Origin of the sequence: Pseudomonas sp. WC2 (assembly GCF_050586545.1) — a bacterium.
Lineage (GTDB): Bacteria > Pseudomonadota > Gammaproteobacteria > Pseudomonadales > Pseudomonadaceae > Aquipseudomonas.
The window spans coordinates 56,840-222,325 of the sequence record NZ_JBOBDR010000011.1; the positions used below are offsets into that span (position 1 = coordinate 56,840).

Annotated in this window: 159 protein-coding genes, 4 tRNA genes, 1 pseudogene and 1 riboswitch (1 of these 165 running past the window's edge); of the genes and pseudogenes, 125 read left to right on the forward strand and 39 right to left on the reverse strand. The window is 59.5% G+C overall.

Annotated features, from left to right (window positions below; genetic code table 11):
• The 39 genes from ACQ4OE_RS15090 to ACQ4OE_RS15280 form a co-directional block, all read left to right on the forward strand.
• A protein-coding gene (locus ACQ4OE_RS15090) for a methyltransferase domain-containing protein (protein ID WP_430947093.1) crosses the window boundary here: on the forward strand, nucleotides 1-418 show its final stretch. 809 nt of this gene lie to the left of the window's left edge; 418 of the gene's 1,227 nt are visible here — the last part of the coding sequence; its start codon lies off the left edge, out of view; it ends in the stop codon at nucleotides 416-418.
• Nucleotides 415-1,272: an NAD-dependent epimerase/dehydratase family protein gene (locus ACQ4OE_RS15095; RefSeq protein ID WP_430947094.1), complete on the forward strand. Its 858-nt coding sequence runs from the start codon at nucleotides 415-417 to the stop codon at nucleotides 1,270-1,272. The genes ACQ4OE_RS15090 and ACQ4OE_RS15095 overlap by 4 nt, the downstream gene beginning before the upstream one ends.
• Nucleotides 1,273-1,320: 48 nt before the next feature.
• The gene (locus ACQ4OE_RS15100; RefSeq protein WP_430947095.1) at nucleotides 1,321-2,055 is read left to right on the forward strand and encodes a cephalosporin hydroxylase family protein; all 735 of its coding nucleotides are present in this window, start codon (nucleotides 1,321-1,323) and stop codon (nucleotides 2,053-2,055) included.
• A 55-nt stretch (nucleotides 2,056-2,110) separates the two neighbouring features.
• Nucleotides 2,111-5,026: a glycosyltransferase family 2 protein gene (locus ACQ4OE_RS15105; protein ID WP_430947096.1), complete on the forward strand. Its 2,916-nt coding sequence runs from the start codon at nucleotides 2,111-2,113 to the stop codon at nucleotides 5,024-5,026.
• Between the two features lie 22 nt (nucleotides 5,027-5,048).
• Complete coding sequence (gene pseB / locus ACQ4OE_RS15110; protein WP_430947097.1) at nucleotides 5,049-6,050, forward strand: UDP-N-acetylglucosamine 4,6-dehydratase (inverting); 1,002 nt, start codon at nucleotides 5,049-5,051, stop codon at nucleotides 6,048-6,050.
• Complete coding sequence (gene pseC / locus ACQ4OE_RS15115) at nucleotides 6,047-7,210, forward strand: UDP-4-amino-4,6-dideoxy-N-acetyl-beta-L-altrosamine transaminase (protein ID WP_430947098.1); 1,164 nt, start codon at nucleotides 6,047-6,049, stop codon at nucleotides 7,208-7,210. Before pseB ends, pseC begins: the two co-directional genes overlap by 4 nt.
• 6 nt (nucleotides 7,211-7,216) lie before the next feature.
• A complete protein-coding gene (gene pseF / locus ACQ4OE_RS15120) occupies nucleotides 7,217-7,912 on the forward strand; it encodes a pseudaminic acid cytidylyltransferase (protein WP_430947099.1) in 696 nt (231 codons plus the stop codon).
• A complete protein-coding gene (gene pseG, locus ACQ4OE_RS15125; protein WP_430947100.1) occupies nucleotides 7,909-9,414 on the forward strand; it encodes a UDP-2,4-diacetamido-2,4,6-trideoxy-beta-L-altropyranose hydrolase in 1,506 nt (501 codons plus the stop codon). The genes pseF and pseG overlap by 4 nt, the downstream gene beginning before the upstream one ends.
• Nucleotides 9,407-10,459 carry a pseudaminic acid synthase gene (gene pseI, locus ACQ4OE_RS15130; protein ID WP_430947101.1) on the forward strand — a complete coding sequence of 351 codons (1,053 nt, stop codon included), beginning with the start codon at nucleotides 9,407-9,409 and terminating at the stop codon, nucleotides 10,457-10,459. The genes pseG and pseI overlap by 8 nt, the downstream gene beginning before the upstream one ends.
• Nucleotides 10,460-10,685: 226 nt before the next feature.
• Nucleotides 10,686-11,612 (forward strand): ketoacyl-ACP synthase III, encoded by a 927-nt coding sequence (locus tag ACQ4OE_RS15135; protein WP_064119546.1) that lies wholly within the window; start codon nucleotides 10,686-10,688, stop codon nucleotides 11,610-11,612.
• 87 nt (nucleotides 11,613-11,699) lie between these two features.
• Nucleotides 11,700-12,989, forward strand: coding sequence for a motility associated factor glycosyltransferase family protein (locus ACQ4OE_RS15140; protein WP_430947102.1), 1,290 nt, complete (start codon nucleotides 11,700-11,702; stop codon nucleotides 12,987-12,989).
• Nucleotides 12,986-13,252, forward strand: a complete 267-nt coding sequence (locus ACQ4OE_RS15145; protein WP_430947103.1) for a hypothetical protein — start codon at nucleotides 12,986-12,988, stop codon at nucleotides 13,250-13,252. The genes ACQ4OE_RS15140 and ACQ4OE_RS15145 overlap by 4 nt, the downstream gene beginning before the upstream one ends.
• A 243-nt stretch (nucleotides 13,253-13,495) precedes the next feature.
• On the forward strand, nucleotides 13,496-14,347 hold the full coding sequence (locus tag ACQ4OE_RS15150; protein ID WP_122593378.1) for a flagellin domain-containing protein: 852 nt from the start codon (nucleotides 13,496-13,498) through the stop codon (nucleotides 14,345-14,347).
• 73 nt (nucleotides 14,348-14,420) lie between these two features.
• Nucleotides 14,421-14,777, forward strand: a complete 357-nt coding sequence (locus tag ACQ4OE_RS15155; protein ID WP_122593380.1) for a flagellar protein FlaG — start codon at nucleotides 14,421-14,423, stop codon at nucleotides 14,775-14,777.
• Between the two features lie 82 nt (nucleotides 14,778-14,859).
• Nucleotides 14,860-16,320 (forward strand): flagellar filament capping protein FliD, encoded by a 1,461-nt coding sequence (fliD, locus tag ACQ4OE_RS15160; protein ID WP_430947104.1) that lies wholly within the window; start codon nucleotides 14,860-14,862, stop codon nucleotides 16,318-16,320.
• 129 nt (nucleotides 16,321-16,449) lie between these two features.
• Nucleotides 16,450-16,845, forward strand: a complete 396-nt coding sequence (gene fliS, locus ACQ4OE_RS15165) for a flagellar export chaperone FliS (protein WP_430947105.1) — start codon at nucleotides 16,450-16,452, stop codon at nucleotides 16,843-16,845.
• A gap of 11 nt (nucleotides 16,846-16,856) precedes the next feature.
• Nucleotides 16,857-17,153, forward strand: coding sequence for a flagellar protein FliT (gene fliT / locus ACQ4OE_RS15170; protein WP_122593386.1), 297 nt, complete (start codon nucleotides 16,857-16,859; stop codon nucleotides 17,151-17,153).
• 172 nt (nucleotides 17,154-17,325) lie between these two features.
• On the forward strand, nucleotides 17,326-18,801 hold the full coding sequence (locus ACQ4OE_RS15175; protein WP_064119539.1) for a sigma-54 dependent transcriptional regulator: 1,476 nt from the start codon (nucleotides 17,326-17,328) through the stop codon (nucleotides 18,799-18,801).
• Between the two features lie 110 nt (nucleotides 18,802-18,911).
• Nucleotides 18,912-20,120, forward strand: coding sequence for a sensor histidine kinase (locus ACQ4OE_RS15180; RefSeq protein ID WP_430947106.1), 1,209 nt, complete (start codon nucleotides 18,912-18,914; stop codon nucleotides 20,118-20,120).
• Nucleotides 20,121-20,125: 5 nt separating this feature from the next.
• The gene (locus ACQ4OE_RS15185; RefSeq protein WP_122593390.1) at nucleotides 20,126-21,517 is read left to right on the forward strand and encodes a sigma-54-dependent transcriptional regulator; all 1,392 of its coding nucleotides are present in this window, start codon (nucleotides 20,126-20,128) and stop codon (nucleotides 21,515-21,517) included.
• A gap of 127 nt (nucleotides 21,518-21,644) precedes the next feature.
• On the forward strand, nucleotides 21,645-21,974 hold the full coding sequence (gene fliE, locus ACQ4OE_RS15190) for a flagellar hook-basal body complex protein FliE (RefSeq protein ID WP_007920044.1): 330 nt from the start codon (nucleotides 21,645-21,647) through the stop codon (nucleotides 21,972-21,974).
• 15 nt (nucleotides 21,975-21,989) lie between these two features.
• A complete protein-coding gene (gene fliF / locus ACQ4OE_RS15195) occupies nucleotides 21,990-23,777 on the forward strand; it encodes a flagellar basal-body MS-ring/collar protein FliF (protein ID WP_122593392.1) in 1,788 nt (595 codons plus the stop codon).
• The gene (fliG, locus tag ACQ4OE_RS15200) at nucleotides 23,770-24,789 is read left to right on the forward strand and encodes a flagellar motor switch protein FliG (protein WP_039761172.1); all 1,020 of its coding nucleotides are present in this window, start codon (nucleotides 23,770-23,772) and stop codon (nucleotides 24,787-24,789) included. The genes fliF and fliG overlap by 8 nt, the downstream gene beginning before the upstream one ends.
• Nucleotides 24,790-24,793: 4 nt before the next feature.
• A complete protein-coding gene (gene fliH / locus ACQ4OE_RS15205) occupies nucleotides 24,794-25,600 on the forward strand; it encodes a flagellar assembly protein FliH (RefSeq protein ID WP_122593394.1) in 807 nt (268 codons plus the stop codon).
• Nucleotides 25,590-26,948 carry a flagellar protein export ATPase FliI gene (fliI, locus tag ACQ4OE_RS15210; RefSeq protein WP_122593396.1) on the forward strand — a complete coding sequence of 453 codons (1,359 nt, stop codon included), beginning with the start codon at nucleotides 25,590-25,592 and terminating at the stop codon, nucleotides 26,946-26,948. The genes fliH and fliI overlap by 11 nt, the downstream gene beginning before the upstream one ends.
• A gap of 6 nt (nucleotides 26,949-26,954) precedes the next feature.
• Nucleotides 26,955-27,407: a flagellar export protein FliJ gene (gene fliJ, locus ACQ4OE_RS15215; RefSeq protein ID WP_122593398.1), complete on the forward strand. Its 453-nt coding sequence runs from the start codon at nucleotides 26,955-26,957 to the stop codon at nucleotides 27,405-27,407.
• Nucleotides 27,408-27,508: 101 nt separating this feature from the next.
• Complete coding sequence (locus ACQ4OE_RS15220; RefSeq protein WP_430947107.1) at nucleotides 27,509-27,814, forward strand: STAS domain-containing protein; 306 nt, start codon at nucleotides 27,509-27,511, stop codon at nucleotides 27,812-27,814.
• A 5-nt stretch (nucleotides 27,815-27,819) separates the two neighbouring features.
• Nucleotides 27,820-29,523 (forward strand): ATP-binding SpoIIE family protein phosphatase, encoded by a 1,704-nt coding sequence (locus tag ACQ4OE_RS15225; protein ID WP_430947108.1) that lies wholly within the window; start codon nucleotides 27,820-27,822, stop codon nucleotides 29,521-29,523.
• Nucleotides 29,524-29,554: 31 nt separating this feature from the next.
• The gene (locus ACQ4OE_RS15230) at nucleotides 29,555-29,902 is read left to right on the forward strand and encodes an Hpt domain-containing protein (protein ID WP_430947109.1); all 348 of its coding nucleotides are present in this window, start codon (nucleotides 29,555-29,557) and stop codon (nucleotides 29,900-29,902) included.
• A gap of 104 nt (nucleotides 29,903-30,006) precedes the next feature.
• Nucleotides 30,007-31,371 carry a flagellar hook-length control protein FliK gene (locus tag ACQ4OE_RS15235; RefSeq protein WP_430947110.1) on the forward strand — a complete coding sequence of 455 codons (1,365 nt, stop codon included), beginning with the start codon at nucleotides 30,007-30,009 and terminating at the stop codon, nucleotides 31,369-31,371.
• 215 nt (nucleotides 31,372-31,586) lie between these two features.
• Nucleotides 31,587-32,090 carry a flagellar basal body-associated protein FliL gene (gene fliL, locus ACQ4OE_RS15240; protein ID WP_430947111.1) on the forward strand — a complete coding sequence of 168 codons (504 nt, stop codon included), beginning with the start codon at nucleotides 31,587-31,589 and terminating at the stop codon, nucleotides 32,088-32,090.
• Between the two features lie 9 nt (nucleotides 32,091-32,099).
• Nucleotides 32,100-33,068 (forward strand): flagellar motor switch protein FliM, encoded by a 969-nt coding sequence (gene fliM / locus ACQ4OE_RS15245; protein ID WP_007920032.1) that lies wholly within the window; start codon nucleotides 32,100-32,102, stop codon nucleotides 33,066-33,068.
• 56 nt (nucleotides 33,069-33,124) lie between these two features.
• Entirely contained in the window at nucleotides 33,125-33,574 is a 450-nt protein-coding gene (gene fliN, locus ACQ4OE_RS15250) for a flagellar motor switch protein FliN (protein ID WP_007920031.1), read from the forward strand.
• On the forward strand, nucleotides 33,575-34,027 hold the full coding sequence (gene fliO / locus ACQ4OE_RS15255; protein ID WP_122593408.1) for a flagellar biosynthetic protein FliO: 453 nt from the start codon (nucleotides 33,575-33,577) through the stop codon (nucleotides 34,025-34,027).
• Complete coding sequence (gene fliP, locus ACQ4OE_RS15260) at nucleotides 34,027-34,785, forward strand: flagellar type III secretion system pore protein FliP (RefSeq protein WP_007920027.1); 759 nt, start codon at nucleotides 34,027-34,029, stop codon at nucleotides 34,783-34,785. The genes fliO and fliP overlap by 1 nt, the downstream gene beginning before the upstream one ends.
• A complete protein-coding gene (gene fliQ, locus ACQ4OE_RS15265; RefSeq protein ID WP_430947112.1) occupies nucleotides 34,782-35,051 on the forward strand; it encodes a flagellar biosynthesis protein FliQ in 270 nt (89 codons plus the stop codon). The genes fliP and fliQ overlap by 4 nt, the downstream gene beginning before the upstream one ends.
• 3 nt (nucleotides 35,052-35,054) lie before the next feature.
• Entirely contained in the window at nucleotides 35,055-35,840 is a 786-nt protein-coding gene (fliR, locus tag ACQ4OE_RS15270; protein ID WP_122593412.1) for a flagellar biosynthetic protein FliR, read from the forward strand.
• Nucleotides 35,841-35,843: 3 nt separating this feature from the next.
• A complete protein-coding gene (flhB, locus tag ACQ4OE_RS15275) occupies nucleotides 35,844-36,983 on the forward strand; it encodes a flagellar biosynthesis protein FlhB (RefSeq protein WP_430947113.1) in 1,140 nt (379 codons plus the stop codon).
• A gap of 141 nt (nucleotides 36,984-37,124) precedes the next feature.
• Nucleotides 37,125-37,832, forward strand: a complete 708-nt coding sequence (locus ACQ4OE_RS15280; RefSeq protein WP_430947114.1) for a hypothetical protein — start codon at nucleotides 37,125-37,127, stop codon at nucleotides 37,830-37,832.
• Between the two features lie 59 nt (nucleotides 37,833-37,891).
• On the opposite strand, the gene ACQ4OE_RS15285 is transcribed toward ACQ4OE_RS15280, so the two are convergent.
• Complete coding sequence (locus ACQ4OE_RS15285) at nucleotides 37,892-38,248, reverse strand: DUF6124 family protein (protein ID WP_430947115.1); 357 nt, start codon at nucleotides 38,246-38,248, stop codon at nucleotides 37,892-37,894.
• Nucleotides 38,249-38,835: 587 nt separating this feature from the next.
• Between ACQ4OE_RS15285 and flhA the strand changes: the two genes are divergently transcribed.
• The 15 genes from flhA to ACQ4OE_RS15360 all read left to right on the forward strand — a co-directional run bounded on the left by flhA (nucleotide 38,836) and on the right by ACQ4OE_RS15360 (nucleotide 55,052).
• Complete coding sequence (flhA, locus tag ACQ4OE_RS15290; RefSeq protein ID WP_122593420.1) at nucleotides 38,836-40,965, forward strand: flagellar biosynthesis protein FlhA; 2,130 nt, start codon at nucleotides 38,836-38,838, stop codon at nucleotides 40,963-40,965.
• 11 nt (nucleotides 40,966-40,976) lie between these two features.
• On the forward strand, nucleotides 40,977-42,317 hold the full coding sequence (flhF, locus tag ACQ4OE_RS15295) for a flagellar biosynthesis protein FlhF (RefSeq protein WP_053118396.1): 1,341 nt from the start codon (nucleotides 40,977-40,979) through the stop codon (nucleotides 42,315-42,317).
• A 116-nt stretch (nucleotides 42,318-42,433) separates the two neighbouring features.
• A complete protein-coding gene (gene fleN, locus ACQ4OE_RS15300; RefSeq protein ID WP_003222917.1) occupies nucleotides 42,434-43,264 on the forward strand; it encodes a flagellar synthesis regulator FleN in 831 nt (276 codons plus the stop codon).
• A complete protein-coding gene (fliA, locus tag ACQ4OE_RS15305) occupies nucleotides 43,261-44,001 on the forward strand; it encodes an RNA polymerase sigma factor FliA (protein ID WP_007920004.1) in 741 nt (246 codons plus the stop codon). Before fleN ends, fliA begins: the two co-directional genes overlap by 4 nt.
• Before the next feature lie 166 nt (nucleotides 44,002-44,167).
• Nucleotides 44,168-44,539 (forward strand): chemotaxis response regulator CheY, encoded by a 372-nt coding sequence (locus tag ACQ4OE_RS15310; protein ID WP_024012118.1) that lies wholly within the window; start codon nucleotides 44,168-44,170, stop codon nucleotides 44,537-44,539.
• Between the two features lie 18 nt (nucleotides 44,540-44,557).
• Nucleotides 44,558-45,346 (forward strand): protein phosphatase CheZ, encoded by a 789-nt coding sequence (locus ACQ4OE_RS15315; RefSeq protein ID WP_122593422.1) that lies wholly within the window; start codon nucleotides 44,558-44,560, stop codon nucleotides 45,344-45,346.
• A 54-nt stretch (nucleotides 45,347-45,400) separates the two neighbouring features.
• On the forward strand, nucleotides 45,401-47,671 hold the full coding sequence (locus ACQ4OE_RS15320; protein ID WP_430947116.1) for a chemotaxis protein CheA: 2,271 nt from the start codon (nucleotides 45,401-45,403) through the stop codon (nucleotides 47,669-47,671).
• Between the two features lie 49 nt (nucleotides 47,672-47,720).
• Nucleotides 47,721-48,869 carry a protein-glutamate methylesterase/protein-glutamine glutaminase gene (locus ACQ4OE_RS15325; protein ID WP_430947117.1) on the forward strand — a complete coding sequence of 383 codons (1,149 nt, stop codon included), beginning with the start codon at nucleotides 47,721-47,723 and terminating at the stop codon, nucleotides 48,867-48,869.
• Nucleotides 48,869-49,609: a flagellar motor protein gene (locus ACQ4OE_RS15330; RefSeq protein ID WP_008077689.1), complete on the forward strand. Its 741-nt coding sequence runs from the start codon at nucleotides 48,869-48,871 to the stop codon at nucleotides 49,607-49,609. Before ACQ4OE_RS15325 ends, ACQ4OE_RS15330 begins: the two co-directional genes overlap by 1 nt.
• Before the next feature lie 12 nt (nucleotides 49,610-49,621).
• A complete protein-coding gene (gene motD, locus ACQ4OE_RS15335; protein ID WP_008077690.1) occupies nucleotides 49,622-50,512 on the forward strand; it encodes a flagellar motor protein MotD in 891 nt (296 codons plus the stop codon).
• A gap of 43 nt (nucleotides 50,513-50,555) precedes the next feature.
• A complete protein-coding gene (locus ACQ4OE_RS15340; protein ID WP_008077691.1) occupies nucleotides 50,556-51,344 on the forward strand; it encodes a ParA family protein in 789 nt (262 codons plus the stop codon).
• Nucleotides 51,345-51,346: 2 nt separating this feature from the next.
• Nucleotides 51,347-52,294 carry a CheW domain-containing protein gene (locus ACQ4OE_RS15345; RefSeq protein ID WP_430947118.1) on the forward strand — a complete coding sequence of 316 codons (948 nt, stop codon included), beginning with the start codon at nucleotides 51,347-51,349 and terminating at the stop codon, nucleotides 52,292-52,294.
• A 75-nt stretch (nucleotides 52,295-52,369) separates the two neighbouring features.
• The gene (locus ACQ4OE_RS15350; protein WP_042558251.1) at nucleotides 52,370-52,855 is read left to right on the forward strand and encodes a chemotaxis protein CheW; all 486 of its coding nucleotides are present in this window, start codon (nucleotides 52,370-52,372) and stop codon (nucleotides 52,853-52,855) included.
• Nucleotides 52,856-53,248 (forward strand): DUF2802 domain-containing protein, encoded by a 393-nt coding sequence (locus tag ACQ4OE_RS15355; RefSeq protein WP_430947119.1) that lies wholly within the window; start codon nucleotides 52,856-52,858, stop codon nucleotides 53,246-53,248.
• Between the two features lie 196 nt (nucleotides 53,249-53,444).
• Nucleotides 53,445-55,052: a hypothetical protein gene (locus tag ACQ4OE_RS15360; protein WP_430947120.1), complete on the forward strand. Its 1,608-nt coding sequence runs from the start codon at nucleotides 53,445-53,447 to the stop codon at nucleotides 55,050-55,052.
• 226 nt (nucleotides 55,053-55,278) lie between these two features.
• Here ACQ4OE_RS15360 and ACQ4OE_RS15365 read toward each other — a convergent pair whose 3' ends face one another.
• The 3 genes from ACQ4OE_RS15365 to ACQ4OE_RS15375 form a co-directional block, all read right to left on the reverse strand.
• Nucleotides 55,279-56,985, reverse strand: a complete 1,707-nt coding sequence (locus tag ACQ4OE_RS15365; protein WP_430947121.1) for a hypothetical protein — start codon at nucleotides 56,983-56,985, stop codon at nucleotides 55,279-55,281.
• Between the two features lie 108 nt (nucleotides 56,986-57,093).
• Nucleotides 57,094-57,423: an EscU/YscU/HrcU family type III secretion system export apparatus switch protein gene (locus tag ACQ4OE_RS15370; RefSeq protein WP_430947122.1), complete on the reverse strand. Its 330-nt coding sequence runs from the start codon at nucleotides 57,421-57,423 to the stop codon at nucleotides 57,094-57,096.
• Nucleotides 57,420-58,994: a flagellar hook-length control protein FliK gene (locus tag ACQ4OE_RS15375; protein WP_430947123.1), complete on the reverse strand. Its 1,575-nt coding sequence runs from the start codon at nucleotides 58,992-58,994 to the stop codon at nucleotides 57,420-57,422. The genes ACQ4OE_RS15370 and ACQ4OE_RS15375 overlap by 4 nt, the downstream gene beginning before the upstream one ends.
• A gap of 197 nt (nucleotides 58,995-59,191) precedes the next feature.
• On the opposite strand from ACQ4OE_RS15375, the gene ccmA reads away from it, so the two are divergent.
• From ccmA to ACQ4OE_RS15425, 10 genes are all read left to right on the forward strand, one after another.
• Complete coding sequence (gene ccmA, locus ACQ4OE_RS15380; RefSeq protein ID WP_122593434.1) at nucleotides 59,192-59,827, forward strand: cytochrome c biogenesis heme-transporting ATPase CcmA; 636 nt, start codon at nucleotides 59,192-59,194, stop codon at nucleotides 59,825-59,827.
• On the forward strand, nucleotides 59,824-60,492 hold the full coding sequence (gene ccmB, locus ACQ4OE_RS15385; protein ID WP_430947124.1) for a heme exporter protein CcmB: 669 nt from the start codon (nucleotides 59,824-59,826) through the stop codon (nucleotides 60,490-60,492). Before ccmA ends, ccmB begins: the two co-directional genes overlap by 4 nt.
• 93 nt (nucleotides 60,493-60,585) lie before the next feature.
• Nucleotides 60,586-61,341 carry a heme ABC transporter permease gene (locus ACQ4OE_RS15390; RefSeq protein ID WP_430947125.1) on the forward strand — a complete coding sequence of 252 codons (756 nt, stop codon included), beginning with the start codon at nucleotides 60,586-60,588 and terminating at the stop codon, nucleotides 61,339-61,341.
• Nucleotides 61,338-61,514 (forward strand): heme exporter protein CcmD, encoded by a 177-nt coding sequence (gene ccmD, locus ACQ4OE_RS15395; protein WP_008055370.1) that lies wholly within the window; start codon nucleotides 61,338-61,340, stop codon nucleotides 61,512-61,514. Before ACQ4OE_RS15390 ends, ccmD begins: the two co-directional genes overlap by 4 nt.
• Nucleotides 61,511-61,966, forward strand: a complete 456-nt coding sequence (gene ccmE / locus ACQ4OE_RS15400; protein ID WP_430947126.1) for a cytochrome c maturation protein CcmE — start codon at nucleotides 61,511-61,513, stop codon at nucleotides 61,964-61,966. The genes ccmD and ccmE overlap by 4 nt, the downstream gene beginning before the upstream one ends.
• Before the next feature lie 3 nt (nucleotides 61,967-61,969).
• Nucleotides 61,970-63,958: a heme lyase CcmF/NrfE family subunit gene (locus tag ACQ4OE_RS15405; protein WP_430947127.1), complete on the forward strand. Its 1,989-nt coding sequence runs from the start codon at nucleotides 61,970-61,972 to the stop codon at nucleotides 63,956-63,958.
• Nucleotides 63,955-64,491: a DsbE family thiol:disulfide interchange protein gene (locus tag ACQ4OE_RS15410; protein WP_016987490.1), complete on the forward strand. Its 537-nt coding sequence runs from the start codon at nucleotides 63,955-63,957 to the stop codon at nucleotides 64,489-64,491. The genes ACQ4OE_RS15405 and ACQ4OE_RS15410 overlap by 4 nt, the downstream gene beginning before the upstream one ends.
• Nucleotides 64,488-64,958 (forward strand): cytochrome c-type biogenesis protein, encoded by a 471-nt coding sequence (locus tag ACQ4OE_RS15415; RefSeq protein ID WP_122593442.1) that lies wholly within the window; start codon nucleotides 64,488-64,490, stop codon nucleotides 64,956-64,958. Before ACQ4OE_RS15410 ends, ACQ4OE_RS15415 begins: the two co-directional genes overlap by 4 nt.
• The gene (ccmI, locus tag ACQ4OE_RS15420) at nucleotides 64,955-66,154 is read left to right on the forward strand and encodes a c-type cytochrome biogenesis protein CcmI (protein WP_430947128.1); all 1,200 of its coding nucleotides are present in this window, start codon (nucleotides 64,955-64,957) and stop codon (nucleotides 66,152-66,154) included. Before ACQ4OE_RS15415 ends, ccmI begins: the two co-directional genes overlap by 4 nt.
• A gap of 25 nt (nucleotides 66,155-66,179) precedes the next feature.
• Nucleotides 66,180-66,584: a hypothetical protein gene (locus ACQ4OE_RS15425; RefSeq protein WP_430947129.1), complete on the forward strand. Its 405-nt coding sequence runs from the start codon at nucleotides 66,180-66,182 to the stop codon at nucleotides 66,582-66,584.
• A gap of 66 nt (nucleotides 66,585-66,650) precedes the next feature.
• Here the strand turns inward: ACQ4OE_RS15425 and ACQ4OE_RS15430 are convergent, their stop codons facing one another.
• From ACQ4OE_RS15430 to ACQ4OE_RS15445, 4 genes and pseudogenes are all read right to left on the reverse strand, one after another.
• Complete coding sequence (locus ACQ4OE_RS15430; protein WP_430947130.1) at nucleotides 66,651-67,529, reverse strand: LysR family transcriptional regulator; 879 nt, start codon at nucleotides 67,527-67,529, stop codon at nucleotides 66,651-66,653.
• Between the two features lie 145 nt (nucleotides 67,530-67,674).
• Nucleotides 67,675-67,848 (reverse strand): annotated as a pseudogene (locus ACQ4OE_RS15435) (SDR family oxidoreductase); the annotation flags it as partial.
• 101 nt (nucleotides 67,849-67,949) lie between these two features.
• Complete coding sequence (locus tag ACQ4OE_RS15440; RefSeq protein ID WP_430947131.1) at nucleotides 67,950-68,606, reverse strand: peroxiredoxin-like family protein; 657 nt, start codon at nucleotides 68,604-68,606, stop codon at nucleotides 67,950-67,952.
• A gap of 322 nt (nucleotides 68,607-68,928) precedes the next feature.
• Nucleotides 68,929-70,116, reverse strand: coding sequence for an MFS transporter (locus ACQ4OE_RS15445; protein WP_122593452.1), 1,188 nt, complete (start codon nucleotides 70,114-70,116; stop codon nucleotides 68,929-68,931).
• A gap of 243 nt (nucleotides 70,117-70,359) precedes the next feature.
• Here ACQ4OE_RS15445 and ACQ4OE_RS15450 point away from each other — a divergent pair, with 243 nt between their 5' ends.
• Entirely contained in the window at nucleotides 70,360-70,980 is a 621-nt protein-coding gene (locus ACQ4OE_RS15450) for a hypothetical protein (RefSeq protein WP_430947132.1), read from the forward strand.
• Nucleotides 70,981-71,164: 184 nt separating this feature from the next.
• Here the strand turns inward: ACQ4OE_RS15450 and ACQ4OE_RS15455 are convergent, their stop codons facing one another.
• The 8 genes from ACQ4OE_RS15455 to gcl all read right to left on the reverse strand — a co-directional run bounded on the left by ACQ4OE_RS15455 (nucleotide 71,165) and on the right by gcl (nucleotide 80,783).
• A complete protein-coding gene (locus tag ACQ4OE_RS15455) occupies nucleotides 71,165-72,163 on the reverse strand; it encodes a sulfate ABC transporter substrate-binding protein (RefSeq protein WP_430947133.1) in 999 nt (332 codons plus the stop codon).
• A 104-nt stretch (nucleotides 72,164-72,267) separates the two neighbouring features.
• Complete coding sequence (locus ACQ4OE_RS15460; protein ID WP_122593456.1) at nucleotides 72,268-73,092, reverse strand: ion transporter; 825 nt, start codon at nucleotides 73,090-73,092, stop codon at nucleotides 72,268-72,270.
• 21 nt (nucleotides 73,093-73,113) lie between these two features.
• A complete protein-coding gene (locus tag ACQ4OE_RS15465) occupies nucleotides 73,114-74,028 on the reverse strand; it encodes an urea transporter (RefSeq protein ID WP_122593457.1) in 915 nt (304 codons plus the stop codon).
• Between the two features lie 152 nt (nucleotides 74,029-74,180).
• Nucleotides 74,181-75,596, reverse strand: a complete 1,416-nt coding sequence (pyk, locus tag ACQ4OE_RS15470; RefSeq protein WP_430947134.1) for a pyruvate kinase — start codon at nucleotides 75,594-75,596, stop codon at nucleotides 74,181-74,183.
• Nucleotides 75,593-76,867 carry a glycerate kinase type-2 family protein gene (locus ACQ4OE_RS15475; protein WP_430947135.1) on the reverse strand — a complete coding sequence of 425 codons (1,275 nt, stop codon included), beginning with the start codon at nucleotides 76,865-76,867 and terminating at the stop codon, nucleotides 75,593-75,595. The genes pyk and ACQ4OE_RS15475 overlap by 4 nt, the downstream gene beginning before the upstream one ends.
• Before the next feature lie 163 nt (nucleotides 76,868-77,030).
• Nucleotides 77,031-77,924, reverse strand: a complete 894-nt coding sequence (locus tag ACQ4OE_RS15480; protein WP_007919937.1) for a 2-hydroxy-3-oxopropionate reductase — start codon at nucleotides 77,922-77,924, stop codon at nucleotides 77,031-77,033.
• A 160-nt stretch (nucleotides 77,925-78,084) separates the two neighbouring features.
• Nucleotides 78,085-78,867 (reverse strand): hydroxypyruvate isomerase, encoded by a 783-nt coding sequence (hyi, locus tag ACQ4OE_RS15485; RefSeq protein ID WP_430947136.1) that lies wholly within the window; start codon nucleotides 78,865-78,867, stop codon nucleotides 78,085-78,087.
• 140 nt (nucleotides 78,868-79,007) lie between these two features.
• Nucleotides 79,008-80,783, reverse strand: a complete 1,776-nt coding sequence (gene gcl / locus ACQ4OE_RS15490) for a glyoxylate carboligase (protein WP_008083509.1) — start codon at nucleotides 80,781-80,783, stop codon at nucleotides 79,008-79,010.
• A gap of 268 nt (nucleotides 80,784-81,051) precedes the next feature.
• On the opposite strand from gcl, the gene ACQ4OE_RS15495 reads away from it, so the two are divergent.
• Entirely contained in the window at nucleotides 81,052-81,492 is a 441-nt protein-coding gene (locus ACQ4OE_RS15495) for a GlcG/HbpS family heme-binding protein (RefSeq protein WP_122593465.1), read from the forward strand.
• A gap of 213 nt (nucleotides 81,493-81,705) precedes the next feature.
• Complete coding sequence (locus ACQ4OE_RS15500) at nucleotides 81,706-82,164, forward strand: REP-associated tyrosine transposase (protein WP_430947137.1); 459 nt, start codon at nucleotides 81,706-81,708, stop codon at nucleotides 82,162-82,164.
• A 113-nt stretch (nucleotides 82,165-82,277) separates the two neighbouring features.
• On the opposite strand, the gene ACQ4OE_RS15505 is transcribed toward ACQ4OE_RS15500, so the two are convergent.
• Entirely contained in the window at nucleotides 82,278-82,883 is a 606-nt protein-coding gene (locus ACQ4OE_RS15505) for a TetR/AcrR family transcriptional regulator (RefSeq protein ID WP_122593469.1), read from the reverse strand.
• A gap of 135 nt (nucleotides 82,884-83,018) precedes the next feature.
• Between ACQ4OE_RS15505 and ACQ4OE_RS15510 the strand changes: the two genes are divergently transcribed.
• Nucleotides 83,019-83,933: a DUF808 domain-containing protein gene (locus tag ACQ4OE_RS15510; RefSeq protein ID WP_430947138.1), complete on the forward strand. Its 915-nt coding sequence runs from the start codon at nucleotides 83,019-83,021 to the stop codon at nucleotides 83,931-83,933.
• Between the two features lie 174 nt (nucleotides 83,934-84,107).
• Here the strand turns inward: ACQ4OE_RS15510 and ACQ4OE_RS15515 are convergent, their stop codons facing one another.
• Together ACQ4OE_RS15515 and ACQ4OE_RS15520 are read right to left on the reverse strand one after the other, a co-directional pair.
• Nucleotides 84,108-84,896, reverse strand: coding sequence for an MlaA family lipoprotein (locus ACQ4OE_RS15515; RefSeq protein ID WP_008087290.1), 789 nt, complete (start codon nucleotides 84,894-84,896; stop codon nucleotides 84,108-84,110).
• Nucleotides 84,889-86,187 (reverse strand): serine/threonine protein kinase, encoded by a 1,299-nt coding sequence (locus ACQ4OE_RS15520; protein WP_122593473.1) that lies wholly within the window; start codon nucleotides 86,185-86,187, stop codon nucleotides 84,889-84,891. Before ACQ4OE_RS15520 ends, ACQ4OE_RS15515 begins: the two co-directional genes overlap by 8 nt.
• Before the next feature lie 224 nt (nucleotides 86,188-86,411).
• Between ACQ4OE_RS15520 and ACQ4OE_RS15525 the strand changes: the two genes are divergently transcribed.
• Nucleotides 86,412-86,780, forward strand: a complete 369-nt coding sequence (locus ACQ4OE_RS15525; RefSeq protein ID WP_430947139.1) for a hypothetical protein — start codon at nucleotides 86,412-86,414, stop codon at nucleotides 86,778-86,780.
• A gap of 107 nt (nucleotides 86,781-86,887) precedes the next feature.
• Here the strand turns inward: ACQ4OE_RS15525 and ACQ4OE_RS15530 are convergent, their stop codons facing one another.
• The gene (locus tag ACQ4OE_RS15530) at nucleotides 86,888-88,483 is read right to left on the reverse strand and encodes a beta (1-6) glucans synthase (protein WP_430947140.1); all 1,596 of its coding nucleotides are present in this window, start codon (nucleotides 88,481-88,483) and stop codon (nucleotides 86,888-86,890) included.
• Nucleotides 88,484-88,769: 286 nt separating this feature from the next.
• On the opposite strand from ACQ4OE_RS15530, the gene ACQ4OE_RS15535 reads away from it, so the two are divergent.
• The 3 genes from ACQ4OE_RS15535 (at nucleotide 88,770) to ACQ4OE_RS15545 (ending at nucleotide 91,829) form a co-directional block, all read left to right on the forward strand.
• Complete coding sequence (locus tag ACQ4OE_RS15535) at nucleotides 88,770-89,621, forward strand: glycine betaine ABC transporter substrate-binding protein (protein ID WP_122593478.1); 852 nt, start codon at nucleotides 88,770-88,772, stop codon at nucleotides 89,619-89,621.
• A 241-nt stretch (nucleotides 89,622-89,862) separates the two neighbouring features.
• Nucleotides 89,863-90,174 carry a DUF485 domain-containing protein gene (locus ACQ4OE_RS15540; protein WP_122593480.1) on the forward strand — a complete coding sequence of 104 codons (312 nt, stop codon included), beginning with the start codon at nucleotides 89,863-89,865 and terminating at the stop codon, nucleotides 90,172-90,174.
• Entirely contained in the window at nucleotides 90,171-91,829 is a 1,659-nt protein-coding gene (locus ACQ4OE_RS15545) for a cation acetate symporter (protein ID WP_038363942.1), read from the forward strand. The genes ACQ4OE_RS15540 and ACQ4OE_RS15545 overlap by 4 nt, the downstream gene beginning before the upstream one ends.
• Before the next feature lie 1,032 nt (nucleotides 91,830-92,861).
• On the opposite strand, the gene gltA is transcribed toward ACQ4OE_RS15545, so the two are convergent.
• Nucleotides 92,862-94,151, reverse strand: a complete 1,290-nt coding sequence (gene gltA / locus ACQ4OE_RS15550) for a citrate synthase (RefSeq protein ID WP_007919904.1) — start codon at nucleotides 94,149-94,151, stop codon at nucleotides 92,862-92,864.
• 363 nt (nucleotides 94,152-94,514) lie between these two features.
• Between gltA and sdhC the strand changes: the two genes are divergently transcribed.
• From sdhC to ACQ4OE_RS15610, 12 genes are all read left to right on the forward strand, one after another.
• Nucleotides 94,515-94,889: a succinate dehydrogenase, cytochrome b556 subunit gene (gene sdhC, locus ACQ4OE_RS15555; RefSeq protein ID WP_016773673.1), complete on the forward strand. Its 375-nt coding sequence runs from the start codon at nucleotides 94,515-94,517 to the stop codon at nucleotides 94,887-94,889.
• Nucleotides 94,883-95,251, forward strand: coding sequence for a succinate dehydrogenase, hydrophobic membrane anchor protein (gene sdhD, locus ACQ4OE_RS15560; RefSeq protein ID WP_003222999.1), 369 nt, complete (start codon nucleotides 94,883-94,885; stop codon nucleotides 95,249-95,251). The genes sdhC and sdhD overlap by 7 nt, the downstream gene beginning before the upstream one ends.
• Nucleotides 95,252-95,254: 3 nt before the next feature.
• The gene (gene sdhA / locus ACQ4OE_RS15565; RefSeq protein ID WP_122593482.1) at nucleotides 95,255-97,027 is read left to right on the forward strand and encodes a succinate dehydrogenase flavoprotein subunit; all 1,773 of its coding nucleotides are present in this window, start codon (nucleotides 95,255-95,257) and stop codon (nucleotides 97,025-97,027) included.
• A gap of 11 nt (nucleotides 97,028-97,038) precedes the next feature.
• Nucleotides 97,039-97,743 (forward strand): succinate dehydrogenase iron-sulfur subunit, encoded by a 705-nt coding sequence (locus ACQ4OE_RS15570; protein WP_003223007.1) that lies wholly within the window; start codon nucleotides 97,039-97,041, stop codon nucleotides 97,741-97,743.
• A gap of 251 nt (nucleotides 97,744-97,994) precedes the next feature.
• The gene (locus ACQ4OE_RS15575) at nucleotides 97,995-100,826 is read left to right on the forward strand and encodes a 2-oxoglutarate dehydrogenase E1 component (protein WP_122593484.1); all 2,832 of its coding nucleotides are present in this window, start codon (nucleotides 97,995-97,997) and stop codon (nucleotides 100,824-100,826) included.
• A gap of 42 nt (nucleotides 100,827-100,868) precedes the next feature.
• Nucleotides 100,869-102,092, forward strand: a complete 1,224-nt coding sequence (gene odhB / locus ACQ4OE_RS15580; protein ID WP_077571706.1) for a 2-oxoglutarate dehydrogenase complex dihydrolipoyllysine-residue succinyltransferase — start codon at nucleotides 100,869-100,871, stop codon at nucleotides 102,090-102,092.
• Between the two features lie 97 nt (nucleotides 102,093-102,189).
• A complete protein-coding gene (gene lpdA / locus ACQ4OE_RS15585) occupies nucleotides 102,190-103,626 on the forward strand; it encodes a dihydrolipoyl dehydrogenase (protein WP_034156249.1) in 1,437 nt (478 codons plus the stop codon).
• A 182-nt stretch (nucleotides 103,627-103,808) separates the two neighbouring features.
• Nucleotides 103,809-104,975: an ADP-forming succinate--CoA ligase subunit beta gene (gene sucC, locus ACQ4OE_RS15590; RefSeq protein ID WP_007919879.1), complete on the forward strand. Its 1,167-nt coding sequence runs from the start codon at nucleotides 103,809-103,811 to the stop codon at nucleotides 104,973-104,975.
• Nucleotides 104,975-105,856, forward strand: a complete 882-nt coding sequence (gene sucD, locus ACQ4OE_RS15595; protein ID WP_008082972.1) for a succinate--CoA ligase subunit alpha — start codon at nucleotides 104,975-104,977, stop codon at nucleotides 105,854-105,856. Before sucC ends, sucD begins: the two co-directional genes overlap by 1 nt.
• Nucleotides 105,857-106,164: 308 nt before the next feature.
• Nucleotides 106,165-107,478, forward strand: coding sequence for a branched-chain amino acid transport system II carrier protein (gene brnQ, locus ACQ4OE_RS15600; protein WP_122593485.1), 1,314 nt, complete (start codon nucleotides 106,165-106,167; stop codon nucleotides 107,476-107,478).
• Nucleotides 107,479-107,674: 196 nt separating this feature from the next.
• Nucleotides 107,675-108,412, forward strand: a complete 738-nt coding sequence (locus tag ACQ4OE_RS15605; RefSeq protein ID WP_430947141.1) for a DUF599 domain-containing protein — start codon at nucleotides 107,675-107,677, stop codon at nucleotides 108,410-108,412.
• Nucleotides 108,412-108,813 carry an MAPEG family protein gene (locus tag ACQ4OE_RS15610; RefSeq protein WP_158958531.1) on the forward strand — a complete coding sequence of 134 codons (402 nt, stop codon included), beginning with the start codon at nucleotides 108,412-108,414 and terminating at the stop codon, nucleotides 108,811-108,813. The genes ACQ4OE_RS15605 and ACQ4OE_RS15610 overlap by 1 nt, the downstream gene beginning before the upstream one ends.
• Before the next feature lie 77 nt (nucleotides 108,814-108,890).
• Here ACQ4OE_RS15610 and ACQ4OE_RS15615 read toward each other — a convergent pair whose 3' ends face one another.
• A complete protein-coding gene (locus ACQ4OE_RS15615) occupies nucleotides 108,891-109,127 on the reverse strand; it encodes a hypothetical protein (RefSeq protein WP_122593495.1) in 237 nt (78 codons plus the stop codon).
• A 158-nt stretch (nucleotides 109,128-109,285) separates the two neighbouring features.
• On the opposite strand from ACQ4OE_RS15615, the gene ACQ4OE_RS15620 reads away from it, so the two are divergent.
• The 4 genes from ACQ4OE_RS15620 to ACQ4OE_RS15635 all read left to right on the forward strand — a co-directional run bounded on the left by ACQ4OE_RS15620 (nucleotide 109,286) and on the right by ACQ4OE_RS15635 (nucleotide 112,995).
• On the forward strand, nucleotides 109,286-109,762 hold the full coding sequence (locus ACQ4OE_RS15620) for a PaaI family thioesterase (protein WP_430947142.1): 477 nt from the start codon (nucleotides 109,286-109,288) through the stop codon (nucleotides 109,760-109,762).
• The gene (locus ACQ4OE_RS15625) at nucleotides 109,759-110,211 is read left to right on the forward strand and encodes a PaaI family thioesterase (RefSeq protein ID WP_430947143.1); all 453 of its coding nucleotides are present in this window, start codon (nucleotides 109,759-109,761) and stop codon (nucleotides 110,209-110,211) included. Before ACQ4OE_RS15620 ends, ACQ4OE_RS15625 begins: the two co-directional genes overlap by 4 nt.
• A gap of 82 nt (nucleotides 110,212-110,293) precedes the next feature.
• Nucleotides 110,294-112,198 carry a molecular chaperone HtpG gene (gene htpG, locus ACQ4OE_RS15630; protein ID WP_034156253.1) on the forward strand — a complete coding sequence of 635 codons (1,905 nt, stop codon included), beginning with the start codon at nucleotides 110,294-110,296 and terminating at the stop codon, nucleotides 112,196-112,198.
• Nucleotides 112,199-112,266: 68 nt separating this feature from the next.
• Complete coding sequence (locus ACQ4OE_RS15635; protein WP_430947144.1) at nucleotides 112,267-112,995, forward strand: dienelactone hydrolase family protein; 729 nt, start codon at nucleotides 112,267-112,269, stop codon at nucleotides 112,993-112,995.
• 132 nt (nucleotides 112,996-113,127) lie between these two features.
• Here the strand turns inward: ACQ4OE_RS15635 and ACQ4OE_RS15640 are convergent, their stop codons facing one another.
• Together ACQ4OE_RS15640 and ACQ4OE_RS15645 are read right to left on the reverse strand one after the other, a co-directional pair.
• Nucleotides 113,128-113,991: a pirin family protein gene (locus ACQ4OE_RS15640; protein ID WP_430947145.1), complete on the reverse strand. Its 864-nt coding sequence runs from the start codon at nucleotides 113,989-113,991 to the stop codon at nucleotides 113,128-113,130.
• A gap of 61 nt (nucleotides 113,992-114,052) precedes the next feature.
• Nucleotides 114,053-114,469 (reverse strand): OsmC family protein, encoded by a 417-nt coding sequence (locus tag ACQ4OE_RS15645; protein ID WP_430947146.1) that lies wholly within the window; start codon nucleotides 114,467-114,469, stop codon nucleotides 114,053-114,055.
• A gap of 129 nt (nucleotides 114,470-114,598) precedes the next feature.
• Here ACQ4OE_RS15645 and ACQ4OE_RS15650 point away from each other — a divergent pair, with 129 nt between their 5' ends.
• Nucleotides 114,599-115,654: an amidohydrolase family protein gene (locus ACQ4OE_RS15650; RefSeq protein WP_430947147.1), complete on the forward strand. Its 1,056-nt coding sequence runs from the start codon at nucleotides 114,599-114,601 to the stop codon at nucleotides 115,652-115,654.
• A gap of 130 nt (nucleotides 115,655-115,784) precedes the next feature.
• Nucleotides 115,785-117,410: a methyl-accepting chemotaxis protein gene (locus ACQ4OE_RS15655; protein ID WP_430947148.1), complete on the forward strand. Its 1,626-nt coding sequence runs from the start codon at nucleotides 115,785-115,787 to the stop codon at nucleotides 117,408-117,410.
• 150 nt (nucleotides 117,411-117,560) lie between these two features.
• Here ACQ4OE_RS15655 and ACQ4OE_RS15660 read toward each other — a convergent pair whose 3' ends face one another.
• Genes ACQ4OE_RS15660 through purM form a run of 3 tightly spaced genes read right to left on the reverse strand, consistent with a single transcriptional unit; the run spans nucleotide 117,561 to nucleotide 119,991 of the window.
• A complete protein-coding gene (locus ACQ4OE_RS15660) occupies nucleotides 117,561-118,274 on the reverse strand; it encodes a DUF3108 domain-containing protein (protein WP_122593510.1) in 714 nt (237 codons plus the stop codon).
• A gap of 8 nt (nucleotides 118,275-118,282) precedes the next feature.
• Nucleotides 118,283-118,933 (reverse strand): phosphoribosylglycinamide formyltransferase, encoded by a 651-nt coding sequence (purN, locus tag ACQ4OE_RS15665; RefSeq protein ID WP_430947149.1) that lies wholly within the window; start codon nucleotides 118,931-118,933, stop codon nucleotides 118,283-118,285.
• A complete protein-coding gene (gene purM, locus ACQ4OE_RS15670) occupies nucleotides 118,933-119,991 on the reverse strand; it encodes a phosphoribosylformylglycinamidine cyclo-ligase (protein ID WP_201227377.1) in 1,059 nt (352 codons plus the stop codon). The genes purN and purM overlap by 1 nt, the downstream gene beginning before the upstream one ends.
• A gap of 373 nt (nucleotides 119,992-120,364) precedes the next feature.
• Here purM and ACQ4OE_RS15675 point away from each other — a divergent pair, with 373 nt between their 5' ends.
• The 5 genes from ACQ4OE_RS15675 to ACQ4OE_RS15695 all read left to right on the forward strand — a co-directional run bounded on the left by ACQ4OE_RS15675 (nucleotide 120,365) and on the right by ACQ4OE_RS15695 (nucleotide 125,028).
• Nucleotides 120,365-121,423, forward strand: coding sequence for a DUF2066 domain-containing protein (locus ACQ4OE_RS15675; protein ID WP_430947150.1), 1,059 nt, complete (start codon nucleotides 120,365-120,367; stop codon nucleotides 121,421-121,423).
• Between the two features lie 34 nt (nucleotides 121,424-121,457).
• Complete coding sequence (locus ACQ4OE_RS15680) at nucleotides 121,458-122,531, forward strand: AI-2E family transporter (protein ID WP_122593517.1); 1,074 nt, start codon at nucleotides 121,458-121,460, stop codon at nucleotides 122,529-122,531.
• Nucleotides 122,532-122,735: 204 nt separating this feature from the next.
• The gene (hda, locus tag ACQ4OE_RS15685) at nucleotides 122,736-123,440 is read left to right on the forward strand and encodes a DnaA regulatory inactivator Hda (RefSeq protein ID WP_008082931.1); all 705 of its coding nucleotides are present in this window, start codon (nucleotides 122,736-122,738) and stop codon (nucleotides 123,438-123,440) included.
• 214 nt (nucleotides 123,441-123,654) lie between these two features.
• Nucleotides 123,655-124,272 carry a C40 family peptidase gene (locus ACQ4OE_RS15690; protein WP_122593519.1) on the forward strand — a complete coding sequence of 206 codons (618 nt, stop codon included), beginning with the start codon at nucleotides 123,655-123,657 and terminating at the stop codon, nucleotides 124,270-124,272.
• 219 nt (nucleotides 124,273-124,491) lie between these two features.
• Nucleotides 124,492-125,028: a C40 family peptidase gene (locus ACQ4OE_RS15695; protein ID WP_122593521.1), complete on the forward strand. Its 537-nt coding sequence runs from the start codon at nucleotides 124,492-124,494 to the stop codon at nucleotides 125,026-125,028.
• Between the two features lie 73 nt (nucleotides 125,029-125,101).
• Here ACQ4OE_RS15695 and ACQ4OE_RS15700 read toward each other — a convergent pair whose 3' ends face one another.
• Both ACQ4OE_RS15700 and ACQ4OE_RS15705 read right to left on the reverse strand, forming a co-directional pair.
• A complete protein-coding gene (locus tag ACQ4OE_RS15700; protein WP_122593523.1) occupies nucleotides 125,102-126,415 on the reverse strand; it encodes a PQQ-dependent sugar dehydrogenase in 1,314 nt (437 codons plus the stop codon).
• Between the two features lie 66 nt (nucleotides 126,416-126,481).
• Nucleotides 126,482-127,066, reverse strand: coding sequence for a hypothetical protein (locus ACQ4OE_RS15705; protein WP_430947151.1), 585 nt, complete (start codon nucleotides 127,064-127,066; stop codon nucleotides 126,482-126,484).
• A gap of 161 nt (nucleotides 127,067-127,227) precedes the next feature.
• A riboswitch (cobalamin riboswitch) is annotated at nucleotides 127,228-127,452 on the forward strand.
• Nucleotides 127,453-127,533: 81 nt separating this feature from the next.
• Here ACQ4OE_RS15705 and cobO point away from each other — a divergent pair.
• The 14 genes from cobO to ACQ4OE_RS15775 all read left to right on the forward strand — a co-directional run bounded on the left by cobO (nucleotide 127,534) and on the right by ACQ4OE_RS15775 (nucleotide 139,117).
• A complete protein-coding gene (gene cobO / locus ACQ4OE_RS15710) occupies nucleotides 127,534-128,145 on the forward strand; it encodes a cob(I)yrinic acid a,c-diamide adenosyltransferase (protein WP_003223053.1) in 612 nt (203 codons plus the stop codon).
• Entirely contained in the window at nucleotides 128,142-129,524 is a 1,383-nt protein-coding gene (locus tag ACQ4OE_RS15715) for a cobyrinate a,c-diamide synthase (protein WP_430947152.1), read from the forward strand. Before cobO ends, ACQ4OE_RS15715 begins: the two co-directional genes overlap by 4 nt.
• Nucleotides 129,521-130,171: a 5,6-dimethylbenzimidazole synthase gene (gene bluB, locus ACQ4OE_RS15720; RefSeq protein ID WP_430947153.1), complete on the forward strand. Its 651-nt coding sequence runs from the start codon at nucleotides 129,521-129,523 to the stop codon at nucleotides 130,169-130,171. The genes ACQ4OE_RS15715 and bluB overlap by 4 nt, the downstream gene beginning before the upstream one ends.
• Nucleotides 130,168-131,076, forward strand: a complete 909-nt coding sequence (cbiB, locus tag ACQ4OE_RS15725) for an adenosylcobinamide-phosphate synthase CbiB (RefSeq protein WP_430947154.1) — start codon at nucleotides 130,168-130,170, stop codon at nucleotides 131,074-131,076. Before bluB ends, cbiB begins: the two co-directional genes overlap by 4 nt.
• Nucleotides 131,069-132,064, forward strand: a complete 996-nt coding sequence (gene cobD / locus ACQ4OE_RS15730; protein WP_430947155.1) for a threonine-phosphate decarboxylase CobD — start codon at nucleotides 131,069-131,071, stop codon at nucleotides 132,062-132,064. The genes cbiB and cobD overlap by 8 nt, the downstream gene beginning before the upstream one ends.
• A complete protein-coding gene (locus tag ACQ4OE_RS15735) occupies nucleotides 132,061-133,512 on the forward strand; it encodes a cobyric acid synthase (RefSeq protein WP_430947156.1) in 1,452 nt (483 codons plus the stop codon). The genes cobD and ACQ4OE_RS15735 overlap by 4 nt, the downstream gene beginning before the upstream one ends.
• 149 nt (nucleotides 133,513-133,661) lie before the next feature.
• A complete protein-coding gene (gene cobU / locus ACQ4OE_RS15740; RefSeq protein ID WP_430947157.1) occupies nucleotides 133,662-134,183 on the forward strand; it encodes a bifunctional adenosylcobinamide kinase/adenosylcobinamide-phosphate guanylyltransferase in 522 nt (173 codons plus the stop codon).
• Nucleotides 134,180-135,235 carry a nicotinate-nucleotide--dimethylbenzimidazole phosphoribosyltransferase gene (gene cobT / locus ACQ4OE_RS15745; RefSeq protein ID WP_430947158.1) on the forward strand — a complete coding sequence of 352 codons (1,056 nt, stop codon included), beginning with the start codon at nucleotides 134,180-134,182 and terminating at the stop codon, nucleotides 135,233-135,235. Before cobU ends, cobT begins: the two co-directional genes overlap by 4 nt.
• Complete coding sequence (cobC, locus tag ACQ4OE_RS15750) at nucleotides 135,232-135,807, forward strand: alpha-ribazole phosphatase family protein (protein ID WP_430947159.1); 576 nt, start codon at nucleotides 135,232-135,234, stop codon at nucleotides 135,805-135,807. The genes cobT and cobC overlap by 4 nt, the downstream gene beginning before the upstream one ends.
• 1 nt (nucleotide 135,808) lies before the next feature.
• Nucleotides 135,809-136,540 (forward strand): adenosylcobinamide-GDP ribazoletransferase, encoded by a 732-nt coding sequence (locus ACQ4OE_RS15755; RefSeq protein ID WP_430947160.1) that lies wholly within the window; start codon nucleotides 135,809-135,811, stop codon nucleotides 136,538-136,540.
• A gap of 176 nt (nucleotides 136,541-136,716) precedes the next feature.
• Complete coding sequence (locus ACQ4OE_RS15760) at nucleotides 136,717-137,121, forward strand: MarR family transcriptional regulator (protein WP_122593545.1); 405 nt, start codon at nucleotides 136,717-136,719, stop codon at nucleotides 137,119-137,121.
• 53 nt (nucleotides 137,122-137,174) lie between these two features.
• On the forward strand, nucleotides 137,175-138,383 hold the full coding sequence (locus ACQ4OE_RS15765; protein WP_430947161.1) for an MFS transporter: 1,209 nt from the start codon (nucleotides 137,175-137,177) through the stop codon (nucleotides 138,381-138,383).
• The gene (locus tag ACQ4OE_RS15770) at nucleotides 138,380-138,502 is read left to right on the forward strand and encodes a hypothetical protein (protein WP_277343514.1); all 123 of its coding nucleotides are present in this window, start codon (nucleotides 138,380-138,382) and stop codon (nucleotides 138,500-138,502) included. The genes ACQ4OE_RS15765 and ACQ4OE_RS15770 overlap by 4 nt, the downstream gene beginning before the upstream one ends.
• 54 nt (nucleotides 138,503-138,556) lie before the next feature.
• Nucleotides 138,557-139,117 (forward strand): glutathione peroxidase, encoded by a 561-nt coding sequence (locus ACQ4OE_RS15775; protein WP_122593549.1) that lies wholly within the window; start codon nucleotides 138,557-138,559, stop codon nucleotides 139,115-139,117.
• Nucleotides 139,118-139,217: 100 nt separating this feature from the next.
• Here ACQ4OE_RS15775 and ACQ4OE_RS15780 read toward each other — a convergent pair whose 3' ends face one another.
• The 3 genes from ACQ4OE_RS15780 to ACQ4OE_RS15790 form a co-directional block, all read right to left on the reverse strand.
• Complete coding sequence (locus ACQ4OE_RS15780; RefSeq protein ID WP_122593551.1) at nucleotides 139,218-140,489, reverse strand: outer membrane protein transport protein; 1,272 nt, start codon at nucleotides 140,487-140,489, stop codon at nucleotides 139,218-139,220.
• Nucleotides 140,490-140,635: 146 nt separating this feature from the next.
• Entirely contained in the window at nucleotides 140,636-141,118 is a 483-nt protein-coding gene (locus tag ACQ4OE_RS15785) for a hypothetical protein (protein WP_122593553.1), read from the reverse strand.
• Nucleotides 141,119-141,392: 274 nt separating this feature from the next.
• The gene (locus ACQ4OE_RS15790) at nucleotides 141,393-141,617 is read right to left on the reverse strand and encodes a hypothetical protein (protein WP_003214941.1); all 225 of its coding nucleotides are present in this window, start codon (nucleotides 141,615-141,617) and stop codon (nucleotides 141,393-141,395) included.
• A 963-nt stretch (nucleotides 141,618-142,580) separates the two neighbouring features.
• Between ACQ4OE_RS15790 and ACQ4OE_RS15795 the strand changes: the two genes are divergently transcribed.
• Both ACQ4OE_RS15795 and rmuC read left to right on the forward strand, forming a co-directional pair.
• Entirely contained in the window at nucleotides 142,581-142,904 is a 324-nt protein-coding gene (locus tag ACQ4OE_RS15795) for a sel1 repeat family protein (RefSeq protein WP_430947162.1), read from the forward strand.
• Nucleotides 142,905-143,079: 175 nt separating this feature from the next.
• Complete coding sequence (gene rmuC, locus ACQ4OE_RS15800) at nucleotides 143,080-144,444, forward strand: DNA recombination protein RmuC (protein ID WP_178113670.1); 1,365 nt, start codon at nucleotides 143,080-143,082, stop codon at nucleotides 144,442-144,444.
• A gap of 109 nt (nucleotides 144,445-144,553) precedes the next feature.
• On the opposite strand, the gene ACQ4OE_RS15805 is transcribed toward rmuC, so the two are convergent.
• Nucleotides 144,554-148,024: a hybrid sensor histidine kinase/response regulator gene (locus tag ACQ4OE_RS15805; RefSeq protein WP_430947163.1), complete on the reverse strand. Its 3,471-nt coding sequence runs from the start codon at nucleotides 148,022-148,024 to the stop codon at nucleotides 144,554-144,556.
• 222 nt (nucleotides 148,025-148,246) lie between these two features.
• Nucleotides 148,247-148,789 (reverse strand): TetR/AcrR family transcriptional regulator, encoded by a 543-nt coding sequence (locus ACQ4OE_RS15810; RefSeq protein WP_430947164.1) that lies wholly within the window; start codon nucleotides 148,787-148,789, stop codon nucleotides 148,247-148,249.
• A gap of 91 nt (nucleotides 148,790-148,880) precedes the next feature.
• Between ACQ4OE_RS15810 and ACQ4OE_RS15815 the strand changes: the two genes are divergently transcribed.
• From ACQ4OE_RS15815 to ACQ4OE_RS15830, 4 genes are all read left to right on the forward strand, one after another.
• On the forward strand, nucleotides 148,881-150,080 hold the full coding sequence (locus tag ACQ4OE_RS15815; protein WP_430947165.1) for an MFS transporter: 1,200 nt from the start codon (nucleotides 148,881-148,883) through the stop codon (nucleotides 150,078-150,080).
• Between the two features lie 51 nt (nucleotides 150,081-150,131).
• Nucleotides 150,132-150,443: a cupin domain-containing protein gene (locus ACQ4OE_RS15820; protein WP_430947166.1), complete on the forward strand. Its 312-nt coding sequence runs from the start codon at nucleotides 150,132-150,134 to the stop codon at nucleotides 150,441-150,443.
• A 112-nt stretch (nucleotides 150,444-150,555) separates the two neighbouring features.
• Nucleotides 150,556-151,707: a TDT family transporter gene (locus ACQ4OE_RS15825; protein WP_430947167.1), complete on the forward strand. Its 1,152-nt coding sequence runs from the start codon at nucleotides 150,556-150,558 to the stop codon at nucleotides 151,705-151,707.
• Between the two features lie 104 nt (nucleotides 151,708-151,811).
• On the forward strand, nucleotides 151,812-153,686 hold the full coding sequence (locus ACQ4OE_RS15830; protein WP_430947168.1) for an MFS transporter: 1,875 nt from the start codon (nucleotides 151,812-151,814) through the stop codon (nucleotides 153,684-153,686).
• 114 nt (nucleotides 153,687-153,800) lie between these two features.
• Here ACQ4OE_RS15830 and sugE read toward each other — a convergent pair whose 3' ends face one another.
• From sugE to rdgC, 3 genes are all read right to left on the reverse strand, one after another.
• Nucleotides 153,801-154,115 (reverse strand): quaternary ammonium compound efflux SMR transporter SugE, encoded by a 315-nt coding sequence (gene sugE / locus ACQ4OE_RS15835; protein WP_122593569.1) that lies wholly within the window; start codon nucleotides 154,113-154,115, stop codon nucleotides 153,801-153,803.
• 118 nt (nucleotides 154,116-154,233) lie between these two features.
• Complete coding sequence (locus tag ACQ4OE_RS15840) at nucleotides 154,234-155,199, reverse strand: bile acid:sodium symporter family protein (protein WP_122593571.1); 966 nt, start codon at nucleotides 155,197-155,199, stop codon at nucleotides 154,234-154,236.
• Nucleotides 155,200-155,347: 148 nt separating this feature from the next.
• The gene (rdgC, locus tag ACQ4OE_RS15845; RefSeq protein WP_122593573.1) at nucleotides 155,348-156,268 is read right to left on the reverse strand and encodes a recombination-associated protein RdgC; all 921 of its coding nucleotides are present in this window, start codon (nucleotides 156,266-156,268) and stop codon (nucleotides 155,348-155,350) included.
• A 159-nt stretch (nucleotides 156,269-156,427) separates the two neighbouring features.
• On the opposite strand from rdgC, the gene ACQ4OE_RS15850 reads away from it, so the two are divergent.
• The 4 genes from ACQ4OE_RS15850 (at nucleotide 156,428) to ACQ4OE_RS15865 (ending at nucleotide 156,971) form a co-directional block, all read left to right on the forward strand.
• Nucleotides 156,428-156,503, forward strand: a tRNA-Val gene (locus tag ACQ4OE_RS15850).
• Nucleotides 156,504-156,522: 19 nt separating this feature from the next.
• Nucleotides 156,523-156,599 (forward strand) — tRNA-Asp (locus ACQ4OE_RS15855).
• 200 nt (nucleotides 156,600-156,799) lie between these two features.
• Nucleotides 156,800-156,875: transfer RNA gene (locus tag ACQ4OE_RS15860), tRNA-Val, on the forward strand.
• A 19-nt stretch (nucleotides 156,876-156,894) separates the two neighbouring features.
• Nucleotides 156,895-156,971 (forward strand) — tRNA-Asp (locus ACQ4OE_RS15865).
• 141 nt (nucleotides 156,972-157,112) lie between these two features.
• Here the strand turns inward: ACQ4OE_RS15865 and ACQ4OE_RS15870 are convergent.
• Both ACQ4OE_RS15870 and ACQ4OE_RS15875 read right to left on the reverse strand, forming a co-directional pair.
• Nucleotides 157,113-158,282, reverse strand: coding sequence for a catalase family protein (locus ACQ4OE_RS15870; RefSeq protein ID WP_430947169.1), 1,170 nt, complete (start codon nucleotides 158,280-158,282; stop codon nucleotides 157,113-157,115).
• Nucleotides 158,279-160,087, reverse strand: coding sequence for a di-heme-cytochrome C peroxidase (locus ACQ4OE_RS15875; RefSeq protein WP_430947170.1), 1,809 nt, complete (start codon nucleotides 160,085-160,087; stop codon nucleotides 158,279-158,281). The genes ACQ4OE_RS15870 and ACQ4OE_RS15875 overlap by 4 nt, the downstream gene beginning before the upstream one ends.
• A gap of 270 nt (nucleotides 160,088-160,357) precedes the next feature.
• Between ACQ4OE_RS15875 and ACQ4OE_RS15880 the strand changes: the two genes are divergently transcribed.
• The 6 genes from ACQ4OE_RS15880 to ACQ4OE_RS15905 form a co-directional block, all read left to right on the forward strand.
• The gene (locus ACQ4OE_RS15880; protein ID WP_103306955.1) at nucleotides 160,358-161,077 is read left to right on the forward strand and encodes an FKBP-type peptidyl-prolyl cis-trans isomerase; all 720 of its coding nucleotides are present in this window, start codon (nucleotides 160,358-160,360) and stop codon (nucleotides 161,075-161,077) included.
• Between the two features lie 293 nt (nucleotides 161,078-161,370).
• Nucleotides 161,371-161,826 (forward strand): YkvA family protein, encoded by a 456-nt coding sequence (locus tag ACQ4OE_RS15885; RefSeq protein WP_122593579.1) that lies wholly within the window; start codon nucleotides 161,371-161,373, stop codon nucleotides 161,824-161,826.
• Nucleotides 161,827-161,939: 113 nt separating this feature from the next.
• Complete coding sequence (locus ACQ4OE_RS15890; RefSeq protein ID WP_430947171.1) at nucleotides 161,940-162,281, forward strand: helix-turn-helix domain-containing protein; 342 nt, start codon at nucleotides 161,940-161,942, stop codon at nucleotides 162,279-162,281.
• The gene (locus tag ACQ4OE_RS15895; RefSeq protein WP_003223109.1) at nucleotides 162,278-162,649 is read left to right on the forward strand and encodes a hypothetical protein; all 372 of its coding nucleotides are present in this window, start codon (nucleotides 162,278-162,280) and stop codon (nucleotides 162,647-162,649) included. Before ACQ4OE_RS15890 ends, ACQ4OE_RS15895 begins: the two co-directional genes overlap by 4 nt.
• The gene (locus tag ACQ4OE_RS15900; RefSeq protein ID WP_430947172.1) at nucleotides 162,650-163,057 is read left to right on the forward strand and encodes a sel1 repeat family protein; all 408 of its coding nucleotides are present in this window, start codon (nucleotides 162,650-162,652) and stop codon (nucleotides 163,055-163,057) included. It begins immediately after the preceding gene.
• 253 nt (nucleotides 163,058-163,310) lie between these two features.
• Nucleotides 163,311-165,486 (forward strand): DUF6531 domain-containing protein (locus tag ACQ4OE_RS15905; protein WP_430947173.1); only part of this gene is annotated, 2,176 nt, incomplete at its 3' end.

Below are 165,486 nucleotides of genomic sequence, written 5' to 3' on the forward strand. Positions count from 1 at the left end.
GCAGTTGCAGGCCGAACTCGATGCCGGGGTGAAAACCGCCGAGTACTACGCGACCCTCGCGCCCGCCGCTGAACGCATCAAGCATGAACTGCTGCGCTTCTTGTTGCAGGCCAAAGCCGATGGCAAGCGTGTTGTCGGTTATGGCGCGGCGGCGAAGGGCAACACCTTGCTCAACTACGCCGGGGTCAAACCCGACCTGTTGGCCTGGGTGGCCGATGCCAACCCGCACAAGCAGGGCAAGTTTTTGCCGGGCAGTCGGATTCCAATCGTTGCGCCCGCGCAAATCGACATCGAGAAACCGGATTACGTGCTGGTGCTGCCATGGAACCTGCTGCACGAAGTCAGTCAGCAACTGGCGCAAGTGCGTCAGTGGGACGGCCGCTTCGTGATCGCCGTACCTGAGTTGAAAGTGCTGTGAAGGTTCTGGTCACTGGCGCTACCGGTTTTGTCGGCCGGCATCTGGTTGCGGCATTGCTGGCCCGCGGCTGCGAAATCCGCGCGGTGGCGCGCAATGCGCAAACCGCGCAAGGCATGCCGTGGATCAACGACGTCGACTTCGTCAGCGCGGATATCCACGCGCCCGATCTGGATGTCGCCGCGCTGACCGCTGGCATCGATGCGCTAGCGCATCTGGCCTGGCCGGGCTTGCCGAACTATCGCGCGCTGTTCCATTTCGAGCACAACCTGATGGCCGATTACCGCTTTATCAAAAGCGCGGTCGAGGCGGGCGTGCAGCAGGTGCTGGTCACCGGCACCTGTTTCGAATACGGCATGCAAAGCGGCCCGCTCAGCGAAAGCACCGAGCCACAGCCGTGCAATCCTTACGGCTTGGCCAAGCACACCTTGCACCTGTTTTTGCAAAACCTGCAGCAGCAACAACCGTTCACCTTGCAGTGGGCGCGCCTGTTTTATCTGCATGGCGAAGGGCAGAACCCCAACAGTCTGTTGGCGGCACTGCACCGCGCAATCGATAACGGTGAGCCCACCTTCAACATGTCGGCCGGCGAGCAGTTGCGTGATTTTCTGGCCATCGAAACGGCTGCCGAGAACCTCGCCGCGATCGTGCACAAACGCGACTTCAACGGCGTGATCAATTGCGCCAGCGGCCAACCGGTTTCGGTCAGGGCACTGGTGGAAAAACGCCTGCGCGAGCGGGGCGCTTCGATGGATTTGAATCTGGGGCATTACCCTTACCCGACACACGAACCCTTGGCGTTCTGGGCGGTGGTCGACCGATTACAACAGTTACTCGAGGCGCAGCGCACCGACTGATGCAGCTCCAGGCGTGACTATCAAATGACTTTTCAGTGAGACCGGACAATGAGCGATAACGTAATCAAAGCCTTCGAGGCGGAGTGCCAGGCCGAAGTGACTGCCCAAGGCCAGGACAAGGACTTGAAGGCGCTGGCCCAAGAGTTTTACAACCAGTCGGCCAAGCATAAATACACCTACCACTTCTCGTGGATGGGCCGTCCGATCATTCAGTTGCCGCAAGACATGATGGCGATGCAGGAACTGATCTGGCGGATCAAACCGGATCTGGTGATCGAGTGCGGTATCGCCCACGGCGGTTCGATCATTTACTACGCCTCGCTGCTGGAACTGCAGGGTCACGGTGAAGTGCTGGGCATCGATCGCGATATTCGTGCGCACAACCGCGAGGCCATCGAAAGCCATCCGATGATCAAACGCATCAGCATGATCGAAGGCTCGAGCCTCGATCCGGCGGTGGTCGAGCAGGTGCGTCAGGCGGCGGCCGGCAAGAAAGTCATCGTCGTACTCGACTCCAACCACACCCACGAGCACGTACTCGAAGAGCTGCGTCTCTACGCACCGCTGGTTTCCCAAGACAGCTACTGCGTGGTCATGGACACCGTGGTTGAAGACATGCCCGCCGATGCGTTCCCGGATCGTCCATGGGGGCCGGGTGACAACCCGAAAACCGCAGTCTGGGCCTACCTCAAAGAGAACCGTGATTTCGAGATCGATCAAGCGATGCAAGACAAGCTGCTGATCACCGTCGCGTCGGATGGTTATCTGCGTCGGGTTCGTTAATCAGTTCCATCATCAAAGCGTTTTTCAGGCGGTGTCGCCGGTCGTGGGAGAAGTTATGCAAGGCAAGTCTGTTTCTGAACAAAAGCTGCCATTGAGCGAGTTGCTGACGGTGGTGCTGATCACCCACAACCGCCCGGCCTTTCTGCGTCGTGCGCTGCAGTATTACAGCAGTCTGCCTTGCAAGGTTCTGGTGCTGGACTCTTCTCCCGAGCGGCCGGAAGGTGATTTTTCGGCCGTCGACTATCAGCATCTGCCGCAATTCGCCTACTGGGGCATGCAGGCCAAGCTGACCTACGGGGTTGCGCAACTGACCACGCCCTACATGGTGTTCGCTGCCGACGACGACTTTATCCTGCACGAGTCGCTGGCCGAATCGGTGAACTTCCTGGAGGCGAACCGCGACTACGGTTTGTGCCATGGCTATTGCCTGATGTACCTGGCACTGGCCGGCAGCGTCAGTTACTACCGCCGCGACAAAAAAATCTGCGAAGACTATGCATCGGAGCGCGCCCAGGATCGGGTCCTCGACTTCATGCATCAGTACGTGCCGCCGTTCTATGGTGTATGCCGTACCTCGATCATTCAGGACTGGTACGCGGCATTGCCGGCGGGCACCAGTTTCGAATGGCAGGAAATCGGCCATACCTATTATCTGCTGGCAAACTCCAAGGCGCGCATCCTGCCGATCCCTTATGTCGTGCGCGAGATCAATGTTGGTTTCTCCGACCACAACACCGAGGTGTATCACGCCCTGTCCTATGTCGATGCCAAATCGGTAGCGGAGCGTGAAGCCTTCGCCGAATTCCTCGCCTCGCTGCCGACCGGTATCAACGATCTCGATCAGGTGCAGCGCAAGGCGTTTGCCCTGGAAAGCTTCGCAGCCATGACCGACAGCCTGGTTACCGGGCGGGCATTGACGGCCGAGCTGATTTTCGAATCGCACTGGAACCACCTGACCAAGGCGCCGGAGCGCAAATTCGGGCCACGGCAATATGTCGAAATGCCGTTCTACAACCAGCGCTTTTTTGATTTGTTGACCCAGTTTGAATTTCTCCTGCATGCGATGCCGGCGGGTCGTATTCAACTGGAGAAACTTGAGGGCATATGGACCCAGCAGGAGTACCTGTTGCAGTCGCGCAATAACGATACGGCGGAAAGCGTCGTCGACCGTTTGTGGCAGGCCCATGACAGCAACGTGTTCAACCGTCGTGTGGTCAAGCGTCTGGCTGAGCAACTTCGAGTGCTCGACGAGGAGGATCAGGCGCAAGAAATGGCTGAGTGGGCGATGCGTCTTGAGGCCGTTTCAAACGCCGATCACTATCCGGTCTTCAACAAGATGCGCTCAGGTCGCTTGCTTGACTGGATGGCAGCCCGCAAGCCGGACGCTGAACAGGCTGCAGCGATTGCCGCGCACCTGGCGGCGAACGATGGCGGGCCAAAATTCGGTATTTTCCTGCTGGATCTGGACGACAACGTCGAGAAGCTGCAAGTGACTCTCGACAGCCTCGTCGAAGGGTTCAGCAAGGCCTTCAAAATCGTGGTCTTCACCACGGGTGAACCACAGACGGCGACCACTGCGCAGAACACCTTGCACTTCGTCCGGGTCACACCGGGCAATCTGGTCGACAAACTCAACCAGAGTGCCGCGCAATCTTCATGCGACTGGTTGCTGCTGGCCAACGCGGGCGATGAATTCACTGCCGGTGGACTGTTGCGCGCCGGCCTTGAGTTGATGTCGGCCACGGGGCTTCGCGCGGTGGCTACCGATGAAATCCAGCGTACTGAAGACGGCGCGCTGGTGGATGTGTTCCGCCCCGGCTTCAACCTTGATTTGCTGCAAAGCGCTCCAGCACTGATGGCGCGCCACTGGCTGATTCGACGCGACGTGTTCCTCGAGGCGGGCGGTTATCAGGCCGATTTCAGCAAGGCGCTGGAATTTGACCTGTTGCTGCGCCTGATTGAGCAGGGTGGTCTCGACGGCTTGGCACATCTCGACGAGCCGCTGCTGATCACCCAGGCCGCTGAGCTGCAAGAGAATGCTCATGAGCGCCTGGCGTTGCTGCGTCATTTGGGTAATCGCGGCTACAAGGCCAAGGTCACTTCGTCGCTGCCAGGCACCTGGCAGGTCGATTATCGTCATACCGAACTCCCAATGGTGTCGATCATTGTGCCGGCCAGTGATGATTTGTCGGCGTTGCGCCGCTGCATTGAGGGTGTGCTGCTCAGAACCCGCTACAGCCGCTATGAAGTGTTGGTCGCAGCCAACCCGAATCAGTCGGCGGCGGTCAACGACTGGCTAGGCCAGTTGCGCAATCCCCGCGTCAATATCTTGCGTGCCGATCAAATGCTCGGTGAAGTGGCGTTGTATAACGCCGCCAGCGAGCAGGCGCGAGGTGAGTATCTGGTGTTGCTGGCCGCTGATAGCGAAGTCGTCAACCCGAACTGGATCGACTCGTTGCTCAACCAGGCCCAGCGTCCGGAAGTGGGCATCGTCGGCGCCAAACTGGTCGACCGCGATGGCAAGATTTCCCAGGCGGGGTTGATCCTCGGCTTGAACGGCGGCGTCGGTTCACCCTTCATTGGCGAGAAACACAATGCCGAGGGCTACATGCAGCGTTTGGCCGTCGAGCAGAATTACTCGGCTGTGTCGAAGGTCTGCCTGATGGTGCGCAAAGAGCTGTTCAACGCTCTCGGCGGCCTGGATGAAGTGACGTTCGCTGATGGTTTCAGCGATGTCGATCTATGCCTCAAGGCTGGTCAGAACGGTTTCCTCACTGTGTGGACTCCGTCGGTGCAGGTGCTGCACACCGGCGAACTGCCGCAGGCGCCGGAAGCACTGGCGGCACTGCGTGAGAAATGGGTTGATGCGTTCGCGCAGGATCCAGCTTACAACGCCAACCTGGCCCTGACCGGCAAAGGGTTTACCTTGGGCGAAAACAGCTCGATCAATTGGGCACAGTTGCTCGCCTAAGCGCGCAGGACAGGAATCAACCATGTTCAACGGTAAATCGATTTTCATCTCCGGCGGCACCGGTTCGTTCGGGCGTAAATTCATCGCCCGTCTGCTTGAGCAATACCAGCCCAAGCGCGTGGTGGTGTTCTCCCGCGATGAACTCAAGCAGTACGAAATGCAGCAGACGTTCAACGCGCCGTGCATGCGCTACTTCATCGGTGATGTGCGCGATGCCGATCGCCTGCGTCAGGCCATGCGCGGCATCGACTACGTCGTGCATGCCGCCGCGCTGAAGCAAGTGCCGGCGGCGGAATACAACCCGACCGAATGCATTCGCACCAACGTCAATGGCGCGGAGAACATCATCGCCGCCGCCATCGACAATGGCGTGAAAAAGGTCGTGGCGCTGTCCACCGACAAAGCCGCCAGCCCGATCAATCTGTACGGCGCGACCAAGTTGCTTTCGGACAAGTTGTTCGTCGCCGCCAACAACATTGCCGGCGAGCAGGAAACCCGATTTGCCGTGGTGCGCTACGGCAACGTCGCCGGCTCGCGCGGTTCCGTGGTGCCGTTTTTCAGCAAGCTGATCGCCGACGGTGCTACGGAGCTGCCGATCACCGACGAGCGCATGACGCGGTTCTGGATCACCCTCGATCACGGCGTGCAGTTCGTGCTCGACAGCTTCGCGCGCATGCATGGTGGTGAAGTGTTCGTGCCGAAGATTCCGTCGATCCGCATCGTCGATCTGGCGCGCGGCATGGCCGAACAGCTGCCGCACAAGAACGTCGGCATTCGTCCGGGCGAGAAGCTGCATGAGTTGATGGTGCCGCTGGACGATGCGCGGATGACCCTCGAGTTCGAAGATCACTACACCATCCAGCCGTCGATCCGCTTTACCAGCGTCGATGTCGATTTTGCCGTCGACAAAGTCGGTGAGCGGGGGCGTGCGGTCGGCGAAGATTTCGAATATCGCTCCGACACCAATCCGCATTTCCTCTCGGTCGGGCAGATCGCCGACCTGCACGCGAAGCTCTCGGTATGATTCCGTACGGTCGGCAAAGCCTCGATCAGGCAGACATCGATGCGGTCGTCGAAGTCCTCCAGTCGGACTGGCTGACCCAAGGTCCAAGCATCGAGCGCTTCGAGCAGGCGATGGCCGAGCGTTGCCAGGCCGATTTCGCCGTGGCGGTGAGCAACGCCACGGCGGCGCTGCACATTGCCTGTCTGGCGGCGGGGCTCGGGCCGGGTGATCGTTTGTGGACGACGCCCAATACCTTTCTCGCCTCGGCCAACTGTGGACGGTATTGCGGCGCTGAGGTCGATTTCGTCGACATCGATCCGCTGACCTGGAACCTCGATGCGTTCGCCCTCGAAGCCAAGCTTGACCAAGCCGAGCAGGACGGCACCTTGCCGAAAGTGCTGGTGGCGGTGGCGTTCTCTGGGCAGAGCTGCGATATGCGCAAGATTGCCGAACTGGCCGAGCGCTACAACTTCACGGTGATCGAAGATGCCTCTCATGCGGTCGGTGCGTCCTATGCGGGACGCCCGGTCGGTTGCGGTGAATTCGCGGCAATGACGGTGTTCAGTTTCCACCCGGTGAAGATCATCACCAGCGCTGAAGGCGGCATGGTGCTGACCAATCGCCCGCAACTGGCCGAGCGCCTGCAACGCCTGCGCAGCCACGGCATGACCCGCGATCCGCAGCAGATGACCGAGCCCAGCCACGGCCCGTGGTACTACCAGCAGATCGAGCTGGGTTTCAATTACCGCATCACCGATCTGCAAGCCGCGTTGGGCTTGTCGCAACTACGCAAACTCGATGACTTCATCGCTCGGCGCCGCGAATTGGCCGCGCGTTACGATCGCCTGCTGACTTACTTGCCGGTGACGTTACCCAGCCCTCAACCCGAGGCGGAGTCGGCATGGCATCTTTATGTCATTCGCTTGCAGCCTGAGCGCATCCGCCTCAGTCACCGTCAGGTGTTCGAAGGCTTGCGCGCGGCCGGTGTCGGGGTGAACCTGCACTATATTCCCGTGCATTTGCAGCCGTATTATCGCGACCTGGGTTTTGCCGAGGGCGATTTCCCTGAAGCCGAGCGTTATTACACCGAGGCGATCAGCCTGCCGCTGTTTCCACTGCTGAGCGATGAGCAGCAGGATTACGTGGTCGAGCAATTGCGTCGGCTGGTTCTTGAGGAGTAATGAAGTGTGAGCTGTGTGGCAATCATCCCCGCCCGTGGCGGCAGCAAACGCATCCCGCGCAAGAACCTTGCGCCATTTGACGGCGTGCCGATGATTGTTCGTTCGATCTGCACGGTGCTGGATTCAGGCTTGTTCGATCAGGTCGTGGTCAGCACCGATGACGCCGAAATTGCTGAAGTCGCACTGGCGCACGGCGCACAGGTGCCGTTCATGCGTCCGGCGGCGCTGGCCGATGATTTCACCGGCACCGCAGCGGTGATTGTGCATGCCTTGCAGCAACTGCCAGCCTTCGATTTCGCCTGCTGCGTGTACGCCACGGCGCCGCTGCTGCAGGTGCGCTATCTGCGCGAAGGCTTCGAGTTACTGGAGCGGCATTCGGACAAGTCGTTCGCGTTCTCAGTCTGTGATTTCGGCTTTCCGGTGCAGCGGGCGCTGACGCTGGACGGGCAAGGTGCCTTGACCGCGTTGTATCCGGAATTTCGCAACACCCGTTCCCAGGATTTGCCCGAAGCGTTTCAGGACGCCGGCCAGTTCTACTGGGGGCGCAGCGAGGCGTGGTTGCGTGGAGAGGTGCTCTATTCGCCAGCCAGTCTGCCGGTGATCCTGCCCCGGCATCTGGTTCAGGACATCGACACGCCGCAAGACTGGAAGCGCGCCGAATACCTGTACGCCGCGCTCAAGGCTGGCGGAGAACTGCAATGAGAGTGCTGATTCGCGCCGACGCCTCGCCGACCATCGGCAGCGGCCACATTGCCCGCTGCCTGACACTGGCGCGGGTGCTGCGCGCGCAGGGCAGTCATGTCGCGTTCGCTTGCCGGCGGTTGCCGGGGCATCGTCTGGAGGCATTGAGCGCCGAGGGTTTTGCAACGTTCGCGTTGCCTGAGCGCTACGCCCATGAAGACCCGCTGCAAGCCATCGAATCAATGCTGCCGTGGCAGGCCGACATCGACGCGCTGGGCGCGCAGCTTGAAGGTCAGGCCGAGTTTGACTGGATCATCGTCGATCACTACGGCCTCGATCATCACTGGCAAACCGCCGCCCGGCGCTGGGCTCATCGAATCGCGGCGGTGGATGATCTGGCCACCCGGCGTTACAGCGTCGATCTGCTGCTCAATCAGAATTTGTCCGGTCTCAGCGAGAACTATGCGCCGTTGCTGCCCGAGGGCTGCCGCACGTTGCTCGGCCCGCGCTTTGCCATGCTGCGCGAAGAATTCAATTGCCCGCCGATCGAGATCAAAGCCAAAGCGCGACGCGTCCTGGTGAATTTCGGCGGCTTCGATGCGGCGATGCAAACCTTTCACGCAATGCGCGCCCTGGCGGATTTCACCGAGCTACAAGTGGACTTCGTCGCCGGCGCCGACAACCCGGCGTGGGCGCAGATGCAGACGCTGGCCGAGACGCGGCCGAACTGGCGTCTGCACAGTTTTGTCAGCGATTTCCATCAGCGCATGACTGAAGCCGATCTGTTTATCGGCGCCGGCGGCGGGACCAGTTGGGAGCGCGCGGCGCTGGGCTTGCCGACGATCTGCATTGCGGTGTCGAACAACCAACAGAACAACGGTGAAGTGATGGCAGCGGCGGGGGCCCATGTGTTCATGGGCGCCCGCGAGCAGGTCAGTGTCGAGCAGTTGCGCGACGCCATCGGCTTTGTCACCGACAATTATTACCTGCGCCAGAGCCTGGCCGAGCGCTCGCGACAACTGGTCGATGGGCGCGGCGCTTTGCGCGTGGCCGCCGCGTTATCCGGGGCGGTGCTGACCATTCGGCCGGCCACGCAAGATGACGCGCAGTTGTTGTTCGATGGCCGCAACGCCGAGGCGGTGCGACGTTGGTCGCCGGCCAATGCTGAAATTGACTCGCCGCAGCACCTCAACTGGCTGAGCGCCAGTCTGCGCAACCCGCAGCGCTTGCTGCTGATTGCCGAGGCCGACGACGGCCCGGTCGGTGTTCTGCGTTACGACCTGCGTGGCTTCGACGCCGAAGTGTCGATCTACCTGCTTGAGGGCCGTTTCGGCTTGGGTTGGGGCAAATCGCTGCTGGTGCGCGGCGAAGCGTTCGTCACCCGCCACTGGCCGCAACTGACGGCGATTACCGCGCAGGTGTTGCCGGCCAATCGCGCCTCGTTGAATGTGTTTCGTGACGCCGGGTTCACTCAGAGTGCCTGCGCGTTCATCCGTGTTTTGAAGGATCACTCCCATGACTAGTTTCAAGATCGGCGACCGCTTGATCGGTGCCGATGCGCCGCCCTTTATCATCGCCGAGATGAGCGGCAACCATAACCAGTCTTTGGACGTTGCCCTGCAAATCGTCGAAGCGGCGGCCAAGGCCGGGGCGCATGCCTTGAAACTGCAAACCTACACCGCCGAAACCATGACCCTGGACCTGGCTGAAGGCGAATTCTTCATCAGGGATCCGGGCAGTCTGTGGGCCGGTAGTTCACTTTATGAACTGTACGAAAAGGCCCATACGCCGTGGGAATGGCACGCGCCGATTTTCGCCCGGGCGAAAGAATTGGGCATGCTCGCGTTCTCCACGCCGTTCGATGACAGCGCCGTGGACTTTCTCGAAAGCCTCAATGTGCCGGCCTACAAGATCGCCAGTTTCGAGAACACCGATCTGCCATTGATTCGTCGTGTGGCTGCCACCGGCAAGCCGCTGATTATCTCCACCGGCATGGCCAGCATCGCCGAGCTGGATGAAACCGTGCGCGCTGCACGTGAGGCGGGGTGCAAGGATCTGGTGCTGCTCAAATGCACCAGCACGTATCCGGCGACGCCACTCAACAGCAATGTGCGCACGATCCCTCATTTGCGTGAATTGTTCGGTTGCGAAGTGGGACTGTCGGATCACTCGATGGGCGTTGGTGTGTCGGTAGCGGCTGTGGCACTCGGTGCGACGGTGGTGGAAAAACACTTCACCCTCGACCGTTCAGCGGGTGGCGTCGATGCCAGTTTCTCGCTGGAGCCGGCGGAGATGGCCAGTCTGGTGGTGGAAACCGAGCGCGCCTGGCAAGCCCTCGGTCAGGTGCATTACGGTGCAACCGAAGCCGAACTCAAATCGGTGGTGTATCGCCGCTCGCTGTACGTGACCGCCGACATGGCCGCCGGTGAGGCCTTTTCCCGGGACAATCTGCGCGCCATTCGTCCAGGCCTCGGTCTGCCGCCCAAGCACACCGACGCTGTTCTCGGCCGCCGCGCCCGCACGCCAATCAAGCGCGGCACGCCGCTGGACTGGTCGTTGGTCGAATAAGCCGATCTGCACCGTTTCGGCAAAATAGCGTGACCTGCGAGTCATAACGCGCATCTTCACTGTATTGTATTGATCGGGGAGATGGCGCCTGGCTCGTTTTCGATTCCAGTGATAGCCCTTTGCGCTCCCCGTGGCTGCCCGTTGTGGCGGCCGTTTTCTGTTTGTCGGCGCCCCTCGAAATCCTTGCGAGCGGTGGTCTTGGGCTGTTTTTTATTGGGAAGCCGTAATGATTGGCATAAAAAGCATTGCGAGCTACGTTCCTGTAGCCGGCGTGGACAATTACGCACAAGGTGCAAAATTCGAGAAGGATGAAGAATTCATCCTTGGCAAGATTGGCTCGGCATTCCTGCCGCGCAAAGACGCTGAGCAAGAAACCTCCGATCTGTGCGTGGAAGCGGCCAATGCGCTGTTTGCCAGCAATCCGGATCTGAAGCGTGAATCGATTGACGCGCTGATCGTCGTCACCCAGAACGGTGACGAAGAGGGCCTGCCACATACCGCCGCGATCGTGCAGGACAAACTCGGCCTGCCGACCAACGTCGCCGCGTTCGATATTTCCCTGGGCTGCTCCGGTTACGTTTACGGCATCTACGCGATCAAGGGTTTCATGGAAGCCGCCGGCCTGAAGAACGGCCTGCTGATCACCGCTGACCCGTATTCGAAAATCGTTGATCCGGAAGATCGCAACACCACCATGCTGTTCGGCGATGCCGCCACGGCCACCTGGATGGGCGAAGATCCGAGCTGGGCGTTGGGCAAGGCCAAGTTCGGCACTGACGGCTCCGGTGCACCGCATTTGAAAGTCACCGATGGCGTGTTCTTCATGAACGGTCGTCAGGTGTTCAACTTTGCCCTGCTCAAAGTCCCGGCGCACTTGCACGAACTGCTCGACGATTCCGGTCTGAAGGCCGATGACATTGATGCCTTCTGCATTCACCAAGGCAGCGCGGCGATTGTCGATGCTGTGGCGCGACGCTTCGAAGGCGAGCCGGAGAAGTTCATCAAGGACATGGTCGAGACGGGTAACACCGTGTCGTCGAGCATTCCGTTGCTGCTGGAAAAACACGTACTCGATTCCGATTGGCAGCGTATTGCGCTGAGCGGTTTCGGTGTCGGTCTGTCGTGGGGCTCGGCGATCATCTATCGCCCTTGAGCTGAAGCAAAAACGGCGGATACAAAAAAAGCGTTCAAGGTTAACCTTGAACGCTATTTTTTTGCCTGAACGGGAGCGGGAGGCGCCATGAGCGAGTTTTTTCAAGCCAATGCCGAAGTGTTGCAACGGCGCTGGCCGGCGCTGTTCGAGCGGCTGATGGCTGAAGACAGTGCGGCCATTCAGGCCGAGCTGGTTGAGGGGCTGGGCTCGACGCTGAGCGTCAACGGCATTCAGCTCACCAGCCGCCACGACCGCCTCCACGAAGCGCAGGTTCAGGCGGCCAGCCTGCCCGACAACGCGCAACTACACATCTATGGCACTGGCCTCGGCGATCTGCCCGGTGTCCTGCTTGAGCGCGAAGGACTGCAGCGCTTGTACGTGCACATCCTCAACGGCGCGTTGTTTGCGCTGGTGCTGCAGTTGCTCGATCAGCGGCAGTGGCTGGAAGAACCGCGCATCGAGTTGTTTTACGCTGGCGATCACGTCGACATGTTCACGCCGTTTTTCGCCCTGCCGGCCGAGATGCTGCTGGCCGATGACTTCAATGCGAAGATCCGTGATCGGTTGGTCAATGAAGTCCATCTGAGTTTCAACAATCGCGAATTCGATGCGCAGTCGCCGTTCATTCAGCAGCGTTTGCAGGAGTGCTTGCCAGTGCTGTTGGGCGATGACGATGTTGCGCAATTGTTCGGCAGCTGTACTGATCGCGAAGTCTATGTGATCGGCACCGGCCCGACCCTTGAAGGGCACTTTGAGCGACTGGCAGCAGCTCGGGCTCATACGCAGCGCCCGCTGTTCGTCTGTGTTGACACCGCGTATCGGCCGTTGCTTGAACACGGTATCAAGCCCGATCTGGTGGTCACCATCGATCAGCGTATCAGCTTCCGGCATCTCCCCTTCGAAGAGTCCGATGGCATTGCTCTGGTGTATCTGCCCATGAGTGATCCCGAGGTTCTGCGCGCCTGGAAGGGCAAACGCTACGGCGGTTGCTCGGCCAGCCCGGTGTATGCCGGCTTGCGTGAGCAGCATCCGCGCGCGCTGTTGCATGTCGGCGGCAGCGTGATTCATCCGGCGGTGGACTTGGCGGTGAAGATGGGCGCGTCACGCATCACGCTGTTTGGCGCCGACTTTGCTTTTCCGATGAACAAGACCCACGCGGGCTGGGGCGACGGTGATCTGGGGCCTGGCGTGGATCAGGCGCGGCATTGGGTGCGTGACGGCAATGGCCAGCGGGTCAGTACGCAACTGAATTTTCGCGGCTATCTCTGTGTGCTGGAGCGCTACATCGCCGCACACCCGCACGTGCAGTTCTTCAATAGCAGCAGGGCAGGCGCGTTGATCGCCGGGACGCAATTCAATCAGGAGTTCGTGCAATGACGGCGATCGAGACCTGCATCCACGAGTGCCGCCAGTGCGCCGGCCTGTTTCGGTTGGGCCGTGATGTCGAGGCGGCGCTGAGCATGGTCGATGTCTTCGAGGGCGCACAGCGGGTGTTGGTGTTGGCACCGGCGGATACACAACAGGTATGGGCGCAAATCCTCACGCACATGCTTGATTGTCAGGAACTTCAGGACTGGTTGGGACTGGCTGATTACATGGAGTACGAGTTGGTTGAATTGCTGCAAAGCGTGCCGGCCTGAAGACAGGCGGCAGCGCTGGCCCGCAGGTTTTTGCCGTAGACGGTTTTATGACGTCATTTTTTCGTGGGTGAGGGGCGGCTAAGCCCTTGTTTTCTCGGGGGTGGCCGGGTGATGGCAAAATTTTTTCAAAAAGCCCTCAAGCAACCTGATTACCCGACGATAACTATTACGAAGGTTCTCTAGGCCATACCCGGCGGTTGCCAGGGCCGGAAGCCGCAGTACCCAACCAACGAGGAATTCGTCATGGCTTTAACAGTAAACACCAACACCACATCGTTGAACGTTCAGAAAAACCTGAACCGCGCTTCCGACGCCCTGTCGACTTCGATGCAGCGCCTGTCTTCCGGCCTGAAAATCAACAGCGCTAAAGACGACGCCGCTGGCCTGCAGATCTCCACCCGTATGCAATCGCAAATCCGCGGTGGCAACCAGGCTATCCAGAACGCTAACGACGGTATCTCCGTTGCTCAGACCGCTGAAGGCGCTCTGCAAGCTACTACCGACATCCTGCAGCGTATGCGTGAACTGGCTGTTAAAGCACGTACCGGCACCAACGGCACTGCTGACCAGAAAGCGACCAACAAAGAATTCGCCGACATGTCGGACGAAATCACCCGTATCGCTGCTTCCACCAACCTGAACGGCAAAAACCTGCTGGACGGTTCGGCTGGTACTGTGACTCTGCAAGTTGGCGCAAACACCGGTACTGCTAACCACATCGACCTGGTACTGAGCTCCAAGTTCGACGCCGTCAACCTGTCCGTGGACAAAGGCGTTCTGGCTCTGACCGGTACTGACGCTGCTACCGCTGGTAGCAACATCGACAACGCTATCACTGCAATCGACGCTGCTATCGCTGCGATCGGTGATACCCGTGCCAGCCTGGGTGCTTCGCAAAACCGTCTGACCAGCACCATCTCCAACCTGCAGAACATCGTTGAGAACACCACCGCTGCACAGGGTCGTGTACAAGACACCGACTTCGCCGCTGAAACTGCTAACCTGACCAAGCAGCAAACTCTGCAGCAAGCTTCCACTTCGGTTCTGGCTCAAGCCAACCAACTGCCTTCCGCTGTACTGAAGCTGCTTCAGTAATTTCGGAACAAGTTTGGGCGGGAGGGTGCGCTGGTCGTGCTCTCTCGCCTTTTTACGTTAGGAGGTGATGAGCATGGACATGAGCGTCAAGCTTAACCAGTCTTATCCGGCTCCCAAGCCAGTCACGCCGGTTGCTGACAAACCGTCAGAAACGCCTAAAGTTGCCAAGACTGAAGCTCCGGTCGCTGCCAAGAGTCAGGAAACGGACGACGCCAAGTTGAAACTGGCGGTGCAAGAGATCGAAAAGTTTGTCCAGTCGATCAAACGCAATCTGGAGTTCTCCATCGACGAGCATTCCGGGAAGGTTATCGTCAAAGTGATCGCAAGCGAGACGGGTGAGGTCGTTCGACAGATTCCCTCCGCAGAAGCCCTCAAGCTGGCAGACAGCCTGGCCAACGCGAGCCACGTGTTGTTCGACGCCAAAGTCTGATAGCTGGCATGAATAATGTTTGTCCGTTCTCAGGACGCGTGTAACGGTCAAAAGAATGGCAACAATCTGAAGGGAGATGCACATGGCAAGTCCAATTCTACCGGGTTCCGGACTGGGTTCCGGCCTGGACATCGGTGCGATCGTCACTGCACTGGTCGATGCCGACAAGGCACCGAAGCAGACGCAGATCGACACCGCGACCAAAGCCAACACGCTGAAAATTTCCGGCATCGGTTCGTTGAAGAGTGCGCTGACTGCGTTCCAGACGGCGATGACCAATCTGAGCAGCAAGACCAATCCTGCATTTGCCGGTTTCACCGCGACTTCCAGCAATACCAACCTGAGCGCCACCGCCGACAGTTCCGCGGTTTCGGGCAGTTACAATGTAGTTGTAACGCAGTTGGCTACCGGCTCGAAAATCGCCAGTGCTTCCTTCGCCGGCGGCGCCGCCAGTGCCATTCCGAGTGGTACCCTGAAAATCAGTCAGAATGGCACTGATTACAATGTCGACATCCCTGCCGATGCCACGTTGCAAACCACTCGTGACGCCATCAACAAGGCTCAGGGCGCCAACGGTATCTCCGCCAACATTGTGACCGACGCCTCCGGTGCTTCGCGCCTGGTGATCAGTTCGAACAAGACCGGCGAAGGTTCTGACCTCACCGTGAGCGGCATTGCCGGGCTGGAGATTGATGGCACAAAACCTCTGGGCAGCAGTCCTGCGGCCGGTGCTGCGGGCGCCGTCAACGGCGTTGCGCAAAACGCCAAAATCTCCATCGACGGCCTTGAGGTTAGCAGCAAGAGCAACACGGTGACCGGCGCAATCAGTGGCCTGACCCTGAACCTGACCACGGTGAGCCCTGTCTCGGGTGGCGTTGCGACGCCAACTGTTGTTGGCGTGGATGCCAACACCAAAGGTTTGCAAACATCGATTCAGGCTTTCGTCGATGCTTACAACACCTTGAAAACCACCATCGATACGCTGTCCAAAGCCACCCCGGATGCGGATGGCAAGTTGACCGTGCAAGCGGCATTCACCGGTGACGCGATGCCTCGCTCGCTGATTGCCGACGTGCGTGCCGAGCTGACCAATACGGGGGCTGGCGGTCCGTTGGCTGTGCTGTCGCAGTTGGGTGTAATGACCGATCGCAACACCGGTAACCTCACGTTTGATACCAGCGCGTTCACCAAAACCATGGCCCAGCCAGGCATGACCGGGCAGGTTCAGCAGTTGTTCACCGGTACCGACGACACCAATGGTCTGTTGGCGCGCATGAGCAAAGCAGTGGACCCGTATCTCAAGCCGGCTGCAGGTGACATCACTGGCAGTGGTTTGCTTGATCAGCGCATGGCTATTCTGACCAAGAACACCAAAAACCTGACCGAGCAGCAACTGGCGCTGGACTTGCGTGTTGCCAACCTGACCAAGACGTTGACTGCAAAATACAACGCCATGGACTTGCTGGTAGGGCAGATGAAAGCGACGGCGAGTAGCATCACCTCGTTCTTCACATCGCTGAACGCTCAGCAGTCCGCGAAGTAACAGGCAGGCACGACAAAAACCCGGCTACGCTTTATCGGCGTGTGCCGGGTTTTTGTCTTTTCATCTAAAGTTCTCTGATTCGTTGGCGATACACTGGTTATACGAGTCATTGTGGCAATGAGGTAGAACATGAATCCGATGTTAGCCCTTCGGCAATACCAGAAAGTCGGCGCGCATGCCCAGACGTCCGAAGCGAGCCCGCACCGTCTGGTGCAAATGTTGATGGAAGGTGGTCTGGGGCGAATCGCCGAGGCCAAGGGCGCCATTGAGCGCAAGGATATTGCTGCCAAATGCACGGCTATCAGCAAAGCCGTTGGCATCATTGGTGGTTTGTGTGAGGGCCTGGATCTGGAAAACAGTGCCGATTCGGTAGGTGAGCTCAATCAGCTTTATATCTACATGATGAAGCGACTCGCCGAGGCCAACGTCAAAAGTGATCCGAAGATTCTCGACGAAGTTGCCGGTCTCCTGCGCACTGTAAAGGAAGGCTGGGACGGTATTGCTCCACCAGGTCCGCAGTTTTAAAGGAGAGCACCATGAGTCTTGTACTGCAGCGAATCGCCGATACCCGTGAAGCGTTGGTTACTGCGCTGGCCGAACGCAATTGGGAAGCCATTGGCGAGCTGGATCTGGCTTGCCGTTCCTGCATGGAAGACGTCATGGCTGAGGCTTCGCTGGACGAAGTCGCGCTGCGCGACAATCTCGAGGAGCTGCTGCACGTCTACAAGGAGCTTCTCGAGGTGGCCATGGGTGAGCGGCAAGCGATAGCCAACGAGATGTCGCAGATCACCCAAGCGCAAAAGGCTGCAAAGGTTTACCATCTGTTTGGTTAATTAACCCGCAGTTAATCCAGACATGTGCGCCATAAATTTGACTGTGCACGGTTTTTTGACTTAACTAGTGGCTGATTTCAGATTTCAGGCGTCTACAGGCACATGGTGTCCTGCAAGCGTCTCGCTTGCCCCTAATTTCGGGCATTGAGTTGACTAGGGAAGTTGCTATTGCATGTGGCGTGAAACCAAAATTCTGCTGATCGATGACGATAGCGTTCGCCGCCGCGACCTGGCGGTGATTCTAAATTTTCTCGGCGAAGAAAATTTACCCTGCGGCAGCCATGACTGGCAGCAGGCAGTCGGCTCTTTGTCGTCTAGTCGTGAGGTCATTTGCGTACTGATCGGGACGGTTAATGCTCCTGGCGCGCTTTTGGGCTTGTTAAAGACACTCTCGACCTGGGATGAGTTCCTTCCGGTTTTGCTGATGGGCGATAATTCTTCCGTCGACCTGCCTGAAGACCAGCGCCGCCGCGTGCTGTCGACCCTGGAAATGCCGCCCAGCTACAGCAAGCTGCTTGATTCCCTGCACCGTGCTCAGGTCTATCGCGAGATGTACGACCAGGCCCGCGAGCGCGGTCGTCATCGCGAACCCAATCTGTTCCGTAGCCTCGTCGGCACCAGCCGGGCGATCCAGCACGTGCGCCAGATGATGCAGCAGGTGGCCGACACCGACGCCAGCGTGTTGATCCTCGGCGAATCCGGCACCGGCAAGGAAGTGGTTGCGCGTAACCTGCATTACCATTCCAAGCGCCGCGACGCGCCGTTCGTTCCGGTGAACTGCGGGGCGATCCCGGCAGAGCTGCTCGAAAGCGAATTGTTTGGCCACGAGAAGGGCGCTTTCACCGGCGCGATCACCAGCCGTGCCGGCCGTTTCGAACTGGCCAACGGCGGGACGCTGTTTCTCGACGAAATCGGCGACATGCCACTGCCGATGCAGGTCAAGCTGCTGCGCGTCTTGCAGGAACGCACCTTCGAACGCGTGGGCAGCAATAAGACCCAGAGCGTCGACGTGCGCATCATCGCCGCGACCCACAAGAATCTCGAAAGCATGATCGAGATCGGCACCTTCCGCGAAGACCTCTACTATCGCCTGAACGTGTTCCCGATCGAGATGGCGCCGCTGCGTGAGCGCGTCGAAGACATCCCGTTGCTGATGAACGAACTGATCTCGCGCATGGAGCACGAGAAGCGCGGTTCGATCCGCTTCAACTCCGCCGCGATCATGTCGCTGTGCCGCCACGGCTGGCCGGGCAACGTCCGCGAGCTGGCCAACCTGGTCGAGCGCATGGCGATCATGCACCCGTACGGGGTGATCGGCGTGGTCGAGTTGCCGAAGAAATTCCGCTACGTCGACGACGAAGACGAGCAAATGGTCGACAGCCTGCGCAGCGATCTGGAAGAGCGCGTGGCCATCAACGGGCATACGCCAGACTTCAGCGCCAACGCCATGCTGCCGCCGGAAGGTCTGGACCTGAAGGACTACCTCGGTGGTCTCGAGCAGGGCCTGATTCAGCAGGCGCTGGACGACGCCAATGGCATCGTCGCGCGTGCCGCCGAACGTCTGCGCATTCGTCGCACCACGCTGGTGGAGAAGATGCGCAAGTACGGCATGAGCCGTCGCGACGGTGATGAACAGGCGGATGATTGACGCCTGTTTTTCAACCGCTTCATTTATAAGCGGTTTTTTTTAGGCACGGGTATTGCTACAGCCCTCGCAACGTTCCGTTTAACTGACGGTCAGCCAAGCGAGAAAGCACAATGCCCCAAGCCCAGATGTCATCTGCCTCCAGTCCCGAGGGGCAGCCGTCCTCCGTAGAGCAGGCCAGCCGACAGGGTCTTGAACAGGCATTCGAGCTGTTCAACCAGATGTCCAGCCAGCTGACTGATTCCTACAGCATGCTTGAAGCGCGGGTCACCGAGCTCAAGGGCGAACTGGCAGTGGTCAGCGCTCAGCGCATGCAGGAACTGGCGGAAAAAGAACGCCTGGCCAACCGTCTGCAAAACCTCCTGAGTCTGTTGCCCGGTGGCGTCATTGTCATCGACGGCCACGGCATCGTACGCGAAGCCAATCCGGCCGCCATTGAGCTGCTGGGTCTGCCCCTGGAAGGTGAACTGTGGCGCCAAGTCATCGCGCGCTGCTTCGCTCCGCGTGAAGACGACGGTCATGAAATCTCCCTGAAAAATGGTCGACGCTTGTCGATTGCCACCCGCTCGCTGGACGCCGAGCCGGGGCAATTGGTGCTGCTCAACGACCTGACAGAAACCCGTCATCTGCAAGATCAACTGGCGCGCCATGAACGGCTGTCATCGCTGGGGCGCATGGTCGCCTCGCTGGCCCATCAGATCCGCACGCCGCTGTCCGCCGCCTTGCTGTACGCCAGTCATTTGACTGAGCAGGAATTGCCCGTCGCCACGCAACAGCGTTTCGCCGGGCGCCTGAAAGAGCGTCTGCACGAACTCGAGCACCAAGTGCGCGACATGCTGGTCTTCGCTCGCGGTGAATTGCCGCTGACCGATCGCCTCACCCCCAATGCCTTGATGCAGGCGCTGCAAGCTGCAGCGCTGACCCATGTGCAGGATCTGCCCATTCGCTGGCAGTGCGACAGCCATGCCGGCGAATTGCTGTGCAACCGCGATACGTTGGTCGGTGCACTGCTGAATCTGATCGAAAACGCCATTCAGGCCAGCGCCGCTGATGTGCGCCTGAAAGTCCATTGCTACACCCGCGACAACGCCTTGCGCATCAGTGTCAGCGACAGTGGCAGCGGCATCGAGCCTGCGGTGCTCGCGCGTCTCGGCGAGCCGTTTTTCACCACCAAAGTGACTGGCACTGGCCTGGGCCTGACCGTGGTCAAAGCGGTGGCACGGGCGCATCAGGGAGAATTGCAGCTGCGTTCGCGGGTCGGGCGCGGCACGTGCGCGCAGGTCGTCCTGCCGCTGTTTTCCGCTGTACAGGGAGCTGAGTGAACGACATGGGCATCAAGGTTTTGCTGGTCGAGGATGACCGCTCGTTGCGCGAAGCGCTGGCCGACACGCTGTTGCTGGCCGGGCATGATTATCATGCAGTCGGTTGCGCTGAAGACGCGTTGACGGCGGTCACGCGCGAAGCGTTCAGCCTGGTGGTCAGCGACGTCAACATGCCCGGCATGGATGGTCATCAACTGCTCGCCTTGTTGCGTGCCCGTCAGCCGCAATTGCCGGTGTTGCTGATGACCGCCCATGGCGCTGTCGAGCGCGCGGTCGATGCGATGCGTCAGGGCGCGGCGGATTATCTGGTCAAACCCTTCGAGCCTAAAGCCTTGCTGGATCTGGTCGCGCGCCATGCGCTGGGAAATATCGGCGCAAGCGAAAGCGAAGGTCCGATTGCGGTAGAGCCGGCAAGCGCCCAACTGCTTGAGTTGGCCGCGCGCGTCGCACGCAGCGATTCCACCGTTTTGATCTCTGGCGAGTCCGGTACCGGTAAAGAAGTGCTGGCGCGCTACATTCACCAGCAATCCCATCGCGCCAAGCAACCGTTCATTGCGATCAACTGTGCGGCGATACCGGACAACATGCTCGAAGCGACGCTGTTCGGCCATGAGAAGGGGTCTTTCACTGGCGCCATCGCCGCGCAAGCCGGCAAGTTCGAACAGGCTGACGGCGGCACCCTTCTGCTCGACGAAATTTCCGAAATGCCCCTGGGTCTGCAAGCCAAGCTGCTGCGCGTGTTGCAAGAGCGTGAAGTCGAGCGCGTCGGAGCGCGCAAACCGATCAGCCTCGACATCCGTGTGGTTGCGACCACCAACCGTGATCTGGCGGGTGAAGTGGCAGCAGGGCGATTCCGTGAAGATCTTTTTTACCGTCTGTCGGTTTTTCCCCTGGCCTGGCGTCCACTTCGCGAGCGCACTGCCGATATCCTGCCGCTGGCCGAAAGGCTGCTGGCCAAACACGTCAATAAAATGAAGCATGCCGCCGCGAAACTTTCGCCTGAGGCGCAAGCATGTCTGACCGCTTACCCGTGGCCAGGCAATGTGCGCGAGCTGGATAACGCGATTCAGCGCGCACTGATTTTGCAGCAGGGCGGTTTGATTCAGCCGCAGGATTTCTGTCTCGCCGGTTCTGTGACGTTCGCCGCGTTGCCGGTCGTTACGCCAGCACTCGCGGTGATTCGTGAAGTGGAAATCGATGCGGATTCCGCTGGCGCACTGGGCGATGACCTGCGCCGCCGGGAGTTTCAGATGATCATCGACACCCTGCGCACCGAGCGCGGCCGACGCAAAGAAGCGGCGGAAAAGCTCGGAATCAGTCCGCGAACCCTGCGCTACAAACTGGCGCAAATGCGCGATGCGGGGATGGACGTCGAAGGTTATCTGTTCGCCACTTGATCGCTGGCAACCTGCATTGAAGACGCTTTTCTGAAGGGGTGCTCATGAGCTGGCACCCTTGTTGCTAATACCTGTGTACCCGCCGAGTGAGTGTCAAAAAATTGCGGGCCGCCCAAGAGAGTAGACCATGAGCCAAGGTATTGAATTTAATCGGTTGATGACAGACATGAAGGCTATGAAGCTGGATGCCATGTCTGCGCCGAAATCGACTACCGCTGTCCCTGAACTGGGAGGCAGCAGCTTTTCCGACATGCTCGGTCAGGCGATCAACAAAGTCAGCGATACCCAGACTGCGTCGACTCAACTGGCCAACGCCTTTGAAGTCGGCAAAAGCGGTGTCGATCTGACCGACGTGATGATCGCTTCGCAAAAAGCCAGCGTGTCGTTCCAGGCTCTGACCCAGGTGCGCAACAAACTGGTTCAGGCTTATCAAGACATCATGCAGATGCCGGTATAAGGACGAGATTGAGTCATGGCAGAAGCAGTCGCCGATAACGTTCCGGCCAAGGCCACCCCGATAGACGGCAAACCGCCGCTGTTCGGTCTGTCCTTCCTGGAAAACCTCTCCGAGATGACCGTGCTGCGTCAGGTGGGCCTGTTGGTCGGCCTGGCTGCGAGCGTGGCGATTGGCTTTGCCGTGGTGCTGTGGTCGCAGCAGCCGGATTACCGTCCGTTGTACGGCAGCCTTGCCGGCATGGACGCCAAGCAGGTCATGGACACCCTGGCCTCCGCCGACATCCCTTACACCGTTGAACCGAATTCTGGCGCCTTGCTGGTCAAGGCCGATGATCTGTCGCGCGCGCGCCTCAAGCTCGCGGCCGCTGGTGTCACTCCCAGCGATGGCAACATCGGTTTTGAAATCCTCGACAAGGAACAGGGTCTGGGCACCAGCCAGTTCATGGAAGCGACCCGTTATCGTCGCGGCCTCGAAGGTGAACTGGCGCGCACCATTTCCAGCCTGAACAACGTCAAGGGCGCCCGTGTGCACCTGGCGATTCCCAAGAGTTCGGTGTTCGTCCGTGACGAGCGCAAGCCGAGCGCTTCGGTGCTGGTTGAGCTGTACAGCGGCCGTTCGCTGGAGCCGGGTCAGGTTGTTGCGATCATCAACCTGGTCGCGACCTCCGTTCCCGAGTTGAGCAAATCGCAGATCACCGTCGTCGACCAGAAGGGCAACCTGCTTTCTGATCAGGCGGAAAATTCCGAAATGACCATGGCCGGCAAGCAGTTCGATTACAGCCGCCGCATGGAAAGCATGCTCACGCAGCGCGTGCACAACATCCTGCAACCGGTGCTGGGCAACGATCGCTACAAGGCTGAAGTTTCCGCCGATGTCGATTTCAGTGCCGTCGAATCCACTGCCGAGCAGTTCAACCCGGATCAACCGGCGTTGCGCAGCGAGCAGTCGGTCAACGAACAACGCACCGCCAGCAATGGCCCGCAAGGTGTGCCGGGTGCCCTGAGCAACCAGCCACCGGCGCCGGCCTCTGCGCCGCAAACCACCGGCGGTGCCGCAGCCCCGGCCAGCATGGTACAGCCAGGTCAGCCATTGGTTGACGCCAACGGCCAGCAGATCATGGACCCGGCCACCGGCCAGCCAATGCTCGCGCCATACCCGGCAGACAAGCGTCAACAATCCACCAAGAACTTCGAGCTCGACCGTTCGATCAGCCACACCAAGCAGCAGCAGGGTCGCCTGAATCGTCTGTCGGTGTCGGTTGTGGTCGACGATCAGGTCAAGGTCAACGCGGCTAACGGTGAAACCACCCGCGCGCCGTGGAGCGCCGACGAATTGGCGCGCTTCACTCGTCTGGTGCAGGACGCCGTCGGTTTCGACGCCAGCCGTGGCGACAGTGTCAGCGTGATCAACATGCCGTTCTCCGCCGAGCGCGGTGAAGTGATTGCCGATATTCCGTTCTACTCCCAGCCATGGTTCTGGGACATCGTCAAACAAGTGCTGGGTGTGTTGTTCATCCTGGTGCTGGTGTTTGGTGTGCTGCGTCCGGTGCTCAACAACATCACCGGCGGCGGCAAAGGCAAGGAGCTGGCCGGTCTTGGCAGCGACGTGGAACTCGGCGGGATGGGCGGCCTGGACGGCGAACTTTCCAACGACCGCGTGAGCCTCGGTGGTCCGCAGAGCATTCTGTTGCCGAGCCCTAGCGAGGGTTATGACGCGCAACTGAATGCAATCAAGAGCCTTGTGGCCGAGGATCCGGGTCGTGTGGCTCAGGTCGTGAAAGAGTGGATTAACGCAGATGAGTGATAACCGAGCCGCAGCCGTCAAACTGACCAAGGTCGACAAAGCCGCGATTCTGCTGCTGTCCCTGGGTTCGACCGATGCTGCACAAGTGTTGCGCCACATGGGCCCGAAAGAGGTTCAGCGCGTCGGCGTGGCCATGGCGCAGATGGGCAACGTCCATCGCGAGCAGGTCGAGCAGGTCATGAGCGAGTTCGTCGACATCGTCGGCGACCAGACCAGCCTGGGCGTCGGTTCCGACGACTACGTGCGCAAAATGCTCACCCAGGCACTGGGTGAAGACAAGGCCAACGGCCTGATCGACCGCATCCTGCTCGGTGGCAACACCAGTGGCCTCGACAGCCTGAAATGGATGGAGCCGCGCGCCGTTGCCGACGTGATCCGCTACGAGCACCCGCAAATTCAAGCGATCGTGGTTGCCTACCTCGACCCGGATCAGGCCGGTGAAGTGCTCGGCAACTTCGACCACAAAGTGCGTCTGGACATCATCCTGCGCGTGTCGTCGTTGAACACCGTGCAGCCAGCGGCATTGAAAGAGCTGAACCAGATTCTCGAGAAGCAGTTCTCCGGCAACTCGAATGCCTCGCGCACCACCCTGGGTGGCATCAAGCGCGCGGCGGACATCATGAACTTCCTCGACAGCTCGATCGAAGGCCAGCTCATGGACTCGATCCGCGAAGTCGACGAAGACCTGTCCGGTCAGATCGAAGACCTCATGTTCGTGTTCAACAACCTCGCCGATGTCGACGACCGTGGCATCCAGGCACTGTTGCGCGAAGTGTCTTCCGATGTGCTGGTGCTGGCCCTCAAGGGTTCGGACGAAGGCGTCAAAGAGAAGATCTTCAAGAACATGTCCAAACGTGCTGCCGAGCTGTTGCGCGACGACCTCGAGGCCAAAGGCCCGGTGCGCGTCAGCGACGTCGAAACCGCGCAGAAAGAAATCCTCACCATTGCCCGTCGTATGGCCGAGGCCGGCGAGATCGTGCTCGGTGGCAAGGGTGGCGAGGAAATGATCTAAGCCCATGGACAAGCACGACGACGATGTGACGGATCTGATCCGCGCCCGCGATGTCCGTGGTTTCGAATCCTGGGCCATGCCCAGCTTCGACCCGCCCAAGCCGGAACCCGAGCCTGAGCCGGAGCCCGAACCGCCGGAAATGGAAGAAGTGCCGCTGGAAGAAGTCCAGCCACTGACCCTGGAAGAACTCGAAAGCATCCGTCAGGAGGCTTACAACGAGGGTTTCGGCATCGGCGAAAAAGAAGGTTTTCACAGCGCCACGCTCAAGGTCCGTCAGGAAGCCGAGGTCGCGCTGAGCGCCAAACTCGCCAGCCTTGAGCAACTGATGGTGAACCTGTTCGAGCCCATCGCCGAGCAAGACACGCAGATCGAAAAGTCGCTGGTCGACCTCGTGCAACACATCACCAAACAGGTGATCAAGCGCGAGCTGGCCATCGATTCCAGCCAGATCGAACACGTCATGCGCGATGCGCTCAAGCTGTTGCCGCTGGGCGTCGACAACGTGCGTCTGTACGTCAATCCGCAGGACTTCGAGCAAGCCAAAGCCTTGCGCGAACGTCACGAGGAAACCTGGCGCATCGTCGAAGACGAATCGCTGTTGCCGGGTGGCTGCCGGGTTGAAACCGAGCACAGCCGCATCGACGCCAGCATTGAAACCCGCGTGGCGCAGGTCATGGCGAAGTTGTTCGATCAGTTGCACGAACAAGCCTTGCACCCGGCTGAAGCGGATCTGACCCTGGATATCCCCGAAGACGTAAAACCGGCGGCCACGCCTGAAGAGCCGCTCGCGGACGACCCCGATGCGCCTTGAACGCACCAGTTTCGCCAAACGCCTGGGCAGCTACGCCGAGGCGGTCGAGATTGCCGGCGCGCCGATTCTTGAAGGTCGCCTGCTGCGCATGGTCGGCCTCACCCTCGAAGCCGAAGGCCTGCGCGCCGCCATGGGCACCCGCTGCCTGGTGATCAATGACGACAGCTATCACCCCTCGCAGGTGGAAGCGGAAGTCATGGGTTTTTCCGGTGGCAAAGTCTTTCTGATGCCGGTCGGCAGTGTCGCCGGCATCGCCCCGGGCGCCCGCGTGGTGCCACTCGCCGACACCGGGCGCCTGCCGATGGGCATGAGCATGCTCGGTCGCGTGCTCGATGGCGCCGGTCGTGCGCTGGACGGCAAGGGCGGCATGAAGGCCGAAGACTGGGTGCCGATGGACGGCCCGACGATCAACCCGCTCAACCGTGACCCGATCAGCGTGCCGCTCGACGTGGGCATCCGTTGCATCAACGGTTTGCTGACGGTCGGTCGCGGCCAGCGGCTGGGTCTGTTCGCCGGTACCGGTGTCGGTAAATCGGTATTGCTGGGCATGATGACGCGCTTCACCGAGGCCGACATTATTGTCGTCGGCCTGATCGGTGAGCGGGGTCGAGAAGTTAAGGAATTCATCGAGCACAGCCTCGGTGAAGAAGGCCTCAAGCGTTCCGTGGTCGTCGCATCCCCTGCGGACGATGCGCCGCTGATGCGTCTGCGCGCCGCGATGTACTGCACGCGCATCGCCGAATATTTCCGCGACAAGGGCAAGAACGTCCTGTTGCTGATGGATTCGCTGACCCGTTTCGCTCAAGCCCAGCGGGAAATCGCCTTGGCCATCGGCGAGCCGCCGGCGACCAAGGGTTATCCGCCATCGGTATTCGCCAAGCTGCCGAAACTGGTGGAACGCGCCGGTAATGCGGAGAAGGGCGGGGGTTCGATTACCGCGTTTTATACCGTGTTGTCCGAGGGCGATGACCAGCAGGATCCGATTGCCGACTCGGCGCGAGGCGTGCTCGACGGCCATATCGTGCTGTCCCGGCGTCTCGCCGAAGAAGGGCATTACCCGGCCATCGACATCGAAGCGTCGATCAGTCGGGTGATGCCGGCCGTGGTGTCGCCGGAGCACATGCAGCGCGCGCAGTATTTCAAGCAGCTGTGGTCGCGCTATCAGCAGAGCCGCGACCTCATCAGCGTCGGTGCCTACGTGGCCGGTGGTGACCGCGAAACCGACCTGGCGATTTCCCTGCAGCCGCAATTGGTCAGGTATCAGCGTCAGGGCCTCAACGACAGTATCAACATGGGCGAAAGCCAGGCGTACCTGGAAACCCTGTTCGCCCCAGCGGCGGGCGGCTAACCGGTCATGGCAGCCGTCAGCCGAGCCGCGCGTCTGGCGCCGGTGGTGGACATGGCCGAACAGGCCGAGAAAGCCGCCGTGCAACGCCTGGGTTATTTTCAGGGCCAGGTGAAAGTCGCTGAAAGCAAACTCGCCGACCTCAATGCCTTTCGACTGGATTACTCCGAACAATGGATCGTGCGCGGCGCGACCGGCGTGACCGGGCAATGGTTGCTGGGTTTCCAGGGTTTTCTGGCGCAACTCGACACCGCCGTCGATCAGCAGCGACAGAGCCTCAACTGGCATCAGAACAAACTCGACAAGGCCCGCGAGGAGTGGCAACAGGCGTTCGCCAAGGTCGAAGGTTTACGCAAACTGGTGCAGCGTTATCGCGAAGAGGCGCAACGCCTCGAAGACAAACGCGAGCAGAAATTGCTCGACGAACTGTCGCAGCGCTTGCCGCGGCAGAATCCCTTCTAAATCGCACCGCTCCCACATTTTGTTCCTGTGTTGCACCTTGCCCACGGGTCTACCAAGTGCTAAACCTTGTACACGTTCGTCAACGACAAGGAAGCCAGTCAATGTCAGCAGTTGAAACAGATCTCTCGCCAGAGGGAAAACTGACCATTTCAGTCAAGGGTCGCTTTGATTTCGGCCGCCATCAGGAATTTCGCGAGGCTTACGAGCGAGTCGACAAACGACCGGAATCCATCGTGGTCGATCTGAGAGAGGCGACCTACCTCGACAGCTCCGCGCTGGGCATGCTGCTTCTGCTGCGCGATCACGCCGGTGGTGATGAGTCGGATGTGCGGGTGGTCAACAGCAACTCCGACGTGCGCAAGATCCTCGCCATCTCCAACTTCGACAAACTCTTCGACATCAGTTGACCGCCATGCAGGCGCAAGAGCCGCTGACCATTCTGATCGCCGAAGACAGCGCCGCTGACCGCTTGCTGCTTTCGACCATTGTCCGCCGTCAGGGTCATGAAGTCCTGACCGCGGCCAATGGCGCTGAGGCAGTTGAGCTGTTTCGCCAGCAGCGACCCGATCTGGTCCTGATGGACGCGATGATGCCGGTGATGGACGGCTTCGAGGCGGCCCGGCAGATCAAGGCGCTGGCGGGCGAAACGCTGGTGCCGATCATCTTCCTGACCTCGCTCACCGAAAGCGAAGCGCTGGTTCGCTGTCTGGAAGCGGGGGGCGACGACTTTCTGGCGAAGCCCTACAACCAAGTGATCCTCGCCGCCAAAATCAAGGCGATGGATCGCTTGCGCCGTTTGCAGGCGACCGTGCTGCAGCAGCGCGACCTGATCGCCAAACACCACGATTATCTGCTCAACGAACAGCGCGTCGCCAAAGCGGTGTTCGACAAGGTTGCGCACTCCGGTTGCCTCAGTGCGCCGAACATTCGTTACCTGCAATCGCCTTATGCGCTGTTCAACGGCGACTTGTTGCTGGCGGCGTATACCCCGGCGGGCGACATGCACATTCTGCTTGGTGACTTCACCGGGCATGGCCTACCGGCAGCGGTCGGCGCGATGCCGCTGGCTGAGGTGTTCTACGGCATGACCGCCAAGGGCTATGGCCTGGCGGAAACCCTGCGCGAGATGAACGCCAAACTCAAACGCATCCTGCCGGTGGACATGTTCTGCTGCGCGACGCTGCTGTGTCTGAGTTTCCAGCGGCGTTCGGTCGAGGTGTGGAACGGCGGCATGCCGGACGGCTATTTGCACCGGATCGCTACGGGCGAGCGTGTGCCGTTGGCCGCGCGTCATTTGCCGCTGGGTGTGCTCAGTCCGCAGGCGTTCGACGACGGCACTGAAGTGCACAAGATGGCCGCAGGCGATCGAGTGTTCCTGTTGTCCGACGGGGTGATCGACACCAGCGATGCCAATGATCAGCTGTTCGGCGTCGAGCGCTTGCAGCAGGTTTTTGCCGCCAACCGTGAGCCCGATCGCTTGTTCGAGGATATCGAGCAGGCCTTGCGGGATTTTCGCGGCGAGGCCCGCGACGATGTGAGCATGGTCGAGGTCAGCCTGTTCGAGGGGGCGCAGGTCAATGCGTCGGCACCGGTGTATTCCGACAGCGGTCAGTCGTGTCCACTGGACTGGTCGGTGAGTTTCGAGTTTCGCGGTGCCACGCTCAAGCGCTTCAACCCGTTGCTTTACCTGTTGCAGTTGCTGCTCGAGGTCCATGGATTGCGCGGGCAAAGTGGTGCGTTGTACAGCGTGCTCGCCGAGTTGTACTCCAACGCGCTCGAGCACGGCGTGCTCGGTCTGGATTCCAGTCTCAAGCGCGATGCAGCGGGATTCGCCCTTTACTACCAGCAGCGCAATGAGCGGCTTGAAGCATTGCAGGACGGATTCGTGCGCGTGCATCTGCAAGTCCGGCCGCAAGGCGAGGGCGGTATTCTGGTGATTCGCGTGGAGGACAGCGGCAAGGGATTTGACGTCGCGCGGGTGATGGAGCGGCCACTGGAGAATGTCCGTCTGTCAGGTCGCGGTGTCAGTCTGGTCCGGCAATTGGGGCGCAATGCCAGTTGGTCGGACGAAGGTCGTAGTGCCCGCGTGGAGTTTTTCTGGGAGGTTCAGGCATAATCTGCGCAATTCTTGATCAAGGAGTGAACAAGTGACAGACCAACATGTAGATCGCGACGTGCTCGACACCTTGCGCGATGTGATGGAGGAGGGCTATCCGGATTTGCTGGACACCTTCCTCAGCGATTCCGAACAGCGCTTGCGCGAGTTGCAGAGAACTGCCGATGCCAAGGTGTTATCCGAAGTAGCGCATAGCTTCAAGGGTAGCGCCAGCAATATGGGCGCCATCCGCCTGGCTGAGCTGTGCCACGAACTTGAGTCGGAAGCGAAAGACAAAAGTCCGGCGGAAATCGTCAAACTGGTTGCCGAGATCAGCGGCGAATTTGCCGATGTGCGCCCTGTTTACGAAGACGAGCGACAGCACGCAACCACCCACTGATCCCGCCGTCCGGCGCTTTTCTCGAGCGTCGGACGAAACTGGCCCGGCCCTTGCAGCTATCTCCGCAACTGTACCTACGATCCCAGTGCAGCGGAGACTGTTTCATGCCTGCGACCCCCAACATCCTTCTTCAAAATGCCGCTCAGGCCAAGGCGCAAGCTGCGTCTGCCAAAACGTCGGCGATGGCCGTAGACACTGGGGATAAAGCCTCAAGCTTCGCGAAAGTGTTCGCCGATCAGGGATCGATCAAGCCTTCCGCAACCGCTGACAACACGACCAAGTCGCCACGCGACAAGGTCGCTGACAACAGCGGCAAAAAGGACATCGGCAAAGATTCCAATGCCGCTGCCCAACCGGCGGTTGCCGATAGCGGCAACGACTTGCCTGCCGATAAAACCGCGACGACCGATGACGCCACTGCCAGCAGCGACGACACCGCCGACACTGCCCAGCCGCCAGTGGTTGATGCTGCGCCGGTTGATCCGACGCTTGATCCGGCATTGGTCGTCGCGGTGCAGCCAGTGGTTACGCCGCCAGTGGTGCCGACCCCGGTTGCCACCGCCCAGCCTGAAGCTGAAACCCCTGCACTCGCAGCATTGCCGAGCATGGTCAAGGACCCGGCGCCTGCCACCGACAGCGATTTCGATCCGACGGCGGATCCACTCGACTCACTGCCAGCGGTGCGCATGGCGATGGAGCAGGGCGGCCACATATCCGCTGCCAGCCAGGCCCAACCCAAAGCCTCACCGGCTCAGGCGCAGGCCGACGGTGAGCTGACGGCGGCGCAGAATTTCGCTGCCGGCATGGCCAGCATGCTCGACGTGCAAGCCGACAAGGACAGCACCAGCCAGGGCGGCGATAAAGCCTTCAGCGGCTTGCTCGATGACGGCCTCAAAGACCTGAAATCTGCGACCAGCGATACCCGCGTCGATGACTTCGCCAACCGTCTGGCGGCGCTGACTCAGGCTGCTACGCCAAAGACTGCGAACGCGGTGCCGGTGAACCAGCCGATCGCCATGCATCAGAGCGGCTGGACAGAGGAAGTGGTCAACCGCGTCATGTATTTGTCGAGCGCCAATCTCAAGGCGGCGGACATTCAGCTGCAGCCGGCCGAATTGGGTCGTCTCGACATCCGCGTGAATATGGTCCCGGATCAACAGACCCAAGTGACGTTCATGAGCGCGCACCCGAGCGTGCGTGAAGCGCTGGACGGCCAGATGCATCGTCTGCGGGAAATGTTCAACCAGCAGGGCATGGGCCAGGTTGACGTCAACGTCTCCGACCAGAACCGTGGCTGGCAGGGTCAGCAAGGCCAAGAGCAGGCGCAGCAGGGCCAGAGTGGTCGCACCAGCGCCGCCGGCGGTCGCCTCGATGCGGCGGATGAAGAACTGGCGCCAGCCGCCATTGCTGAAGTGGCTGCTCAAACCACCAGCGTAATTGGCAGCAGCGCTGTCGACTACTACGCCTGATATAACGCTGATTACCCTTGTGGGAGCGAGCCTGCTCGCGGATACGGTTTAACACTCAACATTTATGTCGACTGTTACATCGCTTTCGCGAGCAGGCTCGCTCCCACATTTGTTTTGTGGTGCTCTGCAGATCAATCCTCCGACACTTCTGGCATAACACTTGCTCTTGCCTTGCCGTGCGACTGTGAAAACCCGATTAGTGACGGATTATTGGCATGGCGAAGAGCGATACAGCAGCAGTGAAAGACCCCGCAACCAAAGGCAAACTCAAGCTGATCATTGTGATCGTGCTGGCGTTGCTGCTGGCCATTGGCGCGTCCGTGGGGGCGACCTGGTTCTTCATGCATGGCGCTCAGAGCAAGCCTGCCGAAGCCGCTGATGCAGCGCCTGTCGGCAAGCAACCGGCGATCTTCGAGCCGATGGCGCCAGCCTTCGTTGCCAACTACAACCAGAACGGCCGTCAGCGCTACATGCAGGTGAGCATCACCATGCTGGCGCGTAATCAGGCCGATCTGGAAGCGCTCAAAGTGCACATGCCGGTGATCCGCAACAACCTGGTGATGCTCTTCTCTGGTCAGGATTTCGCCACGTTGGCGACCCCGGTCGGGCAAGAGATGTTGCGCCAGAAGGCCACAGCCAGCGTCCAGGAAGTGGCGCAGAAAGAGCTGGGCAAAGTGGTGATCGAACAGTTGCTTTTCACTAATTTCGTACTGCAGTAGGAACACGACATGGCCGTGCAGGATCTGCTGTCCCAGGATGAAATCGACGCGCTGTTGCACGGCGTCGACGATGGTCTGGTACAGACCGATAACGCTGCCGAACCCGGCAGTGTCAAAAGCTACGACCTGACCAGCCAGGATCGCATCGTCCGTGGACGCATGCCGACTCTGGAAATGATCAACGAGCGTTTTGCCCGTTACACCCGCATCAGCATGTTCAACATGCTGCGCCGCTCGGCGGACGTTGCCGTCGGTGGCGTACAGGTGATGAAGTTCGGCGAATACGTGCACTCGCTGTACGTGCCGACCAGTCTCAACCTGGTCAAGATCAAACCGTTGCGCGGCACCGCGCTGTTCATCCTCGACGCCAAACTGGTGTTCAAACTGGTGGACAACTTCTTCGGCGGCGACGGCCGTCACGCGAAGATCGAAGGGCGTGAATTCACCCCGACCGAACTGCGCGTGGTGCGCATGGTGCTGGAACAGGCCTTCGTCGATTTGAAAGAAGCCTGGCAGGCGATCATGGAAGTCAATTTCGAGTACATCAACTCGGAAGTGAACCCGGCCATGGCCAACATCGTCGGCCCGAGCGAAGCGATCGTGGTCTCCACCTTTCACATCGAACTCGATGGCGGTGGCGGCGATCTGCACGTGACCATGCCGTACTCGATGATCGAGCCGGTGCGCGAAATGCTCGATGCCGGTTTCCAGTCCGACCTCGACGATCAGGACGAGCGCTGGGTCAACGCGCTGCGTCAGGACGTGCTCGATGTCGACGTGCCGATTGGCGCCACCGTGGCGCGCCGCCAGTTGAAGTTGCGCGACATCCTGCACATGCAGCCGGGGGATGTGATCCCGGTCGAAATGCCGGACGAAATGATCATGCGCGCCAACGGCGTGCCGGCCTTCAAGGTCAAGATGGGCTCGCACAAAGGCAACCTCGCGTTGCAAGTGATCGAGCCGATCGAGCGTCGCTGAAGCGGCGCTCCTACCCCCAAGCATTTAACTGAATTTTTGCCCGCCGAGGACAAATGATGAACGACGATATGAACGCCCAGGACGACCAGGCACTGGCTGATGAATGGGCTGCTGCCCTGGAAGAGACCGGTGATGGCCAAGCTGACATCGACGCATTGCTGGCCGCCGACGCAGCCAGCGGCTCGCGTCTGCCGATGGAAGAGTTCGGCAGCGTGCCGAAGAACAACGATCCGGTCACCCTGGACGGTCCGAACCTGGACGTGATCCTCGACATCCCGGTGTCGATTTCGATGGAAGTGGGCAGCACCGACATCAACATCCGCAACCTGCTGCAACTCAATCAGGGGTCGGTGATCGAGCTGGATCGTCTGGCCGGTGAGCCGCTGGACGTGCTGGTCAACGGCACACTGATCGCTCACGGCGAAGTGGTTGTGGTCAACGAGAAGTTCGGCATCCGCCTGACCGACGTGATCAGCCCAAGCGAACGCATCAAGAAGCTGCGCTGAGTGAACAGGTTTCTCTGGGCTCTGCTGGCGTTGCCGCTGAGCGTGCTGGCCGCCGAACCGTCGACAGCCACCAGCGTGCCTGCGGCGACCGCGCCGATGGTCAACAGCGGCGTGGCCGGGCAATTGACGCAACTGGTGTTCGGTCTGCTGCTGGTGCTGGGGGTGATTTTCTTCCTCGCCTGGCTGTTGCGTCGCGTGCAGCAGGCAGGCCCCGCGGGCAAGGGCCAAGTGATCGAGCTGATCGGTTCGCGCGCACTCAGTCCGCGTGACCGCTTGCTGCTGGTACAGGTCGGCAACGAGCAGATTCTGCTCGGCCTGAGCCCCGGCACCATCACCGCGCTGCACGTGCTCAAGGAACCGGTCGACGTGCCGGCGACCAGTGAAAAAGCGACCCCGGAATTTGCTCAGCATCTGCTGAAAATTCTCGGCAAGGATCAGAAGGATACGAAGTAATGGGTGCGCTACGCATCGTCTTGACGCTGGCCCTGTTGCTGGCCGCGCCACTGGCGTTCGCCGCCGATCCGTTGTCGATCCCGGCGATCACGCTGGGCACCAACGCCGATGGCGCGCAGGAGTATTCGGTCAGTCTGCAGATCCTGCTGATCATGACCGCGCTGAGCTTTATTCCGGCGGCGGTCATCCTGATGACCAGTTTCACCCGGATCATCATCGTCTTCTCGATCCTGCGTCAGGCTCTGGGCCTGCAACAGACGCCGTCGAACCAGATCCTCACCGGTATGGCGCTGTTCCTGACCCTGTTCATCATGGCGCCGGTGTTCGACCGGGTGAACAACGATGCGCTGCAACCGTATCTGGCCGAGAAACTCACCGCCCAGCAAGCGGTGGAAAAAGCCCAGGTGCCGATCAAGGACTTCATGCTCGCGCAGACTCGCACCAGCGATCTGGAGCTGTTCATGCGCCTGTCCAAGCGCACCGACATCGCCACGCCGGATCAGGCGCCGCTGACCATTCTGGTCCCGGCGTTCGTCACCTCCGAGCTTAAAACCGCTTTCCAGATCGGCTTCATGATCTTCATTCCGTTCCTGATCATCGACCTCGTCGTGGCCAGTGTGCTGATGGCGATGGGTATGATGATGCTCTCGCCGCTGATCATTTCGCTGCCGTTCAAGATCATGCTGTTCGTGCTGGTGGATGGCTGGGCGCTGATCATCGGCACCCTGGCCAGCAGTTTCGGAGGTGTCTCGCCATGACGCCAGAAGTCGCGGTCGACATCTTTCGTGAAGCGCTGTGGCTGACCACTTTGATGGTCGCGATTCTGGTGATCCCGAGCCTGTTGGTCGGCTTGCTCGTGGCGATGTTCCAGGCCGCGACGCAGATCAACGAACAGACCTTGAGCTTCCTGCCGCGTTTGCTGGTGATGTTGGTAACGCTGATCGTGGGCGGCCCGTGGATGGTGCAGACCTTCATGGAATACATCATCCAGTTGTACAAAAACATTCCGCTGGTCATCGGCTAAGCCATGCAATCGCTGCTTCAGCTGACCGACACCCAGATCAGTACCTGGGTGGCCTCGTTCATGTTGCCGCTGTTTCGTGTCGCGTCGATGTTGATGGTCATGCCGGTGTTCGGCACCACGCTGGTGTCGCGGCGCATACGTCTGTATTTCGCCGTGGCAATCACCGTGTGCATCGCCCCGAGTCTGCCGCCGATGCCCGCGGTCAGTCCGCTGGATCTCAGTGGTTTGCTGCTGATCGCCGAGCAGATTCTGGTTGGCGCCGTGCTGGGGTTTTCCCTGCAACTGTTCTTCCAGGCGTTTGCCGTGGCCGGGCAGATTGTCGCGATCCAGATGGGCATGGGCTTCGCCTCGATGGTCGACCCGGCCAACGGTGTGTCCGTGGCGGTGATCGGGCAGTTTTTCACCATGCTCGTGACCCTGTTGTTCCTGTCGATGAACGGCCATTTGGTGGTCTTCGAAGTCCTCACCGAAAGCTTCACCACACTGCCTGTCGGTGGCGGGTTGATGACGGCGCAGTATTGGGAACTGGCCGGCAAGCTCGGCTGGGTGCTGGGCGCGGCATTGTTGCTGGTGTTGCCGGCCGTGACCGCGTTGCTGGTGGTCAACATCGCGTTTGGCGTGATGACCCGGGCGGCACCGCAGTTGAACATTTTCTCCATCGGTTTCCCGCTGACCCTGGTGCTCGGTCTGTTCATCGTCTGGGTCGGTCTGGCGGACATTCTCAATCAGTATCAACCGCTGGCCACCGAGGCCTTGCAGTTGTTACGCGAACTGGCACGGGCGCGCTGACTCATGGCTGAGAGCGAAAGCGGTCAGGACAAAACAGAAGACCCCACGGACAAGCGCAAAAAAGACTCCCGTGAGAAGGGGGAGATCGCCCGTTCCAAAGAGCTCAACACCCTCGCCGTGATGATGGCTGGTGCCGGCGCGCTGCTGGTGTTCGGCGGCGCGCTCGCTGAAGACCTGATGGAATTGATGCGCCTGAATTTCACGCTGTCGCGTGAGGTGATCATGGATCAGGGATCCATGGGCGCATTTCTGTTGAAGTCAGGTCAGATAGCACTGGTGGCCATCCAGCCGTTCATGATCACGTTGTTGCTGGCTGCTCTGATCGGGCCAATTTCTCTCGGTGGCTGGCTGTTTGCAGCCGGTTCCATGGCGCCCAAGTTCAGCCGGATGAACCCGGCGGCAGGCCTGAAGCGAATGTTTTCGTTCAAGGCTGTGGTCGAACTGCTCAAGGCGCTGGCCAAGTTTTCGGTTACCTTGGGAGTGGCGTTGGTGGTGCTGTTATCGGATGTCGATGACTTGATGCGGATCGCCCACGAGCCGCTGGAGTCAGCGATCATTCACAGCGTCACGCTGGTGGGCTGGAGCACCTTGTGGCTGGCCTGCGGCCTGATCATCATCGCCGCCGTCGACGTACCGGTGCAGCTCTGGGAAGCGCACAAGAAACTGCTGATGACCAAGCAGGAAGTGCGCGACGAGCACAAGGATCAGGAAGGTCGCCCCGAGGTCAAACAGCGCATTCGCCAGACCCAACGCGAAATGTCCCAGCGCCGCATGATGGCGGCGATCCCCGACGCCGACGTGGTCATTACCAACCCGACGCACTACGCCGTCGCGCTCAAGTACGACTCCGAGAAGGGCGGCGCGCCGATGCTGATTGCCAAGGGCAGCGACTTCCTCGCCCTGAAGATCCGCGAAATCGCCGTGGCCAACAACGTCATGCTCCTCGAATCGCCGGGGCTGGCGCGCTCGATCTACTACTCCACCGAACTCGACCAGGAAATCCCCAGCGGCCTGTACCTGGCCGTCGCGCAGGTTCTGGCCTACGTCTACCAGATCCGCCAGTTCCGCGCCGGCAAGGGCAAACGCCCGGACCCGCTCAAGGACGACCTGCCGATTCCGCCGGATTTGCGTCGCGATTCCTGACGGTCCATCGACGCCGTCTGTCTGAAAACCCTCTGTACCTGTTAGTTCTTACAGTAGACGCAGGTCACCCGCTGACGCTCTGATTACGACGGGAATAAACCCGTCGGATGTCTTGCTGTGAATGTTTGCGAGCAGGGGCTCGTGGGCGCTCAAGATGTCTTTTCAGAGGCAAATATCATGGCAGAGCGTCCACATCGCAACCTTCCAGGCATGAAAATCGAGTTCGTTTCAGGGCGGCTGGAGGAGCGCCCGAGCGAGGGTGCAATCGGTTACTCCGCGGTCTTTGATTTGAGCCTGGATTTTCTCAACTTCAAAGTCATGGCGGACCTGTACGTCCCCGATTATCTGGACAGTCCGATCAATGCCATTCGCCCTGAGCTGGATGGTTTGGGCTACCACTATGCGTATAACTACTTCTTCGACTCAGCCGGGAAAATCACCAGCAACGAAGCGCTGTTCAGAGTGTTCACCCCCAGCGATTACTACATGAGCGAATGGTCGGTGGGCGGGCTTGAAAACCGTTATGCAAAACCGGTCTTCGAGCTGGTTGGCGGTCAATTGCGCGCAACGGTACGCCGGGATTTTCGCTGGGGTGGGGACAAGCGCCAAGTGCAGATTCGTGACTTGCCGATCATCGATTTTCGCTGGGCCCTGAATCTGTTGGAGTCGGAGGAGGGCGAGGACGGTGGGCGACAACCTGGCTCCAAAGTCATCTTGATGGATGCCGAGGAGGAGGTCGTCAAAGTCGAGAGCCGCCAAATGTTTCGCGGCACGCTTTACATGGTCGGGCGCGAACTTGAGTTTGGCGAGATTCCTGCGGAACGGCTGCTGAGGGCTGGGCAAGTCTGATTTTTACGGTTGATTGATCGTTCTCACGCGCAGCGTGGGAACGTTCATCGAGGGGCGCGCTACTGCGGCAGCTCAAGGTTATCCAGCGCCCGATTCACCGCCAACTCCCCGAGCATGATCAATTGCGCGATCCCCTGCAGCGTTCGGCGCTGCGATGCGGGTATGAGGTTGGCGAAGTCGTGGGCGATGGTTCTGGCTGAGGCGAGGGTTTCGCAGGCGTTGGCCAGCAACTCTTCGCTTTTGATATCTGCGACGACGGCGTACATCGTGCTGGGTTTGCGCGGAGGCCGGGTGCTGCCGGGGCAAAGGTAGTGATCGAGGGCGCGTTCGGCGGCGTCGTGGAGTTTTTTTGAATCGATGGATTCGTAAGGTGAGGCGGGGTCGGATTCGGGTGGGTTTGGTGTTGGTTTGATCATGGTGAAGCTCCTAGAGTCATTGGAGCTGCCAACGTTCGCTGCGAGACGAATGAGGGTGGCAGCTATACGCGGGTCGCAGACCGGGACTCTAGAACCGGCAGACCCGAAGGTCTCCCACGTACAGCCGCCATAAAAAGCGGGTGTTGTGCGTCCAGAGATCGACGGGCTGCGAGACCCGATCGCTGATTCGTCAGCGACCGAACCACAATAGAACCCGCCCCCAAGGCGCACAAGCCGGCGGATTCTGGCTTGGCTGTAGGCAAAGGCGCAAGGATTTGTAGCCTGGAAGGCGTGTCTGCAGGTGTCTTTTAAACGCGTTAGTTTAAAAGGCGATTTGCGCTGACTTCATTGGCCTCTTCGCGAGCAGGCTCGCTCCCACATTTGGAACGCATTCCACTTCACTGTTTGGAATGCATTTCCCCTGTGGGAGCGAGCCTGCTCGCGAAGGGGCCATTCCGGTCAGCGGAAAACACTCGGTTAAACCCCTCTGTTTCAATCCTTTGCAAAAGTTGGAAAGCTTCTTGCAATAGCCGCCGTGAGCCCGCTCTGGGCGTCAAAAGTTTGCTTTAAAGGAACGGGGAAAACCGGTGGATCGCTCTCAGTTATTCAACACAGCACGCACTAACGTTGCCGACCTCAGTCGAGGCAATCTGGGCGTGCCGTTGCTGTTGCTGGTGATGCTGGCGATGATGATGTTGCCGGTGCCGCCGTTCCTGCTGGACGTCTTCTTCACCTTCAACATCGCCCTGTCGATCGTCGTTCTGCTGGTCTGCGTTTACGCGCTGCGACCGCTGGATTTCGCCGTGTTCCCGACGATTCTGCTGGTCGCGACACTGCTGCGGCTGGCGTTGAACGTGGCCTCGACGCGGGTGGTAATGCTCCACGGTCAGGACGGCCACGCCGCTGCCGGTAAGGTGATTCAGGCCTTCGGTGAAGTGGTGATCGGTGGTAACTACGTGGTCGGTATCGTGGTCTTCGCGATTCTGATGATCATCAACTTCGTCGTGGTGACCAAGGGTGCCGGGCGGATTTCCGAGGTGAGCGCGCGCTTCACCCTCGATGCGATGCCCGGCAAACAAATGGCGATCGACGCCGACCTCAACGCCGGTCTGATCGACCAGAACCAGGCCAAGGCGCGCCGTCAGGAGGTCGCCCAAGAGGCCGAGTTCTACGGTTCGATGGACGGTGCCAGCAAGTTCGTCCGTGGTGACGCCATTGCCGGCCTGCTGATTCTGTTCATCAACCTTATCGGCGGGATGGCCGTCGGTATCTTCCAGCACAACATGAGCTTCGGCGATGCCGGTCGGGTTTACGCCTTGCTGACCATCGGTGACGGTTTAGTGGCGCAATTGCCATCACTGTTGTTATCTACAGCTGCAGCGATCATGGTGACCCGTGCTTCCGGCTCGGAAGACATGGGCAAGCAGATCAATCGCCAGATGTTCGCCTCGCCGAAGGCGCTGGCCGTGGCCGCCGGTTTGATGGCGGTGATGGGCCTGGTGCCGGGCATGCCGCACTTCTCGTTCCTGAGCATGGCCGCGCTGGCTGCCGGTGGCGCCTACTTGTTCTGGAAGAAGCAGAACGTGGCCAAAGTGGTCGCGCTGGAAGAGGTCAAACGCCAGCAGGAACTGCTGCCGTCGCCGGCCCGCGCCATGGAAACCAAGGAGCTGGGCTGGGATGACGTGACGCCAATCGACATGATCGGTCTGGAAGTCGGCTATCGCCTGATCCCGCTGGTGGATCGTAATCAGGGCGGGCAATTGCTGGCGCGGATCAAGGGCGTGCGCAAGAAGCTCTCGCAGGATCTGGGCTTCCTGATGCCGACCGTACACATCCGCGACAACCTCGATCTGGCGCCAAGCGCCTATCGCCTGACCCTGATGGGCGTGATTCTCGCCGAAGCCGAGATCTACCCGGATCGCGAACTGGCGATCAACCCGGGCCAGGTGTACGGCACGCTCAACGGTATCAACGCCAAAGATCCGGCTTTCGGGCTGGAAGCGGTGTGGATCGAAATCAGTCAGCGTGCCCAGGCGCAATCCCTCGGTTACACCGTGGTCGACGCCAGCACCGTGGTGGCAACGCACTTGAACCAGATTCTGTACAAGCACTCCAGCGAGCTTATCGGCCACGAGGAAGTGCAACAACTCATGCAATTGCTGGCCAAAAGCTCGCCGAAACTGGCAGAAGAGCTGGTGCCGGGCGTGGTCACGTTGTCGCAGTTGCTCAAAGTGCTGCAAGCGTTGCTCGCCGAACATGTGCCGGTGCGCGACATCCGCAGCATCGCCGAAGCCATCGCCAACAACGCCGCGAAGAGTCAAGATACCGCCGCGCTGGTGGCGGCAGTGCGCGTCGGCGTATCCCGCGCCATCGTCCAAAGCATTGTAGGCACTGAGTCCGAGCTGCCTGTGATCACCTTGGAACCAAGGTTGGAACAAATATTGCTCAATAGTCTGCAGAAGGCAGGACAAGGCTCGGAAGAGGGCGTTCTGCTGGAGCCAAGCATGGCCGAGAAGCTGCAGCGTTCGCTCATCGAAGCGGCGCAGCGTCAGGAAATGCAAGGTCAGCCGGTGATCCTTTTGGTCGCCGGCCCGATCCGCGCGATGCTCTCGCGTTTTGGCCGCCTCGCAGTCCCTGGATTGCATGTGCTGGCCTACCAGGAAATACCGGACAACAAGCAAGTGACCATCGTTGCGACAGTAGGGCCCAACGGCTGAGGTAGTGGTTTATGCAAGTTAAGCGTTTCTTTGCCGCCGATATGCGTCAGGCCATGAAGCTGGTTCGTGATGAGCTGGGCGCTGATGCCGCCATCATTGGCAACCGCCGCATTGCCGGCGGTGTCGAGTTGACGGCGGCACTGGATTACAAATTGTCGGCGCTGGCGCCACGGGTTCCGAACATGGAACTTGAGGACGAGCTGCGCAAGACTCAGTCGCGCATCGTCACCGCCCAGGCCGAGTTGAGCCTGCGTGGCGAAGCCGATGGCAACAGCAATCGTCAGATCTTTGCCGGGCTGCCGTTGACCGCTGGCCTGCCGCTGACCGCCGCTGAACCGCTGACCGAGCCGACTTACGCCGCGCCGGCGCGTCCGGCCCCGGCGCCTGCGCAGTCCTCCGGCGGCGTTGATCCGCGTGCACTGGACTCGATGCGTTTTGAATTGAACAGCCTGCGCGAGCTGATGGAAGTGCAGCTCGGCACCTTGGCCTGGAATCAGTTGCAAGGCAGTCGTCCGGCTCAGGCCAACCTGTATCGCCGTCTGCAGCGCATCGGTCTGTCCGGCCCGTTGTCGCGCGATCTGCTGTCGATGATCAGCGATATCGAAGAGCCGCGTCAGGCCTGGCGCATGCTGCTCGCGCATCTGGCGCGGATGATTGCCGTACCGGAAGTCGAGCCGCTGGAAGAGGGCGGTGTGATCGCCATGGTCGGCCCTGCCGGCATGGGCAAGACCACCACACTGGCCAAGCTGGCCGCACGTTATGTGCTCAAGTACGGCGCGCAGAATGTCGCGCTGGTGAGCATGGACAGTTTTCGCATCGGCGCTCAGGAACAACTGAAGACCCTCGGTCGCATCCTCAATGTGCCGGTGACTCACGTCGATCCTGGTCAATCGCTGGTGCAGGCACTGGATCCATTGCTGCGCAAACGCGTGGTTTTGATCGATACTGCCGGCCTGCAAGCCAGCGATCCGGCCCTGCGCATGCAGCTCGAAAGCCTGGCCGGGCGTGGCATCCGTTCAAAAAATTATCTGGTCTTGGCAACCACCAGCCAGAAACAGGTTCTAACCGCCGCTTATCACAGTTACAAGCGTTGCGGGCTAGCCGGCTGCATCCTGACTAAACTGGATGAAACGGCCAGCCTTGGCGAAGTGTTAAGCCTGGCGATCAGTCATGAATTGCCGGTCGCGTACCTGACCGATGGCCCACGGATTCCGGATGATTTGCATCTGCCGCGTCGTCATCAACTGGTCAGCCGCGCCGTCAGCGTGCAAATGCAGGAAGAACCCAGCGAAGAAGCCATGGCTGACATGTTCGCTGATATCTACCACAGCCCGACCAAGCAGGTAGGCTGAGGTATTCATGAACAGTTTTTGTACCTACATCGATGGTCTGCCATGCATTGTTCCGGTTGTGAACGCGCAGCCAGTAATGTGGCCTCCGTCTATGCAAGACAAGGTAAAGAAATAACATGGGCAGCATGCATCCCGTACAGGTGATCGCGGTGACCGGCGGCAAAGGTGGCGTCGGCAAGACTAACGTGTCAGTGAACTTGTCTCTGGCTCTGGCAGAGCTTGGCCGTCGGGTCATGCTGCTGGACGCCGATCTGGGACTGGCGAACGTCGACGTATTGTTGGGTCTGACCCCGAAACGCACTTTGGCCGACGTCATCGAAGGCCGTTGCGAATTGCGCGACGTGCTGTTGCAAGGCCCCGGTGGCATTCGCATCGTGCCGGCCGCGTCCGGCACTCAGAGCATGGTCCACCTGAGCCCGGCCCAACACGCCGGTCTGATTCAGGCGTTCAGCGACATCGGCGACAATCTCGACGTACTGGTGATTGACACCGCTGCGGGTATTGGTGACTCGGTAGTCAGTTTCGTACGCGCAGCCCAGGAAGTGTTGCTGGTGGTCTGCGATGAGCCGACCTCGATCACTGACGCTTACGCGCTGATCAAACTGCTCAACCGCGATTACGGCATGAACCGCTTCCGCGTTCTCGCCAACATGGCGCAGAGCCCGCAGGAAGGGCGCAACCTGTTCGCCAAGTTGACCAAGGTCACGGACCGCTTCCTCGACGTCGCCCTACAATATGTCGGCGCCGTGCCTTACGACGAAAGCGTGCGTAAAGCGGTGCAGAAGCAGCGTGCCGTCTACGAAGCCTTCCCGCGCTCCAAGTGCGCGCTGGCATTCAAGGCCATTGCACAGAAGGTCGACACCTGGCCGCTGCCCGCCAACCCGCGCGGCCATCTCGAGTTTTTCGTCGAGCGTCTCGTGCAGCAAACGGCAGGGCCCGTGCTATGACCGCTAGCGGTATGAATTACTACAAAAAGTCGGCACGTGACGCTCAGTACGAGCTGATCGAGCGTTACGCGCCGCTGGTCAAACGCATTGCCTATCACTTGCTGGCGCGATTGCCGGCGAGTGTGCAGGTTGAAGATTTGATCCAGGCCGGGATGATCGGCCTGCTCGAAGTCTCGACCAAATATGACGCCAGCAAAGGCGCCAGTTTCGAAACGTACGCGGGCATTCGAATCCGCGGCGCGATGCTCGACGAAGTGCGCAAAGGGGACTGGGCGCCACGCTCGGTTCACCGCAATACCCGTATGGTCAGTGACGCAATTCGCTCAATTGAAGCTAAAACCGGCCGTGACGCTAAAGATCACGAGGTTGCAGCCGAACTCCAATTGAGTCTCGACGATTACTACGGGATTTTGAATGACACCTTGGGCAGCCGCCTCTTCAGTTTCGACGACCTGCTGCAGGACGGCGAACACGAAGGGCTGCACGAGGATGGCGCGAGTGCTCATCTTGAGCCGTCACGCGATCTGGAAGATGAACGCTTCCAGGCGGCGCTGGCGGACGCGATTGCCAATTTGCCGGAGCGTGAGCGACTGGTGTTGGCGCTGTACTACGACGAAGAGCTGAACCTCAAGGAAATCGGTGAAGTCCTTGGCGTCAGTGAATCGCGGGTCAGCCAGTTACACAGCCAGTGCGCGGCCCGTTTGCGGGGGCGTTTGGGGGAGTGGCGAGCGCGCTGAAGGCAGTGTGGGGACACTGCGAACGAGGCTGGTGCGGTGATGAACGGCACCGGTCTTGCTCTGTTGTGCTCCAGACAGTCTTCGAGTGCTGCGCCGATTGATTGAAGTGGCGCGTCCAGGTGCTGGGCGCGTTTAAGACTGCTTGGAGGTCGAATTGAACAAAGACATGAAAATCCTCATCGTTGATGACTTCTCAACGATGCGGCGGATCATCAAGAACCTGCTGCGTGATCTTGGGTTCACCAACACCGTCGAGGCTGACGATGGCACCACTGCCATTCCAGTGCTCAACAGCGGAAGCATCGACTTTCTGGTAACGGACTGGAACATGCCGGGCATGACCGGTATCGACCTGCTGCGTCACGTGCGTGCCGATGAAAAGCTCAAGCACCTGCCGGTACTGATGGTGACTGCAGAAGCCAAGCGCGAGCAGATCATCGAAGCCGCTCAGGCCGGTGTAAACGGCTACGTCGTCAAACCTTTCACGGCTCAGGCGCTGAAAGACAAAATCGAGAAGATTTTCGAACGCATCGGCTGATGAACGCGCGGGGGAGCTATGGAGCATAAAGAATCTTCACAGGGCGATTTCGAGTCGACCCTGAAAAAACACGCGGTCGAACTGGTCGAGAGCCTTGAAAAAGGCAGGTTCGGCGACGCTGTGCAACTGATCCATGAGCTCAATCAGACCCGTGACCGCGGCCTGTATCAGGAAGTGGGCAAGCTCACACGCGAACTGCACAGTGCGATCGTCAATTTCCAGATCGATCCGCACATGCCGCAGGCCGAGGAAGTGTCGCAAATCACCGACGCCACCGAACGCTTGGGCTATGTGGTCAAGCTGACGGAAGCCGCGGCCAACCGCACCATGGATCTGGTGGAAAGCGCCACGCCGGTGGTCAATGGTCTGGCTGAAGAAGCCCAGGCCTTGAGTACCGATTGGGGGCGTTTCATGCGTCGTGAAGTCGGGGCTGAAGAGTTCCGCGAACTGGCGCGCCGGGTCGACGGTTTTCTGTCACGCAGCAGCACGGGCAACCGTGAAGTGTCGAGCCACCTCAACGACATCCTGCTGGCTCAGGATTACCAGGACCTCACCGGTCAGGTGATCAAGCGTGTGACCCAACTGGTCACCGAAGTCGAAAGCAATTTGCTCAAACTCGTGCTCATGGCCAGTCAGGTCGACCGCTTTGCGGGCATCGAACATGACCGCGCCGCGATGCTTGCAGAAAAAGATCCACAAAAACATCTCTCGCAGGGTGAAGGTCCGCAGATTCATGCCGATAAACGAGAAGACGTTGTGTCCGGTCAGGACGATGTGGACGATTTGTTATCCAGCCTTGGATTCTAGAGTTTTGGAATTGTAGGTTTTTTGGGTTTTTAGACCTGTAGGAGCACCCCATTAATGAGCTTCGGCGCCGATGAAGAGATCCTTCAGGATTTCCTGGTTGAGGCCGGCGAGATTCTTGAGCAACTGTCCGAACAACTGGTCGAGCTGGAAAGCCGTCCGGATGACGCAGATTTGCTCAACGCAATTTTTCGCGGTTTCCACACTGTAAAAGGGGGCGCCGGCTTCCTTCAGCTCAATGAGCTGGTGGAGTGCTGTCACATCGCCGAAAACGTGTTCGACATCCTCCGTAAGGGTGAGCGTCGCGTTGATGCAGAACTGATGGACGTGGTGCTTGAAGCACTGGACGCGGTGAACAGCATGTTCAGCGAAGTCCGTGAACGCGCACCGATCACCGCCGCTACGCCGGAACTGCTGGCCGCTCTGGCGCGCCTGGCCGAACCGCAATCGGCGGATGAAGCCCCGGCTTCGCCAGTGGCGGAGATGATCGAAGAACTGGTCGTCGAAGGCGACGCGTCGGGCGACATCACCGATAACGAATTTGAACAGCTGCTGGACTCGCTGAACGCCGTCAAGGCTGAAGCCGAAGCCCCGGCCGCTGCTGCACCTGCGCAAACGGCCGCTGAAGCCGCGAGCGATGAAATCACCGATGCCGAGTTCGAGTCGCTGCTCGATCAACTGCACGGCAAAGGCCAGTTCGCGGTGGACGCGGTTGCGCCAGTTGCGGCAGCTCCTGCGGCACCGGCCAAGGGCGACAGCACCGACATCACCGACGACGAATTCGAAGCCCTGCTCGATCAGTTGCATGGCAAGGGCAACTTTGCCGTCGATGCGCTGGAGTCAGCGATTGCCTCGGCACCAGCGCCTGCTGCTCCCGTGGCCGCCGCGGCCGGCAGCGATCTGATCAGCGATCACGAATTCGAATCGCTGCTCGACGAATTGCACGGCAAAGGCAAGTTCAGCGAAGTCGGCACCGCGACGGCGGGCACTGCTTCGACAGTTGCCACGCCAGCCGCCAAGGCGCCGGCTGCCGTCGCCGCGCCGAAGCCTGCTGCCAAGCCTGAACCGAAAGCCGAAGCGCCAAAACCGGCTGCCGCTGCTGCACCGGCTCCGGCCCGTGCTGCCGCTGCACCGCCACCGGAAAAACCGGCGAGCGAAGCCGAGACCACCGTGCGCGTCGATACCGCACGTCTCGACGAAATCATGAACATGGTCGGCGAGTTGGTGCTGGTGCGTAACCGTCTGGTGCGCCTGGGCCTCAACAGCGGCGACGAAGCCATGTCCAAGGCCGTGTCGAACCTCGACGTGGTCACGGCTGACTTGCAGACCGCGGTGATGAAGACCCGGATGCAGCCGATCAAGAAGGTCTTCGGGCGCTTCCCGCGTCTGGTTCGCGACCTCGCGCGTCAGCTGAAGAAAGAGATCAACCTGGAACTGGTGGGTGAAGAAACCGACCTCGACAAAAACCTTGTCGAGGCCTTGGCCGACCCGCTGGTCCACTTGGTGCGCAACGCCGTCGACCACGGCATCGAGTCGCCGGAAGAACGCGAAGCGTCGGGCAAGGCCCGTGGCGGTCGCGTGGTGCTCGCGGCCGAACAGGAAGGCGACCACATCCTGCTGTCGATCTCCGATGACGGCAAAGGCATGGACCCGAACGTCCTGCGTTCGATCGCGGTAAAACGCGGTGTGATGGACAAGGACGCGGCCGATCGCCTCAGCGATACCGAGTGCTACAACCTGATTTTCGCCCCGGGTTTCTCGACCAAGACCGAGATCTCCGACGTGTCTGGCCGCGGTGTCGGCATGGACGTGGTGAAGACCAAGATTTCCCAGCTCAACGGTTCGATCAACATCTACTCGACCAAGGGCCAAGGCTCGAAGATTGTCATCAAGGTGCCGCTGACGCTGGCGATCATGCCGACGTTGATGGTCATGCTGGGCAATCAGGCGTTCGCGTTCCCGCTGGTCAACGTCAACGAAATCTTCCACCTCGACCTGTCGACCACAAATGTCGTCGACGGTCAGGAAGTGGTGATCGTGCGGGACAAGGCGCTGCCATTGTTCTACCTCAAGCGCTGGCTGGTCAGCTCCGCCGCTCACGAAGAGCAGCGTGAAGGCCACGTGGTGATCCTTTCGGTGGGCACTCAGCGGATCGGCTTCGTCGTCGATCAACTGGTCGGTCAGGAAGAAGTGGTCATCAAGCCATTGGGCAAAATGCTGCAGGGCACTCCGGGCATGTCCGGCGCCACCATCACCGGTGACGGCCGCATCGCGCTGATTCTCGATGTTCCAAGCATGCTCAAGCGTTACGCCGCACGGCGTATTTGAATCCGGGGCAGCGGGGCGACAACGTTCCGCTGCACCTAATGGAGTGTTTATGGCAGTCAAAGTCCTGGTGGTGGACGATTCGGGTTTTTTCCGCCGCCGCGTCTCGGAAATTCTTTCAGCAGATCCGAGCATCCAGGTGGTCGGCACCGCAACCAACGGTAAAGAGGCGATCGATCAGGCGCTGGCGCTCAAGCCGGACGTGATCACCATGGACTACGAGATGCCAATGATGGACGGCATCACAGCAGTGCGGCACATCATGCAGCGCTGCCCGACTCCGGTGTTGATGTTCTCCTCGCTGACCCACGAAGGCGCTCGGGTAACCCTGGATGCGCTGGACGCCGGCGCGGTGGATTTCCTGCCGAAGAATTTCGAAGACATCTCGCGCAATCCCGAGAAGGTTAAACAACTGCTGTGCGAAAAAGTGCATAGCATCTCGCGCAGTAACCGTCGTTTCAGTGCTTACAGCGCGCCGGCTCCAGTGGCTGCGCCCGCACCTGCGCCAACCCCGGCGGCATCAAGCTTCAGCAGCCACAGCACTCATGCTCCGGCCCGTCCGGCGCCTGCCCCTGTGCATGCACCAGCTCCAAGCCGCGCGTCGACGGCCAGTTCGTCCTCGCCAGCACCGAAACGCAAAGCCTACAAACTGCTTGCCATCGGCACCTCGACGGGCGGCCCGGTTGCGCTGCAGCGCGTGCTGACTCAGTTGCCGGCGAACTTCCCGGCACCGATCGTGTTGATCCAGCACATGCCGGCGGCGTTCACCAAAGCGTTTGCCGAGCGTCTCGACAAGCTCTGCCGCATCAGCGTCAAGGAAGCCGAGGATGGCGACATCCTGCGTCCGGGCCTGGCGTTGCTGGCCCCGGGTGGCAAGCAAATGATGATCGACGGCCGTGGCGCGGTGAAGATTCTGCCGGGCGACGAGCGCCTGAATTACAAGCCGTGCGTGGACATCACGTTCGGTTCGGCGGCGAAATCCTACGGTGACAAAGTTCTGGCGGTGGTATTGACCGGCATGGGCGCTGACGGCCGTGAAGGCGCGCGTCTGCTCAAGCAGGGCGGCAGCTCGATCTGGGCGCAGGACGAAGCCAGTTGTGTGATCTACGGCATGCCGATGGCCATCGTCAAAGCTGACCTCGCCGATGCGGTGTACAGCCTGGACGATATCGGCAAGCACATCGTCGAGGCGTGTATCTGATGGATGTTTTAAGCCTTATCGGGATCATCATGGCGTTCGTCGCCATCATCGGCGGCAACTACCTGGAAGGGGGTCACCTCGGTGCGCTGGCCAACGGCCCGGCGGCACTGATCGTACTGGGCGGCACCATCGGTGCTGCGCTGCTGCAATCGCCGATGAGCGCGTTCAAACGCGCCATGCAGATTCTGGCCTGGATCTTCTTTCCGCCGCGTGTCGACCTGGCTGGCGGCATCGACCGTGTGGTCAACTGGAGCCTCACCGCGCGCAAGGAAGGCCTGCTCGGTCTGGAAGGCGTGGCTGACGCCGAACCTGACAACTACTCGCGCAAGGGCCTGCAACTGCTGGTCGACGGCGCCGAGCCGGAAGCGATCCGCAGCATCCTCGAAGTGGATTTCTACACTCAGGAAGCGCGCGACATCGAAGCCGCCAAAGTCTTCGAAAGCATGGGCGGTTACGCGCCAACCATCGGCATCATCGGTGCGGTGATGGGCCTGATCCATGTGATGGGCAACCTCGCTGATCCAACACAACTGGGCAGCGGCATCGCCGTTGCTTTCGTCGCGACCATTTATGGCGTGGCCAGTGCCAACCTGATCCTGCTGCCGGTGGCGGCCAAACTGAAGTCTATTGCGCTACGGCAGTCGCGTTATCGCGAAATGTTGTTGGAAGGCATTTTGTCGATCGCCGAAGGTGAAAACCCTCGCTCCATCGAGTTGAAGCTTCAGGGCTTCATGGATTAAGGGAATAAGCTCATGGCTCGTCGTCGCCACCAGGAAGAGCATGTAAACCACGAACGCTGGCTGGTTTCCTACGCTGACTTCATCACATTGCTGTTCGCGTTCTTCGTGGTCATGTACTCGATTTCGTCGATCAACGAAGGCAAGTACAAAGAGATCTCCGAAGCGCTGGTCGGCGTTTTCAAAGACTCCGACCGCGCGCTCAAACCGATCCCGATCGGCGATGAACGGCCGAAGACCGTGACCCCGGCCAAGCCGCTGGTCAAGGACGCCGAGCAGATCGACGCCGGTATCGCCGGTGCCAGCGATCCGCTGAAAAGCATCGCCGATGACATCAGCGCTGCGTTCGGTGACCTGATCAGCTCCAACCAGATGACCGTGCGCGGCAATGAACTGTGGGTCGAGATCGAACTCAACTCCAGCCTGTTGTTCGGTAGTGGCGACGCCATGCCGAGCGACATCGCGTTCAACATCATCGACAAGGTGGCGGCGATTCTGAAGCCGTTCGATAACCCGATTCACGTCGAAGGTTTCACCGATGATCAGCCGATCCGCACCGCGCAGTACCCAACCAACTGGGAACTGTCCTCCGCGCGTTCGGCGAGCATCGTGCGCATGCTGGCGATGCAGGGCGTGAACCCTGGTCGTCTGGCGTCGGTGGGTTACGGTGAGTTTCAACCGGTCGCCAACAACGCCACCGTTGAAGGCCGCGCGAAGAACCGTCGCGTGGTGTTGGTGGTGTCGCGCAATCTCGATGTGCGCCGCAGCCTAACGGGCACCGGGACCGCCAATGCGCAACCGGACGCCGCGTTGAAGCGTGCTGGCACACAAACTGCACCGACCCCGGTCAAGACGCCGGGACGCGAGAGTGCCGTCAATTCTCCGTCACCCGCATTAACACGCTGAGCTATGTCTCGGTCGAGGATATCGGCCGGGAGGAACGAACTGAATGAGAGTCTGGGCAGTCGCCAATCAAAAGGGTGGTGTCGGTAAAACCACATCCTCCATCGCTTTAGCCGGATTGCTGGCCGAGGCGGGCAAGCGTGTGGTTGTGGTCGATCTCGACCCGCACGGCTCGATGACCAGCTATTTCGGTTACGACCCCGACAGCCTGGAGCACAGCAACTACGACCTGTTTCTGCATAAGGGCAGCGTGCCGCAAGGCCTGCCGGGGCAGTTGCTGTTGTCGACCAGTGATGAACGTATTTCCCTGTTGCCGTCGAGCACTGCGCTGGCGACCCTCGAGCGGCAGTCGCCGGGGCAGAGTGGCCTCGGTCTGGTCATCGCCAAGAGTCTGGCGCAGCTGTGGCAGGACTTCGATTACGCGGTAATCGACAGCCCGCCCTTGCTCGGCGTGCTGATGGTCAACGCCCTCGCGGCGAGCCAGCAACTGGTGATCCCTGTGCAGACCGAGCATCTGGCCGTCAAAGGTCTGGAACGCATGGTCAACACCCTGGCGATGATCAACCGTTCGCGCAAACAGGCGCTGCCGTTCAGCATCGTGCCGACCCTGTTCGACCGCCGTACGCAGGCATCGATGCACACCTTGCGGGTGCTGCGTGACAAGTTTCCCGACGAGATCTGGCAGGGCTACATCCCGGTCGATACCCGTCTGCGCGATGCCAGCCGAGCCGGTGTCACGCCTTCGCAATTCGACGGCAAGAGCCGTGGCGTGCTGGCCTACCGCGCGCTGCTCAAGCATCTGTTGGCGCAACAACTTGTTCCGCAGGTGGCGTAAACATGAACCGCCCGGTCAAACTCACCTCGCGCCCGCAATTGGCCTTGCAGTCCTATCTGGAAGACTTGCTGCATGACGTTCCGGAAGCGCTGCCAGCGGTAGTCGCGGCGCAACCTGACGTGGTGGAAAGCGCCGAGGCACTGGACGAGTTTCAGGCTGCGGTGCTGGAAGAGCAGGCCCGTGATGCGCAGAAAGCGGCCAGACCGATTGCTGCGCCATCCGCCGCGCCGGTTGCCAAAGCGCCAGTGGCGTTGATCGAAGAAACGCGCGCGCCAGTCTCGACACTCGCGCCGCTGTTGCAAACCCGGTTGCTGACGACCACGCCGGAAACGGCCGTGGTCGAACCGGCCCCAGCTCCAGCGCCAGTTGCGCCCGCACCCGTCGAGCAGACGCTGGTACCGCCGCTGGTGGAAGTGCATCTGCCGCCGAACAACACGCCGCCACCGGTGGAAACCGATGGCCGTCCAGCGTGGGCCTCCGAAGCGTTCGAGTGCCTGCTGTTCGACGTCGCCGGGCTGACCCTGGCCGTGCCGCTGGTGTGCCTCGGTTCGATCTATTCGCTGGCCGGCCATGAGCTGACGCCGCTGTTCGGTCAGCCGGAATGGTTCCTCGGAATTCTGCCGAGCCAGGCCGGCAACCTGAAAGTTTTGGACACCGCACGCTGGGTCATGCCCGATCGCTATCGCGATGACTTCCGTCAGGGCCTGCAGTATGTGATTTCGGTACAAGGTTACGAGTGGGGGCTGGCGGTGCATCAGGTCAGCCGCTCGTTGCGTCTGGACCCGAATGAAATCAAATGGAGAAGTCATCGAGGTCAGCGGCCATGGCTCGCCGGCACGGTGATTGAACACATGTGCGCCTTGCTCGATGTCTCCGCACTGGCGGAGTTGATCGCCAGTGGCGGGGCAAAGCACATGTCCGGCAGTAAGCCGAACCACAAACCGACATAAACAGACAGTACCGGCATCGATATGCCGGAATACGAAACATAAACCGCCATGCGCGGTACTTCGAGGGGCTAGGGTATGAACGACAAGGCGACGGCGGCAAAGGGTTCTGAAGATCCGATCCTGCAATGGGTAACCTTCAAACTGGACAACGAAACCTACGGCATCAACGTGATGCGCGTTCAGGAAGTGCTGCGCTACACCGAGATCGCTCCGGTGCCGGGCGCGCCAAGCTACGTGCTGGGCATCATCAACCTGCGCGGTAACGTGGTCACCGTGATCGACACCCGTCAGCGCTTCGGCCTGAGCACCGGCGAGATCAGCGACAACACCCGTATCGTCATCATCGAAGCCGACAAGCAAGTCGTCGGCATCATGGTCGACAGCGTGGCCGAAGTGGTTTACCTGCGTCAGTCGGAAATCGAGACCGCGCCAAACGTCGGCAACGAAGAGTCGGCCAAGTTCATTCAGGGCGTGTGCAACAAGAACAACGAGTTGCTGATCCTGGTCGAGCTGGACAAGATGATGAGCGAAGAAGAATGGTCGGACCTGGAGAATATCTGATTGATTCTCGAGGTCGCGGTCATTGTCCTGTTCCTCTTCTGGGCAGGCACCCTGGCAATGTTTGTGTCGTACATCAAGGCGCAAAAAGTGATTGCCGCGCAACAGGCTCAGGGCGATGCGCTGCGTGATCAGCGCATCAAAGACCTGGCCAAACGCGTCGACGATTACCAGAACGGTAACGTGCGCATGGGCGACGCGCTGCACGAGCTGCGTGCGGTGGTGAGCCCGTTGCCGGACAAAATCGTTGCGCTGGAACAGCGCGACCCATCGAGCCTGTCATTCGCCCAAGCGGCGAAACTGGTGGGCATGGGCGCGAGCGTCGATGAACTGACTCAGTCGTGTGGGTTGACCCAGGCTGAGGCGGAGTTGATGCGCAAGCTGCACAAGAACTAGAAGCAAGATCAAAAGATCGCAGCCTTCGGCAGCTCCTACAGGGGAAACGCTAATCCCGATGCAGGAGCTGCCGAAGGCTGCGATCTTTTTTTTTAATTGGAAGTGCCGTTGGTCAGGACTGTCAGATCTGACAGTAGATAACAATCTTCGGCACTCAACATACTCGTGATGAATTCAACTTCATCAGGGTATGAATATGAAACTCTTCCTGTTCCTGACTTTCGTTTTCTCCGCTGCTGTTAATCCCATGTCCGGTCAGGCATCAGTGACGGACTTGAATGCGAGATATCAAAGCAATGTCGCCCAGTGCTCAAATGGAACTCCCGCCTATTATTGTTCAGGGATCCTCCTGAGGGCAGTCGATTACAACGCGTTCTTCAAGTTCTGGGATTATGGGTCGCAGGCGACAAAACTCGGATCTGTTGCATTCACTTATATTCGTTCGGATGTCGGTAGTGGCGCGCTGAACGGAAACAGAAAAAGCGGCTTCATCTTGAAAGACCAGACTTCGGCGTTAGCGGAAAATAAGGCCGTGAATGTGCGTTGTATTTTTCCCTTCCCAACCGAATCACTTGATGAACGGGCAGATCACGGATGTGGATTTGCACCGAGGATGGCGCAAGCTGATCCTGATCTTGCCAACTGTGCAAAGTTGGCGGGCTCTCCCACTACGGCTTCGGCATGGTTGAAGAATTTCAAGGAACATAATTCTCTACCAAAGAACCAATGTTCATTAAGTACGGTTGTCGCCACGCAATTCAAGGCCAGTCTGGAAGCACACAAGCTTGTGGATGCTGTGTGGACCGCGAAGCCCATGGAGGTCCTCATTCAGACCTGGGATGAGAGCAAACCTGAAAAGCTTCCTGTAGAGGCAGTTTTTTATGATGTGTCCACGCCAGCGAAGCTGGCGGATGCACAGAAATTTCAGCGTGAATACTACTTGGCAACCTCGCTATATCTGCCCATTGTCAGACTTGATCTTGGTGCGCCCAACCAGAATGTGTTCAGTGTTTCAGTTTCAGATCAGATTTACGGCCAGGTAGTGGCGGAACAGCTGAACGCGCGGTATGAAAACGTCTCTGAAACCTGTGCTGGTAAGAGTGCATATTTTTGTAACGGGGTGCTGATCCGCGTGACCAAAGCAACAATCAGTTATCACGCTTGGGACCCTAGTCGGACTTCGATTGCTCGTAATGGAGTGGCGTTTTCATATTTGCGTCAGGACTTGCAAATGGCTCGACTCTATCGGGGTGAAGTGACGGGCTTCGTATTCAAAAGTCTTGATATGGCAGCAAAGGCTGATTCTTATCCAACGCCGGTACGATGTTCGTTTCCCTTTGATGGTGCAACGGACAGACGGTATATGTCGTGCGGACGTCATGACTACTTTGCTGGCGAAGGTAACTCATGTATGGAAATGGGGATTAATACCCTGGCCAAATGGAAGGGGCATTACCACGCGCATGATAGCCGGCAGTATCATCAATGTTCTTTAGGGCCCGAACCCGAGCAATTCTCGATCTTTCTAAAAGCTAGAAACAATTTTGACCACGCAGCAGATCTAAATTTTCCAAATGAAATAGTAGTTGCGGCTTGGCCTGTCGGTATTCCAAAGCAACTGCCACTTGAGGCGTTTTTTTATGTCGCTTCGCCAACAGGGCTGGCTGGGGCTCAGTATATTCAGAAGGATTATTTTCAGCAGACGGGACGGTACTTGCCGGTTATTCGATTGACGATTGATGATCATGTTTTTAATTTTAGTTATCACGAAGGAGATCAGGGGGTATCAAGTTATGGGTCTTGATTTGTTCTGGTCTTTGAGTCAATAGCCCCTTGTGGGGGGGCTATTTCCCCTTTTTGCCAGGCGCTTCTAGGCCGCCAATAGCGTCGATGACTTCAAGACGAGCGATTTTAAAAATCTGTGGCGCGGGTTGGCCAACCTTCAATTTCGCGCGTCTCGGCGCTCATGTTTTGCGTCTCCATGTTGGGCTTTTACGCAGACCCCTGCTATTGCGCAGCATGGAGCGCTTTTAAAGCTGCACCCTCAATACCTGAGAGAACATGCTGTGCTCATCGATACCGGGCCGGTTGACGCTGTAGTTGATCAACACCGCCTTGCCCTTGTTTTCTTTGATCCATTCACCCGGAATTGCGAACTCTGCCGTTATTCCTGTAGTGAGGGGTCGCCACTCGGTTCTACGAATCACCACGCCGGCTAGGCGCACGCGCGCGCTGTATCCGGTGAGCAACCCTGGAAACCGGATGGTGACGGTACTGAGGTCAGGAGTAAGGCGTGGGGGCGTCAGGGTGAATGCTTGAGCATCGATTGCCAGGCGCAAGGCTTCTGAGCGATGCAGTGGCCCATTCGCATAGTTACGCAGCGTAAAACTGACATTCACCGTACTGCCGATGGCGTCCACGACTTCGAGGCGAGGAACCTCAAAGGTCATGGACCCCACGTGCGCCACGGGCGTTATAACGCTGTCGAAAACATGGCGGGACGATGCCCATCGCGCTCGAATGGTTTGTCCGGGCGCCATTCCAACAAATTGGGGGATCTGGATCGTCGCGTGTCTGGCGTAGTAGATATCCGCCATCTTCAATCGATCGCCAGCTTCACCGTAAGCCTCTAGAATCGATGGAATTTTTAGCTCAATGGTGGTTTTCACGTTTACAACTTTGGGCTGGGAAGTTCTGCCGCGCACCGTGTAAGTGATAGTGACCTTGCTTTGATCGCTTTCTCTCGCCCATTCGAGTGGAATGGCAAAATCCAGAGTTTCTCCACCGGTATAGCGCTTTGGGGTGGTTGGACGGGAAATGCGTCCCTGCCAGTCAACACTGACGAGGTCATTGAGGTGCAATCCGCTCTTGGGAACCCTGACGAAGAGTTCTGTCAGAAAGGCCGGATCGATGGAACCGGCTTGTTCGCCTGTGACTTCAGGTGGCAAGAGAGGGGCGGTATCTCCCAGAGTTACGCTGACTCTGGTCGCAATCGCCCACGGCGCAAAAGGGTGTGGGAAGTTGCCACAGCGATCGATAACCTGAAAGTTGACAGCGTGAATGCCTTGTCCTGCGCGCTCGATCAAGGCCTTGCTGAAGAAAACCTCGATTGGACAGTTGAGCGGGTCGTCGATGTTACGTTGAGTGACGGGATAGAATGTCGCTGTCTCCGATACTCCCCACCGCGCGACTATTTTGTCGTAGATCGTCATATTGGGGTAAGGCAGAACCAGCAGGCGTATGCCGTTATCGACCATGCCTTGATCAATGCCATTTGCGACATCAGGAACAAATCGATAGCGCAGGTTCGGATGCCCAGCAGGTTCTGGCTGGTCAAGTTGGCCGCCAGGATAGGTGCGTTTGACCAGCACCTTCAGCTTTGCTGAGTCTTCCGGTGTCTGGTGTCTAGCTTCCACGGTATAAAAAACCAGTGCGGAGCCGTCGAGGACTTCCTGGCCGCTCAGGTTGAATACAACTTCTTTGTTGAGTTTGTCATCGGAGTCGATGACTTCCAGCCTGATCGGTGAGGCAACGTTCTGCCAGTACAATCTGCATTCATCCCCCAACTTCATTTGCCAAGGGGAGATGTTTATACGCAGGCCTCGCTCGAAGGCATTGATTCCCACGCCACCGTCGTACAGCTCTTCACCCTCGACTGGTTCCACAAAGCCCGAAATATCGACAGGTCGCAGGGCTTGAATCGCATTATCTGAGCCGGTTTTCGATTGCGTTATCATTGGATTCTCCTGAAAAAAGCGCGGTGCGGCTTCCAGGAATGATCTGGCCAAATTCAGTGCAATTCGCCAACTGTCAGATCTGACAGTCCCGACGAGTGGTCCCCCATGTCAGTAGTCTGCACCCCGATCGGTGATGTCCTTTTCGACCATCGGCGCATTCGGGTCCTGCCCCTCGGGGAATTTCCCTTTCAGATTCCACGCAAACGCGATGATCTCGGCGATCGTCCGGTACAGCTCTTCCGGAATGCTGTCGCCCAACTCCATCCGCGCCAGCAAGCGCACCAATTCAGCGTTTTCATAAATCGGCACTTCGCAATCGCGAGCAATGCGCAGAATCTCTTCGGCCAGTTCATCATCACCCTTGGCGGTGAGGGTCGGGGCGTGGTTGCCGTCGTATTTGAGGGCGACGGCCTGGCGTGGGGCAGTGGAATCGTTCATGCGGTTTCGTCGACCCAGCGGTGTTCGAGGCGGGTTTGGTTGCCTTGCGGCGGGGTGCCGAGGTGGCAGTCGATATCGCCGACGTTGAGCCCGCGATCGAGCAGACGCTGGCGCAGGGCGAACAGATTGTTTTCGATCAGATCTGCGGTGTAAGGCCGTTCGGCCCAGAGCTGACTCGACAGGCTGCCGGCGATCAACTGCGCCTGAATCTGCATCGGCCCAAGCGGTTCCATATCGAACGCCAGATCGACGCGCCACAGGTGCTGTTTCGGCTCACGCTCGTCGCGACGTTCGTTCGGCTGTGGTTCGCGCTCCGGCGCTTCTTCACGCTGGAACTTCACCTGCAACGGCACGATGTCTTGCAAGTTGCGCATGGGGATTTCCAGCTGCCAGGTGCTGAGCAGGCGGCCATCGTCAGTGACGCCGGTCTGCTCCAGGCTCGACAGTTGATGGCTTTGCAGACGCGAAACAGCAGCAGCGGCCAAACGCAGTAGCTGTTCCAGATCACCTTCGCCGTCGAGGCTTTGCAGCAAGCGATCAGGCAGGGGAAAGCTGCTCGGCACCGGTTTGGCGCTGACCTGACCAAGCATGCCGAGCGCGTTGCGAACGAAACTCGGCAGCGCTTGCGCCAGGGTGTTGGCGGCGATGATCGCGTTGAAACTGGTGCTGCTCGGCAGGCCCGGGGTCAGTTGCGCGATCAGCTTGAGGAGGTCGGCTTTCATGTCCGGCGCCAGTGTCGGGTTCTGTCCGCCGAGCAGTTTCGCTTCGAGGAACGCGCCGCTGTTGGCCAGGGCCAGGGCGACACCTTTGGCGGTGCTCAGTTGCTGCACATCGGGCAGGCTGGCGAGCAATTTGTCGACCACTGCGCGCAGGTCCTGCGAGGTCTGATCGGTGTCCGCCGGCAGGTTTTGCAGCGCGTTCAACAAACCCGTCAGCGAGGCCTGGCGGCTTTGCTGGCCAAGCAGTTGCTGGCTGACAGCCAGTCGCTCCTGGCGGCTGCTCATCGGCAGGAATTTCAGGGTTTGCGTGTCTTCGACCAGCGCCGACAGCAGGGTGCCGATGCGCAGCGGTTGCGGGCTGTCGATGGTCAGTGTGCTGCCGCTCTGTGCGGTATTGAGCAAAGTGACCAGCGAGCGGAACACCGTCGCTTGCCCCGGCGTCTGTGGCAGCACTTGCGAGGTCAGCACTTTGCCTTGCAGCAGCGTGCCCACTGGCAACTGTGCGGTATCGATGCGGGTGAGGGCGGCGACGCTGCTGGCGATGGCTTGTTGCACCGTGATCGCCAGGTTGCCCGCCGAGGGCTGAGTGATCGCCAGACTGGTGCCCTGAGGCAACGGCAGATTGCTGGTCGCCTGCACGGTGGTTTGGCGGCCACTGTCCAGCGTCACCTTGAGCAGTAACTGGAAGGTCTGGTCCGCTTGCTTGAGCGACAACACCTCGGCCTTGGCACTTTGCCCGGCACTGATCAGGCCCTCGACCGGCGTCAACAGCTTGAGCAGCTCGCCGACCTGCGGGCGAACGGTCGCCGCGGTGGTGGGCGGGAGCGGGAGGATGTTCATTTCGCCTGTCATACGCGGACACAACCTGAGGAAATTGCACTCTTGAGAGTAAGGCACGCCATGTATAATGCCGCGCGTCTTGCGCTTCGATCAAAAAACATAACAATTGTTTGACGCAGCTCTCTAGATTGCGCCGTCAATGCATCTATTCTGCATCTCTTTAACGGCCGCACCAGAGCCGACTTGAACCGTATAAGGCCCGTGATCCCTTGACCAGTCCTGTCCTGCAAACCGTTGCCCTCGCGTGTGAACGTGATCTCAGGCTGCTCTTCGAAAATCTCGAATTGCGACTGGCCAGTGGCGATATGGTGCAGATCAGCGGCCCTAACGGCAGTGGTAAAACCAGTTTATTACGGCTGTTGGCGGGGCTGATGCAGCCGACCGACGGTCAGGTCCTGCTCAATGGTCAGCCACTGACCGAGCAACGCAGCGAACTCGCACGCAATCTGCTGTGGATCGGCCACGCCGCCGGGATCAAGGATCTGCTGACCCCGGAAGAAAACCTCTCGTGGCTGTGCGCCCTGCATCATCCCGCCGAACGCGAGGCCATCTGGCAAGCGCTGGCAGCGGTAGGATTGCGCGGTTTCGAAGATGTTCCCTGTCATAGTCTGTCCGCCGGCCAACAACGCCGCGTGGCGCTGGCGCGTCTGTATCTGGACAGCCCGCCGTTGTGGATTCTTGATGAGCCATTCACCGCACTGGACAAGCAGGGCGTGGCGCAACTCGAAGAACACCTGGCTGCTCACTGCGAAGGCGGCGGATTGGTGGTGTTGACCACGCACCATACGCTGAGCCGGATGCCGGCCGGTTATCGCGACATCGATCTGGGGAACTGGGCAGTATGAGTGTGTTTGGCCTGCTGGTTGCCCGTGAATCCCGATTGCTGTTTCGCCGCCCGGCGGAGCTGGCCAATCCGCTGATTTTCTTCGCTATCGTCATCGCTTTGTTCCCGCTGGCCGTCGGCCCGGAAACTCTAGTGTTGCAAAACCTGTCCCCCGGGTTAGTCTGGGTGGCGGCGCTTTTGTCGGTCCTGCTCTCGCTGGACGGGCTGTTCCGCAGTGATTTCGAAGATGGCTCCCTGGAACAGTGGGTCCTTTCGTCGCACCCGCTGCCACTTCTGGTGTTGGCCAAGGTGCTGGCACACTGGCTTTTCTCCGGCCTGGCGCTGGTTTTGCTCTCACCGCTGCTGGCGTTGATGCTCGGTTTGCCTGCCGCCTGCCTGCCGGTTTTGCTGCTTTCGTTGTTGTTGGGCACACCGGTGCTGAGCTTGCTCGGCGCGGTGGGCGCGGCACTGACGGTCGGTTTGAAACGCGGCGGCCTGTTGCTGGCGCTGCTGATTCTGCCGTTGTACATCCCGGTGTTGATCCTTGGCAGTGGCGCCTTGCAGGCCGCCTTGCAAGGCATGCCGGCGACCGGGTATCTGCTGTGGCTTGGTAGCCTGACCGCCCTGGCGATCACCCTGACACCCTTTGCAATAGCTGCTGGCCTGAAGATCAGCGTCGGCGAATAATAATGAGGTCTGGTTAGAAATTAACCGCTTTTTAATAAAAGCATGACCCTATGCCAGCTCACACCGATGAGCGGCACCCGTGATGGAAACAGTATGAACTGGACCTGGTTTCACAAGCTCGGCTCGCCCAAGTGGTTCTACGGCATCAGCAGCAAGTTCTTGCCGTGGTTGAGCATCGCAGCGTTGCTGCTGATCGGCGTCGGCGTCGTTTGGGGCCTGGCCTTTGCGCCGCCGGACTATCAGCAAGGCAACAGCTTTCGCATCATCTATATCCACGTACCCGCCGCGATGCTCGCTCAGTCGATCTACGTGATGCTCGCGGTGTGCGGTGTGGTCGGGCTGGTGTGGAAGATGAAACTGGCCGACGTCGCCCTGCAATGCGCCGCGCCGATCGGCGCGTGGATGACCGCTGTGGCGCTGGTCACCGGGGCGATCTGGGGTAAACCGACCTGGGGCTCGTGGTGGGTCTGGGACGCGCGGCTGACCTCGATGCTGATTCTGCTGTTCCTGTATTTCGGCGTGATCGCGCTGGGCAATGCCATCAGCAACCGCGACAGCGCCGCCAAAGCCTGCGCGGTGCTGGCCATCGTCGGCGTGATCAACATCCCGATCATCAAATACTCGGTGGAGTGGTGGAACACCCTGCACCAAGGCGCGACCTTCACCCTCACCGAAAAACCGGCGATGCCGGCGGAAATGTGGCTGCCGCTGTTGCTGACCGTGCTGGGTTTCTACTGCTTCTTCGGCACCGCTTTGCTGTTGCGCATGCGCCTCGAAGTGCTCAAGCGCGAAGCCCGCGCCAGTTGGGTGAAAGAAGAAGTGCAGCACAGTCTGGAGGCCGTTCGATGAGTTTTGCTTCATTCGGCGACTTCCTCGCCATGGGCCATCATGGCCTGTATGTCTGGTCGGCCTACGGCATCTGTCTGGCGGTGCTGGCACTTAACGTGGCGGCGCCGATCCTGGCCCGCAAGCGGTATCTGCAACAAGAGGCGCGTCGTCTGCGCCGGGAGAACGGCAAGTGAATCCGCTGCGCAAGAAACGTCTGATCATCATTCTGGCCATTCTGGTCGGGGTCGGCGCTGCCGTCGGCCTGGCCTTGAGCGCCCTGCAGCAGAACATCAATCTCTTCTATACGCCGACCCAGATCGCCAACGGCGAAGCGCCGCAAGACACGCGCATTCGCGCCGGTGGCATGGTCGCGAAGGGCTCGCTGCAACGCTCGCCAGATTCGCTGGACGTCAAATTCGTCGTCACCGACTTCAATAAATCCGTGACCATCGCCTATCGCGGCATCCTCCCGGATCTGTTCCGCGAAGGGCAGGGCATCGTCGCCCTCGGCAAGCTCAACGCTGACGGTGTTGTCGTCGCCGATGAAGTCCTGGCCAAGCACGACGAGAAGTACATGCCGCCGGAAGTGACCAAAGCGTTGAAAGACAGCGGTCAATCTGCACCAGCGCCTGTGAAGGAGGGTTGATCAATGACGTCGGCGATTTTTATTCCTGAGTTGGGCCATCTGGCGATGATTCTGGCGCTGTGTTTTGCGCTGGTGCAGGCCGTGGTGCCATTGGTGGGTGCCTGGCGCGGTGACCGTTTCTGGATGAGTCTGGCCCAACCCGCCGCGTGGGGGCAGTTTGCGTTTTTGCTGTTCGCGTTCGGCGTGTTGACCTACGCGTTCATGACCGATGATTTCTCCGTCGCCTATGTGGCGAACAACTCCAATACTGCGTTGCCGTGGTATTACAAATTCAGCGCCGTGTGGGGCGCCCATGAAGGTTCGTTGCTGCTGTGGGCGCTGATCCTCGGCGGCTGGACTTTCGCGGTGTCGGTGTTCTCCCGGCAGTTGCCGCAAGTCATGCTCGCCCGTGTGCTGGCGGTGATGGGCATGATCAGCACCGGTTTCCTGCTGTTCCTGATCCTCACGTCCAACCCGTTCAAACGCATCCTGCCGCAAATGCCGAGCAATGGCGCTGACCTCAATCCGCTGTTGCAAGACATCGGCCTGATTGTTCACCCGCCGATGTTGTACATGGGTTACGTCGGTTTTTCCGTGGCCTTCGCCTTCGCCATCGCGGCGTTGATGGGCGGTCGCCTCGATGCCGCGTGGGCCCGCTGGTCGCGTCCGTGGACCATCGTCGCCTGGGCGTTTCTCGGTATCGGCATCACCCTCGGTTCGTGGTGGGCGTATTACGAACTTGGCTGGGGCGGTTGGTGGTTCTGGGACCCGGTGGAAAACGCTTCCTTCATGCCGTGGCTGGTCGGCACCGCGCTGATCCACTCGCTGGCGGTCACGGAAAAACGTGGCGTGTTCAAGAGCTGGACGGTATTGCTGGCGATTGCCGCGTTCTCGCTGAGCCTGCTCGGCACGTTCCTCGTACGTTCCGGCGTGCTCACCTCGGTGCACGCGTTCGCCTCCGATCCTGAACGCGGCGTGTTTATTCTGATCTTCCTGCTGTTTGTGGTCGGTGGTTCGCTGACCCTGTTCGCCTTGCGCGCGCCAGTGGTGAAGAGTCAGGTCGGTTTCAACCTGTGGTCGCGGGAAACCCTGCTGCTGGGCAACAACCTGGTGCTGGTGGTGGCGGCGTCGATGATCCTGCTCGGCACGCTGTACCCGCTGATTCTCGACGCCCTCAGCGGCGCGAAGATGTCGGTCGGCCCGCCGTACTTCAACGCGCTGTTCATTCCGTTGATGGCGCTGCTGATGATGGTCATGGCGGTCGGTGTGATCGTGCGCTGGAAAGACACCCCGGTGAAATGGCTGGCGAGCATGCTGACCCCAGTGCTGTTGGGTAGCGTTGCGCTGGCGGTGGTTGCCGGCGTCGCTTACGGCGACTTCAACTGGGCGGTGATTGCGACCTTCCTGCTTGCTGCGTGGGTGCTGCTGGCCGGTGCCCGCGACATCGTCGACAAGACCCGCCACAAAGGTTTGATCAAAGGCTTGCTAACGCTGACCCGCAGCTATTGGGGCATGCAGATCGCCCACCTCGGCATCGCCGTGTGTGCGTTGGGCGTGGTGTTGTCGAGTCAGAACAGTGCCGAACGCGACCTGCGTCTGGCGCCGGGCGAATCGATGGACCTGGCCGGTTATCATTTTGTCTTCGAAGGCGCCAAGCACTTCGAAGGGCCGAACTTCACCTCCGACAAAGGCACCATCCGTGTCATTCGTGACGGCAAGGAAGTCAGCGTGCTGCACCCGGAAAAACGTCTGTACACGGTGCAGAACTCGGTGATGACCGAAGCCGGGATCGACGCCGGTTTCACTCGCGACCTTTACGTTGCCCTCGGCGAGCCGCTGGACAACGGTGCGTGGGCGGTTCGCGTACACGTCAAACCGTTTGTGCGGTGGATCTGGTTCGGCGGCTTGCTCACCGGTTTCGGTGGGTTGCTGGCGGCGCTGGATCGACGTTATCGGGTCAAGGTGAAAGCCAAGGTGCGTGAAGCACTGGGCATGACGGGAGCGGCTGCATGAGACGTTGGTTGATGCTGGTGCCACTGGCGATTTTCCTGCTGGTGGCGGTGTTTCTTTATCGCGGTCTGTACCTCGATCCGGCGGAACTGCCGTCGGCGATGATCAATAAGCCGTTCCCGGAGTTTTCCCTGCCAAACGTGCAGGGCGACAAGAGCCTGACCAAGGCTGACATTCTCGGCAAACCGGCGCTGGTCAACGTCTGGGGCACCTGGTGCATTTCCTGCCGGGTCGAGCATCCGGTGCTGAATAAACTCGCCGAGCGCGGCGTGGTGATCTACGGCATCAACTACAAGGACACCAACGCCGATGCCTTGAAGTGGCTGGCCGAATTCCACAATCCGTACGTGCTCGACATCCGCGACGACGAAGGCTCGCTGGGCTTGAACCTCGGTGTGTACGGCGCGCCGGAAACCTTCTTCATCGACGCCAAGGGCATCATCCGCGACAAATACGTCGGCGTGATCGACGAGCAGGTCTGGCGCGAAAAACTCGCGGCCAAATATCAGGCGCTGGTCGATGAGGCCAAGCCATGAAGCGTTTTTTAGCCGCGCTGGTATTGGGCCTGAGTCTGGTCGGTGTCGCCCATGCCGCCATCGATACGTATGAGTTCGCCAAAGAAGGTGATCGCGAGCGTTTCCGCGAATTGACCAAGGAACTGCGCTGCCCCAAGTGCCAGAACCAGGACATCGCCGACTCCAACGCACCGATTGCCGCTGACCTGCGCAAAGAGATTTTCCGCATGCTCGGCGAGGGCAAGGACAACCAGCAGATCATCGACTTCATGGTCGATCGCTACGGTGATTTCGTCCGCTACAAACCGGCGCTCAACGCCAAGACTGCGCTGCTGTGGTTCGGCCCCGCCGGTCTGCTGCTCGGCGGTTTGGTGGTGATCGCAGTGATCGTTCGCCGGCGTCGCGGGCAACGCACCGAAACCCCGCAATCGCTTTCCGCCGATGAGCGTCAGCGCCTCGATCAACTGTTGGATAAAAACCAAGAATGACTGATTTCTGGCTTGCCGCAGGGCTGTTGCTTCTGGTCGCCCTGAGTTTTCTGCTGATCCCGGTGCTGCGTGAGCGGCGCGCCCAGCGTGAAGAGGATCGAACTGCGCTGAACGTTGCGCTGTATCAGGAGCGTGTCGCCGAACTGCAATCGCAACAGGCGGAAGGCGTGCTCGACGCTGCGCAGATGGACAGCGGTCGTGCCGAGGCGGCGCGTGAGTTGCTGGCGGATACCGAAGGCGCAGCTTCGCCGCGCGTGTCGAAACTGGGCAAACCGTTTCCGCTGCTGGCGGCCGTGTTGGTGCCGGTGTTGGGTTTGGGTCTGTATCTGCATTTCGGTGCTGCCGACAAAGTCGAACTGACCCGCGAATTCGCCCAGGCACCGCAGTCGATGGAAGAGATGACCCAGCGCCTGGAACGTGCCGTCGCCGCGCAACCGGATTCTGCTGAGGGTCTGTATTTCCTCGGTCGGACCTACATGGCGCAAGAGCGTCCGGCGGACGCGGCGAAGATGTTCGAACGCGCCGCCAATCTGGCCGGTCGCCAGCCGGAACTGCTCGGCCAGTGGGCCCAGGCGCAGTATTTTGCGGATGGCAAAAAGTGGTCGGCAAAAATCCAGGCGCTGACCGACGAAGCGCTGAAGGCGGACCCGAAAGAAGTCACCAGTCTTGGTCTGCTCGGTATCGCCGCGTTTGAAGGCGAGCGGTATCAGGAAGCGATCGATTACTGGAACCGTCTGCTGGCGCAACTGCCGCCGGAGGACAGTTCTCGGGCAGCGCTGCAAGGCGGGATCAAACGCGCCGCCGAGCGTCTGGAAGCCAGCGGCGGCAAGGTCGCTCAAGCTGCAGCGCCAAAAACAGCCTTGCTGAAAGTCAGCGTGGATCTGGCCAGCGAGCTCAAAGGCAAAGTGCAGCCGGGCGACAGCGTTTTCATTTTTGCCCGCGCCACCTCCGGCCCACCGGCACCGCTGGCGGCCAAACGCCTGACCGTGGCCGATCTGCCGGTAACCGTCGAACTGGGCGATGCCGACGCAATGATGCCGCAGTTGAAACTGTCGAACTTCCCTGAAGTCCAACTGGTTGCGCGCATCTCACGGGCCGGTCAACCGACCGCCGGTGAGTGGGTCGGTCGCAGCGGCCCTCTGGCCAGCAGCACCACCGCACTACAAAAACTGACCATCGACAGCCCGGACAAATAGCCGGGCACAACAGGAAAGCACCGCCATGCAAACCATCGCCCGAATCACAGTCCTCACACTGGCCCTGGGCTTGAGTGCATGTGCGGTACAACGCCCCGAGCCGACCACCAACCTGCCGCCGATCCCGCCGTCGCAGCCAAGCCCGACCCCGTCGACCTCGCCAACACCGGGCAAAAGCATCCCGGCGAAACCAACCAAACCAGTGCCGCGCACCTCGGCCAGCTTCGCCCCGCCACCGGGCGGCAATAGCCACTGGGACCAGAAACTCGGCGTCTATGTCCTCGACGACCAGACCAACACCTTCTACCGCCAGCGCACCTACTACCGCTGGAACAACGGCTGGAGCCGCGCCGTCAGCCCCAACGGCCCGTGGGAAGACACCAACATCCACGGCGTGCCACCGGGGCTGGGCAAACAGTTCGCGCAGTGAATGAAAACGGCGATCTTTGGATCGCCGTTTTTTTGTCTGTCATTTGAAAGCGTTCGCGGGTATTGGCTAAGCGAGCAAGCCCTGAACATACTCAACAAACGCCCGCGCCTTGGCACTCGCCATTCTCCCGGTGGGAAATACCGCCCATAAATCCAGGTCGGGCAGGGTCCAGTCGTGCATAACCCTTTTCACTGCGCCGCTGGCCAGCTCTCGGGCGAACATCCATTCGGAAGCGATTGTCAGGCCCTGATCGGCCAGTACGGCTTCGCGTACACCTTCGGCCGCGCTGACGCGCAAGCGTCCGCTGAGGATCACCGATTGTTTTTCTGTTCCTTTGGCAAACTGCCAAGTGCTGCCGCTGCCGAGGTTGTAGACGACCGCCTGATGTTTGCTCAAATCGGCGGGGCAGCTTGGCTCGCCGTGTCTGGCAAAGTAGGCCGGCGTGCCGAGCACAACGCGGCGGCAGTCAGCGATCTTGCGTGCGGTGAGTCCCGAGTCGGTGAGTCCACCCATGCGCAGGGCCACATCGATGCCTTCTTCAACCAGGTTGATGTTGCGGTCGTCGAGCATCAAGTCGATGTTCAGTTGTGGATGTTGATCGAGGAACGGCCCCAGTTGCGGCACGATGTGCAAGCGTCCGAAAGTCACGGCGGCGCTGATGCGCAGATTGCCGCTCAGGCCGCTGGCGATGCCTCGCGCAGCGTTGTCGGCCTCGTCGGCTTCTTCGAGGGCGCGTTTGGCCCGCTCGAAAAACGCGAGCCCGGCTTCGGTCGGGGTCAGGCCTCGGGTAGAGCGCAGGAGCAGGCTGACGGCCAGACGTTTTTCCAGATGCGCGATGGTTTTCGATACGGCGGGCTGACCGATATTCAGCCGTCGGGCCGCAGCGGAAAACGAGCCGGTTTCGACGACGCAGACGAAGGTTTCCATGGCGGCGAGGCGGTCCATCAATGCTCCTGTACAAGTCTGGAAATTATCGTAGATTCCTGTGGGAGCGAGCCTGCTCGCGAAAGCGGTGTATCAGCGACATCAATGTGTCTGACGTACCGTATTCGCGAGCAGGCTCGCTCCCACCCGGTATTCAGTATGTTGATCAGAACGCAGCTTTGCCGACCGAGGCGCCGCCATCGACGAACAAGGTTTGTCCGGTGATGAAGCCGCTCTGCTCGGACAACAGAAATGCAATCGCCGAGGCAATCTCCTCCGGTTGCCCAAGCCGTCCCATCGGCACCCCCGCCAGATACCGCGCTTCACCCTCGCTGCCCGGCGCGATCCAGATGTTCGGCCAGCGCCCGGCCAATGCCTTTGCTGGCGCCGGTGATGAGGAAAGTACGTCGGGTCATGGCAACTCCTGGGCATTCAATCGGGTCAGCCACGCAATGCATCCAGCATCGCTTCAGGCTCGGGACGCTGAGTGTAATCGGGGTTGACCTCGGCGTAACGAATCACGCCGTCCTGACCGATCACATAACGCGCCGGCATCGGCAAGGTCCAGGCTGGATCGTCGTTGAAGGTCGGCAGGTCATTGCGCAGATTCTTGTACAGCTCAATCAAATAGTCTGGCAGTTCGAAGCGCAAACCGAAGGCTGCCGCGACGTCATTGCGCGGGTCGCTGAGGATCGGGAATTGCAGTTTATTGATGCGTTGCGACTTGCGGCTGTTGGCAACGATCTGCGGTGAAATCGCCAAAAGGCTCGTCCCGTTGTTTTCAATCACAGGCAGAAACGCCTGTAATGCTTGCAGCTCCATGTTGCAGTACGGACACCAGACGCCACGATAAAACGTCAGCACCAAAGGCCCTTGTGCCAGCCGATCAGCGGACGAGACCGGATGCCCTTCAGGATCTTTGAGGGTGAACAGCGGAGCCGTATCGCCGACCTTCAACGCACGATTGGCGGCGCCAGAGGCGATCAGTTCAGCGGTGGCACGCTCCATCACCGGATGAATGTCGGCCGGGGCGTTGTAAGGCGGTTTGCCGGCCTTGAAGTCGGCTTTAAAGGCATCGAGTTGTGCTTGCAGGGTCATGGTCGAAAGTCCTGAAGACGCGCCGGTAGTGGCTGGGTTCAAGAGTGACCGTCAGGCGCGTGTAGGGGAACGCAGGTGCGGGGCATAGCATTCATGCTGGCGGGGAATGGGTGGGCTCATCACATGCTGTAAAAGAACCGAACATCGCTCTGAATACTTTCTGTGCAGTTATGCACGGAGTTACGTACCTGTAGGCCTTCGCCTGCTCGCGATTGCAGAGTGTCAGTCAATAGATCTGTGACTGACACTCTGCAATCGCGAGCAGGCGAAGGCCTACAGGGGGGCTCATTCTTCTTCGGCAGTCCCTTCAGCCTTTAAGGCCTTACGCCGCTGCCAATGAACCACGCTGCGAAGCACTCAAAAACCGCAACAACGCCAACAGCGGAAACACACTGCCGACAATCACGATCCACAACCAGCCGCCATGCTCGTACACCGCACTGGCCACCGACGAGCCGAAGGCGCCGCCGATGAAAATGCTGGTCATGTACAGCGCGTTCAGTCGACCACGGCTTTTTGCGTCCAGCGAATAGACCGCGCGTTGGCCGAGGACCATGTTCATCTGCACGCAGAAGTCGAGCACTACGCCGGTCACGGCCAAGCCGATGACGCTGTAGGCCGGGTGGATGAAGGCGGGGAGGAAGCTCAGGCTGGCGAACAGCATGGCCAGCAGCGAAGCGATGCGAGTGTGGCCGGCGTCGGCCAGGCGGCCGCTGATCGGTGCGGCAATGGCACCGATGGCGCCAACCAGGGCGAAGATGGCGATTTCGCTCTGCGACAAACCATGGTTGCGCGCCAGTTCCAGCGGCACGGCGGTCCAGAACAGGCTGAACGTGGCGAACATGCAGCCCTGATAAAACGCCCGTTGACGCAGCACCGGTTGCTGACGCAGGAGTGTCCACAGCGAGCCGATCAGTTGGCCATACGTAGCGCTGTGATCCGGCTGACGCTTGGGCACGGTCAACGCCAGCACCACGCTGATCGCCGCCATCAGTGCGGCAGCAATCATGAACATTGCGCGCCAGCCCAAATGGTCGGCCACCACACTCGACACCGGCCGAGCCAGCAGAATACCCAGCAATAAGCCGCCCATGATGCCGCCGACCACGCGGCCACGGGATTCTTCCGGCGCCAAGTGTGCGGCCAGTGGAATCAGAATCTGCACCGACACCGAACTGAAGCCCACCAACAAAGAAATCAGCAAAAACACATTCGGCTGATCGGTAAATGCCGCCGCCAGCAGGCTGGCAATCGCCACCACCGTAGTGATGATCATCAACCGGCGGTTTTCCAGCAGATCACCCAGCGGCACCAGGAAGAACAGGCCCAGCGCATAGCCGATCTGCGTCAGCGAGACGATGAAGCTGGCCATGGTGTCGCTCAGGCCAATGTCCGGCGCGATCAGGCCGATGATCGGCTGCGCATAATAAATGTTGGCAACGATGGCGCCGCAGCAGAAGGCGAACAGCAGCACCATGCCTCGGGTCATTGCGTGAGTGGTGGTGGTCATAAGGTTTCTCGATCCAGCGAAAGGGAATGCGGTGAGGCTATGGGACAAATCCGAAGGGCAGAAGACGCCGTCGGTTGATATCAGTTATTCCGTTGCGGAATGACCGGATGTCATCGGCCTGTCATCCATCGGCAGACCTTGCGTCTGACCATTAAGGGTCGATGATACATTCACTTACATCCTGTTCGATAGCGTGCTTATGTTTGCATCGGCTTGTTCCACATTCATCACCGGAGGATTGCAATGTTTGGTCAGACGCTTCGCCATACCGCAACCATTGTTCTGATTTGCCTGCTCGGCGCGATGAGCGCACAGGCCGCCGACGCACCGGGGATGCGCATCGGTGTGCGCGGCGAGATCACCGGGGTCAGCGCCGACTCACTGAAAGTCCACGTCAACAGCGGCGAGAACGTGGTGATTCAGTTGGCGGCCGACACCAAGGTTCGCGCCGTCACCCTGGCCAATATCGAAGACATCAAACCCGGCAGCTACATCGGTTCGGCGGCGATGCCGCAGGAGGATGGCACGCTCAAGGCCCTTGAGGTTCATGTGTTTCCGCCGGAGCTGGCGGGGAGTGGCGATGGGCATCGGCCGTTTGATTTGGCCAAGGGCAGCAGCATGACCAATGGCAGCGTCGGCGATCTGGTGGTGAGCAACGGGCGAGTGCTGACGGTGAATTACAAGGGCGGACAGCAAAAGATACTGGTGCCGGAGGATGTGCCGATCGTGAATCTCGAGCCGGGGGATCGGAGCTTGCTGAAGGTCGGGGTGAAGATCGTGACGTTCGTCACGCAGAGTGCGGATGGCACGTTGACGGCGCAATCGATCTCCGCCGGTAAGGACGGCGTTACCCCGCCGATGTAATAGTCACCGCATGACCCTGGGGGAGCGAGCCTGCTCGCGAATGCGGTATGTCAGGCGACATGGATGTTGAATGTGCCAAACTCTTCGCGAGCAGGCTCGCTCCCACAGGGGGCAGTGTTGGATGGAAGTATGCGCACAAAAAAGGCGACCCCTGAGGGTCGCCTTTTTCACGCCTGTCTAAGCCTTACTGGCCGCTATAAATCTGATCAAAAACCCCACCATCATTGAAGTGAGTCTTCTGCACCGTACGCCAGTCACCAAAGGTCTTCTCCACCGACAGGAAATCCACTTTCGGGAAACGATCGGTGTACTTTGCCAACACCGCCGGATCACGCGGACGCAGGTAGTTCGCCGCCGCGATTTCCTGACCTTCCGGCGACCACAGGTACTTCAGGTACTCATCCGCCGCCGCACGCGAACCCTTCTTGTCGACCACTTTATCGACCAGAGAAACCGGCGGCTCAGCCTCAGCCGAGACGCTCGGGTAGATCACTTCAAACTGATCACGACCAAACTCGCGAGCAATCATTTCTGCTTCGTTTTCGAAGGTCACCAGTACGTCGCCGATCTGGTTGGTCATGAACGTGGTGGTCGCGGCACGGCCACCGGTATCGAGCACCGGCGCTTGCTTGAACAGTTTGCCGACGAAGTCTTTGGCTTTGTTCTCGTCGCCGCCATTCTTCAGCACATAACCCCAAGCCGACAGGTAGGTGTAGCGACCGTTACCCGAAGTTTTCGGGTTTGGCACGATCACCTGCACGCCGTCCTTGAGCAGATCCGGCCAGTCTTTCAGGGCTTTCGGGTTGCCTTTGCGCACGATGAATACAGTGGCCGAAGTGAATGGGGCGCTGTTGTTCGGCAGCCGCGTGACCCAGTTTTCCGGCACCAGTTTGCCGTTGTCGGCGAGGGCGTTGATGTCGGTGGCCATGTTCATGGTGATGACGTCAGCCGGCAGGCCGTCGATCACCGAGCGCGCTTGCTTGCTCGAACCGCCGAACGACATCTGCACGGTGATGTTTTCGTTGTGCTCGGCTTGCCAGTGTTTCTGGAACGCAGTGTTGTAGTCCTTGTAGAAATCGCGCATCACGTCGTAGGAAACGTTGAGCAGCGTCGGGGCTGCCTGAGCGATGTTGGCCAAGGCCAGGCCGGCGGCGAGAAGTGAGGCGCCAAAGAGTTTTTTCACTGCGTATTCCTTGTTCTATCTGTGTAGGAGCAGGGGGTGATGTTCAATTGCCACTGACTATAACGGGGCGCGCATAGTCGTTTAAAGATTAAAAAGCTCTGTGCTTATTCCAGTTTTTTGAACAGCGCATTGCCACACCGCGAGCAGAACGCCGCGCCGTGTTCGTGGCTGTTTTTCTTGCACACCGGGCAGTCGTGTTGCAGCTGTTCACCGCGCATGGCATTGGCCAGTTCGGCGGTGAAAATGCCCGTCGGCACGGCGATGATCGAGTAACCGGTGATCATCACCAGCGACGAAATCACCTGACCCAGCGGCGTCCTTGGCACGATGTCGCCGAAGCCCACGGTGGTCAACGTGACGATAGCCCAATAGATGCCTTTCGGGATGCTGGTGAAGCCATGCTCCGGGCCTTCGATCACGTACATCAACGTGCCGAACACCGTCACCAGCGTGCAGACGCTGACCAGAAACACCACGATCTTCTGCTTGCTGCCACGCAGCGCCGACATCAGGTAATTGGCTTGTTTGAGGTACGGGCTGAGTTTGAGCACGCGGAAAATCCGCAGCATGCGGATGATCCGAATGATCAGCAGGTACTGCGCATCGCTGTAATACAGCGCAAGGATGCCAGGCACGATCGCCAGCAAATCCACCAGCCCGTAAAAACTGAAGGCATAGCGCAACGGCTTGGGCGAGCAATACAGACGCAGGATGTACTCGCCGAGAAAGATGATCGTGAAGCCCCACTCGATATAGGCCAGCACGTTCGCGTAGTTCTGGTGAATGCTGTCGATGCTGTCGAGCATCACAATCACCAGACTGGAGAGGATGATCAACAGCAAGATGCCGTCGAAGCGACGCCCGGCGCGGGTGTCGCTCTGGAAAATCATGACGTAAAGCCGTTCGCGCCAACTGTTGCTGCTGTCCATGGATAACGCCTGAATCGAAGATCAGCGCAGCCTAGGTTGATTCTCCCCATGAGCGCAAGGCGCACGCTCGACCGGGGTTTTGCCGAGCATCTGAATACCGGTGCGGATCAGCCAGCCAGCGAGGATGAACGGCGCGGTCAGCGTGGCGAGGCCCACCGCTGCAAACAGCGGTGTGACCAGCAGCGCCAGCACGATGCCGACCAGCGGCAGCCACGGTTGTTGACGTTGCGTGCTGAAGGCGAGGGCGGCAAGGACGGCGTTGTAACTGCCCAGGCCGAACAGCGCAGCGCTGGTTTCGTGGTGCAGCAGGCTGGAACCGAGGCCGATGGCAGACGCTAGCATCGCCCAGCAAAACGCCCGGCGATCAGCGATGAGCAAACCGATGGCGATCAAAGCGCCGGCCAGTGGATGACCGAGAAACATCACCTGGCCCAAACCGCGCAGTTCGGCGGCGAGCAGGTTCAGTGTGTTCAGCTCGATGTGCGCTATGGGCGCCGACGGTTCGGCGAACAACAGCAATACCCAGCTCATGGCCACGAACGGCGAGGTGTAGGCCGGAATCGATCGGCTGCTGTACACGTGTTTAAGCCATTGCTGCGTGGCCATCGCGCTCAAACCGCCAGCGGCAAGAATCAGCGGCGGCAGCATCGGCGACCACGGGAAATACAGGCTCAGCAGCAGGCCGAGCAAGATGCCGTTGTAGCTGAACAACCCGGCCTGGCGATCAGCCTTGGCGTAGTTGCGCCGTTGTGCAGTAAGCAGGCCGGCAACGGCACCGAGCAGCGCTCCGGCGAACAGCACCGGCGCCGTCAGCAGAATCGCCAACAGGCACAGCAGGCCGCACAGCGGATGGCGCTGGAGGAATATTTGACTGAAACCGTTGAGCAAAGCCTCGGCCCAGTCGGGGCAGTGGGTGTTGAAATGATTGGCAGGCATGGCAGTTCTTGCGATACGGATCGTTCCCACGTCGAGGCGTCGAACCGTCTGCGTGGGAATGCCTCAAAGGACGCTCTGCGTCTGCTCTTGGGACGTAGAGCGTCCCGGGCCGCATTCCCACGCAGAGCGTGGGAACGATCATGGTGGGTGGCTTAAATCAATGTTTCGATACGCAGCGAGTTGGTCGACCCCGGCTGCCCGAACGGCACGCCGGCAGTGATCAGCAGCGTGTCCCCGCGCTCGGCCATGCCTTGGGCCTGGGCGATTTCCAGCGCGGTCGAGCAGACTTCGTCGACCTGACGCAGGCGATCGTTGACCACCGAGTGAATCCCCCACGCCACGCTCAGACGCCGCGCGGTTTGCAGGTTCGGCGTCAGGTTGAGGATCGGCGCTTTCGGCCGCTCCCGCGCCGCACGCAAACTCGACGATCCCGACTCGCTGTAGTTGACCAGCACCGCCACCGGCAGCACGTTGCTGATGCGCCGGATCGCGCAGCTGATTGCATCGGACACGGTCGCTTCAGCTTTCGGCCGGCTGACGTCGAGCTGGGTCTGATAATCCGGACCGTTCTCAACCTGACGAATGATCTTGCTCATCATCTGCACGGCTTCCAGCGGGTACTCGCCGGACGCAGTTTCTGCCGACAGCATCACCGCGTCAGCGCCTTCGGCCACTGCGTTGGCGACGTCAGTCACCTCAGCGCGGGTCGGGGCAGGGGAGAAGCGCATCGACTCGAGCATCTGCGTCGCCACCACCACCGGTTTGCCCAGCTCGCGGCAGGTAGTGATGATGTTCTTCTGAATCTGCGGCACGCTTTCGGCCGGCACTTCGACGCCGAGGTCACCGCGAGCCACCATGATCGCGTCGCTCAATTCAGCGATTTCGCGCAGTTGTTCAACGGCGGAAGGCTTCTCGATTTTCGCCATCAGAAAGGCCTTGTCGCCGATCAGCGCGCGGGCTTCGATGATGTCCTGCGGGCGCTGCACAAACGACAGCGCGACCCAGTCCACACCCAGCTCCAGACCGAAGCTCAGGTCGCGGCGATCCTTGGCGGTCAGCGGGCTGAGGTCGAGTACCGCTTGCGGTACGTTGACGCCTTTGCGGTCCGACAATTCGCCGCCATTGAGCACGGTGGTGTCGATCGCATCGTCGTACTTGGTCACCACACGCAGACGCAGTTTGCCGTCGTCGAGCAGCAGATCCATGCCCGCTTCCAGCGCGGCAATGATTTCCGGATGCGGCAGATTCACCCGGCGCTCATCGCCCGGCGTCGCGTCCAGATCCAGACGGAAGGCCTGACCGCGATGCAGTTGCACCTTGCCGTCGGCAAACTTGCCGACGCGCAGTTTCGGCCCCTGCAAGTCCATCAGAATGCCCAGCGGGTAGTTGAGCTGGCGCTCGACTTCGCGGATCCACTGATAGCGTTTGGCGTGGTCGGCGTGATCGCCGTGGCTGAAGTTCAGGCGGAAGATATTCACCCCGGCCTCGACCAGTTCACGGATCTCTTCGATGCCGTCGACGGCAGGCCCGAGGGTGGCGAGAATTTTGACCTTTTTATCAGGCGTCATGATTTGCAGCTCTCAAGGATCAGAATGGCGCGGAAGTCGTTGACGTTGGTGCGGGTCGGCTCGGTGACGATCAGCGCATCGAGCGCCTCGAAATAGCCGTAGCCGTTGTTGTTATCCAGCTCGTCGCTGGCGCTCAGACCGAGGGCGGCGGCGCGGGCGTAGCTGTCCGGGGTCATGATCGCGCCGGCGTTGTCTTCCGAACCGTCGATGCCGTCGGTGTCACCGGCCAGGGCGTAGACGCCGGGCTGGCCTTTGAGGTTCTCGGTGAGGCTGAGAAGGAATTCGGCGTTGCGTCCGCCACGGCCATTGCCGCGCACGGTCACGGTGGTTTCGCCACCAGAGAGGATCACGCACGGCGCTGCCAATGGCTGGCCATGGTTGATGATCTGGCGGGCGATGCCGGCGTGGACTTTCGCCACTTCGCGCGACTCACCTTCGAGGTCGCCGAGGATCAGCGTGCTAAAACCGGCCTGACGGCATTTCACCGCAGCGGCATCCAGCGATTGCTGCGGGCGGGCGATCAACTGGAAGTGGCTACGCGCGAGGCTTGGGTCGCCGGGTTTGACGGTTTCCGACTCTGGGCTTTGCAGCCAAGTGCGCACCGAAACCGGAATCTCGATGCCGTAGCGTTTGATGATCGCCAGCGCTTCGGCGGATGTGCTTGGGTCGGCCACAGTCGGGCCGGAAGCGATGACCGTGGCGAGGTCGCCCGGTACATCGGAAATCGCGTAAGTGTAAACAGTGGCAGGCCAGCAGGCCTTGCCCAGACGCCCGCCCTTGATCGCCGAGAGGTGCTTGCGCACGCAGTTCATCTCGCCGATGGTCGCGCCGGATTTGAGCAGGGCTTTGTTGATCGATTGCTTGTCGGCGAGGGTGATGCCTTCGGCCGGCAACGCCAGCAGGGCCGAGCCGCCACCGGAGAGCAGGAAGATCACGCGGTCGTCTTCAGTCAGGTTGCTGACCAATTCGAGCACGCGTTTGGCCACGGCCAGACCGGCAGCGTCCGGCACCGGGTGCGCGGCTTCGACCACTTCGATTTTTTCGCACGGGGCGCCGTGACCGTAACGGGTCACCACCAGGCCAGAGACGTCACCTTCCCAGCAGCGCTCGACCACTTGCGCCATGGCAGCGGCGGCTTTACCGGCGCCGATGACGATCACCCGGCCGCTACGATCGACGGGCAGATGGGCTTCGAGGACTTGGTTCGGATGGGCCGCGTCGATGGCTGTGGCAAACAGCTCGCGCAGCAGTTGTTGCGGATCGACCGACATGGCGGGCTCCCAATCTTATTGTTCTTGGTTAATGCTGATGATCGTTCCCACGCTCTGCGTGGGAATGCCTCAATGGACGCTCTGCGTCCGCTTCGGCAGGGACGCGGAGCGTCCCGTGCTGCATTCCCACGCAGAGCGTGGGAACGAGCGACGGGGCAGTGGCTTATTTGTTGTCGCGAATCGAGAAGTTGGCCATGTGTTCCAGACCTTTGATCAGCGCCGAGTGATCCCAGTTGCTGCCACCGATGGCCGCGCAGGTGCTGAACACTTGCTGGGCGTTGGCGGTGTTCGGCAGGTTGATGTTCAGCTCCTTGGCGCCTTGCAGGGCCAGGTTCAGGTCTTTCTGGTGCAGGCTGATGCGGAAGCCTGGATCGAAAGTGCCTTTGATCATGCGCTCGCCGTGCACTTCAAGGATCTTCGAGGACGCGAAACCACCCATCAGTGCTTCACGCACCTTGGCCGGATCAGCGCCGTTTTTCGAAGCGAACAGCAGGGCTTCAGCGACGGCCTGAATGTTCAGGGCAACGATGATCTGGTTGGCGACTTTGGCGGTTTGACCGTCGCCATTGCCACCGACCAGGGTGATGTTTTTGCCCATGGCCTGGAACAGCGGCAGAGCGCGTTCGAAGGCATCGGCGTCGCCACCGATCATGATGCTCAGGGTCGCGGCCTTGGCGCCGACTTCACCGCCGGAAACCGGGGCGTCGAGGTATTGCGCGCCTTTCTCGTTGATCTTCGCGGCGAAAGCTTTGGTTGCAGTCGGCGAGATCGAGCTCATGTCGATGACGATTTTGCCTTTGCTCAGGCCAGCGGCAACGCCGTCGGCGCGGAACAGTACGTCGTCGACCTGCGGGGTATCCGGAACCATGACGATGATGAATTCAGCTTCCTGCGCGACTTCGCGCGGGTTGGCCAGAGCGACGGCGCCAGCGGCAACCAGGTCGGCCGGGGCGGCGTCGTGGTGCGCCGACAGGAACAGGCTGTGACCGGCTTTCTGCAGGTTCGAAGCCATTGGGTGGCCCATGATGCCGGTGCCGATAAATCCGATTTTAGCCATGAGAAAATCCTCTTGTTTTTGTCTTGCTCAAGCAAATAGGGGAGCTGCTTTATATGGGAGCGAGCCTGCTCGCGAATGCGATCTGCCAGACGCCATTGATGGTGAATGTGCCGGCCTCTTCGCGAGCAGGCTCGCTCCCACAGGGGTTTTGCAGTGTTCTTTAGATAGCGTTGTGGGTTTTAAGCCAGCCGAGGCCTGCTTCGGTAGTGGTCAGCGGCTTGTACTCACAGCCGACCCAACCCTGATAACCGATGCGATCCAGGTGTTCGAACAGGAAGCGGTAGTTGATCTCACCGGTGCCGGGTTCGTTGCGGCCCGGGTTGTCGGCGAGCTGCACATGGTTGATCTCGCCCAAGTGCGATTGCAGGGTGCGGGCCAGATCGCCTTCCATGATTTGCATGTGATAGATGTCGTATTGCAGATACAGATTGGCGCTGCCGACCTGCTCGCGAATCGACAGGGCTTGCGCCGTGTTGTTCAGGTAGAAACCCGGGATGTCGCGGGTGTTGATCGCTTCCATCACCAGTTTGATGCCCGCCGCTTGCAGCTTTTCAGCTGCGTACTTCAGGTTGGCAACGAAGGTTTTTTCAACGGTGGCATCGTCAACGCCTTGCGGGCGAATACCGGCCAGGCAGTTGATCTGGGTGTTGCCCAGCACTTGCGCGTAGGCAATCGCCAGATCGACACCGGCGCGGAATTCTTCGACCCGATCCGGCAGGCAGGCGATACCGCGTTCGCCTTTGGCCCAGTCACCGGCCGGCAAGTTGAACAGCACTTGGGTCAGACCGTTGGCGTCGAGCTTGGCCTTGATTTCAGCGGAGCTGAAGTCGTACGGGAACAGGTACTCGACACCGCTGAAACCAGCCTTGGCGGCGGCGTCGAAACGGGCAAGGAAATCCTGTTCGGTGAACAGCATGGACAGGTTGGCTGCGAAACGCGGCATGGTGGTCTCCCGTTAATCTTGTGAGGTTCCCCATGTGGGAGCGAGCCTGCTCGCGAAAGCGGTCTGTCAGCCAACATCCGTGTTGGATATGAAGCAGTCTTCGCGAGCAGGCTCGCTCCCACAGGGAGAGCGGTCAGCAGTTAATCAAGCAGCGAAATCGCCGTTGGCGCATCGTTGCCGACCAGCGCCAGGTCTTCGAATTCGTTGACGGCGTTGATCTCGGTACCCATGGAGATGTTGGTCACACGCTCCAGAATGATCTCGACGATCACCGGCACCTTGAACTCTTCGATCATCTGTTCGGCCTTGCGCAGGGCAGGGGCGATTTCCGATGGTTCGAACACACGCAGCGCTTTACAGCCGAGGCCTTCAGCCACTGCAACGTGGTCAACCCCGTAACCGTTGAGTTCCGGCGCGTTCAGGTTATCGAAGGACAGCTGCACGCAGTAGTCCATTTCGAACCCGCGCTGTGCCTGACGGATCAGACCCAGGTACGAGTTGTTCACCACGACGTGGATGTACGGCAGTTTGAACTGAGCGCCGACCGCCAGTTCTTCGATCATGAACTGGAAGTCATAGTCCCCCGACAGGGCCACGACTTTGCGGTTCGGATCGGCCTTCACCACGCCCAGCGCTGCCGGAATGGTCCAGCCCAACGGGCCCGCCTGGCCGCAGTTGATCCAGTGACGCGGCTTGTAGACGTGCAGGAACTGCGCGCCAGCAATCTGCGACAGACCAATGGTGCTGACGTAGCAGGTGTCCTTGCCGAACACCTGGTTCATTTCTTCGTAAACGCGCTGTGGTTTTACCGGCACGTTGTCGAAGTGGGTTTTGCGATGCAGGCTGGCTTTGCGCTGCTGGCAATCCTGCAGCCAGGCACTGCGGTTTTTCAGCTTGCCGGCGGCTTGCCATTCACGCGCCACTTCGATGAACACGGTCAGCGCTGCAGCGGCGTCGGAGACGATGCCCAGATCCGGCGTGAATACACGGCCGATCTGCGTGCCTTCGATGTCGACGTGAATGAACTTGCGGCCTTCGGTGTACACGTCAACCGAACCGGTGTGACGGTTGGCCCAACGGTTACCGATACCCAACACCACGTCGGATTTCAGCATCGTCGCGTTGCCGTAACGGTGCGAAGTCTGCAGACCAACCATGCCCACCATCAACGGGTGATCGTCAGGAATGGTGCCCCAGCCCATCAGGGTCGGGATCACCGGGATGCCGGTCAGTTCAGCGAATTCAACCAACAGATCGCTGGCGTCGGCGTTGATGATGCCGCCACCGGCAACCAACAGTGGGCGCTCAGCCTGATCCAGCAAAGCCAAAGCCTTCTCGACCTGAACGCGGGTAGCGGTCGGCTTGGCCAGTGGCAGCGGCTGGTAGGCGTCGATGTCGAATTCGATTTCGGCCATCTGCACGTCGAACGGCAGGTCGATCAGCACCGGGCCTGGACGGCCGGAGCGCATTTCAAAGAATGCTTTCTGGAACGCGTAAGGCACTTGGCCCGGCTCCAGAACAGTGGTCGCCCACTTGGTGACTGGCTTGACGATGCTGGTGATGTCGACAGCCTGGAAGTCTTCCTTGTGCATACGGGCGCGGGGTGCCTGGCCGGTGATGCAGAGGATTGGAATCGAGTCGGCCGAGGCGCTGTAGAGCCCGGTGACCATGTCGGTACCGGCAGGGCCGGACGTCCCGATGCACACGCCGATGTTGCCGGCCTTGGTGCGGGTGTAGCCCTCGGCCATGTGCGAGGCGCCTTCAACGTGGCGAGCAAGGACGTGATCGATGCCGCCGACTTTCTGCAAGGCGGAGTACAGCGGGTTGATGGCAGCGCCCGGGATGCCAAAAGCGGTATCAACCCCTTCACGGCGCATCACCAGAACGGCGGCTTCGATTGCTCTCATTTTGCTCATGGTTTTGTGCCTCTTTACGTTTTGTAATTGTATACAAGTGGCTTTGCGCAGAGTGTATTCACGGCGGACGGCGCAGGTCAATCCATTTTCTCAAGCGCCTGTTTCATTCGTCGGAAGCCTTTCTGACTGTGGCTTTTCGTCGCATGTGGCGCTTTTCGATAATTATTGTATACAAAAAAATAACTCATTGTGTTCTATTTGTTGCATCGAGCTGCGGCAGAAAAGCGCAGCCCCACGACTTTCCCAATAACAAAATGAGGACGGCACCATGAGCGCTTTAACCTTGAAAGTCGCAGTCAACCTGGTCAACGAAGCCATCACTGCAGGGCGCGGCATCAACGCCGCGCCGCTGACCATCGCGGTACTCGATACCGGCGGCCACTTGATCACCCTGCAACGCGAAGACGGCGCCAGCCTGCTGCGCCCGCAAATCGCCATCGGCAAAGCCTGGGGCGCCATCGCCCTGGGCAAAGGCTCACGCCTGCTGGCACTCGACGCGCAACAACGCCCAGCGTTTATTGCCGCACTGAACAGCATGGGACAAGGCAGCGTCGTGCCGGCACCGGGCGGTGTGTTGATTCGTGATCAGGCGGGGAATGTGCTCGGCGCGATCGGCATAAGCGGCGATCTGTCGGATATTGATGAGCAGGTGGCAATTAAGGCGGTGGAGGCGTTGGAGTTGCGGGCGGATGCGGGGGTGGCGGCTTGATCTGTAGCGTCTGATTAACCGCCTTCGCGAGCAGGCTCGCTCCCACATTGGATTTGTGCTCAGACACAAAATGTCTGAATACCCCAAGCCCCCTGTGGGAGCGAGCCTGCTCGCGAATACGATCTCAAAAACACATCTTGCTAAAAACCTGACACTTGCTCCCACATTCACAGAACTAACCTTTTCATGATCAGGATATGAAAAGGCAAAGGAATGCGGGATCTATCTGCTTCAAATCGTTTGCGCATCGGTCGTTACTCCGAACACAACCGCATCTACCTGCTGACAACCAATACGGCGGGTAGGCAGCCTGTTTTCAGCGACTTTGCACTGGGTCGATTGGTCGCCAGCCAATTTCGCGTCGCAGAAGATATGGGTACTGCGAATACGTTGGCCTGGGTTGTCATGCCAGATCATTTTCATTGGCTGATTGAATTGAAGCGTGGTTCGCTTGGCGAATTGATGCAGCGAACCAAATCTCTAAGCACCAAAGCCGTGAAACTCGCGACCGGTCGACAGACCAGCCTTTGGCAATCAGGCTTTCATGATCGTGCATTGCGCAGAGAGGATGATCTGGTGAAGTTGGCTCGGTATGTCGTGGCTAACCCGTTGCGGGCTGGTTTGGTTAAGAAGCTTGGCGACTATCCGCTGTGGGATGCGATTTGGGTTTGAGCGTTATTTTGTGTTGCCGCTATTCGCGAGCAGGCTCGCTCCCACATTGGATCTGTGGCGTTCACGAATCCCTGTGGGAGCGAGCCTGCTCGCGAAGCAGTCACCGCGGTCTATCAGTCCGGCTCACACCCCTTCAACACCAACCGGATAATCGTCTGCGCCGCCGCTTCATAATCCGCTTCATCCAGCTTGTCCTTGCCCGTGACCGCAGAAATCTGCCAGTCGAAGTCGGCGTAGGTCTGGGTCGCGGCCCAGATGCTGAACATCAAGTGATTCGGGTCGATCGGGGCGATCTGGCCGCGGTCGATCCAGCTCTGGATGCAGTCGATGTTGTGTTTGGCCTGGCTGTTGAGCTGTTCGACCAGGTCGGCGCTCAAGTGCGGGGCGCCGTGCATGATTTCGCTGGCGAATACTTTCGAGGCGAAGGGCAGGTCGCGGGAGATGCGGATTTTCGAGCGGATGTAGCCGCTCAGCACTTCGCTCGGCACACCGTCCGGATTGAACGGGGTCGAGGCCTGCAAAATCGGCACGATGATGCTTTCCAGAACCTCGCGGTAGAGGTTCTCCTTGGACTTGAAGTAGTAGTAGACGTTGGGCTTGGGCAATCCCGCCTTGGCGGCGATGTCGCTGGTTTTGCTCGCAGCGAAGCCTTTGTCTGCAAACTCCTCACTGGCGGCACGCAGGATCAGTTCTTTGTTGCGCTCGCGGATTGTGCTCATAAACCCGGTGGTTCCTTGCCTGTTCTGGCGGTTGCGCATGGTAGCACCGGCCTCGCGCAGCGCTCAAGAATGCCCCGTGTGGTCTGTGGTCGCGTTATGCTTCGCAACATTCATACATAGAAGGAAACAGGATTCATGGCAGGAAGCAGTTTGCTGGTGCTGGTCGACGACATTGCCACGGTGTTGGACGATGTCGCGTTGATGAGCAAAATGGCCGCCAAGAAGACCGCCGGCGTACTGGGCGATGATCTGGCGCTCAATGCCCAGCAGGTCTCCGGCGTGCGTGCCGAGCGGGAAATCCCGGTGGTCTGGGCGGTGGCCAAGGGTTCTTTCGTCAACAAACTGATCCTCGTGCCATCGGCGCTGGCGATCAGCGCGTTCGTGCCGTGGCTGGTGACGCCGTTGTTGATGGTCGGCGGTGCGTATCTGTGTTTCGAAGGTTTCGAGAAGCTCGCGCACAAGTTTTTGCACAGCGAAGCTGAAGATGAAGCCGGGCATGCGCAGTTGACTGAGGCCGTCGCTGATCCGGCGACCGATCTGGTGGCGTACGAGAAGGACAAGATCAAAGGCGCGATCCGCACGGACTTCATCCTGTCCGCAGAGATCATCGCGATCACCTTGGGCACCGTGGCGGATGCCTCGCTGACCCAGCAAGTGATCGTGATGTCCGGCATCGCCATCGTCATGACGGTGGGTGTTTACGGGTTGGTGGCGGGTATCGTCAAACTCGACGACCTCGGCTTGTGGCTGACCCAGAAGCCCGGGCAGGCCGCGAAAAAAATCGGCAGCGGCATTCTCAGCGCAGCCCCGTACATGATGAAAACCTTGTCGGTGGTCGGTACGGCGGCGATGTTCCTGGTCGGCGGCGGCATCCTCACCCACGGCGTGCCGGTGATTCATCACTGGATAGAAGGCGTTGGCGCAGCGGCGGGGAGCGCCGGGTTTGCGGTGCCGATGTTGCTCAATGGTGTAGCGGGGATCATTGCTGGCGCGGTGGTGTTGGCGGTTGTTTCTGTCGTCGGCAAAATCTGGAAAGCCATCAAAGGCTGAACGCAATATCCCTGTGGGAGCGAGCCTGCTCGCGAAGGCGTCGAGTCAGTCAGCTATTGAGGGGCAGATGCACCGCATTCGCGAGCAGGCTCGCTCCCCCACTGGATTCAGCTGATACCATGAAAAAGGGCCATTCGACTCGCATCGAATGGCCCTTTTTTGTGCCTGCCGAAATTACTCGGCAATCTGCAACTTGCGCGCCTCGGTGTACACGTAACGCACTTTCTCGTACTCGAACGGCGAGTTCATCTGACCGTAGCGGAAGCTGGTCTGATAACGCTTGTCGACCGCGCGCAACGCCCAGACTTCCGGGTGGTTGGAGCTGACTTCCGAGACGTTGAGGAAGTTGATTGCCGATTCGGCGGTGTAATCCACAGCCAGGCCGGCGGTGTCGCGAATGTTCGACGGGCCGAAGATCGGCAGCACGAAGTAGGCGCCGCCCGGTACACCGTAGAAGCCCAGGGTCTGACCGAAGTCTTCGCTCTGGCGCGGCAGGCCCATGGCGGTGGCCGGGTCCCACAGACCGGCGATGCCGATGGTGGTATTGAGCAGCAGGCGCGCGGTGGTTTCCATCGAACGCTGACCCTTGAACTGCAAGAGGCTGTTGACCAGGTTTGGCACGTCGCCGAGGTTGTTGAAGAAGTTGCTGACGCCGGTGCGCAAAAAGCTTGGCGTGATATAGCGGTAGCCATCGACCACTGGCAGGAACACCCATTGGTCGAAGCGATAGTTGAAGTGATAAACCCGGCGGTTCCACGATTCCAGAGGGTCGTAGACGTTCAGCGCGTTGAGCGTCGAGCGCTCGAATTCGCGCTGATCCAGCCCCGGGTTGAATTTGAGTTTGGACAGCGGCTCTTTGAAGCCGTCGCTGTCGACGACCACCGGCGCGTTGGCTTTACTGTTGTCGGCCTGGGCCACGCCTGCGCAGAGGAGCGCTGCCATCAGCAGGAGATATTTAGCCACGGAAGAACTCCAGCATGGCGTCGCTGTTGACGCGGTAGTTAAGGTTGCCGCAATGGCCGCCCAGTGGGTAAACGGTCAGGCGATCGCCGAAAGTCTTGCGCAGGAAACCGAGGTCGCCTGGGCCGAGAATGACATCGTCGGCGTTGTGCATGACGGCGATTTTCGGGCTGTCGTGCAGGTAATCCTTGAGCGCATACAGGCTGACCTGATCGATCAGTTGCAGCAGGCTGCCGCCGTCGGTGCGGGCGCGCCACATCGGAATCACTTGGTCGGTCAGGTAGCAATCGAAGTCGCACTGCAACGCACGCTTGAGGAACGGCGTGAGGCTGGTGCCTTCAGTGATCGGGAATTTTGGCGGGGTGATCAGGCCGCGACGGTTGATCAGGTCCGAAGTGAACGCAATGTCGGCTGCCGAGAAACGGAACGAGGTGCCGATCAGCATCGCCATCTGTTCGTTGGTCAGGTGCTGCTTGGACTGCTGAAAGTCATAGAGCAACGCATCGTTGAGGTCGATGTAGCCTTTCTGCTGGAAGTAGCGGGTCAACTTGCTCAGCACCAATTCATAGAATGTCGTGCTGTTGTTGATGCCTTTAACTTCGGTCTGCACCAACTTGTCGAGGTTGGTCACCGAGGTGTAGAGGTTGACCGGCGGATTGAGCAGCAAGACTTTCTTGAAGTTGAAGCTGCGGCGCGTCTCGTCCAGGTGCGCGACGAAAGCGGCATCCAGAGCGCCGAGGCTGTAACCGGTCAGGTAATACTCGGTCACCGGTAGTTTCGGGTTTTGCGCCCGCACGGCTTGCATCACCCGGTACATGTCTTCGGCGTCTTCCTTGGTTACGCCCGGGGTGGCGAAGCGTGAGGCGGCGCTGATGAAGTCGAAACTGGTCGGCGACGACAACTGCACGACGTGGTAGCCGGCCTTGTAATAAAGCTTTTTCAGGTATTCGTTGAGCGTGCTGTCATAACGCGCGCCGGTGCCGGCAATCAGGAAAATCAGCGGTGCCGGTTTGTCCTGGGTGGCGATGCGGTAGGTGAGTTTCTTCACTGCCCAGAAGTTGTCCGGCAGGATGAACTCGCGCTCCGGGCGCAGCGTCAGGCTGCGGTCCGACTGAGTGATGTCGTCGTCCAGCGGCAGCTCCGGGCGCAAATCCGGCGGGGTCGTGGCGATGGTCGCCTCGAACGGGTTGGTCAGGGGGTAGCCATAACTGGCGGCGTCGATATCCACCGCCAGTGCGGACGCACTCAAAATAAGGCCGCTGAACAGCGCGGCGAAGCGCAAGGAACGGAGCATGACTAGATCCCTTAGAGGAAGGTGCCGAATGAAGTTCGCAGGCTATGACCACCGGGTGTGCGCCAAAGTGCCATGCTGCGGCACCAAACAGGCAGAATTCGGAGTAATAGTAGCTGGACGATACACTTTGCACCGCCTGTATGAACAGTTAACTGTTGTTAGTGCTTGCGTACGGCAGTTGGCGGATTAAGCTGGCCGCCGGTTTCTCATGTTTGGAGTGCTTCATGTCCCGCCGTTTGCCCGTGATTCTGCTGCTCGTGCTATTGCCGCTGTGGCTGGCTGCCAGTTATGCCGTGCGCTATGGCTTTATGGAGGATGGGCAGTGGGTCGGCATCTGCGTGGATGAGGCCAGCCGTTGGGAATGCCAGGTGCGCTCCAACCTTGGGTTGATGATTCACTTCAAGGTGCTGGGCTGGACGGCACTGGGTGCGGCGCTGATCGGTTTCGTCGTACCGGGGCGGGCAGGGTGGTGGCTGGCGGTGCTGGCGCTGTTAGCCGGAGTGCCGGCGTTGGCGTTGTACAACACGACGTTGGCGGTGTTTGCGTTGGTGATTGCCGGGTTGCGTTTGGTCCGCGAGTCCCGTAGCGCCTGACAGTCAGTCTTCGCGAGCAGGCTCGCTCCCACAGGGGATTTGTGAACGCCACAGATCCAATGTGGGAGCGAGCCTGCTCGCGAAGAGGCCTGATGCCACGCTGAAGATCAGAGGCTGCGATCCCGCAGGCAGCGCCACAACGCAGCCACCATCAATACGCTGACCAACGCCCAGCCCCACGCCTGCTGATTCTGCAAACCTTCCTGATACAACTGCGGCGCAATCCCCGCGCCGACAATAAACGTCAGCAGTGCAATCTCGCGACGCGGCACACTCACCGGGCGGCACAGATAAACCAGTGCCGGCAGCAAGAATGCCATGCTCGCAAAGCTGCGATAACGCGGGTCAAACACCATCTCCAGCATCATCACCGCGGCGGCAAAACCTGCCACCGCGACCAGCCAGCCTGCGCGGCGCTCGAGCAGAGTGAACGCTCGCTCACGCCAACCGATGCGCGCACTTAACGTCAGGGCGGCATGCGCCAGCACCAACAGATTCAAAACGGTGAGCAAAGCGACCCACAGCCATTCACTGGTAAACCGCGTGGTGACCCGCGCCAGATCACCCCAAGCGCCAATCGAACAAGCGGCGAGAGCGCCCAGCAGCGGCAGCAGCAGTGCCGAGCGAGTGGTGCGCACCCGCCCGCCCAGCAGCAAGGTCCCGAGGAAAATCAAACCACCCACTGCCAGCCATTCTTTCCAGAACGGTACGTTGGTGACTGGCCCGGCGAGTACGCCTTTGTCCTGGCGATCAGCATCGAACAGCCCCCAATAGCCGCCGACCGCGCCTTCGCTGCCGCGCTTCCACGGCTGGTCAAAGGCTTCGATCAGGTTGTAATGCCAGCCTTCTTTCTCGGCCATCGCGACAAAACCCCGAATGAACTTGGCTTCGTTGACCCGGCTCGGCAGGGCGGTTTCGCGTTGGCGGCCTTCGCTCGGCCAGCCGGTTTCGCCGATCATCACGTCTTTCGGCGCGAATTTATTGCCGAACACTTGGCGCACATCTGCGACGTGTTGCAGGGCGACGTCGATGTTCGACGGATCATCTTCCCAGTACGGCAGCAGGTGAATAGTCAGGAAATCCACCGCCGGCGCGACTTCCGGGTGCTTGAGCCAGAACTCCCAGACATCGGCGTAAGTCACCGGCTGCTTGACCTGATTTTTGACCTTGTTGATCAGTCGCGCCAATTGCGCGCCGGTGACTTCTTTGCGCAGCAGCGCTTCGTTGCCGACGATCACCGCACTGACCACGTCCGGGTTGGCGTTGGCCGACTGGATCAGCAGATCGACTTCTTTTTCGGTGTCCACCGGGTTGCTGTTGACCCAAGCGCCGATCATCAACTTCAAGCCATGCTTGCGCGCCAGATCCGGCAGCGCCTCAAGGCCTGTCATCGAATAGGTGCGGATGCATTCAAACCGCGTCGCGAGCAGTGCGAGGTCGGCGTCCATGCGCTCCGGGCGCAACTTGAAGGGCACGTCGAACGGTGACTGGTCTTTATCGAATGGTGTGTAAGAGGCGCATTGCAGCTTGTGCGTCGGCGTTGCGGCGTCCGGCAGGATCACCGGTTTGCCGAGGCCGTACCAGAAGCCACCGAGCGCAAACAGCCCAAGCAGGCAGGCGAAAAGATAGGGCAGAAAAGGGAAGCGGGACGTCGCGGACATGGTCAGGCCGAGTGGCTGCAAAGCGACGCATGTTACCTGCATTTAGAGAGGGGTAGGTGGCCCGCACGATTTTGACATGCAAAGTTCGGGCGGATTGTCTCGCGTCAAATATCCAGACGCCCTTAATGGCCTTGTGATGTCGTTTCTCGTTGTCTTGAGGTCGCTGGCAGAGCAGGTCGCCTGCCGCGTGAGGTTGATGATCAAGCCATCAGTGCTCCGCTGATGTTCTAGCGAGTTTGCGGTCAGGCGTGATGGGGGCGCCGTGCACCATAACAATACGTTGACGCCGCCCGTCATCCGTCGGGCGCAGCATTTCGGGGAAGTAACGATGAAGATGCGACGACTTTTAGGCGCAAGTGCTGCTCTGGTGCTTGCGATGAGTTCCACTTTCGCCAGCGCAGAAAAACAGACCCTGAACATCGGTTACGTTGACGGCTGGTCCGACAGCGTCGCGACCACCCACGTGGCCGCCGAAGTGATCAAACAGAAACTCGGCTATGACGTGAAGCTGCAAGCCGTCGCCACCGGGATCATGTGGCAAGGCGTTGCCACCGGCAAACTCGACGCCATGCTGTCGGCCTGGCTGCCCGTGACCCACGGCGAATACTGGACGAAAAACAAGGATCTGGTCGTCGATTACGGCCCGAACTTCAAGGATGCAAAAATCGGCCTGATCGTACCGGAGTACGTCAAAGCCAAGTCGATCGAAGACCTGAAAACCGACGACACCTTCAAAAACCGCATCGTTGGCATCGACGCCGGCTCAGGCGTGATGCTCAAGACCGATCAGGCGATCAAGGATTACGGCCTCGACAAATATTCCCTCAAAGCCAGTTCCGGCGCCGGCATGATCGCCGAGCTGACCCGTGCCGAGAAGAAAAACGAATCCATCGCCGTCACCGGTTGGGTGCCGCACTGGATGTTCGCTAAATGGAAACTGCGCTTCCTCGATGACCCGAAAGGCGTGTACGGCGCAGCTGAAACCGTGAACAGCATCGGCAGCAAACAACTGGATGCCAAAGCGCCGGAAGTGGCCAAGTTCCTGAAGAACTTCCAGTGGGCATCGAAAGACGAAATTGGCGAAGTCATGCTGGCGATTCAGGACGGTGCCAAGCCTGAAGCAGCGGCCAAGGATTGGGTTGCCAAGCACCCGGATCGCGTGGCTGACTGGACCAAATAAAAGCTTCACCGCCTAACCCTGTGGGAGCGAGACTGCTCGCGAATGCGATCTGTCAGTTGATACAAATATCAACTGAACCGACGCCTTCGCGAGCAGGCTCGCTCCCACAGTTGTTTTGTGGCGTACCGGAAATTGGCAAAAGTGTCATGGCCTTCTACTACTAAGGTCGTCTGTTCCCGCTCCCGCAGCCGCATACATTAGCTATGTTCCAACAATAATTTGTGCTGCGAGGATAAAAACAATGAACGACAGCATTTACCTCTCGATTCAAAACAGTCCCCGATTCAAGGAGCTGGTTCAGAAAAGGGAACGATTCGCCTGGATTCTCTCGGCAATCATGCTCGGGCTTTACTCCGCATTCATCCTGCTGATCGCCTACGGGCCGCACATACTGGGAGCGAAACTCAGTCCTGAGTCTTCGATTACCTGGGGTATTCCGATCGGTGTCGGGCTGATTCTTTCGGCATTCATCCTCACCGGTATCTACGTGCGCCGCGCCAACGGCGAGTTTGACGACCTGAACAATGCGATTCTCAAGGAGGCTCAGCAATGATCCGGCGTCTACTGGCTTTATTGAGCGTTGCAGCGTTCGCACCGGGTGTCTGGGCGGCGGATGCATTGACGGGGGAAGTGGCCAAGCAGCCGCTGAACATTCCCGCGATCCTGATGTTCGTGGCGTTCGTCGGTGCGACGCTGTACATCACCTACTGGGCCTCGAAGAAAAACAACTCCGCGGCTGACTACTATGCGGCGGGCGGCAAGATCACCGGTTTCCAGAACGGTCTGGCGATTGCCGGTGACTACATGTCGGCGGCGTCCTTTCTGGGGATTTCCGCGCTGGTGTTCACCTCCGGTTACGATGGCCTGATCTACTCGATCGGCTTCCTCGTGGGCTGGCCGATCATTCTGTTTTTGATCGCCGAGCGCCTGCGTAACCTGGGTAAATACACCTTCGCCGACGTGGCGTCCTACCGCCTCGGGCAAACCCAGATCCGCACCCTGTCCGCCTGCGGTTCGCTGGTGGTGGTGGCGTTCTACCTGATCGCGCAAATGGTCGGTGCGGGCAAGCTGATTCAGCTGTTGTTCGGCCTCGACTACCACGTCGCGGTGATTCTGGTCGGCGTGCTGATGTGCATGTACGTTTTGTTCGGCGGCATGCTGGCGACCACTTGGGTACAGATCATCAAAGCAGTGCTGCTGCTGTCCGGTGCCTCTTTCATGGCGCTGATGGTGATGAAACACGTCGGCTTTGATTTCAACACGTTGTTCTCCGAAGCGATCAAGGTTCACGCCAAGGGCGAAGCGATCATGAGCCCGGGCGGTCTGGTCAAGGACCCGATTTCGGCCTTCTCGCTGGGTCTGGCGCTGATGTTCGGTACCGCTGGCCTGCCACACATTCTGATGCGCTTCTTCACCGTGAGTGACGCAAAAGAAGCGCGTAAGAGCGTGTTGTACGCGACTGGCTTCATCGGCTACTTCTATATCCTGACCTTCATCATCGGCTTCGGCGCGATCCTGCTGGTCAGCACTAACCCGGCCTTCAAAGATGCTGCTGGCGCGCTGTTGGGCGGCAACAACATGGCGGCGGTGCACCTGGCTAACGCAGTCGGCGGTAGCATCTTCCTCGGCTTCATCTCAGCGGTAGCGTTCGCGACCATTCTGGCAGTAGTGGCGGGCCTGACGCTGGCCGGTGCTTCGGCGGTGTCTCACGACCTGTACGCCAGTGTGATCAAGAAGGGCAAAGCCAACGAGAAGGATGAGATTCGTGTCTCGAAAATCACCACCATTGCCTTGGCAGTGTTGGCGATCGGCCTGGGTATTCTCTTCGAAAGCCAGAACATTGCGTTCATGGTGGGTCTGGCGTTCTCGATCGCGGCGAGCTGTAACTTCCCGGTACTGCTGCTTTCGATGTACTGGAAGAAGCTGACCACTCGCGGCGCAATGATTGGCGGCTGGTTGGGTCTGGTGAGTGCGGTGGGCCTGATGATTCTTGGCCCGACCATCTGGGTGCAGATTCTGCATCACGAGAAGGCGATCTTCCCTTACGAGTACCCGGCGCTGTTTTCGATGATCATTGCTTTTGTCGGGATCTGGTTCTTCTCGATTACTGACAAGTCGGCGGCTGCGGATAAAGAGCGGGCGCTGTTCTTCCCGCAGTTTGTGCGTTCGCAGACTGGGTTGGGGGCGAGTGGGGCGGTTTCGCATTGATGGTTTGATCGTTGTTTAATGTTGTGCTGAATGCCCCGGTTGAGAGATCGGGGCATTTTTTATTGGGCGGTTATCGATTAGAGCTGCGTACATATCCGTTGCTGCGGTAACGGCTGCTTAGGGTTTCGCCCTTACGGCGACTCACTTTTTTTACAAGCGCCAAAAAAAAGTAAGCAAAAAAACGCTTGCTCCTACGTCCGGCCCGCTCGCTGGGGCTCGGGGTTCCTTCGCTGCGGGATCGATCCGGGCGCAGCGCCTACGGTTTGCTTCGCTGCACCTCCTCTCGCTGTGTTTGGCTGCGCCAAACGGTCGCTACGCTCCCACGCCCGGATCAATCCCTCCACTCAGCCTTCCGACGTCGCCCCTGGATCAAGATCAAGAGCAGGCGAGCTGACACTCGGCCTATTGAGTGGTGAAGGGCACAGCGCGCACGGTTTTAGTTTTTGTGGTGCTCTTGCCCCTCATCGGAACGCCGCCCGCCCAGCCCTCTCCCGAGGGAGAGGGAGCCGATTTGTGAGCCTTTCAAAATCTGAGTTCGACTCGGTATCCCAAGTCGGCGTACCTCGTCCAAACACCGCGGTTAGTCCCCTCTCCCTCCGGGAGAGGGCTAGGGTGAGGGGCTTTTGATCTTGATCTGGTTTTTGATCTTAAGCCCCTTCGGAAGGCCGAGCGAAGGTGTTCATCCGGGGGTAGGCGCGCAGCGCCGTGCGGCGTAGCCGCATACATCGAGAGGAGGTGCAGCGAAGCAAACCGTAGGCGATGCCCCCGGATGGACACCGTAGCGAGGGGACACTGAGCCTCAGCGAAGTGCCGTACGCCAGGGGCAAAGCCTTTTGGTTCCTTTTTGGCGTTTGAAAAAGGGACTCGCTGTAAGAGCGAAACCGCCAGCGGCAGCACCCGCAAAAACGGATATACACCCAACCCTCAAATCCAGTCGGCCCACAGGCCGCTGAGACCAAACAAACAAAAACGGCCCCTACATAAATAGAGGCCGTTCCCGATACAACTTAAGAACCTATCGCAAGACAGATCTTATTTGCGGTCTTCCAGCTTGGAAATATCACGCGACTCATAACCGGTATACAACTGGCGCGGACGGCCAATCTTGTACGGGCTGGAGAGCATTTCTTTCCAGTGCGAAATCCAGCCAACAGTACGTGCCAGCGCGAAAATCACCGTGAACATGCTGGTCGGAATGCCGATCGCCTTGAGGATGATCCCCGAGTAGAAATCGACGTTCGGGTACAGCGAGCGTTCGATGAAGTACGGGTCGGTCAACGCGATCTCTTCCAGGCGCATGGCCAGTTCGAGTTGCGGATCGTTGTTGATACCCAGTTCTTTCAGTACTTCGTCGCAGGTCTGCTTCATTACAGTCGCGCGAGGATCGCGGTTCTTGTAAACGCGGTGACCGAAGCCCATCAGTTTGAACGGATCGTTCTTGTCCTTGGCCTTGGCGATGAACTTGTCGATGTTCGACACATCGCCAATTTCGTCAAGCATGGTCAGAACAGCTTCGTTCGCACCGCCGTGAGCAGGGCCCCACAGTGCGGCGATACCGGCGGCGATACAGGCGAACGGGTTGGCACCCGAAGAACCGGCCAGGCGCACGGTAGAGGTCGATGCGTTCTGCTCGTGGTCGGCATGGAGGATGAAGATCCGGTCCATGGCCTTGGCGAGCACCGGGCTGATCGGTTTGATCTCGCACGGGGTGTTGAACATCATGTGCAGGAAGTTTTCCGCGTACGTCAGGTCGTTGCGCGGGTACATCATGGGTTGGCCCATGGAGTACTTGTAAACCATCGCTGCCAGGGTCGGCATCTTGGCAACCAGGCGGATCGCGGAGATTTCGCGATGCTGCGGGTTATTGATGTCGAGGGAGTCGTGGTAGAAGGCCGAGAGGGCGCCGACTACACCGCACATGACGGCCATTGGATGGGCGTCGCGACGGAAGCCGTTGAAGAAGGTTTTCAGCTGCTCGTGAACCATGGTGTGGTTTTTCACGGTGCTGACGAACTGGGCCTTCTGTTCTGCGGTCGGCAGTTCGCCGTTGAGCAGCAGGTAGCAGGTTTCCAGGTAGTCCGACTTTTCAGCCAGCTGTTCGATCGGGTAGCCGCGGTGCAACAGAATGCCGTTGTCGCCGTCAATATAGGTAATCTTCGATTCGCACGAGGCGGTCGACATGAAACCCGGGTCGAAAGTGAAGCGGCCCGTGGCCGTCAGGCCCCGAACATCGATTACATCGGGACCAACGGTGCCGGTTAAAATGGGCAGCTCGACGGGGGCTGCGCCCTCGATGATCAACTGCGCTTTTTTGTCAGCCATGTGGCCTCCTATTTATGCTTGAACCATCAGACAGACCCCCCACGCAGGGCCCGCACCACTATAGTGAGATAAATTCGAATGTCAATTTGCCTAAAGTCTTGCTCCAGAAGGCTTTAAGCGTACTTTTTCCTCGAAATTGCCTGCCATTTACGCCTTTTATGCAACTTGTGCAATCAGCTATTGGGGGTAGGTGATTGCGTTGTCATTAGTAGCCTAACTGTCTATACTCGGCCACCGACCGCCAAGGGCTTTTGGGCTTGCTTTCATTGGGGGTCGCATCCCTGGGTGGTGGTTACCTGACCAGTGCACTCCCCAACAACTTTGCCCTGATTGTTAGGGGCTCTTCAGTGTGAAAAAAAAGCCGTGAAAAGCCAACGACCTGTAAACCTAGACCTAAGGACCATCAAACTCCCAGTCACTGCTTACACGTCCATTCTTCACCGTATCTCCGGTGTCATCCTCTTCGTGTGCCTTGCCATCATGCTTTATGCATTGGACAAGTCGCTGAGCTCCGAGGAAGGCTTCGGTCAGGTGAAAGCGTGTCTGACCAGTCCGCTAGCCAAGCTAGTGATTTGGGGCATCCTGTCCGCTCTGCTGTATCACTTGGTAGCCGGTGTGCGCCATTTGATCATGGACATGGGCATCGGTGAGACGCTGGAAGGCGGCAAGCTGGGCTCGAAAATCGTTATCGCCGTTTCCGTGGTGGTAATCGTTCTGGCAGGAGTTTGGATATGGTAACTAACGTCACGAACCTGTCGCGTTCGGGCCTCTATGACTGGATGGCGCAACGTGTGTCTGCGGTCGTTCTCGCGGCTTACTTCATCTTTCTGATCGGATACGTCGTGGCCCATCCTGGCCTCGAGTATGCCCAGTGGCATGAACTGTTCGCCCACAACGGGATGCGTATTTTCAGCCTCCTGGCCCTTGTTGCTCTGGGCGCTCACGCCTGGGTCGGCATGTGGACCATCGCGACTGACTACCTGACGCCAATGGCGTTCGGCAAGTCCGCAACGGCGATACGTTTCCTTTTCCAGGCAGTATGCGGCGTTGCGATGTTCGCTTACTTCGTCTGGGGTGTGCAGATTCTCTGGGGTATCTGAGTCATGGCTAACATTCCAACGATTTCTTTCGACGCCATCATTATTGGTGGTGGCGGAGCCGGCATGCGCGCTGCGCTGCAACTGGCACAGGGCGGTCACAAGACTGCCGTGATCACCAAGGTTTTCCCGACCCGTTCGCACACTGTATCCGCTCAGGGCGGCATCACTTGCGCGATCGCGTCTGCTGACCCGAACGATGACTGGCGCTGGCACATGTACGATACCGTCAAGGGCTCCGACTACATCGGTGACCAGGACGCGATCGAATACATGTGTCAGGAAGGCCCGGCCGCGGTTTTTGAGCTGGACCACATGGGTCTGCCGTTCTCGCGTACCGAGCAAGGCCGTATCTACCAGCGTCCATTCGGTGGTCAGTCCAAGGACTACGGCAAAGGCGGCCAGGCTGCGCGTACTTGCGCGGCTTCCGACCGTACCGGCCACGCACTGCTGCACACCCTTTATCAGGGCAACCTGAAAGCCGGTACCACGTTCCTGAACGAGTACTACGCTGTCGATCTGGTGAAGAACCAGGAAGGCGACTTCGTCGGTGTGATCGCGATCTGCATCGAAACTGGCGAGACTTCCTACATCCGCGCGAAAGCCACCGTATTGGCTACCGGCGGTGCTGGTCGTATCTACGCTTCCACTACCAATGCCCTGATCAACACCGGTGACGGCGTCGGCATGGCTCTGCGTGCTGGCGTTCCGGTACAAGACATCGAAATGTGGCAGTTCCACCCGACCGGCATCGCCGGCGCTGGTGTACTGGTTACAGAAGGTTGCCGTGGTGAAGGTGGTTACCTGATCAACAAGCACGGCGAGCGTTTCATGGAGCGTTATGCTCCGAACGCCAAAGACCTTGCCGGTCGTGACGTAGTTGCCCGTTCGATGGTTAAGGAAATCATCGCCGGCAACGGTTGCGGTCCGAATGGCGACCACGTAATGCTCAAACTCGACCACTTGGGCGAGGAAGTGCTGCACAGCCGTCTGCCAGGCATCTGCGAACTGTCGAAGACTTTCGCTCACGTTGACCCGGTGGTTGCGCCGGTTCCGGTTGTTCCGACTTGCCACTATATGATGGGCGGCGTTGCCACCAACATTCACGGCCAGGCGATCACCCAGAACGCCGAAGGCGTGGACCAGATCATTCCGGGTCTGTTCGCGGTAGGTGAAGTGGCTTGCGTATCGGTTCACGGTGCCAACCGTCTGGGCGGCAACTCGCTGCTCGACCTGGTGGTATTCGGCCGTGCTGCTGGTCTGCACCTGGAAAAAGCGCTGACCGACGGCATCGAATACGACGACGCTACCGAAGCCGACATTGAAGCTGCCCTGTCGCGCCTGAACGCGCTGAACAACCGTACCGACGGTGAAGACGTTGCTACCCTGCGTCGCGAGCTGCAAAGCTGCATGCAGAACTACTTCGGCGTATTCCGTACCGGCGAATACATGCAGAAAGGTATCGCTCAGCTTGCTGACCTGCGTGCCCGCATCGCCAACGTGAAGATCAACGATAAGTCGCAGGCGTTCAACACTGCGCGTATCGAAGCGCTGGAACTGCAAAACCTGCTGGAAGTGGCTGAAGCTACCGCCATCGCGGCCGAAGTACGTAAAGAGTCGCGCGGCGCTCACGCCCGTGAAGACTTCGAAGATCGTGACGACGAAAACTGGCTGTGCCACACCCTGTACTTCCCGGGTGACAAGCGCGTCACCAAGCGTGCCGTGAACTTCTCGCCGAAGACTGTTCCGACTTTCGAACCTAAAGTCCGGACTTATTAAGGGTGACCGCCATGTTGCAAGTCAGTGTTTATCGCTACAACCCTGATCAGGACGCTGCGCCGTTCATGCAGGAATTCCAGGTCGATACCGGTGGTAAAGACCTGATGGTGCTGGACGTGCTGGCCCTGATCAAAGAGCAGGACGAGGGTTTCTCCTATCGTCGCTCTTGCCGTGAAGGCGTCTGCGGTTCCGACGGCATGAACATCAACGGCAAGAACGGTCTGGCATGCATCACGCCGCTGTCCGCCGTTGTAAAAGGCAACAAGTTGATCGTTCGTCCGCTGCCAGGTTTGCCGGTTATCCGTGACCTGGTCGTCGATATGAGCATCTTCTACAAGCAATACGAGAAGGTGAAGCCTTACCTGCAGAACGACACGCCGGCTCCGGCCATCGAGCGTCTGCAGTCGCCAGAAGAGCGCGAAAAGCTCGACGGTCTGTACGAGTGCATCCTGTGCGCTTGCTGCTCGACCTCTTGCCCGTCCTTCTGGTGGAACCCGGACAAGTTCCTGGGTCCAGCTGCGCTGCTGCAAGCCTATCGCTTCCTGGCAGACAGCCGTGACACCAAGACCAGCGAGCGTCTGGCTTCGCTCGATGACCCGTTCAGCGTATTCCGCTGCCGGGGCATCATGAACTGCGTCAACGTATGTCCGAAGGGCCTGAACCCGACTAAGGCCATCGGTCACATCCGTAACATGCTGCTTTCGAGCGGCGTGTGATTCAGCTGCTGTAACCGCTGCACCGTAGAGGCTGTGGCGCGGGCTTCAACCCGCGTCATGGCTATAACCAGAGCAGTAGCCACAAGCTGCCGCTCTTATTTTGAAGAAATGAGACAAGCAGGGGCATCCGGGCTGGTACCCGGACTATCAGTGTGATCCTAAGTGGCTTGTTTTAGTCGCTGCATTCGGACTTCTGCAAGTTTGCTCGGTGTCGACACCGATGGTGTTCCCCTAACCGAGGGTGACCAAGCATGCAAGAAAGCGTGATGCAGCGCATGTGGAACAGCGCCTACCTTTCAGGTGGAAACGCTGCCTATGTGGAAGAGCTTTATGAGCTCTACCTGCACGACCCTAACGCTGTGCCAGAAGAGTGGCGCACCTACTTTCAGAAGTTGCCTGCCGACGGCAACTCTGCCACTGATGTTTCGCACTCGACAATTCGCGATCATTTCGTGCTGCTGGCAAAGAACCAGCGCCGCGCCCAACCGGTTTCCGCCGGCAGCGTGAGCAGTGAGCACGAGAAGAAGCAAGTTGAAGTGCTGCGATTGATCCAGGCCTACCGTATGCGTGGCCACCAGGCAGCCCAGCTTGACCCGCTGGGGCTGTGGCAGCGTCCTGCACCTGCAGACCTGTCGATCAATCATTACGGCTTGACCAATGCCGATCTTGATACGACCTTCCGTGCCGGCGACCTGTTCATCGGCAAAGAGGAAGCGAGCCTACGCGAAATTCACGAAGCGTTGCAGCAGACATATTGCCGCACCATCGGCGCTGAATTTACGCACATCACCGATTCCGAGCAGCGCCAGTGGTTCCAGCAGCGTCTGGAAAGCGTGCGTGGTCGTCCGACGTACTCCGCCGACATCAAGAGCCACCTGCTTGAGCGTGTGACGGCCGGTGAAGGCCTGGAAAAATACCTGGGCACCAAATACCCGGGCACCAAGCGTTTCGGTCTGGAAGGCGGCGAAAGCCTGATTCCGATGCTCGACGAGCTGATCCAGCGTTCCGGTTCCTACGGCACCAAGGAAGTCGTCATCGGCATGGCCCACCGTGGCCGTCTGAACGTGCTGGTCAACACCTTCGGCAAGAACCCGCGCGAGCTGTTCGACGAGTTCGAAGGCAAGAAGAAGGTCGAGCTGGGTTCCGGTGACGTTAAATACCACCAGGGCTTCTCGTCCAACGTGATGACCGCCGGCGGTGAAGTTCACCTGGCCATGGCGTTCAACCCGTCCCACCTGGAAATCGTTTCCCCGGTGGTCGAAGGTTCGGTTCGCGCCCGTCAGGATCGTCGTAATGACGCCACTGGCGAGAAGGTTCTGCCGATCTCCATCCACGGTGACGCGGCGTTCGCCGGTCAGGGCGTGGTCATGGAAACCTTCCAGATGTCGCAGACCCGCGGTTTCAAGACCGGCGGTACCGTGCACATCGTGATCAACAACCAGGTCGGTTTCACCATCAGCAACCCGCTGGACTCGCGTTCCACCGAGTACGCCACCGACGTTGCCAAGATGATCCAGGCGCCGATCCTCCATGTGAATGGTGATGATCCGGAAGCCGTGTTGTTCGTGACCCAGTTGGCCATCGACTACCGCATGCAGTTCAAGCGTGACGTGGTGATCGATCTGGTCTGCTACCGTCGTCGCGGCCACAACGAAGCCGACGAACCAAGCGGCACCCAGCCTCTGATGTATCAGCAGATCACCAAACAGCGCACCACCCGTGAGCTGTACGCTGATCGTCTGACCCAGGGCGGTGTTCTCGACGCAGAGCGTGTTCAGGCGAAAGTCGACGAATACCGCAACGCGCTGGACAACGGTTTGCACGTCGTGAAGTCGCTGGTCAAAGAGCCGAACAAAGAGCTGTTCGTGGACTGGCGTCCGTATCTGGGCCACGCCTGGACTGCGCGTCACGACACTCGCTTTGATCTGAAAACCCTGCAGGAACTGTCCGCCAAGCTGCTGGAAATTCCGGAAGGCTTCGTGGTTCAGCGTCAGGTGTCGAAGATCTACGAAGACCGTCAGAAGATGCAAGCCGGCGGCCTGCCGATCAACTGGGGTTACGCCGAAACCATGGCGTACGCGACCCTGGCGTTCGAAGGTCACCCGATCCGCATGACCGGTCAGGACATCGGCCGCGGTACGTTCTCGCACCGTCACGCTGTGTTGCACAACCAGAAAGACGCGGGCACCTACATTCCTCTGCAGCACCTGTACGACGGTCAGCCACGTTTTGACCTGTACGACTCGTTCCTGTCGGAAGAAGCGGTACTGGCATTCGAATACGGTTACTCGACCACCACGCCGGATGCGCTGGTGATCTGGGAAGCGCAGTTCGGCGACTTCGCCAACGGTGCACAGGTTGTGATCGACCAGTTCATTACCAGCGGCGAGCACAAGTGGGGCCGTCTCTGCGGTCTGACCATGTTGCTGCCACACGGTTACGAAGGTCAGGGCCCTGAGCACAGCTCGGCACGTCTTGAGCGTTACCTGCAACTGTGCGCCGAGCACAACATTCAGGTAGCCGTTCCGACCACGCCGGCACAGATCTACCACTTGCTGCGTCGTCAGGTGATTCGTCCGTTGCGCAAACCGTTGATCGTGCTGACGCCGAAGTCGCTGCTGCGCCACAAGCTGGCCATCTCGACCCTGGAAGATCTGGCCGAAGGTTCGTTCCAGACCGTGATCCCGGAAATCGATGCACTGGACCCGAAAAAGGTCGAGCGTGTTGTTCTGTGTAGCGGCAAGGTCTACTACGACCTGCTGGAAAAACGCCGTGCCGAAGGCCGTGAAGATATCGCCATCGTGCGTATCGAGCAGCTGTACCCGTTCCCTGAGGACGACTTGAAAGAAGTCCTGGCTCCGTACACCAACGTCAAAAATGCCGTTTGGTGCCAGGAAGAGCCGATGAACCAGGGCGCCTGGTACTGCAGCCAGCACCACTTGCGTCGCAGCATCGGTAACCTCGACAAGTCTCTCGTACTTGAGTACGCGGGCCGTGAGGCTTCTGCTGCCCCAGCTTGTGGTTACGCATCGATGCACGCCGAGCAGCAGGAAAAACTCCTGCAAGCCGCGTTTACCATTTAATGCCTTCGCGCACCTGAAACCGAATTTAAGGAACTACAGATAATGGCTATCGAGATCAAAGCCCCCACTTTCCCGGAATCGGTTGCCGATGGCACCGTTGCCACCTGGCACAAACAACCGGGCGACGCCGTCAAGCGTGACGACCTGATCGTCGACATCGAAACTGACAAAGTCGTACTGGAAGTTCTGGCTACCGCCGATGGCGTGCTGGGCGCAATCGTCAAGAACGAAGGCGACACCGTTCTGTCCGACGAAGTGCTGGGCTCCATCGAAGCGGGCGGCGCTGCTGCCGCTGCTCCAGCCGCCGCTGCTGCTCCGGCCGCTGCTGCCGCTGCACCGGCTGCTGCCGAAGGCGAAGACGATCCTGTTGCTGCTCCTGCTGCGCGCAAGCTGGCTGAAGAAAACGGTATCAACATCGCTTCCGTTGCCGGCACTGGCAAGGGCGGTCGTGTGACCAAGGAAGACGTGGTTGCTGCTGTTGCTGCCAAGAAAGCCGCTCCGGCTGCCGCACCTGCCAAGGCTGCTGCTCCTTCGGCTGCTGCTCCTGTGTTCGCCGCTGGCGACCGCATCGAGAAGCGCGTACCGATGACCCGCGTTCGCGCCACTGTGGCCAAGCGTCTGGTTGAAGCACAGTCGAACATGGCGATGCTGACCACTTTCAACGAAGTCGACATGACTGAAGTCATGGCCCTGCGTTCGAAGTACAAGGATCTGTTCGAGAAGTCCCACAACGGCGTACGCCTGGGCTTCATGTCGTTCTTCGTCAAGGCTGCTACCGAAGCGCTGAAACGCTTCCCGGCTGTCAACGCGTCGATCGACGGCGGCGACATCGTTTACCACGGCTATGCGGACATCGGCGTTGCCGTTTCCAGCGATCGTGGCCTGGTTGTTCCGGTTCTGCGTAACGCCGAACTGATGAGCCTGGCTGAAATCGAAGGCGGCATCGCAACATTCGGCAAAAAAGCCCGTGACGGCAAACTGTCGATGGACGAGATGACCGGTGGTACCTTCACCATCACCAACGGTGGTACCTTCGGTTCGATGATGTCGACCCCGATCGTCAACCCGCCACAGGCAGCGATTCTGGGCATGCACAACATCATCCAGCGTCCTATGGCCATCAACGGTCAGGTCGTTATCCGTCCGATGATGTACCTGGCACTGTCCTACGATCACCGTCTGATCGATGGCAAAGAAGCTGTGACCTTCCTGGTGACCATCAAGAACCTGCTGGAAGATCCGGCGCGTCTGTTGCTGGATATCTGATAGAAGCAGTCGCGGGCTTCAAGTTGCAAGCTGCAGGAAAGGGCAGCTTGGCTTGGAGCGCGCGGCTTGAAGCTTTTCGCTAAAGAGGATTTTTTGAATGTCGCAGAAATTTGACGTAGTAGTGATCGGTGCTGGCCCTGGTGGCTACGTGGCTGCCATCAAGGCGGCGCAGCTGGGTCTGACCACTGCCTGCATCGAGAAGTACACCGACGCTGAAGGCAAGCAAGCCCTGGGCGGCACCTGCCTGAACGTGGGCTGCATTCCTTCCAAGGCACTGCTCGACAGCTCCTGGAAATACAAGGAAGCGAAAGAAAGCTTCAACGTTCACGGTATCTCGACTGGCGAAGTCAAAATGGACGTCGCTGCGATGGTTGGCCGCAAGGCTGGCATCGTCAAGAACCTGACCGGCGGCGTTGCCACTCTGTTCAAGGCCAACGGCGTTACTTCGATCCAGGGCCACGGCAAACTGCTGGCGGGCAAGAAAGTCGAAGTCACCAAGCCAGACGGCTCGGTTGAAGTCATCGAAGCTGAAAACGTCATCCTGGCTCCAGGTTCGCGTCCAATCGACATTCCACCGGCTCCGGTTGATCAGAAAGTCATCGTCGATTCGACTGGCGCTCTGGAATTCCAAACCGTACCTAAACGTCTGGGCGTGATCGGCGCTGGCGTGATCGGTCTGGAACTGGGTTCGGTATGGTCGCGTCTGGGTTCGGAAGTGGTTGTCCTCGAAGCTCTGGACACGTTCCTGATGGCAGCGGACACCGCTGTTTCCAAGGAAGCGCTGAAAACCCTGACCAAACAAGGTCTGGACATCAAACTGGGCGCTCGCGTGACCGGCTCGAAAGTGAACGGCGACGAAGTCGTTGTGAACTACACCGATGCCAACGGCGAACAGACCATCACTTTCGACAAGCTGATCGTAGCCGTTGGTCGCCGTCCGGTGACCACTGATCTGCTGGCTTCCGACAGCGGCGTGACCCTCGACGAGCGCGGTTTCGTGCACGTTGACGATCACTGCGCGACCACCGTACCGGGCGTTTTCGCCATTGGTGACGTGGTTCGCGGCATGATGCTGGCTCACAAGGCATCGGAAGAAGGCATCATGGTTGTCGAGCGCATCAAGGGTCACAAAGCCCAGATGAACTATGACCTGATCCCTTCGGTTATTTATACTCACCCGGAAATCGCGTGGGTTGGCAAAACCGAGCAGGCCTTGAAAGCTGAGGGCGTTGAAGTTAACGTCGGCACCTTCCCGTTCGCCGCTTCCGGCCGTGCCATGGCCGCTAACGATACCGGTGGTTTCGTCAAGGTCATCGCTGATGCCAAGACTGACCGCGTATTGGGCGTGCACGTGATTGGCCCGAGCGCTGCAGAACTGGTTCAGCAGGGCGCGATCGGTATGGAATTCGGCACCAGCGCTGAAGACCTGGGCATGATGGTTTTCTCCCATCCGACCCTGTCTGAAGCCTTGCACGAAGCTGCTTTGGCTGTGAATGGCGGCGCCATCCACATTGCCAACCGCAAAAAGCGTTAACAGACAATAAGAAACCACGGCGGTAACGGCCCGTCGTGAGCCTTGCGAGCAAGTCTCACCGCGGAATGTCCGCTGGACGCAGTCTTGCGTAGCTCAGCTACGCAAGCAGCAGTCACAGGTGGCGCGGCACTCAAATGAGCGCAGCGCCGAATGCGCAGTACCTAACGAAGACGGTAAAAAGCATGAATCTTCACGAGTATCAGGGTAAGCAGCTGTTCGCTGAATACGGCCTGCCAGTTTCCACTGGTTACGCAGTAGACACCCCGGAAGCAGCAGCAGAAGCTTGCGATAAAATCGGCGGCAGTGAGTGGGTTGTCAAAGCCCAAGTCCACGCCGGTGGTCGCGGTAAAGCGGGCGGCGTTAAGCTGGTTCGCAGCAAAGAAGACGCCAAAGCCTTCGCACAGCAGTGGCTGGGCAAGCGTCTGGTGACTTACCAGACTGACGCCAATGGCCAGCCAGTCACCAAGATCCTGGTTGAATCGTGCACTGATATCGCTAAAGAGCTGTACCTGGGCGCTGTCGTTGACCGTTCGAGCCGTCGCATCGTGTTCATGGCTTCCACCGAAGGTGGCGTGGACATCGAGAAAATCGCTCACGACACTCCAGAAAAAATTCTCAAGGCCACTATCGATCCACTGGTTGGCGCTCAGCCATTCCAGGGTCGCGAGCTGGCATTCCAGCTGGGTCTGGAAGGCAAGCAGGTTGCTCAGTTCGCCAAGATCTTCGTAGGTCTGGCCAAACTGTTCAAAGATCACGACCTGGCTCTGCTGGAAGTGAACCCGCTGGTGATCAAGGCTGACGGCGATCTGCACTGCCTGGACGCCAAGATCAACATCGACGCCAACGCAATGTATCGTCAGCCTAAGCTGAAGACTTTCCACGATCCGTCGCAAGACGATCCGCGCGAAGCGCACGCTGCCAAGTTCGAACTGAACTACGTAGCACTGGAAGGCAACATCGGCTGCATGGTCAACGGTGCTGGCCTGGCCATGGGTACCATGGACATCGTCAACCTGCATGGCGGCAAGCCAGCCAACTTCCTCGACGTAGGTGGTGGCGCTACCAAAGAACGCGTAACTGAAGCGTTCAAGATCATCCTGTCCGACACCAACGTCGCTGCAGTACTGGTCAACATCTTCGGCGGCATCGTTCGCTGCGACATGATTGCCGAAGGCATCATCGGCGCTGTGAAAGAAGTCGGCGTGAAAATCCCGGTTGTTGTTCGCCTTGAAGGCAACAACGCTGAGCTGGGCGCTAAAGTACTGGCAGAAAGCGGTTTGAACATCATCGCTGCTACCAGCCTGACCGACGCTGCTCAACAAGTTGTCAAAGCTGCGGAGGGCAAATAATGAGCGTCCTGATCAATAAAGACACCAAAGTTATCTGCCAGGGTATTACCGGTTCGCAAGGTAGTTTCCACACCCAGCAAGCCATCGAATACGGCACCAAGATGGTTGGTGGCGTTACTCCTGGCAAAGGCGGCACCGAGCACCTGGGTCTGCCAGTGTTCAACACCGTTAAAGACGCAGTAGAAGCCACCGGCGCTACTGCTTCCGTGATCTACGTTCCGGCTCCTTTCTGCAAAGATTCGATCCTGGAAGCGGCATTCGGCGGCATCAAGCTGATCGTTTGCATCACCGAAGGCATTCCTACCCTGGACATGCTGGACGCTAAAGTTAAGTGCGACGAGCTGGGCGTAGTCCTGATCGGCCCTAACTGCCCAGGCGTTATCACTCCGGGCGAGTGCAAGATCGGCATCATGCCAGGTCACATTCACTTGCCAGGCAAGGTCGGTATCGTTTCGCGTTCCGGCACCCTGACCTACGAAGCTGTGAAGCAGACCACTGACGCCGGTTTCGGTCAGTCGACTTGCGTCGGCATCGGTGGTGACCCGATCCCGGGTTCGAACTTCATCGACATCCTGAAGCTGTTCCAGGAAGACCCGAAGACCGAAGCGATCGTCATGATCGGTGAGATCGGCGGTTCGGCTGAAGAAGAAGCGGCTGCCTACATCAAGGCACACGTGACCAAGCCGGTTGTTTCCTACATCGCTGGTGTGACTGCTCCTCCGGGCAAGCGCATGGGCCATGCTGGCGCAATCATCTCTGGCGGCAAAGGCACTGCAGACGAGAAATTCGCTGCGCTGCAAGACGCAGGCGTTAAAACCGTGCGTTCGCTGGCAGACATCGGCAAGGCCCTGGCCGAGCTGACTGGTTGGGCTGTCAAGTAAGCCTCGCGCTTAGCTGACGCGTCACCAAACAAAGGCCACCTTCGGGTGGCCTTTGTCGTTTCTGCAGATCAGAAGATGAAAAATAGATACGTAAACGCGACACGGAAACGTCGCGTATCGGATAGTTCGCCCTCTAACAGTGCGTTTGCACAGCAAATTCGTTAGGCTAGCAGCCATTTTTGCGTCTGCCGCCCACAAGGCATGCAACGCGCTTTAAGGGTCAGTCCCATACGGATCGACAGCATTTCCCTAATTACACAGGGCAATCCCCCTCTAAATTCCGATTTCAGCAGTGTGGTATTACCTTAATGAAAGTTTTGAAAGGTCAGGACATCCTGGCACTTGGCTTTATGACATTTGCCCTGTTCGTTGGGGCCGGCAACATCATCTTCCCGCCGATCGTTGGCTTGCAGGCCGGACCTCACGTCTGGATGGCCGCGCTAGGCTTTCTGATCACCGCAGTCGGTTTACCGGTGATCACCGTCGTTGCGCTGGCCAAGGTCGGCGGGGCGATGGATGCGTTGAGCAGCCCGATCGGTAAAGTCGCTGGCGGCATTCTGGCGGCGGCGTGCTATCTGGCAGTCGGTCCGTTGTTCGCCACCCCGCGTACCGCGACCGTATCTTTCGAAGTAGGTCTGGCACCGCTGACCGGAGAGAGCCCGCTGGCGCTGTTCCTCTACAGCTCGGTGTACTTCCTGCTGGTGTTCTTCATCTCGCTCTACCCGGGCCGTTTGCTGGACACAGTCGGCCGTTTCCTCGCGCCGCTGAAGATCATCGCGCTGGCAGTCTTGGGTATCGCTGCATTTGCCTTGCCGGCAGGTGACATCGGTCACGGCACGCCGGAATACGTTGCGGCGCCGTTCTCCCAAGGCTTCATCAATGGTTACCTGACCATGGATACTCTGGGCGCACTGGTATTCGGTATCGTCATCGTCAACGCGATCCGCTCCCGTGGTGTCGAGTCGCCGAAGTTGATCACCCGTTACGCGATCATCGCTGGTTTGATCGCCGGTGTCGGTCTGGCGTTGGTCTATGTCAGCCTGTTCCGCCTCGGTTCCGGCAGCCATGAAGTAGCGGTCGGCGCAACCAACGGCGCAGCGGTACTGCACGCCTATGTTCAGCACACCTTTGGTTCGCTGGGCAGCGGTTTCCTCGCCGTGCTGATCTCGTTGGCGTGTCTGGTGACGGCCGTGGGCCTGACCTGCGCTTGCGCCGAATACTTCAGCCGTGTGCTGCCGCTGTCGTACAAGACGCTGGTGATCATCCTCGCGGCGTTCTCGCTGCTGGTGTCCAACCTCGGTCTGACCAAGCTGATCGCGTTCTCGATCCCGGTACTGACCGCGATCTATCCGCCGTGCATCGTTCTGGTCGCGCTGAGCTTCTGCAAAGATTTCTGGCATGAACACGGGCGCATTCTTGGCCCGGTGATGCTGGTGTCGTTCGTCTTCGGCAGCATCGACGCGCTGAAAGGCGCCGGTCTGGCTGACTGGATGCCAACTCAGCTGTCGCACCTGCCGCTGAGCGAGCAAGGCCTGGCGTGGCTGGTGCCGTGCGTGATGACCCTGGTGGTTGCAGTGGTTTGCGATCGTCTGCTGGGCAAGCGCAGCGAAGCCGTTGCCTGACGTTGGCTGACCCGCCACGAGCGGGTCCTCAACGCTTAAACAGAAATGCCCCGTATCAATCGATACGGGGCATTTTTTATGGGTGTCAGGCAGTGTCTTTTTCCCTGAGCTAACGTCGAAGGGGTGCCATATTTTTATGTGAGAGCAAGCAAGCTCGCTCTCACATAGACAGTGTTCACCTCTCACAAGGAATTGCATGTCGTTCATCCAAGCCAATCTGATCCACTTGCTCGCCGCTGTCTGGTTCGTCATCTGCTGGGGCGGTTACACCCGTTATGCCTCGTGGAAGGCTCGCGATACGGCCTGCCTGGCCAGCGTGTTGCACCTGTATCGCGAAGACTGGATGCGCCGCATGCTGCTGCGTGACAACCGCATCGCCGACGCCAGCGTGATCGGCAATCTGGAGCGCAACGCCTCGTTCTTCGCCTCCAGCACGTTGATCATTCTGGCCGGCATTCTCACTGTGCTCGGGGCGTCAGAGCGGGCAGTCTCGTTGCTGGCGGATATCCCGATGGTGCAGCAGGCCTCGCAGGGCATGTCGGAGATAAAGCTGCTGTGCCTGGCCATGGTGTTTGTCTACGCCTTCTTCACGTTCAGCTGGTGTATGCGTCAATACAACTTCGCCGCCGTGTTGGTGGGATCGGCGCCGATGATCGGTGAGCGGCAGGTGTCGGAGCAGGAGCGCAAAGCCTTCGCCTTGCGGGCGGCGCGGGTTATTTCGATGGCGGCCAACCAGTTCAACTTCGGCCTGCGCGCTTACTACTTCGGCATGAGCATGCTGGCGTGGTTCGTCAGCCCGTGGCTGTTCATGATGATGAGTGCTGGGGTGGTCGTGGTGCTGTACCGCCGCGAGTTTCATTCCGACGTTCTCGACGTAATGGTCTATACCCCTACAGAGGCGCCCATTCCCGAGGCGAACAAAGAGGCCGCTTGATGAGTATTCCGTTCTGGTGTGTGTTTATCAGTGCTTTGTTGATCTATGTGGCGCGCATGCCGGTGGCCAAGGCCATGAAAGAGCAGGGCGGTTACGACAACCACACGCCGCGTCAGCAGCAGGCGCAACTCACGGGTTACGGCGCCAGGGCGCTGGCGGCCCACCAGAACAGTATTGAAGCGTTCATGTTGTTTGCGGTGGGGGTGCTGATGGCGCACACCACACAGACGGCGGGGTGGTTGATCGATACATTGGCGATCATCTTCGTGATCGCTCGGATTCTCTATTTGTGGCTTTACCTGGCTGATCAGCCATCGCTGCGCAGCCTGGTCTGGTTTGTTGGCTTAGTGTGTTCGTTGTTGCTGATGATTAGTCCGACTTTTAGAACTGTGTTGCTCTAACCGGCATTGCCGTTAAATCCCAGGCAAAAGAAAACCCGCACTTCGCGGGTTTTCTTTTTTCAGCAGCAGAAAGCAAATTATTGCTTCTTGGCTGCTTCTTCTTGTGCGGCTTGGTTCGATTCAGCCTGAGCTTTGGCAGCTTCAGCGTTTTCTTTCGCAGCGTCGTTCACTTTATCCTGAGCTTTGTTCATGTCTTGCTGAGCTTGCTCAGCATGTTGGTTAGCATCTTGAGCTTTGTCCTCGGATTTTTTATCGCAGGCAGCGAGACCGAGGGAAGCGGTCAACATCAAGGCAACAGCAAAAGTCTTACGCATGGGGTGTTTCTCCTTATGGAAAATAACTACTGGCCTTAAGAACTCTGTGCGGAAGGTTAAGTTCCTCATTTCTTTCAGATATATAAGTTTGTTTTCAGGTGGAACTTTTGCTGTATTGCTTACTACTGGCAAATGGCTCTAACGAGAGTAATTATCAAATGGCCGAAAACCCCGTTTTTGAGCGTGCGACGCGCTTTCTTTCCGCGCTGCGCCACTGTCAGGTACTCGGATTGCGCGTTCACAGCGCCTCCACCGAAGGGCTGACGGTGATCCTGCCGTACAGCGAAAAGATTGTCGGCAACCCGCAGACCGGCGTGATCCATGGCGGGGCCATTACCTCGTTGATGGACACCGCTTGCGGCATGTCGACGCTGTGCGTTCTGCCGGAATTCGAGGTCTGCCCGACGCTCGATCTGCGCATCGACTACATGCACGCCGCCGAACCCCATAAAGATGTGTACGGCTTCGCCCAGTGCTACCGCGTAACCACCGATGTGATCTTCGCTCGCGGTTTCGCCTATCAGGATGATCCCGACCAGCCGATCGCTCATGTCGTCGGTACGTTCATGCGCATGGGCAAGGGCCTCAGAGGCACCAAAGGATTCGGTGGCGCAATCAAGGGAGGTCGCCCGTGAGCGAAGACCTGAAACAACAGTTGCAGCAGGCTCACGCTCAGGGCGACTACGCGCCGCTGTTGCAGCTGATTCCCTATGCGGGACTGATCGGCATCGAATGTTCACGCGTCGGCGATGAATTGCTGTTCAAGCTGCCGGCCAACAAGGACAACATTGGTAACCCTTTATTGCCAGCGATCCACGGCGGCGTGATTGCTGGGTTCATGGAGTTGGCAGCGGCCCTGCATTTGCTGATTTTCACCGAAACGCCGGGCGTGCCGAAGATCATCGATTTCTCCCTCGATTATCTGCGCGCCGGGCAGTTTCGCGATACTTGGGCCAAATGTCAGGTGTGCCGCCAGGGGCGCCGAGTGGCCAACGTGGCGATCACAGCCTGGCAAAGCACCGAAAGCGAACCGATTGCCACCGCTCGTGCTCACTTCAAAATCGATGAGCCCTTGAAATCCTGAACAGCGCCCCAAACTCACAAGACAACCCGCCGCCGACCATTTCGGGTCGCGGCCACTGCCATCTGATTGGAGTTTGATGACCATGAGTGTGGAAACTCAAAAGGAAACCCTGGGCTTCCAGACCGAGGTAAAGCAGCTGCTGCACCTCATGATCCATTCGCTGTATTCCAACAAGGAAATCTTCCTTCGCGAATTGATCTCGAACGCCTCTGACGCTGTCGACAAGCTGCGCTTCGAAGCCCTGGCCAAGCCAGAGTTGCTCGAAGGTGGCGCTGATCTGAAAATCCGCGTGAGCTTCGACAAAGACGCCAAGACCGTCACCCTCGAAGACAACGGTATCGGCATGAACCGTGACGACGTGATTACCCACTTGGGTACCATCGCCAAGTCCGGCACCGCCGATTTCATGAAGAATCTCTCGGGCGATCAGAAAAAAGATTCGCACCTGATCGGCCAGTTCGGTGTGGGCTTCTACTCGGCGTTCATTGTTGCCGACCAGGTTGATGTGTATTCCCGTCGCGCCGGCACTCCGGCCAGCGAAGGCGTGCACTGGTCGTCGAAAGGCGAGGGCGAGTTCGAAGTCGCCACCATCGACAAGCCAGAGCGCGGCACCCGAATCGTCCTGCACCTGAAAGCCGCTGAAGACGAATTCGCCGATGGCTGGCGTCTGCGCAACATCATCAAGAAGTACTCCGACCACATCGCATTGCCGATCGAGCTGCCGAAAGAAGCGGCTGCCGCTGAAGGCGAAGAGGCTCCGGCTGTTGAATGGGAAACCGTCAACCGCGCCAGCGCCCTGTGGACTCGCCCTCGCACTGAAGTGAAGGACGAGGAATACCAGGAGTTCTACAAGCACATCGCTCACGACTTTGAAAATCCGCTGGCCTGGAGCCATAACAAAGTCGAAGGCAAGCTCGAATACAGCTCGCTGCTGTACGTGCCGGCCCGCGCACCGTTCGACCTGTACCAGCGTGAAGCGCCGAAAGGCCTGAAGCTGTACGTGCAACGCGTGTTCGTCATGGATCAGGCCGAGTCGTTCCTGCCGCTGTACCTGCGCTTCATCAAAGGTGTGGTCGATTCAAACGACCTGTCGCTGAACGTGTCGCGCGAGATCCTGCAGAAAGACCCGATCATCGACTCGATGAAAACCGCGCTGACCAAGCGTGTGCTCGACATGCTGGAAAAACTGGCGAAGAACGAGCCTGAGCAATACAAGGGCTTCTGGAAAAACTTCGGCCAGGTCATGAAAGAAGGCCCGGCAGAAGATTTCGCCAACAAGGAAAAAATTGCCGGTCTGCTGCGTTTCGCATCGACCAATGGCGACGACGGCGAGCAGATCGTTGGTCTGGCCGACTACCTGGCCCGCGCCAAGGAAGGTCAGGACAAGATCTACTACCTCACCGGCGAAACCTACGCGCAGGTCAAGAACAGCCCGCACCTGGAAGTCTTCCGCAAGAAAGGCATCGAAGTGCTGCTGCTGACCGACCGCATCGACGAGTGGCTGATGAGCTACCTCAGCGAGTTCGACGGCAAGACCTTTGTCGACGTGGCACGCGGTGATCTCGATCTGGGCAACCTGGACTCGGAAGAGGACAAGAAAGCCGCAGAAGAAGTCGCCAAGTCCAAAGAAGGTCTGGTTGAGCGTCTGAAAACCGCGCTGGGCGATTCGGTGGCGGAAGTCCGCGTATCCCATCGTCTGACCGATTCGCCAGCCATTCTGGCCATCGGCGAACAGGATCTGGGTCTGCAAATGCGTCAGATCCTCGAAGCCAGCGGTCAGAAGGTTCCGGATTCGAAGCCAATCTTCGAATTCAACCCAAGCCACCCGCTGATCGAGAAACTCGACGGCGAGCAGAGCGAAGAGCGTTTTGGCGACCTGTCGCACATCCTCTTCGATCAGGCAGCCCTGGCTGCCGGCGACAGCTTGAAAGATCCGGCGGCTTATGTGCGCCGTCTGAACAAGCTGCTGGTTGAGCTGTCGGTTTAACCAAGTCGTAGAAAAACCCGCTTCGGCGGGTTTTTTCATTCTGGTGTTTAACAAATCAGGAGTCAGAAATGAGCCAAGTCACTGTACGTTCCGTGGTCTATCAGATCGACGGCCAGCCTTATGAAGGTCGTTTGGCGTTCGACGCCGAGCACAAAGGCGCGCTTCCGGGTTTGTTGATGGCGCCGAACTGGATGGGCGTCAGCGCCGGTGCCGAAGAGATCGCCAAATCGGTGGCGGCCAAGGGCTACGTGGTGCTGATCGCTGACGTCTATGGTCAGGCGGTGCGTCCGCAAAACGCTGATCAGGCGGGCGCGGCGATGATGCCGTTGAAGGATGATCGCGCGTTGCTGCGCAAGCGTATGCAGGCAGCGTTCGAGCAGTTGCAGAAGCAAGGCGAAGCGGCGGTCGATACTGCGAAACTGGCGGTGTTCGGTTTCTGCTTCGGCGGTTGCTGCGCGCTGGACTTGGCCCGCACTGGCGCGCCGGTGAAAGCGGCGGTGTCGTTCCACGGCACGCTGGATTCGCCGAATCCTGCGGATGCGCAGAACATCAAGGGCTCGGTATTGGTGCTGCACGGTGCTTCCGATCCGTTGGTGCCGAAGGAGCAATTGCCGGCGTTTGAAGACGAGATGAACGCGGCGAAGGTCGATTGGCAGTTGCTCAGCTATGGCGGTGCAGTGCACTCATTCACTGACCCGCATGCCAATGTGCCGGGCAAGATGATGTACGACGAGAAGACCGCCAAGCGCGCGTTCAAGTCGATGCATGATTTGCTGGATGAAGTGTTTAAAGGTTGATTGAGGTGTCAGGCATCCGTTCGGTGGTGCCTGACCTGGCCTCATCGCGAGCAGGCTCACTCCTACATTTGGAATGCGTTCCCTTGTAAGAGTGAGCCTGCTCGCGATGGCAACTTTTCAGGCAATAAAATCTCAGGGCAATTCAATCCGCTCAACTTCCCCTGGCACCGTCGGCCAATCCCCAGCCGCCCATTTGCGCCGTGCCTCATCGATCGCCGCCGGATCGCTCGCGACAAAATTCCAGTTGATCCGCCGAGGCCCGTCCAGTGGCGCGCCGCCAAACACCACGGCGTGAACATCACTCTCGGCAAACAGACTCATCGCTTGCCCTGCCGGTAAAACCACCAGCGCATGCGGCTCAATCGTTTCGCCATTCAGCTGCGCATCACCACTCAACACATAAACCGCCCGTTCTTCATGCTCGGTCGGAATCAGCAACGTGGTCGCCGTCTGCATCTTCACTTGCGCATACAACGTAGGAGAAAGCACCGGTACCGGTGATTCCAGGCAAAAGCCTGACCCGGCAATCATCCGAATCTCTACGCCGAGGTTATCGCTGACCGGCAAGGTTGCCGCCGGGTGATGGCTGTAATGCCCCGGACCCTGCTCATGATCCTTGGGCGAGGCTAGCCATATCTGCAAGCCGTGCATCGTGAAGCTCTGATCCCACAAGGGCTCAGGCGTGCGCTCGACGTGGGCGATGGCGCTACCGGCGGTCATCCAGCTGACATCACCGGGGCCGACCACTTGATCGGAGCCGAGGCTGTCTTTGTGCAGGAGTTGTCCTTCAAAAAGGTAGGTGAGCGTCGACAGACCAATGTGCGGATGCTGTCGGATATTCATGCCTTTGCCTGTCGGATAAACCGTCTCGAGCATGTGATCAAAAAACACGAAAGGCCCGACGTTGCGACATTTGGCTGACGGCAAAGGGCGCAGAATCGGCTGGCCTTCGACGTCTTCGGCGCGCGGGCGGATGATCAGAGGTTGCGTGTCCATGGTGCATTCCAGGCTGAGCGGGTGATGCCAGAAGCATAACCCGCCGCTGGCATAAGGAGGGTTACTGGCTATCGAAGCCCTGCGGTGCATGGGTTTCGATGGTCACGTCAGTCGTGGTCATCAGTTTGTGAATCGGGCAGCGGTCGGCGACGCGCAGCAGTTCCTCGCGCTGAGCGTCAGTGAGCACGCCTTTGAGGGTAAGGGTGACGTGCAGGACGTATTTGCCTTTCTGCTCTTCGCTGTTGTCACGTTTGACGTCGACACCGACGCCGGTCAGCGGGATGTCTTTCTTTTTCGCGTACATCTTCAGGGTCAGCGCCTTGCAGGCGCCGAGGGCTGCATCGAAGTAGTCGTGCGGCTCAGGGGCCGAGCCGTCGCCGCCGGCCGATTTCGGCACGTCGGTAAACAGCTCGTGGTCATCAATCTGTACGGTGTGACGAAAACCTTCAGCGGAGACGGTATTGACGGTAACAGTCATGGGAACCTCACTGGCAGTAGGAAAAGTCGTTCAGTCAAACAAGACCTTGCAGTTATAGAGCATTCCCACCGGAACGCGTTCCACTTTCCTGCGGGGATGAACCCTTGTTATCGGGGCGCGGTCTAGGCTATGCCTACTTGCCGGAGATTACTTGTGTCCCTGTATCGTTTGAGTCTTGCCTGTCTCTTGGTATTCGCCGGCAACGTCAGCGCCCGCGAATACACCTACAGCGATGCGCACCTGCATTACGTGGATTTTTTCCAGGAGACTGCAGGGATGGCGAAATTGCTGACGGCCATGCAGGACAATTCCATCGAGCATGTGATGATTTCCGGGATTCCGGTGGCGAAGAAATGGCACGAGGACGAACCCAAGCGTCCTCGCTATTATGCCGGGGATGATGCCGATGCTTACTGGTACAGCGCGACCGATGTGATCGTTGCCGATGCGGTGCAGAAACTGCCAGCCGATAAGCGACCGTACTTTCATCCGTTTCTCTCGGGCTTCAACCCGAACGACAAGAACTCCGCCGCACACATTCAGCGCATGCTCGATCTGTATCCGGGGTTGTGGCAGGGCATCGGCGAGGTGTTTACCCGGCATGACGATCTCACGGCGCTGACCTCCGGTGACACGCCGCGCGCCAATAACGAAGCGATGACCAAGATCTATCACCTGGCAGCCGAGAACGATCTGCCGGTGATGCTCCACTCCAACATCACCTCCAAGCGTGAGAAAAATCCGCTGTATCTGCAGGAAGTCGAGGAGCCGCTGCGCAATCATCCGCACACACGCTTCATCTGGGCGCACGCCGGCACCAGCGCGGAAATCCATCGGCATCAGACGAAACTGGAATTCCTGCTGCCAACCCTGACTCGCATGCTCGAGGCCTATCCGAATCTGTTCATCGACCTGTCGTGGAGCATGCTCACCCCATATCTGGTGGATGAGCAGGGCAAGCCGCGCCGGGAATGGCTGGCGCTGGTCGAGAGATACCCGGAGCGCTTCATGATTGGTTCCGACGTTGTGGGACGTTTCAACAAACTCGGTCAGGAAATGCACAGCTTCAAACCTTTCCTCGATGCATTGCCAGAGGACGTTGCGCGTAAAGTCGCGCGGGATAACTTTCTAGCGATCTTGCCGCGAACGGAGCTCAAGTCCGAGAAAACCCTGCTGAATCGTTAACGCCGACGGTTCGAAGTATCAGGACCTTTTGATATCGCCTTTTCGTCTTACGCAAGTTTGTGCCGGGCCGATACCTTCTAAAGCAACCAGCTGCAGGGTTGATGCAGCGCTTTTGGAAGGAACCAGCGCAATGAGTATTCGGAGTCTCAATATTGCCCCGCGCGCCGGCCTCGGTTTTGGCCTGCTGGCGTTGATGGTGTTTGCCCTCGGGGCGTTCGCTTTGCGGCAAATGTCGAACATGCGTACGCAGTCCGAGGAGGTCGACAACAACTGGCTGCCGAGCGTGATGGCGGTGGGTGAGATGAGCCAGGACATGCTGCGCCTGCGGGCGTTGACCATGCGCTTGTTGCTCAATCGCGATCCGCAGGTGCTTGATCAGAACGTTGCCAAGCTCAATGAATTGCGCGGTGTGCTCAGTGAAGCGCAGCAGCGTTATGACGTGCTGATCGTGCTGCCGGAAGAGCGCAAGCTGTTCGACCGCTTCAAGGTGGCCGAGCACCAGTATCTGGAGTTGCAGGCGCAGGTCATGCAGCTGTCGGCGCAGAGTCGGGTGGAGGAGGCCGCGACCATTCTCAATGGCCAGATGAGTCCGTTGGCCGATGAAATCGCCGTTATCCTGCGCGAACTGGTTGAGATGAATAAACACAACGCCAATCTCGCCACCGAAGCGGCGCGGCTGGTGTTTATCAATTCGCGGGTGTGGGTCGGGGTGATGATCGGCATTACCGCGCTGATCACCATTGGCCTGGCGCTGTTGCTCACGCGCAGCATCGTGCAGCCGCTGGCGCAATCGCTGGGCGTGGCTGAGGTGGTGGCCGGTGGCGATCTGACCGGCGATATCAACATCTCTGGCAAAGACGAGCCGGCGCGGCTGCTGCAAGCGCTCAAGAGCATGCAGCACAACCTGCGCGACACCATCCGACAGATTTCCGAGTCGTCCAGCCAATTGGCGTCTGCCTCCGAAGAACTCAGTTGTGTCACGGAGGACGCGACGCGCGGGCTGCATCAGCAGAGTCTGGAGATCGAGCAAGCAGCCACGGCGGTGAATCAGATGACCGCTGCCGTTGAAGAGGTGGCGAGTAACGCGGTGGCGACGTCCGAAGCTTCGCGGGAGTCGGATCGCATCGCCCAGCATGGGCGTGAGCAGGTTCAACAGACGGTGACATCAATCGAATTCCTCGCCGCGGATGTCACGTCCAATGCCACCCAAGTGGAAGATCTGGCGCAGAAGGTTCACGGCATCAGCAAAGTGTTGGACGTCATCCGCTCGATCGCTGAGCAGACCAATCTACTGGCGCTGAACGCTGCGATTGAAGCCGCGCGCGCCGGTGATGCCGGGCGTGGCTTTGCGGTGGTTGCGGATGAGGTGCGGGCCTTGGCGCATCGCACGCAACAATCGACGCAAGAGATCGAGCAGATGATCGGCGGGATTCAGCAGGGCACCGACTCGGCGGTGAGTTCGATGCAGCAGAGCAATGTGCGCGCGCGTTCGACTTTGGAGTTGGCTAAGGCGGCGGGTGTGGCGTTGGAGGAAATTGCCTCGGCGTTTACTTTGATCAACGAGCGCAACCTGGTGATTGCCAGTGCTTCGGAGGAGCAGGCGGCGGTGGCGCGTGAGGTGGATCGTAATTTGATGAACATCCGCGATCTGGCGATGCAGACGTCGGCGGGGGCGAATCAGACGAGTGCGGCGAGTCAGGAGTTGTCGCGGTTGGCGGTGGGTTTGAACAGTATGGTGGCCAAATTCTCCGTCTGAAATTATCCCTGTAGGAGCCGTCGAGTGAGACGAGGCTGCGATCTTTAGAGATCAGGATCAAAAGATCGCAGCGTGCCGCAGCTACAGGGGCGCAAATTGCAGACACAAAAAAACCCCGCATTTCGCGGGGCTCTTTGATGTGGCGGTGGATCAGCTGCCTTTAACGGTTTTGCCGTTGACCGTGCCGTCCTGGAGCATGATGTTGTACTCCTTGCCGTCGGTTTCAACCTGTTGCAGGCGGACCAGCAGGTAATCCCAATCCTTGGCGAACCACAGCACGGTGATGCGCTTGCTTTGCGTCGGGTCGCGCACGCGCTCGACCTTGATTGCATCGATCTTGCCAGCTTTGGTCTCGACTTTTTCCGAGCCCAGCACGCGGAAGTCATAGGTATCGACTTCGCCGTCATCGACCACTTGATAGCTCATGGTCTTCTTGCCGGCAGCAACGTCATGCTGCAACGCCAGTTGGTAGGTGGACTTGTCGACCATGCCACGGTTCAGCGGGATTTTCACCGCGTCGCCACGGTCGGTGCCGGTGACCATCTTGCTGTTCCAGTCGAAATCCAGATCAGCCTTTTTCGCTTTGCCCAGACCGCCACGTTCGAAGTGGTACGACTGCGGCAGCAGGGTGTCCTTGTCCAGGGTCAGGGTGCTTTCTTCATTGAGGCTGGCGATCATCATCGAAGCCTTGAAGCTGAGCTTCCAGACGCCGTTGGCTTCCTTGGTCAGGCTGCGTTCGGCGGTGCCGCTCATGGGCAGCTGTTTCCAGTCGGCGGTGTAGCTGGCGGAGAACGGTTGAAGGTCCGCTGCCTGCGCGAAAGGCAGGGCGAGCAGAGCGCAAGCGAAGAGCAGGGCGCGACGCATAAAATCTCCTAGTTTCGAATCAAGTGGCCGCTGGCGGCGAGTAACTGGCCATCCAGTGAAGCACCGTGTTCCCCGAGTGCCAATCTGCCTTCGGCAAACCAGCGTACCGCCATCGGGTAGATCCGGTGTTCCTGAACGTGGACTCGCTGCGCCAGACTCTGCGGCGTGTCGTGCAACTCTACCGGTAATACTGCCTGTACGACCAGTGGTCCGCCATCGAGTTCCTCGGTGACGAAGTGCACGGAGCAGCCGTGCTCAGTGTCGCCGGCCTCCAGCGCGCGCTGATGAGTGTGTAACCCTTTGTATTTGGGCAGCAGCGACGGGTGGATGTTGAGCAGGCGACCCTGGTAATGGCGAACGAAGTCAGCGCTGAGAATGCGCATGAAGCCGGCGAGTACCACGAGTTTGGGTTGGAATTCGTCGATCAGTTCGATCAGAGCAGCATCGAAGGCCTCGCGGCCTTCAAATGCCTTGTGATCCAGCGAGCGGGTGGCGATACCCGCGTCACTGGCGCGTTGCAGGCCGTAGGCGTCGGCGCGGTTGGAAATCACCGCAGCGATGCGGACCGGGCTGTCGCCGGTCCGCGTGCTGTCGATCAGAGCCTGCAAGTTACTGCCGGTGCCGGACAACAGCACCACGACATCACAGGTTGCGGACATTAATGAGCCTTAAGGTTCTGCAGATCAACCTGAGCGGCGCCTTCGGCAGCGGCAGCGATCTGACCGATGACCCAAGGCTGCTCGCCAGCGTCACGCAGGGTGTTCAGGGCCACTTCAACGTGTTCCTGAGCCACGCAGATCACCATGCCAACGCCGCAGTTGAGCACGCGGTGCATCTCGGTTTCGTCAACGTTGCCTTGCTCTTGCAGCCAGTCGAACACGGCCGGGCGAGTCCAGCTAGCAACGTCAACTACAGCCTGAGCGCCTTTTGGCAGAACGCGCGGGATGTTGTCGAGCAGGCCGCCACCGGTGATGTGGGCCATGGCTTTGACGGCGCCGGTGTCTTTGATCAGCTTGAGCAGCGGCTTCACGTAGATGCGGGTCGGGGCCATCAGCAGGTCGGTCAGCGGTTTGCCGTCGAGCTGGATGTTTTCGATGTCGGCACCGGACACTTCGATGATCTTGCGGATCAGCGAGTAGCCGTTGGAGTGCGGGCCGGACGATGGCAGCGCGATCAGCGCGTCACCGGTGGCGACTTTCGAGCCGTCGATGATTTCCGATTTTTCCACGACGCCGACGCAGAAACCGGCCAGGTCGTAGTCTTCGCCTTCGTACATGCCTGGCATTTCAGCGGTTTCGCCGCCCACCAGCGAGCAACCGGACAGTTCGCAGCCCGCGCCGATGCCGGTCACGACCTGGGTCGCGGTCTCGACATTGAGTTTGCCGGTGGCGTAGTAGTCGAGGAAGAACAGTGGCTCAGCGCCGCAAACCACCAGGTCGTTGACGCACATGGCAACCAGGTCGATGCCGATGCTGTCGTGCTTGTTCAGGTTCAGTGCCAGGCGCAGCTTGGTGCCGACGCCGTCGGTGCCGGAAACCAGCACTGGCTGCTTGTAGCCGGCCGGGATTTCGCAGAGGGCGCCGAAACCGCCCAGGCCGCCCATGACTTCCGGGCGCGCAGTGCGCTTGGCGACGCTCTTGATGCGTTCGACCAATGCTTCACCGGCGTCGATGTCTACACCGGCGTCCTTGTAGCTCAGGGAGGGTTGCTTGCTCATGATCCAGGCCTTTAGGGGAGGGGATTCAGGGGTAACGACCGAGTTCAGCGGGCATTTCGAAATCGAGAGGGCGATGGCCTCACGCGCGTTTCGAGGGGCCCGGCTGTTGCCGGTCTGCGAAGGCGCGCGATTTTATCAGGCTTGAGGGGCAGCGGCCATCCTCGCACCGACGGGCAGGGCCATATCTCGGGAAATTTTTTGCAATTAAGGCCTGTGGGTGCCTGTATAAGGTGTGGCCATTAACCGTCTATCGTTATCAATGTGCAAAAACTTATCGCCGCCGGGTGAATGTTTGGTGCTGGCAGATTGTCACAGCCTTGCTCAACCGGTTCACGCGGCCTGTTCCAGCCGCTTCTGTCGACGGGAATTTTCCATGCGTTTTTGTAAATTGTTGTTTGTGGGTTGCTTGTCGCTGGTCAGCCTGGCGAGTCATGCCGAAAACCTTAAAGGCCTCTATCAAGTGCGCGAACCGGTCAACGGCCAGGCACCGGAAGAGCGTGATCGCGCCACGCAAGCGGCGCTCGACACGTTGGTGTTGCGCCTGACCGGCGATCCAAAGGCTGCGCAAAACCCGGGGCTGGCGGCGATTCGCAAGGATCCGCAGCAGATCATCAGCCAGTTCGGTTTTGATGCCGGGCCGCCGGAAGTGTTGAAGGTCGATTTCGACCCGTCGACTACCGAGCAGGCGCTGCGTCGTGCCGGGTTGGCGTTGTGGGGGGCGAGTCGTCCGTCGATCCTGAGCTGGTGGCTGAACGATTCGGCGGAAGGGTCGAGTCTGGTCGGCGACGGTCAGGCCGCTGCTGCGCCGTTGCGTCGAGCGGCGCAACATCGTGGTTTGCCTCTGCGTTTGCCGCTGGCGGATCTGAGCGAGCAACTGGTTGCCACCGCACCAGCGCTGGAAGGCACCGACCCGGCACCGTTGCGCGGCGCTTCCGAACGCTACAACGCTGATGCCTTGCTGGCAGTGCATGCCCGTGAAGAAGGCGGGCAGTGGCAAGCCAAATGGCATTTGTGGCTCGGCGATCAAAAAGAAGCGGGCAGTGTGCAGGGCGCCGATCAGGCCGCTGTCGCAGACGCAGTCATGCTGGCGGTGGCTGAGCGACTGGCGCCGCGTTTTGTCGCCAAGCCCGGCGCTTCGGGTCAGCAGACCCTGGAAGTGCAGGGCATGAATCTTGAGCATTACGCCGCGCTGTTGCGGTTACTCGAACCGTTTGGCGTGCGTCTGCAAAGTGTTGACGGCGATCGCATCGTCTATCGGGTCAACGGCAGTGCCGATCAAATGCGTGCGCAGTTGTCGCTGGCCAAGTTGCAGGAACTGCCCGCCGAGGCCCCGGCTCCGGCCGCAGCGCCACAACCTGCGGTGGCAGGTGCTGCACCGGTCCCGGCTCCCGCACCGACACCCGTAGCACCGTCGTTGCGATTTCGCTGGTAAGTCTTTCCTTATATAGAAGCAGTAGGAGTGGTAAATGGCCGATACGCGGCGTTGGTTCTGGCTCGGTGGGGTTGTCCTGCTTTGCGCATTTGTCTGGTTGCTGCACCCGATCCTCACGCCGTTCCTGGTGGCATTGTTGTTGGCGTATCTGTTCGATCCGCTGGTGGATCGTCTGGAAAAACTCGGGCTGTCGCGAACCTGGGGCGTGATCGCGGTGTTTGCCTTGTTCACCTTGATTGTCACTGCGCTGTTGTTGGTGCTGGTGCCGATGCTCGCCAAGCAACTGCTGCGTTTGTACGAACTGGCGCCGCAGATGCTCGACTGGCTGCAGCACACAGCACTGCCGTGGGCGCAGGCGAAACTGGGCCTTTCTGAGGGGTTCTGGAAGTTCGATAAGGTCAAAGCGGCCATCAGCGAACACATGGGCCAGACCACTGATATCGTCAGTGTGGTGTTGAGTCAGGCGACGGCTTCGAGTCTGGCGCTGATCGGCTGGCTGGCGAATCTGGTGCTGATCCCGGTCGTGAGTTTCTACTTGCTGCGCGACTGGGACGTGATGATGGCCAAGATCCGCAGCCTGCTGCCGCGTGATCGTGAGGCAACCATCGTATCGCTGGCCGGCGAATGTCATGAGGTGCTGGGCGCATTTGTTCGCGGTCAGTTGCTGGTGATGGTCGCACTCGGAGTGATCTATGCCGCGGGCTTGATGATCGTCGGCCTCGAGCTGGGTCTGTTGATCGGCCTGATCGCGGGTCTGGCGGCGATCGTGCCGTACATGGGCTTCGTGATCGGGATTGGCGCGGCGCTGATTGCCGGGCTGTTCCAGTTCGGTGGCGATCTTTATCCAATGGCTGGGATTGTTGCGGTATTCATGGTCGGTCAGGCGCTGGAAGGCATGGTGCTCACGCCATTGCTGGTGGGCGACCGGATCGGTCTGCATCCGGTGGCCGTGATTTTTGCGATTCTGGCCGGCGGCGAGCTGTTCGGGTTTACCGGTGTCTTGCTGGCGTTGCCAGTGGCCGCAGTGATCATGGTGTTGGTGCGCCATGTCCACGACTTGTACAAGGATTCCGAGATTTATAGTGGTGCGGACGAGCCTGAGTTGTAATCGGCTGGGCAGCCCGGCGGGAGCCGGGTTGGCCCGTGTCCTGCAGGTGCTGGCGCCAAAGAAACTGTCATAAAACCAGTACGTTAACGCAAACCTTTGATTTTGCTTGGACTCTGTCGCATTGTGCGCTCAGCTTCACGGGTATAAACTTCGCAAACTTTACACAGAGGCCACTAACGGTTCCTTGAGAACTGTTCAGTCAGCATGAAACCGATTCAGCTGCCCCTAGGTGTGCGTCTGCGTGACGACGCCACCTTCATCAACTACTACCCAGGCGCCAATGCCGCTGCACTCGGCTATGTCGAGCGTCTATGCGAAGCCGACGCCGGCTGGACAGAAAGTCTGATCTATCTGTGGGGCAAGCACGGCGTAGGGCGCACGCATCTGTTGCAGGCAGCCTGCTTGCGCTTCGAACAGATGGGCGAACCGGCGGTGTATCTGCCGCTGGCCGAGTTGATGGATCGCGGTGTTGAAATCCTCGACAACCTTGAGCAGTACGAACTGGTTTGCCTGGATGATTTGCAGGTGATTGCCGGCAAGGCTGACTGGGAAGAGGCAATGTTTCATCTGTTCAACCGTCTGCGTGACAGCGGTCGGCGTCTGCTGATCGCCGCGTCCACTTCTCCGCGTGAACTGCCGGTCAAACTGGCCGACTTGAAATCCCGCCTGACCATGGCGCTGATTTTCCAGATGCGCCCACTTTCCGATGAAGACAAACTGCGTGCCTTGCAATTGCGCGCGTCACGTCGTGGTCTGCACCTGACCGATGAAGTCGGGCACTTTATTTTGACCCGTGGCACCCGCAGCATGAGCGCGCTGTTTGATCTGCTTGAGCAGCTCGATCAGGCCTCTTTGCAAGCGCAACGCAAGCTGACCATTCCCTTCCTGAAGGAAACGCTGGGCTGGTAACGGCGGGGCTTTCAGAGCTTTTCGGCATATTTCAGGCGCCAGAAAATCCGCTTTCCTGCACGTTGCGCAGGCCGCGTCTCGACTCAAATGGGCTTAAGCGCTTAGATGTAAACGAGAAACCGAGAAGTCACAAAAAGATCGATTGAATTTGCAAATGAGGCTGATAGCGGGCATAGTCTCGCCTTCTTTACAACTATCAACCACGGTCGTGCCCATGCTAAAGCGCTTCGCACCCCTCGTGCCTCTCGCATTTGTTACCCTGTTGTTTGGTTGCGCTGCTCATTCTCCAGTTCAAGAGCAGTCTCAACAGGTTAAAAATTCTGCTACTGCCCAGTCTTCCGTTATTTATCAGGAAGAGCTGGACACCGAAAAAGAACTCAACGAATTCAACGGCAAGAAGCCTTATCAGCTTCCTGTTCTGGCCGACAGCATCCTCGAACGCGGCATGTCTCTTATCGGTACCCGTTACCGTTTTGGCGGTACCTCTGAAGCCGGTTTCGATTGCAGCGGTTTCATCGGTTATCTTTTCCGCGAAGAAGCCGGCATGAACCTGCCACGCTCGACGCGCGAAATGATCAACGTCGATGCGCCGCTGGTTTCGCGCGGTAACCTCGAGCCGGGCGATCTGCTGTTCTTCGCTACCAACGGTCGTCGCGGTCGTGTCAGCCACGCCGGGATCTACCTGGGTGACAACCAGTTCATTCACTCCAGCAGTCGTCGCAGCGGCGGTGTTCGCATCGACAGCCTGGGTGACAGCTACTGGAGCAAGACTTTCATCGAAGCGAAACGCGCATTGGCAAACGCTCCGACTGTGGTCACCGCTCGCAAGTAATTCCCCCGATGTCGCTGCGTTCGCGGCGACAATCAGGCTTTCGGTAACGGAGTAGACCTATACTTTACAAGGTTAAGTTAAAGTCTTACTTGAAGTTTGTCGTATAGCCGCTAGAATCCTGAAACTAGTTTGATGGCAAACCGCCTGCGTGCTCCGCAGGCGGTTTTGTTTCTGTCCTTTCGGCAGAGAAAGCCGCAGCCAGATCAGGATGTTCTGCTTATGACCATGTCGGCCCGCCTCGCAATAATGTTCTTCGCAGCGCTGCTCAGCGGCTGCGCCAGCCGTACTCCGCCGCCTGCGCCGGTGGTGCGCGCCCCGGTCGTGTTCGGCCCTTCGCAATCCTTCTCGCCTGCTGCTGAAGACGTGCTGTTCCGCGCGCTCGGGTTGGTGGGCACGCCTTATCGCTGGGGCGGCAATACGCCGGACTCGGGATTCGATTGCAGTGGTCTGATCGGTTTCGTCTACCGCGATGCGGCGGGGATCTCCCTGCCACGATCAACGCGCGAGATGATCGTCATGCAGGCGCCGAATGTCGGCAAGGAAGGTTTGCAAACCGGCGACCTGATCTTCTTCGCCACTAATGGCGGCTCGCAAGTCAGTCATGCGGGGATCTACGTCGGCGAAGGGCGCTTCGTGCATGCGCCGGCCACGGGTGGCACGGTGAAGCTGGACAGCCTGTCGAAGGCGTATTGGCAGAAGGCTTACCTGAGTGCCAAGCGCGTATTGCAGCCAGAGCATCTGGCGCATAACCCGTAATTCAAACTACTCAGAAATCCACTGTGGGAGCTAGCTGTACTAGCTCCCACAGTGTTTTGTGCCAGGCAATAAGTTATTTGGTGGCCGACACTCGCCACACTTTATTGCCCACATCATCCGCCACCAGCAATCCACCTTGGGGGTCGATCACCACGCCTACCGGGCGGCCCAGCGCGTTCTCGTCCTTGTCGAGGAATCCGGTCAGTACATCCACCGGTGTACCGCTCGGTTTGCCGCCGGTAAACGGCACGAAAATCACTTTGTAGCCACTGTGCGGTTTGCGGTTCCACGAGCCGTGCTGGCCGATGAAGGCGCCTTCCTTGAATTGCGCTGGCAAGGTGTTGCCTTCGGCGAAGGTCAGACCAAGCGACGCGGTGTGCGGGCCGACCGCGTAATCCGGGGCGATGGCCTTGGCCACCAGGTCGAGATTTTGCGGTTCGACGCGCACATCCACATGTTGGCCGTAGTAGCTGAACGGCCAGCCATAGAAACCACCGTCCTTGACCGAGGTGATGTAGTCCGGCACCAGATCGCTGCCGATTTCGTCACGCTCGTTGACCGCTGTCCACAGCGCGCCGCTGGTGGGCTCCCACGCCAAGCCGTTCGGGTTGCGGATGCCTGAGGCGAAGATCCGGTGATTGCCGGTCGCCCGATCCACTTCCCAAATCGCTGCGCGACCTTCTTCTTTATCCAGACCATTTTCGCCCACGTTGCTGTTCGAGCCGACAGTCACATACAGCTTGTTGCCGTCCTTGCTGGCGATAACGTTTTTGGTCCAGTGATGGTTCAGCGTGCCGCCGGGCAGATCGGTCACCTTGATCGGCTGCGTCTTGATCTCGGTCGCGCCGGGCTCGTAATGGAAGCGCAACAGTCGATCGGTGTCGGCGACGTACAAATCATTGCCGACCAGGGTCATGCCGAAGGGCGAGTTGAGGTTTTGCAGAAATACCGTGCGGGTTTCGGCCACGCCATCGTGGTCGGCATCGCGCAGCAGGGTGATGCGATTCGGGCTCGGCACGCCGGCGCCGGCCTTGCCCATGACGGTCTTCATGACCCAGCCCTTGATGCCTTTGCTGTCGTCGGGTTTCGGCGGAGCGTTGGTTTCAGCCACCAGTACGTCACCGTTCGGCAGCACGTAGAGCCAGCGCGGATGGTCGAGGCCTTCGGCGAAGGCGGCGACTTGCGTGCCGGCCGCTGCCGTTGGTTTGGCGCCCTCGGGCCAGCCGACCGCCGGGGCGATGTTCACCGTCGGGATCAGGGTTTTGTTTGGTTCGGGCAACTTCGGGGACGGACCGGTGCCGTCGGAGACTTGCAGGCTGGAGGATTCACCGCAGGCGGCAAGTCCTCCGGCGAAGGCGATGACAAAAACGAGCTGGGGCTTGCGCATTGCTGATCTTCCCTATGAATGCATTCTTAATCATAGAGGAGGGCGCAAGCCCGATGGTTCAACTGCTTAGCCGCGTGCTTCCTTGAACAGCACGGCAATGCCGGGGTGATAGTTGCCCGCTTCGCTGCGCAATTTTCGGTAGGCGTAGGGGAAATACCAGGCAACCGCGCAGGTGTGTTCCTTTTGCAGGTCATCAACCATGTCCTGCAGCTCTTCAGGGCTGGCGCTGTGTTGGGCTTTTTGCGGGGCGACAAACAGGCAGCCGAGCTTAAGGTCGCTGGCGAAGCTGATGCGTTTGGCATCGCTGGTGATGTCGAGGAGGGCTTGGGTCAGGTTGAGATTGTTGACCCGAGGCCAGCGCTGTGTGGCCTGGATATACACCCGATCTTCGGCGCCGGCGATGAACAGATCCGCGCGGGCATTGCGCTCGCCTTCTTCATTCTGTTTGCGCGTGGCAGTGTCGTTCAGGGTGACCAGCTCGGCCATCCAGGCGGCTGCCGAGAGCAATCCGAGATTGGCTTTCTCGTCATGCCAGTAAGGGGTGTCGCTGTCGCCGCGCACGGCGTTGTAGCGGTCGATACAGTCAAACCAGCGTTCAAGCATCGGGCGCAGGAATTCCAGGCGCGGGTTGCTGATGATCATGCCTTGCATCGTCATCATCCTTATTGTTGTAGTGGCTTTTCGGGAAAAGCATGGCTCTTTGATATCATTTGTATCGGCATGGCACAAGATTGGCGGCAGATAATTGATCGACGGCAGTTATTCGCCCGCTGGCCGCCTCTTTAATTGACGCTCCACCCCCAACCCTCTAACCTTCGCGGCTTGTTTCAGGTGCTCTGTGGCTGCGGTCGACAGAGTGAAACAGGGAAGCCGGTGAGGCTTGTCTTCAAGCGAAGAACGATCACGATCCCGGCGCTGCCCCCGCAACGGTAAATGAGTAAAAGCTGCGTCGAATGCCACTGCTTAAAGCGGGAAGGCGCGCAGTCAGGCAGACGCCGCTCATGAGCCCGGAGACCGGCCTGATCCATCCAGCGGCATCACGGTGGGCGATGCCAGGCTTTTTGCCGTCTATTCTTTTGCCTGCCCGCCGTTATCCAGCCCCAACGGAGAGCTCCCCCATGACTGATTCCCCCGAGCGCGACGAACGCCACCTGGCGCGTATGCAGCGCAAAAAAGCCGTGATCGACGAACGCATCGCCAACTCGCCTGACGAGTGCGGCCTGGTGCTGGTGCTGACCGGTAACGGCAAAGGCAAAAGCAGCTCGGCGTTCGGTATGCTCGCCCGCGCCATGGGCCATGGCATGCAGTGCGGCGTGGTGCAGTTCATCAAGGGCCGCAACAGCACCGGCGAAGAGTTGTTCTTCCGCCGCTTCCCCGAGCAAGTGCGCTTCCACGTGATGGGCGAGGGCTTCACCTGGGAAACCCAGGACCGTCAGCGCGACATCGCCGCCGCCGAAGCCGCGTGGGCCGTGTCCCGTGAGTTGCTGCGTGATCCGTCGATCGGTCTGGTGGTGCTCGATGAGTTGAACATCGCCCTCAAGCACGGCTACCTCGATCTCGATCAGGTGCTCAGCGATCTGCAGGCCCGTCCGCCGATGCAGCACGTGATCGTCACCGGTCGCGCGGCGAAGCCGGAAATGATCGAAATGGGCGACACGGTCACCGAAATGGGCATGCTCAAACACGCCTTCCAGGCAGGCATCAAAGCGCAGAAAGGCGTCGAACTTTGAATCAACCACGTCACTGCCCGGCGGTACTCATTGCCGCGCCGGCTTCCGGTCAGGGCAAGACCACCGTCACCGCCGCACTCGCTCGTTTGCATCGCAATCAGGGGCGCAAGGTGCGCGTGTTCAAATGCGGCCCGGATTTTCTCGACCCGATGATCCTCGAGCGCGCCAGCGGTGCGCCGGTGTATCAACTGGATATGTGGATGGTCGGCGAGCAGGAAAGTCGTCGGCTGTTGTGGGAAGCCGCCGCCGAGGCGGATCTGATTCTGATCGAAGGCGTGATGGGTCTGTTCGACGGTACGCCGTCCAGCGCCGATCTGGCTCGGCACTTCGGTGTGCCGGTGCTCGGTGTGATCGACGGCACTGCCATGGCGCAGACCTTTGGGGCGTTGGCGTTGGGTTTGGCGAAGTATCAGCCGGATCTGCCGTTTGCCGGTGTGTTGGCCAACCGCGTTGGCACTCTGCGCCATGCGCAACTGCTCGAAGGCAGTCTCACCGAAGGTCTGCGCTGGTACGGCGCGTTGTCTCGCGAGACCGGCATCGAACTGCCGAGTCGCCATCTCGGCCTGGTCCAGGCCAGCGAATTGAATGATCTCGATGTGCGTCTCGACGCTGCCGCCGATGCCCTCGCCAGCAGTTGCGAGGTAGCGCTGCCACCGGCCGTGGAATTCGCCGCGCCTGACGTCATCGCCGTCGAGCCGCTGTTGAAGAATGTGCGAATCGCCGTCGCCCGGGATGAGGCGTTTGCCTTCACCTACGGCGCGAGCCTCGATCTGTTGCGCGCGATGGGTGCCGAGTTGAGCTTCTTCTCGCCAATCCGCGACACGCAATTGCCGGAGGCGGACAGTCTGTATTTGCCCGGCGGGTATCCGGAATTGCATCACGTGGCGTTGTCACAGAACACGTCGATGGTTGCGGCGATCCGAGCGCATCATGCAGCGGGCAAACCGTTGCTCGCTGAGTGTGGCGGGATGCTGTATCTGCTCGGTTCGTTGACGGATGTTGAAGGCACTCGCGCCGAGTTGGTCGGGTTGCTCAAGGGCGACGCGGTGATGCAAAAGCGTCTGGCGGCGTTGGCGTTGCAAGCGGTGGATCTGCCGGAAGGATCGTTGCGTGGGCACACGTATCATCATTCGCTGACGACTACCGAACTGGCGCCGATTGCGCGGGGTTTGAGCCCGAATGGCGGGCGCGGGGCCGAGGCGGTTTATCGTGAGGGGCGGATGACGGCTTCTTACGTGCACTTTTATTTTCCGTCGAATCCTGTGGCTGTCGCTGCACTGTTTCTGCCTGATCCTGAGGGCGCCTTCGCGAGCAGGCTCGCTCCCACATTGGATCACCTAACCCCTGTGGGAGCGAGCCTGCTCGCGAAAGGGCCATGACCGACAACGCATTCTCCGAGGCCGAACGCGAAGCGGTGTATCGGGCCATCGCCGAACGCCGCGACATGCGCCACTTCACCGGTGGCACGGTCGAGCCGGATCTGCTGCGCCGACTCTTGGAAGCCGCTCACCAGGCCCCAAGCGTCGGCCTGATGCAGCCCTGGCGCTTCATCCGCATCAGCGACCGCACCCTGCGCAGCCAAATCCAGAACCTCGTCGAAGATGAGCGCATCCGCACCGCCGAAGCCCTCGGCGAGCGCAGTGATGAGTTCATGAAACTCAAGGTCGAAGGCATCCACGACTGCGCTGAAGTGCTGGTCGCGGCGCTGATGGATGATCGCGACAAACACATTTTTGGCCGTCGCACACTGCCGGAAATGGACATGGCCTCGTTGTCTTGCGCGATTCAAAATCTGTGGCTGGCGTCCCGTGCCGAAGGCTTGGGCATGGGCTGGGTTTCGCTGTTCGAGCCACAAGCGTTGGCCGATCTGCTGAAATTGCCGCAAGGCGCTAAACCTCTGGCCGTTTTGTGCCTGGGCCCGGTCAAGGAATTCTATCCGGCGCCGATGCTGGTACTCGAAGGGTGGGCGCGGGCGCGTCCGCTCAATGAGTTGCTGTACGAAAATTATTGGGGAGTGAGTCAATGAGTGTGGCGTTGTTGAGTGTCGCTGCGGTTGCGCTGGATGCGCTGCTCGGTGAACCGAAACGCTGGCATCCGCTGGTGGCGTTCGGCAATTTTGCCGGGCGCATCGAGCAACGTTTCAACGCCGGTGGGCGTGGCTGGCGCAGCCATGGCGTCACCGCGTGGGTGATCGCGGTGCTGCCGCTGACCTTGCTCGCCACGGCGTTTTCCTGGGCGCCGTACGTGGGTTGGGTGGTCGAAATTCTCGCGCTGTATTGCGCGCTCGGCATGCGCAGCCTCGGTGAGCATGTCGCGCCGGTGGCCGCTGCATTGCGCGCGGATGATCTGGACGAGGCACGCAAGCGCGTCGGCTATCTGGTCAGCCGTCAGACTGATGACCTCGACAGCACCGCCGTCGCCCGCGCCGCCACCGAATCGGTGCTGGAGAATGGCAGCGATGCGGTATTCGCCGCACTGTTCTGGTTTGTCGTCGCCGGCGCGCCGGGCGTGGTGCTCTACCGCCTGAGCAATACCCTCGACGCGATGTGGGGTTATCGCAATGAACGCTTCGAACGTTTCGGTTGGGCGGCGGCGAAAATCGACGACGTGTTGAACTACATTCCTGCACGTCTGGTGGCGTTGACCTACGCGCTACTCGGCAAAACCCGACTTGCGTTGAAGTGCTGGCGTACACAAGCGCCGCAATGGGACAGCCCCAACGCCGGCCCGGTGATGGCCGCAGGCGCTGGCGCACTGGGTGTGGAATTGGGTGGCCCGGCGATCTACCACGGCGAACTGCATGAGCGTCCGCAACTGGGCGAGGGCGCTCCGGCCGATGCCGATTCCATCGACCGTGGCTGGCAATTGGTCCAGCGCGGGGTATGGTTATGGCTGCTGATTCTCTGCGTGGGGGCTGAATTCTATGCTTGAGCACGGTGGCCGGCTGCGCAAGGCTGCACACGATTACGGCATCGCCGAGGCCGACTGGCTCGACCTGTCCAGCGGTCTGGCGCCGTGGCCATTTCCGATCCCTGAAATCCCGCTGCGCGCCTGGGCACGTTTGCCAGAGACCGATGACGGTCTCGAGCAAGCCGCGTGCGATTACTACGGCGCGGGGCAGGTGCTGCCGGTCGCCGGTTCGCAGATGGCTATCCAGTTGCTGCCGCGTTTGCGTCGCGCCGGCAAGGTCGGCGTGTTGTCGCCGTGCTACGCCGAACACGCCGAGGCCTGGCGCCGCAGTGGCTACATCGTGCGCGAAGTGCAGGAGCAGGAGGTCGAATTCTTTCTCGACAACCTCGACGTGCTGGTGGTGGTCAACCCGAACAATCCGACCGGCCTGAGCCTGACCCCCGCGCGACTGCTCGACTGGCACGCACGACTGGCCCAGCGCGGCGGTTGGCTGGTGGTCGACGAAGCGTTCATGGATAACACACCGCAACTGAGCCTGGCACCGCATGCGCATCAGGTCGGTTTGATCGTGTTGCGCTCCTTCGGCAAGTTTTTTGGTCTCGCCGGCGTGCGTCTGGGTTTTGTCCTGGCCGAGCGCAAGTTGCTCCGGTTGCTCGCCGAGCAGGTCGGGCCGTGGGTGGTGAGCGGGCCGACGCGGGTGCTCGGCCAAGCGTGCCTGCAAGACACGGAAAACCACACACGCCAGCGTATTCGTAGCGAAGAAGCGAGCGAACGGCTGGCATCGTTGCTCGAACGCTACGGCTTCAAACCCCAGGGCGGATGCGCGTTGTTTCAGTGGCTGATCACTGATCAAGCGCAAGCGCTGCACGAGTTCATGGCCCGACGCGGCATTCTTCTGCGCATCTTCACCCACAACAGCAGCCTGCGTTTCGGTCTGCCGGCTGATGCGGTTGAAGAGGCGCGTCTCGAACAGGCGTTAATCGCTTTCACCAAGGACGACAACCCATGACCACCCTGATGGTGCAGGGCACCACTTCCGATGCCGGCAAAAGCACACTGGTCACCGCGCTGTGTCGCTGGGCGACCCGTCAGGGCATCGCGGTCGTGCCGTTCAAGCCGCAGAACATGGCGCTCAACAGCGCGGTGACGGCGGACGGTGGCGAGATCGGCCGCGCGCAAGCGGTGCAGGCGCAAGCGGCGTTTCTTCAGCCGCACACCGACATGAACCCTGTTCTACTGAAACCGAACAGCGACACCGGCGCCCAAGTGATCATCCATGGTCGCGCGGTGACGTCGATGAATGCGGTGGCCTATCACGACTACAAAGCCATCGCGATGCAAGCGGTTCTGGCGTCTCACCAACGACTGAGCGCCGCCTACCCGCTGGTCATGGTTGAAGGTGCAGGCTCGCCGGCCGAGATCAATCTGCGCGCCGGCGATATTGCCAACATGGGCTTCGCCGAAGCGGTGGATTGCCCGGTGTTGTTGATTGCCGACATCAATCGCGGTGGCGTTTTCGCCCACTTGGTCGGCACGCTGGAACTGCTCTCGCCGAGCGAACAGGCGCGGGTCAAAGGTTTCATTATCAATCGTTTTCGTGGCGACATCGCCTTGCTGCAACCGGGCCTCGATTGGCTGGAACAGCGCACCGGCAAACCTGTAGTGGGCGTGCTGCCGTACGTGATGGACCTGCACCTGGAAGCCGAGGACGGCATCGATCAGCGCCAGACCGACAAGGCCGAGCAAGTGCTGAAAGTGGTGGTGCCAGTACTGCCGCGCATCAGCAACCACACCGATTTCGATCCGCTGCGTTTGCATTCGCAGGTCGATCTTCAATTTGTCGGCCCGGGGCAGGCGATTCCTCCCGCCGATCTGATCATCCTGCCCGGTTCGAAAAGCGTGCGCAGCGATCTGGCCTATCTGCGTGCCAATGGCTGGGACGCGGCGATCAGTCGGCATTTGCGTTATGGCGGCAAAGTGCTGGGGATTTGCGGTGGCCTGCAAATGCTTGGCGAGCAGGTACACGATCCCCTCGGCCTCGAAGGCGCGCCGGGTTCCAGCGCAGGTCTCGGCTTGCTGGCGTTCGAAACCACGCTTGAAGCCGAGAAGCAGTTGCGCAATGTGCGCGGACGGCTGGCGCTGGAAGATGCCGAGGTCAGTGGTTATGAAATCCATGCCGGCGTGACGTCCGGGCCGGCGCTGGAGAACGCGGCGGTGCATCTGGATGATGGTCGTTGCGACGGTGCGCAGAGCGTTGATGGGCAGGTGTTTGGCACCTATCTGCATGGCTTGTTCGAAGCGCCGGCGGCGAGTGCGGCGTTGCTGCGCTGGGCCGGGTTGAGCGATGTGCAGGAAGTCGATTACCACGGCTTGCGCGAACGCGATATCGAGCGGTTGGCGGATTTGGTGGAGAAGTATCTGGATACTGATCTGTTGCGTCAGCTCTGCGGGATTTGATTCGTCTGTCCGGACCTCTTCGCGAGCAGGCTCGCTCCCACAGTTAATGCGGTTAGCCGTATATTTTGAGTACAACTCGTCACCTTGTGGGAGCGAGCCTGCTCGCGAAGGCGGCGGTTGCTTCACTACCTATTTTCCTGGATAAACCCATGCTCCAACTGATCCTCGGCGGCGCCCGCTCCGGCAAAAGTCGCCTGGCAGAAAAACTCGCCAGCGAAAGTAATCTCGCGGTCACCTACATCGCCACCAGCCAACCGCTGGATGGCGAGATGAACGACCGCGTCGCCCATCACCGCGCGCGTCGCCCCGTCGAATGGGCGCTCATCGAAGAACCCCTCGAACTCGCCCGCGTCCTGCGCGAATCCGCCAGCGCCGAGCATTGCCTGCTGGTCGATTGCCTGACCCTGTGGCTGACCAATCTGCTGATGCTCGACGATGCCGAGCGCCTTGCCGCCGAGCGCGAAGCCCTGCTCGAATGCCTGGCGTCGCTGCCGGGTGAAGTCATTTTTGTCAGCAACGAGACCGGAATGGGTGTCGTGCCGCTGGGCGAATTGACTCGCCGCTACGTTGATGAAGCCGGTTGGCTGCATCAAGCTTTGGCTGAGCGCTGTCAGCGTGTTGTCCTGACTGTCGCCGGCCTGCCCCTGACTTTGAAAGGACCTGCGTTATGACTCAAACCTGGTGGCTGACCCCGTGCAAACCGGTGCATGCCGATATCGTCGAGCAAGCCGCCGCGCGGCAGCAGCAACTGACCAAGCCGGCGGGTTCGCTGGGGCAACTGGAGTCGGTGGCGGTGCAACTGGCCGGCCTGCAGGGCCAGGTCAAACCGACGCTGGAGCAGATCTGGATCGCGATTTTTGCCGGTGATCACGGCGTAGTCGCGGAAGGTGTTTCGGCATTCCCGCAGGAAGTCACTGGGCAGATGCTGCTCAACTTCGTCAGCGGCGGAGCGGCGATCAGCGTGCTGGCGCGGCAGCTCGGCGCGCAACTGGAAGTGGTCGATCTGGGCACCGTTAATCCCGCGCTGAACCTGGCGGGCGTGCGTCACTTGAACATCGGCGCGGGCACGGCGAATTTCGTGCAGGGCTCGGCGATGACTCAGGCCCAGGGCGAGCTGGCATTACAGGCCGGTCGGGACAGCGTGCTGCGCGCGAAAGCGGCGGGCGCGCAGTTGTTCATCGGTGGAGAAATGGGCATCGGCAACACCACGGCCGCCAGTGCACTGGCCTGCGCCTTGCTCGATTGCCCGGTGACGCATCTGACCGGCCCCGGCACCGGTTTGAACGCCGAAGGCGTCAGTCACAAGGCGCTGGTCATCGAGCGCGCACTGGCATTGCACGCGGCACAACGTGGCGATGCGTTGCAGACGCTGTTCAATCTCGGTGGTTTCGAAATCGCGGCGCTGGTCGGCGCGTATCTGGCGTGCGCGCAAGAAGGCGTTGCGGTGCTGGTTGACGGCTTCATCTGCACGGTCGCGGCGCTGGTCGCTGTGCGCTTGAATCCAGCGAGCCGTGAGTGGCTGTTGTTCGGCCATCGTGGCGCCGAGCCGGGCCACCGTCATGTGCTGGAAACCCTGCACGCCGAACCCTTGCTGGAGCTGGGTCTGCGCTTGGGCGAGGGCAGTGGCGCGGCGCTGGCGGTGCCGCTGTTGCGTCTGGCCTGCGACCTGCACGGGCAGATGGCGACGTTCGCCGAAGCCGCTGTGGCGGATCGCCCGGCATGACCTTGCGCTTGGATCTGCTGCGTCACGGTGAGACTGAACTCGGCGGCGGCCTGCGCGGCAGCCTCGACGATGCGCTGACTGAAAACGGCTGGGCGCAGATGCGTGCGGCAGTCGTCGAGGGCGGGCCGTGGGATCGACTGGTCAGTTCGCCGTTGCAGCGTTGCGCGCGGTTTGCGGCTGAACTCGGTGAACAACTGAATCTGCCAGTGCAACTGGACAAGGATCTGCAAGAGCTGCATTTCGGTGCGTGGGAAGGGCAGAGCGCGGCGGCGTTGATGGAGACTGACGCTGAGGCGTTGGGACTGTTTTGGGCTGATCCTTACGGCTTTACACCGCCGCAGGGTGAGCCGGTCAGTGATTTTTCCGCCCGTGTCCTCGCCGCCGTTGCGCGGCTGCACAATGCCTACGCTGGCGAGCGGATTTTGCTGATCAGTCACGGTGGTGTGATGCGTTTATTGCTGGCGCAGGCGCGAGGCTTGCCGCGCGAACAACTGCTCAATGTTGAAGTCGCTCACGGCGCGATGTTTACGCTGACAGTCGAGGCCGACGGCTCACTCAAGGAAGGTCACTGACATGCTGCCGCTCTGGATCGCTCTGCAATTTCTCAGCAGTTTGCCGATTCGTCTGCCCGGGATGCCCGAGCCGCAAGAGCTTGGCCGATCGCTGCTGTTCTATCCGCTGGTAGGACTGCTGTTCGGCGTGATCCTTTGGGCGTTGAATCTGACGTTGGCGGGCGCGCCGTTGCTGCTGCATGCGGCGTTGCTGTTGACGGTGTGGGTGTTGCTCAGCGGCGCGTTGCACCTCGATGGCCTGGCCGACAGCGCCGACGCCTGGCTCGGCGGCTTTGGTGATCGTGAGCGCACGCTGACGATCATGAAAGATCCGCGGAGTGGGCCGATTGCGGTGGTGACGCTGGTGCTGGTGTTGCTGCTCAAGTTTGCGGCGCTGCTGGCGGTGATTGAGCAGGGGCATGGGTTGGCGCTGATGATTGTGCCGGTGCTGGGGCGGGCGGCGTTGTTGGGGTTGTTTTTGACCACGCCATACGTGCGTGCGGGCGGTTTGGGGCAGGCGTTGGCCGATCATTTGCCGCGTAAACAGGGCTGGCAGGTGCTTGGGGCGAGTGCGCTGGTTTGTGTGTTGGTTGCCGGGTTTCAGGCTGTTATCGCGTTGGTAATTTCGCTCGCCGTGTTTGTCTGGCTGCGGCGGGTGATGATGCGGCGCTTGGGCGGGACGACCGGTGATACGGCGGGGGCGTTGCTGGAATTGCTGGAGATGGGGGTGTTGGTGGGGTTGGCGTTGTTCTGAGAGTGTTGAATTATCTCGGCTGGCCTCTTCGCGAGCAGGCTCGCTCCCACATTTTGAAATGCGATCGCCTGTGGGAGCTGGCCTGCTCGCGAAAGCGGTGTATCAGGCGCCCCCGATGTTCAGGGTAAACTCATCTGTAACTTGATTTAACACAGTCGCGGGTATATACACGCATCATGCTTACCTCTCAGTGTTTGTGCACCAACCTGCGTCGCGCCGCTCGTGGCGTCAGCAGGCATTACGACGGCGCTCTCGACGGCTTCGGGATCAACGTTGCCCAGTATTCTTTGCTGTGCAATCTGCAGCGTCTGGATCAACCGAGCATCTCGGAACTCGCCGAAGCCATGGGCCTGGACCGCAGCACCCTCGGACGCAATCTGCGCGTGCTCGAAGGCGAAGGGCTGGTGGCGCTGGCCGAGGGCGAAGACATGCGCAACCGCATCGTGCGCCTCACCGAAACCGGTGCGCAACGCCTGGCGGATGCGCTGCCGGCGTGGGAAGCGGCGCAGCAACGGTTGATTGATCGACTGGGCGCCGAGAAGCGTGAGACCTTGCTCAAATTGCTGGATGAACTGGCCTGACGGCCGGTTTTTCCGAGCTCAAGCGGGTATATACCCGCGACTGGAGAATAATAATGACATCGATGTGGCGTACGTGCGGTTGGGTGTTGGTTGGCAGTGCGCTGATTCTCGCGTTGTCATTGGGTGTGCGGCATGGCTTCGGCCTGTTTCTGTCGCCGATGAGCGCGCAGTTCGGCTGGGGCCGCGAGGTGTTCGCGTTCGCCATCGCCTTGCAGAATCTGATCTGGGGCCTGGCGCAGCCGTTCACCGGTGCGTTGGCTGACCGCTTTGGCGCGGCGAAAGTAGTGCTGATCGGCGGCGTGCTCTACGCCGTGGGTCTGATATGCATGGGGATGTCGGATTCTGCGGTAACACTGTCGCTGAGCGCCGGTTTGCTGATCGGCATCGGCCTGTCCGGCACGTCGTTCTCGGTGATCCTCGGCGTCGTCGGCCGCGCGGTACCGCCAGAGAAACGCAGCATGGGCATGGGCATTGCCAGCGCCGCTGGTTCGTTTGGCCAGTTCGCCATGTTGCCGGGCACGCTTGGGTTGATCGGCTGGCTCGGCTGGTCGGCGGCATTGTTGGTGTTGGGCATGCTGGTGGCGCTGATCGTGCCGCTGGTAAGCATGCTCAAGGACAAACCACTGCCGGTGCTCGGCCATGAACAAACGCTGTCCGAAGCTCTGCGCGAAGCCTGCTCGCACTCCGGGTTCTGGCTGCTGGCGTTCGGCTTCTTCGTCTGCGGTTTTCAAGTGGTGTTCATCGGCGTGCATCTGCCGGCGTATCTGGTCGATCAGCACTTGCCGGCCAGCGTTGGCACCACGGTGTTGGCGTTGATCGGGCTGTTCAATATTTTCGGCACCTACACCGCCGGTTGGCTCGGCGGGCGCATGTCGAAACCGCGTCTGCTGACCGGCTTGTACCTGCTGCGCGCGGTGGTGATCGGGCTGTTCCTGTGGCTGCCGGTGACGACCACGTCGGCGTACCTGTTCGGCATGGCCATGGGCTTCCTGTGGCTGTCGACGGTGCCGTTGACCAACGGTACGGTGGCGACCTTGTTCGGCGTGCGCAATTTGTCCATGCTCGGCGGGATAGTGTTCCTGTTCCATCAGCTCGGTTCGTTCCTCGGTGGCTGGCTGGGCGGGGTGGTGTATGACCGTACCGGGAGTTATGACTTGATCTGGCAAGTGGCGATTCTGTTGAGCCTGTTGGCGGCCGCGTTGAACTGGCCGGTGCGCGAGCGTCCGGTCGCGCGTCTGCAAGCCGCTGCGAGCGCGGTATGACTCGACTCTGGCCGCGCCTCGTCATCAGCGCACTCGGCGCCGCATTGTTGGCGCTGGTATGGTGGGGCTGGCATCGGGGCGGCCTGGCCTTGATGCAATTGGGCATGAGCATTTGCTAGAAGCGGGCGTGGCGAGTAACGTCGAAGTCTGACGACTGCTCAAGGATGCTCGACATGCTGATGCGCTGGTGTGCTGTTCCCGCGTTGCTGATGGCGTTGACTGGCCTGGCCCAGGCCGCTGACTGTCCAGAATTGCTGCAAGGCTCGCTGCCGAAATTGCGGGCCAAGGATTCCATCGATCTGTGCCAGCAATACGCCGACAAGCCTTTGGTGGTGGTCAACACGGCCAGCTTCTGCGGGTTCGCCCCGCAGTTCGAAGGCCTCGAGGCGCTGCATAAGCGCTATGAAGGGCAAGGGCTTGAAATGCTTGGCGTGCCTTCCAATGACTTCAAGCAGGAATCCAAGGACAGCGCCGAGACCGCCAAGGTCTGTTACGCCAACTATGGCGTGACGTTCGCCATGACCGAGCCGCAGAAAGTCCGTGGCGATGACGCCACCCATATGTTCCAGGTGCTGGCGGCGCAGAGCAGTGCACCGAAGTGGAATTTCTACAAATATGTGATTGATCGGCAGGGCAAGGTCATTGCCAATTTCTCCAGCCTGACCAAACCGGATGATCCGGAATTCATCGCTGCGATCGAAAAGGCGATTGCCTCGAAACCTTTAAAGCCTTAGCGCTGCTTTTTTTGTGGTTTGAACAGGCATTAAAAAGCCCCGCCTCTGCAAAGAGAGCGGGGCTTTTTAATGGGCGAGGGTTTAGCCTCGCCGTTCAGCATCAGAAGCGGTAGGTCGCGCCGACACCGAAACCGTTTGCCGAGTTTTCATACTTGGAGTTGTAGGTCTGGCCGCGATCGTTCTGATTGCGGATGTTGACCGACTCTTCCTTCAGGTACGAGTAAGCAACGTCGATGGTCAGGTCGTCGGTCGGGCTCCAGCCGGCACCGATGCTGAAAATCGTACGGTCGCCAGTCGGAATGCGCGGCGAACGGTCGACGTTGTTGGTCGGCGACTGGTCGAAGGTCAGACCGGTGCGCAGTACCCATTCCTTGTTCAACTGGTACGAAGTACCCACGGCGTAAGCCCAGGAGTCGTGCCAGTTCTGGTCTTCGGTGATCTCGCCGAACTGACCGGCCAGCAGCGGCTGTACACCGGAGTTCTTGACGGTGATCTTTTCCAGCTGGCTCCAGCGGGTAAAGGTCGTACCGGCGTAGACGTTCCACTGATCGTTGATCGCCTGGGTAACCGAGAGGTCGACCGATTCAGGCGTGGTGATCTTCAACGAAGCATCGTACTTCTGGCTGGCGCCCAGACCGACTGCGGCCAGTGCGCCGTAGTTGACCTTGGTGTCGCCTTCCAGCTTGTAGTCGACTTTCGAGTGGTAAGTCAGACCGACGCGCGTGCTGTCGGTGGCTTGTACCAACAGGCCGACGTTGTAGCCCAGTGCGGTGTCGTCACCCTTGATCTTGACCTTGCCGTCCGGCAGGGCCTGAGTGATCGACAGGTTCGATTCCAGCGTACCGTCAATACGGTTGATGGTCGGACCGAAACCGATCGACACCTTGTCGTTGAAGGCGTAGCTGATGGTCGGCTGGAAGGTGATGACTTGTACTTCGGACTTGCTGCCGAAGTAACGGCCGGCAAAGCCGTTTTCGTAATCAGTGATCAGGCCGAACGGCACATAAACACCGAGACCGAATGCCCAGTGATCGTCGATCGGTTTGACGTAGAAGCCCATAGGTACGGAGGTGAAGGGCACCATGTCGCCTTTGTTGCTGCCGCCGTTAGGGCTGGAGCTGGCGTCGCTGATATCGGTTTTTGCATCAAGGAATGCAACACCGCCGGTGACTTGTTCGCGCTTTAGGCGCGACATGCCGGCAGGGTTGCCATAAACAGTGCTTGCATCATCGGCAGAAGAAGATCGCCCTGCGTAACCAGTACCCATACCGCTGATGCTGTGTTCGTTGATGGCAAAGCCAGCTGCGAAGATCTGGGTGGATGCCATGGTAACGGCGAGGCTAAGGGTGGTTTTGAGCATGACTTTTTTCATTATTAGAACTCCTGGTGATCACCGGGGCGAAAATTACCAACATTTTCGTCCCAGCGCTATAGTCCGTATGGCTTGATTTAGAGCGGTTTTGTAGGACAATCCGACCAGATTCGCGACCTATTGGAAGATCTTCTGAAACTGGCCAGTCAGCAGGCGACCTGATTCAACGGTGAAACACAGGTTTGCCAGGCGTAAGTGAAATCACGCAGACGACCTTGGGGCTGGAAAGTCTGGCGCCAGATGCGCGCCATACCGAGCAGGTCGGTCGGGTCGGGGAGGGTGGGGTTTTGTTCTTCGACCAGCAGCCAGGCGATGGCCGTGGCGTAACGCAGATTGACAGTCAGTTCGAGGTGCGGACCACTGAGAAATGCATGCTGGCTGGCGAGGCCGCGAACCAGGCTGGCGCGGTCCGGATCGAGCGCCAGATAGTCATCCCACAATGCCTGGTGACGATGCTCGGCAATGCGGTAGAGCCCGTGGCCACGGCGGTCATGCAGAGCGGACCCGAGGGCGGACTGGCTGGCGGCGATGCCCAACAGCAGGGATTCGGCGGTTGCGCAGTGGCGTCCCAGATAGATCAATGTGGGACGGATCACGTAGCGGCACAGTTCGCTGGCAGCGATACCCATAAAGCCCTCGATTCTTGTAATGGGGGGCGAGTCCTGAAGGGGCCTTGGCAGCGGTGGATCGGTTCAGGCTCGCCACAAGCGGATCACGCCGCTTGAGTTGAAGTGTAGTGTCATATTCACCACGTAAAGGCCTGTTTTTAAAATATTTCCGCCTGCGAGTTATAACCGTTATATCCGAAGGTGCTTAGGCGCCAATGTTTAAAAGTGAAACATCGGGCAATAAAAAGCCCCGCATTTTTGTGCGGGGCTTTTGCTCTTGCAGCCTTTTCGGCTTTCAGGCAACCAGTGCCTGACGGGTACGATCGATCACAGCCTGCAGCGGTTCAGCGCTGGAGTATTGATCGGGGTACAAACGCTCGCTGTGGCGGGCGATACCGTGTTCGTTGACCAGTGTGAAGCTGAAGCAGCCTTTGCGAGCGGCCATGATCAGGCAGTTCATTGGAGCAAAAGCATTGGTTAGGGTGCGAATGGCATCCTGAGTATGGATTTGAGTAGACATAGTTATTAGGTGTTCCTACAAATGACACGGATAAGAACCGTGCAACGTTAAAACGTTCCAGTAACGTCGATCACCATTGATCGAACGAAGAACCCGACTGGAACAAAGCAGCCAGTTTGAAGCGCTGATAAGTGGGCGCGCTTGGGCTGGCAGGTAGGTACTTAGGAGGGCAGGCAACACATCAAGGGCAAAGGTTCTGGGCCCGGGGTGAAGATCCTGATCAATTTGCAGGTTGGTTCGGTCAGAGTAAGTGGTCTTCGCAACACCCTTTGCATCATTCAAAGGCAGTGTCGTCCCAAGATTTACCTGGAAACCATCGAGGGGTCGTTCCCGCTTTTTTCGGTAAAGGCTTCTTGGAAGAAGGTTGACCGTGGGGATGTGTTCGACCGGAATTGACTTTCAGCTTGGTACTAACGCCGCGGATACTAACGGATCGAAATGCACAAAGCAAACCCCCACTGCAAAAAACATTGCGTGCCGGGCGCAGATATGTTTTCCAAGCGCACTGCCGCACTGAATTGAGCCGGTTTTCGACCGTCGGTCGGTGAAGCTTTCTTCATCAAGCCGCGCCTTTGGCCGGCTTATCCCCAGGAAAACCCTGAAAACGACCCGAAAAAGCGCAGCTATATAACCGGGTAACAGGTACTTGTGCACATTAGTTGCGCAGGCTGTCACGGCGCTGTCACATCAAACCTGACCCGGATGGCTGCCTGTATCGAAAGTTTAAGTCAATGAAAAACATCGGTTTTTTTTGTTGGTGAAAAAATCGTCAGTTTGACTGGGAGCCCCATTCTACAAGGCTTTGCGAGGGTTGCAGGGCGGTTGTCCACTGAGTTATCCACAGCTTCTGTGGATTGTCCCGAGCGCTTGCTCTAGCACGGGCGTGCCGGGTTGTTTTTCGACTTTACCTGTAAGAAAAAGAGAGTAGAGTGGCGCGCCTTCCGATCTGTCCCACAGTGCTTTATGAAGTTTCGCTCAGTATCTGACTCTGTTACCTCACAAACCCTTCCTGTTACTCCGCCCAAGCGCTTCTCCGTGCGCGTCGCCGAATGGCTGCTCGACAGTCCGCGCTTGAGTGACAGCCACAATGCCAAGCACTTGGCCGGCCGCTTGCTCAAGCAACCGGCGCGCGAAGGCGTGGTGGCCGCTCAAAGCCGTCTCGGGCAGTTGATGTGCCGTGAATGCGGCAATGCCCGCGACCGTCGCATCGGCCAGGATTTGCTGCGCTCGGCGGCTCGCGCCGGTGACCGGCGTGCGCAACAGGAACTCGGTCTCATCGAAGACTGAGCTGTCCAAGCTCTGGCGCCTTGGTTAATCTTCAGGCTTTATCGGATCGGCAGGAGTTGCTATGGCTATGGACTTGACCAGCATATTGCTCGGTCTCGCAGGGGCAGGGTTGCCGCTGCTGGCGCTGGCCTGGCAACTGCAACGTCGGGCGAGCAACGCCCAGGCAGACGTGGCATTGCTCGAAGAGCGCTTGGCCATGGCGCAACTGGCGCAGGACGGGCTCAACGCTCAGTTGGAAGCCAGCCGCGACGAAATCGCTGATCTCGGTCAGGCCAATGCCGCGAAACAGGCCGATCTGGCGGCGCTGCGCCGGGAAGTCGAATTGCTGCAAATCGAACGCGACGATGCCCGTGACGCCTCCCACGCCTGGAACCTCGAACGCGCCAACAAGGAAGCAGAGTTGCGCCGCCTCGATGCTCAGGCGGCCTCGCTGAATGCCGAACTGCGCGAACAACAGGACAGCCATCAACAACGCCTCAACGATCTGCAAGGCTCGCGCGATGAATTGCGCGCGCAGTTCGCCGAGCTGGCCGGGAAAATTTTCGATGAGCGCGAACAGCGTTTTGCCGAAACCAGTCAGCAACGCCTCGGGCAATTGCTCGATCCGCTGAAAGAACGCATCCAGTCCTTCGAAAAACGCGTGGAAGAAAGCTACCAGGCCGAAGCCCGTGAGCGCTTCTCGCTGGCCAAGGAACTGGAGCGCCTGCAAGCGCTCAACCTGCGCCTGAGCGACGAAGCGACCAACCTGACCCGTGCCCTCAAGGGACAGAAAACCCAAGGCAACTGGGGTGAGCTGATTCTTGAGCGTGTACTCGAACACGCCGGCCTGGAAAAGGGTCGCGAGTACCAGACTCAGGTCAATCTCAAAGGCCCGGATGGCGAGCGCTTCCAGCCGGACGTGATCATTTATCTGCCGGGCGACAAGCAGGTGGTGGTCGATTCCAAGGTCAGTCTCACCGCCTATCAACAGTACGTCGCCGCTGATGACGATACCCTCGGGCAGATCGCGATCAAGCAGCACGTGTTGTCGTTGCGCAATCACGTCAAAGGCCTGGCCGGCAAGGACTACAAACGTCTGGAAGGCCTGCACAGCCTCGATTTCGTTTTGCTGTTCGTGCCGATCGAAGCCGCGTTTTCCGCGGCGCTGCAGGCCGAACCGTCGCTGTTCCAGGAGGCGTTCGACCGCAACATCGTCATCGTCAGCCCGACCACGTTGCTGGCGACCTTGCGCGTGATCGACAGCCTGTGGAAACAGGAGCGTCAGAGCCAGAACGCCCGGGAAATCGCCGAGCGCGCCGGGTGGCTCTACGACAAGTTCGTGCTGTTCATTCAGGATCTGGACGAGGTCGGCAATCGCTTGCAACAACTGGACAAGGCCTACAGTTCAGCGCGCAATAAACTGACTGAAGGACGCGGCAATCTGGTCAGTCGCAGTGAACAGCTCAAATTGCTGGGCGCGCGGGCGAGCAAGAGTTTGCCGGCGGATTTGCTGGAGCGGGCGATGACTGATGTTGATGGCCTGGTCGAACTCCCCGAGTAACCCCAAAGCTTCGTAGGGCCGCCTTCGCGAGCAAGCTCGCTCCCACATTGGAATGCATTTCAAACTGTGGGAGCGAGCTTGCTCGCGAAGACGTCTGTGAAGTCACCACCTACAACGGCACATACCGACTCAACAATGCGCGCAACGCCGCCGGTTTCACCGGTTTGGCCAGATAATCCAGCCCCGCCGCATGCACCTGCGCGACCGTCTCCGGGCGCCCGTCCGCGCTGATCACCACACCCGGCACTGGCTCGCCCAGCGTCGTGCGCAACCAGGCCATCAGTTCAGTGCCGGTGTCGCCGTGATCCAGGTGGTAATCCACCAGCGCCAGGTGCGGGCGCACGCCGTCCCTGAGCAGCGCCGCACATTCCTCACGATTACGCGCCGTCCACACCTGACAGCCCCAGCGGCTCAACAGGCTGTTCATGCCAATCAGAATGCTGTCCTCATTGTCGATGCACAGCACCTGCGCACCGCCCAGCAACTTGCCATTCAACTCCACCGCAGCGCTCGCGGGCACGGTTTGCGTCGAGGCCAATGGCACGCTGACGCTGAACACACTGCCGCGCCCCGGCCACGAACGCACGCGCAGCGTATGGCCGAGCACGCGGCACAAACCATCGGCAATCGCCAAACCCAGCCCCAAGCCTTTTTCGGCACGGGTCTGATGGCTGTCGAGGCGTTTGAACTCTTCGAAAATCACCTGCTGCTTGTCTTCCGGAATTCCCGGCCCACGATCCCAGACTTCCAGTGACAACTCTTGCCCGCGCCGACGTACGCCCAACAGCACCGGGCCCTTGGCATAGCGGAAAGCATTGGTCAGAAAATTCTGCAGAATCCGTCGCAGCAATTTGCTGTCGCTGTCGATGCGCAGATGGCTGCCGCGCACGCGGAAGGTCAAACCTTGCTCTTGCGCCAACGCTTTGAATTCGGCGCCGAGAATATCGAACAGCTCATTAAGCGCAAACGCCTTGCGATCCGGATTGATCTTGCCGTTTTCCAGACGCGAGATGTCCAGCAGATCGCTGATCAGATCCTCAGCCGAACGCAGCGAACTGTCGAGATGCTGCACCAGTTTCTGTGCTTCGCTGCTCAGGCCATCGTCCTGATGGGAGAGGGCGGCGGAGAACAGGCGCGCGGCGTTCAACGGTTGCATCAAGTCATGACTGACCGCCGCGAGGAAGCGGGTTTTCGACTGGTTGGCCGACTCGGCGTTGCCTTTGGCTTCGGTCAGCGCGACGTTGAGTTGCGACAGTTCCTGGGTGCGCTCCGTGACCCGTTGCTCCAGGCCTTCGTTGGCCTCGGTCAGCGCCTGCTCGGCTTCGCGGAACGCGGTGATGTCGGTGAAGCTCATGACGAAGCCGCCGCCCGGCATCGGGTTGCCGATCAACTCGATCACCCGACCGTTGGGGAACAACCGTTCCGAAGTGTGCGCCCGGCCCTGGCGCATCCAGTGCAGACGTCGCGCGACGTGGACTTCCGCTTCGCCGGGCCCACACAAACCGCGTTCGGCGTTGTAGCGAATGATGTCGGCAATCGGCCGGCCGAGCCTGATCAAGCCTTCCGGGTAGTTGAACAGCTCCAGATAGCGGCGGTTCCACGCCACCAGCTTCAGCGACTGGTCGACCACGCTGATGCCTTGAGTAATGTTTTCGATCGCGCCCTGCAGCAGGGCGCGGTTGAACTGCAGCACTTCCGAAGCTTCGTCAGCGATTCGGACGACATCCTCCAACTGCATTTCCCGACCTTCGATGGCGGCTTTCACTACAGCACGCGTCGAAGAAGCGCCGAGCACGCCGGCGAGCAAACGCTCGGTGTGGGCGATCCATTCACCGTCGGCATTCTGGTTCGGGTTGAAGCCTTTGCCTTGGCGATAAGCGAAGCGAATGAAGCTCTGGCGTGCGCGTTCTTCACCGACAAACCGTGCCGCCAATTGCAGCAAATCGTCGATCTGCACTGCGAGCATTGAGCGCGCACTCGGTCGCGCGCTGATTTCCTGGCCGATGAAGCGCCCGGCCTGCCAGTGCTCCGAGACCCGCGTGCGCGACAGCACCGAGACCCAGGCGAACAAGGTGAAATTACCGGCCAGCGACAACACCACGCCTTGGGTCAGCGGGGTGATCGGCAGGTTCAGCGGATTGCTGTGCAGCCACGCCAACCCCGGAAAGCTGCTCAGCGACCAGCCGAGACTGTGCGCAGCAATCGGCAGAATCAGCGTGTAAAACCACAGGAACGTGCCGGCGGCGAGGCCGGCGAAAACACCGCGGCGGTTGGCCTGCTTCCAGTACAGCGCGCCGAGCATCGCCGGGGCCAATTGCGTCACCGCGGCAAAGGCAATCTGGCCGATGGTCGCCAGGCTTGCGGTCGAGCCGAGCAAGCGATAGGCGACATAGGCCAGCAACAGAATCACCACGATGCTGACGCGGCGCACCGACAGCATCCACTGGCGGAACACTTCGAACGGGCGCTCGGCGTTGTTGCGGCGCAGCAACCACGGCAACAGCATGTCGTTGGAGACCATGGTCGACAGCGCCACGCTGGCCACAATCACCATGCCGGTCGCCGCCGACGCGCCGCCGATAAACGCCAGCAGCGCCAGTGCCGGATGGGCTTGAGCCAAGGGCAGGCTGATCACGAAGGAGTCAGGCAAGACGTCGCTCGGCAACATCATCTGACCGGCCAAAGCGATTGGGACTACAAACAGCGCGGCCAACGCCAGGTACGCCGGGAACACCCACTTCGCCAGACGCAAATCCTGCGGGTCGATGTTCTCCACCACCGTCACGTGAAACTGTCGGGGCAGGCAGATGATCGCCATCATTGCCACGCCAGTCTGGACCACCATCGACGGCCAATTGATGGTTTCTTTCCAGTATTCCTCAAGGCGTGGAGCGAGCATCGCCTGATTGAACAGGTCGTCGAAACCGTCATACAGGCCATAGGTGACGAAGGCGCCGACGGCGAGAAAGGCGAACAGCTTGACCAGAGATTCGAAGGCAATCGCCAGCACCATGCCACGGTGGTGTTCGGTGGCATCGAGGTTGCGCGTGCCGAAGACAATGGTGAACAGCGCCAGCACCAACGACACGATCAACGCGGTGTCCTGGGCGCGGGTGCCCATGGCGTCAGCGCCGGCGCCGATCAACAGGTTCACGCCGAGGACGATGCCTTTGAGTTGCAGGGCGATGTAGGGCAGGACGCCGACCAGGCAGATCAGTGCGACCACCACGGCCAGCGATTGCGATTTGCCGTAGCGCGCGGCGATAAAGTCGGCGATGGAGGTGATGTTCTCCTGTTTGCTGATCATCACCATTTTCTGCAGGACCCACGGCGCGCCGACCAGCAGCAGAATCGGCCCGAGGTAAATCGGCAGGAATGACCACAGTTGTTCAGCCGCTTGGCCAACGGCGCCGAAGAATGTCCAACTGGTGCAGTAAACCGCCAGCGACAGGCTGTACACCCAGGCACGCATGCGCGGCGGCAACGGCGCGCTGCGACGGTCGCCGTAGAAGGCGATGGCGAACATGATGGCCATATAGGCCAGGGCGACGGCGGCGATCAGCCCGGTGGACAACGACATGCAACACTCCCGACAGAAGACTCCCCGGCACTCCTGCCCGGGCGGACAGTCTCGCATGCGCGGGGCGGTTAGTCAGTGTCGACCAAGGTCGTGGCGTGGCGGGGTGTCGCAGGGCGAGAACCGGGTGGTTTTGGTGGTGACTCTTAAGGCTTCATCGCGAGCAGGTGAAGGCCTATATTTGGAATGCAGTCCCCTGTGGGAGCGAGCCTGCTCGCGAAGGCGTCAGTCCTGACGCAGCGCAATATCGATCAGACGATGAAGCTCATCCACCTCAAGCGCCGCCGCCGAAAACAGGATCCGGAACACCACCGGCGCCACCACCAGATTGATCAACCGATCCACACTCGGCGCCACCTCATCGGGATGCCGCGCGATGATCGTCTGCAACTGCGCACCAATGATCGTTACGCAGTAGCCCGGCGTCGCGCTCGCCTGCACATCACGCAGCATGTTGCGCCCGGGCTCTGAACTCATCTCATCGAGATACTGCTCGGCCCACGCGCGGATATCGCTGCGCAGGCTGCCGGTGTGCGCCGGCTCGCTGTCCGGACGCATGCGGGCGAGGGCGACGTCGGCGAGCAGCGCCGCCAGATCGCCCCAGCGCCGATAAATCGTCGACGGCGTCACCCCGGCGCGCGCGGCGATTTGCGGCACCGTCACGGTCGAACGCTCCTGTTCCTGCAGAAGCGCCAGCACTGCCGAATGAATCGACTCTTGCACCCGGGCGCTGCGACCGCCGGGGCGTAAACCTTCTTTAATAGCCATGCGGCAGACCTTAACACAAAGAATTTGCTTTAAGCGCGAGGCGGTAGCACACTCCGCAAAAGCAAAAAATTAGCTTTTGCGGAGTGTGCAGATGACCAGCCCCTTGAATAACGTCGCTTCCCACCGGTCCTGCCTGTGGTTTCTGGCGATCACCTTACTCAGTTTTCTCGCCGCGTCCACGGCGCCGACGCCGCTGTATCACCTGTATCAGGATCAGTTGCACTTCTCGGCAGCGGTGCTGACCCTGATCTTCGGCGTTTATGCGCTGAGTCTGTTGGCGGCGCTGTTGACCGTGGGCTCGCTGTCCGATCACCTTGGACGCAAACCGGTGATCTTCACCGCCGTGCTGCTCAATGCGCTGGCGATGTTGCTGTTCATCTACGCCGACAGTGTGACGTGGCTGATCAGTGCCCGCGTGCTGCAAGGTTTTGCCACCGGCATGGCCACCGCGGTGTTGAGTGCGACGCTGCTCGACGCCGACCGCCAGCAAGGGCCGCTGATCAACAGTGTTGCACCGTTGCTGGGGATGGCGCTCGGTGGCATGGGCTGCGGTCTGCTCGCCGAATTCGCGCCGGCGCCGTTGCAATTGACCTATTGGTTGTTGCTCGGATTATTTGTGTTACAGGGCGTTTACGTCTGGCGCCTGCCGGAAAGTGTCTCGCCTCAGGCCGGCGCGTGGGCTTCGCTACGACCGACGTTGCATGTGCCGATTCAAGCACGCTCGACGTTATGGCGAGTCCTGCCGTTGAACACCGCGACCTGGGCGCTCGGCGGCTTTTACGCATCGTTGGCGCCATCGCTGGTACGCACCGCCACCGGCTCGACCTCCAACCTGATCGGTGGCGCGACCGTAGCGGCATTGACCGTGACCGGCGCGTTGATGATTTTCACCCTGCGCAATCGCAGCGCCAAACGCGCATTGCAGTTAGGTGCAAGTTTGCTGCCGATGGGTCTGGTATTGATTCTGCTCGGGGTGCACAGCGCCAGTCTGTCGTTGTTCTTCCTTGGCACGTTGGTGGCCGGATGCGGCTTCGGCTCCGGGTTTCTCGGCGCCGTGCGCAGTCTGGTGCCGCTGGCGCTGCCGCATGAGCGGGCGGGGTTGATGTCGGCGTATTACGTGCTGAGCTATCTGGCGTTCTGCTTGCCGGCGTTGCTGGCCGGACACCTTTCTCGCAGCTACGGACTGCTCGCGACCACCGATGGTTACGGAGCAATATTGATTGTGCTGGCCGTGGGCGCGCTGTTGTTGAGCCTGCGTCCGACTGCAGCCAAGGCGTGCAGCGCTCCATAATCGCGACGGTTTCAGTTAGCCTTGGCCAGCCTTCTTTTCACGGACCGATTCATGAAGATTATTCGCAGCAAGTCGTTCACCGCCGAGCGCGCCTGGGGTGCGTTGGATATCGCCAACATGAATGGCATCACCACGCGTCTGCACTGGACCGATCAGCCATACAAGTGGCACATCAACGATGGCGAAGAAGTGTTCGTGGTGCTCGATGGCCAGGTACAGATGCATTACCGGGAGAACGGCGATGAGAAACAGGTGCAGCTCGATGTCGGTGACATCTTCTACGCCTCGGTCGGCACCGAGCATGTCGCCCATCCGCAAGGCGCGGCGCGGATCCTGGTGATCGAATCTGAAGGTAGCGTTTAACTCGCTTATGCTTATTGGTAAATCCGATAACAGTTAGAGATATTACCCGTTATATAGATATTCGATTCGGTTCTACCATGAGCTCAACCTCACCAGAGGACAGGAGCTCATCATGATTTGCCCCAACACCGCCAAACCCGGCCTCAAGCCGTTCAGTCAACTTCAGCATCCGCGTGAAGTGATCCGCCAATTCACCCCGAACTGGTTCGCCGCAACCATGGGTACCGGGGTGCTGGCGTTGGCGTTGGCGCAATTGCCGATTGCGATTCCCGGATTACACGCTGTGGCCGAAGGGCTGTGGTTGTTCAACATCCTGTTGTTCACGCTGTTTACCGCTGCGTACGCGGCGCGCTGGATTGTCTTTTTCGACGAAGCCCGGCGGATCTTCGGTCACTCCACCGTGTCGATGTTCTTCGGCACAATTCCCATGGGCCTGGCGACCATCATCAATGGTTTCCTGGTGTTCGGTCTGCCGCGTTGGGGCGATGGCGTGATTCATCTGGCCGAAGTGCTGTGGTGGATAGATGTAGCGATGTCGCTGGCCTGCGGCGTGTTGATTCCCTACATGATGTTTACCCGCCAGGAACACAGCATCGACCAGATGACGGCCGTTTGGCTGCTACCGGTGGTCGCGGCAGAAGTGGCAGCAGCCAGCGGCGGATTGCTCGCGCCGCATCTGACCGACGCTCACTCGCAATTGGTCGTGCTGACAACCAGCTACGTGCTTTGGGCATTTTCCCTACCCGTGGCGTTCAGCATTCTGACGATTCTGCTGCTGCGCATGGCCTTGCACAAGTTGCCCCATGAAAACATGGCCGCCTCAAGCTGGCTGGCGCTGGGCCCGATTGGCACCGGTGCGTTGGGCATGTTGTTGCTGGGCGGTGATGCGCCGGCAGTCTTTGCAGCCAACGGTCTGCCGGGTGTCGGCGAAATCGCCTCGGGGCTCGGTTTGGTGGCAGGCATCACGCTGTGGGGTTTCGGCTTGTGGTGGATGTTGATGGCGGTGTTGATCACGGTGCGTTATCTGCGTGACGGCATCCCGTTCAACCTCGGCTGGTGGGGCTTCACCTTCCCGCTGGGCGTGTATTCCCTGGCGACGTTGAAGTTGGCGAGCACCTTGAACCTGACGTTTTTCAGCGTTTTCGGCACGGCGCTGGTGACCTTGCTCGCGGTGATGTGGCTGATTGTCGGCAAGCGCACTGTGCAGGGCGCCTGGCGTGGTGAGCTGTTCGTCTCGCCGTGCATCGCAGGATTGAAGCAATAACCTGAAAACTTTAGGTAAGGTGTGGCCTGGATCGCGGTTCGAGATTCCAATAGGCAGTACCCCAGGCCTCTCTACCTATTCAAAAAATCAGGAAAACACGGAAGATGAGTCACCCCTCACAGTTCAACCTGCTGCGCACCCGGCGCTTCCTGCCGTTCTTTATTACCCAGTCGCTGGGCGCGTTTAACGACAACGTGTTTAAACAGTCGTTGATCCTCGCCATTCTCTATCGGCTGACCATCGAGGGTGATCGCTCGATTTGGGTCAACCTGTGTGCGCTGCTATTTATCCTGCCGTTCTTTCTGTTCTCGGCGCTGGCCGGGCAGTTCGGGGAAAAATTCGCCAAGGACGCGCTGATTCGTCTGATCAAACTCGCGGAAATCGCGATCATGGCCGTAGGATCCGTCGGTTTCCTGTTCGATCATCTGTCGCTGATGTTGGTGGCGCTGTTCGCCATGGGCACGCACTCGGCGCTGTTCGGGCCGGTGAAGTATTCGATCCTGCCGCAGGCGCTGCGTGAGGATGAACTGGTTGGCGGCAACGGCCTGGTGGAGATGGGCACGTTCCTGGCGATTCTCGCCGGTACGATTGGCGCCGGGGTGATCATGTCCTCGAGCCATTACGCGCCGCTGGTGTCGACCGCCATCGTCGGCATCGCCGTACTAGGTTATCTGGCCAGCCGCAGCATTCCCCGCGCCGCAGCGTCCTCGCCGGAAATGCGCCTGAACTGGAATATTTTCAGCCAGTCATGGGCCACGCTGAAACTCGGCTTGGGCCAGACGCCAGCGGTGTCGCGCTCGATAGTCGGCAACTCATGGTTCTGGTTTGTCGGGGCGATTTATCTGACGCAGATCCCGGCGTATGCCAAGGAGTGGATGCACGGCGATGAAACCGTGGTGACGTTGATTCTCACGGTGTTTTCGGTCGGTATCGCGCTGGGCTCAATGCTTTGCGAGAAGCTCTCGGGGCGCAAGGTCGAGATCGGTCTGGTGCCATTCGGCTCGTTCGGCCTAACCGTGTTCGGGCTGTTGCTGTGGTGGCACTCCGGCGGAATCCCCGACAGTGTCACCGGCCATAGCTGGATCGAGGTGCTGGGCTTCGTGCACACCTGGGCGGTGCTGGTCGACATCCTTGGCCTCGGCATTTTTGGCGGCTTCTATATTGTGCCGCTGTACGCGCTGATCCAGTCGCGCACTGCCGAAAACGAGCGAGCGCGGGTGATCGCCGCCAACAACATTCTCAACGCACTGTTTATGGTGGTCTCGGCGATCGTGTCGATTGTGTTGCTGAGCGTGGCGAAACTGTCGATTCCACAGTTGTTCCTGGTCGTGTCGCTGCTGAACATCGGCGTCAATGCTTACATCTTCAAAATCGTCCCCGAATTCAGCATGCGTTTCATGATCTGGCTGCTCAGCCATTCCATGTACCGCGTCGAGCATCGCAATCTTGAAGCGATTCCCGACGAAGGCGCGGCTTTGCTGGTGTGCAACCACGTGTCGTTCGTCGATGCTTTGCTGATCGGTGGCGCGGTACGTAGGCCGATTCGCTTTGTCATGTACTACAAAATCTACAACCTGCCGGTGCTGAACTTTATCTTCCGCACGGCGGGGACCATTCCTATCGCCGGGCGCCAGGAAGACATTCAGATCTATGAAAAGGCCTTCACGCGCATCGCTCAATATCTGAAGGACGGTGAGCTGGTGTGCATCTTCCCGGAAGGCAAGTTGACGACAGATGGCGAGATAAACGAGTTCCGGGGTGGGCTGACGCGGATTCTGGAGGAGACGCCAGTGCCGGTGATTCCGTTGGCGTTGCAGGGGTTGTGGGGGAGTTTCTTCAGCCGCGATCCGAACAAAGGGCTGTTTCACCGGTTGTGGTCGCGGGTGACGTTGGTGGCGGGTGCGCCAGTGGCGGTTGATGCGGCCGAGCCGGCGAAGTTGCGGGTGTTGGTGGGGGATTTGCGCGGGGCGGTTAGATAGTCAGCGTTTTTAAGGGCCTCTTCGCGAGCAGGCTCGCTCCCACTGTTGATCGTATTCCTCTGACGGAACGCGGTTGAATGTGGGAGCGAGCCTGCTCGCGAAAGCGATAGTGGCCTAAGCGCTGACCTTAAGGCCAATCAACCCGGTAATGATCAACGCCACACTCGCCAGCCGAATCAACGCCATCGATTCGCCAAACAGAATGATCCCGGCAATCACTGTGCCCACCGCGCCCACGCCAGTCCAGATCGCGTAAGCCGTGCCCAGCGGCAATTCCTTCATCGCAAGGCCCAGCAGGCCAAGGCTGATGGCCATGGCCGCGATGGTCAAAACGGTGGGGAGTGGGCGAGTGAAGCCGTCGGTGTATTTCAGGCCGACGGCCCAGCCGACTTCGAACAGGCCGGCGCAAAACAGAATGATCCAGGACATGAGAGACCTCCATCGATTGACGGGGTCGTCCCCAGATTAATAACTCGATCGAGCCGCAGGGTCGTCCCCGCGTTGCGCAACAGTTTGACCAGCATTAATCCGGGGATCAAGTTTCGGCTCAGTCGGCAGCCTGTTGCGCCGAGGCCTCGCGATCTTCCTTTTCACTCATGCGGCGGAAGTAGGTCGAAAGCAGCGCCCCGGAAATATTGTGCCAAACGCTGAACAACGCGCTCGGCACTGCCGCCAATGGCGAAAAGTGCGCGCTGGCCAACGCGGCGCCCAATCCCGAATTCTGCATGCCGACTTCCAGGGCCAGCGACTTGCGCTGGGCCAGCGGCAATTTGAACAGGCGCCCGGTGAAGTAACCCAGCAGGTAACCGAAGCTGTTGTGCAGCATCACCACGGCCATGATCAGCAGGCCGGATTCGGCAATCTTCGCCTGACTGGCGGCGACCACGGCGGTGACGATGATCACGATGCTGACCACCGACACCAGCGGCAACACATCCACCGCGTGACGAACCTTGTCGCCAAGCAGACGCTGGGCAACCACGCCGAGGATAATCGGCAGCAACACCACTTGCAGGATCGACCAGAACAGCTCCATGAACGACACCGGCAACCACGCCGAGGCCAGCAGCCAGATCAGCGCCGGGGTCAGCAGAGGAGCGAGGAGGGTGGTGACGGCGGCGATCGCCACCGACAACGCCAGATCGCCGCGCGCCAGCCAGGTCATCACGTTGGACGAGGTGCCGCTTGGGCAGCAGCCGACCAGAATCACGCCGACGGCGATTTCCGGCGGCAGGTGAAACACTTGGCAGAGCAACCAGGCCACACCGGGCATGATCACGAAATGTGCGACGACGCCCAGCGCCACGCGCCATGGATGGCGAGCAACGGCAGCGAAGTCGTCGAGTTTGAGAGTCAGGCCCATGCCGAACATCACCAGCCCGAGCAACGGCACGATCGCGCTTTTGAGGCCGAGGAACCACGCCGGTTGCAGGAAGGCCACGACGGCAAAAATCAGAACCCAGTAAGCGAAGGTATTGCCGACAAAGCGGCTGAGTGCAGCCAGTGCGCGCATGGCCTGATCCTTATTATTAAATGATCAACACAAAAACAATTGTGGGAGCGAGCCTGCTCGCGAAAGCGGTTGATCAGGCACATCAACGTTGACTGACCCAGCGCATTCGCGAGCAGGCTCGCTCCCACAGGTTTGAAACTCGTCAGGATCAGATCCCCTGCGGAGTCTCTTCCCCACCCAACGCTTCAACCAGCGCCGGCAGGAAGTCGCCGAACGTCAGCATCATCAGCGTGAAGCTTGCGTCCAGTTGCCCCAGCGCTTCATCGCCACCGTCCTGTTCCGCTTGATCCTGCAGCAGATCTTCGAACTTCAGACGTTTGACGGTCATCTTGTCGTCGAGCATGAACGACAGTTTGTCCTGCCAGGCCAGCGACAGTTGAGTGACGACTTTGCCGGTGCTCAGGTGCAGCTGGATTTCTTCGCTGGTCAGGTCCTGACGCTTGCAACGGACGATGCCGCCGTCTTCGTGGGTGTCGCGCAGTTCGCACTCGTCCAGCACATAGAAGTCGTCGGCAGCTTTCTGGGTGGTGACCCAATCGGTCATGACAGCGGTCGGGGCCATTTTCACGGTAAGCGGGCGGACGGGCAGGGTGCCGATCACTTCACGCAGGGTCGACAGCAAGTCTTCGGCGCGTTTCGGGCTGGCCGAGTTCACCAGAATCAGGCCCTGTTTCGGCGCGATGGCGGCGAACGTCGACGAGCGACGGATAAAGGCGCGCGGCAGGAAGGCCTGGATGATTTCATCCTTGATCTGATCGCGTTCCTTCTTATAGACCTTGCGCATCTGCTCGGCTTCGATCTCTTCGACCTTTTCCTTGACCGCGTCGCGCACGACGCTGCCCGGCAGAATGCGTTCTTCTTTACGGGCGGAAATCAGCAGGAAGTCACCGCTGATGTGCACCAATGGAGCATCTTCGCCTTTGCCGAACGGCGCGACGAAACCGTAGGTGGTCAACTCCTGGCTTGCACATGGACGCGCCAGTTTGGTGGCCAGTGCAGTTTCCAGCGCCTCGGCATCGACAGGCAGGTCTTGGGTCAGGCGATAGATAAGCAGGTTTTTGAACCACATGGGGTGAGTCTCTCCTTTATACAAAGGGGGGCATTATTGTCTTCGCCGTGGCATAGGCCAACCCTTCTCTAAGCCTTTGGAAGGCCTGAGAAAATTATTTAAAAAAGTGCTTGCCAGAGGTTGGGTCGCTCCGTAGAATGCGCGCCACACCGAAGCGAAGGGTGATTAGCTCAGCTGGGAGAGCGTCTGCCTTACAAGCAGAATGTCGGCGGTTCGATCCCGTCATCACCCACCATTCGTTTCAAGTGTTTAGCGCAGCGGTAGTTCAGTCGGTTAGAATACCGGCCTGTCACGCCGGGGGTCGCGGGTTCGAGTCCCGTCCGCTGCGCCATATTCGGTAACCTGGACCACTGAACGCCAGGTCACCACGGAAAAACCCGCCAAAGCGGGTTTTTTTCTGCCTCAAGGTTTGTAAAGTTGTACCCGCGGGATGTGTCGTTTTACTGGTTTTCGGATTTATTTGAAAAAAACTTCAATTAAATCAACACCTTACGAAAACTTGTGGCATAATGCGTCCCGTAACGAAGCGAAGGGTGATTAGCTCAGCTGGGAGAGCGTCTGCCTTACAAGCAGAATGTCGGCGGTTCGATCCCGTCATCACCCACCATTCGTTTCAAGCGTTTCGCGCAGCGGTAGTTCAGTCGGTTAGAATACCGGCCTGTCACGCCGGGGGTCGCGGGTTCGAGTCCCGTCCGCTGCGCCATATTCGGAATCTGGAACACTGAACGCCAGATTCCACAGAAAGCCCGCCTAGTGCGGGCTTTTTGCTGTCTGGGGTTTGGCGTTTGATCGAACCGGCAAAGAAAAAGCGACCTGCGGGTCGCTTTTTTTGTATGCGGGACAGTCACTGGGTGGCGTTCTGGCTATGCCGATAATCACTCACCGCCTCATAAACCGCCTTGCGCAAACGGTTGATCCCGCCAATCGGCCGGTGCGCTTCAATGCCGAACCAAGGATTGAACGAAAGGTTGTCACACGCCAGATTCAGCGCCGGCGTATCGAAGTCCTGGGGCGGCAAGGTAATCCGCGCCACGGTCTCGAACGGTGAGTCCTGCTCACGCCATTCAATACTGGTGTCCTCGATCGGCATGTACCGGTTCGCATCCTGGCGCTGGATCTGCAGGACAAAACACGCCGGCACTCGATCCGCCGACAACTGCTGACTGAGAGCGCTGCGCAGGAAGTTCGGCAAGTCGTGGTTCTGTTTCGGCAGCGTGTAGGCCGGGCAACGGTCCGGGTCCGGCATCACCCGAAACTTCGCATTGGCCTCGCCGAATTTGTAGGGCGAAACTGAAAAGTAGGTCGTCCCCGTCGGGCTGTCCGGCGGCGGTGACAGTGTGGCTAACGCGATAAACAGATGGCGGATCTGCCAAGTGCGCGGATCCCAACCCGGAAAAAACGCCATGACCTTTTTTCCATCAGCCTGAGCGGCCACATTCTGACGGTACTCGGCGACATCGCTGACAAAGAAGTTCGGATGGCTGAACATGACGAAATCCTGTTCATGCCGCTGCGCGCGGTCGCCAAGTAGCTGACTACCCGGCACCTCCAGCAATTTGATCGCCATGCCACGGGCGTCGCGAATGCTGTCGAATTGCGGATAGGCATTGCCATTGGACAGGCGAATCATCGCTTGCCAGGTTTTCCCCGGTTCGCTGAAAACGCCCTGTCGTAGCGACTGCGCCAATTCAGGCAACACCTGCACTTCAGCCTTCACGCAACCATGGGCCTTGGCGTGCGCATCGCGCAGATAGCGGGTGGGTTCGCGGTGTTGATCGACGATGCGCACAGCGGTCTGGATCACGTCCTGGGTCATCGCCGCTTCGCCGAGTGGAATCTGCTCGATGCCCGAAACCGGCCCGCGATGTTGCCAGGCAAACCACACGGTGGTGACGCCCCAGCCGAGCAGGCCGATGACGAGCACAATCAACAGCATTTTGCCGAGTAGACGCCCAAGCCATAGCCAGAATCGGGCGAGCATCGGCAGTTCCTTTTTGAAGGTTGGCAGGATCATGGCAATAGCGCCTCCAGCGGGCCGCCGAGGACTTTCAGGTACTCCAGCAACGCCCAGCGTTCTTCGGGCTGTAGCAGTCGGCCAATGACGCCTTTACCGCGTTCGCCGGCGCGAAATTCGTGGCCACTGTTGTGGTTGCCGCTGATCCGCGTATCGAACAGAAAGCCATTGGTGAAGGCCTCGGTGCGATAGCCCAGGTGCCGTGGGTCGTACTCGAAGGTGCCTTTATAGAAGGTGGTTGCGCGTTCATCCTGCGGTGAAAGCAGCTGATAAATGCTCGGCACCGAGCCATTGTGCAGAAACGGCGCAGTGGCCCAGACACCCGCCAATGGCCGTGCCTTGTAAGCGACTTTTTCGCGCACGCCAATCGGCAGGCCGAAACCATCAAGGCCTGGCTTTTCCTCCGGCGTGACGTTGGCTTCGCGATAGGCGCGGTCTTCGACAAAAGCGGTGACGTAAGCCAGCCCCTTGGCGACGGAAAGCTGGCTCAGGTCCAACGGTTCTTTGGGCTCCGGATGCAGTTTGACGTCCATATTCTTCAACTCTTGCAAATCCCATTGCAGGGCCGTCAGATCAAAGCGGTGATTGGCGATATTGTTGGCGGCATTCGGATCGGTGCCGATGACGTCGACCGCTAGCATGTGCAGGTGCTGGACCCAGCGCTCGCCTTCGCGAGTTTTACGCGGGACGTGGCAACCGGCGCAGTTTTCGCTGAACAGCGTGCGACCTTTGGCGGCCAGGGGTTTATCGATGGCGCCCAACAGCTCTTCCGGCCAGGCAGGCGGCTGAAGCTTTTGCAGGGTTTCTTCGATCTTGTGCAGATCACGCACGCGCACGCTGGAGGCATACCGTGCAGCGCCTTGCAGAGGCTGGCCGTTGGCATCAAAAAAATTCAGGGTGGCGCCGACGCCCAGCGCCTCACCGATGTTGCGCGCCATCGGTTGCTGCGCCGAGCCGTTCCACTGCACCCAGTCGAACGTCCACATATCCCACAGCTGCGGGTAATCCACTGGCGCATTGGCCACGCGGTAGTTGGCGGGGGAGATGGCGTCGCCGAACGTGGCATTGGCGATCCGTCCGAATGCATCCGCACGGCCGGGGCCTTCTTCGGTGGGATAGAGGCCGCGATGGGTGTCGTTCCAGGCGACTTTCAGGAAGGTGTTCAGCGAGGTCTTGAAGTCTTTGCGCAGTTGCTCGTGACGAGCGTCGTATTGATCGCCGAGCACCTGTCGGGCGAAGCGCTCGAATTTCCACGGGTTGTAGTAAGTCGCCGTCAGACTTGCGACCAATGCCTGTCCGAAACTGCCACCGCGCAATGTAGGAACGCTGGAAGGCAACACATGCTGCGCGGTGCCGCCATCAATGCGAATGGCTTGACCTTTGAAGCGCAATTCGCCGGTATGACAAGCCGCGCAGGTTATATCCAGATATTGCTCGGAGCTGCCGGGATTCTGATGTCGGGCAAAGCCGACAGGCAGGTTGCCGGGGTTGTTCACTGTGGCTTTCTGTTGTGGCTCGATGAGGAAGCCGAAGCGGGCAAGGTAGTCGGGGGAGGCGAATCGTTGCTCGGAAAACGGCAGCTCCAGCGCCTGAAACCACTCGTAGCGCAAGCCTTTGACCTGCGTGCCCTGCGGCGTGAAGTAGTAGGTTTGCCGCTCTTCATCACTCCACTGGTTCAGGTAATGCACCTGCTGGGCGGGGGTGTAGGAGGGCAATTTCGGGTTGACGACGTAATACACGATCACGGCCAGGATGAGTCCCAGCAGCACCAAGATCAGGGTCAGCACACGGAATAAGAGGCGCAAGATAAACATCCTTGTCAAATTGTTGCGCTGTTATGCCTGAGCCGGAGCATGCTGGGCAAGTGGCCATTACGCCAGATGTTGTGGGAAAGGCTTTCAGGCGTTGTCAGACTCAGATGACAGAAGCTTCATCGTGCCTTTGCCCTAATGCGTTTTAATCCCTGAACTTATCGGAAGATTCCTGCTCTCATGCCGGTAGCCATTGGTCGTGGCGGCCTGATAAGCTCGCGGCTTTACTCGATTGCCCTTTCGGCGCATGAACAAGGAAATAGCATGAAACAGCATCGGTTGGCGGCGGCGGTTGCCCTGGTTAGCCTGGTCCTCGCGGGTTGTGATTCGCAGACCAGCGTAGAGCTGAAAACCCCGGCGCAAAAAGCTTCCTACGGTATCGGCCTGAACATGGGCAAGAGCCTTGCTCAGGAAGGCATGGATGATCTGGACTCCAAAGCGGTAGCCCAGGGCATCGAAGATGCCGTCGGCAAGAAAGAACAGAAGCTGAAAGACGAAGAACTGGTCGAAGCCTTCGCCGCGCTGCAAAAGCGTGCTGAAGAGCGCATGGCCAAGATGAGCGAAGAGTCGGCAGCCGCTGGCAAGAAATTCCTCGAAGAAAACGGCAAGAAAGCAGGCGTAACGACTACTGCTTCCGGCCTGCAATACGAAGTGGTCAAAAAAGCCGACGGCCCACAGCCTAAGCCTACCGACGTAGTGACCGTTCACTACACCGGCAAGCTGACCAACGGCACCGTATTCGACAGCTCCGTCGAGCGCGGCAGCCCGATCGATCTGCCGGTAAGCGGCGTGATCCCGGGTTGGGTTGAAGGCCTGCAACTGATGCACGTTGGCGAGAAGTACAAACTGTACATCCCTAGCGATCTGGCTTACGGCGCACAATCGCCAAGCCCGGCAATCCCGGCCAATTCGGTTCTGGTCTTCGACCTGGAACTGCTGGCCATCAAGGATCCAGCCAAAGAAGACGCCGCTGCCGCCAAGTAATCGGCCTCGGTTTCACCAACAACGCCTCGCTTATGCGGGGCGTTGTTGCATCTGGAGGTTGGCAAGGGTAAACAGAGCGAACCGATGCGGGTCCGGGGAGTCATAGCTTTGAGGCTGCCCGCGCTAGACGCCCTGAGCCGCCAAGTCAATGAAATCTTGGGGTTTTTTATGTGAGTAAAAAACGCCCGATCTGAGCGCAGCCCATATAAAACGGGGCTCTCAGCGCTGAAATGCAGCTCTGTTCACAAGGTTATCCACAATTTGTGTGGATAACATTTCAACGGGAGGAATAGATGAAAGCTCCGTGGAATTTCGCTCGATTCCTGCCCCTGGCTGGCCGACTGCTCGCCCGTGGACGTTTACCGACATTGCTCTTCGCCGTAGCCAGCAAAGGTGCCGCACAGGGCAATCGTCTAGGCAAACTCAAAGATGACCTGCGTTTGCTTCAGGCGTTGTGCCTGGCGTACTGGCGTGGCGAGTACCGTGCAATCAGTGGCAAAGCGCTGGTTTCGGTGGTGGCGGGGCTGATGTACTTTCTAAGTCCGGTCGATGCCATCCCGGATTTCATCCCGGTATTCGGCATGCTCGACGACATCGCCGTCCTCGCGTGGCTGATGAAAACCCTCGACGATGAACTCAACGCCTTCCGCGTCTGGCGCAACCGCCAGCAGCCGGAGAAACTCGCCGTCGTCGAACGCCTGCCCGATACTCCGGAACAACTTCAGCTTCAGGGCCCGAAAAAGCCCTGATAGTTGTAGTCCCTTTCACAGATAGATACCCCCCGCGACCTTGGCCGCTGTTAGGATTACACTTCTAGGGAAAAGTGCCGACTCGCTAAGTGTTGTTGTCCTACGGGGTAGTCATGGATATTCAGATAATTGCACGCGATGGCGAACCCGAATACGCGGTTCTGCCTTGGGCTCAATATCAGGCTCTATTGAAAGCAGCAGGTCTCAACGAAACACCGTCGCGCCCGGCCCCAGCGCCTGTCGCGACCACGCCAGACCCGATTCTTCCTGGTCTGGATCAACTACGCAGTTTGCGCGAAGGGAAGGGCATCGCCATCGAGGCGCTGGCCCGCACGGTAGGCATCAGCCCGTCTTATCTGGCCATGATCGAAAGTGGCGAGCGTCAGCCTGACGCCGCGATTCGCCGCAGTCTGGCCTGGGAGTTGACGGTGCCAGGTTGGAGGGATGAATCGTGAGCGTACGCATCAGTCGTCAACATTGGGATGGGTTGTTGGGGGAGTTGGATCAGGCGCGGCGCCAGCGCCATCTACTGACCTATCGGGCATTGCTCGAACGCTTGCAGTTGCCGACGCCGGCCATGCAGACGTTAACCGCAGCTCTTGAGCATTTGGCTGCGCTGGACGCCAAGGCCGAACAGCCGTTGCGCAGCTCACTGGTCATCAGTCAGGGCGCCAGTCGCCTGCCGCGAACCGGTTTTTTTGAATGCGTCGAGCGTCTGGGGCGTTTTTCCGGGCCATCCGATGGTGTCGCTGCCGCCTCTTGGCATGCGTCGGAAGTTGTCCGGGTTTTTGAATATGAGTACCCGGAATCGGCGGAGGCCTGAGTGTTTCTGCGACTCAAGGCGCGGGCCAGTTACTGGCTGGCCCGAAGGCTGTTTCACTGGTCGTGGTTTGTCCGCCAGCCGCGTGGCTGGCGCTGGCTTGAGGGTCAGTTTGCGCGCATGGCCAATCTTGGCGATGTCGATGCGCAAAGCTTCTACGGGCACATCCTGACGTTTCGCGGGGTCGGGCTCGGGGCCCGTGAAGAAGGTGTGCGCTTGTTGCGTCTGGCCGCGCTGGCCGGTGATGGCAAGGCAGCCTATCAGGTCGGCGTGATCAGCCTCAAAGGTACGCCCAGCAAGGCGCCTGATGCTGAAGAAGCTGCGCGCTGGTGGGCAATGGCCGCCAAGGCCGGGCATCCGTTGGCCGAGCTCAAACTGAAAGAACTGAAACTGCCCGACGCCGATCCATAGGCGTTCTACGTGCTAGACAACTTGTGGGTTGTTTTATAAACGTGGCGTGAGGGAAACCTCACGCCATGTTTGCGTTTTTGCGCGTGGGTTTTCTTGTGAATATTTTTTACAGATTAGTCCTACAGCCATCGCCTACTTGCCTGACTTCTTTCCTGATTAATCCCCCGCACAGTTCCCGAGCCTAATTTCTGCGCGAGGGAACGCTCATGTTTGACCCGTTTATTCAGTCCACTTCGCACACCCGCGTGCGCTGATGGAAGCCGTTACCCGTATCGAGCAAGAACTCGACAGCTTTCCCGACACCCTCAGTCTCTATCGCGAGCAGCTCAAGCATTGGGCCAGCCGTGCGGCGGACAAAGTCAGTCACGCGGCGGATCTGCCCTCGCTGATGGGTATGGAGCGGATCATCCGCTTCGGCGACAGCAGTACCGCTGTGAGCAGTCGTGATCAGGATTTTTTCTCCAGCGTCGTTCAATGCACAAACAACGGCCCGATGCTGATCGAGAGCAAATTCGAGTCGGTCTACGACATTCCGCTGGGCAACATCGTGGTCGATGTGATCGCCATGGACGGTGGTGAAACTACGCCCATCACCCTTGATGCTCAGGGCAAAGGCTCATTCAAAGGTGCACCCGGCAAGTTCTATCGGGTGCAGGTGCACAGCAAGGTCACTCCCGATCAGGTTGGGGAGCTTTTCAAATCCTACGACGGTTTGACCGGCGAGCTGGATAGCTGGCTGCGCAGCGAGTGGCAGGGTTTCAAACCGCAGTGGTCGCAGTCGGTCGCAGGCGCGGCTGGCAACGGCATGCTGGCCGGGAGTTGGGCAGCCATCGAAGGCGTCTGGGACAGCATTGGCATGCTCTCGGACATTCTCAAGGATCCTGGAGCATTCACCGAGCGCTTGGGGGAGGGCGCCGCGCAGCTGATGGCGCTCGCGGAGACAGCCCCCGACGTCATGGAAAAGCTGCAATTGCTGGTCAGTGACGAAGCGGCCCTGTGTTTATTGCTGCGCACTGCGAGCCTCTGGATAGAGATGTTGCCGCCCAGCGAGATCGCCGGCAAAACCGCTGAAGCGGCGTCGATGGTGATCGTTCAGCTACTGATCGATGTGTTGATTGGCGTGGTACTGACATTCGTCGGGGCCGGCGCCGGGATCGCTTATCTGACGCTGCGTCTGGCAGATCGCGCGGGGCAATTGCTGTCGGCGGTGAAGCGCCTGGTGACGGCGATGTTCGGCATCGTCAACGGCTTCGTCCAATACATTGATCGCTACAAAGCGGTAGCCGCCCGTGGCATCGCCGCCGGGGTGAACAAGGGGCGGATGCAGTTGCGCTGGGATGCCAAGCGCAACGCCTCGTTGAAGAAAGACGAGCACCACGACGACGCCTCCGACCAAGCGAAAACCCCCAACGGTGATAGCGCCGATTGCGCAGCGCTGACCTGCACCAATGGGTGTCCGGTGTCGATGGTCACCGGCGAGGAATTGCTGACCCTGACCGATGGCGTGCTCGATGGCGTGTTGCCGTTTGAGTTCAGCCGGCTTTATCGCAGCAGCGCGGTCGAGATTGATGTTGGGTTGGGGTTTGGCTGGAGTCATTCGCTGGCGCATCGGCTGGAGTTTTTGGCTGATGACGTTGTTTGGGTTGATCACGAAAACCGGCGCACGCGGTTTCCTCTGCCGAACGTCTCGCGCCCGGCGATTCACAACAGTCTGTCGCGGGCGGCGATTTTTCTTGGCGATGAACCGGAGGAGCTGATTCTTGCGCTGGCGGGGGACGCGGCGCGGTTTTATCACTTTCGTGCAGGGCGGCTGACGGCGATCAGCGATGCGTATGGCAATCGTCTGACGGTGCAGCGTGATCGGTCTGACAGGGTGCAGCGACTGGATAACGGTGCCGGACGCTCGTTGCTGTTGCGCTATGACCGGGCGCAGTTGATCGCGGTTGATTACCAGGTTTTTCAGCGCGGCGAATGGGCGACTGAGCAGACCCTCGTCCGTTACAGCTACGACGCCCGCCAACGCCTGTTGGCCGCGACCAACGCCGTGGGCGACAGCGAACGTTACGACTACGACGATGCCAACGTCATCCTGCAGCGGCAGCTGGCGGGCGGTGCGAGTTTCTTCTGGGAGTGGGAGCGCTCGGGGAAATCGGCGCGCTGTGTGAGGCACTGGGCCTCGTTTTCGCAGATGAACACCCGTTACGTCTGGGGCGACGACGGCCATGTCACGGTGCATTACGTCGATGGCACCGAAGAGGTTTACGTCCACGACGATCAAGCGCGACTAGTGCGCAAGGTCGAGGCCGATGGTGGTGAACAGCTCAAGGCCTATGACAACGCCGGGCGCTTGATCGCCGAGCAGGATGCGCTGGGCGCTGTCACCGAATACCACTATGACGACGTCGGACGGCTGATCGCGCTGATTCCGT

Coding starts and splice junctions, on each gene's coding strand:
- ACQ4OE_RS15100 (WP_430947095.1), top strand. CDS start 1,321: ATGAGCGATAACGTAATCAAAGCCTTCGAGGCGGAGTGCCAGGCCGAA.
- ACQ4OE_RS15105 (WP_430947096.1), top strand. CDS start 2,111: ATGCAAGGCAAGTCTGTTTCTGAACAAAAGCTGCCATTGAGCGAGTTG.
- pseB (WP_430947097.1), top strand. CDS start 5,049: ATGTTCAACGGTAAATCGATTTTCATCTCCGGCGGCACCGGTTCGTTC.
- pseC (WP_430947098.1), top strand. CDS start 6,047: ATGATTCCGTACGGTCGGCAAAGCCTCGATCAGGCAGACATCGATGCG.
- pseG (WP_430947100.1), top strand. CDS start 7,909: ATGAGAGTGCTGATTCGCGCCGACGCCTCGCCGACCATCGGCAGCGGC.
- pseI (WP_430947101.1), top strand. CDS start 9,407: ATGACTAGTTTCAAGATCGGCGACCGCTTGATCGGTGCCGATGCGCCG.
- ACQ4OE_RS15135 (WP_064119546.1), top strand. CDS start 10,686: ATGATTGGCATAAAAAGCATTGCGAGCTACGTTCCTGTAGCCGGCGTG.
- ACQ4OE_RS15140 (WP_430947102.1), top strand. CDS start 11,700: ATGAGCGAGTTTTTTCAAGCCAATGCCGAAGTGTTGCAACGGCGCTGG.
- ACQ4OE_RS15145 (WP_430947103.1), top strand. CDS start 12,986: ATGACGGCGATCGAGACCTGCATCCACGAGTGCCGCCAGTGCGCCGGC.
- ACQ4OE_RS15150 (WP_122593378.1), top strand. CDS start 13,496: ATGGCTTTAACAGTAAACACCAACACCACATCGTTGAACGTTCAGAAA.
- ACQ4OE_RS15155 (WP_122593380.1), top strand. CDS start 14,421: ATGGACATGAGCGTCAAGCTTAACCAGTCTTATCCGGCTCCCAAGCCA.
- fliD (WP_430947104.1), top strand. CDS start 14,860: ATGGCAAGTCCAATTCTACCGGGTTCCGGACTGGGTTCCGGCCTGGAC.
- fliS (WP_430947105.1), top strand. CDS start 16,450: ATGAATCCGATGTTAGCCCTTCGGCAATACCAGAAAGTCGGCGCGCAT.
- fliT (WP_122593386.1), top strand. CDS start 16,857: ATGAGTCTTGTACTGCAGCGAATCGCCGATACCCGTGAAGCGTTGGTT.
- ACQ4OE_RS15175 (WP_064119539.1), top strand. CDS start 17,326: ATGTGGCGTGAAACCAAAATTCTGCTGATCGATGACGATAGCGTTCGC.
- ACQ4OE_RS15180 (WP_430947106.1), top strand. CDS start 18,912: ATGCCCCAAGCCCAGATGTCATCTGCCTCCAGTCCCGAGGGGCAGCCG.
- ACQ4OE_RS15185 (WP_122593390.1), top strand. CDS start 20,126: ATGGGCATCAAGGTTTTGCTGGTCGAGGATGACCGCTCGTTGCGCGAA.
- fliE (WP_007920044.1), top strand. CDS start 21,645: ATGAGCCAAGGTATTGAATTTAATCGGTTGATGACAGACATGAAGGCT.
- fliF (WP_122593392.1), top strand. CDS start 21,990: ATGGCAGAAGCAGTCGCCGATAACGTTCCGGCCAAGGCCACCCCGATA.
- fliG (WP_039761172.1), top strand. CDS start 23,770: ATGAGTGATAACCGAGCCGCAGCCGTCAAACTGACCAAGGTCGACAAA.
- fliH (WP_122593394.1), top strand. CDS start 24,794: ATGGACAAGCACGACGACGATGTGACGGATCTGATCCGCGCCCGCGAT.
- fliI (WP_122593396.1), top strand. CDS start 25,590: ATGCGCCTTGAACGCACCAGTTTCGCCAAACGCCTGGGCAGCTACGCC.
- fliJ (WP_122593398.1), top strand. CDS start 26,955: ATGGCAGCCGTCAGCCGAGCCGCGCGTCTGGCGCCGGTGGTGGACATG.
- ACQ4OE_RS15220 (WP_430947107.1), top strand. CDS start 27,509: ATGTCAGCAGTTGAAACAGATCTCTCGCCAGAGGGAAAACTGACCATT.
- ACQ4OE_RS15225 (WP_430947108.1), top strand. CDS start 27,820: ATGCAGGCGCAAGAGCCGCTGACCATTCTGATCGCCGAAGACAGCGCC.
- ACQ4OE_RS15235 (WP_430947110.1), top strand. CDS start 30,007: ATGCCTGCGACCCCCAACATCCTTCTTCAAAATGCCGCTCAGGCCAAG.
- fliL (WP_430947111.1), top strand. CDS start 31,587: ATGGCGAAGAGCGATACAGCAGCAGTGAAAGACCCCGCAACCAAAGGC.
- fliM (WP_007920032.1), top strand. CDS start 32,100: ATGGCCGTGCAGGATCTGCTGTCCCAGGATGAAATCGACGCGCTGTTG.
- fliN (WP_007920031.1), top strand. CDS start 33,125: ATGAACGACGATATGAACGCCCAGGACGACCAGGCACTGGCTGATGAA.
- fliP (WP_007920027.1), top strand. CDS start 34,027: ATGGGTGCGCTACGCATCGTCTTGACGCTGGCCCTGTTGCTGGCCGCG.
- fliQ (WP_430947112.1), top strand. CDS start 34,782: ATGACGCCAGAAGTCGCGGTCGACATCTTTCGTGAAGCGCTGTGGCTG.
- fliR (WP_122593412.1), top strand. CDS start 35,055: ATGCAATCGCTGCTTCAGCTGACCGACACCCAGATCAGTACCTGGGTG.
- flhB (WP_430947113.1), top strand. CDS start 35,844: ATGGCTGAGAGCGAAAGCGGTCAGGACAAAACAGAAGACCCCACGGAC.
- ACQ4OE_RS15285 (WP_430947115.1), bottom strand. CDS start 38,248: ATGATCAAACCAACACCAAACCCACCCGAATCCGACCCCGCCTCACCT.
- flhF (WP_053118396.1), top strand. CDS start 40,977: ATGCAAGTTAAGCGTTTCTTTGCCGCCGATATGCGTCAGGCCATGAAG.
- fleN (WP_003222917.1), top strand. CDS start 42,434: ATGGGCAGCATGCATCCCGTACAGGTGATCGCGGTGACCGGCGGCAAA.
- fliA (WP_007920004.1), top strand. CDS start 43,261: ATGACCGCTAGCGGTATGAATTACTACAAAAAGTCGGCACGTGACGCT.
- ACQ4OE_RS15310 (WP_024012118.1), top strand. CDS start 44,168: ATGAAAATCCTCATCGTTGATGACTTCTCAACGATGCGGCGGATCATC.
- ACQ4OE_RS15315 (WP_122593422.1), top strand. CDS start 44,558: ATGGAGCATAAAGAATCTTCACAGGGCGATTTCGAGTCGACCCTGAAA.
- ACQ4OE_RS15320 (WP_430947116.1), top strand. CDS start 45,401: ATGAGCTTCGGCGCCGATGAAGAGATCCTTCAGGATTTCCTGGTTGAG.
- ACQ4OE_RS15325 (WP_430947117.1), top strand. CDS start 47,721: ATGGCAGTCAAAGTCCTGGTGGTGGACGATTCGGGTTTTTTCCGCCGC.
- ACQ4OE_RS15330 (WP_008077689.1), top strand. CDS start 48,869: ATGGATGTTTTAAGCCTTATCGGGATCATCATGGCGTTCGTCGCCATC.
- motD (WP_008077690.1), top strand. CDS start 49,622: ATGGCTCGTCGTCGCCACCAGGAAGAGCATGTAAACCACGAACGCTGG.
- ACQ4OE_RS15340 (WP_008077691.1), top strand. CDS start 50,556: ATGAGAGTCTGGGCAGTCGCCAATCAAAAGGGTGGTGTCGGTAAAACC.
- ACQ4OE_RS15345 (WP_430947118.1), top strand. CDS start 51,347: ATGAACCGCCCGGTCAAACTCACCTCGCGCCCGCAATTGGCCTTGCAG.
- ACQ4OE_RS15350 (WP_042558251.1), top strand. CDS start 52,370: ATGAACGACAAGGCGACGGCGGCAAAGGGTTCTGAAGATCCGATCCTG.
- ACQ4OE_RS15360 (WP_430947120.1), top strand. CDS start 53,445: ATGAAACTCTTCCTGTTCCTGACTTTCGTTTTCTCCGCTGCTGTTAAT.
- ACQ4OE_RS15365 (WP_430947121.1), bottom strand. CDS start 56,985: ATGATAACGCAATCGAAAACCGGCTCAGATAATGCGATTCAAGCCCTG.
- ACQ4OE_RS15370 (WP_430947122.1), bottom strand. CDS start 57,423: ATGAACGATTCCACTGCCCCACGCCAGGCCGTCGCCCTCAAATACGAC.
- ACQ4OE_RS15375 (WP_430947123.1), bottom strand. CDS start 58,994: ATGACAGGCGAAATGAACATCCTCCCGCTCCCGCCCACCACCGCGGCG.
- ccmB (WP_430947124.1), top strand. CDS start 59,824: ATGAGTGTGTTTGGCCTGCTGGTTGCCCGTGAATCCCGATTGCTGTTT.
- ACQ4OE_RS15390 (WP_430947125.1), top strand. CDS start 60,586: ATGAACTGGACCTGGTTTCACAAGCTCGGCTCGCCCAAGTGGTTCTAC.
- ccmD (WP_008055370.1), top strand. CDS start 61,338: ATGAGTTTTGCTTCATTCGGCGACTTCCTCGCCATGGGCCATCATGGC.
- ACQ4OE_RS15405 (WP_430947127.1), top strand. CDS start 61,970: ATGACGTCGGCGATTTTTATTCCTGAGTTGGGCCATCTGGCGATGATT.
- ACQ4OE_RS15410 (WP_016987490.1), top strand. CDS start 63,955: ATGAGACGTTGGTTGATGCTGGTGCCACTGGCGATTTTCCTGCTGGTG.
- ACQ4OE_RS15415 (WP_122593442.1), top strand. CDS start 64,488: ATGAAGCGTTTTTTAGCCGCGCTGGTATTGGGCCTGAGTCTGGTCGGT.
- ccmI (WP_430947128.1), top strand. CDS start 64,955: ATGACTGATTTCTGGCTTGCCGCAGGGCTGTTGCTTCTGGTCGCCCTG.
- ACQ4OE_RS15425 (WP_430947129.1), top strand. CDS start 66,180: ATGCAAACCATCGCCCGAATCACAGTCCTCACACTGGCCCTGGGCTTG.
- ACQ4OE_RS15430 (WP_430947130.1), bottom strand. CDS start 67,529: ATGGACCGCCTCGCCGCCATGGAAACCTTCGTCTGCGTCGTCGAAACC.
- ACQ4OE_RS15440 (WP_430947131.1), bottom strand. CDS start 68,606: ATGACCCTGCAAGCACAACTCGATGCCTTTAAAGCCGACTTCAAGGCC.
- ACQ4OE_RS15445 (WP_122593452.1), bottom strand. CDS start 70,116: ATGACCACCACCACTCACGCAATGACCCGAGGCATGGTGCTGCTGTTC.
- ACQ4OE_RS15450 (WP_430947132.1), top strand. CDS start 70,360: ATGTTTGGTCAGACGCTTCGCCATACCGCAACCATTGTTCTGATTTGC.
- ACQ4OE_RS15460 (WP_122593456.1), bottom strand. CDS start 73,092: ATGGACAGCAGCAACAGTTGGCGCGAACGGCTTTACGTCATGATTTTC.
- ACQ4OE_RS15465 (WP_122593457.1), bottom strand. CDS start 74,028: ATGCCTGCCAATCATTTCAACACCCACTGCCCCGACTGGGCCGAGGCT.
- pyk (WP_430947134.1), bottom strand. CDS start 75,596: ATGACGCCTGATAAAAAGGTCAAAATTCTCGCCACCCTCGGGCCTGCC.
- ACQ4OE_RS15475 (WP_430947135.1), bottom strand. CDS start 76,867: ATGTCGGTCGATCCGCAACAACTGCTGCGCGAGCTGTTTGCCACAGCC.
- ACQ4OE_RS15480 (WP_007919937.1), bottom strand. CDS start 77,924: ATGGCTAAAATCGGATTTATCGGCACCGGCATCATGGGCCACCCAATG.
- hyi (WP_430947136.1), bottom strand. CDS start 78,867: ATGCCGCGTTTCGCAGCCAACCTGTCCATGCTGTTCACCGAACAGGAT.
- gcl (WP_008083509.1), bottom strand. CDS start 80,783: ATGAGCAAAATGAGAGCAATCGAAGCCGCCGTTCTGGTGATGCGCCGT.
- ACQ4OE_RS15495 (WP_122593465.1), top strand. CDS start 81,052: ATGAGCGCTTTAACCTTGAAAGTCGCAGTCAACCTGGTCAACGAAGCC.
- ACQ4OE_RS15500 (WP_430947137.1), top strand. CDS start 81,706: ATGCGGGATCTATCTGCTTCAAATCGTTTGCGCATCGGTCGTTACTCC.
- ACQ4OE_RS15505 (WP_122593469.1), bottom strand. CDS start 82,883: ATGAGCACAATCCGCGAGCGCAACAAAGAACTGATCCTGCGTGCCGCC.
- ACQ4OE_RS15510 (WP_430947138.1), top strand. CDS start 83,019: ATGGCAGGAAGCAGTTTGCTGGTGCTGGTCGACGACATTGCCACGGTG.
- ACQ4OE_RS15520 (WP_122593473.1), bottom strand. CDS start 86,187: ATGCTCCGTTCCTTGCGCTTCGCCGCGCTGTTCAGCGGCCTTATTTTG.
- ACQ4OE_RS15525 (WP_430947139.1), top strand. CDS start 86,412: ATGTCCCGCCGTTTGCCCGTGATTCTGCTGCTCGTGCTATTGCCGCTG.
- ACQ4OE_RS15530 (WP_430947140.1), bottom strand. CDS start 88,483: ATGCAGGTAACATGCGTCGCTTTGCAGCCACTCGGCCTGACCATGTCC.
- ACQ4OE_RS15535 (WP_122593478.1), top strand. CDS start 88,770: ATGAAGATGCGACGACTTTTAGGCGCAAGTGCTGCTCTGGTGCTTGCG.
- ACQ4OE_RS15540 (WP_122593480.1), top strand. CDS start 89,863: ATGAACGACAGCATTTACCTCTCGATTCAAAACAGTCCCCGATTCAAG.
- ACQ4OE_RS15545 (WP_038363942.1), top strand. CDS start 90,171: ATGATCCGGCGTCTACTGGCTTTATTGAGCGTTGCAGCGTTCGCACCG.
- gltA (WP_007919904.1), bottom strand. CDS start 94,151: ATGGCTGACAAAAAAGCGCAGTTGATCATCGAGGGCGCAGCCCCCGTC.
- sdhD (WP_003222999.1), top strand. CDS start 94,883: ATGGTAACTAACGTCACGAACCTGTCGCGTTCGGGCCTCTATGACTGG.
- sdhA (WP_122593482.1), top strand. CDS start 95,255: ATGGCTAACATTCCAACGATTTCTTTCGACGCCATCATTATTGGTGGT.
- ACQ4OE_RS15570 (WP_003223007.1), top strand. CDS start 97,039: ATGTTGCAAGTCAGTGTTTATCGCTACAACCCTGATCAGGACGCTGCG.
- ACQ4OE_RS15575 (WP_122593484.1), top strand. CDS start 97,995: ATGCAAGAAAGCGTGATGCAGCGCATGTGGAACAGCGCCTACCTTTCA.
- odhB (WP_077571706.1), top strand. CDS start 100,869: ATGGCTATCGAGATCAAAGCCCCCACTTTCCCGGAATCGGTTGCCGAT.
- lpdA (WP_034156249.1), top strand. CDS start 102,190: ATGTCGCAGAAATTTGACGTAGTAGTGATCGGTGCTGGCCCTGGTGGC.
- sucC (WP_007919879.1), top strand. CDS start 103,809: ATGAATCTTCACGAGTATCAGGGTAAGCAGCTGTTCGCTGAATACGGC.
- sucD (WP_008082972.1), top strand. CDS start 104,975: ATGAGCGTCCTGATCAATAAAGACACCAAAGTTATCTGCCAGGGTATT.
- brnQ (WP_122593485.1), top strand. CDS start 106,165: ATGAAAGTTTTGAAAGGTCAGGACATCCTGGCACTTGGCTTTATGACA.
- ACQ4OE_RS15605 (WP_430947141.1), top strand. CDS start 107,675: ATGTCGTTCATCCAAGCCAATCTGATCCACTTGCTCGCCGCTGTCTGG.
- ACQ4OE_RS15610 (WP_158958531.1), top strand. CDS start 108,412: ATGAGTATTCCGTTCTGGTGTGTGTTTATCAGTGCTTTGTTGATCTAT.
- ACQ4OE_RS15615 (WP_122593495.1), bottom strand. CDS start 109,127: ATGCGTAAGACTTTTGCTGTTGCCTTGATGTTGACCGCTTCCCTCGGT.
- ACQ4OE_RS15620 (WP_430947142.1), top strand. CDS start 109,286: ATGGCCGAAAACCCCGTTTTTGAGCGTGCGACGCGCTTTCTTTCCGCG.
- htpG (WP_034156253.1), top strand. CDS start 110,294: ATGAGTGTGGAAACTCAAAAGGAAACCCTGGGCTTCCAGACCGAGGTA.
- ACQ4OE_RS15635 (WP_430947144.1), top strand. CDS start 112,267: ATGAGCCAAGTCACTGTACGTTCCGTGGTCTATCAGATCGACGGCCAG.
- ACQ4OE_RS15640 (WP_430947145.1), bottom strand. CDS start 113,991: ATGGACACGCAACCTCTGATCATCCGCCCGCGCGCCGAAGACGTCGAA.
- ACQ4OE_RS15645 (WP_430947146.1), bottom strand. CDS start 114,469: ATGACTGTTACCGTCAATACCGTCTCCGCTGAAGGTTTTCGTCACACC.
- ACQ4OE_RS15650 (WP_430947147.1), top strand. CDS start 114,599: ATGCCTACTTGCCGGAGATTACTTGTGTCCCTGTATCGTTTGAGTCTT.
- ACQ4OE_RS15655 (WP_430947148.1), top strand. CDS start 115,785: ATGAGTATTCGGAGTCTCAATATTGCCCCGCGCGCCGGCCTCGGTTTT.
- ACQ4OE_RS15660 (WP_122593510.1), bottom strand. CDS start 118,274: ATGCGTCGCGCCCTGCTCTTCGCTTGCGCTCTGCTCGCCCTGCCTTTC.
- purN (WP_430947149.1), bottom strand. CDS start 118,933: ATGTCCGCAACCTGTGATGTCGTGGTGCTGTTGTCCGGCACCGGCAGT.
- purM (WP_201227377.1), bottom strand. CDS start 119,991: ATGAGCAAGCAACCCTCCCTGAGCTACAAGGACGCCGGTGTAGACATC.
- ACQ4OE_RS15675 (WP_430947150.1), top strand. CDS start 120,365: ATGCGTTTTTGTAAATTGTTGTTTGTGGGTTGCTTGTCGCTGGTCAGC.
- ACQ4OE_RS15680 (WP_122593517.1), top strand. CDS start 121,458: ATGGCCGATACGCGGCGTTGGTTCTGGCTCGGTGGGGTTGTCCTGCTT.
- hda (WP_008082931.1), top strand. CDS start 122,736: ATGAAACCGATTCAGCTGCCCCTAGGTGTGCGTCTGCGTGACGACGCC.
- ACQ4OE_RS15690 (WP_122593519.1), top strand. CDS start 123,655: ATGCTAAAGCGCTTCGCACCCCTCGTGCCTCTCGCATTTGTTACCCTG.
- ACQ4OE_RS15695 (WP_122593521.1), top strand. CDS start 124,492: ATGACCATGTCGGCCCGCCTCGCAATAATGTTCTTCGCAGCGCTGCTC.
- ACQ4OE_RS15700 (WP_122593523.1), bottom strand. CDS start 126,415: ATGCGCAAGCCCCAGCTCGTTTTTGTCATCGCCTTCGCCGGAGGACTT.
- ACQ4OE_RS15705 (WP_430947151.1), bottom strand. CDS start 127,066: ATGCAAGGCATGATCATCAGCAACCCGCGCCTGGAATTCCTGCGCCCG.
- cobO (WP_003223053.1), top strand. CDS start 127,534: ATGACTGATTCCCCCGAGCGCGACGAACGCCACCTGGCGCGTATGCAG.
- bluB (WP_430947153.1), top strand. CDS start 129,521: ATGACCGACAACGCATTCTCCGAGGCCGAACGCGAAGCGGTGTATCGG.
- cbiB (WP_430947154.1), top strand. CDS start 130,168: ATGAGTGTGGCGTTGTTGAGTGTCGCTGCGGTTGCGCTGGATGCGCTG.
- cobD (WP_430947155.1), top strand. CDS start 131,069: ATGCTTGAGCACGGTGGCCGGCTGCGCAAGGCTGCACACGATTACGGC.
- ACQ4OE_RS15735 (WP_430947156.1), top strand. CDS start 132,061: ATGACCACCCTGATGGTGCAGGGCACCACTTCCGATGCCGGCAAAAGC.
- cobU (WP_430947157.1), top strand. CDS start 133,662: ATGCTCCAACTGATCCTCGGCGGCGCCCGCTCCGGCAAAAGTCGCCTG.
- cobT (WP_430947158.1), top strand. CDS start 134,180: ATGACTCAAACCTGGTGGCTGACCCCGTGCAAACCGGTGCATGCCGAT.
- cobC (WP_430947159.1), top strand. CDS start 135,232: ATGACCTTGCGCTTGGATCTGCTGCGTCACGGTGAGACTGAACTCGGC.
- ACQ4OE_RS15755 (WP_430947160.1), top strand. CDS start 135,809: ATGCTGCCGCTCTGGATCGCTCTGCAATTTCTCAGCAGTTTGCCGATT.
- ACQ4OE_RS15760 (WP_122593545.1), top strand. CDS start 136,717: ATGCTTACCTCTCAGTGTTTGTGCACCAACCTGCGTCGCGCCGCTCGT.
- ACQ4OE_RS15765 (WP_430947161.1), top strand. CDS start 137,175: ATGACATCGATGTGGCGTACGTGCGGTTGGGTGTTGGTTGGCAGTGCG.
- ACQ4OE_RS15770 (WP_277343514.1), top strand. CDS start 138,380: ATGACTCGACTCTGGCCGCGCCTCGTCATCAGCGCACTCGGCGCCGCA.
- ACQ4OE_RS15775 (WP_122593549.1), top strand. CDS start 138,557: ATGCTGATGCGCTGGTGTGCTGTTCCCGCGTTGCTGATGGCGTTGACT.
- ACQ4OE_RS15780 (WP_122593551.1), bottom strand. CDS start 140,489: ATGAAAAAAGTCATGCTCAAAACCACCCTTAGCCTCGCCGTTACCATG.
- ACQ4OE_RS15785 (WP_122593553.1), bottom strand. CDS start 141,118: ATGGGTATCGCTGCCAGCGAACTGTGCCGCTACGTGATCCGTCCCACA.
- ACQ4OE_RS15790 (WP_003214941.1), bottom strand. CDS start 141,617: ATGTCTACTCAAATCCATACTCAGGATGCCATTCGCACCCTAACCAAT.
- ACQ4OE_RS15795 (WP_430947162.1), top strand. CDS start 142,581: ATGAAGTTTCGCTCAGTATCTGACTCTGTTACCTCACAAACCCTTCCT.
- ACQ4OE_RS15805 (WP_430947163.1), bottom strand. CDS start 148,024: ATGTCGTTGTCCACCGGGCTGATCGCCGCCGTCGCCCTGGCCTATATG.
- ACQ4OE_RS15810 (WP_430947164.1), bottom strand. CDS start 148,789: ATGGCTATTAAAGAAGGTTTACGCCCCGGCGGTCGCAGCGCCCGGGTG.
- ACQ4OE_RS15815 (WP_430947165.1), top strand. CDS start 148,881: ATGACCAGCCCCTTGAATAACGTCGCTTCCCACCGGTCCTGCCTGTGG.
- ACQ4OE_RS15820 (WP_430947166.1), top strand. CDS start 150,132: ATGAAGATTATTCGCAGCAAGTCGTTCACCGCCGAGCGCGCCTGGGGT.
- ACQ4OE_RS15825 (WP_430947167.1), top strand. CDS start 150,556: ATGATTTGCCCCAACACCGCCAAACCCGGCCTCAAGCCGTTCAGTCAA.
- ACQ4OE_RS15830 (WP_430947168.1), top strand. CDS start 151,812: ATGAGTCACCCCTCACAGTTCAACCTGCTGCGCACCCGGCGCTTCCTG.
- sugE (WP_122593569.1), bottom strand. CDS start 154,115: ATGTCCTGGATCATTCTGTTTTGCGCCGGCCTGTTCGAAGTCGGCTGG.
- ACQ4OE_RS15840 (WP_122593571.1), bottom strand. CDS start 155,199: ATGCGCGCACTGGCTGCACTCAGCCGCTTTGTCGGCAATACCTTCGCT.
- rdgC (WP_122593573.1), bottom strand. CDS start 156,268: ATGTGGTTCAAAAACCTGCTTATCTATCGCCTGACCCAAGACCTGCCT.
- ACQ4OE_RS15870 (WP_430947169.1), bottom strand. CDS start 158,282: ATGATCCTGCCAACCTTCAAAAAGGAACTGCCGATGCTCGCCCGATTC.
- ACQ4OE_RS15880 (WP_103306955.1), top strand. CDS start 160,358: ATGAAACAGCATCGGTTGGCGGCGGCGGTTGCCCTGGTTAGCCTGGTC.
- ACQ4OE_RS15885 (WP_122593579.1), top strand. CDS start 161,371: ATGAAAGCTCCGTGGAATTTCGCTCGATTCCTGCCCCTGGCTGGCCGA.
- ACQ4OE_RS15890 (WP_430947171.1), top strand. CDS start 161,940: ATGGATATTCAGATAATTGCACGCGATGGCGAACCCGAATACGCGGTT.